This is a genomic window from Pararhodonellum marinum (assembly GCF_015354735.1).
Classification (GTDB): Bacteria; Bacteroidota; Bacteroidia; order Cytophagales; family Cyclobacteriaceae; genus Pararhodonellum; species Pararhodonellum marinum.
This window is the reverse complement of the sequence record NZ_JACEFJ010000008.1, coordinates 57,672-244,262: the sequence shown is the minus strand read 5'-3', so window position 1 is coordinate 244,262 and position 186,591 is coordinate 57,672. Positions and strand designations below refer to the sequence as shown.

Annotated in this window: 164 protein-coding genes and 5 tRNA genes (1 of these 169 cut by a window edge); 111 read left to right on the top strand and 58 right to left on the bottom strand. The window is 40.2% G+C overall.

Going from position 1 to position 186,591, the window contains the following annotated elements; all coding sequences use genetic code 11:
• The first annotated feature begins 445 nt into the window (after positions 1-445).
• Both ppk2 and H1A14_RS15650 read left to right on the top strand, forming a co-directional pair.
• Positions 446-1,291 carry a polyphosphate kinase 2 gene (ppk2, locus tag H1A14_RS15655; RefSeq protein ID WP_194777213.1) on the top strand — a complete coding sequence of 282 codons (846 nt, stop codon included), beginning with the start codon at positions 446-448 and terminating at the stop codon, positions 1,289-1,291.
• Between the two features lie 3 nt (positions 1,292-1,294).
• The gene (locus H1A14_RS15650) at positions 1,295-2,065 is read left to right on the top strand and encodes a polyphosphate kinase 2 family protein (protein WP_194777212.1); all 771 of its coding nucleotides are present in this window, start codon (positions 1,295-1,297) and stop codon (positions 2,063-2,065) included.
• Between the two features lie 110 nt (positions 2,066-2,175).
• On the opposite strand, the gene H1A14_RS15645 is transcribed toward H1A14_RS15650, so the two are convergent.
• Positions 2,176-2,664, bottom strand: coding sequence for a cupin domain-containing protein (locus tag H1A14_RS15645; protein WP_194777211.1), 489 nt, complete (start codon positions 2,662-2,664; stop codon positions 2,176-2,178).
• A gap of 119 nt (positions 2,665-2,783) precedes the next feature.
• On the opposite strand from H1A14_RS15645, the gene H1A14_RS15640 reads away from it, so the two are divergent.
• Positions 2,784-3,608, top strand: coding sequence for an ion transporter (locus H1A14_RS15640; protein ID WP_194777210.1), 825 nt, complete (start codon positions 2,784-2,786; stop codon positions 3,606-3,608).
• Between the two features lie 194 nt (positions 3,609-3,802).
• Here the strand turns inward: H1A14_RS15640 and H1A14_RS15635 are convergent, their stop codons facing one another.
• Complete coding sequence (locus H1A14_RS15635; protein ID WP_194777209.1) at positions 3,803-4,495, bottom strand: potassium channel family protein; 693 nt, start codon at positions 4,493-4,495, stop codon at positions 3,803-3,805.
• Between the two features lie 12 nt (positions 4,496-4,507).
• Entirely contained in the window at positions 4,508-6,316 is a 1,809-nt protein-coding gene (locus H1A14_RS15630) for a TrkH family potassium uptake protein (RefSeq protein ID WP_194777208.1), read from the bottom strand.
• A gap of 468 nt (positions 6,317-6,784) precedes the next feature.
• Here H1A14_RS15630 and H1A14_RS15625 point away from each other — a divergent pair, with 468 nt between their 5' ends.
• The gene (locus H1A14_RS15625; RefSeq protein WP_194777207.1) at positions 6,785-7,429 is read left to right on the top strand and encodes an outer membrane beta-barrel protein; all 645 of its coding nucleotides are present in this window, start codon (positions 6,785-6,787) and stop codon (positions 7,427-7,429) included.
• Positions 7,430-7,467: 38 nt separating this feature from the next.
• On the opposite strand, the gene H1A14_RS15620 is transcribed toward H1A14_RS15625, so the two are convergent.
• The 14 genes from H1A14_RS15620 to lipB form a co-directional block, all read right to left on the bottom strand.
• Complete coding sequence (locus tag H1A14_RS15620; RefSeq protein ID WP_194777206.1) at positions 7,468-8,175, bottom strand: SIMPL domain-containing protein; 708 nt, start codon at positions 8,173-8,175, stop codon at positions 7,468-7,470.
• A gap of 106 nt (positions 8,176-8,281) precedes the next feature.
• The gene (locus H1A14_RS15615) at positions 8,282-9,130 is read right to left on the bottom strand and encodes a prephenate dehydrogenase (protein WP_194777205.1); all 849 of its coding nucleotides are present in this window, start codon (positions 9,128-9,130) and stop codon (positions 8,282-8,284) included.
• Between the two features lie 81 nt (positions 9,131-9,211).
• The gene (locus H1A14_RS15610) at positions 9,212-10,354 is read right to left on the bottom strand and encodes a pyridoxal phosphate-dependent aminotransferase (protein ID WP_194777204.1); all 1,143 of its coding nucleotides are present in this window, start codon (positions 10,352-10,354) and stop codon (positions 9,212-9,214) included.
• Complete coding sequence (locus tag H1A14_RS15605) at positions 10,354-11,169, bottom strand: prephenate dehydratase (protein WP_194777203.1); 816 nt, start codon at positions 11,167-11,169, stop codon at positions 10,354-10,356. The genes H1A14_RS15610 and H1A14_RS15605 overlap by 1 nt, the downstream gene beginning before the upstream one ends.
• A 1-nt stretch (position 11,170) precedes the next feature.
• Positions 11,171-11,539: a DMT family protein gene (locus tag H1A14_RS15600; protein ID WP_194777202.1), complete on the bottom strand. Its 369-nt coding sequence runs from the start codon at positions 11,537-11,539 to the stop codon at positions 11,171-11,173.
• Positions 11,540-11,595: 56 nt separating this feature from the next.
• Positions 11,596-12,816, bottom strand: a complete 1,221-nt coding sequence (locus H1A14_RS15595) for a 3-phosphoshikimate 1-carboxyvinyltransferase (protein WP_194777201.1) — start codon at positions 12,814-12,816, stop codon at positions 11,596-11,598.
• Between the two features lie 19 nt (positions 12,817-12,835).
• Positions 12,836-13,876 carry a 3-dehydroquinate synthase gene (gene aroB, locus H1A14_RS15590; protein WP_194777200.1) on the bottom strand — a complete coding sequence of 347 codons (1,041 nt, stop codon included), beginning with the start codon at positions 13,874-13,876 and terminating at the stop codon, positions 12,836-12,838.
• Positions 13,877-13,959: 83 nt separating this feature from the next.
• The gene (locus H1A14_RS15585; protein ID WP_194777199.1) at positions 13,960-15,063 is read right to left on the bottom strand and encodes a chorismate mutase; all 1,104 of its coding nucleotides are present in this window, start codon (positions 15,061-15,063) and stop codon (positions 13,960-13,962) included.
• Between the two features lie 372 nt (positions 15,064-15,435).
• Positions 15,436-16,065: a rhomboid family intramembrane serine protease gene (locus tag H1A14_RS15580; RefSeq protein WP_194777198.1), complete on the bottom strand. Its 630-nt coding sequence runs from the start codon at positions 16,063-16,065 to the stop codon at positions 15,436-15,438.
• An 18-nt stretch (positions 16,066-16,083) separates the two neighbouring features.
• Positions 16,084-17,070, bottom strand: coding sequence for a polyprenyl synthetase family protein (locus tag H1A14_RS15575; protein WP_194777197.1), 987 nt, complete (start codon positions 17,068-17,070; stop codon positions 16,084-16,086).
• Positions 17,060-19,234: a ribonuclease R gene (rnr, locus tag H1A14_RS15570; protein ID WP_194777196.1), complete on the bottom strand. Its 2,175-nt coding sequence runs from the start codon at positions 19,232-19,234 to the stop codon at positions 17,060-17,062. The genes H1A14_RS15575 and rnr overlap by 11 nt, the downstream gene beginning before the upstream one ends.
• A gap of 414 nt (positions 19,235-19,648) precedes the next feature.
• The gene (locus tag H1A14_RS15565) at positions 19,649-20,386 is read right to left on the bottom strand and encodes a 3'-5' exonuclease (protein ID WP_194777195.1); all 738 of its coding nucleotides are present in this window, start codon (positions 20,384-20,386) and stop codon (positions 19,649-19,651) included.
• A 5-nt stretch (positions 20,387-20,391) separates the two neighbouring features.
• Positions 20,392-20,793, bottom strand: coding sequence for a hypothetical protein (locus H1A14_RS15560; RefSeq protein ID WP_194777194.1), 402 nt, complete (start codon positions 20,791-20,793; stop codon positions 20,392-20,394).
• 58 nt (positions 20,794-20,851) lie between these two features.
• On the bottom strand, positions 20,852-21,574 hold the full coding sequence (gene lipB / locus H1A14_RS15555; protein WP_194777193.1) for a lipoyl(octanoyl) transferase LipB: 723 nt from the start codon (positions 21,572-21,574) through the stop codon (positions 20,852-20,854).
• Positions 21,575-21,690: 116 nt separating this feature from the next.
• Between lipB and H1A14_RS15550 the strand changes: the two genes are divergently transcribed.
• Entirely contained in the window at positions 21,691-22,047 is a 357-nt protein-coding gene (locus tag H1A14_RS15550) for a YraN family protein (RefSeq protein WP_194777192.1), read from the top strand.
• A 30-nt stretch (positions 22,048-22,077) separates the two neighbouring features.
• On the opposite strand, the gene H1A14_RS15545 is transcribed toward H1A14_RS15550, so the two are convergent.
• On the bottom strand, positions 22,078-22,917 hold the full coding sequence (locus tag H1A14_RS15545; protein ID WP_194777191.1) for a toxin-antitoxin system YwqK family antitoxin: 840 nt from the start codon (positions 22,915-22,917) through the stop codon (positions 22,078-22,080).
• A gap of 140 nt (positions 22,918-23,057) precedes the next feature.
• On the opposite strand from H1A14_RS15545, the gene H1A14_RS15540 reads away from it, so the two are divergent.
• From H1A14_RS15540 to H1A14_RS15525, 4 genes are all read left to right on the top strand, one after another.
• Complete coding sequence (locus H1A14_RS15540; RefSeq protein ID WP_194777190.1) at positions 23,058-24,260, top strand: pyridoxal phosphate-dependent aminotransferase; 1,203 nt, start codon at positions 23,058-23,060, stop codon at positions 24,258-24,260.
• Positions 24,261-24,359: 99 nt separating this feature from the next.
• Complete coding sequence (locus tag H1A14_RS15535) at positions 24,360-25,070, top strand: glycosyltransferase (RefSeq protein ID WP_194777189.1); 711 nt, start codon at positions 24,360-24,362, stop codon at positions 25,068-25,070.
• Between the two features lie 24 nt (positions 25,071-25,094).
• Positions 25,095-25,937, top strand: coding sequence for a rhamnan synthesis F family protein (locus H1A14_RS15530; RefSeq protein WP_194777188.1), 843 nt, complete (start codon positions 25,095-25,097; stop codon positions 25,935-25,937).
• A 57-nt stretch (positions 25,938-25,994) separates the two neighbouring features.
• On the top strand, positions 25,995-26,801 hold the full coding sequence (locus H1A14_RS15525) for a DUF4422 domain-containing protein (protein WP_194777187.1): 807 nt from the start codon (positions 25,995-25,997) through the stop codon (positions 26,799-26,801).
• 30 nt (positions 26,802-26,831) lie between these two features.
• Here the strand turns inward: H1A14_RS15525 and H1A14_RS15520 are convergent, their stop codons facing one another.
• The gene (locus H1A14_RS15520) at positions 26,832-27,584 is read right to left on the bottom strand and encodes a class I SAM-dependent methyltransferase (protein WP_194777186.1); all 753 of its coding nucleotides are present in this window, start codon (positions 27,582-27,584) and stop codon (positions 26,832-26,834) included.
• Positions 27,585-29,489: 1,905 nt separating this feature from the next.
• Here H1A14_RS15520 and H1A14_RS15515 point away from each other — a divergent pair.
• The 4 genes from H1A14_RS15515 to H1A14_RS15500 all read left to right on the top strand — a co-directional run bounded on the left by H1A14_RS15515 (position 29,490) and on the right by H1A14_RS15500 (position 33,004).
• Positions 29,490-30,542, top strand: coding sequence for a DUF4421 domain-containing protein (locus H1A14_RS15515; RefSeq protein ID WP_194777185.1), 1,053 nt, complete (start codon positions 29,490-29,492; stop codon positions 30,540-30,542).
• 124 nt (positions 30,543-30,666) lie between these two features.
• Positions 30,667-30,740 (top strand) — tRNA-Asn (locus H1A14_RS15510).
• Between the two features lie 289 nt (positions 30,741-31,029).
• Entirely contained in the window at positions 31,030-32,055 is a 1,026-nt protein-coding gene (locus H1A14_RS15505; protein ID WP_194777184.1) for a phosphatase domain-containing protein, read from the top strand.
• Between the two features lie 70 nt (positions 32,056-32,125).
• The gene (locus H1A14_RS15500; RefSeq protein ID WP_194777183.1) at positions 32,126-33,004 is read left to right on the top strand and encodes a diacylglycerol/lipid kinase family protein; all 879 of its coding nucleotides are present in this window, start codon (positions 32,126-32,128) and stop codon (positions 33,002-33,004) included.
• 14 nt (positions 33,005-33,018) lie between these two features.
• Here the strand turns inward: H1A14_RS15500 and H1A14_RS15495 are convergent, their stop codons facing one another.
• Positions 33,019-33,267: a hypothetical protein gene (locus H1A14_RS15495; RefSeq protein WP_194777182.1), complete on the bottom strand. Its 249-nt coding sequence runs from the start codon at positions 33,265-33,267 to the stop codon at positions 33,019-33,021.
• A gap of 112 nt (positions 33,268-33,379) precedes the next feature.
• Between H1A14_RS15495 and H1A14_RS15490 the strand changes: the two genes are divergently transcribed.
• The 10 genes from H1A14_RS15490 to H1A14_RS15445 all read left to right on the top strand — a co-directional run bounded on the left by H1A14_RS15490 (position 33,380) and on the right by H1A14_RS15445 (position 42,997).
• Positions 33,380-33,997, top strand: a complete 618-nt coding sequence (locus H1A14_RS15490; protein ID WP_194777181.1) for a TetR/AcrR family transcriptional regulator — start codon at positions 33,380-33,382, stop codon at positions 33,995-33,997.
• 48 nt (positions 33,998-34,045) lie between these two features.
• On the top strand, positions 34,046-34,483 hold the full coding sequence (locus H1A14_RS15485; RefSeq protein ID WP_194777180.1) for a DUF2147 domain-containing protein: 438 nt from the start codon (positions 34,046-34,048) through the stop codon (positions 34,481-34,483).
• 16 nt (positions 34,484-34,499) lie between these two features.
• Positions 34,500-35,279: an SDR family NAD(P)-dependent oxidoreductase gene (locus H1A14_RS15480; protein WP_194777179.1), complete on the top strand. Its 780-nt coding sequence runs from the start codon at positions 34,500-34,502 to the stop codon at positions 35,277-35,279.
• A 4-nt stretch (positions 35,280-35,283) separates the two neighbouring features.
• A complete protein-coding gene (locus H1A14_RS15475) occupies positions 35,284-36,084 on the top strand; it encodes a hypothetical protein (protein WP_194777178.1) in 801 nt (266 codons plus the stop codon).
• Positions 36,085-36,094: 10 nt separating this feature from the next.
• Entirely contained in the window at positions 36,095-36,676 is a 582-nt protein-coding gene (locus tag H1A14_RS15470) for an SRPBCC domain-containing protein (protein WP_194777177.1), read from the top strand.
• Between the two features lie 504 nt (positions 36,677-37,180).
• The gene (locus tag H1A14_RS15465) at positions 37,181-40,672 is read left to right on the top strand and encodes a CheR family methyltransferase (RefSeq protein ID WP_194777176.1); all 3,492 of its coding nucleotides are present in this window, start codon (positions 37,181-37,183) and stop codon (positions 40,670-40,672) included.
• Complete coding sequence (locus H1A14_RS15460; RefSeq protein WP_194777175.1) at positions 40,669-41,118, top strand: response regulator; 450 nt, start codon at positions 40,669-40,671, stop codon at positions 41,116-41,118. Before H1A14_RS15465 ends, H1A14_RS15460 begins: the two co-directional genes overlap by 4 nt.
• Before the next feature lie 51 nt (positions 41,119-41,169).
• Entirely contained in the window at positions 41,170-41,703 is a 534-nt protein-coding gene (locus H1A14_RS15455) for a helix-turn-helix domain-containing protein (protein ID WP_194777174.1), read from the top strand.
• A gap of 239 nt (positions 41,704-41,942) precedes the next feature.
• Positions 41,943-42,518, top strand: coding sequence for a Crp/Fnr family transcriptional regulator (locus H1A14_RS15450; protein WP_194777173.1), 576 nt, complete (start codon positions 41,943-41,945; stop codon positions 42,516-42,518).
• 80 nt (positions 42,519-42,598) lie between these two features.
• Positions 42,599-42,997, top strand: a complete 399-nt coding sequence (locus H1A14_RS15445) for a hypothetical protein (protein WP_194777172.1) — start codon at positions 42,599-42,601, stop codon at positions 42,995-42,997.
• A gap of 160 nt (positions 42,998-43,157) precedes the next feature.
• On the opposite strand, the gene H1A14_RS15440 is transcribed toward H1A14_RS15445, so the two are convergent.
• Positions 43,158-43,409, bottom strand: a complete 252-nt coding sequence (locus H1A14_RS15440; protein ID WP_194777171.1) for a hypothetical protein — start codon at positions 43,407-43,409, stop codon at positions 43,158-43,160.
• 454 nt (positions 43,410-43,863) lie between these two features.
• Between H1A14_RS15440 and H1A14_RS15435 the strand changes: the two genes are divergently transcribed.
• From H1A14_RS15435 to H1A14_RS15415, 5 genes are all read left to right on the top strand, one after another.
• On the top strand, positions 43,864-44,175 hold the full coding sequence (locus H1A14_RS15435) for a BACON domain-containing protein (RefSeq protein ID WP_194777170.1): 312 nt from the start codon (positions 43,864-43,866) through the stop codon (positions 44,173-44,175).
• The gene (locus tag H1A14_RS15430) at positions 44,176-45,063 is read left to right on the top strand and encodes a glycoside hydrolase family 5 protein (protein WP_228527808.1); all 888 of its coding nucleotides are present in this window, start codon (positions 44,176-44,178) and stop codon (positions 45,061-45,063) included.
• 254 nt (positions 45,064-45,317) lie between these two features.
• Positions 45,318-46,112: a helix-turn-helix domain-containing protein gene (locus tag H1A14_RS15425; RefSeq protein ID WP_194777169.1), complete on the top strand. Its 795-nt coding sequence runs from the start codon at positions 45,318-45,320 to the stop codon at positions 46,110-46,112.
• 292 nt (positions 46,113-46,404) lie between these two features.
• The gene (locus tag H1A14_RS15420) at positions 46,405-47,358 is read left to right on the top strand and encodes a DMT family transporter (RefSeq protein ID WP_194777168.1); all 954 of its coding nucleotides are present in this window, start codon (positions 46,405-46,407) and stop codon (positions 47,356-47,358) included.
• A gap of 877 nt (positions 47,359-48,235) precedes the next feature.
• Positions 48,236-48,616 (top strand): GxxExxY protein, encoded by a 381-nt coding sequence (locus H1A14_RS15415; protein ID WP_317174900.1) that lies wholly within the window; start codon positions 48,236-48,238, stop codon positions 48,614-48,616.
• Between the two features lie 1,249 nt (positions 48,617-49,865).
• Here H1A14_RS15415 and H1A14_RS15410 read toward each other — a convergent pair.
• Complete coding sequence (locus H1A14_RS15410; protein ID WP_194777167.1) at positions 49,866-50,378, bottom strand: lactoylglutathione lyase family protein; 513 nt, start codon at positions 50,376-50,378, stop codon at positions 49,866-49,868.
• 194 nt (positions 50,379-50,572) lie between these two features.
• On the opposite strand from H1A14_RS15410, the gene H1A14_RS15405 reads away from it, so the two are divergent.
• The 5 genes from H1A14_RS15405 to amaB all read left to right on the top strand — a co-directional run bounded on the left by H1A14_RS15405 (position 50,573) and on the right by amaB (position 56,268).
• Positions 50,573-51,412 carry a metallophosphoesterase family protein gene (locus tag H1A14_RS15405; RefSeq protein WP_228527807.1) on the top strand — a complete coding sequence of 280 codons (840 nt, stop codon included), beginning with the start codon at positions 50,573-50,575 and terminating at the stop codon, positions 51,410-51,412.
• A 292-nt stretch (positions 51,413-51,704) separates the two neighbouring features.
• Positions 51,705-51,992 (top strand): YtxH domain-containing protein, encoded by a 288-nt coding sequence (locus H1A14_RS15400; protein WP_194777166.1) that lies wholly within the window; start codon positions 51,705-51,707, stop codon positions 51,990-51,992.
• Positions 51,993-52,469: 477 nt separating this feature from the next.
• The gene (locus H1A14_RS15395) at positions 52,470-52,898 is read left to right on the top strand and encodes an Hsp20/alpha crystallin family protein (protein ID WP_194777165.1); all 429 of its coding nucleotides are present in this window, start codon (positions 52,470-52,472) and stop codon (positions 52,896-52,898) included.
• A gap of 194 nt (positions 52,899-53,092) precedes the next feature.
• Positions 53,093-54,583, top strand: a complete 1,491-nt coding sequence (locus H1A14_RS15390; RefSeq protein ID WP_194777164.1) for a S1C family serine protease — start codon at positions 53,093-53,095, stop codon at positions 54,581-54,583.
• 140 nt (positions 54,584-54,723) lie between these two features.
• Positions 54,724-56,268, top strand: a complete 1,545-nt coding sequence (gene amaB, locus H1A14_RS15385) for an L-piperidine-6-carboxylate dehydrogenase (RefSeq protein WP_194777163.1) — start codon at positions 54,724-54,726, stop codon at positions 56,266-56,268.
• A 175-nt stretch (positions 56,269-56,443) separates the two neighbouring features.
• Here amaB and H1A14_RS15380 read toward each other — a convergent pair.
• Both H1A14_RS15380 and H1A14_RS15375 read right to left on the bottom strand, forming a co-directional pair.
• A tRNA-Val gene (locus H1A14_RS15380) sits at positions 56,444-56,521 on the bottom strand.
• A 296-nt stretch (positions 56,522-56,817) separates the two neighbouring features.
• On the bottom strand, positions 56,818-58,644 hold the full coding sequence (locus H1A14_RS15375) for a TonB-dependent receptor plug domain-containing protein (protein ID WP_194777162.1): 1,827 nt from the start codon (positions 58,642-58,644) through the stop codon (positions 56,818-56,820).
• Between the two features lie 503 nt (positions 58,645-59,147).
• On the opposite strand from H1A14_RS15375, the gene H1A14_RS15370 reads away from it, so the two are divergent.
• Entirely contained in the window at positions 59,148-61,106 is a 1,959-nt protein-coding gene (locus tag H1A14_RS15370) for a M1 family metallopeptidase (protein WP_194777161.1), read from the top strand.
• Positions 61,107-61,148: 42 nt separating this feature from the next.
• Here the strand turns inward: H1A14_RS15370 and H1A14_RS15365 are convergent, their stop codons facing one another.
• Positions 61,149-61,595 (bottom strand): VOC family protein, encoded by a 447-nt coding sequence (locus H1A14_RS15365; protein WP_194777160.1) that lies wholly within the window; start codon positions 61,593-61,595, stop codon positions 61,149-61,151.
• A 144-nt stretch (positions 61,596-61,739) separates the two neighbouring features.
• Positions 61,740-63,368: a S41 family peptidase gene (locus H1A14_RS15360; protein ID WP_194777159.1), complete on the bottom strand. Its 1,629-nt coding sequence runs from the start codon at positions 63,366-63,368 to the stop codon at positions 61,740-61,742.
• A gap of 164 nt (positions 63,369-63,532) precedes the next feature.
• On the opposite strand from H1A14_RS15360, the gene H1A14_RS15355 reads away from it, so the two are divergent.
• From H1A14_RS15355 to H1A14_RS15340, 4 genes are read left to right on the top strand one after another with little or no spacing between them, the layout of a single operon-like run.
• The gene (locus tag H1A14_RS15355; RefSeq protein ID WP_194777158.1) at positions 63,533-64,291 is read left to right on the top strand and encodes a hemerythrin domain-containing protein; all 759 of its coding nucleotides are present in this window, start codon (positions 63,533-63,535) and stop codon (positions 64,289-64,291) included.
• Position 64,292: 1 nt separating this feature from the next.
• On the top strand, positions 64,293-64,706 hold the full coding sequence (gene ruvX / locus H1A14_RS15350; RefSeq protein ID WP_194777157.1) for a Holliday junction resolvase RuvX: 414 nt from the start codon (positions 64,293-64,295) through the stop codon (positions 64,704-64,706).
• Entirely contained in the window at positions 64,703-65,257 is a 555-nt protein-coding gene (def, locus tag H1A14_RS15345; RefSeq protein WP_194777156.1) for a peptide deformylase, read from the top strand. The genes ruvX and def overlap by 4 nt, the downstream gene beginning before the upstream one ends.
• Positions 65,258-65,294: 37 nt before the next feature.
• A complete protein-coding gene (locus H1A14_RS15340; protein WP_194777155.1) occupies positions 65,295-66,089 on the top strand; it encodes an amidohydrolase in 795 nt (264 codons plus the stop codon).
• 29 nt (positions 66,090-66,118) lie between these two features.
• On the opposite strand, the gene H1A14_RS15335 is transcribed toward H1A14_RS15340, so the two are convergent.
• Complete coding sequence (locus H1A14_RS15335; RefSeq protein WP_194777154.1) at positions 66,119-68,242, bottom strand: T9SS type A sorting domain-containing protein; 2,124 nt, start codon at positions 68,240-68,242, stop codon at positions 66,119-66,121.
• Positions 68,243-68,334: 92 nt separating this feature from the next.
• Here H1A14_RS15335 and H1A14_RS15330 point away from each other — a divergent pair, with 92 nt between their 5' ends.
• Both H1A14_RS15330 and H1A14_RS15325 read left to right on the top strand, forming a co-directional pair.
• The gene (locus H1A14_RS15330; protein WP_194777153.1) at positions 68,335-69,627 is read left to right on the top strand and encodes a UDP-N-acetylmuramoyl-tripeptide--D-alanyl-D-alanine ligase; all 1,293 of its coding nucleotides are present in this window, start codon (positions 68,335-68,337) and stop codon (positions 69,625-69,627) included.
• Between the two features lie 72 nt (positions 69,628-69,699).
• Positions 69,700-70,383 (top strand): DUF2461 domain-containing protein, encoded by a 684-nt coding sequence (locus H1A14_RS15325; RefSeq protein ID WP_194777152.1) that lies wholly within the window; start codon positions 69,700-69,702, stop codon positions 70,381-70,383.
• Between the two features lie 65 nt (positions 70,384-70,448).
• On the opposite strand, the gene H1A14_RS15320 is transcribed toward H1A14_RS15325, so the two are convergent.
• On the bottom strand, positions 70,449-71,291 hold the full coding sequence (locus H1A14_RS15320) for an OmpA family protein (RefSeq protein ID WP_194777151.1): 843 nt from the start codon (positions 71,289-71,291) through the stop codon (positions 70,449-70,451).
• A 251-nt stretch (positions 71,292-71,542) separates the two neighbouring features.
• On the opposite strand from H1A14_RS15320, the gene H1A14_RS15315 reads away from it, so the two are divergent.
• The 6 genes from H1A14_RS15315 (at position 71,543) to H1A14_RS15295 (ending at position 78,438) form a co-directional block, all read left to right on the top strand.
• Positions 71,543-72,988 (top strand): PhoPQ-activated pathogenicity-related family protein, encoded by a 1,446-nt coding sequence (locus H1A14_RS15315; protein WP_194777150.1) that lies wholly within the window; start codon positions 71,543-71,545, stop codon positions 72,986-72,988.
• Positions 72,989-73,038: 50 nt separating this feature from the next.
• Positions 73,039-73,530, top strand: a complete 492-nt coding sequence (locus H1A14_RS15310) for a hypothetical protein (protein WP_194777149.1) — start codon at positions 73,039-73,041, stop codon at positions 73,528-73,530.
• 547 nt (positions 73,531-74,077) lie between these two features.
• A complete protein-coding gene (locus H1A14_RS15305; RefSeq protein WP_194777148.1) occupies positions 74,078-75,337 on the top strand; it encodes a site-specific integrase in 1,260 nt (419 codons plus the stop codon).
• Between the two features lie 13 nt (positions 75,338-75,350).
• Positions 75,351-76,664 carry a hypothetical protein gene (locus tag H1A14_RS15300; protein ID WP_194777147.1) on the top strand — a complete coding sequence of 438 codons (1,314 nt, stop codon included), beginning with the start codon at positions 75,351-75,353 and terminating at the stop codon, positions 76,662-76,664.
• Between the two features lie 174 nt (positions 76,665-76,838).
• Positions 76,839-76,916 (top strand): hypothetical protein, encoded by a 78-nt coding sequence (locus H1A14_RS23440; RefSeq protein WP_394355335.1) that lies wholly within the window; start codon positions 76,839-76,841, stop codon positions 76,914-76,916.
• Positions 76,917-77,166: 250 nt separating this feature from the next.
• Positions 77,167-78,438 (top strand): hypothetical protein, encoded by a 1,272-nt coding sequence (locus tag H1A14_RS15295; protein ID WP_194777146.1) that lies wholly within the window; start codon positions 77,167-77,169, stop codon positions 78,436-78,438.
• A 1,680-nt stretch (positions 78,439-80,118) separates the two neighbouring features.
• Here the strand turns inward: H1A14_RS15295 and H1A14_RS15290 are convergent.
• Positions 80,119-80,631, bottom strand: coding sequence for a hypothetical protein (locus tag H1A14_RS15290; protein ID WP_194777145.1), 513 nt, complete (start codon positions 80,629-80,631; stop codon positions 80,119-80,121).
• A 182-nt stretch (positions 80,632-80,813) separates the two neighbouring features.
• On the opposite strand from H1A14_RS15290, the gene H1A14_RS15285 reads away from it, so the two are divergent.
• From H1A14_RS15285 to H1A14_RS15240, 10 genes are all read left to right on the top strand, one after another.
• The gene (locus H1A14_RS15285) at positions 80,814-82,400 is read left to right on the top strand and encodes a type I restriction-modification system subunit M (RefSeq protein WP_194777144.1); all 1,587 of its coding nucleotides are present in this window, start codon (positions 80,814-80,816) and stop codon (positions 82,398-82,400) included.
• On the top strand, positions 82,393-83,577 hold the full coding sequence (locus tag H1A14_RS15280) for a restriction endonuclease subunit S (protein ID WP_194777143.1): 1,185 nt from the start codon (positions 82,393-82,395) through the stop codon (positions 83,575-83,577). Before H1A14_RS15285 ends, H1A14_RS15280 begins: the two co-directional genes overlap by 8 nt.
• 97 nt (positions 83,578-83,674) lie before the next feature.
• Complete coding sequence (locus H1A14_RS15275) at positions 83,675-87,100, top strand: DEAD/DEAH box helicase family protein (protein ID WP_194777142.1); 3,426 nt, start codon at positions 83,675-83,677, stop codon at positions 87,098-87,100.
• A gap of 458 nt (positions 87,101-87,558) precedes the next feature.
• Complete coding sequence (locus tag H1A14_RS15270) at positions 87,559-89,124, top strand: reverse transcriptase domain-containing protein (RefSeq protein WP_228527805.1); 1,566 nt, start codon at positions 87,559-87,561, stop codon at positions 89,122-89,124.
• Between the two features lie 12 nt (positions 89,125-89,136).
• The gene (locus tag H1A14_RS15265) at positions 89,137-89,433 is read left to right on the top strand and encodes a hypothetical protein (RefSeq protein ID WP_194777141.1); all 297 of its coding nucleotides are present in this window, start codon (positions 89,137-89,139) and stop codon (positions 89,431-89,433) included.
• Positions 89,433-89,885 carry a hypothetical protein gene (locus H1A14_RS15260; protein WP_194777140.1) on the top strand — a complete coding sequence of 151 codons (453 nt, stop codon included), beginning with the start codon at positions 89,433-89,435 and terminating at the stop codon, positions 89,883-89,885. The genes H1A14_RS15265 and H1A14_RS15260 overlap by 1 nt, the downstream gene beginning before the upstream one ends.
• Before the next feature lie 55 nt (positions 89,886-89,940).
• Entirely contained in the window at positions 89,941-90,255 is a 315-nt protein-coding gene (locus H1A14_RS15255) for a hypothetical protein (protein ID WP_194777139.1), read from the top strand.
• 3 nt (positions 90,256-90,258) lie between these two features.
• Positions 90,259-90,426 carry a hypothetical protein gene (locus tag H1A14_RS15250; RefSeq protein ID WP_194777138.1) on the top strand — a complete coding sequence of 56 codons (168 nt, stop codon included), beginning with the start codon at positions 90,259-90,261 and terminating at the stop codon, positions 90,424-90,426.
• Positions 90,420-91,034, top strand: a complete 615-nt coding sequence (locus H1A14_RS15245; RefSeq protein ID WP_194777137.1) for a hypothetical protein — start codon at positions 90,420-90,422, stop codon at positions 91,032-91,034. The genes H1A14_RS15250 and H1A14_RS15245 overlap by 7 nt, the downstream gene beginning before the upstream one ends.
• A 249-nt stretch (positions 91,035-91,283) precedes the next feature.
• Positions 91,284-91,856, top strand: a complete 573-nt coding sequence (locus H1A14_RS15240; protein ID WP_194777136.1) for a tetratricopeptide repeat protein — start codon at positions 91,284-91,286, stop codon at positions 91,854-91,856.
• Between the two features lie 157 nt (positions 91,857-92,013).
• On the opposite strand, the gene H1A14_RS15235 is transcribed toward H1A14_RS15240, so the two are convergent.
• The 3 genes from H1A14_RS15235 to H1A14_RS15225 form a co-directional block, all read right to left on the bottom strand.
• Positions 92,014-92,095 (bottom strand) — tRNA-Leu (locus tag H1A14_RS15235).
• 173 nt (positions 92,096-92,268) lie between these two features.
• Positions 92,269-92,565 carry a putative quinol monooxygenase gene (locus H1A14_RS15230; RefSeq protein WP_194777135.1) on the bottom strand — a complete coding sequence of 99 codons (297 nt, stop codon included), beginning with the start codon at positions 92,563-92,565 and terminating at the stop codon, positions 92,269-92,271.
• A 3-nt stretch (positions 92,566-92,568) separates the two neighbouring features.
• Complete coding sequence (locus H1A14_RS15225) at positions 92,569-93,345, bottom strand: SAM hydrolase/SAM-dependent halogenase family protein (protein ID WP_194777134.1); 777 nt, start codon at positions 93,343-93,345, stop codon at positions 92,569-92,571.
• A 107-nt stretch (positions 93,346-93,452) separates the two neighbouring features.
• Here H1A14_RS15225 and H1A14_RS15220 point away from each other — a divergent pair, with 107 nt between their 5' ends.
• From H1A14_RS15220 to H1A14_RS15165, 12 genes are all read left to right on the top strand, one after another.
• A complete protein-coding gene (locus H1A14_RS15220) occupies positions 93,453-94,442 on the top strand; it encodes a PhoH family protein (RefSeq protein WP_194777133.1) in 990 nt (329 codons plus the stop codon).
• On the top strand, positions 94,411-94,848 hold the full coding sequence (locus tag H1A14_RS15215) for a GNAT family N-acetyltransferase (RefSeq protein WP_194777132.1): 438 nt from the start codon (positions 94,411-94,413) through the stop codon (positions 94,846-94,848). Before H1A14_RS15220 ends, H1A14_RS15215 begins: the two co-directional genes overlap by 32 nt.
• Before the next feature lie 58 nt (positions 94,849-94,906).
• Positions 94,907-96,853: a ComEC/Rec2 family competence protein gene (locus H1A14_RS15210; RefSeq protein WP_194777131.1), complete on the top strand. Its 1,947-nt coding sequence runs from the start codon at positions 94,907-94,909 to the stop codon at positions 96,851-96,853.
• Between the two features lie 67 nt (positions 96,854-96,920).
• The gene (locus H1A14_RS15205) at positions 96,921-97,697 is read left to right on the top strand and encodes an enoyl-CoA hydratase/isomerase family protein (protein WP_194777223.1); all 777 of its coding nucleotides are present in this window, start codon (positions 96,921-96,923) and stop codon (positions 97,695-97,697) included.
• A 1-nt stretch (position 97,698) separates the two neighbouring features.
• Positions 97,699-99,612 carry a RecQ family ATP-dependent DNA helicase gene (locus H1A14_RS15200; protein ID WP_194777130.1) on the top strand — a complete coding sequence of 638 codons (1,914 nt, stop codon included), beginning with the start codon at positions 97,699-97,701 and terminating at the stop codon, positions 99,610-99,612.
• A gap of 2 nt (positions 99,613-99,614) precedes the next feature.
• Entirely contained in the window at positions 99,615-100,199 is a 585-nt protein-coding gene (locus H1A14_RS15195; RefSeq protein WP_194777129.1) for a hypothetical protein, read from the top strand.
• 8 nt (positions 100,200-100,207) lie between these two features.
• Positions 100,208-100,759 (top strand): NUDIX hydrolase, encoded by a 552-nt coding sequence (locus H1A14_RS15190; protein ID WP_194777128.1) that lies wholly within the window; start codon positions 100,208-100,210, stop codon positions 100,757-100,759.
• A 1-nt stretch (position 100,760) separates the two neighbouring features.
• Positions 100,761-101,210, top strand: coding sequence for an acyl-CoA thioesterase (locus H1A14_RS15185; RefSeq protein ID WP_194777127.1), 450 nt, complete (start codon positions 100,761-100,763; stop codon positions 101,208-101,210).
• A gap of 29 nt (positions 101,211-101,239) precedes the next feature.
• Positions 101,240-101,956 (top strand): tetratricopeptide repeat protein, encoded by a 717-nt coding sequence (locus tag H1A14_RS15180; protein WP_317174899.1) that lies wholly within the window; start codon positions 101,240-101,242, stop codon positions 101,954-101,956.
• Between the two features lie 3 nt (positions 101,957-101,959).
• Positions 101,960-102,922, top strand: a complete 963-nt coding sequence (locus H1A14_RS15175) for an L-threonylcarbamoyladenylate synthase (protein WP_194777126.1) — start codon at positions 101,960-101,962, stop codon at positions 102,920-102,922.
• Positions 102,923-103,016: 94 nt separating this feature from the next.
• Positions 103,017-104,216 carry a phosphoglycerate kinase gene (locus H1A14_RS15170; RefSeq protein ID WP_194777125.1) on the top strand — a complete coding sequence of 400 codons (1,200 nt, stop codon included), beginning with the start codon at positions 103,017-103,019 and terminating at the stop codon, positions 104,214-104,216.
• Positions 104,217-104,337: 121 nt separating this feature from the next.
• Positions 104,338-104,850 carry a thermonuclease family protein gene (locus H1A14_RS15165; RefSeq protein ID WP_194777124.1) on the top strand — a complete coding sequence of 171 codons (513 nt, stop codon included), beginning with the start codon at positions 104,338-104,340 and terminating at the stop codon, positions 104,848-104,850.
• A 111-nt stretch (positions 104,851-104,961) separates the two neighbouring features.
• Here H1A14_RS15165 and H1A14_RS15160 read toward each other — a convergent pair whose 3' ends face one another.
• The 3 genes from H1A14_RS15160 to H1A14_RS15150 form a co-directional block, all read right to left on the bottom strand.
• Positions 104,962-106,158, bottom strand: coding sequence for an MFS transporter (locus tag H1A14_RS15160; RefSeq protein WP_194777123.1), 1,197 nt, complete (start codon positions 106,156-106,158; stop codon positions 104,962-104,964).
• A gap of 186 nt (positions 106,159-106,344) precedes the next feature.
• Positions 106,345-107,097, bottom strand: coding sequence for a peroxide stress protein YaaA (gene yaaA, locus H1A14_RS15155; protein ID WP_194777122.1), 753 nt, complete (start codon positions 107,095-107,097; stop codon positions 106,345-106,347).
• Positions 107,098-107,099: 2 nt separating this feature from the next.
• Positions 107,100-112,673 (bottom strand): T9SS type B sorting domain-containing protein, encoded by a 5,574-nt coding sequence (locus tag H1A14_RS15150; RefSeq protein WP_317174898.1) that lies wholly within the window; start codon positions 112,671-112,673, stop codon positions 107,100-107,102.
• Positions 112,674-112,761: 88 nt separating this feature from the next.
• Between H1A14_RS15150 and H1A14_RS15145 the strand changes: the two genes are divergently transcribed.
• Together H1A14_RS15145 and H1A14_RS15140 are read left to right on the top strand one after the other, a co-directional pair.
• On the top strand, positions 112,762-113,808 hold the full coding sequence (locus tag H1A14_RS15145) for a PorP/SprF family type IX secretion system membrane protein (RefSeq protein WP_194777120.1): 1,047 nt from the start codon (positions 112,762-112,764) through the stop codon (positions 113,806-113,808).
• 12 nt (positions 113,809-113,820) lie between these two features.
• Positions 113,821-115,050, top strand: coding sequence for a M48 family metallopeptidase (locus H1A14_RS15140; protein ID WP_194777119.1), 1,230 nt, complete (start codon positions 113,821-113,823; stop codon positions 115,048-115,050).
• 59 nt (positions 115,051-115,109) lie between these two features.
• Here H1A14_RS15140 and H1A14_RS15135 read toward each other — a convergent pair whose 3' ends face one another.
• The 8 genes from H1A14_RS15135 to H1A14_RS15100 form a co-directional block, all read right to left on the bottom strand.
• Positions 115,110-115,928, bottom strand: coding sequence for an enoyl-ACP reductase FabI (locus H1A14_RS15135; RefSeq protein ID WP_194777118.1), 819 nt, complete (start codon positions 115,926-115,928; stop codon positions 115,110-115,112).
• A 123-nt stretch (positions 115,929-116,051) separates the two neighbouring features.
• Positions 116,052-117,704, bottom strand: coding sequence for a DNA repair protein RecN (gene recN / locus H1A14_RS15130; RefSeq protein WP_194777117.1), 1,653 nt, complete (start codon positions 117,702-117,704; stop codon positions 116,052-116,054).
• A 42-nt stretch (positions 117,705-117,746) separates the two neighbouring features.
• Positions 117,747-118,661 (bottom strand): type IX secretion system protein PorD, encoded by a 915-nt coding sequence (gene porD, locus H1A14_RS15125; protein ID WP_194777116.1) that lies wholly within the window; start codon positions 118,659-118,661, stop codon positions 117,747-117,749.
• A gap of 58 nt (positions 118,662-118,719) precedes the next feature.
• Positions 118,720-119,928 (bottom strand): bifunctional phosphopantothenoylcysteine decarboxylase/phosphopantothenate--cysteine ligase CoaBC, encoded by a 1,209-nt coding sequence (gene coaBC / locus H1A14_RS15120; RefSeq protein ID WP_194777115.1) that lies wholly within the window; start codon positions 119,926-119,928, stop codon positions 118,720-118,722.
• A 5-nt stretch (positions 119,929-119,933) separates the two neighbouring features.
• Positions 119,934-120,251: a DNA-directed RNA polymerase subunit omega gene (locus H1A14_RS15115; RefSeq protein ID WP_194777114.1), complete on the bottom strand. Its 318-nt coding sequence runs from the start codon at positions 120,249-120,251 to the stop codon at positions 119,934-119,936.
• 14 nt (positions 120,252-120,265) lie between these two features.
• Positions 120,266-121,204, bottom strand: a complete 939-nt coding sequence (locus H1A14_RS15110; protein ID WP_394355334.1) for an outer membrane protein assembly factor BamD — start codon at positions 121,202-121,204, stop codon at positions 120,266-120,268.
• Positions 121,205-121,278: 74 nt separating this feature from the next.
• Positions 121,279-121,995, bottom strand: a complete 717-nt coding sequence (locus tag H1A14_RS15105; protein ID WP_194777112.1) for a T9SS type A sorting domain-containing protein — start codon at positions 121,993-121,995, stop codon at positions 121,279-121,281.
• 156 nt (positions 121,996-122,151) lie between these two features.
• Positions 122,152-123,825, bottom strand: a complete 1,674-nt coding sequence (locus tag H1A14_RS15100; RefSeq protein ID WP_194777111.1) for an OstA-like protein — start codon at positions 123,823-123,825, stop codon at positions 122,152-122,154.
• Positions 123,826-123,835: 10 nt separating this feature from the next.
• Here H1A14_RS15100 and tilS point away from each other — a divergent pair, with 10 nt between their 5' ends.
• The 5 genes from tilS (at position 123,836) to H1A14_RS15075 (ending at position 131,450) form a co-directional block, all read left to right on the top strand.
• Entirely contained in the window at positions 123,836-125,215 is a 1,380-nt protein-coding gene (gene tilS, locus H1A14_RS15095) for a tRNA lysidine(34) synthetase TilS (RefSeq protein ID WP_228527804.1), read from the top strand.
• Positions 125,199-125,720, top strand: coding sequence for a Crp/Fnr family transcriptional regulator (locus tag H1A14_RS15090; protein WP_194777110.1), 522 nt, complete (start codon positions 125,199-125,201; stop codon positions 125,718-125,720). Before tilS ends, H1A14_RS15090 begins: the two co-directional genes overlap by 17 nt.
• 220 nt (positions 125,721-125,940) lie before the next feature.
• Positions 125,941-126,879, top strand: a complete 939-nt coding sequence (gene mdh, locus H1A14_RS15085) for a malate dehydrogenase (RefSeq protein WP_194777109.1) — start codon at positions 125,941-125,943, stop codon at positions 126,877-126,879.
• A gap of 114 nt (positions 126,880-126,993) precedes the next feature.
• Complete coding sequence (locus H1A14_RS15080) at positions 126,994-129,723, top strand: hypothetical protein (RefSeq protein WP_317174897.1); 2,730 nt, start codon at positions 126,994-126,996, stop codon at positions 129,721-129,723.
• Positions 129,724-129,776: 53 nt separating this feature from the next.
• Positions 129,777-131,450, top strand: coding sequence for a mechanosensitive ion channel family protein (locus H1A14_RS15075; RefSeq protein ID WP_194777108.1), 1,674 nt, complete (start codon positions 129,777-129,779; stop codon positions 131,448-131,450).
• A 40-nt stretch (positions 131,451-131,490) separates the two neighbouring features.
• Here the strand turns inward: H1A14_RS15075 and H1A14_RS15070 are convergent.
• Positions 131,491-131,564 (bottom strand) — tRNA-Cys (locus tag H1A14_RS15070).
• A 421-nt stretch (positions 131,565-131,985) separates the two neighbouring features.
• Here H1A14_RS15070 and H1A14_RS15065 point away from each other — a divergent pair.
• From H1A14_RS15065 to H1A14_RS14955, 24 genes are all read left to right on the top strand, one after another.
• On the top strand, positions 131,986-133,197 hold the full coding sequence (locus tag H1A14_RS15065; protein ID WP_228527803.1) for a c-type cytochrome: 1,212 nt from the start codon (positions 131,986-131,988) through the stop codon (positions 133,195-133,197).
• A gap of 41 nt (positions 133,198-133,238) precedes the next feature.
• Positions 133,239-136,328 carry a TAT-variant-translocated molybdopterin oxidoreductase gene (locus H1A14_RS15060; RefSeq protein WP_194777106.1) on the top strand — a complete coding sequence of 1,030 codons (3,090 nt, stop codon included), beginning with the start codon at positions 133,239-133,241 and terminating at the stop codon, positions 136,326-136,328.
• A gap of 17 nt (positions 136,329-136,345) precedes the next feature.
• Positions 136,346-137,710: an NrfD/PsrC family molybdoenzyme membrane anchor subunit gene (nrfD, locus tag H1A14_RS15055; RefSeq protein WP_194777105.1), complete on the top strand. Its 1,365-nt coding sequence runs from the start codon at positions 136,346-136,348 to the stop codon at positions 137,708-137,710.
• Positions 137,711-137,714: 4 nt separating this feature from the next.
• Positions 137,715-138,245, top strand: a complete 531-nt coding sequence (locus tag H1A14_RS15050; protein ID WP_194777104.1) for a DUF3341 domain-containing protein — start codon at positions 137,715-137,717, stop codon at positions 138,243-138,245.
• A gap of 13 nt (positions 138,246-138,258) precedes the next feature.
• Positions 138,259-138,885, top strand: coding sequence for a c-type cytochrome (locus H1A14_RS15045; RefSeq protein ID WP_194777103.1), 627 nt, complete (start codon positions 138,259-138,261; stop codon positions 138,883-138,885).
• A gap of 2 nt (positions 138,886-138,887) precedes the next feature.
• Positions 138,888-140,180, top strand: a complete 1,293-nt coding sequence (locus H1A14_RS15040; protein ID WP_194777102.1) for a quinol:cytochrome C oxidoreductase — start codon at positions 138,888-138,890, stop codon at positions 140,178-140,180.
• Positions 140,181-140,204: 24 nt separating this feature from the next.
• Positions 140,205-141,242 carry a cytochrome c oxidase subunit II gene (locus H1A14_RS15035; RefSeq protein WP_194777101.1) on the top strand — a complete coding sequence of 346 codons (1,038 nt, stop codon included), beginning with the start codon at positions 140,205-140,207 and terminating at the stop codon, positions 141,240-141,242.
• A gap of 21 nt (positions 141,243-141,263) precedes the next feature.
• Positions 141,264-143,153 (top strand): cytochrome c oxidase subunit I, encoded by a 1,890-nt coding sequence (locus tag H1A14_RS15030; RefSeq protein WP_194777100.1) that lies wholly within the window; start codon positions 141,264-141,266, stop codon positions 143,151-143,153.
• Complete coding sequence (locus H1A14_RS15025) at positions 143,134-144,210, top strand: COX15/CtaA family protein (protein ID WP_194777099.1); 1,077 nt, start codon at positions 143,134-143,136, stop codon at positions 144,208-144,210. The genes H1A14_RS15030 and H1A14_RS15025 overlap by 20 nt, the downstream gene beginning before the upstream one ends.
• Positions 144,211-144,219: 9 nt before the next feature.
• Positions 144,220-145,125 carry a heme o synthase gene (gene cyoE / locus H1A14_RS15020; RefSeq protein ID WP_194777098.1) on the top strand — a complete coding sequence of 302 codons (906 nt, stop codon included), beginning with the start codon at positions 144,220-144,222 and terminating at the stop codon, positions 145,123-145,125.
• 15 nt (positions 145,126-145,140) lie between these two features.
• Positions 145,141-145,722, top strand: coding sequence for a cytochrome c oxidase subunit 3 (locus H1A14_RS15015; RefSeq protein ID WP_194777097.1), 582 nt, complete (start codon positions 145,141-145,143; stop codon positions 145,720-145,722).
• Between the two features lie 24 nt (positions 145,723-145,746).
• Complete coding sequence (locus H1A14_RS15010; protein ID WP_194777096.1) at positions 145,747-146,523, top strand: cytochrome c oxidase subunit 3; 777 nt, start codon at positions 145,747-145,749, stop codon at positions 146,521-146,523.
• Between the two features lie 20 nt (positions 146,524-146,543).
• Positions 146,544-146,873, top strand: a complete 330-nt coding sequence (locus tag H1A14_RS15005) for a cytochrome C oxidase subunit IV family protein (RefSeq protein ID WP_194777095.1) — start codon at positions 146,544-146,546, stop codon at positions 146,871-146,873.
• Positions 146,874-146,997: 124 nt separating this feature from the next.
• Complete coding sequence (locus H1A14_RS15000; RefSeq protein WP_194777094.1) at positions 146,998-147,666, top strand: SCO family protein; 669 nt, start codon at positions 146,998-147,000, stop codon at positions 147,664-147,666.
• Entirely contained in the window at positions 147,653-148,207 is a 555-nt protein-coding gene (locus H1A14_RS14995; protein WP_194777093.1) for a DUF420 domain-containing protein, read from the top strand. Before H1A14_RS15000 ends, H1A14_RS14995 begins: the two co-directional genes overlap by 14 nt.
• A 32-nt stretch (positions 148,208-148,239) precedes the next feature.
• On the top strand, positions 148,240-148,500 hold the full coding sequence (locus H1A14_RS14990) for a hypothetical protein (RefSeq protein WP_194777092.1): 261 nt from the start codon (positions 148,240-148,242) through the stop codon (positions 148,498-148,500).
• Positions 148,501-148,554: 54 nt separating this feature from the next.
• A complete protein-coding gene (locus H1A14_RS14985) occupies positions 148,555-152,268 on the top strand; it encodes a sensor histidine kinase (protein WP_194777091.1) in 3,714 nt (1,237 codons plus the stop codon).
• Between the two features lie 45 nt (positions 152,269-152,313).
• On the top strand, positions 152,314-155,793 hold the full coding sequence (locus tag H1A14_RS14980) for a hypothetical protein (RefSeq protein WP_228527802.1): 3,480 nt from the start codon (positions 152,314-152,316) through the stop codon (positions 155,791-155,793).
• A 63-nt stretch (positions 155,794-155,856) separates the two neighbouring features.
• On the top strand, positions 155,857-156,561 hold the full coding sequence (locus H1A14_RS14975) for an SDR family oxidoreductase (protein WP_194777090.1): 705 nt from the start codon (positions 155,857-155,859) through the stop codon (positions 156,559-156,561).
• A gap of 8 nt (positions 156,562-156,569) precedes the next feature.
• On the top strand, positions 156,570-158,567 hold the full coding sequence (gene ispG / locus H1A14_RS14970) for a (E)-4-hydroxy-3-methylbut-2-enyl-diphosphate synthase (protein ID WP_194777089.1): 1,998 nt from the start codon (positions 156,570-156,572) through the stop codon (positions 158,565-158,567).
• Between the two features lie 51 nt (positions 158,568-158,618).
• Entirely contained in the window at positions 158,619-158,819 is a 201-nt protein-coding gene (locus H1A14_RS23205) for a DUF6728 family protein (RefSeq protein WP_228527801.1), read from the top strand.
• A gap of 15 nt (positions 158,820-158,834) precedes the next feature.
• Positions 158,835-159,185 carry an MmcQ/YjbR family DNA-binding protein gene (locus H1A14_RS14965; RefSeq protein ID WP_194777088.1) on the top strand — a complete coding sequence of 117 codons (351 nt, stop codon included), beginning with the start codon at positions 158,835-158,837 and terminating at the stop codon, positions 159,183-159,185.
• On the top strand, positions 159,182-160,135 hold the full coding sequence (locus H1A14_RS14960) for an ABC transporter ATP-binding protein (RefSeq protein ID WP_194777087.1): 954 nt from the start codon (positions 159,182-159,184) through the stop codon (positions 160,133-160,135). Before H1A14_RS14965 ends, H1A14_RS14960 begins: the two co-directional genes overlap by 4 nt.
• Before the next feature lie 422 nt (positions 160,136-160,557).
• Positions 160,558-161,481: a hypothetical protein gene (locus H1A14_RS14955; RefSeq protein ID WP_194777086.1), complete on the top strand. Its 924-nt coding sequence runs from the start codon at positions 160,558-160,560 to the stop codon at positions 161,479-161,481.
• 6 nt (positions 161,482-161,487) lie between these two features.
• On the opposite strand, the gene H1A14_RS14950 is transcribed toward H1A14_RS14955, so the two are convergent.
• From H1A14_RS14950 to proS, 3 genes are all read right to left on the bottom strand, one after another.
• Positions 161,488-162,009 (bottom strand): FKBP-type peptidyl-prolyl cis-trans isomerase, encoded by a 522-nt coding sequence (locus H1A14_RS14950; protein WP_194777085.1) that lies wholly within the window; start codon positions 162,007-162,009, stop codon positions 161,488-161,490.
• Positions 162,010-162,442: 433 nt separating this feature from the next.
• The gene (gene leuS, locus H1A14_RS14945) at positions 162,443-165,217 is read right to left on the bottom strand and encodes a leucine--tRNA ligase (protein ID WP_194777084.1); all 2,775 of its coding nucleotides are present in this window, start codon (positions 165,215-165,217) and stop codon (positions 162,443-162,445) included.
• 129 nt (positions 165,218-165,346) lie between these two features.
• On the bottom strand, positions 165,347-166,828 hold the full coding sequence (gene proS / locus H1A14_RS14940; protein ID WP_194777083.1) for a proline--tRNA ligase: 1,482 nt from the start codon (positions 166,826-166,828) through the stop codon (positions 165,347-165,349).
• A 128-nt stretch (positions 166,829-166,956) separates the two neighbouring features.
• Here proS and H1A14_RS14935 point away from each other — a divergent pair, with 128 nt between their 5' ends.
• Positions 166,957-168,336 (top strand): hypothetical protein, encoded by a 1,380-nt coding sequence (locus H1A14_RS14935; RefSeq protein ID WP_194777082.1) that lies wholly within the window; start codon positions 166,957-166,959, stop codon positions 168,334-168,336.
• Positions 168,337-168,467: 131 nt separating this feature from the next.
• Positions 168,468-169,952, top strand: coding sequence for an OmpP1/FadL family transporter (locus tag H1A14_RS14930; protein ID WP_228527800.1), 1,485 nt, complete (start codon positions 168,468-168,470; stop codon positions 169,950-169,952).
• Here the strand turns inward: H1A14_RS14930 and H1A14_RS14925 are convergent.
• From H1A14_RS14925 to H1A14_RS14915, 3 genes are read right to left on the bottom strand one after another with little or no spacing between them, the layout of a single operon-like run.
• Positions 169,942-170,466 carry a shikimate kinase gene (locus tag H1A14_RS14925; protein ID WP_317174901.1) on the bottom strand — a complete coding sequence of 175 codons (525 nt, stop codon included), beginning with the start codon at positions 170,464-170,466 and terminating at the stop codon, positions 169,942-169,944. The genes H1A14_RS14930 and H1A14_RS14925 overlap by 11 nt on opposite strands.
• Entirely contained in the window at positions 170,456-171,565 is a 1,110-nt protein-coding gene (locus tag H1A14_RS14920; protein WP_194777079.1) for a BT_3928 family protein, read from the bottom strand. The genes H1A14_RS14925 and H1A14_RS14920 overlap by 11 nt, the downstream gene beginning before the upstream one ends.
• The gene (locus tag H1A14_RS14915; protein WP_194777078.1) at positions 171,558-172,112 is read right to left on the bottom strand and encodes a DUF1599 domain-containing protein; all 555 of its coding nucleotides are present in this window, start codon (positions 172,110-172,112) and stop codon (positions 171,558-171,560) included. The genes H1A14_RS14920 and H1A14_RS14915 overlap by 8 nt, the downstream gene beginning before the upstream one ends.
• Before the next feature lie 14 nt (positions 172,113-172,126).
• Here H1A14_RS14915 and folP point away from each other — a divergent pair, with 14 nt between their 5' ends.
• Both folP and cdaA read left to right on the top strand, forming a co-directional pair.
• Positions 172,127-173,011, top strand: a complete 885-nt coding sequence (gene folP / locus H1A14_RS14910; protein ID WP_228527799.1) for a dihydropteroate synthase — start codon at positions 172,127-172,129, stop codon at positions 173,009-173,011.
• Entirely contained in the window at positions 173,008-173,874 is an 867-nt protein-coding gene (gene cdaA, locus H1A14_RS14905) for a diadenylate cyclase CdaA (RefSeq protein WP_194777077.1), read from the top strand. The genes folP and cdaA overlap by 4 nt, the downstream gene beginning before the upstream one ends.
• A 25-nt stretch (positions 173,875-173,899) precedes the next feature.
• Here the strand turns inward: cdaA and kbl are convergent, their stop codons facing one another.
• Complete coding sequence (gene kbl, locus H1A14_RS14900; protein WP_194777076.1) at positions 173,900-175,093, bottom strand: glycine C-acetyltransferase; 1,194 nt, start codon at positions 175,091-175,093, stop codon at positions 173,900-173,902.
• 162 nt (positions 175,094-175,255) lie between these two features.
• On the opposite strand from kbl, the gene H1A14_RS14895 reads away from it, so the two are divergent.
• The 3 genes from H1A14_RS14895 to H1A14_RS14885 all read left to right on the top strand — a co-directional run bounded on the left by H1A14_RS14895 (position 175,256) and on the right by H1A14_RS14885 (position 177,898).
• On the top strand, positions 175,256-176,212 hold the full coding sequence (locus H1A14_RS14895) for an NAD-dependent epimerase/dehydratase family protein (protein ID WP_194777075.1): 957 nt from the start codon (positions 175,256-175,258) through the stop codon (positions 176,210-176,212).
• A 441-nt stretch (positions 176,213-176,653) separates the two neighbouring features.
• Positions 176,654-176,995: a hypothetical protein gene (locus H1A14_RS14890; protein WP_194777074.1), complete on the top strand. Its 342-nt coding sequence runs from the start codon at positions 176,654-176,656 to the stop codon at positions 176,993-176,995.
• Between the two features lie 102 nt (positions 176,996-177,097).
• Positions 177,098-177,898: a DEAD/DEAH box helicase family protein gene (locus tag H1A14_RS14885; protein WP_194777073.1), complete on the top strand. Its 801-nt coding sequence runs from the start codon at positions 177,098-177,100 to the stop codon at positions 177,896-177,898.
• Between the two features lie 190 nt (positions 177,899-178,088).
• Here H1A14_RS14885 and H1A14_RS14880 read toward each other — a convergent pair.
• The 3 genes from H1A14_RS14880 to H1A14_RS14870 form a co-directional block, all read right to left on the bottom strand.
• Positions 178,089-178,165 (bottom strand) — tRNA-Ala (locus tag H1A14_RS14880).
• A gap of 51 nt (positions 178,166-178,216) precedes the next feature.
• A complete protein-coding gene (gene recR, locus H1A14_RS14875; protein WP_194777072.1) occupies positions 178,217-178,837 on the bottom strand; it encodes a recombination mediator RecR in 621 nt (206 codons plus the stop codon).
• A gap of 13 nt (positions 178,838-178,850) precedes the next feature.
• Complete coding sequence (locus H1A14_RS14870) at positions 178,851-179,141, bottom strand: ATP-dependent Clp protease adaptor ClpS (RefSeq protein WP_228527798.1); 291 nt, start codon at positions 179,139-179,141, stop codon at positions 178,851-178,853.
• Between the two features lie 53 nt (positions 179,142-179,194).
• Between H1A14_RS14870 and H1A14_RS14865 the strand changes: the two genes are divergently transcribed.
• Entirely contained in the window at positions 179,195-180,637 is a 1,443-nt protein-coding gene (locus H1A14_RS14865; protein WP_194777071.1) for a sodium:solute symporter, read from the top strand.
• 10 nt (positions 180,638-180,647) lie between these two features.
• On the opposite strand, the gene H1A14_RS14860 is transcribed toward H1A14_RS14865, so the two are convergent.
• Together H1A14_RS14860 and H1A14_RS14855 are read right to left on the bottom strand one after the other, a co-directional pair.
• Positions 180,648-180,989, bottom strand: a complete 342-nt coding sequence (locus H1A14_RS14860) for an MGMT family protein (protein WP_194777070.1) — start codon at positions 180,987-180,989, stop codon at positions 180,648-180,650.
• Complete coding sequence (locus H1A14_RS14855; protein ID WP_228527796.1) at positions 180,976-181,761, bottom strand: mechanosensitive ion channel family protein; 786 nt, start codon at positions 181,759-181,761, stop codon at positions 180,976-180,978. Before H1A14_RS14855 ends, H1A14_RS14860 begins: the two co-directional genes overlap by 14 nt.
• A 169-nt stretch (positions 181,762-181,930) precedes the next feature.
• On the opposite strand from H1A14_RS14855, the gene H1A14_RS14850 reads away from it, so the two are divergent.
• The 3 genes from H1A14_RS14850 (at position 181,931) to H1A14_RS14840 (ending at position 183,805) form a co-directional block, all read left to right on the top strand.
• A complete protein-coding gene (locus tag H1A14_RS14850; RefSeq protein WP_194777068.1) occupies positions 181,931-182,608 on the top strand; it encodes an SDR family NAD(P)-dependent oxidoreductase in 678 nt (225 codons plus the stop codon).
• Positions 182,609-182,678: 70 nt separating this feature from the next.
• Positions 182,679-183,311, top strand: coding sequence for a head GIN domain-containing protein (locus tag H1A14_RS14845; RefSeq protein ID WP_228527795.1), 633 nt, complete (start codon positions 182,679-182,681; stop codon positions 183,309-183,311).
• Positions 183,312-183,340: 29 nt separating this feature from the next.
• A complete protein-coding gene (locus tag H1A14_RS14840) occupies positions 183,341-183,805 on the top strand; it encodes a nuclear transport factor 2 family protein (protein ID WP_194777066.1) in 465 nt (154 codons plus the stop codon).
• Between the two features lie 20 nt (positions 183,806-183,825).
• Here H1A14_RS14840 and H1A14_RS14835 read toward each other — a convergent pair whose 3' ends face one another.
• Both H1A14_RS14835 and H1A14_RS14830 read right to left on the bottom strand, forming a co-directional pair.
• Positions 183,826-183,999 carry a hypothetical protein gene (locus tag H1A14_RS14835; protein WP_194777065.1) on the bottom strand — a complete coding sequence of 58 codons (174 nt, stop codon included), beginning with the start codon at positions 183,997-183,999 and terminating at the stop codon, positions 183,826-183,828.
• Between the two features lie 94 nt (positions 184,000-184,093).
• Positions 184,094-184,516: an META domain-containing protein gene (locus H1A14_RS14830; protein WP_194777064.1), complete on the bottom strand. Its 423-nt coding sequence runs from the start codon at positions 184,514-184,516 to the stop codon at positions 184,094-184,096.
• Positions 184,517-185,085: 569 nt separating this feature from the next.
• Here H1A14_RS14830 and thrA point away from each other — a divergent pair.
• A protein-coding gene (gene thrA / locus H1A14_RS14825; protein ID WP_194777063.1) for a bifunctional aspartate kinase/homoserine dehydrogenase I crosses the window boundary here: on the top strand, positions 185,086-186,591 show its 5' portion. Its footprint extends 942 nt past the window's final position; 1,506 of the gene's 2,448 nt are visible here — the first part of the coding sequence; it begins with the start codon at positions 185,086-185,088; the stop codon falls past the right edge of the window.

The following is a 186,591-nucleotide window of genomic DNA, read 5'->3' as shown; positions in this document are numbered from 1 at the left end:
ATGCCCAAACGCAAGGGCAGAATCCAGCCTGACACCTTATGGGATTTTTTCAACTGCCAAGGTGCAGCAGCAATCATCAATCATCCGCTGGCTTTGCCAACAGCCCAAAGGGATGCACTTACTCCGGAGCATTTTTAATCATGTACGTACGGAATGATGCCAATAAAATGGTAATTCAATGTAATTCTCGCCAGCAAACTGAAATGTCCGGGTGCATCCCTGCCCGACGAAAGGCGGGCCTGCCCGAATAAAGGCGGGCCTGTCCGACAACAGGCGGGTCTGCTCACCAACAGGCGGGTGACTTACGACTTCGGACTCCCAATCCGTTTGAAGAAGCATATTGGGCTAGTGGCAAAGAAGCGGATAACCATATTAAAAATCTTCAATGCTTGTTAATGCCCTTCTTTTTTGCAAAATTATAGGAGAATAGACCAAAAGAATTTCGATGTTTTCAGAAAAGCAGCTTTTAAAAGCCAAAACCCGAAAAGAGCTGGTCGCTTTGGCCAAAGCTTCCGGTATCAAACTTAAGAAACCACTCAAACGGGCCAGGTATGAGGAGGAACTCAAAGACCTCCAAACAGAGCTCACTTACCTCCAACAACACATTCAAGAAAAAAGGCTCCGGGTGGCTGTTATTTTTGAAGGGAGGGATGCCGCTGGAAAAGGGGGAAGTATCAAAAGGTTTGTAGAATACCTGAATCCGCATGCGAGTGGTGTGGTAGCCCTTCAAAAACCGACAGATATAGAAAGGGGACAATGGTATTTTCAAAGATATATTCAGGAACTTCCAAATTCCGGAGAAATCAAATTTTTTGACAGAAGCTGGTACAACAGAGCTGTCGTAGAACCGGTCATGGGATTCTGCAATGATGCACAATACAGGACTTTTATGGCGCAGGTTCCTGATTTCGAGCACATGCTTTATGAGGATGGTATCAAATTAGTAAAATTTTGGTTTGATATCAGTAAAGAAGAGCAACAGAAACGCTTCGATGGCAGGCTTCAAAATCCCTTGAAAGAATGGAAGTTCAGCCCTGTAGATAAAAAGGGCCAGGAATTATGGGATAAATATACCTTATATAAGGAAAAAATGTTTTCCGATACGCACAGTGCCTATTGCCCTTGGACGATCGTGGATACCAATGACAAAAGGGTCGCTCGTCTTGAAAGCCTGAGGTTTGTATTAAGACAATTTGATTATCCGGGTAAGGGCTCCACGAAAGCCAACCTACTGTTAGATCCCAATGTGATTTATAATTTTTACAGAAAAAACAAACCCTTTGAACTCTGAAACATGAATCTGACCAAAGAAGACCTGGAAATTCTGAATTCTAAAGTGGGCATTAAACACCTTTTGGAAAACAAGAAAATTGATCTCGAAAAGGTGATCTTGCAAGCAAAGTATGAAACCAAGTTACGGGAAATCCAAGCTGAATTGGTAAAGCTTCAGACTTGGTTCATTGAAAATAAGCAGAAGATTGTATTGGTCTTCCATGGGGGAGATGCCTCGGAAAAAAGCGGGGTGATCCGTAGGATTTTGTCCCATAACAATCCACGGCATTACAGGATCGAAGTCAATCTTCCGCATCGAACTTTAGGTAATGATGGAGAGTGGTATTTCAAACATTTCATCAACCTGCTACCTCAGCCTAGTGAAATGGTAATCTATGACCGCAGCTGGTACAATCGCGCTTTGATAGAACCGGTGAACGGCCTTTGCACCCAAGAGGAGTACGAGAGGTTTATGGAACAGGTCATTCCTTTTGAGAAAATGTTGGTGGATTCGGGTATTCATTTGGTCAAATTTTATTTTTCAATCACGAAAAAGGAACATGCCAGAAGATTGGCCGAAATGAAGGCTGACCCATTGACCAAATGGAAACTGACTCCATATGATGAAAATGCACAAGAACTCTGGGATGAATACAAAAAGTATAAGGAAAAAATGTTTGCCCAAACTGATACGCCCTATGCGCCATGGGTGGAAATTATAGAGGACCGCAGAGAAGAAGAGTTGATCAGCGCTGCCGAATATATTCTTAAAACCATTCCATACAAAGGCTAGCTTTGGAGTTATGAGATGGACTTTGCAAAATTCATCTGGCTTAATTTTTTGCTTCAGGATCTAACGAACTTACTATTTAAATAGTGTTTGATCTGATATTTCTTAAAAGGTCAATCAGGAACAGTTAGCTTTTTAATAATTTCGCTTTGCTCCGGCCATCTTGCCAAAAGCTCAGCTTCCTTGAGCAATTCGAAATCCTCAAAATCAAATCCCGGAGCCACCACACAAGAAACCAGGCTATAGCTGTCCGCTTCATCGACCGTAGAACCGAAAATAGCATGTGACCTGACCATTTGAAACGGATTTTGACCCTGATTGAGTTGGGTTCCGACCTTGAGGTTGCTGTACCCATTTTCTTCCAATAAATGAATGGTCAAAGGACTCCCTTCATGGTAAAACCACAATTCATCACTTTTGATGCGGTGAAAATGGGAAACCTTGTCAGAGGTCATCAGAAAATAAATACTGGTCATGAGACTTCTATGACCCATAGAAAATTCCTTAGTCTCTAAAGCGCGATACGTTTCAGAATAGTAGCCTCCTTCTGGATGCTCCTTAAGTCCTAGTTTTTGGATAAGAAAGGAAATCCTGTTGGTCATTTCGGTTTTTTTTGAGATGATGGAGAAAATCAAAAACGGGGACACTATCCGAAGCCAGTTTTATAAGTTTTGCCATACCCGTTTCTTTCCCTTAAATTAGGGAAAATTACCTCGCTTTTATGAACTGGTTCGATAAAAGTCGCTTAGCGCATATTGTTTTTGAACATGACGACAAGGCCTCAAAAACATTCGATGTCATTATTCTAATTTTAATTTTAGCTAGTGTCGCAGTTGTAATTTTAGATTCTGTTGTTTCGATTCGGATCGACTATGGGGTTTATTTTTATTTCCTTGAATGGCTATTTACTATTTTATTTACCATAGAGTATGGATTGAGGATTTGGTTAAGTAAAAACAAATCCGGATATATCTTTAGTTTTTATGGTTTAGTCGATTTGTTTGCCATCATTCCCACCTATTTGAGTTTGATTTTAGTGAATACCCAATTTTTGGTGGTGATCCGTTCTTTGAGACTCTTAAGGGTCATCAGAATTTTGAAGTTAGGTAGGTACGTAAAGGATGCTGAATTTCTTTCTGAGGCCTTAAAGGCAAGTAGGGCCAAGATCCAGATTTTTTTGGCCACTATGCTTACCATTGTATTGATTGCTGGAACCGTCATGTATATTGTGGAAGGCCCAGAAAATGGATATACAAGCATTCCCATGTCCATGTATTGGGCTATTGTGACTCTGACTACGGTGGGGTTTGGAGATATTACACCTATCACCCCTTTAGGAAAACTGATGGCATCATTGATCATGCTTGTAGGGTATGGAATCATAGCTGTGCCAACAGGTATAGTCACATCAGAACTTACCTTTGCCAAAACCAAGAAGAAATATGAGGATATGAAAGTATGTTCAGGATGCAAATCCAAATCCCACGACAATGACGCTGTTCATTGTAAATATTGTGGAGAAAAAGTGGTTTCAATTATTGTTTAACATGTATTTACGCAATGATGCCAGTAAAATGGTAATTCAATATAATTCTTGCCGCTAAACTGAAATTTCCGGCACATCCCTGCCCGAAGACAGACGGGCCTGCCCGAAGACAGGCAGCGGACTTCCGAACCTTTTGGAGAAGAATATTGGGTGAGTTGAAAAAGGCGGAAAACCATTTTGTTTTAAAAGAATTTTCATTCTTCATCCAGACTTAAAATGGCTTGGATATCTTTAGTATGGCCAAATAACAGGAAAATATCCCCTTCTTCGATTTTTGTTTCACCGGTAACAACCCCGGAAACTTTCCTCACCTTTGATTTAATGCCAAACATATTTAATTTTTCTTCCATTTTTACCAAAGTCAAAATGTTGATATTGTAATCCTGTCTGATTTTGGTTTCGGCAATGGTAAGGCCTATGTATTTTTCAGGCACCTTTACTTCTATGATGTTGTAATCATCTGATACATTCAAGGAATCCAAAACGCCCTTCATTTGCAAGCGTTTGGCCATTCTTTCAGCAGAATCCTCTTCAGGGTGAATGATTTCATCCACTCCAATAGCCTTGATCACTGTTTCATGGACCTTATTGATAGACCTGCTGATTAGCCTTTTCACATTCAATTGTTTGAAAATAGCTGTCACCATAATGGAGGCCCCAAAATCCTCTCCGATTGCAATAACTACAACGTGGCAGTCTTTAAGCGGAAGGGTTTTTACAGCATGCACATCTGTGGCATCCATGGTAATGGCATGTGTGATTGCGTCTTTTACACTTTCAACCTTTTCTTCATTGGCGTCTACTCCGATGACTTCATGACCTAGATCTGTCAACCGGGCAGCCAGGTAGCCTCCAAAATTCCCTAAACCCACAATGATATATCTCATTTTTATTTTTTTTTAGGTTATAAACACACTTTCTTCCGGAAATCTATACCTCAAATTCCGGGACTTTTGTATAAATGCTACCATCACTGTCAAAGTACCTACCCTTCCCAAAAACATGATGACGGTTACCACTATTTTACTTGAATCAGATAAGTCTCCTGTAATCCCCAAACTTAGGCCCACAGTACTGAAAGCCGAAAAGATCTCAAAGGCGACTTTTATCAAGGGCATCTCAGGATTGAACAAGAGCACCAAAAACACACCAAATCCTATCACTAAAAACGACAACAATATCACTGCAAATGCTTTTCTGATCGTTTCCTGGCTGATTTGCCTATTAAATACTTCCAGTCTATCCTTACCCTTTGCAATGCTGAACGTATTTAAGACCGCCACGGCAAAGGTACTGGTCTTTAATCCCCCACCTGTAGAACCTGGAGAAGCTCCTATCCACATCAAAATCAAGTAAATCAAAACCGTTGGTAATGCCAGATTGCTCATGTCCACGGTATTGAAGCCTGCAGTTCTTGGAGTTACGGCCCCGAAAAAGGCTGTCACGATTTTGCCATACCCACTTAATCCTTTCAGGGTATGTTCCTTTTCAAAAATAAAAAAAGTGACAAAGCCTATAATCAGCAAGCAAGCTGTTGTATAGACTATCAATCTGATGTTGACATTTACGACCCGAGGGGTATGTTTGAAATCCTCTTCTCCTGTGATCAGTTTTTTAGTGCCAACAAAGAGATGGCGCAAGTACCGATAATAGCCCATCACAACTGGAAAACCTATTCCGCCGATGATTATCGTAATTGCAATGACCAACTGTATGTGGTACTGATTTCTGAAACCTTCTTCATATAAACCGTCACTTAAGGTTGAAAACCCCGCATTGCAAAATGCGGAGATGGCGTGAAAAACTGAAAAGAAAATATGGTCACTAGAGCTTTCAAACAAATTGGAATCAATCAATGCATAAATTAAAATAATGGCCAGTCCTTCCACTAGAAGAGTGAAAAAGATGATTTTTACTAAAGTCGAATTGATTGCACTGATGTTGTCTTCATTGATATAATCTTTCAAAAACAGTTGATTCTGTAAAGAATAAGACCCTTTGAAGAAAAAACCAAAAAAGCTGGTAAATGTCATCATGCCTAAACCCCCAACCTGGAAAAGTATAAGGATGATCGTTTGTCCTAAAAATGTAAAATCAGTAGCCGTATCCAATACAATTAAACCCGTCACACATACTGCGGATGTTGACGTGAATAGTGCATCCACAAACGATATCTCATTTACGGTGGCATTTGGAAGCAATAGCAGGGCCATACCAATCAATATGACAACCAAAAAGCTTAAGATAAAAACCAATGCCGGATGTATTTTCAATTGATTGACCGTTAAAGTCAGTTTACTCAATTCGATGAAAAACAGAACCAGGATCAATAGATTGACTAAAAATGCATTCACCGGGACATTGGCAATCCTAAGCCCTGAATACAATTGAAACCAACCTAAATTCACGAAAGTCGCAAAAAGTAAGATGAGGATGATAAGTATTTCGATGGAGTACCTGTAAGAACTATACTTTTCAGCTTTTGAAAATAATTTTATGGTGTTGGATACTGCGAGAGCTGCTAAAATAAAATTGTAAAAATTGGAAAATCCCAAAGTTTGGATTTCATTTTGGAATCCTATATCATAAATCAAAATGCCAAACGCACAAAAACTTAAAATTTGAATGATACGGTTGTTGATCAAGAAAACTTTTCTGACCAACTGTATTCTTTGATCGGGGCTACTGAAATTTAAATTTGGCGCCATTGAAATGGAAAACCCCTAAGGTAATAGATTTCTGGGCCAATTTTATTGACCCTTACGAAAAATTCAAAACAAATTGGTGCATAAATTACGTGAAGACAAGATAAACTTAAAGGTCTGGAGGTTTTAGTAACAAAGGAAGAAATTAATCTAAAAAAACTGGGATAAACTTTTCTTATAAATCAACATGAATATACGCAATGACGCCAGTAAAATGGTAATTCAATATAATTCTCGCCAGCAAACCGAAATGTCCGGATGCATGACTGCCCGACGACAGGCGGGCCTGCCCGAATAAAGGCGGGCCTGCCAAAGACGGGTGACTTCCAACTTCGGACTTCCGACCCTTTAGAAGAAGAATATTGGGGTAGTGGCAATGAAGCGGAAAATCATATAAATCAAACGCTTAGTTATTTTTTGTTGGAGATATATCAATAATTTTTTAGTTTTAGGTGTAGAAAAATCCAACCTATGAAACGAATAGCCTTATTAAGTATCTTACTTGTTTTTGCCTTTAGTGCCCATGCCCAGTTTGAAGAAGAAGAATGGTTCGTAGGTGGAGTTGTCAATGCCAATTCTTTTAGAACCGATAATCATACCAATAACAGATTTAATAGAACGTTCTTTTTGGGATTGAATCCCAGGTTTGGGAAATTTATCAGCCCACGATCAGTTCTTGGATTTGGTCCCGGATACAATTTGATCCATGATAAAACAGGTACAATGGATTCAAGTACGAGTCCTTGGGATTCTTCAAGTAAGCGTGAATTCTTTACAATTGGTGTTTTTTACAGAAGGTATTTTCCCATTTTGAATAATTTTACCGGATTTATAGCACTTGATTTCGATTTTGGAAATGAAATCAGCCGAAGTGGCGAAAATAGGAATCATCAGATCAACACCGGTCTTTCTCCTGGACTGGCGTATCGCATCAATCAAAAGTGGATGATTGAAAGTACTTTTGGGGGACTGTTTTATTCTTGGTCTCAGGAAAAAAGCAACGACAATCTCCTGAGCAGAAACCGAAATGTGGGATTTAACCTCTTTTCAGGAGCAGGTATTGGTGTGGTTTACTTTCTGAACCCAAAAAAAACCACTGATTCTTCTGCAAATTAGCAAGGAATCAGCGGTTGGATTATATGAAAGCTTAAGGTTTAATTGCCAGATGTAAAGGTATAGGCTACCTTGACCTGATCTGATAATTTTTGTTCCTCAGGACTGAAAACAGGTTCTTCTAATAGATCTGCAGACTCCGCCCGCATGGCCATGGTCTTCATCATAGGTCTATACTCTGGAGATTGGGCACCATGATAAACCTTAAAAAGGTTGATTTTGCTTATTTCCATGGTTTCAGCTATCAAATTTGCTTTGGATTGGGCATCCTTTAAAGCCAACTTCAGCAATTCTTCCTGGTATCGTTTTTTCTCAGCATCGGAGATGGTGAATTGAATATTGAAACCCATGTCAGTGGTTTGATGTAAAGTCTCCACCACTTTTACCAGGTCCTTATCAATGCTTTTGACTTTGATGTTGAGGTTTTGACTGGCTACATAGCCGCTATCCTTTGAAGTCCCTTTGGCGTAGACTCGATTGACATTCACGTAGTAATTGTTGATTTGCAAGTCATATTCCTTCACGCCGGATTTTTCTAAGGCATCTTTGACACTTTTGGTTTTTTTGTTGAGTGCCTGTGTTACATCAGCCACCTTCATTGCCTTTTCGGTTAAGGTAACTTGGATGAGGGCTTGGTCTGGCATCACGCTGATTTCGCTTTTGCCTTCTACTTCGATCGTAGCAATTTCCTGAGACATGGCTGTAAGGGAAAGTAGCAAGATAGGAAGAATGAACAAGGTTTTTTTCATGATTTCTTTGTTTTTTTGCCTCAACTCAAAACTCAAGCCAGAAATGCTTAAATAAACTTAATTGTTCTCAAATAGACCCTAATACCAACCCATCAACAGGCTGGATTTATTTTTCCAGATCCAAAATATCCCTGATCCTATTAATCTCCCTCATGTCGCCTTTTATTTCTTTGAATTGGTCAGCCTTGATTTTGTCCCTGAAATTTTGGAGACTCGCAATATATCGGTCCAAAGCTTCCAATACATTGGCTTTGTTTTCCTGAATGATGGGTGCCCACATTTCAGGGGAACTTTTGGCCAGTCGAACCGTAGAAGCAAAACCAGATCCAGCCATGTCAAATATGTTTTTTTCATCCTGCATTTTGTCCAAGACTGTTTTTCCCAGCATAAATGAGGAAATGTGGGAAAGGTGGGAGACAAAAGCCAAATGTCTGTCATGTTCATCAGGGTTCATGAACCGAAGTTTCATATTCAAGGCATCAAAAATAGCATAAGCCATCTCCTTCAGGTGAAGATTGGTCCTGTCCATTTCACAGATGATAAATACTTTTCGGTCCAATAAATCCTCCCTCGCTGCCTTGGGTCCGGAATATTCGGTTCCAGCGATGGGGTGTCCGGCAAGGTAGTTTTCCCTGTTTGGATGTTGAGCGACTTCTTGGCACAGCTTTTCTTTGGTAGAGCCGAAGTCAATGACCAGGGTATGTTTGCCTATTTGATCCAAGGTCTTTTTCAGCAGTTCGGAAATGGTATCAGCAGGAGTAGCCAGAATGATCACGTCAGTATCTTTTTCAGGGATTTCCAATGCCCTGTCAATGATGCCTAAAGTTAGGGCATCTTCCTGGTTTCTGGGATCTATGTCAAATCCTGTGAATTCAATCTCTGGCATTTTCTTTTTCAGGGCCAAAGCAAAAGAGCCTCCGAGTAGCCCCAGTCCGATGATGTGTATCTTTTTCATAGGTAAGTTTGATGTAGTTTATACCCTGATTCAGGGTGATGCTAAATATGTTCTTAAAGACAAGGGAAACTTCGCTAATCTTCATATGCGATCTATGGCCTGTTGAATGGTTTGTTCGGGCAGACAAAGTGAAAACCTCACATACCCTTCTCCTGATGGTCCAAAAACATGGCCGGGAGTTACAAACAGGTCTTTTTTATAGAGTAGTTGATCCACAAATACTTCTGAATTCATTCCTTTTGGGATTTTTGCCCAAACAAACATCCCAGCCCTATCTTTTTCATAGCCTAGTCCTAGCTTTTCAGCCAATTGCCACACCAGATCTCTTCTTTTGGAATACTGTGCATTCAATTGCAGGAACCATTCTGAACCGAGTCCCAGGGCAGCGATGGCACCTTTTTGAATGCCAAGAAACATCCCGGAATCCATGTTGCTTTTGACCTTGGTTATGGCTTGGATCCATTCCGGTTTACCGGAAATCATGCCAACCCGCCAACCCGCCATATTGGCCGTTTTGCTCAGAGAATTAAGTTCCAAAGCCACTTCACTGGCGCCGTGAACCTCAAAGATACTTTTTGGCTTTTCCTCCAGGATAAAGCTATAGGGATTATCATGGGCAATGAGAATGTCATGCTTTTTGCCAAAAGCGACCAATTGCTCATAAAGCGCAAGGTTTGCCCTGGCCCCTGAGGGCATATGGGGATAATTTACCCACATGAGTTTGACTTTGCTGAGGTCACTTTGCTCCAATAAATCCAAGTCAGGATACCAGTTGTTTTCTTGGGTCAAAACATAAGGGACCGCTTCAGCGCCCAACAGCTTCGTCACAGAGGTGTACGTTGGATATCCTGGATCCGGCACCAAAGCTTGGTCTCCTTCATTTAAAAAGGCCATGGAAAGATGCATGATGCCTTCTTTGGAGCCCATAAGTGGTAAGATTTCTTTTTCAGGATCGAGGTCTACCCTGTAGGACCTGAGATAAAATTCCGCCATGGCTTGCCTCAAGGCAGGAATGCCCTGATACCCCTGATAGCCATGGCTGTTTTCCAATTCAGCTGAATGTGCCAAAGCATGGATAACCGAAGGGTGAGGGGGTAAATCCGGGCTTCCAATGCCCATGTTGATGATCGGCCTGCCCTCAGCTATCAAGCGATTGACTTCCCGTAGTTTTGCCGAGAAATAGTACTCTGTGACTTGACTGACCCTATTTGAATATCCTTTCATTATTTTCTGTTGAGGTATTCTCCGAATATTTTCACGGACCCGAAACCCTTATCAATGGCAGCAATGGCTTTTCTATAAGCCGTATAATCTTCAAATTGGGTATCGATAAAAAAGGCATATTCCCAGGGCTTTTCAATCACCGGAATAGACTGTATTTTGCTCAGGTCTAACCCAAAATCACTCATTAAGGTGAGCAACTTGGCCAAAACGCCTTTCTCATTTTTCACTGTAATTTTTAAAGAAGCCTTATTGGGTATAAAATCTGGTTCTGTAGTAAACTTCTGAAGGACTATGAAACGGGTGAAGTTATCTCTGATGGTCTGTATGTCCTCTTTTAGGGTTGTCAATTTATAAATTGAAGCAGCAGTCTTGCTAGCGATGGCCGCAGTACCCAGGAGATTTTCCTCAGAAATCCGTTTGGCCACCGAAGCCGTATCCACATCATCGGTCAATTGGATGCCGGGATATTGTTCAAAAAATCCCTTGCACTGCAATATGGCCATGGGGTGGGATTTTACCTCTTTGATATCCTGAATGGACTGTCCCGGTAAGGCCAGCAAATTATGGGAAATTGGTAAATAATACTCATCCTTGATAGATAAGCCATTCCTGTCGATAAGGTCATAATTAGGCAAAATGGCGCCGGCTATGGAATTTTCAATCGCCATCACGCCATATTGAACCTCCTGATTGGCGACACTTTTGGCCACTTCTTCAAAAATCCTGTATCCAACTATTTCAGCTTCTTGGCCAAAGTAATCCAATGCGACTTGATGGTGGAAAGAACCGGGAATACCTTGGATGGCGATCTTCATGTTATTTTTTGAAAATAAAGTAAACAGCCAAAACCAAAAAACCAAATCCGATCAGGTGATTGAGACGGATACTTTCATTTTTGAAAAAAAGGAAAGTAAATGCCATAAACACCACAAGGGTGATCACCTCTTGAAGGACTTTGAGCTCGACCAAAGTAAATGGGCCTCCATTTTCCTTAAAGCCGATTCTATTGGCTGGAACCTGAAAACAATATTCAAAAAGCGCAATACCCCAGCTTATGAGAATGATGGCGATTAATCCAAGATTTTCAAACCATTTCAGTTCTTTGAATTTCAGGTGACCATACCAGGCGAAGGTCATGAATGTATTGGATAAAATCAACAATATGATCGTTAGGGTTGCTTTCATGTCGGATGCTGAAGGGAAAGAAAGACTTTTATTGAAATATTGAGGTAAATAGTAAACTATCTGCTCATCTTGATGCCTAATCCATCACAATGTTTCCAAAAACTGGGATAAGACTTGTTTACGACGGCTGGATCTTCAATGATCAAGTCAGTTTTGGTCAATAAGGGCATAAAAGCCATGGCCATCCTGTGGTCATCATAGGTATGTATCTGAACTTGGTTCGGGATTTCCACAGAAGGGATCAGGGTGAATACGTTGGTCTCAGTTTCGGTTAGTTGGGCATTGAATTTGGCCAATTCCTGTTGCAAGGCGTGAATTCGATCTGTTTCTTTGATCCTCAGACTCTCCAATCCTGTAAAATCAACTTTTTGGCCAATAATCGCGCAGGTCACGGCCACTGTTTGGGCCAAGTCCGGGCAATGCGTAAAATCCCAGTGATCCAAACCTTTCACTTTTTGCTTGGTCAACCTGACACCGTTCTTTTCAAAGACACTTTGAATACCTAGATTGTCCATGATGTCCACAATTTTGGAATCTCCCTGAAGGCTGTTTTCTTTCAGTCCCTTTAGGAAAAATTCACCCTCCTCGGCACAGGCCAACAAGCTAAACCAATAACTTGCCCCTGACCAATCACTTTCCACCATAAATTCTTGGGCTTGATAGGCTTGATGAGGAACACTGATGATTTCATTTTCCCAGCCATACTTTATGCCAAAATGAGCCATCAAGGCCAGTGTCATTTCGATATACGTTTGGGACCCGATCTTGCCTAACAATTCGATTTCCAATCCCATGGGGAGAATCGGCGCGATCATCAACATGGCTGAAATGTATTGACTGCTGACATCTCCCCTGATGCTTACCTTTTTTGATTTCTGTTCCGCTATCCCATGGATGGCCAAGGGTGGGTAACCATCCTGACCCAGGTAATGGATCTCTGCGCCAACTTCCCGCAAAGCATCCACCAGGATACCAATGGGTCGTTCACACATCCTCGGAGTGCCAGTCATAATTTTGTGCTGATTGGTGACTGCGGCATAGGCAGTTAAAAACCGCATGGTGGTCCCTGCATCCAACACATCGAAAAGTGGCGGATTTTTTCGAAGTAAAGTGATCATGGTCTGCGTATCCCGTGCCTCAGCCAGATTGCTGATGCGATTTTCACCCGAGGTCAAAGCATCGATAATCAATACACGGTTACTTTCACTTTTGGAAGAAGGAAGTGGAATTTCAGAAGTTTTGAAAACGGCTTTTTGGGAAAGAAACAAATTGGACATTGGGGACTTTTATTGAAAATTACACCTTTAAACTATGGTAGAACTGGATGGCTGCGGCAATTTCTTTCTTGGAAACGGCTATGTTGTATTCACACTGCCCGATTTTTTTCAAGAGTGAAAAATTGATGGTTTTACCTTCGTTTTTCTTGTCTTGGCTACAAAGTTCAGTGATGGATAAAACATTGGACTCAGGGAAATTAAATTTCCCAAAAACCCGCAACAAAGCTTCCTTAATCTCTTCGAGTTGATCCTTGGGCATGGCCATGTGGGTATGGGACAAATATGCTTCGGCAATCATTCCCACAGCGATGGCTTCACCATGTAGGAGATGGTGCTTGGTGTTGAGATAAAAAGTTTCAAAGGCATGTCCAAGGGTATGGCCAAAGTTGAGTATTTTTCTCAATCCTGACTCTTTGGGATCTTTTTCTACCACATCCCGCTTGATGGAAACAGATTTTTCTATGATATCACGCCAATTTTGCTTTTGCCATTTGGTGAATTTAAGGCTGTGGAAGTAATCCGCATTTCGAATGAGACCGTGTTTGATGACTTCCGCATACCCTGATTTCAATTCCGCTTCAGGCAGGGTTTTCAAGAACTCTTCAGAAATCAATACGGTTTCAGGTTCGGAAAATACACCGATGTGGTTTTTTAGTCCGTTGAAGTCAACCCCCAATTTACCTCCTACGCTGGCATCCACCTGCGAAAGCAAAGAAGTTGGAATATTGACAAAGCGGACGCCGCGTTTGTAAAGGCTGGCACAAAACCCGCCCATGTCTCCCGTCACGCCACCACCAAGGTTGATGATCATTGCTTTCCGGTCAAAACCTGCCTCTGTCATCCATTCCCATATATGGGAACAGGTATCCAAATTCTTGTTGATCTCTCCTGCAGGAAAAGCATACAAATGGTGGTCCTTGGGTAGCTGCCCTTTGATCAGAGGATAGCAGGCCTCCACGGTATGGGTATCTGTGATGATACCCAATTGGGAATACCGTTGATTGTCAAGATACCTTTTCAGGTCATCGGCAATAGCATGGGAGAAAATAATGGATTCCAAAATAAGTGGGGTTGGTTTGAGGGCTAAAGTTAAAAAGGAAGTTGGGGTATTTTTACATTTCCTCCAACTTCCTTTTAAATTGATCAACTCATTTTTTTGATGGGATCGGCCTCCCGCAATTGTTTTTCCTGTCTCTTGACGGATTCTTCATGGATACAGAACAACAGCTCGCGCATAAACTTTTCACTCAGGTTTTTGCTGATGCCTTTCTGAGTTCTTGATTCCATGACAAATTTCCATCTCTCGGATTGAAACACGGTAAGGTGCTGTTCTCTTTTATAAGCCCCGATTTGGTCTATGATGGCAAAACGTTCCTGAAGCAGGTCCAAGAGTTGGTCATCCAAATGGTCTATGGCGGTCCTGAGGTCATTCAACATCTCACTGGGATTTTCAGATCCCAACGTATCCTTGAAGTCAATTTTAGACAGGATTTCCTTCAATTGTAGAGGGGTCACTTGTTGCTTGGCATCTGACCAGGCATTGTCCGGGTCATGGTGAGTTTCAATCATCAAACCGTCCAATCCAAAATTGATGGCACGCTGGGAGGTCTCAAGGATTCCTTTTCTGTTTCCAACGATATGGCTGGGGTCATTGATGACTTCCATGCCTTTCCATTCCCTTTTTAAGTGGATAGGCATAGACCAATTCGGCTTGTTTCGGAATCTTTTGTCATAGGAGTCCGAAAACCCACGGTGAATGGCGGCCAATTTGTGGATGCCGACCGCATACATTCTTTCTAATGCACCCAGCCATAATTGAAGATCCGGATTCATTGGGTTTTTGACCATCACAGGAATATCTACACCTCTAAGGGCTTCTGCAATTTCCTGGACTGCAAATGGGTTGACCGTAGTACGGGCGCCAATCCATAGAATGTCTACCTTATGTTTGAGGGCCATTTCCACATGGGCAGCATTGCCTACTTCCGTGGTGATGGGGATATTGAGATGGTGCCTGACGATTTCCATCCACTTCAAACCATCCTCACCTATGCCTTCAAAACTACCAGGTCTGGTTCGTGGCTTCCAAATTCCTGCCCTGAATACCTGAGGGATCATGTTTGCCTTTTTCATATCCAAGCATACCTGCTCAATCTGTTCCGGTGTTTCGGCACTGCAGGGGCCGGCAATGATGACATGACCTTTGAGACCTAATCCCCAATCTTTGGTCTGTAAATGATTTTCCATGAGTTGATTGTTTTAAAATAAAAAAGCCCGATTCTGTCGAACCGGGCTCCTTTGCGTTTATGATTTGTTATTTTTTTACAAGACAATAAGCAGCTCCGATTCGACCTTCTGGACGAAAGTAAAAATAAAAGAAGGTAAAATAGATGAGCGTTGTAATTAGCATGTGTCAAAAGTAAAGGCAGTTTTTTAAAAAACAAATAAAAAAAGTAAAAACTTTTTCAATAATTTTTAAAATTTGAGGCCACCGTTAATTTTTTCAGAAATTAAGGGTAGTATTTCAATCAATTACAAAATAAAATTTTGTAGCCAATACGGATAAATTGGTCATGCCACTATTGGAAATCATACAGACCAATTGAAACTGTTGTTATTTCAAAATGGACGATAGTTGCTGATTTGTCGGATAAAATCAACGGCACTTTCAGGAGTCAGGATCAAGATAAAAATTATCCCGAACAAAGCGCCGTAAAGGTGGGCATCATGATTGATGGCATCCATATCTTTTCTTGCCATTACCACGGAATAAATGATAAATAGCACGCCAAGAATAAAGCCTGGGACACAAAACAACCCAAACAGGCAGATGTCTGCCAATGGCACCAACATGATGCTTGCAAAAACAACCGCCGAGGCACCTCCAGAAGCCCCCAAAGCATGGTAGGTTGGATTGTCCTTGTGTTTTCGGAAAGTGGGAATGTCAGATACTACAATAGAACTGAGGTAAAAGAATACATAAATCAAGATTCCCAGCGATAGTCCATAGCGGTAGGTGAGAAACTGTTCTACCAATCTGCCAAAGAAGAAAAAAGTAAACATATTGAAGAAGAGGTGGATCTGATCTTTGTGGATAAAACCGGAAAGAATAAAGCGGTCGTATTCACGGTTTTGCTTGATCTTATAAGGGGTAAACATCCACCTTCGAACAAAGCTGGGATCTTTGAATCCCTTGTAAGAACTCAGCACTGTGAGGCCGATAATAAGGTAGGTAGCGTAAGTTTCCATAAATTGGGCTAAGGGTATTTATTTCTCCCGGTGGATCAATTCCTCTGTCAATGCAATCAGGTCCTCAAGTCCATCCGGATAGGTCACAGCCAAATCCTGAATCTGTTCAAAGCCTTTGTCAAAATAATGTTGCATGGTTTTTTCGGTCAGTTTTTTAATGTCGAGTTCATCATACATGCCACGAATGGCAGCGACTTTTTCCCCATTGTCAAATGCTTCCTGAAACAACCAATCGTCCAGAAATTTTCTTTGCTGGGGGTTGGCCAATTCCATGGCCTTGATCAAGAGAAAAGTCTTTTTGTTGGCAATGATATCACCACCAACCTGCTTTCCGAACTTATTTTGATCGGCATATACATCCAATAAGTCATCCTTAAGTTGAAATCCAATGCCGATATTGACCCCGAAATCATAGAGCTTCTGTGCATCTTCCTTACGAGCCTCTCCTAAGATCGCCCCAAACTGTAAGGCAAAACCCAACAAGACAGCTGTTTTCTGACGGATCATGTCAATGTAAACAGCTTCCGAAATCCAGATTTCTTTTTCGAAATTCATGTCATGCTGTTGGCCTTCACAGACTTCCGCGGCTGTTTTGTTGAAAAGAGAAAGGCACAAAGGCAATTTCTCAGCGGGTACTTCCAATAGCATGTCATAGGCTTTGACCAACATCACATCACCGGAAAGTATGGCGGTATTGGCATTCCATTTTTCATGGACGGTTTTCTTCCCCCGCCTTAAGGGGGCATTGTCCATGATGTCATCATGCATCAGTGTAAAATTATGGAACACCTCAATGGCGGCAGCAGGTGTCAAGATACGCTCAAAGTCGCGATGGTATAAACCATAAGCCAACAAGGCTAGCAATGGTCGGATCCTTTTGCCACCCAGATCCATGATGTATGCTATGGGATCATACAATTCCTTTGGGGAAGTTCCGTATTGAAGTAGTCTGATGTGTTGCTCCAAGGCGTGGAGCTGAGGTGAAATGCGGTTTTTAACGGTCATTTTTTGCAAATTCCAAATCGATGGTTCTTCGGTCTATGTCAGTCTTAACTACTCTGACCATAACTTTGTCTCCTAAAGTGATGATTTTTTTATTTCTGGAACCTATCAATCTCATGTTTTTTGGATCAAACTCATAATAATCATCTTTGAGTTCTTGGAGTCGGATCATTCCTTCACATTTGGTTTCGGTGATTTCCACAAAAATTCCCCACTCAGTGATTCCGGAGATAATGCCATCATAATCTTTGTCTTCAGCCAGAGACATGTATTCGACCTGCTTGTATTTGATAGAGGCTCTTTCTGCATCTGCAGCCCGCTTTTCCCTCTCTGAAGAGTGAAGGCATTTTTCATCCCAATCCTCTTTGCCCGGTGATTTTGCTCCATCCAAGTAAAGCGTCAATAAACGGTGCACCATCATATCAGGGTAACGCCGAATAGGGGAGGTAAAGTGTGTGTAATGCTTAAATGCCAAGCCAAAGTGTCCTTTTGGTGAAGTGGTATAGATCGCTTTCGCCATGCTTCGTATAGCCAACTGTTCCAACACATTTTGTTCAGGCTTTCCTTCGATGTCTTCCATCAGTTTATTGAGGGATTTGGATATCCTGGTTTCTTCACTGAGGTTGATTTCATGGCCAAATTTGGTGGCAAAGCTAGCAAAGGTGCTCAATCGTTCCAAATCAGGATAATCGTGTGTCCTGTAGACAAAAGTATCTTTGCCCTTGTTCTTGTTATACACAAATTCAGCTACTGTGCGGTTGGCCAGCAACATAAATTCCTCGATAAGTTTGTGAATGTCTTTTCGTTCCTTGATCACCAAGCCCAGCGGGGTGCCTTTTTCATCCAGTTTGAATTTGACTTCCACCGTCTCAAAATTGACAGCCCCCTTTTCAAACCTTCTTTTTCGGATTTTTTTGGCCAGACTGTTGAGCAAAGTGAGCTCACTGTAAAAATCTCCTTCCTGCTTGTCAATGTTTTCCTGAGCCTCTTCATAAGTGAAACGCCTATCAGAATGGATGACGGTTTTACCGATCCAAAATTTGAGGACATCGGCATTTTCATCCATTTCAAATACACAGGAATAGGTCAACTTATCTTCATTTGGCCTAAGCGAACAAAGGCCATTGCTGAGTCGTTCGGGAAGCATGGGGATGGTCCTGTCCACCAGGTAGACAGAGGTGGCCCGGTCATAAGCTTCCTTTTCCAGCGCGGAGTTGGGCTGTACATAGTGGGTCACGTCCGCGATATGTACGCCTATTTCCAGGTTACCATTCTTCAATCTCTGGTAGGAAATGGCATCATCAAAATCTTTGGCATCAAAGGGGTCTATGGTGAAAGTAGGTATATTTCGAAAATCCTTTCTTTTTTTGATTTCAGCCTGCGAGATCTCTTCTGATATGTTCTCGGCTTCTTTTTCCAATTCCTTGGGGTATTCAAAGGGAAGTCCAAATTCTGCCATGATGGAGTGAATTTCCACCTCATGATTTCCGGCGGTACCCAGTACCCGAATGATTTTTCCGGTTGGATTTTTATCGTCCTCTTTCCACTCTGTCAGCTTCACGACCACTTTTTGGTTGTGTTCGGCGCCTATTAGGTCTCCTTTGTGAATAAAAATGTCCTTGTGCATTTTTTTGAAATCCGGCACCACAAAGGCAAATCGAGGGGAGATTTCTACCCTGCCTACAAATTCATCCCGGTTTCGTTTGACTACCTCAAGAACCCGGCCTTCCAATCTTCCTGTTTTGCCTTTTTTGGGATAGACCATGACACGGACGATGTCTCCGTCCAGGGCATTTTTCATGTCATTTTCCTTGACCATGATGTCTTCTTTGTATTCATCTTTGTCGCTTGGCACCACAAAGGCAAAGCGGGCATTGACATAATCCACCTCTCCTTCCAGGAATTGGGGATCATTGGCTGATGAGAAGTAATTGCGGGGGTTTTTGGATATTGAACCGGATTCCACCAAATCCTGAAGCACATCATCCACTGCGCTTTTGGAAGCTGCATCCCTGATGTCAAGTTTTTTGATGATTTGCTTCGAAGAAAAATCTTCTCCAAAGTGGTTGTCCAAAAAGTTGAGGACTTTATTGGACAGTGATGAAGTATCTGTACCTTTTCCTCTTGATTTGCCTTTTTGGTGTTGTTTGTTTGATTTTCTTCCCATAAAAATTTATGTCGAATTTATAAATACCGGCCAGAATGTTTGAGAAAATTGGCCCGATTGATAATTAATTTAATTTGTTTTTTGAGCTACGATAAGTTCAGGAGTCATAAATTGGCACAAAAGAATCTGTGACAATTTGTTGGAAGTAGAAACATTGATAACTGGTATGAATTGGAAAAAATGGATCAATTGTTTTGTGTCTATCACTAAATTTTTGAATTAATTATTACTTGGTTTTATCGGTCATTTAGAGCAATGAATGATGGTGACTTTTTCAAATCTCAACAACCAGTTTTAACCTACAAACACCCGACTTGCTTTCCGCACTATAAAGTTAACAAAAAACCTTGAGTGAAATGGGATTCTCTACACTTATATGAGTTGGATTCTCCAGCAATGACTATTTAGAACCCTCTATATCACCCCCTTCTTCATCTCTGTTAAAAACTGGATTTCAAGGTCAGCCGGAAGCCCCTGAAAAGCGAGATAAATCTGTGCGGTGACCCAGACATCCCTTTGACAATAATGTCGGATACTGGCCAAGTCATTTTTGCTATAATAGGCATCATTGACTTGAGAGCCATCAATGTCACCTTTAGAGCTTGGGATATCAAACAAAGCCGCCAACAGCTCCAGCCGGGTGTAATGTTTGTAGTCTCCAAATTTCCACAGCTCCATCGTGTCCAGGTGCCGGATCTCCCAGGGTTTTTTGCCAGCCAGCTTCAACACCTCCGGCAGTGGAATCCGGTTGGCCAATATCCTGCGGCAGAGGTAGGGGAAGTCAAACTCCTTACCGTTGTGCGCGCAGAGGGTCCAGTCTTTTTTTTCCAGCAGTTCTATAAATCCCAGTAGGGTATCCCGTTCAGAGGGTTCTCCGAATGTTTTTGCCCGGAATTGAAGGGTTTGTTCCTCAGGATTGTAAGCAAAGAATCCTACCCCAATACAGACCACCTTTCCAAACTCGGCATATATCCCGGCTTTTTCAAAATAATGGTGGTCGGGACTTTCAGTATTTTCTTTTTGAAAATAGCTGATTTTTCGGATCCACTCTTCCTGAAGGCGTGGCGGAAGTTCACCAAATTCCGCCGTGGATGAAGCGGTTTCTATATCCAAAAATAGGATATCTTTCAAATCACTAAAAAAATCTGCCATATCGATCAAGCATGCAAAACACCTTCCAGACCGATTTCAGGGATGAAAGTGATGTTCTCCTCATCCATACTTCCGGTCACGAAGACGAATTTTTTGTCAAATATTTGATCTAATATAAAATAACTTACCCAAAATTCATTGTTTAAAACGAAAAGATTGGGATCAATAGGCTCTACTTTGGCAATGCTCTGTGGACCCAATTCCTCAATCAAGTGTCTTAGGGTGGAAGTTTTTTTCACCTCTCCTTCTATTTCTCCATAACCCTTGGAAGTGACCATGAGGGTTTTTAATTCTATAAGGTTAAGGTTGATAATGTATACGTTCCAGGCTATCTGACCATTGTTTTCCTCTCTGGCTATGGCCAGTTTCACCCCTGTAACAGGGTGAAATTCAATGTCTTTTTTCATATTGTTTGGGTCATTTTTTATTTTCAGAATGAGGTGTAATTGCTTGAAATGGTTATTCTTATTTAGCTTCAAACTCCATCTCAAACAAATCTGCAATATGTTTTTTCACCTTTGCTTTGACCTTGTTAGCATCCACAGGATGACCAAGTTCCTGGTGCATGGAGGTAACTGCTTTATCGGGAATACCACAGGGGATGATGTGGTCAAAATAACTGATGTCTGTGTTGATGTTGAAGGCAAAACCATGCATGGTCACCCAGCGGCTGGACTTGACACCAAGGGCACAAATTTTTCTGGGGTTTTTTTGGGCAATATGATCCAGCCAAACACCGGTCAGTCCAGGAATTCTTCCCCCTTCGATGCCATACTCGTTTAGGGTAAGAATAATGGCCTCCTCCAAGAGGCGAAGGTATTGGTGGATATCGGTAAAGAAATTGTCCAGATCCAGGATGGGGTAGCCTACCAGTTGACCGGGACCATGATAGGTAATGTCACCTCCCCGGTTGATTTTGTAAAAAGTGGCTTGTTTTTCAATCAAACCTTTTTCATCCAAGAGCAGATGGGACAATTCCCCGCTTTTACCTAGGGTGTACACATGGGGGTGCTCCACAAAGATGAGGTAGTTGGGTGAAAGTTGCTGTACATCATCAGGTAGATTTCGGTTGGCAATCTTTAAGGAAATGGTCTCAGCAAATAGTTTTTCCTGAATATCCCAGGTTTCCTGGTAATCTTTCAGGCCAAAATCTAGAAATTTTACTTTTTTATTGATATTTTGATTCACTGTTTGGAATGGATGAGCGTTCAAAACAAGTTTTCTCGGGTTTAGGTTCTTTCTTGTTTTTTTAGAATAAGGAGATCTTTTTATCAGTTTTTTACAAAAATAAGCAATTATTTAAGATGGCATATCCCAATGAAACAGGAAAGGAGGCTGAAGAACAAGCCTTGGAATGGTTAAAGGGTAGGGGCTATGAATGGGTGGCTTCCAATTTTAGGTACCGGCATGCCGAAATTGATTTGATCATGAAGCACAAAGGCATATTGGTGTTTGTGGAAGTCAAATTCAGAAGTGGCACCGGTTATGGCTATGCAGAAGAATTTGTGGATTACAGGAAAAGGCAACTTATCATCAGGGCCGCTGACCATTATATCCATCAGACTGATTGGCACCATGACATCCGTTTTGATATTGTAGGGGTGTATAGGGACCAAAAAGGGAATGTGGGCTTTAAACACTTTCAGGATGCTTTTTATTAGCCTCCCTTGAAAAATAGTTATTTCTGAGCTTTAATCTTTTCGGTAAACCAAATTGCCTTCTGGGTCCCATTCGGCTCTAATATAAGGATTGAATTTACTGAAAGGCTGTTCCTGATATTGAATTTCTCTCTTTTTGACCACCTTTCCGCCATTGGTGTTCCAATACTCAGTCCATAAACCTACTTTTTCTCCAAAATGATATTCTCCAATCACAGCAACCTGGCCATTTTCATAAAAATGAAAGAAATTTCCTTCTTCCAATTCATATTCCACCGGGATGATTTTTTCCACCTTACGGTCTTCTCTCTGATAATACGTTACCCTAGAATCTTTGGGCCATCCTTCAGAGAAATGACCTTTGTCCAAAAGAATGCTTTTGTTGTCAAATTTCATCCATCGGCCGTGCTTGGTACCGAAATAAAACATTCCGGATTCTACTACCACATCATCTATCTTTTTTTCATAAGGACCATGGAGTAAGTAGCCTTTTTGACTGTCGAAGCCCTTTATCTGTATGGCTTTTTCTTTGTAATTGTACCAATAAATATCCCGGATATAGGGATCTATGGACCTGTACCTGCTCGTATAATGGATGAAATAATGGTGGTTTTTGCCCTGGAGGCTTTGTTTGATGAAAGTTTTGCTGGTTTTTTCGCCAAAGTATATGTTCTTCTTCTTTTTTTTCTTTTTCTTTTTTTTATCTTCCTCTTTTTTGGCATCATCAAATAGCAGGATTGGTGCAGAGGTGGGCAGCAAAAGATCATCAACTACCCCTGATGAATCCGGATCAGTCAAATTTTCTTCTTGTCCAATCGCCCCGTAGGCGATCAAAAAGCAGGAAAGGAATATTGGAATATACTTTTTCAACATCAATCTAATTAACGGACAATATCACCCGATTAGTATTTCAAGACAAATTTAGAATATAATCCAATTAAACCGTAATGTTTTAGAATTAACCAAACATATCCCTTAATTTTGGGCGAATTTGCAATAAACACCACTATTCCATGAATTCTATTCTATCAGACCGCATCAACCAAATGGAGGAGTCCGCCACCTTGGCGATGGCCAAAAAAGCCAGAGAACTCAAATCCCAAGGCGTGGACATCATCAGTCTTAGCTTGGGAGAACCCGATTTCAAAACCCCAAAACATATTCAGGAAGCTGCTAAAGCCGCCATAGATGAGGGAAAATACTTTTCCTATCCTCCAGTGGCCGGCTACCAGGACCTGAGAGAGGCCATAGCCAAAAAACTCAGGGAGGTCAATCACATTGCAGAAGCCAAGGCCGAAAACATCGTGCTTTCTACAGGTGCCAAACATTCTATTGCCAATGTATTCATGTGCCTGCTCAATGAAGGAGATGAAGTGGTGATTTTTTCCCCTTATTGGGTGAGCTATTCAGAAATCATCAAATTGGCAGGTGGAGTTCCGGTTCTGATTGAGGGCAGTCTCGAAAATAACTTCAAAGCAACCGCAGCACAATTGAAAGATGCCTTAACGGATAAAACCAAAGCCATCATTTATTCTTCACCCTGTAATCCAACCGGGTCAGTTTTCAGCAAAGAAGAACTCCAAGCCATCGCAGAGGTTGTAAAAGAAAAAGATAATTTGTTGGTCATTGCAGATGAGATCTATGAATTGATCAATTTTACCGGAAAGCATGCCAGCATGGCAGCCTTTCCCGGAATGTTCGATAGGACCATTACCGTCAATGGGTTTTCAAAAGGCTATGCCATGACCGGATGGCGGGTGGGATACATCTGCGCTCCTCTTGAAATCGCCAAAGCCTGTGAAAAAATGCAGGGGCAATTTACTTCCGGAGGTACAGGCATTGCCCAAAGAGCAGCCTTGGCAGGTATTGAAGGCGATCAGTCTCCTTCCAAAGAAATGGAAAAAGCCTATTTGAGAAGAAGGGATCTGGTATTGGATTTATTGCGGGATATTCCAGGAATCAAAACCCATGTGCCAGAAGGCGCCTTTTACTTCTTCCCGGAGGTATCTGCATTTTTCGGGAAATCAGCGAATGGTTTTACCATTTCGGATGCGGATGACTTCTGTCTTTATATTCTCAAAGAAGCCTATGTTTCACTGGTGACAGGCGCTGCTTTCGGTGCTCCGGATTGTGTAAGATTGTCTTATGCAGCATCTGATGAGGAACTGAAGGAAGCTTTAAAAAGGATGAAAGAGGCTTTAGCCAAGTTGAGCTAATCCGATCTTCAACTCCATGAATATTAACCCGGATCTTTCCCAAAGGATTCGGGTTTTCCTTTTTATCTTTTGTATTTTTGATCTTTAACTGTTTTTGACATGAAAAAAGTTTTGGTCATTACTCCTGTGAAAAATGCCTTGGAAAATACGCTTTTGACCATCAAGGCGATTCAGGCTTCCACCCTGCCACTGGAATACAGGGTTTACAATGATTTTAGTGATGAGGAGACTAAATTGGCTTTGGTGAACCATACAAAAAAGTATCCTTTTGGCCTTATTCACCTGCAAGACATTACTGACACCCCTAGTCCAAATTACAAACTTGTTTTACAGGATGCGCAGAAAAGGGCCTTGAAAATGGGCTTGCCTTTGCTCATTGTGGAATCTGATGTAGAGGTGAAACAGGATACATTAGAAAAAATGCTGAATTTTCAGGAAGCTCACTCTGATGCCGGTATGGTAGGAGCCATTACTGTCGATGCTGATGGCAAGGTTAATTTTCCTTATCTAAAGTTTAAAAATGTGAAAGAAAGGAATTTTGAAACCAAGAGGAGTTTGAGCTTTTGTTGTACCTTACTGAGCTTGGGTTTTTTGGAAAAATATGATTTTTTAAACCTTGACCAATCCAAAGACTGGTACGATACCCACATTTCCGAGGTGTCTATCAAGTTGGGTTTCAAAAATTATGTCTTGATGGACACTCCAGTTTTGCATAAACCCCACAGCAGCAGACCTTGGAAGCAATTAAAATACAGCAATCCAGTCAAATATTATTGGAATAAAATTTTTCAGGGAAAAGATAAAATTTAAATACGATTTAGTTCAGCTGCTACCATGATAAAGGGAAAACCTAAACTCTGTATTTTTATTCATTTCGGAGAATCCCCTTTGATCCCCATTTATGTGAAAACCTTTCTTTCGGAACTGAGAAATTATTTCGATGAATTGATCTTAGTAACAAATGAAAGACGCATTGATTCAGCATTGGAATGGTTGGAAACTGATATACAGCTGATGTTCGTGAGCAACGAAGGTTATGATTTCGGGAAGTTTTATCAAGCGATCCAAACCTTGGATCTCAATCAATACAGCCAAATCGCCTGTGCCAATGATTCCAATGTCCTTTTCAATACCTTAAAGCCTATCATGGATTGGGGGAAATCCCAAAGACTTGATTTTTGGGGTTTGCTCGATTCTTATGAGCGGCCTTGGTTTGCCACCCATTCCCAGACGTACCATATTCAAAGTCACTTTATGGTCTTTGAAAAGAAAGCGATTGAAAAGCTGACTGTTTTTCTGGAGATTTTGGACTTAGAGGCTATTCTCGGAGAAAAGGATACCAAAACCCTTCGCCAAAAAGTGATTGATCAATGGGAAATAGGGTTGAGTCAATTCTTTCTAGGGGAGGGACTAACTATTGGCAGTTTTATAGATTCAATCGACTTTGCTAAAAAACATGGAATCAAAAAGGCAGGTAACCTAAGTCACTCCCATTTTGAAAAATTGATTGAATCAGGTTACCCTTTGATAAAAAAGAAAGTGATATTGGGAGAAAAGGGAATCAAAAGGTTTTTCAAACCTCAAAAGGATTGGGAGAAATTGATTAGGAAATTTGGGAATAAAGACTGGGAAATAGAACTCCTACTGGATGAATTGAATCGTTTTCGCAAATTATAATAAGTAAAAAGTATCAGGAACTTGGGTTTAAATTGGGTTCAAATTGAGATTAATCGTATGTCTTCAAATTCAAAAATCTATATCATCCATTATAAAAGGGGCAAAATATTAAAAGATGACGCCTTGTATCAACCTTTGATGTCTGGAAATGTGTTTGTGGATGAAACCAAACCTTTTGTAGGAGATGATAGCGGAAAAAATATTTCTGATAAAAATCGGTATTTCAGTGAGCTGACGGGAATTTACTGGGTATGGAAAAACACCCATCAGGCAGTGACTGGATTTTGTCATTATCGCCGGTTTTATACCGCTCAAGCAGAACCATTTTTTTACCGAATGAAAAGATCAATTTATCCCCTGATAGGGCTTTCATTTAAGCGATTTGGATTGATCTATACCCAAAACACAAAACTTTTTTCCCCTAGGATTTTAAGTGAACATGAGCTTTCCGAAATTTTTAAAGACCATGATGCCATCTTGCCACAGGCTAGAAAGCTAAGGTATTCTGTGGAAGAACATTATAGGCGTTACCATGATATTGAAGACCTGAAGCTGATTAAGAAAATTTTAAAAGAAAGGCATCCTTCCTATTTAAATGCCTACGAGGCGGTATTGAAAGGGGATAGGCTGTATGCCAACAACATGTTTATTCTCAAAGATGCAGAATATCAAAAATTCATGAGTTGGTGGTTTGATATGATTTTTGAATTTGAAAGGAGAGTGGACATTAAGCAATATGATGGATACCAAAAAAGAATCATTGGCTTTATTGCCGAGCGATTGTTAACCATTTGGTTTAAAAAAGAACAACTTAAATGCAAAGAACTTCAGTTGATCTATTTTAAAGACTTTAAGTACGAGTGAGGTAGAATTTCCGAACCGCCTCAAATGCTTTTATTTACCGAACAATTTTTTGAAGAAACCACTTCCCTTCGATTCTCCCGGTTTGTTTTTCCTTTTCTGTAGGGCCTTCTTTTGTTCTTTTGGCAGTTCATAGCTTGGGCTACCGGTTTGTTTGTCGTAAGGTTTACCCCTTTTTTTCTTTTCCAGGACAAGAATGCTGTCATAATAATGAATGGAATCCACGGTTTTCGTGAAATCGCTCACACCCAATTTCCGGTCTTTGGAATGGTAGGCATTGAGATAATCAATGAAATTTTTGCTATACTCAATAAAAGAGGCTTCATTTTTATAGCCCCCCCCGTATTTTGGCCAATAAGAAGTGTGTAAATCCTCGCACAGGTACACCCCATTGTCCTTTACATGGTCAAACAATACCTCAAAGGTTACAATTTGCTGTTCCATGGTGTGGCCTCCATCATCAATCAGAATGTCTACTTTTGGGATTTTCTTTTTCACCTCTTTCAAAAATTTGGCATCGGATTGGGATCCGATAAAGATTTCAATGTTTTCCTCCTCGAGTGCTTTGCACTCAGGATTGATATCTATGCCATAGATTTTTGCTTTATCTCCAAAATAATCTTTCCACATCTGAAGACTGCCTCCATGAAAAACGCCAATTTCTAATATGGTGATCTCTTGTCCCCGAAACCTTGAGAAATGACGGTCATACACGTCAAAATAATGGATCCATTTGTGGATTAGTCTTTTATCATTCTGGTTGAAATACCTTTCTAAATCGTTCATATGTAGGTCAGGTCTTTAGATTAGGGAAGCTTCGACTGCTTCACCTTCTGAAGTTCTTTGAAAATGTTAAAAATTTATTGGGAATATTAATTTCGGAAAACTAAGGTAACACAATTTTTTGACCCGATAAAATGCCATCAAAAGGGACAGCAAGAATATTTGGTTCCCGATTTTGAAAGATAGACGAGATTGGATAGGTTATCATTTTAAGGTGTTAAAGCCTGTTGGCAATAAGCATATTTCCAAGAATATGATCTGTTAAAAGGCCAGCCACTCAGTAGATTATTCATTTGCTTCATCTGTTCTTTGATTGACAATTCCCAAAAACCAACTGGATGAATTGGATAGAAATAGAAATATTCAAATAAAATATTTCATGATAGAAAAAATCTATTAATTAACAGGAATTATAGTTTTTACTTAATGAAATGATTTTTTAGATGCAATTGAAAGTTAAGTTACTGTAAAATAATCATTACGATTTAAAATAAATACTTGAAATTCAATCCATATCGAAATATTTTATTCCAAATTTAATGATACAAAGGGGCCTAGATTAGAGAGAATAGTTGCTTTCTCTGTTCAAAGGAAAAGAAATAAGGAAGAATTTTTGTTGACACAGTTTCTTCATGGATTATTTAGATGGATTATTTAATTATTAAACGATAAAATACCTAGATCTAGGTATTGTGTATTCAGGATAAAATTTGTTACCTTTGTCTCGGGTGATTAAGCAACTTTTTCTGCTAAAACTTTTAAAAGTGTGTAAGTGAGTTGGAGGTTATTTTGAAAATTATTTTTTCTAGCCTCCATATTTCTTTTTCTTTTCCAATCTACCTTCCTTCTTTCATCATTTATTTCTTGTTTTCAATGGGACCATCCAAAGGTCATGGTTTCTGCATGCTGATAACAATTCCGGCACATTTCACCGAATATTTATAATAGAAATTAAAAAAATTAAATATCAATGCTAAATGGATGAAAATTGGGTAGAAAAATACCGTGAATTGGGTATTTTTTGAAAGGCCAAGATTCTATACCTTTGATAAGGGTGATTAAACTACATTTTCAAGGATTTATTTTTTGTAAGTGTGTAAGTGTGAGTTGGAGGTACTTCAAATATTTTTGTGACCTCCTTCTCTTTTCTGATCTTTTAATTAAAAGGCTTGTTTTTTTTCACAAGCCTTTTTTTCTTATATGGATAAATGGAATTCTGGCTTGCCTAATTTTTTTGCACTAATCCTCGGTAAACATGTCTTCAGAAGCCATTTTGAAATCATTTACTGGCAAAGTAATGGCCATACATATTTTTCTATTTATACAGGATAAGCTGACAGCTTTAGTTTTTTTGCTCAGGGTTGATTTTTCTTCCTGATGGCTGGTATTGAAGCAATAATAGCCCGGTTTAGTGAACTCTTTAGCTTAGAAATTGAATCATGAAGTAAATTCCATGCCTGCTTAAAGGAGGTATCGTAAAATTTGAACTTCACATTTCTTTCGAATCCGGTGATTAAACCAAGAATTACCAAAAAATACCCTGAATTGGGTATTTTTTGACTTAAAAACTTTTCCTACATTTGAAATGGGTGATTAAGCAACTTTTTCTGCTTATTGTTTTAAAATATTCAGCGGGAATTTTAATATTATTTTTTTTTCCCCGCTTTCTTCTTTTCCTTTAACCTGGAATTTCTTTGTGCATTATATTAGAAAGCATTCTTTTTTTGAATGCAACCTTATAAATTGATGTTTATTTAAAAAAATCTTTCTCCATTAGTAAAATAGCAATGCCAGATTTTGGTATTCATTAAATGAAATCCTGAAATGTTTACTTGTCTCAGATTTATCGGTATGTTATTTGTATTTTTATGGTTTAAAATTTGACTCAGGTTATAGAATAGCAGTAGGATGATAAAATATTTAATAGGGTTTGTGTTTTTGTGGTTTTTATTTTTCTTTTTTGATTTTCCCGCTTCAGCTCAAGACGAGAGCTTGCCTGAAAAAGACTCAGTGAATGGATATTTTATCACTTATCCCAAACTGTTGGGAAGTAGGTTGTATATGTCAAGGAAGTATACTGCCTTGGAGATGGAAGACAAGATTGGTGGGGAAAAGGCACTGTTTTGGCCAAACACCACACATAATCTTGGCATTGGTGCGACTTACGATTTTTTCACATTGAATCTTGCCTATGGTTTTGGGTTTATGAATAGGGATATAGGACTTGGCAATACTCGATATCTTGATCTTCAGGCGCACATATATCCCAAAAAATATGTGATTGATTTGTTCGCTCAGTTCTATAGAGGCTATCATTTATTGCCATCCAGGAAGTTTGCTCCTGAGGGATCCGAGTTTTTTTTGAGGCCTGATATCCGGGTCATAAAATTAGGAGCCTCCTTTCAATTTCTCAGTAATCCGGAGCAGTTCTCCTATCGAGCAGCCTTCCAACAAAATGAGCGTCAGATTAAATCCGCAGGAACTTTCCTCTATGGTATGGAGTGGTATGCAGGAAGTGTCCGAGGAGACAGTACCCTGTTGCCGTCAAGGGATTTGACAGGTGCTGAAAGAGAGTTTCAATACATCAATTTCTTTGAGATTGGGCCTAGCGGTGGGGCTGCCTATACATTGGTGTTCAAAAAGTATTTTTTTATTACCGTTTCGGCAAGCGCCAACCTGTCCGTAGGATATACTGCTCTGGATGGCGATGCTTTGAGAAATTCATCCTGGAGGTTCAATCCCAATTTTTTTGGAAGGGCATTTGTAGGTTATAACAACGATAAATGGTCGATCAATGCCAACATCGTGCACAACAATATCCGCTTGGCAGAAAATTCAGGTTTTCAAAATAGCCTGATGACTGGCAACTACAGAATAAATTTCATTTACCGTTTCGATCCCGGGCCCAAATTCAGGCGACAATTTGACAAGTACAATCCACTGAATTTATTAATCAATTAAAGCCTTGAACATGAGTGCAATAATACTTGGGTGGATAAATTTTATGTCAGTAGCTTGGAAAAAATCAAACAACCTGCTAAGTTTGCGTCACATTAACCGAAAGGGTTGATCATTTATCACAAATTCCTCCTTAGCTCAGTTGGTTAGAGCATTTGACTGTTAATCAAAGGGTCCTTGGTTCGAGCCCAAGAGGAGGAGCAGAAGCCTTGCAGCAATGCAGGGCTTTTTTTATGAAGAGGAATCAGTTGATAAGCGTTCCGCACTTGCGGGATGAATCAAAGGGTCCTTGGTTCGAGCCCAAGAGGAACATGAAATGTAAAGTGTCACATTTTGAAGTGTATACTGTCTTCTTTTGACTCAAGTGATGCGAATCAGCCACAATCCTGAGTGATACGGCCAAGAGATTCAATTAAATACATAAATTAGAAGTTCATTCTATATTTATTCTTGGTTCAGGTTTTGATACCATGCTAACCAAACATTTCAGATGAACATCTTCCGCTGGCTAACTTTCCCCCTTCGCTATGCCTTTTCCAAATTCAAAAGGAAAATAGGAAAACTGGATCTCGTCCGGATGGAACTCTTCCTGGCTTTTGGTAATGATAAGGAAATATTCATTAAAGGAAGAATTATCGAAGCCTACAAGCAAAGCCGCCCTTCCAGTAAGAAAAATGCTTTGCAAAATGTATTGGCATCTATAAGACGGTATGCAGGTAGCAGTATTCCCGATGCGCGGGTAAGTTTGGCATACCAGGGGAGGGAAGAAATTATGGTCAGCAACCTGGAAGGCCTGTTTGAAAAGCGATGGGCCATCCCAGCCCCTCCAGAGGGTCAAGCAGATTTTGCTATGCTTACCCTTTTGGAAGATGAAGGAATCACAGCGGAAGAAAAAACCAAACGGGTTGAAATTTCCCGCATTTCAGCACAACATCCCATAGGCATTATTTCAGATATCGATGATACGATCATCATTTCACACGCCACTTCATTGGGAAAAAAGCTGTGGTTGTCAGTATCTAAGAATGCCTATACCCGTCGGCCATTTCCCGGAGTGAGCGATTTCTATACACTTTTGACCAAACAGGGGCATTATCCGGTATTTTATGTTTCAAGCAGCGACTGGAATCTTTTTGACTTGATTCAGGATTTTCTGAATTACAGAAAAATTCCCAAAGGCCCCCTGTTGTTAAAAGACCCCCATGTTAACCTGAGAAACATCTGGAAATCAGGAGGGGGGAACCATGACCACAAACTGGAGAAGATTTCATTGCTCATGTCCATGTTCTCTCCCATGAAATTTATCCTGATCGGGGACAGTGGGCAACATGATCCGGAGCTGTACACTGAAATAATCGAAAAGTATCCTGACCGCGTCAAAGCTGTATATATCCGGAGAATAAAAAAGGTAGATAAGGAAAGGGAAATTCTACTGAATCAATATAACCCGGAAATTCCCATTGCATGGGTGCAGCATTCCTCAGAGGCCATAGCCCATGCGAAAAATTTCCTCTGAATCTTTAATTTCTTTTTGGATTTTTGGGAACGGCATTTGATGATTTATATAAAAATTTATCGGGAACATCATGGGTCAAAGCGCCTTATTTATAGTAAATCCAACAGCCGGAAATCTTGAAAACCAAAAAGAGCTGATAGATCAAATATGCCAGAGGGTGTCAGGCTATTCAGTATCAGTATGGCATACCACCGGAAATGACGATGAAGCATCCATTCAACAACTGCTAAAAAAGGACAACTTTGACCTTGTCATGGTAGGTGGTGGTGATGGAACCATCAAGCTGGTGGCCTCCCAACTGTATGGCTTACCCACTCCCTTTCTTCCCATCCCATTTGGATCGGCCAACGGTCTAAGTGCCTGTCTCGGCATAGAGACCTGGGAAGACAGCATGCGGGCATTGCAGTCGGGAAAAACCATTCAGATGGATGTACTGGATGTCAATGGCGAGATATGCCTTCATGTATGCGATTTCGGTTTCAATGCGGCCCTGATCAAAAAATTCGAAGAAAGTGATGAAAGGGGAATGGGAAGTTATTTTAAAAATTCTGTAGCTCAGTTATTTGAAGACAATAAATATAGTTTCTCGCTGGAACTAAATGGAGAAAAAAAACAGGTCAACGCCAAGATGCTGGTCATTGCCAATGGAGATAGGTATGGAACCGGCGCAAAAATCAATCCTATGGGAAAAATGGATGATGGGAAATTTGAAATCATTGTCCTCAACCCCGACAGTCTTAGAGAGTGGATGGCACTCACCGGGGGATTTTTCAAGGAAGACTTTTCAGATTTGGACTTTGTGCAGACCTTTAGTGGGGATAAAGTTACTATCGGAAATCTTGAAAATGCTGAATTTCATATAGATGGCGAGATGAAAAAACAAGAGGCTATGGTACATATCCAAATAAAAAAGATGAAAATTGAATTTTACAGTAATTTGGCAACTTGACTTAGCAAGGAAAACTATATTTTTTTTTGAATATCCGCTTCTTTGCCAGTAACCCAATATTCTTCTTCAAACGGGTCGGAAGTCCGAAGTCGGAAATCCCCCGCCGTCGTCGGGCAGGCCCGCCTGTCGTCGGACAGGGATGTACCGGACATTTCAGTTTGCTGGCGAGAATTATATTGAATTACCTTTTTCCTGGCATCATTGCGTACATACATTTTTTTATCATTTAAGATTAACCGGATACTTTTATTGAGGCTTTTCATTTGTTTTAGTTACTTTCTTTAAAAGCTTTTTAAAAGCTTTTTAAAAATTTTTTATAAAAAGTTTGGAATAATGAACAGTGTTCATTTATATTTGACAAAGAGTTTGAAATCAATGGGGACTTCCGAACGCAAAGCCAAAGAGAGAGAAGAGATCAAATCTTTGATTTTAAATGCGGCCAAAAAGTTATTTGTCAAAAAGGGCATCGATCAGGTTACGATCAGGAAGATAGCTGAGGACATTGAATATAGCGTGGGGACGGTTTATGTCTACTTCAAGGATAAAAACGACATCCTCCATGAACTCCATACCCAAGGCTTTGGACAGTTGGGCGGGGCGATGCGGATCTTAAACAGCGTTTCTGATCCAATGGAAAGGCTGAAGGCCCTCGGAAGGGTTTATCTGGAGTTTGCGATGGATAATCCTGACATGTATGACCTGATGTTCAACATGAGGGCACCCATGGAATTTCTGGACTCTATGCACAAAGAGGAGTGGAATGAGGGAAAGGCTACCTTTGATGTCCTGTTGAATAACGTACAGCAATGTATGGAAAGGGGCCATTTTGATGGGCATCAGCTGGAACCGCTTTCGTTTGTGATCTGGAGTACGGTGCACGGGATGTGTTCCTTACATATCAGTCAAAGAGTCAAAGGGGTGAATTTGGATAATCCTGAAACGATGATGGAAAAGGCTTACGAAGAATTTGTGGCATTAATCGACAAAAAATAATTTTTTTGCCCTTTAATGAACAATGTTCATAATTTAAACAATATTCATATGATGAAATTAATTTCAATTTCGATGCTGGTGCTGTTCCCGGGTTTAGTTGGAAAATTCATGCATTCTCCAACCAATGAAAAAGCAGATGCTATCCTCGGTGAATGGGTCAATGAGGAGGGAAACGCGAAGTTTAACATCTACAAATCCCAAGACCGATACTTTGGAGAAATCACTTGGGGAACGGGTGGGGATACCAAAGATTCCAATAACCCTGATCCCAAATTAAGGGGGAAGAATTTGGTGGGTATGACCATACTGAAGGATTTCAAATTCGATGGCAAAAACACCTGGAGCGAGGGCAGCATTTATGACCCTAAGGACGGTAAAACCTATTCATGCAAACTCACCTTAAAATCGGGTGACAAGTTAGAAGTAAGGGGCTATGTGGGCATTTCCCTATTTGGGAGATCAGAAACATGGTCAAGATTCAAATAAACAAAACATAGAAACCATGAAAGAATACATCCTGATAACCGGTGCCTCATCCGGTATTGGCTATGAAATGGCCAAAATCCTGGCCCAAAAGAAATACAATCTGATCTTGGTCGCAAGGAGCCTCCAAAAACTGGAGCAATTACAACAAGAGCTCAGCAGAAACTATCAGGTCGAGGTCCACGCCATCTCAAAAGACCTTTCCAATCCAATCAATGCCCAAACGCTTTATGAAGAAACCAAATCCAAAAACCTGCTGGTGAGCCATTTGGTCAACAATGCAGGGTTTGGGGGATATGGGGACTTTGTGGAAACTTCGCTGGACCATGAACTGGATATGGTGAATCTGAACATCAGCAGCCTGATGGTGCTCACCAAGTTGTTTGGAAGGGATATGGCAAAGCGAAAGTCAGGAAGAATCATGAATGTAGCTTCCATCTTATCCTTTTTGCCCTTTCCTTATTATTCGGTGTACTCAGCCACCAAATCCTTTGTGTTGGCGTTTTCCCAAACCATAGCAGCCGAGTTGGAAGAGAGCGGGGTCATTGTGACCACCCTTTGTCCGGGTACGGTGGAGACTCCTTTCCATACCCCAGAAATGCGGAAAACCAATGCCATGAGTGCCAATAAACCGGTCCCACCCCAAACGGTTGCCAAGGAAGGGGTTCACCTTTTGTTGCACGGCAAGGGAAAGAAAGTAGTTGGAAAAATGAATTGGTTTTTGACCAATCTCCCTCGGATTACCCCGGGTGTGATCATGATGCGGATCAAGAAGAACCTGGCCAGCATACCCTCTTGACTGTATGAAAGCCTTTCTCTTGGAATTGAAGTTCAGGAATGAAACTTTGTTCATTTTTGGGTTGTTGTGTTTGGCTTTTGCCGTGCTCTTTTTGGTCATGACGAGGATTTCGCAAACGCAGCTTTATCAGGTAAATGCCTGGTACAAGCCTTTCAAGTTTGCTTTTTCCACCTTTTTGTTTGCCTGGGCCATGGCCTGGTATTGCTACTATTTGCCCGTCTTCAATGTGCAGGCCTTCAATTGGGTGGTCATTGTTTTATTGGGTTTTGAGATCGCGTACATCACCCTCAAGGCAAGTCAGGGTCAGCCATCCCATTACAACAACAGCAGTGCTTTCCATTCCATGATGTTTTCCCTGATGGCCCTTGCGGCTACAGGGGTCACGGTATATACTGCCTACATCGGACTCCTGTTTTTCGTTCAGGACATCCCTGACTTGCCTGTCCACTACCTGTGGGGCATTCGGCTTGGCATATTGATTTTTGTCATTTTTGCTTTTGAGGGCTTCCTGATGGGGGGCAGGTCGAGCCATACGGTTGGGCTGGAAAATGACAATTCCGATCTTTTCATCGTAGGTTGGAGCAGAAAGGTGGGAGATCTGAGGATTGCTCATTTCATCGGCATGCATGCTTTACAGGTATTACCCGTCTTAGCTTTTTATCTCCTTAAAAATACCAAGGCTGTTTGGTTGGTTGGGATAGTCTATGGGGCTTTGGCAACTTTTACTTTGCTGCAGGCGCTCAAAGGCAAACCCATGTTTCCCTTACATAAAGAAAAAAAAACTACAGAAATCACTCACCATTAAATCATCAATCATGAAAAGCATTCTTTCTTCCCTTGTCCTGATCCTTATGGCATTCAACTTATTGGCTCAAAGCAGTTCCAAAAAATACAATGAGTCTGAAAACCTGATCGATTGGCCTGCTGAATTTGATCCAAAAGCAAGCGATTTCTATGTCCACAACGAAATTGAAATCAATGCTTCCCCTGAAATCGTATGGAATTTACTGGTCAATGCAAAGGACTGGATGGAATGGTATGACGGTATTCAGAATATACAGTTTGAAGACAGCTCCCAAACAGCCTTGTCACCAAACGCCAAGGTGTTCTGGAATTCAATGGGTCAATCGCTCAACAACGAGATCGTAGCGTTTGAACCTTACCGATCACTTTCCTGGCAATTCAATGAAAAGAAAATCCAGGGGATGCATGCCTGGGTTATTTTTCCCACGGCCACAGGCTGTAAAGTCATCACGGATGAGTCCCAAACCGGGTCCCTGGCAAAACTTCAAAAGATTTTTTTACCCAACAAATTAAGGAAACAACATGATAATTGGCTGTATGTATTGAAACAGGAAGCAGAGCTGATTGCCCAAAGTAGCGCTGAAATAAACTGATCGTATTTTTTGCGGCGCTACCCTGTTACACTTTCAGGTTGGTATTTAGGTCTTTTCTCTTTGAGCGGAGCGATGACTGACGACACAGGATATTTTTGTGTAAATGTTGTAAAATTGTAGGTGGTGAATAGGTGGATAAGAATCGCTCTTTGAGGGAAGTGTAGCGAATTCACTTTAAGCCACACTATGACTGTCGGAAGAGGGTATTTTGGGTGGAGGTATTGAAATGGATTTAAAATTTCAAAGTGGTCAAGAGGTGGATTAGGGTCTTATTAAGGTGGTGTGGCCATACAGATCAAAAGCCACTTTTTGCAGATTGATGGGAGAGGTCTTCGTGATTTTGTAAAAAACCAACTAATTTTTACATCTTTTACTGATTGTACGCATGCCTTATTTTATGTTTAGGTACCAAAGTGTATTTTTCGTATCTTCATAGGCAGGTTTTTGGTGTATCACCTATTGTATTCAGCCGTGTATATGCCCACCCAGTCTAAAAATCATAAAATGGAGCAATCCGGGAATAAAAGTAAGGGTAAGGATGCTATGCCAATTTCTTCTGAAGCGGCAGTATTTCCGGTAGTTGCTATCGGTGCTTCTGCGGGTGGTCTTGAAGCGGTTTCTGAATTATTGAAATACCTGTCCCCTGAGACGGGCATGGCATTTATCTATGTACAGCACCTTAAGCCTGACCATAAAAGCATGCTTGCCCCCCTGCTGTCCAAAATAACTTCCATGGATGTAAGGGAGGTGGAGGACAAGGTGTTGATTAAGCCTGATAGTTTTTACATCATTCCTCCTGATAAAGAAATATCGGTGGACTATGGTCATATCATTTTAAGACCAAGACCCGCAAGTCCCAAATTCAATCTCCCTATAGACATTCTTTTTTCTTCACTTGCTAAAACCCATCACGAAAACGTCATAGGGGTTGTCTTGAGTGGAAGTGCAACCGATGGAACCATAGGGATGAAGGCTATCAAAGAGCATGGGGGACTTACCTTTGCCCAAGATAAGACGGCCAAATTTGACAGCATGCCCAAATCAGCTATTTCTGCCGGGATTGTGGATTTTATCTTGTCTCCAAAAGAAATTGCTGAGGAGTTAAACAGGTTAAGTAATCATCCATTGGTGAGAAATGATGAGCTCAAAAGCAGAGAGGAGGATCTGATCAATGATGACAATCACGAATTAAAGGCAATTCTGTCCGCGCTGTTTCAATCTACTGGAGTAGATTTTACGGCATATAAAATGAGGACCATCAAAAGAAGGATTTTGAGGAGAATGCTGCTCAATCGGGTGGATGACCTACAAACCTATTTAGAATTGATCGGCGAAAAAAAAGAAGAACTGGATATTCTTTATCAGGACTTGTTGATCAATGTAACCAGTTTTTTCAGAGATTCTGATACCTATAAATTTTTGAAGGAATTTTTGATTCCAAAACTCCTGAAATCAAAAAAAGCCGGTGAGTCGCTGCGCATCTGGGTACCGGCCTGCTCGTCTGGTGAGGAGGCTTTTTCCATTGCCATGATGATTCTGGAGGTTCAGGAAAAGATGGATCAACCCATTCCTATCAAGATGTTTGCCACAGACCTGAGTGAAAAAGCCATCGCGAAAGCCCGAATTGGTATCTATACCAAAAGTGAATTGGAATCTGTTTATCCAAAACGTTTGCAGCGTTTCTTTTCCAAGAATGACGGCAATTATAAGATATCAAAAACAATTAGGGATATCTGTGTCTTTGCCACCCATAATGTGCTCAAAGACCCGCCATTCTCAAAAATAGATTTTATCAGTTGCAGGAATCTGTTTATTTATTTTGACAATCTGGCACAGAAAAGGGTACTAGCGACTTTTCATTATGCCTTGAACGAAACCGGCTATCTGATGCTTGGAAAAGCAGAAACCATCAGTTCTTCCACGCATTTATTTACTCAACTAGACAAAAAGTTTAAAATTTATCTGAAAAAAAGCAACTCAGATAACCTCCTGTTTACTTTGCCCAATAAGAGAATGCCTAAGAAAGAGAATCATTCTGCGAACCATACAGAAAATAAAGGTGTGCATTCCCCTTTCTCTGAATTAAATGACAAACAGCGAAGTATGGGACTTGCAGAGGCGATAGATGACATCATCATTGCCGATTTTTTACCTTCCTGTGTGGTGATCAATCAACAGCATGAAATCAAACAGTTCAGGGGCAATACCGACCTGTACTTTAGCCATGTGGCTGGTAAAGCCTCACTGAATATCTTTAAACTGGTAAGAAAAGAAATTGCCTTTCATTTACGAAATCTGATATCCAAATCATTTAAAACCAATCAACGCATCAGAAAAGGGGGAATTGAAGTAAGCATCAACAATGCCCCATTTATCATCAGTATTGAAGTAGCTCCGCTCCACTTGGCTTCTGAGGAACAGCTGATGCTGGTGGTATTTTCCCATCATGAGCAGATTTTGGGATTGAAGGAGATGAAAGGAAATGGAGATGGACAGAGTACACAGTTCAAGCTCCAGGAAAAGAGAATCAATCAACTTGAGGAAGAGTTGGCCTCTTCACATGAGGCAGCCGTAGAACTTGCCCATGACCAAGAGGGATTTATCGAGGAGCTACAGAGTGCCAACGAAGAAATTGTATCCAGCAATGAAGAACTTCAGACAGTCAATGAGGAACTGGAAACTTCTAAAGAGGAACTAGAATCATCCAATGAGGAATTGATCACCACCAATCAGGAATTACAGACCCGAAATGACCTGCTGAGCGAATCCTACGATTATTCCAAGGCCATTATTTCAACCCTACACGAACCATTGATTGTTCTGGATAAGGACTTACAGATAAAAACAACCAACGATGCTTTTTATAGAACCTTTGGGTTGAAAAAGGAAGCCTTAGAAGGCAAAATCCTTTTTGACCTCGAAGACAAAAACTGGGACATTCCCAAGCTAAGAGAATTTCTCGAACAGATCATACCAAAAAATCCTTCTTTTGTTAATTTTAAACTGACCCATTCCTTTCCAAGGATCGGAGAGAAGGTCTTTTTGCTAAATTCAAACCGCATTGTTCAAAAAAGCCATGGGGAGCAATTGATCTTACTTTCTTTCAATGATATTACAGAAACTGAAAAGGTCCAAAAAGATGAGTTGGAAACCCATGCAAAGGACATGAAGGAATCCCAAAGTTATAGTCTGAAACTGGAAAAGGCAGTGAGAGAAAGGACGAAACAACTTGACCATTCCAACAAAACCCTGGAAGAGAGAAACGATGACCTTGCAAAAATAAACAAGGAATTGGAGGCTTTTGCCTATGTCTCCAGTCATGATTTACAGGAACCGCTCCGAAAAATCCAAACTTTTGCCGACCGAATCCTTGAAAAGGAACTCCCAAACCTGTCGCCTAACGGCAAGACCTATTTTATTCATATGCAGAAATCAGCGAATAGGATGCAATTGTTGATTGAAGAACTGTTGGCTTTTTCCAGTCTCAGTTCTGCAGAAAGGAAGTTTGAAACGCTTCAGCTTGAGGAGATTGTCAATGAAGTGGAAAAAGAGTTGAAAGAGGAATTAGAAGAAAAAAACGCTGTCATTGAACTCCATGATATGTGTGATATCAGTGTTATTCCATTTCAGTTCAGGCAATTGATCCAGAATCTGACACGCAATTCATTGAAATTTTCCAAACCTAATGAACCGGTTAAGATTATCATTTCCTCTCGAATTTTAAATAAAAAAGACATCAAAATCTCTGAAAATATGAGCCATAAATCTTATTGTCATATTACCTTCTCAGACAATGGGATTGGATTTAATCAGGAATACAGCAAAAGAATTTTTGAAGTTTTTGAAAAACTTCATAGCAAAGATGAGTATCCGGGAACTGGAATAGGGCTTGCTATTGTAAAAAAAGTGGTTGACAACCACAACGGATTTATTTTTGCTACCAGTGAATCAAATAAAGGAACTATCTTTGATATATACCTCCCGGCTAAATTATGATTGAGAGACCGCTAAAAATAGTACTTGCAGACGATGATGAAGCAGACAGGCTTTTGTTCAAAGAGGCATTTATTGATTTGGATTTAGGTATAACCATTGAAATTGTAAATGGCGGAATTGAATTGATGAACCTGTTGCACCATACCAAAACTGAGGATTTGCCCCAGGTCTTGTTTTTGGATATCAATATGCCACAAAAAAACGGCATGGACTGCCTGAAAGAAATCAGGGCTGACAGTAGATTCAAAGAAGTTTCAATCGCCATTTATTCTACTTCTTCGAGTGAAAAGGATATGGATGACACCTTCATCCATGGGGCCAATGTTTATATTCACAAGCCGAATAGTTTTCAGAAATTAAAAAAGGTGCTGGAAAAAGCCGTAATGAATTCCAAAGTATACCAAGATCCCCCATTTAACAAAGACAATTTTCTTCTAAAGGCCTAACAACAAGTAGATTCAGATAAATTGGAAACTAAGAAAATACATATCAAATACATGGTGAGTCTTCGATGTATCTTGGTGGTCAAGGAAGAACTTCGAAAGTTGGGCATCAAGTATGCCAGTGTCAATCTGGGAGAAGTAGAGATTTTTGAAAAACTCACCGGACAGCAAATCGAAACCCTGAGGCTCAATTTAAAAAACATTGGGCTTGAACTGCTTGAAGATAAAAGGAATATTCTGATCAATAAGATTAAAAATGAGGTCATCACTTTGATCCACCATTCAGATAGCTTACTTAAAGTCAATTTTTCAGATCATCTCAGCACACAGCTAGGATATGATTATACATACCTCTCCAATCTGTTCTCGGATGTCATGGGAATCACCATTCAGCAATTCATAATTTTCAATAAGATTGAAAAGGTAAAAGAGTTGTTGTTGTACAATGAGCTTAATCTAACAGAAATTTCCTACAAATTGGATTACAGCAGTGTGTCCCATCTTTCCAATCAATTCAAGAAAGTTACTGGCCTTACTCCATCCTATTTTAAGCAAATGAAAGAATTGCGGCGGGCTCAGATAAAGTAAACAGTTGGGTCGCTTTCATTCAATTCCCTTTTTTTGGAATTTTCAGCGTCTGGTTTTTGGTTTAGTTTATTGGCCGTAACCAACGGAATCTTACCTTTCGGATCTCTCAAGACATTGGGTGATAAGTTTGTAACCGGAAAGAGTAGTTAAAAAAATCTTTCGGTTTAGGGGTCGTGGGGTTTCTTTTTTCTGGTGGACGCTTTATTAACTTTAACACAAAGCTTTGTAAAAGCCACTTTATGGAAAAATTGATTGATTTTTTGATAGGCAAATCACAGACCTTAAGTCTGGAACAAGAGAGCCTATTGAAACAGATAAAAGGCAAAGCCTTTCGTCAAGGAGAAATCATCCAACAAAAAGGAGATCCAAATACAAAAGTTTATTTTGTTAAAAAAGGCTTGCTGAAAAGCTATGTGTTAGATCAATCCGGGAAAGAACATATTTACATGTTTGCTCCGGAGGGATGGCTAATTTCCGACTTGGATTCCAAATCAGGGGATCAGACTTCGGTACTGTATATCGATGCCATCGAAGATTCTGAAGTGGAGGTTTTGGATAAAAGCGTGTTAAAGGATTTGATCCGGGTTTTTCCAGAAAGCAATCTGAACCGAGCAGAGATGCTTGCCAATCGCATAGCTGTTTTGCAGGAAAGGGTAATCATGCTGATGAGTGCGACGGCACTGCAGCGTTATGAACACTTTCTATCTACCTATCCCCAAATCACCCAAAGGATTCCTCAGAGAATGATTGCCTCTTATTTAGGAATTACCCCTGAAGCTTTGAGCAAGATTAGGGGAAAAAGGGCAAAAAAATAAAGCTTGTTACCCTTTCTTAATCTAGGTTAATGCTTGGAAGGACTGTGAAGCGGATATTTGTGTTTTACAAAAAGAAGAACATGAAAACCGCAAGCACAAAATCAGGATGGTTATATACCTCAGCAAGGATTTTATTGGCATTGATCTTTATTCCAAGTGCCTTTATATCATTTTTTATACCTCCCAGCGAAATGGGCATTAGTCCAGAGGCAAGTAGGATTGTAGAAAACCTTTGGGCTACCGGATATCTGATGCATATCGTTAAGGGGATAGAATTGGTGGCTGGGCTTACCTTTCTCACCAACCGTTTTGTCAAACTGGGATTGGTGCTGATCACTCCGATCATCCTTAATATTTTCTTACTGGCCGCATTCACAAGTCCAAATGGGATGATTATGGGATTTGTCTTGGTTGGGTTGGTTGGATTCCTTGCCAGTACCCATTTCTATGCATTCAAGCCTATATTAACGATGAAATAATTAAGTTTGGGAGTACTGAAAATTTAAATTGAAAGGGAATAAATGCCCGAGCGAATAAGAGATCTTTGTTTGATTGCTTATGTCCTGCATTACTCCTTCACTGGCTCAAAGTACTTATTGTGAGTCAGCCTATTAAAAATAACTCATCCTATAAAGAATTCTAGATCACCCTAGTTTCGGAATAGAGGTCATATGCAGCTACCAATAACTGATGGTCGGGTGCCTGACCATAGCGGGCATACTTTTTCAGTTCACTCCGGAGCTCTACATATACCGGAGCGTACAAACCGTCCAATTCATCCCAAATGACCATGAGGTAAGCATACGGAATTTTACTTGAACGTCCTTTTTCCAGCCATTCTTCAAAAACTGATTCATCTAAAGATTCTGGATAGTTGGGGCCTTCGAACATTGCCTTGTTTGTTTTTGTGAGGCCCAAAGATAAGGTTAAGTTTTTTCACTATCCAGCCAAGTCTTTTCGTTGACGTCCCATAGGTCAGAATGGTAGTTTCTCCCCAAAAAAATCCTCCTGTTTAATTACTCCAATAATTTAAATACGGACTATATACGAAGTTAATGTGGATTTGGTACGGACTATATATAAATTTAATAGGTCTTATTAAGGATCAAGTAAACATCACATGACAGAAAGGAAGATTAACTTTCGAAGGGATTATTGGGAATACGATCTTCTACTTACCCGAGGAACACTTAACATTTGCACCCCATATCAATAACATTTTGTCCCCATTGTACCTTTAATTTTCGGTAATTTTAGATCGATAAACCTAAAATACCTATGAAGCTTTTCAATTTTGAGTGGGCCGGTCTGCTTTCAATAATCTTCCTGTTGACTCTTTCCTGTAGTGAGGAGAGCAAACCATCAAATCCTACAGGTTTCCTTCCATTCGTTTGATTTTTCTCCTGAAGGTGAATCGACCAGTTTAGAGATTACCTCTACGGGTTCCTGGAGTTTTGAACATTCGACTGATTGGCTGGAAATCACTCCCAAGCAAGGCCAAGGAAATGCCACAGTCACCCTGAAAAGTCTTCCCAATCTATCTGGGAATGACCGGCAGATTACCGTTCAGCTTAGACTTGGAGAAATCAGCCAACAAATACAATTGAGTCAGAAAAAGTGGGTAGATGAATCTTACATTGATCCTGACCCCACTTGAATGAGAAACATCAGTAGTCTGGAATTGGCCAAGGAGTTTGGTTTGGGCTGGAACCTGGGCAATTCTCTGGAAGCCATTGAAGGAGAAACGGCATGGGGTAATCCACCTGCCACGAAAGCATTCATCGATAAGGTCAAGGCGGCTGGATTCAATTCAGTAAGGGTTCCTGTCGCTTGGAACAGGTTTTCAGGGGCATCCTATTACACCATTCAAGAAAGTTGGATGCTGAGGGTTGAGGAGGTAGTCAATTATGTGCTGGACAATGACATGTATGCCATCATCAATATCCATTGGGATGGGGGATGGATGCAGCCCACTTATGCACAGGAGCAGGATGTAAACAACAGACTGAATCTGATGTGGAGGCAGATTGCGCTACATTTCAGGGATTACGATGACTATTTGTTGTTTGCAGGAACCAATGAAGTCATGGTGACAGGTGATTACGGTACCCCTACACCGGAATACTATACTGTTCAAAACGGCTTCAACCAAACCTTTGTCAATGCTGTCCGGTCAACAGGAGGGAGGAATGCCTACCGACACTTGGTATATCAAGGTTTCTATACCAATATTGATCATGCTGTGAATTTCAGTGTGGTTCCTGAAGATACCATTGAGGATCGGTTGGTGATGGAAGTCCACTACTATGATCCTTTTCAATTTGCCTTAGATGAAAGCAGCCCGGTAAGCCAATGGGGTCAAAATGCCACAGATCCATCCAAAACCTCAGGTTGGGGCAATGAGACCCATGCAGATGCGCAGTTCCGAAAAATGAAAACAAACTTTATCGACAAAGGGATTCCTGTGATCATGGGAGAATACGGAGCGATTTCCAAAAATGCTTTTCCCGAACATGAGGCCTATCGCGAATACTACGTCGAGTAGGTGACCCAATCCATGGTCAATCTGGGCATAGTGCCTTTTTATTGGGACAATGGCTATCTGGGTGATCATGGTTTTGGCATTTTCAATAGACATACCGGTGAACATGCTTATCCAAATATCATTAATGCTATTATGAAAAGTAAATAGGGTGTTCCAACCGATTAAACATTGCCATCATTGAAATTGTTAAGATGACGTAAAAATGACGTGTGTCTGACGTTAACTTTTTGGTTGGTTAGATTGATATTTGAAAAGTGAATTTAGGAGAAAGAATCAAATCCTTACGGAAAGAAAAGGGCCTCACGCAAGCCGAACTTGCTGACAAAAGCGGCCTTTCCATTCGCACCATGCAACGCATAGAAAACAGAGAAGTCAATCCAAGTGCCTATTCGTTGAAAATGCTAAGTAAGGCCTTAGAGGTTGATTTGGAAGATCTGAATTCACAGAATAAGAAACCATCTCACTTCAATTTATTATCAAAATCTCTTATGACCACACTCATTTCATTCCTGGGAAATTTTTCTGCTAAAAAAACCATTGGATTCACCTTAATGCCAATTATTGCATTTATGCTCTACTTTTGGCTTCCTGCCAAATCAACGCTAGTCTATTCAAGTGAAGATCAATATTCTGTAGCTACCATCAACTGCGGTACAGAAACAGTCTGTGATATCGAAGTAACCAGGAAAGACATGGATGGGGAAATTCTCTGGCAAAATACATTTGGCGGTACCAGCTATGATAGGGCGGGAGAGGTTGTTTCCACAGAAGATGGGGGATGTTTAGTGGTTGGTTCTACCAGTTCATTTGGAAATGGAAATTATGATGTGCTATTGTTAAAGATTGATTCCAAAGGTGAACTTGTTTGGCAAAAGACTTACGGTGGTTTTTTCAATGAATATGGTAAAAACATTTCCAGACTACCTGACCATAAGGGATATGTCATTGAAGGTACCCAACAAACCTGTGGGACACCCAATGTTTCCGACGATTGTAAAGATTATGTCTGGGTATTTGAAGTGGATAAAAATGGTGAGTTGAAGGGGTAATTGGTACCTCTAAGTGCCATCTGATATTCTCATTACAAATCCCCCTCTCTTGGCCATCCTCAAATTCTCTTTTTTGCTGGACTGACCTGTATTCAATATGGTGGTTGTTTCATGGTCAGATATTTTTGATTAAACTGGAAAAAAACCAGGTGTTTAGTCCGTCGGTCCGCCGATTGGATTCAATGTTTTGTTTAGCATTTCAGGTATATAAAAAATAGATTTCTGCTTTTTTCAAAAGTTACCTTCCTGATGATTACATTCGCTTTTTCATTGATAATCAGCATTCAAACTTATGCCCCGACTAACAGCCTCCAGAAGTGTTGCAGGTTTTATCATGGCCCTTTCAGCTGCCATCTTTTGGGGCATTTCGGGCACTTGTGCCCAATATCTTTTTGAGCAAAAGGACATGGATCCTGCATGGTTGGTATCTTGGAGGATGTTGGTTGCAGGAGGGATCTTGATAGGCTTTGCCATCTTCAGAAAAAACAGCGATGCTTTTCAAATTTGGAAAAACCGGAAAGACTTCATCCAGCTTTTGGTTTTCAGTATATTCGGAATGGTGACCGTGCAATACACCTATTTTTACAGCATCAATCTTTCCAATGCTGCAACGGCGACAGTTATTCAATACATAGGTCCTGTATTCGTAGTTGGTTTTTATGCCATCAAAAACAGGAGATGGCCATTGTTTTTGGAATATTTGGCTTTGTTTCTAGCTTTGGCGGGGACATTTTTGTTGGTCACCCACGGCAGTTTTCAGGTATTGGTCATATCTGAAAAAGCCTTGTTTTGGGGGATTTTGTCGGCGGTAGCGCTTGCGGTATATACCATTCAGCCGGTTCAGATGCTTCGTAAATATTCAGCCCCTACTGTAACGGGTTGGGCCATGTTCCTCGGGGGCATTTTGTTTTCTCTGTATACTCAGCCTTGGATGGTTTCAGGAAGTTGGGATATGGGGACGGTTGGTGCTTTTTCTTATATCATTGTATTCGGTACTGTGATTTCATTTTCCATCTTTCTTTATTCTCTGACCTTGATTGGAGCGCAGACGGCAAGTTTGCTCTGTTCGGTAGAGCCTTTGTCAGCTGCGGTGGTGGCAGTTGCCTGGCTTGGCGTGACATTTACCGCCATGGATTGGTTGGGTACTATTTTTATTTTGGTGACTGTAGCCATTTTGACGCTTGCCAAAAATTTCAATCCCGTTACTTTTTCTTCCCAAAAAGAGCCCGAAAGCCAAGAAGTCTAATTTTCAATTCCTTGAAAGGAATGTTATCTCAAGGATGGCACAGTTGTCCACAGAAGAGAAAAAAATCTGTGCATTCTGTGAGCTCCTTTTTTGGCGCCTTTTTTTTTCTCACAGATAGCACAGATAACCACAGAAGAGATAAAAATCTGTGCAAATCCGTGTAATCTGTGAGCCTCTTTTTTTGGAGCGTCTTTTTGTTTCTCACAGATAGCACAGATAATCACTGAAGAGAAAAAATCTGTTCAAATCTGTGTAATCTGTGAGCACCCTTTTTTTTGTCTTCTTTTTTGTTTCTCACAGATAGCACAGATACCCACAGAAGAGAAAGAAATCTGTGCAAATCCGTGTAATCTGTGAGCTTCTTTTTTTAAAGCGTCTTTTTTATTTCTCGCAGATACCACAGATATCCACAGAAAAAAATCAAAAGAATCTGTGCAAATCTGTGTAATCTGTGAGCTTTTTTTTGGAGCGTCTTTTTATTTCTCACAGATAGCCACAGAAAAAAAACAAAAGAATCTGTTCAAATCTGTGTAATCTGTGAGCACCCTTTTTTTTGTCGTCTTTTTCGTTTCTCACAGATAGCACAGATAACCACAGAAGAGATAAAAATCTGTGCAAATCCATGTAATCTGTGAGCTTCTTTTTTTGGAGCGTCTTTTTATTTCTCACAAATAGCACAGATACTCTTAGAAGAGAAAAAAATCTGAGCAAATCCGTGTAATCTGTGAGCTTCTATTTTTCAGCGTATTATGTTTCTTACATTAAAACTCGAAAAAACTGTAAAATTAGTGTAATTTTTTTTACTTTGGTTAAGTAAACAGCATAGGAGTATTTTTCTGCTGTTTTTTTAACTTGATCCAATATTTTTCACCATGAGATGATGGAATTAAATGAATTGTCATACAAAATAAGAGGGGCAATTTTTGCTGTATATAATGAATTAGGCCCTGGACTTTTGGAACATGTTTATGAGGCAACTTTAGCTTTTGAATTAAGGAAAGTTGGATTGAAAGTCAAAACTCAAGTGGCCTTACCTGTAATTTACAAAGAGGTAGCACTTGAGATTGGTTACCGCATAGATTTGTTGGTAGAAAATCAAATTGTAATTGAGATTAAATCAGTTGAAAATTTACATGATGTGCACAAAAAGCAATTGTTGACCTATTTAAAATTGTCCGGTAAAAAAATAGGCATTTTGGTTAATTTCAATTCATACAAACTTGTTGACAAAGAAAGCATTATTCGGATAATAAATTAATTTATATTTCTCACAGATAGCACAGATATCCACAGAAGAGAAAAAATCTGTGCAAATCTGTGTAATCTGTGAGCCTCTTTTTTTTGGAGCATTTTTTTATTTCTCACAAATAGCACAGATACTCTTAGAAAAGAAAAAAATCTGTGCAAATCCGTGGAATCTGTGAGCCTCTTTTTTATCGTCTTTTTTATTTCTCACAGATAGCACAGATAACCACAGAAGAGAAAAAATCTGCGCGAATCCGTGGAATCTGTGAGCCTCTTTTTTTTGGAACGTCTTTTTTGTTTCTCACAGATAGCACAGATACCCACAGAAGAGAAAAAATCTGCGCGAATCCGTGTAATCTGTGAGCTTCTTTTTTTGGAGCGTCTTTTTTGTTTCTCACAGATAGTACAGATACCCACAGAAGAGAAAAAATCTGTGCAAATCTGTGTAATCTGTGAGCCTCTTTTTTTTGGAGCGTCTTTTTATTTCTCACAAATAGCACAGATACCCACAGAAGAGAAAAAATCAGTGCAAATCTGGGTAATCTGTGAGCCTCTTTTTTATCGTCTTTTTTATTTCTCACAAATAGCACAGATAATCACAGAAGAGAAAAAATCTGTGCAAATCTGTGTAATCTGTGAGCCTCTTTTTTTTGTCGTCTTTTTTGTTTCTCACAGATACCACAGATAACCACAGAAGAGAAAAAAATCTGTGCAAATCTGTGCAAATCTGTGCAAATCTGTGCAAATCTGTGTAATCTGTGAGCCAATAAAATTGAAGGCCATAAAACACAAACGGGATAAACTCTTTCGAATTTATCCCGTTCCATCATTTGAAAATCGTAATCCTCAAATCATGCCAAGCTACAGTTATTGTGACTTTTCACCCAGTTGCCCGAGATCATAACCGTAGGTTCAAAACTTTCATCGACTCAATTTTTCAATTCAGCGATTGTACTTGGTATTTTCTGCGGTTGCCCGTTTCAAAATCTAACCTTGCAGTTAAACTTCCTTCAATACTCAATTTCAAGCTTTAAACCGTAGCCCGAAATTTTACTTTCGGTCTTTTATCTCTCACTTGATATAAACAAATATATAGCTCAATTAACTGAAATCCAATATTTTAAACAATTACTTCCCCACAATTTTTCCACATCAATAACCCGTTTAATCACAAAGTTATCAACAATGGATGATTCAAATTGTGAAAGTGATTTGAATTATCAGTCATTGAGGTTGCAATACTTGAATGGCTTTAGAATTTGTTATTTATCATATGCTCCAGCGGAGTAGGTCAGTTCATAACTGTGGGTATAAATTTCAAAGACCAATCCAAAGGGATCTTCCACATAACACATCCTAAAGGGTTTCTCGCCTGGAAAGTATTCCCGAATCGGCATGCGCTGTTGGCCTCCATGGGCTACAATTTTGGCAATGAGGGTTTCTATATCCGGATCCAGAACACAAAAATGAAATAAACCGGGTTGAATAGGATTAAAGGTTGGTTTCATTTCCTTTGTTTTCTCAAAAGAAAACAACTCTATGCCTATGCCGTCAGAGGTAGACAGGTGGGCTATTTTAAAGCTTCCCCAACCTTTTCCGAAAACATCCATACACATTTTGCCGATAGGTGTTTCGCTTTCTTCGGTGATTTTGGTGGGAGCCATAATGGTGTACCATCCCATTACTTCCTTATAAAAAGCAACGGCCTTTTCAATATTTGGAACGGTGATTCCTATGTGAGAAAATGCCCTGGGATAAATGTTCGATGAATTCATTTTGTTTTTTAGTTCAAGTTACCAATTTCTCCTTTTGATCAAAAGTTTACCGTAATTCTGAAGTCTAAAGTTTCAATTTTCATTTATTTACAGGGTTTTTCTTAAAGATAATTTCATTCTTTCCTGATCAAAATTTCACATAAAAACTCTACTTTAAAGAAAAATTACATTGCAATGAAAAAATCAATGGCTATATGAAAAACCCCAGGAGAAAATTCATCAAAGAGGCAACTTTTTTCTCTGCAGCTACCCTTTTGGGCGGTATGACCCAACTTTCGGCAAAATCGGTCAATCAGGTATTGGATTATCCATTTACAGGTGCCAACCTTAAATTAAAAATCATTGTGGCATCAGATGGTCATTTTGGCCAGCCCGATACAGATTATGTTAAGATGCATGAGGAATTCATCAAAGATGTCAATGGACTCAAAGGCATAGATTTGGTCGTTTTTAATGGGGATTTGATTCATGACGAACCAGCGTTAATTCCTCAGGTAAAAACCTATTACGATCAACTTCAAGTACCATATCTTACCAATAAAGGCAATCATGACCGTATTTCACCCACTGCTTGGGAATCCACCTGGGGATATCCTGAAAACCATGCGAGAGAGATGAATGGGGTAGGATTGATTTTCGGCTCCACCAGTAATGAAAAGGGAGATTATTTGTGTGCTGATGTAGACTGGTTAGAGGAACAGGTCCATAGGTTCAAGGATTTGTCCACTGTTTTGATTTTCCTGCATATTTCCCAAAAAGACTGGACCAGACATGCGGTCAATTGCCCTGATGTGATGGAGCGGCTTTCCAAGTTTGACAACTTAAAAGCAGTCTTTCATGGGCATGACCACGATATAGATGGCTTGATGTATTCCGGCTCAAAACCCTACCTGTTTTCTGGCCATATGGGAGGCAGTTGGGGTACACCTCATAGGGGATATCGGGTGGTAGAGGTATATGAGGAGGGGAAGGTGCTCAGTTATTTGCAAACTGTTCTGGAACACCAAATCATCAATCTTTTCCAGATGGGATAGTCCTAGTGCCATCATTGATAAGCAAAAGGCAGACGAGCGCGGTCATTTTTCTAATTTGATATGCCATACTTGCCTGAGAACATGGACATTTGGATTTATATCCCTAATGGTAATTTGTTCTTATCCAAGATATCAATTCCAGGTTATGCTTTATTAATTCTTTTTTTGCTTATAAATGAATCATTGATCACAAAGATTCGTTATTTTTAATGTAGCATTATGAATGAAGGAAAATCCTTTGTCTTTTATTGACTAACTATTTATTTATTAACTAACCAAAACCACTTAATCTATGAGAGCAGGAAAACTTTTAGCAGGCCTCCTAATTGGAGCTGCTGTTGGCGTACAAATTGGCATTCTAGTCGCACCGGAAAAAGGAAAGGATACAAGAAAAAAACTCACCAAAAAAGGTGAGGATTTATATGAAGATCTGAATTCAACCGTTGACAAGTACCTAAAGAACATCAACAGCAAAATCGAAAACCTAAACAAGGAAGTTGATAATATTGCTCAGAAAAGCAAAAGCAAAGCAAATCAACTAACAGATGAAGCCAAGGAAATTATCAATAGAAAATCCTAGGTTTATTTAAAAGTATCAATGTAAAGAAGAGAGGAAAAGATTAATTTTCCTCTCTTCTTTTTTTAGATTTTTTAACCTCTTCACTGTTTTTTCTGCGACGCCCTCTCCACACCAAAAACAAGATGATGATCAACAGAGGCATACCCACATATAAAAAATAATCAAATGGAGTCTCAAATTGAATAGGACCAGTTCCCCGGGGTATATCTCTTGGAATTTGAGCAAGTAGGGGATAAGAGAACAACCAGAGGAAAACCGCACTGAAAATTCTTAAAATGGATTGGGAAGTCATGGCAATAAATTTAGGTAAGTGGTCAATTCAACACATTTATAACAATAAAAATCGATTAAGAAAATGTCATAATGACGTAAATATAATAAAAAATCATCAAATAGTGACAAAAAGACATAATTTTTAGAATGGTATAAAATTTATGAATGTTACTGTGAAGCATTACAAAACTAAATATCAGCAACATGAAACTAATAAGATTTAACCAATTGGAGCCCAATTACCCTACCACATTCAGTGGGTTATTGGACAGGTTCTTCCAAGATTCAATAGGGGTCAGCAAGCAACAGTTTTCTCCAGCAGTAGATATTTCTGAAGATGAGCAACATTATGAAGTTCAACTGGCAGTACCAGGTATGAAAAAGAAAGATTTTCATGTAGAATTGGTCGACGGAAAATTGACTATCTCAGGTGAAAGGAAAATGGAAGAAAAGAAAGAAGGCAAAAATTTCCATTCAGTAGAAACTCACTACGGTTCTTTCAGCAGGTCGTTCTTCTTGCCAGAAGATGTGGATCAGGAAAACCTACAAGCACAATATGAAGATGGCTTGTTGAAAATTAAACTCCCCAAAACGCCCAAAAAAGTTCAAAAGGCCTCCATTGAGGTAAAATAATTTATAAGTGGGGAAACCCACTTATTTTTTTTGGGTTATCTTATTAAACAATTCATTTGCTCTATTGTAAATGTAGGAATCAATCCTTGTTAAAACGTGTTAAATATTTGCTGTTCACTGGTTTTTGGATTGAAAAATGTGAACAGGAAAATATAAATTACGTGAAGTGTATAAGAAACTTAAACCAATTGAAGATGAATAAAAGGCAGTTTTTCCTAAGTATCATTATAGCCTCCCTAATCGGTGGTATCGTAGCTTTAGCTGGGGCCAGTTTTCTGAATAAACAGGATTCAGCAACCAATTTCGCTGAAAAACAGGATACCAGTCTGGTTAACTGGCTCAGTGACGAGAAATTCAATGTACCAGATGGGATCAACTTTGTTGCTTCCGCAGAATTGGTTACTCCCGCAGTAGTCCATGTCAGGAGCACGGTAACCATGAATCAGGGTGATGCCCGGAGCTTTGATTTGGAAGAATTGTTTGGGTTCAGGTCACCCGATCAAAGGCAAATGCCCAGGAGGGAAGGAAGAAGTTCAGGTTCGGGCGTGATCATCAGTTCCGACGGCTATATTGTGACCAATAACCACGTTATTGAGAATTCTACCAAAGTAGACATTACGCTTGAGGACAACCGTAGGTACACTGCCAGGGTTGTGGGAACAGATCCCACAACTGATTTAGCATTATTAAAAATAGAAGCTTCCAATCTTCCTTTTGTAGCTTTTGGGGATTCCGACCAAACCAAAATCGGAGAATGGGTATTGGCCGTGGGTAATCCCTTTGATCTTTATTCTACCGTGACAGCAGGAATTATCAGTGCTAAAGCAAGAAATATCAATATCCTCAGAGATGAAGTAAATAATTTACAAATCGAGTCCTTTCTTCAGACCGATGCTGTGGTAAACCCCGGTAACTCCGGTGGTGCCTTGGTAAATTTAGCTGGTGAATTGATAGGAATAAACACTGCCATTGCTTCAAGAACCGGAACATTTAACGGTTACGCTTTTGCCATTCCAAGTTCGATCGTCAAAAAAGTCATGGATGATCTGCTGGAATACGGTACGGTGCAAAGAGGCCTATTGGGTGTGCAGATCAGAGATGTGAGCCCCGAACTTGAAGAGTACGTGGAGTCAAAAATAAAAGCCAGCAGAGGTGTCTATATTATGGAGGTCAATGAAGGTAGTGGTGGAGAAGCTGCGGGCCTGAAAAAGGGAGATGTAATCGTAGGCATAGATGGTGTTGAAACTTATACGACCTCTAAATTACAGGAGATGGTGGCCAGAAAACGACCTGGAGATAAGGTAGATGTGAAGTACCTGAGAGATGGCAAGGAAATGAATACCACTGCCACTTTGAAGAACATCTCCGGTGATACCAAAATAGTCAGAAAAGAATTGCCTAAAACTGCCTCTTTTGAAGATGTGATGTTTGAAGATGTCAATCCGTCTGTAAAAGAAAGGTTGAAGTTGGATGGTGGTGCAGTGATCATTTCCTTGGGCAATGAGGCTTGGAAGGAAGCCGGCGCAAGGGAAGGATTTATCATCAAATACATCAATAGGTCTAAAATAGAAAGTGCTGATCAGCTGATCAAAGTGCTGGAAAAAAATAAAGGGGAAGAGGTGATGGTCCTGGGTGTATTCCCAAATGGACAACAATCATACTTCGAATTAAAATTACAAAAATAGAATTAGGTTGGTTTTAATTATGGTTCAAGGGCTGTCTGTTTCAGGCAGCCTTTTTTTTATGCGATTTTATTGAAGGCTAAATTTTCTACTCCTTTATTTCTTCTTAGTTTTGATTTTATAAACCTTCAAATTATAAACCCATGTCAAACGATTTTGGAATAGAGACTGTATTAAAGCGATTGGGAATCGAGGAGACCAATAAAGGCACTTCCACAGGTTCCGAATGGATGGATACAGGGGCAGATTACATCACTTCATTCTCACCTGTTGATGGAAAACCGATCGGAAAAGTTCAGGTAACCCATCGGCAAGCTTATGAGGCAGTGATAGGAAAAGCCGAGGAAGCTTTTAAAGTATGGAGAAAAATGCCTGCGCCTGCAAGAGGTGAAGTTGTCCGCCAAATTGGAAATGCCCTTCGGGATCGAAAAGAAGATCTCGGTAAGCTGGTGTCCTACGAAATGGGGAAATCCTATCAAGAAGGATTGGGCGAGGTTCAGGAAATGATTGATATCTGCGATTTTGCAGTGGGTTTATCCCGTCAATTGTATGGGTTGACCATGCACTCAGAGCGGCCCGGACATAGAATGTATGAGCAATGGCACCCTTTGGGGATTGTAGGAATTATCTCTGCCTTCAACTTTCCGGTGGCTGTGTGGTCCTGGAATACGATGTTGGCATGGGTATGTGGTGATGTCTGTGTCTGGAAACCATCTGAAAAGGCACCCATTTCAGCCTTGGCCTGTCAGTACATTGCGGCTGAGGTTTTCAAATCCAATGGATTGCCTGAAGGGATTTCCAGCTTGGTCAACGGGGATTATAAGGTAGGTGAATATCTTTCTAAAGACGGAAGAGTACCCTTGGTTTCCGCTACAGGCTCTACCAGAATGGGTAAAAAAGTCGGTGAAGCTGTAGGTGCCAGATTGGGGAGATCCTTGTTGGAGCTTGGAGGTAACAATGCCATTATCATAACAGAAAATGCTGATTTGGACATTGCCATCCGAGGCGCCTTATTCGGGGCAGTTGGAACGGCAGGCCAAAGGTGCACTTCAACCCGGAGACTGATTGTTCACAAGTCGGTATTTGGGGTGGTTAAAGAAAGATTGGCTTCTGCCTATGGAAAGTTGGTAATCGGCAATCCGCTTGATGAAAAAAACCATGTTGGGCCATTAATTGATAAGGATGCCGTAGAAATGTATTTGAAAGCCATAGACAAGGTCAAGCAAGAAGGGGGTAAAGAAATCGTGGAAGGTGGTGTTTTGAGTGGCAGTGGGTATGCGTCAGGATGCTATGTGAAGCCATGTATCTTTGAGGCAGAAAACCATTTTGAAATCGTTCAGCATGAAACCTTTGCGCCCATACTTTACCTTATTCCTTACGAAGATTTGGATGAGGCCATAGCTTACCACAATGGTGTTCCGCAGGGGTTGTCTTCGGCCATCATGACCACCAATATGAGAGAGGCTGAGCAGTTTTTATCTGCAGCCGGATCTGACTGTGGGATTGCCAATGTCAACATCGGTACCTCAGGGGCTGAAATCGGTGGCGCTTTTGGCGGGGAAAAAGAAACCGGAGGGGGCCGTGAGTCTGGTTCGGATTCATGGAAGGCCTACATGAGAAGGCAAACCAACACCATTAATTACTCGACTCAATTGCCCTTGGCACAAGGAATAAAATTTGATATTTAAATCAGAAATTCTGGAGGTACTGGCACATCTTTCTTCCAGGGTATTTCCCACAAAGTTAAGAAGACTTATGAAGTTTATCTTTAAAGAAAAGTTAAAAGAAACTCCAGTAAGGTGATTTAGTATCATAAAGTTTTGAATCAAAAAATGAAAAAAGGGCCTTAAAAAGGCCCTTTTTTGGTGGGAGTTGAGGGATTCGAACCCCCGACCCTCTGCTTGTAAGGCAGATGCTCTGAACCAGCTGAGCTAAACTCCCAAATATATTCCCAATCTTCTATGGCTGAATGGGAATGCAAAGATAGATTTTATTTTATTCGCTGCAAATTTTAAGTATCAAAAAATAATATGAATGCAGATAACCTATTGATTATGAATTTGAAAATCGCATCCATACCATTCTAATTGTTATCTCGAATGCAAACTGAAGGTACAGATTTGATTTAACAACTAGATAATCCCATACCCGCTTGCATCAGGGAAGTTTCCTTCAGAAACCTAATCCTTTTGAAATCAATATAAAATAACACTGGAGGATGGAAGGAAAGCTTATGTTTAAAATACTTTAAAGTTAATCCCTGCCCTGAACCACCTCCCAGGCATTTGCACATAGCCGGCTTCAATGTAATCCGTATTGGTGATGTTACTGGCCTCAGCAAAGAAACCAAGCTTGGCCAATCGGTTATAATCTACCCGCATATCCAGTAAAAAGTAGGGGTCCAAGGTCTCTCTTTCCACATAACGCAACTTGGTGTTCCATTCTAATTTCTTGGCAACAGCCATTTGAATTCCGCCGATCAGTTGGTGTCTAAGGGCATTCAATGCATAATTCGTTTGCAGACCTTCCTGCTCTATCAGATTGGTATCGATGTAGTTGTATGAAAAGTTGAGTTCGCTGAACTGGATTTTTTGATTGGTAGTGGGTAATCTATAATTGATGGCAAATTCAAGCCCTTGAAACAAAACCTCGTTGAAATTCTGGGGTTGCCAAGGAGTTTCTTCATTGGGTCGGGTCCATTCTATTAGATTCTGAGTATAGCGATTGAAATAAACCAGCTCAATTCTAAATTGCTGATGGTTGATTTTGACGCCAGCCTCATAATTTCTGGCCTGTTCCGGTACCAATTCATCGTTTCCAATGTTGGTAGGCCCATTGTAATATAGATCGGTGTAGGTGGGAATTCTAAAGCTGATGCCATAATTCGCATACAATCTCGTGACCTTACTCAACTGATAGCCTAGTTCCGCACCCGGAAAATGTTTCCATCCGTATTCAGAATAGTAGTTTGAATATACCCCCGCTCTAAAATCGGCTTTGTCCAAAAATTCTACCCTGTGTTCGGCGAAAGCTCCCAGCAAAGTCCTATCTCTTTCTCCTAAATTATTGCTGTCAATCATTTCTTTTCGTCCCTCCAAACCCAATCCTGAGGTACCGAATTTTGATTCTATCCGGCTGTTGAATTCCAATGCCAATACATCAGTGGTATGTATATTCTGGAAAAATGCTGGTTCATTTCTCCTCAATCTGAACTCATCTTCATTCCTTCGCCAATAGGCCCTTGAATTGAGAAAAAAGGTTTGGGTTTCGTAGGTATGGCTCAAGGCGCCAAGATAGGTCTGAATGCTTTCCCATTGGTCAGGAAAAGCACTGGTATAGAATCCGTTCGCCCCAAAAGTGCGGTCAGCATAGGCAGCCATGACTTTAATTTCCTGGGTTTCATTCAAATCCATCCCTGCCTCATAAAATACATTGGTAACTTTGAAATCCGAGTTGTACCAGTGGCCATTGGAAGCATCGTGAGAAAGGGACAGGGTTTGCTTAAATTTACCGACTGGCAAGGCTCCCATAAATCCATAACCCCGCATGCCAAAATCTCCCCCATAGGCTTGGATTTGCAGCGCTTTTTCTTCCGGTAGGGAGGTGATGACATTAATGGCGCCAGTATAGGCATTTTGACCAAAAATTCTGGATCCAGGACCTTTCAAGACCTCCACTTGCTGTATACTGGCTAAGGGTACCGGAATGTTCATCATATGGTGCCCTGTTTGGGGATCAGACAGTTTTATGCCATTGACCAACATCAAGGTCTGTTCAAATGAACCACCCCTTATGCCTATATCCGCCTGCACACCAGCAATTCCCCTTTGCCTGACATCTAAACCGGGAGTAAATGCCAAAATCTCCTGAAGACTTCTGGCAGGAGTTGTTTCTATCTCCTTCCTATTGATGACACTGATATTTCTTGAAACCTTATTGAAGGGAATGGCCATTCTGTTTTCCTGAATGATCACCTCATCCAGCTGTACGAGGGTACTGTCCTGATGGGCAACAGCGATGTGAAAAAGAAGGATCTGAGAAAAAGCAAGTAATGTTATCTTCATAAATTATTCCTGTTCTGCTGTACAAAATAAAGAGGGATTTTTGGATTTAGCCTCTTTTCATTTGATATTTTCAGATGGTCTGATTTCAGACACCATAAATTTTATTGACAATTAATTGGTTATCCGCTTCTTTGCCAGTAACCCAATATTCTTCTTCATATGGGTTGTAAGTCCGAAGTCGGAGGTCCCTTGCCCGGTCAGGCAGGGAGGTACCGGAAATTCAGATAGCAGGCGAGAATTATATTGAATAACCATTTTACAGGCATCATTGCGTACATACCTGGACAATAATTTCAAATTGTTGCATTTTATGCCGGCTGTTTAAAAAGCCAATTTATTTCCATTTAATGAAGTTTTCCACATTAAGGGAGTTTTTCCCAATCAAATGAAATGCATGGTATTCCCTAATTATTTGGCAAGCGGTCATAAATTTATGCCGTAAAAACCGATTCTATAACTAGGTTCCTTATTTTAGCGTTCTATTTCCATATTTAAACACAACTATGAATAATACAATTAAAATTCTTTTTTCATTGGTTTTTCTAATTGCCTCTTTCCACTCACATGGTCAGGAAGCCATTGGAAACAATCAAAGCCAGTTTGATGAATTTACTTATCGCCAAGGATCAGCCTTTAGGTCAGCAAGTGGAAAACCGGGACCCAGCTATTGGCAAAATGGAGCCAATTATGTCGTAGAAGTCAGTTTGGACGATGAGGCCCATACACTTTCCGGTAAAGTCACCATGACCTACATTAACAATAGTCCCGAAGCTTTGGATTTTGTTTGGATGTACCTGGAGCAAAACCGATTTACAGATGATTCAAGAGGCACTTTGACAACGCCCATTCAGGGCAATAGGTACAGCGGAGACCAAGATGGTGGATATGAGATCTCCAATGTGCAGGCTAAAGTAGGCCGTAGAGGCAATGTGTCCAACAAATACCTTATTTCTGATACCCGCATGCAGGTTTTCTTAGATGAGCCTTTACCTCCAAATGGTGGACAAGTTACCATTTCAATGGATTTCTCTTTCAAGATTCCCGAAAAAGGTATGGATCGCATGGGAAGACTTGAAGTGGCTGATGGAACCATTTATGCTTTGGCACAGTGGTATCCCAAGGCGGCTGTTTTTGATGACGTGACTGGGTGGAATATTGAACCTTATCTTGGTGCAGGAGAATTTTACCTTGGATACGGAGATTTTGAATACAAAGTGACGGTTCCCTACGACCACATCGTAGTAGGGTCCGGAGAATTGATGAATCCGGGACAGGTTCTAACCAGAGAACAGCAGAACAGAATGAAAAAAGCTCAGGAGAGTGAGGAAAGGGTCTATCTGATCAGTCCTGAAGAAGTTAACGATCCAGCTGTGACCAGACCAAAGCAAGAGGGAACACTTACCTGGCATTTTAAAATACAAAATGCACGGGACATGGCATTTGCTTCTTCCAAGGCCTTTATTTGGGATGCAGCAAATATCAATTTGCCCAGTGGGAAAAAGGCCATGGCGCAATCTGTTTACCCCAAAGAAAGTGATGGTCAGGAAGCATGGGGAAGATCCACCGAATACAGCAAAGCTTCCATAGAACATTATTCCGCCAAGTGGTATGAATACCCCTATCCTGTAGCGGTCAATGTAGCGGCTGACATTGGCGGAATGGAGTACCCAGGGCTCAATTTTTGCAGTTACAACAGTAAAGGAGCAGGATTGTGGAATGTCACCGACCATGAGTTTGGACACAATTGGTTCCCCATGATTGTAGGCACCAACGAGCGACGCTATGCCTGGATGGATGAAGGGTTCAACACTTTTATCAACCATTACAGCACGCTGGAATTCAATGAGAGGGAATACAGTTCCACTTTAAATCAGACCAGGAGGTTTGTAGGTTGGCTGACTGATAAAAACAGGGAAGGCATCGATACTTATCCTGATGTGGCTTCTTCGAGGAATTTGGGCATGATCGCTTATATGAAGCCGGCCATGGGCCTAATCATGCTGAGGGAATATATTTTGGGTGAAGAGCGATTTGATAATGCTTTTCGCTCCTACATCAAAACATGGGCATTTAAACACCCTCAACCCAATGATTTTTTCAATCATATCGAAAATGTGGCTGGGGAAAATTTATCCTGGTTTTGGAAAAGCTGGTTTTATGGCACGGGAAACATTGATTTAGCCATTGATGCGGTGTACCCTTATGGGGCCAACTACATTGTGGTGTTATCGAATAGGGGAGACATACCGATGCCGGTATTGTTGGAAGTGACTTATGAAGATGGCAGTACTGAAAGAAGAAGCATACCAGTCGAAATCTGGCAAAGAGGCAACCAATGGAATCACCTCCTAAAAGTGGATAAAAAAGTCACTAAAGTGGAAATAGATCCTGATAAAGTAATCGCTGATGTCAACATTGCCAATGACAAATGGCCTTCTGAGGTATATAAAAGCGAAGAATAAACCTTAATAAGTAAGCCTCCTGAATTCAATCAGGGGGCTTTTTTAATGAAAGTCATCATTGATCTCAAGCCAATAACCATCCGGATCCCTCACATAAATCTGACGGATTCCATCTGGTCTAACATTGATGGACCCTACTTCGCCTGGCCAATCCTCAAAAGGAATATTAGCTTTTCCCAGTTTTTCAATGAAACCATCCAAGTCCTTCATGCTAAAACAAAGGTGGTTGATCTTGTTGATGGTAGGTTGAACCCAGGGATTTTTGTCGTCTTCAATCAAGTGAAGCGAAGCACCTGTACCTATACTGAACCAGGCATGCAGGTTGTCTTTGAATGGCTCTTCTATTTCTTCCAAACCTAGGACAGAACGGTAGAAGTCCGCACTTTTTTTCAGGTCCTCTACATAGACTGCGATGTGGTTGATTTGGGTTTGGCTGTAGGCATTCATGCTGAATAGAAGGATTAAGATAAGCAGTAAGGGAGTTTTCATGGGTTTTGGGTTTGTGAACCACATAAACTTACCATAAATACAAATCCTAAACAAGTTCATGTATTCCAACCGGGTTTATATAAAAAAAACACCATGGAATTTCTTTCAAAAGACCATGGTGTAAGGGATGAAGAGGATAATCGATTAATTGGAGAAGGCCAATTTTTCAGCTTCATCAAATAAGAACAGTGCTTGTTGATAAACCTCATTGATGTCATTGATGACTTTATAAAAACCATTATCATCATAGAGATTTCTAGCCATGTGGGCTTTGATCAGAATCTTTAAGTACTCCTTAGATTTTTTATAATCCGAATCACTGAAATTTACTTTATTTTTTTCTCCTATCTTGATGAGTTCTTGCAGCATTTTATCAGAAACCTGATAGTTGCTATAATAATCTTCAAAGCTCATGTCTTTGAACTTGCTTTTGTTGTTGTCAAGATAGTCGAGAATAAACTCCCGTGACGAATCTGTACCGAAAAGCCTGTTGACATATCCACTTGTCATAGAAGTGTCCATAGGGACAAAGTAATCCGGCATAATGCCTCCGCCACCGTAAACGGTTCTACCTTTTACGGTTTCATATTTTAAGCTGTCATTGAATTTGACACTATCGGCACTGAAGAATTCTCCGTGCTCATACCGGTCCATCCAATCCATGTTATAATTGGTTTCTGCACCACCATAGGGCTTCTGAATGGAACGGCCGGAAGGGGTGAAATAACGGGCTATCGTCAATCTCAGTTCAGCACCATCTGATAGATCAATAGGCATTTGTACCAATCCTTTTCCAAACGACCTTCGGCCCACGATAAGCCCTCGGTCATTGTCCTGAATGGCACCTGCTACTATTTCTGAGGCAGAAGCACTGCCTTCGTTGATCAAGACGATTACACTGCCTTCCTCAAATTGGCCAGGCCGCATGGCAAGGGCTTTTTGATTGTATCTTTTGACTTTTCCTTCTTGGGATACGATTACTGCATTATCTGAAAGAATTTCATCAGCGATATTGATGGCCGCGCCCATATAACCTCCCGGATTGCCCTGCAAGTCAATGATCAGCTTGGTCATTCCTTGCTCTTTTAATTCGGTAAGAGATTTCTTGAATTCCTCATGGGTGGTGGCTGCAAAACGGGTGATTTTGACATAGCCAATTTCGTCCGAAATCATGTAAGAAGCATTGATGCTATATTGTGGAATTTTATCTCTTGTGATGGCAAAGTCCATCAAATCGCCTTGGTTTTTTCTTTTGATGGCCACATTGACCACAGAACCTTTTGGACCTCTCAACAAACCGAAAACATCTCTGTTGGTCACGCCAGTGCCAGCTACATTTTTTCCGTCTACACTGATGATCTGATCCCCAGACTGAATGCCAAGCTTTTCTGACGGCCCACCGGTAAGGGGTGCGACTACGTAAATGGTGTCTCTCAGAATGCCGAACTCCACACCAATGCCATCAAACTCTCCTTCCAACTGGGACTGAGCCAGCTCCGCATCTTTAGCAGGTATGTAACTGGAATGGGGATCCAACCTTTCCAACATGCTTTCTATGCCATGTTCCACCAATTCATTGGTGTTGACACTGTCTACATAGTCTCTATTGATATAGGTGATGATTTCCTGTAATTTATAGATGGCTGCTTTAAGGTCGTTCCTATCTGATTTAGGCTCGGCAAAATTAGCTCCTATCAAGATTCCCGCAGAAATGGCTAAGGCCAAAAAGATAGGTAACCTAATTTGTGCTTTTGTATTTCTTTCTTCGCTCACAATTATCTTGGTTTTTATTAAAAGACATTCATTTGGTCTTGGGAAATTATCCAAATATACAATTTAACATTGTTTTAAGCTATTTCGTTTTCATTAACGTAATAAATTAAAATATGATGAATTAATCCGCCCTTTTTTATCTTAAAATGGGTAATTTTGTATTCATGGAAAAGGTAGGAAACAGAGGCAAAACCACCATAGGCGCTTTAGTAGAGGAGAACTATGTATTCGCCGCTGTACTACATTATTTTGGTATTTCCTTTTATCAATACGAACAGAATTCCCTCAATGAAGTTTGTGCCAAGCATAAGGTAAATCCCATACAACTCATACAGGAACTGGATTCTTGGGCTAGAAAAGAGGAACCCACTTCCGAAGACCTCTACCTTCATCCCATCGAAATCTTGGTGGAATATCTGAAAAACAAGCATTTTTATTTTGTTAGACAAGAGCTTCCTTTTATATCCAACATGATCAACGGGATTGATTTAGGTTCTGAATACCGTGAATTGTTAAATGATCTTAAAATCATGTTTCCCTTGTTTGTGGATGACTTTATCCATCACATTCATGAAGAAGAAAACACTCTTTTCAAGCGAATTTATTTGTTGCAGGAAGCTGAAAAAGAACGCCTGCATACCACCGAGACGATTAAGTTATTGGGAAATTCTCCTATTGATGCCATGTCCCAATCCCATGAAGACCATGATGATGAAATGGAAGGCATTCGCAAACTCACAAAAAACTACTATTTGAAGAGAGAAGCCCCCATATCTATCAGAGTGTTATATGATGAGCTCCAAAAGTTTGAAAAAGAGTTGATCACCCACGCCTATATTGAAAATCAACTTTTGTTTCCCAAGGCCAAGGAACTCGAAAGGGAGGTCAAGCGCAAAATTCAGCGAAAAATCAAATGGAATTAGGATGAGTAGGGTTTTGGCCATTGATCTGGGAACCAAAAGAACCGGATTAGCCGTTAGCGATTCATTGCGGATTACGGCCAATCCATTTCAGACCATTCCGACCAAGGACTTGGATCTTTTTCTTAAAAATTATTTTGAAAAAGAAGAGGTAGGAACCATTGTAGTCGGTTATCCCAAATCTTTGGATGGAAAAGACACGCAAATGACTCAACCTACCATTCGGCTGAAAGAAAAACTGGCAAAAGCCTATCCGGATAAAAAGGTGGTCCTTGTTGATGAACGTTTTACTTCAAAAATGGCGATGCAGTCCATGATAGCCATGGGAAGCAAGAAAAAAGACAGAATGGAAAAGGCAGGGAATTTGGATAAGGTAAGTGCCGCCATCATTTTAAGAACCTATTTAGATCAATTATGATTTACCCGATTGTTGCCTATGGCAATCCCATATTAAAAAGAGAAGCAGAAGAAATCAATGAAGGGGAAGACATCAAGGAATTGATTAAGGACATGTTCAGCACCATGGATAATGCCAGCGGTGTAGGGCTTGCCGCTCCTCAAATCAATAAAGGTATTCGTCTTTTTGTAATTGACAGCACCTTGATGGTGGATGAATCCGATGAGGAGAAAGGGATGAGAAAAGTCTTTATCAATCCTATTATTTTAGATGAATATGGCGATGATTACAGCTTTGAGGAGGGTTGTCTAAGCATTCCGGAATTGCGGGCTGAAATCATCAGGCCTGAAAAACTCACTTTGGAATATTTTGATGAAAATTGGAATCTGAAAGAGGAGGAATTTACAGGGTTGACAGCCAGGGTAATTCAACATGAATATGACCATCTGGAAGGGATACTTTTTGTAGATTACCTCAAAGGACTTAAAAGAAGAATGGTCAAAAGTAAATTGCTGGATATCAGCAAAGGCAAAATAGCCACAGATTACAGGATGATATATCCAGTCAAATGACTTTTTATCTACGACTTGAAACAAGAACGACAGTACAGTGGAAGATCTTCAGATCGCATTAGTGCAAACTGACCTGCATTGGCAGGATAAATCGGCTAATCTGGCCATGTTGGAAGAAAAGCTCTGGTCAAATCAAACCAAAGCGGACCTTATCATTTTGCCTGAAATGTTTCCCACTGGTTTTACTATGGAAGTGGAAACTATGGGCGAACCCATGAATTTCAACACCACGAAATGGATGCAACAAATGGCCTCCCAATTCAAAGCCGTGGTAACAGGAAGTGTAATCATCAAGGAAAACGGGGCATACTATAACCGCCTGCTATGGGTGACACCGGAAGGTACTGTTTCGCATTACGATAAGAGGCACCTGTTTCGGATGGCCCAGGAAGATGCCTACTTCGATATGGGAATGAAAAACCAAATCGTCAAACTGAAAGGATGGAACATATTGATGCAGGTCTGTTATGATTTACGTTTTCCGGTCTGGTCCAGGAACCATGCGGATGAATCCGGCAACATGGCTTATGACATGGTCTATTATGTGGCATCTTGGCCCGCACCTAGGGCTTCTGCTTGGGATATTTTACTGAAGGCTAGGGCAGTGGAAAACCTTGCCTATGCTATTGGTGTGAACCGAATAGGAACTGACGGCAATGAAGTTCCTTACATTGGCCATTCAGCCGCCTATGATTTTAAAGGAGAAACACTCGCCTTTGCGGATGAAAAAGAAGAAATCTTATCGGTAACCCTAAGTAAGAAAGACCTGAAACGCTACAGGGAAAAATTTCCGGCGTGGAAGGACTCTGACCGTTTCGAATTGAGAACATGATAGACTTTTTGAAAAGCATTCTTTAGGACCTATGGTCTAACGATGATTTTTTTAGCTATCCGCTTGCCACTTTCATCCTGAAGTTGCAAAATATACAGTCCTGGAGAAATCATATGCGTCTGTATCCTAACCTGGGTATTGGCGGGAAAATGCATATTTTCCCTTATTACCTGTCCCATGGCATTGACCAGCCTACCGGTAGCGGTTTCATTACTCACTATGTTTACAGATTCATGAGCGGGATTTGGGTAGACCACCACATTGAGCTCTCCCCCGGGTAAATCACTACCGGAACCCGCCATTTTGAGGTAGTGTAAGCCACCTGCTTTGTTACCCAGAATCAAATCATGAGACTGATTGAATACATCCGGTATATGAGAAATCCATGTATTTCTACCAAATCTGGCAGGTTGATTTTGGCCACTGTTTAACTGAATGGAAACTTCCTGTTTGTTGGCCTGATCCATAAAATTCTTCACCAGAAACAATCTTCCGGTAAGATCAATGCTGTAAAAATCAGGCTTTTCAGAAGGAATTACATGGACATTCAGGTTTCGGTTGGCAGGATTGTCCGAGTACCCCAAAAAATCTCTCTCTAACAATTGGAACTGAGGCTCTTGGCTAAAGTCCACCTCAAACAAAATCAATTCTCCACTTTGCCTGGCTTGAAGCAGATAATCTCGCGAGTTGTAGTTAAATCCCTCCAAATGATCAAACCGACCCAAGTCCATCTCACCTGTGCCAATCTCTTTCAAGTTCTGATAATCCCGATTTCTCGTCCAAAAGAGTCTTCTGGAAGGGATGTTGTTGGCGAATTTTATTCCAGATACTAGGGTTTGTATTTGCCCATTCCAACCTTGAAACTCTTGGAACTGAATATCCAATAAGGCCAGACTCGAAAGGGACAAAAGGTCCTGGTTTTTCAATTCAAAATCTCCATCTCTTAACTCGAAGAGATATACACGACCCAATACGGTATCGGACAGAAAGCTGTTCGCAGCAAGCATCAGCTCTCCAGAAACGCTATTTCCTTGATAAAATGGTCTGGTATTTTCTCCCAAATCCAACATTTCCTGTTGGAGAAAAGCTGGGGAATGAAAGGTATAGCTGCCCATATCTCCTTTATACTGATAAAGGGTCTGCGCAAAATCTATATTCAGGTCACTTCCCATTGCCGAGGCATTGCTACTGATGATCAAGTCGCCATCGATAAGTGAAGCAACATGAAAAATGGGGAACTCCGGTAGAGATCCTAATCCCGGTAGGGCCGTTTCGAATGTTTCAAAAATGGGATTGATATTGTTTCCTGAATTGGGAAGGTAGTAAAGGGTATTGCACTCATCTCTTCCCAACAACAAATCCCTGATGCCGTCCCCGTTAAAATCCTCATAAAGCATGCTGTGCCCTCCTGCATGCTGTATTCTACTTGACTCCTCATAATCCTCTAACCTTCCAAATGGAACGCCAGCACAGGTAATCCCAAATGTGAAAGACCCACAATCACAAAACTCAAACCCACCCCATCTGATTACAGGGGATGCAAATCCATCCATATCCGGCGTTCCTTTTCGTTCTACACTCGTGTTTCGGTAAAACTGAAGGATATCGCCAGTGGCAAAGTTAAAAGTGACAATGTCAAGGTCTCCATCCCCATCAAGATCCACGAGTAGTGGAATATCCAGATTATTGGCTTGGATATTTACTCCGCTGTCCATGCGTAAGAAGGGCTGGGATACTTCCCAGGTGGGTCTAGTGGCTCCGGCTTGGCTGGTATTTCGGTAGGCTTTTATTCCAAAAGGGGTGCTTGTAAAGAGGTCTTTCCTACCATCTCCATCAAAGTCAGCCAAGACAAGAAATCCATTGATGTCTTCAGGAAAAAAATAGGCCAATTCAGGATTGGCCACATAACTTTCACCACTTTTTTCAAAAACCAGCAACATCCTTGCATTGATATCCCAGGTAATAAACTCTTCCAGACCGTTTCCATTGATGTCCATGGTCTGCAGTTGCGCCGCATTGATACCCCCTGCAAAAGGCATTTTGAGGCCCACACCATCTACTGTCATCCTTTTTGTATGGTCAAATCGAAAAGCGGTTTGGGAAAAGGCGCAGAAACTGAACAAAAAAAAGGAAAGGAGCAGCAGGTATTTCATTCAGTACTTTGATTTTTTCTTAAAATTAAACGGATGTTTCCATTCAAAGATTCCGTGGAATGATTTATTTTGGATTTATAAAAATGCTGGGTATGAATATCGATATATTATATAGTCTTTATCTGGAAAGTTCCGGGATATGTACGGATACCCGGAAGCTGGCCAAAGGCAATCTTTTCTTCGCCTTAAAGGGTCCAAATTTCAATGCCAATGATTTTGCTCCAAAGGCTTTGGAATTGGGAGCCATGGGAGTGGTAATCGATGATCCTGCCAGCTTCGTGGAGGACGATCAGCGTTATTTTGTGGTGGAAGATACCTTGAAATCACTTCAGCAATTGGCTCTGCATCACCGGAAGCAACTGAATATTCCTATCATCGGACTTACCGGAAGCAATGGAAAAACCACGACCAAGGAATTGCTGCATGAGGTCTTGAAATGCAAATTCAAAACCGCAGCAACAGTAGGCAACCTTAATAATCACATCGGTGTTCCTTTGACCCTATTGGGAATCGGTAAGGAGGAGGAGATAGCAATCATAGAAATGGGGGCCAACAAGCCGGGCGATATCAAGGAACTTTGTGACATTGCATTGCCTACACATGGATTGATTACCAACATAGGAAAAGCCCACCTTGAAGGGTTTGGAGGCTTTGACGGGGTGTTAAAGACAAAAACGGAATTGTACCAGCACCTCATCGAGCACAATGGGACTGTTTTTATCAATTCTTCTGATCCTGTTTTGTCTCCAATGGCCAAGCGATTTAAGGAGCCTGTGCTGTATTCCAAAAAAGGAGATTTTTACCATTGTGAATTATTGGAAGCGAATCCTATGGTTCGTTTTAAAATCGAATCAGGAAAGGAATTCAGCACACAAATGCTTGGGGCTTATAATTTTGATAACATCGCCACGGCGCTTTGTGTTGGGATGTATTTTGGCATTCCGGAGAATGAAGCTGCTGAGGCTGTCAGTTTGTACCGACCCAGTAACATGAGGTCTCAAATAATCGAAAAAAGGAGCAACCTGATCATCTTGGATGCTTACAATGCCAATCCTTCCAGCATGGAAGTCGCCATCAGAACATTTGGGGAAATGAGCGGTAAAAAACACAAGATGTTGGTTTTGGGCGATATGTTTGAATTAGGAGAATCCGAAGTGGAGGAACATCAAAAGATCGGTGAAATAGTTTCCGAATATGATTTTGACAAAGTTTGTTTTACAGGCAAATTGATCCAACATGCCTTGGTCAAAGCCCCTCGTGCCCTTTATTTTCCAGATCCATTTTCACTCCGAAATTGGTTGCAGGATTCCCGATTGGAAGATCATCTGATCCTGATCAAGGGCAGTAGGGGAATGAAATTGGAAGGACTTTTGGATTTTATCTAAGGTGGTTTAGCCTGTCAATGATTCAAACAATACCTGGAATTAATCGGTTAAAATTCATAAAAGACCAGTACCATGTCACAAAATCAATTCCTCCCCTTCTTACAGGCTTTATCTGATCACAACCACAAAGACTGGATGGACCAAAATAGAAATTGGTATCTTGAGGTCAAAGAGGATTTTTTGAAAGATGTGACCCATTTGTTACAAAACCTGACGGAATTGGAGCCTGACATGATTCATTTAAGGCCCAAGGATTGTATTTTCAGACAAAATCGTGATGTGCGCTTCAGTCCCAACAAAAATCCTTATAAAATAAATTTAGCTGCATATTTTTCGGTAGGAGGGAAAAAATCGGCTGGCCCGGGATACTATCTGCATATTCAGCCGGGGGAAAGTTTTTTAGCTGGAGGAATTTGGATGCCGGATGCAGAAACTTTAAAGAGGATCCGTCAGGAAATTGATTATTTAGGGTCTGATTTAATCAACATACTTGAGGAACCTGATTTTAAATCGACATTTGATTCTCTGGAAGGGGAGCAATTGAAAACTTCCCCGAGAGACTATCCTGCAGACCATCCTTTTATAGCGTTGTTGAGATACAAAAGTTTTATAGTTTCTCAGCCCTTGTCGGATGAAGAAATAAAAAGTGGAAAGTATAAAGAAAAAACCTTGGCTTCATTTAAAAAAATGAAACCTTTTCAGGATTTTTTGGGTAGGGCAATTGAAGAAGTAGAGGGGGGCGAAAACATCCTTTAGGACAAAAAAAAGGAGGTTGACTTCAACCTCCTTTTTGTTATGTATTTTGTAAGTGTGATTTATGTTTACATCAAAGAGAAGAACTTGTCTAAATCAGGAATGATTACAATTCTTGTTCTTCTGTTTTTGGCCATGTTATCAGGATTGTCGTTGTCTACCAAAGGCATATAACTTGCTCTTCCAGCAGCAATCAGTTTTTCAGGTGCTACACCATATTGTTCTTGAAGAATTCTAACGATTGATGTGGCTCTTTTGACACTCAGATCCCAGTTGTCCTGCACCACCGCATTGCTGATTGATCTAGGATCGGTATGGCCTTCTATCATTACTTCTAAGCTTGGCTCAGAATTGATTACTTCGGCCAGTCTTTTTAACAGACCATGTGCTTTGCTGTTCACTCTATAGCTTGCGGTGTTGAATAAAAGTTTGTCAGATACAGAAATCATAACTACCGTCTTGTCGATGTCGATGGTGATGTCGTCTTCCTCCCCACCGTCATTGTCAGTGATAGACGACTTCAGGTTGTAACCAACAGCAAGGTTGATTGAATCTTCTAAGGTTTTGGCTTGAGCGACTACTTCAGGATCCATTTTGGCTAAAGTTTCTCTCATTTGTGCCTTGGTATTTTTTGACATCAATGCAACACCTTCCAAAGAAAGTTTCTCATCATTTGATTTTTGCAAATCATCATTGCTGTCTTTAAGGGAATTGATTCGGGCATTGTATTCAGTGACCCTTCTTTCAATTGCAGCCATTTTTTCTTCCAACTCAGTTTTTTCCTGAGTAGTCTGTGCCAATTGCAGTTCCGTCGAATGCAAGTTGTTTTCCAATTCAACGTATTTTTTCTTGGAAACACATGATCCCAACATTCCTGCGGAAATCAATGTAATTAGAATAATTCTTTTCATAGTTGGTGAAATAATTTGGTTCAAAAACACAATAAACAAAAACGAAGCCATAAATGGAGAATTGGTCAACATATTGTGAAAATCCCTTTTTCTTCTGCGTAAATGCAGGAAAAAATTTATTTCATTTAGATAAATTGTAGGAATTTTAGACGAAAAACATCACTTTTCTCATTCATATCATCTACTATTTGAACCCATTCATATTTAATGGTATATTAAGGGTTAAGGATCATTCAAAAAAATATACCCATATGCCAAAGTTCAAATTTCTCTACATCAATTGTTTAATAGGTAGTCTACTTTTCTTGTCTACAAATTGTAGCCAAAAGTCACCAAGCTCGGAGCTTTTAGTTTCCAAAGAAAAATTCCCACTTCAGGAGTTTGTCCAAAGGAAAGATTCCAATTTCTCTTATGAATTGGTTTTTTCCAAAGAAGAAGAAAACTACAATTATTATGTAATCAAGATGGTCTCACAGAAATGGCTTGACGAAAAGCAAGTTGACGAACCCATTTGGTGGCATTGGGTTTCCATAGTAGTTCCGCATGAGGTCAGACACCAAATCGGGCTGATGTGGATAGGTGGAGGAAGCCGGGATACAGCCTTGCCAGAAAAAGTTGATCCGATGCTTAGAGAGGCAGCGCTATTTACCCAAAGCATAACAGCCCAAGTTCACAACATTCCTTTTCAGCCCCTCACCTTTGTTGGAGATGATTTTGGTGAAAGGTATGAGGATGCCCTCATCGCCTATGGTTGGAGACAGTTTTTGGAGGGTGGAGCAAAAACACAGGATGAAACCTGGTTGGCCCGGTTTCCCATGACCAAAGCCGTGGTGTCTGCCATGGATGTAGTTTCTGAATTTGCCGCTGAAAATGGATCATGGCAGGTCAATCAGTATGTGGTGGCAGGAGCATCCAAAAGGGGATGGACCACTTGGACCACAGCTGCTGTCGATGATCGTGTGGTGGCCATTGTGCCGATTGTGATTGATCTTTTAAATATAGAATCATCTTTCCAGCACCATTGGAGGAATTACGGATTCTGGGCGCCGGCAGTGGGGGATTATGTCAGTGAAGGAATTATGGATTGGCAAGGCTCCCAAGAGTACCAAAGGTTGCTTGAACTTACTGAACCTTACAGCTTTCTTGATTTGTATGATATGCCGAAACTTCTGATTCATGGATCCGGGGATGAGTTTTTTTTACCTGATAGCTGGCAATTTTATTGGAAGGATTTGATCGGAGAAAAGCACATTCGCTATGTCCCCAATGCTGGCCATGGATTGCGGGATTCGGATGCCATCCAAACCATGTTGGCTTTTTACGGAAGTGTTTTGGAATCGGAAGAAAGGCCATCTTATTCTTGGGAGGTGAGTAAGGAGGGCTTTGATATAGCATTTCAAGGGTCAGAAAAACCTCAAAAAATGCTGCTCTGGCAAGCCCACAATGAAGAGAAAAGGGATTTTAGAATTGATGTATTAGGTCCTGTTTGGACTGCAACAGAAATTGAGATCGATGACAATGACACCTATCAGGTGAACCTTTCCAGTCCAGATAAAGGATGGACCGGTTATTTTCTAGAGATGACCTATGCGGGCGAAATGCCATTCAAAGTCACCACCGGAGTCAAAGTATTGCCAGAAGAATACCCCTATCCACCTTTCACTTCCCCACAGCCCAAAGGAAGTTTTGTGGATTGATGCAATGCATAGGCGTTATTTTATAAGTTTGGAGGCGTAACCTGAAAATCATGAGACACCCATACCTCAAACACCTATTGGAAGATATATCAAAGGCCCATAGGATACTATCCGATTTAGAAATTGAAAGGCCCAAGATGGAAGAGGACAACTTTGAAGCACTCGAGAGATGGCTTTATGAAGATCCCCCAAATACCTTTGGAGATTATTGTGGTTTGAAAGTAGAAGATTTCCCTCCCTCGGAGCAACTTTCTGATGAAGATATGAAAACCGTCTGCAAAGCCTTCAAAAAAATGATGTACAGTTGGAACCTTGATATCGACCTTCCTGCCAAGTTGCCCATATCCATTGCTTATACGATGACTGTAGATACGCTCAATCAAAAAACAGCCATTGTCAATGAAGGTTTTATGACATTTGACTATTGCAGCGGTTCTCCGGAAGGCTGTGCTTTTAAAGCGTATTGTCCATGCATTGACCGGATTAAGGACATTCCAGAAGATATGGATTTGGATAATGATAATGTAGACTTGCCTTATTAAAAAGGAAGTTTTCGATTATTCATGGAAGATTTTTTAGAATTGCATCGGATACCTATAGAGCATATGGTCAACCTTGAAAACAAGCAATTCAATGACAAAAAATTTGGCCGAAGTCAAAATGGTCATAATTAATTTATTTTGCCTCCTGCTTTAGCTGGAGGCAATCAATTTAATTTCAATCAAGAATTTAGAGATACATCAATAGGAATGTGGCTTTAGCCCATTCCTCAAACAATACCGAAATTCTTCCCGGGCATTAGCCAAAAGAGTTTCAGCAAATGTTCATAAAAAAAAGCCCACATTCCTGTGAGCTTTTGTACCCAGAGCCGGAGTCGAACCTATTGGATTTGTCGAAATTCAATAATTCTGTTTTTTACCTTCAAACATGTATTTAATGGCTTAAATGGAGCATTTTTTGTAAATTGGACATTCCTCAAAGATAGTATAGAATAGCATAACATCCATTAAAATCCGCAATTGGTTTGCCAACGGTTTGCCAGAAATATCTTTTTGGCTAACTTTAGGTCAATCAATCAGGAATCGTTTTATGTCTACCATCAAGTATCAACTGAGAAGTGATCAAAATAAACATGTACCTATTTACCTGTCATTTTCAATGGGAAGAGGGGCAACTTTTAGATGTAAGACCGGATTTTCAATCAACCCCAAAGATTGGAGTGAAAAGAGGGGATTTCCAAAACCTACTGATGAGGCCAATAAGAAATTAATCCTTGACCTGAAGGAGTTAGAATCTTTTTTATTGGATCATGTGAATGATGCTCAATCGAGAGGAGCCAAGATTGATAAAGACTATATTGATTTGAAAATCAATGAATGTTTTAACCGTGTAGAGCCAACCGATAAAACTTTGCTTAGAAACCATGTGCAATACATTATTGATAATGCACAAACAAGAAAAGTCCCAGGTAAAAATAAAATAGGACTTTCACTTAATACAGTGAAAAATTATAAGACTTTTCTGAAGATGGTACAGAACTATGAAGTCTATCTCAGAAGGCCAATCCATTTTATGGATTTGGACTTTAACTTTGTTGAAGGATTCAAGCACTGGTTATTAAATGTTCAGGAGTACTCAATTAACCATGCGGGAAAAGCTATTTCTTTTTTAAAATTCGTTGCGGTAGACGCAGAAAGATTTGGAGTGCCGATCAATCCATATGCGTATAAAATCGAAACGTTTACGGAGTCGGATGAAGACAGGCAAATAGTTACTTTAAGCCTACATGAACTTGAAACCATCAAAAATGCAGACTTAGATAGAGATGCCCTAATTAATTCAAGGAAGTGGTTTGTATTGGGTTGTTTTACCGGGCAAAGAGTAGAGGATTTACTAAAATTGACAGAGCAAAATGTCAGAAGAACAAAAGAGGGGAGTTTAGTAATAGACCTTAAGCAGCAGAAGACTAAAAAGGAAGTAACGATTCCAGTATTACCAGAAGCATGGGAAATTATCAAAGATGGTTTCCCGTATCTAATAACGGAGCAAAACTTTAATGAGTATATAAAAAAAGTGGCCGAAATCGCAGGAATCAGTCAACCGATAGAGGGGAAGAAATTTGATAAAGAATCAAAAAGGAAAGTACTAGGAGTCTATCCAAAATTTGATCTCATCACCTCCCATTCATGCAGGAGGTCTTTCGCTACAAATTTTTACAAGAAGATTCCAACTACCATTTTGATGGGAATTACAGGGCATACGAAGGAAAGTACTTTTTTGAAATATATTAACAAGCAGAAGGATAAGGATGATAATGCAAGACTATTTTTGGAGTATTTAAAATCTTGATGATTAAAAAATAATGGAAAAGAAAAGAGTTGTGATTTTATTTGGAGCAGGTGCCGCAATAGCTTGGGAAGGGCCAAAGACTTATGAGCTAACCGATTTGGTAAGAAAGAGTGGTTTTTTTACTAAAAATGGTGAAAAGCGAATTACAGACCTAATATTTGATATCCTAACTGATCCAGAAAAAGGGAATTATAAATTAGAAGATGTCAATTTTGAAACTATAATTAATGTATTAGAAGAATTGTTGGTTTGCTATTCTAATCAAGGAGTTGATCAACCTAAAACATCGTTCCTCTTTAATTTTCTTGAACCGAAATATGAAAATGAAATTATGAATTTTACTGTGGAGAAATCTTCAGGTTCTACCTACTACCTTAACATTCCAGGTAAGCAGAAAGAGTTTTGGCCTTGTTCTAGAAATGGTGAAAACCCTAATCAATTTTTTCTCCAAGAACTTTTGCTGCACTTGTATACTGAAATTGCAACTAAGGTTTCTGATTATTCCTTAATTGATAACCATTTTTCCGATGATCTGGAAAATCGGGAATCTTACCTTGATAATTTGTTTTGTAAGTGGATTGGTAAATATTTAGAAACTTCAGTAACACGAATCTATTCATTGAACTACGAAACCAACTTTAAAGTGATTTTAGAAAATCATTTCTCTGGAACTAAAATTTTTGATGGGTTTTATGAATTTAATGGCCATGATTTGATTTCACCAATAGCTCCTGACCCGATGAGGATACTGGCTGATTTTTCTTCAAACTGTCATTATAATTTGCATGGATCTATTTATTGGGATGTTGATTCTGAAAATTCAAATGGCTTTAGAATTCCAAACATGAGAAAAGTACCCTATCCAAGTTTACCAGTCAATTATGATCACCCTGTCATCCAAAACGAAAAAGGTAAATCAATACTTGTGACTGGAATTATAACAGGGTACCAAAAGCTTCAAAAGGGAGCAATCACTCCATTTAGACAAATAAAGTTTGCTTTTGATAGAGATACAATAACAGCGGACAAATTAATAATTGTTGGTTATTCATTTGGTGATGAACATATCAATGCCGCAATCGGTGAGGCTATAAAATCGAATGTTAAATTAAAGTTGATAATCATTGACCCTAATTTTTTGAAAGATGATCTTAACATCATCATTAAAACATTTGGCCATTATGGAAATGAATCTCTAATACCACCAAAAACTATCGAAAACAATAGACTTCACGTTTTCAATAATGGTCAATTGATAGTTCATAGCACATATTTTGACAATTTTCTGAATGACGCTTTTAATTGGAAGTATGAAAAATGGATTTGAAAGCATTTAATATTATCCCGCCAATGTCCCTCTCTTCCTCTTATCTTAACAGACTAATTTAAACATTCAAACCGCATTTTTCAGGATCGGATTCTCATAGGTAATTTTATGGCAATCAAAAAATAAGAGTTATACAGTTTAACATTTGCAAGCTGTAATGAATTGCGTGGAGGTATGTATGCCAGTCAGTACAAGGATTGTTTGCTGGTGATGCTCTTCGTCAAATACATTTTAGATTATAATGCCGGATAACCCTTTGCATCTATATCAATTCCATACGGGATCTTCCATTAAGGATATGGTGGCCCAAAAAGGGAATAAGAAAATCGGAGACCTAATCAGTATTCTGATAATTCGACCAATTGCTATGGCCAATAAATTTTATGAAATGCGAGACTTTATGATTCCGAATGAATAAGAATTTTGTAAAAATACCATATACTGGGTATTTTATTTAATCAGGATTATTTTGAACTTTAAAACTTATTCAATAATTATTCTTATGAATTACGTTTTCAAGGTTTGTTTTTTATTATTAACCAATTTATTTGTATGTATTTGTAACCCTAGCTTTTCACAGGATACTATTGTTCTTTCCTTTAAAGAAAAGGATTTCAAATTAGAAAAACTCCCATTAAACCATAGAAAACTTAAGCAAGGTGAAAGTTATAAATTAAAGATTAAAGGTGTAAACTCTGCACATATCAAAGCTTCAATTAATCCAAAATCTTTTAATCTGCAATCCAATATTCCTGAGCCGCTAAAACCACTTTTTCCTGGGATTATTACAAATCCAGTTTTTAATCTTCATACCGAAAAAAAAGAAATTGAGAAAGGTTTTACTGATCTTTTTAATATGGTAAGTAATGAATATAAGTTTTTGGAAAATGTAAGAAAATTAGCCAAAGATGTATATGATTCTACAAAGTTTAACCCTTCAAAAGAAAAATTGAACAAGATTGCGGAAAAGTACCCGGTAACAATAGATTCCCTGTTAATAAATAAAGTCAAATATTCTTTGAGTTCTATTTCTTATGCAAAAGAAATATTTTCAATTTGGTTCAATGGCCGACTTGAAAGTAGTCATAATGTAAATGCAAATGCATTTGAAATAGGCAATTTTCTCCAAAATGTAGAATTGGCTATAAATGAAAATGATTATTTGGGAAAAGCTATATTTCTAGAAAGTTCAATGAAGGCAAAATCCGAAATACCAACCACAGGTTTTAAGGCATTAAAGGATGGAGTTGATCTTCAAATTTCAATTATAGATACCTATAAAAAAGACACTTTATACAAAGGTGAAATTGAATTTATAAATTATAAGAAGTGGAGCTTCGATTTTTCTACTGGATTTGTTTTTAATCAATTAGTAGATGTTCCATATTATTTAGGCCCAGTCTCCTATGGAAAAAAACAAGTAATTGAAGAAAATTATTCGAATTGGGATATTGCGATTGGTGGCTTTGCCCATTTGACATATAAGATGTCAGGATTTGTAAGTTTTGGTCCCCAAGTTGGAATAGGGATTTCAATTTTGGATGCAAAGCCTAAGTATGCTCTTGGGGCGGGGTTTTTGCTAGGAAGGAAAGGTAAGTTTTCAATAAATGGAGGAGTAGCTTTTGGAAAGGTTAAAATTTTATCAAGTCAGCTTGAGGAAATAAATGGGCAATATTTTCTGCCCGAAAGTGCGACCGCTGTTCCCACTTTTGATAGGATGGAAGCATCTCCATATTTCAGCATCGCCTATAATCTGACCAAAAAGAGTTTTTAAATTGTTGATCTACCGATTTCTAAGTTTCAATTTGTTGATTTTTAAATTGAGACAAGCATTGATTTAAAAATTGCATAACTCATTATTAATATTATGGAAAAGGAAACATTTAAAGTCGAAGATCAACAGATGGAATTAAGGTATAATCAATTGGAGGAATAATTGGATACACTTTACAAGGAAATAGAAAAATTGAAAGTCAAACTTCCTACGATATTAGTGGACTATTTTGATGACTGTGAAATTTGTGGAAGTTAAATAAACTTGGACCCTAACAGATCAGAACTTGCCAAAAGTCCACAACCAGGATTCATTCAAAACCTGTTTAAACCTTATCTACAAAGTAAATTCAAAACTTGACAAAACTTGACAAAACTTGACAAAACTTGACAAAAAAAATGATCGAGAGCCTTTAACACATGCTGCACTTGAAAAAGCAAATTTGAAGGAAAAACAAAAACGATTTCTTCCAATCTTAATTGCAAAATGAAAGCTCTTATGATTCTTTGGGACTTAGTTAAGGATAAACCTGATTAATGGTATTCCAAAAATCACAATCTATGGCCCTCCAAAATTTTAGCTGTATAAGAATTTACTTTTTCATTGACGAAGCATCTTATTTAAATCTGACCCGATAAGTTTACATCCTAGCCTTTTTTTAAAACAGTCAACACTAAGATGATCTTTGCCAACTCCATAATTTTCCCAAATTTGGTCATGGACCATGAAATATTTAACTGGCCTGATTTTCTTTTCACAATCAAAACAAAAATTCGGCATGTCCAACCTATTTAATCAAAATATCACAAGTATTTAGGATCAAAAATACAAAAAATACCCTAAGACTGAATTTTACCTTTTGAAAGATAGGCGTACCTTTATCATTATACATCAACATTACATTAAAGCAATTCATACCATTTGATAGCCTTCAACCCCATTTTTTAAAAGGAAGAATCTATATATGCTATTTAATTAGAAGTAAAACAGAAAAATGAAGCTAGCCCGAGACCTAAATATTCTATAAGATATGAACAATTCAGATCAAAACTCCTCCAATACTTCAAAAAAGCAGAAATCAGAGCCTTCTTAAAAATCAACAGCACAAAATGAGGAGATGATACTGCAAGATTATTTTTTAGAAGTTCGAAGACAAGCGAGAATAGCAGATCAAACTACATAACAAAGTTCAAAACCAATCACTAGGCCAAACCCAAACTCCTCCATTCAAAGCATGTTTCATGAAAGAAAAGTGGAGTGTGATAATGAGTACCCATTGGGTGTGTATCATGGGTCGGAAAAACAAATAAATGCTTTTGAAAAATCAAAAACACAAGATTTGGAAAAGGTTTTTCATTTATAGATTTAGTAGGTATTACAACTGAATATTCAAATTCTAGACTTGGTTTTGAAAGTAATATTGAAAATCCCAATTCAATAAACATAAAAACTTTTTTTTCCTATAAAAAAGCATTTGATTCAAGAAAACTAGTAAAAACTAATACCAATAAGGCAAAGAATTTAATCCAAATTTTATCTTCAAAATATGTGTTAGATTTGGGATTTATTAAAAATGTATTGCTAGGTAACACATCAAAATCAGCTTTCTCTCAATCAGCTTTCTCTCAATCAACTTTTCTAATATTGGACTTCTGATTAATAGCACGATTCGTTTTTTGATTAATTTTCAAATTCTATTTCTAACTTTTGAGGACCATTTACAATGGAATTACTATATCCTCTAACAAGAACCCTAAAAGTTATAGACAGATCTATTATTTCATTAATTTTTTCCCTATTTGATAGGTAAATTGTAAAGTTAAAATTTTTTGAATCTAATGAGTTAATAACAATTTGCCCCTTTGAAAAATCATTTTTTTTAGTACTTATATGCTTTCCACTTACAGGGTCTATAAAAACTACAAAAACAGTATCAATAATAATAGGGAAATTGCTATTGTTTTGAATTTGATATGGGATTTTTAACGAATATTCTTCAATGAAATCACCAGTCATTTGATCATGCCCCATCAATTCATAATAACTAGCCTTTAATAAAGTAGTTCTAATATCAAGTTTATTTGCCCTTTCAAAAGCCAAAGTATCTCTTCTATCTCTTCGAAAGTGCATGATAAAAACCCCAATCGAGATAATTAAGCTGGCTATTGAAATGATAATGGCTACAAAATCCATCTTTGGAATAAGTTAGAACCTACAATTTAATGTTTTTGGAGAAATATAAAATACTATGGCTTGGGGGTTTTCTGTTTGACTTTTGTCACTTATTTTAGTTTATTGACCAAAAATGTATTATTTGAGTGGAGACTTTTAAATTCAACTCTTTTTTAATCAGAAATTCAATGAATCAATTCTAAATGATCACTGGAGAATTAAAATCACAAGTAGATAAAATATGGAATTCCTTCTGGACAGGAGGGGTGGCCAACCCATTGACTGTGATTGAACAGCTTACTTACCTCATCTTTATCCGCAGGCTGGATGAGATGGAAACTTTGGAGGAAAAGAAAGCCAATCAGATGGGCATCGATAAAAAGTTAGAGTTTTTCACTGGCGAGCAACAAAAATTCCGTTGGAGTCATTTTAAGGATAAGGACCCTGATACCATGTATAACCTGTTCACCCGACCTGATGCCAATGGCCTGACCGTGTTTGAGCACATGAAGCAAATGGACAAAAAAGCTGGTGCATTTGCAGAGTTTATGAAAGGTGCCACTTTCATGATTTCTACGCCACGCTTATTGGATCAGGTAGTGCAGATGATTGACAAAATCAATATGCAAGACCGGGACACCAAAGGGGACTTGTACGAATATTTGCTTTCTAAGATCGCCACGGCAGGGACCAATGGGCAGTTCCGTACGCCAAGACATATTATCCGCATGATGGTGGACATGATGCAGCCCCAACGAGAAGATACCATTTGCGACCCTTCCTCAGGTACAGCTGGTTTCTTAGTGTCTTCTGCCGAGTATATCTATGAAAACCATTCAGATTGGTTTTTGGATGCCATTTTCCGAAAACACTTTCACAATCAGATGTTTACTGGGGTTGAATTTGATACGACCATGCTTCGCATTGGGGTAATGAACCTACAGCTTCATGGCATTGAAAGTCCCCGGCTGATCGGCAAGGATGCCCTAAGTGAAGCAAATGAAGATCAAACCAACTTATATTCCTTAGTACTTGCCAATCCACCTTTTAAAGGCAGTCTTGACTATGATGTGGTGGAGAGCTCGCTGCTGAGTGTGACCAAAACCAAAAAGACAGAACTTTTATTTATTTCCTTGATTTTACGAATGCTGAAGGTAGGAGGTAGAGCTGCGGTGATTGTGCCTGATGGTGTATTATTTGGCTCTTCCAATGCGCATAAAGAACTCCGTAAAACCTTGATAGAAGATCAAAAACTCGAGGGCATTATCTCTATGCCTTCTGGGGTGTTCAAGCCCTATGCTGGAGTAAGTACGGCGGTACTCATCTTTACCAAAACCAACAGTGGAGGCACGGATCAGGTTTGGTTTTATGATATGCAAGCCGATGGCTTTAGTCTGGATGATAAGCGGACTCCTCTGCTTAACAAAAATGAAACAGTAGAAGATGAAATAAAGGCAGCATTGGGGATAGGAATAGCAGCGGAAGAAAGGGTACACTATGGTCAAAAATCTAGCGAAGAATCCCATTCTAAGAACAATATTCCGGATATCCAGAACCGCTGGCAAAATCGAGACAAGGAAGCAAGCCGAGCACGTACAGAGCAAAGCTTTCTGGTGCCCAAATCAGAGATCGTTGAAAACGACTACGACCTCAGTATTAATCGCTACAAAAAAATTGTTTATGAGGAGGTGAAGTATGAGAAACCGGAAGCGATCATAGGGGAAATTGAATTGTTAGACGCCCAAAGAAACGAATTGTTGAACCAACTTAAAGCCGCATTAAATGACTGAGGTACCTCTTTCCAAAGTGTGTAAAATTAAAAATGGATTCGCTTTTAAAAGTACTGAATTTAAAAATCAGGGTGCACCTTTAATAAGGATATCAAGCTTTGAAGATGGTCCAGTTTTCTTTGATGATAGAACTGCATTCGTAGACGAGTCCTATATTGATTCTAAGAAAGATTTTTTAGTAGAGAAAGGTGATATATTAATAGCGCTTAGCGGTGCTACAACAGGTAAATATGGTTTTTATACTTTAGACAGCCCCAGCTTACTAAATCAGCGAGTAGGGATTATTAAAAGTGGCAGATCTGAGAAATTGAACAGTAGATACTTTTATCACTATTTGTCAATTTTGAAATCCAGAATTCTTCTAAAAGCAGGAGGTGCTGCACAACCTAATATTAGCACTAAGCAAATTGGAGAATTCAAAATCCCCCTCCCTCCCTTAGCCACACAAAAGAAAATCGCAGCCATCTTGGATGCAGCGGATGCCCACCGCCAAAAAACCAAGCAGCTTCTCGCCAAATACGATGAACTCGCACAAAGCATCTTCTTGGATATGTTTGGGGATACTTGGGTGAACCCAAAAGGTTACCCGATCAATAAATTGAGTGAAGTAGTTAAGCCTAAGAAAATAATCACCTATGGTATAGTTCAGGCTGGAGAAAATGTCAAAGATGGTGTTCCATACATTAGAACAGGGGATATAAAGGATGGAAAAATTCAGACAACTGGATTACGTAGAACTAGTATAGAGATCGCAAATTCTTATGAAAGGTCAAAATGTCAAGCAGGTGATATTGTAATGAGTATTCGTGCTACTGTGGGGACAATAGCATTTCTTCCAGAAGAATTAGATGGGGCAAACCTTACACAGGGAACTGCGAGGATTTCGGTAGATAATGAACGTTTTAATCCACTTTATATTTACCATGCTATAAAATCAAAAGGCATTCAGTTGAAAATTGAAAGAGAAACAAAAGGGGCAACATTTCTGGAGATTACATTAACTCGATTACGAGAAATTGAAATCCCTATACCTCCACTTTCTAGACAACAGGAATTTGATAGAAGAATGAACTCTATTATTTCACAAGAAAAAATACTTAAAAAAGAGAATGTTTACTCGGAAAACCTTTTCAACAGTCTCTTACAAAAAGCATTTAAGGGGCAGTTGGTGAAATAAACAGTAAGGCATGAAAATACAAAAGTAAAAATTCAACAATCACAAGTAGAAACCCGACTATCCTACATAGATTTTGTGAAAATAGAATTCAAAATATATGAGTAATTTCCAGTTTTTGACCGAATTTCCAGAGATAGCCGACCGGGCAAAAAAGGCAGAGCAATTCGCTTTGACCAGTCCGGTAGAGTCTTGCTTTAATGCTCGAGCAGCGCTGGAATTGGGCGTGAACTGGATGTATGGGAATGATGCAGACCTTGAATGGCCTTTTGATAAAAACCTGGCAAGCCTGATGCATGAGGTAGGTTTCAAAGAAATTTTTGATTCCTATGGAAACTTGTATCAGGAATTGCATCTCATCAGAAGGATAGGAAACAATGCCGTCCACAATCAGCGGGTAAAACCGGAGGATTCGGTTCATTTGCTAAAGTGCTTTTTCCGTTTTGCGGCATTTTTGGTGGCCGCCTATGGCGAAGAAGAAGTGAGAATTCCGGATTTTAATGATGAATTGATCCCAACAGGAGATGAATTAAAAAAGTCCAGGAAAGAGATTGATCTTCTAAGAGAAAAGCTGGCGCAACTAGAGCAGGAAAATGAGAAAAAGCGTGTCGCATTAGAGGAAAAAGAAGAAGCCAATGAGTTGCTTCGAATCAGCCATGCCAAGAATCAAGAGCAGCTGAAAGAACAGCGAAAGGCCCGAGAGGTGGTGGCTATTCCCAGGTTATTACCAAAATCTCCTTCTGAATCCTACACTCGGAAATTATATATCGATTCATCATTGAAAGATGCCGGTTGGTCCAAACTCCGAGAAGGGTACGAATTGGAGTTTGAAGTGAGTGGTATGCCGCTTTCTACTAATCCTTCTGGTACTGGTTATGTGGATTATGTTCTCTGGAGTGATAATGGATTGCCACTGGCCGTGGTGGAAGCCAAGAAGACGGCCTTGAATCCAAACAAGGGAAGACACCAAGCCTCGCTTTATGCGGATTGTCTGGAAAAGAAATTCAGGCAACGTCCATTGATTTACTATACCAATGGATTCGACTTTTACCTCTGGGATGACCTTTTTGCACCGGATCGGAAAGTGAGTGGTTTTATGACCAAAGATCAACTAGAGCTTGCCATTAGGAGGCGAATTGAGCGTACTGATTTAAGAGATTTCAAAGTTAACCTAGCTATCACAGGAAGACCTTATCAGACAGAAGCGATACAACGGGTTGCTGAAAATTTTTCGGTCATTAAAGATGGAAGGCTCAAGCAAAGGCATAGAAAGGGTCTACTCATCATGGCGACCGGAAGTGGAAAGACTAGAACCGCAGCCTCGATTGTTGATATGATGGTGAAGTGTAACTGGGCCAAAAGAATACTTTTTTTAGCAGACAGAAATGCCTTGGTGACCCAGGCTAAAAATGCTTTTACCGAACACCTTCCTGATCTTACAAGTATTGATTTGACGAAGGAGAAGGAGAACGATTCCACTCGTTTGGTTTTTTCTACCTACCCCACTATCATGAATCAGATCGATCGAGCCAGAGATGGTGATTTTCGATTTTACGGAGTGGGACATTTTGATTTGATCATTATTGATGAAGCTCACCGATCAGTTTATCAGAAGTACCGGGCAATTTTCCAGTATTTTGATGCTTTTATCCTTGGTCTGACAGCCACCCCAAAAAAAGATGTAGATCACAACACCTATGAGCTTTTTGAAATTGAAGACGATAATCCCACGTTCGCCTATGAATTGGATCAGGCTGTAAAGGATGGCTTTTTGGTTCCGCCAAGGGCAATCAGTGTTCCGTTGAAATTCATGCGGGAGGGCATTAAATATTCGGAATTGTCTGAGAAAGAGAAATTAGAATATGAAGAGAAATTTGGTGACCCAACCAATGAAGAGGCAGAGGCAGGCATAGATAAAAGTCAATTGTACAAGTGGCTCTTTAATTCTGACACGGTTGATCAGGTATTGAATCATTTGATAACCTCAGGGATCAAAGTAGATAGCGGAGACAAAATTGGTAAGACGATAATTTTTGCCAAAAATCACAAACATGCTGTCTACATCGAAGAGCGTTTCAACAAGAATTATCCGGAATATTCCGGTAAATTTTGCAGAGTCATTGACAATCAAACAGAGAAAGCACAGGATATTCTAGAGCGGTTTGTATTAGACAAAGAAGAGAAGGAACCACAAATTGCCATCTCTGTAGACATGATGGATACAGGTGTGGATGCGCCAAGGGTCGTGAATCTGGTATTTTTCAAACCTGTCCGATCTGTTGCAAAGTTTTGGCAAATGATTGGCCGAGGGACACGATTGAGACCAAATTTATTTGGACCGAATCAACATAAAGAGTGCTTTTTAATATTTGACTACTGCGAGAACTTTGAATTTTTTGAAGTCAATCCTGAAGAAAGTAAAGGAAGCGTTGGGCTTTCTTTGACTCAGCAAGCATTTCAATTGAGACTAGACTTGGCTCAGGTTCTGCGTCAGTCGACAAATAAAGAAGAGAATGAATTCGCAGAAGAATTAATTGACCTGCTTCATATTCAAGTTGCTTCACTGAATCAGGAGAGATTCATAGTCAAGTATCATCTTGAGTTTGTGGTGAAATACACTCAAAAAGATCAATGGGCTGATTTGGGTCCATCAAAGCTCCAAGAAATTGGAACGCATATTATTCCGCTCATCTTGTCTGAAGATGAAGATCATGTTTCGGCCCGGAGGTTTGATGTTTTGATGTTGAATTACCAATTGGCATTAAAAGGCGGAAGAATAACCACAAGGTATGAAAATCGGATTTCCACAGCCTGCCGGGTGTTAGAGAAGAAAGGGAATATTCCTTTGGTAGGGACCGAAATGCCAATGATTAAAAGTGTTCTGAATGGATTTTTACAAGAGGCTAGTGTTTTAAATCTTGAAGAAGTCCGGGATTCGCTTCGAGATTTGATGCAGTTTCTCGATGATATAGATCAACTTACCATTGAGACACATTTTAAGGATTACCTAGACCTTACTAAAATAGAAGAAAAGAATTTCGTTAGAGAGCCTGCATATGAGCCGTATAGAAAAAGAGTAGAGCGCTATTTGAATAAGCACAAGGATCACTTGGTGATCAGTAAAATCAAGACCAACCAGCCCATTACAGAAGCAGAACTTGTACAACTTCAGGAGATCTTCTTTAATGCGAATGAGGTGGGTTCGAAGGAGGAATTCGAGAAAGAAGGTCAAGGAAAAACTTTGGGGCTTTTTATTCGGGAATTGATTGGCTTGGATACAGAGGCCGTTCAATCAGCCTTTGCGGAATTTATTCAGGCTCAAAATCTTAATGCAGGGCAGATCAAATTTGTGGATTTGATCATAGGATATTTAACCCAAAATGGAGTGATCGACAAAAGAGCATTGTTTGAATCGCCATTCAAAGATTTGAATGATAGCGGACCATTTGGGCTGTTTGATGATGCCCAGGTGACCAAGATTATCAGCATCCTTGATAGGATTAATGGGAATGCTAGTGTGGGGTGATTTTCACTAACATAACTAAACTTATGATATTTTGCTTTAAGCTAAGTGGATTTGAAAAAAAATATTTAATTTTAATTTAAGCAGTGGGGGAGCCGAAGTGTGCGTTTAATGGTAAGGAGAAGAAATTCTTCGCCCAACTTGATCGAAAGAAAAACGGTTGGTGTCAAGTAATTCCAGAATTGCAAACTTCCTCAGGAATATTTCCACAAGGAGGCGAGCAACGATGTGAACCAGCAGTCTTTGGACTACTCGGTAAACCTTGTGACTTGTGTGTTTCTTAGAGAATTTCATATTCTTAACAGATAATATACAACAATAATTTCGCTACCCAGCTTGAGTCGGAGCGGCACTTGGGGAGTTTTTCCAAGTGTCGAAACAGCATGCACACTTCCATAAACCATTATTGGTTTTTGAAAAGCCCTGCTTCGCCGGGTCTCCCCTGCTTATTTTTTTGAATTATGAAAAAGAAAAAGGATTGGTTCAAGATTAAACGCTACCCACACATTGGTCTGCCATTGGATGTGAGAGATCGTCATAAATGGATTGAACCATACATTACCAATCCGTTAAAAATAGCCAACCATCGGTTTTTACCCTTTATTCATAAGTCGCTTACAGTAAGAAAATTCCGTAAAGTTTATAGTGAAGAAGACGGTAAACTTGATTCAAATTTTGTAAAAGAAGGTAAAGTTCTAAGAAAGCCGGATAAAAAATCCAGAGAGTTATTTTATGCTAGCCATCTGGATTCTTTAGTTTTTAGCTACTATGCACACATTTTGAGTTTGGCATACGAGAAAAAAATCAATGAACCAGCTTATAATTTATCTGAGGTAGTTAATGCTTATCGATCAATCCTGGTCGATCCATCAAAGACTGATGGGCCAAATAAGTGCAATATTGACTTTGCAAATGATGCTTTCGAATTTATTAGATCATGTCAAGAGCCAGAATTTGTTGTAATTGCTTTTGATATTTCTAGCTTTTTTGACAATCTAAACCACAAGCTACTAAGAGATAGATGGGCAGAAATTCTAGGGGATTTTGATGGATTGAAACAGGGAGAACTTCCTCCTGACCATTTTAATGTTTTCAAGAATATAACCCGTTTTAGTCATATTGATATCGTTGATATTTTTGAGGAATTCAAGGATAGAATAATTACCCGAAAAATCAGAAGAGATGGTTCTTACGGTCCAGTTAAACTGAAACCTGTAGAAAAGATCAAATACCTTAGAAACCAAAATGCAATAGCCTTTTGTTACAATAAGGATTTTTTAAAGGTGAAAGGAAAGTTAATACAGCCTTCAAAGACCAAAAAACTCAAAGATGGAAGAGTAGTCCCCAGAAATTTTGGAATACCACAAGGCTCACCGATTAGTTCTATTCTTGCAAATATTTACCTTCTTAAGTTTGATAAGGTTGTCAATGATTTTATTAGGAAAAAAGGTTTGTATAGAAGGTATTCTGATGATATTATCGTTGTCTGCCCGGAGTCTGTGAAATCGGACTTGGAAAAATTGGTTTACTCAGAAATAGAAAAGGTTTGTTTAGAAATACAGCCAAAGAAAACTCAGGTTTTTCATTTTTTAAGAGAGCATGATGGTCGGCTAAAATGTGGTCAAGAGTTTGACAATGAGATTAACTGGAATAAAAATCTTGTTTACCTAGGGTTTGAGTTTGATGGTGAATTCTCCCTTTTAAAATCAGCCAGTCTATCGGGTTACTACAGAAAAATGAAGAAGTATGTCAGGAGGGCTAAGCATTATTCAGCAAAGCGATATTCGACGAAAAATGGAGAGCTTTTTAAGAGGAGAATTCTTAAGAAATTTTCTTATAAGGGAGCAAAGCGAACGAGGAAATGGATTTGGAATCCCAGCCTTTCTGAGTTTGAAAAGTCCGATAATTACAATTATGGTAATTTCCTGACTTATGCCTTCAAGGCCGCCAATTATATGAAAAACAACAAAATCAAAGGACAAATAAAAAGACATTGGGGAATTTTAAATAAATTAATCAAAAGCTAGATCTCGTATCCCATGGCAATCAAAGATGAGAAATATTACCTAATAGAAGTTGAAAGTTACCTTCCCAACAGTACCTCCGGGCTTCATGGAAAGGTGCACATTCGACCAATTCCCGGACAGGAGGATTTCCCTTCGACACTGCGTGTTGAGTGTTCAAAGGACCTAAGCAGGAATTATCCAGTAGGAACAAGGTTTCGTATCAAAGCCAAATTAACCGATCTGTTGGGTGGAGGGAAATTCGTCTATAGCTCGTTTCAGTGGACCTACAATGTGATTTCTTTGGGAAAGGGACCGATAATTAAGGATTGATGAAAATCGTTGAATTTGATAGAAAGCAGTTAGAAGGCATCTTCAGAATGGCTGAGAGCAATCTTTTATCAGAAACTAATATTCGATGGCTCAGCTATGATGTTGATTTTATATGTCTGAATCGTTTAGATCTTTTTGATTTAGTGAAAAATGAGGCAATTGTTTATTGTATTTGGGTATCGAATGGAGCCCAATCTATTCCAGTCTATATAGGGCATTCAACTTCAAAACTTTCACGACAAAGGATCACAAACCATTTTATAAAAAAGGATCCGAGGACCGGATCCCAGCTTGAGAGAATCAAGGTGGCTGTTATGGAAGGGAAGCAGGTGGGTTTAAGTTTTTTGAAAATAGAACCAGATTATATGAGAAAACCTTTGGAAGAATGGATGATATCAAGGAATAGGGAAAAGTTAATTTGGAATATTCATGGTAAAGGTAAATTGATATAAAGTATGGAAGCAGGAAAAATTTATTTGATAGAAGGAGAATTTAAAATATTGAATATTGAAAATCCGGACTATTGGCATTCTTTCTCTCAAAATAGAAACATCGGTTGTAGATTCAAACACAATCAAATTAGTTACCGAGGAAAAGGATTACGGAGATGGCCTAGTCTCAATTAAAATCACCCTCAATGCCGATATATATGATTTGTTTAAAGGGGAAGCAATTAACTTCGATTCAGGTGAAATGATTGCATCTGTTGATGCAGAACTTTTTCAATATGGTTCTAAGCATTTGCTAAAAGGGTTTTGGAAGGAATCTATTGATGGGAAAGATCAATTCTTTACATGGATAGCGATAATAAAAAAAAGGTAAAATATGGTAACACTTTTAAAAGAAGGAAATTATAACCTCACAGGCTTAATTCAGCAAATTGATTTGGGATTGATTTATCTTTTTAGGAAATCAGAGGAGTATAAACTGACCATTATTTGTCAAGGAATACCTGAGGATTGGCAAGAAATTGAAGATTTTGGGAATTGGTAAATGATGGAATTCCCTTTGATCCTCCTGCCGAATTCCGAGAAAAGGTTTCTTCTTCTTTCGAATTAAATGATATGGTATTTAACCCTGAGTTCAATTATAGGGGGGATGTGATCAGTTATTCGGCGCATTTAGAAAACCTTTATATCAAAATGATTTCAGATAAGTTGTTAGTAATGAATTCTTGGCATAAGTTTTATAAAGTAAATAATTATTCTGATTTTACTTGGGAAGAATTGCAGGATTGCATGCAGACCTTGAGCCAATATTTTGGTGAAGGATTCTGGAATGCCCGTATTACCAAGTTGACAACAGCTGTTAATTTGACTTGTAATACTGAAATAATGATTGATAGATTAATTTCTTTCAAAGGCAATCCAATGGAGCCAATGAGACCAAGTAATAGCAGTAAAGTGTACGGTAAAAGGTACGCTTCTACACATTACAATATAAAAGTTTACAATAAACAATTTGAAGTAAAGAAAGATGCCCGAATAGAAATTGTGCCTACCCTAAGAATTGAAAAAGAGATGAGGATGCCGTATTTTCAAAAAAGGAGACAAAATCCCATACATATTTTCTCTCCCATGGATTTAATAAAATTTGTGTAGTCCACTATCTAAACAAAAAAACCAGTTTAATTTAGGTCAATTGCCATGTATATATCCAAAAAGTTAGGATTAACTCCTGACTAATACGCAAAAATTCATTAAGAATTAGTTAATTATTTTTTTGATTTTAATTGAAATAATTGTTTTAAGTTACGCTTAATGCTAATATCGGGTATTGATAAAAATGATTAGTTACCCAAATAATACAAACCTATGAAATTTTGCTATACAATAATTTTTGTTTTATTCATGAGTCATAATTTAATCGCTCAAAATCCTCCGCAACTGTTTAAAACAGGAATGGGCTATTACGATAACCAGGACTTTTCAAAAGCCATATTTTATTTCACAAAGTCTATTGAAGGTGATTCTGAATTCTTTGCTACTTTTTTATATAGAGGATTGGCTAAAAATAATTTGGGAGATTATATTGGGGCAATCTCTGATTTTAACAGGGCGATTATACTTAATGAAGATATGTCTTATATGTCTTATTTAAACAGGGGTTTGGCTAAAGATAGATTAGAAGACTACAGAGGAGCCATTTCGGATTTTAATAAAGCAATCCAAAAAGAGCCAAATGAAATAGCACCATTTTTTAACAGAGGATTATCAAAAAGTAAGCTTAATGACTGTAAGGGTGCAATTTTAGACTTAAATCGAGTTATTTCTTCAAACCCAAATTTAGCTGAGGCCTATTTTCTAAGAGGGCTTTGCTTTATAATGTCAGGAGAGCAAGATAGAGGGTGTATTGATTTAAGCAAGGCAGGTGAATTAGGTTCTGCGAAATCCTATCCGTTAATCCGAGACTATTGTAATTAACCACCGGAATTACCTTTAGAAAAATACTATCAATAAAATATAGAAGGTTCTTTTTTATTTGAAAACAAAGACTAAAGATGTGTTTTTAAATTGGTTTGCCAAAGTTCGCCAATAAATACAAAAACCCCTCTAGAATCGCTTCTTGAGGGGTTTCTTGTACCCAGAGCCGGAGTCGAACCGGCACGCCCGAAGGCATTGGTGTTTGAGACCAACGCGTCTACCAATTCCGCCATCTGGGCTTGGTGTTGAGAGGGGTCTTTACTTGCTTCAGATTTTTTTGACTTTGAACTCTCATTCTAGGTCGGCGGACAGGTCCGCCATCTGGGCTTTTTAGTGGATATTTAAACCCACCATCCATTCCGCCTCTAACGGGATGCAAATATGAGCAAAGATTTTAATCCTTGCAATTTTTTCAAGGCAGTTCTTGGATTTTTTTTGAGCTGAAAGCCTTGGGTTTTTCCTGGAACAAAGGCTTTGTCACACCCCAAACCGATTTAAAGAGTTCGGAATCACGGTATTGGTTCAAGGCTGCTTCATTTTCCCAAAGGCTATAGGTGCTGAAAATATTTGGATGGTGTTCGTCCTGCCAAAGTTCCAGGTGTTTACAGCCTGGGGAAGCCCTTATCAGGCTTTTGTGTTTTTCAAAATGGGCTAAGAAAGCAGGGACTGCATCAGTTCTAAAGGTCATCCTAACGATTCTGATCAGCATGGCTCAATCATTGACTTCAAAATTGATGTAGATGGGACTGTCATATTTTAGACCCAGAAGTTCCGCCCCGTGGCCATGGTTAATGCCGATCTCCAATAGGTCAAGGCTGTTGAAAAATGCAAAACAATCTCCAGGTTCCACATTATCATAAGAGGTATTGATGCTGTTGAGTACCTCACGACTGAATTCCAAATTGAATGTGCCTGGGTTGAGCTTGTTGAAAACATCTTTCCGGATATTGGTAATCAGATTTCCGTAATTGTCCACCCGGACCACGTGCCCTACAATCTGTTTTTTGGTCGCTTTGAATTGCCTGGACATCATTTTTTTCATCTGCTTCAGTGGACCACCAAAATCATGGATGGCAGCTCCGCTCGCCACTTTGGCGGCAATTGGAGCCAAGATGTCTTTTGCCGGAAAGGTGCTGTCTTTGACATGGATGTCAGCAAACTGGACAATGATTCCGGGGTCTTGGTCAGCCAACATGCTCAACACTCCATTGTTGGGCCCTACAAAAATATGTTCTTCCAGCTTGATCCCAATAAACCCTTCACTCATGCTGCTTGTACTGTTGATGGCTACCAGGTGAACGGTTCCTTTGGGAAAATCCCTGAAACACGAACGCAACACAAAGGCAGCATGGGCGATGTCATAGGTATCGATTTTGTGTGTGATGTCCACAATGACCAGCTGGGGATTGAAGGAGAGCATCCTTCCCTTAACCGAGGGTACATAATAATCACTGTCTCCAAAATCAGAGGTGAATGTAATCAACGCCATATCAACAAGTCCATTAAAATTTTCGTATTTTTGCTAGTGCAAGAAACAAAAATAGAAATTTTATTCTTTAAGAGTAAGAAGCAAACCTTTAAATACAAATTAAAAGCTTGGTAGAAAAAGTCATCACATTAGAGAATATCCCCTTACTGGATTTTTTGGGCAGTGAGAATGAAAACATTCGCCAAATATCCGCAGCTTTTCCACAAAGTAAGATTGTTTCACGCGGTAACGAAATTCGCATTCAGGGAAGGGCACCGGAAATTTTGAGGATAAACGATGTGCTCAACATGTTGCTCCAGCATTTCAACCGCTTTGGAAGCATCTCCCCCGACAATGTCAAGGAATACATTGCGTTGGAAGGGGTCCCATTTGAAACGGACCCCAAGAATGACATCATTATTTTTGGGAACAAAGGCATTGTCATCAAACCCAAGTCCAGCAACCAAAGAAAATTGGTGGAGTCTTCCTACAAAAATGATCTGGTGTTTGCCTTGGGTCCTGCAGGTACAGGAAAAACCTACATCGCGGTAGCATTGGCAGTAAGGGCATTGAAGAACCGAGAGGTCAAAAGGATCATCATCACCCGACCTGCTGTGGAGGCAGGGGAAAACCTAGGCTTTTTGCCGGGAGACCTCCAAGAAAAATTGGATCCATACCTGCGTCCTATTTATGACGCCTTAAGCGATATGATTCCTCCGGAAAAACTCAAATTTTACCAAGAAAGCAGGGTCATAGAAATCGCCCCATTGGCCTACATGCGGGGAAGGACACTTCATGACGCTTTTGTACTGCTCGATGAGGCCCAAAATACCACCAATGAGCAAATTAAGATGTTTTTGACCAGAATGGGCCCCAACTCCAAAGTCATCGTGACCGGCGATCAAACTCAGGTTGATTTACCTACCAAGCAAAAATCCGGCTTGAAAGAAGCATTAAAAATCCTGAAAGATGTCAAAGGCATTGGTGTAGTTCACCTTAGTGGAAAAGATGTGATCCGGCACAAATTGGTCAAATCCATCATTGAGGCTTATGATAAAGAAGACCTCGCAAATGAAAATGCAAATCATGGAAATAACCGTAGAGAAGGTCAAAACTAAGGAGGCACTGTCCGATATTTTTAAAATCAGGGAGTTGGTATTTGTTATCGAACAAGCTGTGGCTCCAGAAGAGGAATATGATGAATTTGAAAATTCTTCTACCCATTTTATTGCCAAAGTGAATGGGCTTCCTGCGGGCACAGCCAGATGGCGCCATACGAAAAACGGCATCAAACTCGAAAGATTCGCGGTTTTGAAAGAAATGAGGGGAAAGGGCGTTGGCCAGGCTTTGGTAGATGCTGTGCTCCAAGATATCCAAAGTGATCCGTCCAATGCAGGTAAGTTATTGTACATGCACGCCCAGCTTTCTGCCATACCCCTTTATTTAAAATTTGGATTTCAAAAAGAAGGGGATCTATTTATGGAATGTAACATTGCCCACTATAAAATGAGCTTGCAGAATTAGTTACAACTAATTTTAAAATTCACTGAATTTCATTAAATTACCTTAAACTTTTTAAGGCATGAATTTCAGTGAATTCCCTTTTTTGAGGTATTTGTTTTTTTTGGTGTTGGGGATACTTTTCTATCCTAACCTCCCGATTCAGGGTATTTATTGGTTATTGGGGATAATATTGTTTTTCTCCTACTTTTCAATGGCGGTTTTTATTTCCCTTCAAAAAGGTTTTGTAGGTAAAATGATTTTACCCATCATGGCTTATGCAATCCTGGTTTGGGCAGGATGGTTTTTTGCTTATCAAAATGATGTTTTGAACCAGTCTGAACATTTGATCCATGAAGTTGGGTATGAAGCATATTTGGGGATAGTGGAGGATCTGGATGAAACCAAACCAAAGACCAAAGCCAATACAGTGGCTGTCCAAGGAATATATAAAGAGGGAAAATTGGAAAAATCATCCGGAAGGGTGCTGATTTATCACCAAGTGGCAGATGGTTTTCGTCCTGGTCAGGTGGTTTTGGTAAAAGGTCAACCTAAGCGAGTGCCACCTCCCCAAAATCCCAAGGAGTTTGATTACCAAAAATTTTTAAGTAATCAACAGATTTATTTCACCCAATTTACCGGCAAGAACATTTGGCTTGTGGATGAAATTCCTGGCTATCGGCCTTTGCATGTAGGCGTGCTTAAGCTAAGAGAAGCCCTAAAATCCCAAATCCATCTCCATGTTTCAGATATAAGAGCAAAGCAAATCGCGGAGGCATTGCTTTTGGGGCAAAAAAAAGAGCTGGATCCTGAATTGAAAGCTGCATATGTTACCGCAGGGGCCATGCACATTTTGGCAGTGTCGGGACTTCATGTAGGTATCATTTATGGTTTCTTTTTTCTTTTGCTCAAACCTTACCAGCTCACTTTTCACCTCAGGGTGTTTTATCTTACTGCTGTGATTGTTTTGATTTGGGCATATGCCCTCCTTACTGGATTATCCCCTTCGGTCATGCGGGCAGCGACCATGTTTACCTTAATAGGTCTCGCCCAGATGAAATCCAGAAATCCATCTATCTTCAATCCCTTGGCCCTTTCTGCCTTATTGCTGTTGATGTATGATCCTAACTTGCTCTATGCAGTTGGTTTTCAACTCTCTTATGCAGCCCTAACCGGGATCTTGCTTTTCCAACCTTTGATTGTAAAATGGTGGGAACCTAAAAATAAGTTCTTGGAATATGGATGGCAGATCACTTCTGTGGGTTTGGCAGCTCAATTGGCCACATTTCCCATTTCTGCATATTATTTCCATGTCTTCCCCAGTTATTTCATCCTTTCCAACCTAGTGGCTATTCCAGGGGCTTTTTTGATCATGTCCATAGGCATTCCATTTCTGTTGTTGTCATGGATTCCATTTTTGGGAAATTTTTTGGGTTATCTTCTGGATTTAGCCATACAGTTGCTGAATCTGTTGATCATGTCCATACAAAATCTCCCTTTCTCTCAAATATCCTCCATAGCACTTAAACCATTAGAAATATTGCTTTATGGGTTATTTTTGATTTTTGTATATGTTTTTTGGGAACAGAGAAACAAATGGTCAATATGGGGGATAGTTGTTTTAGCAATAATATATGGGATATATCAGCTGATAGAAGTTGCAGTCATAAATAACCGACAAGAATTGTATGTGTATTCCATAGGTTCGGATCCTATTGTAGATTTTTATTCAGGTTCACTTCAGTATAGTTATCAGAAGGGTTCAGTTAGCGTAAGTGATTTAGAATACAAGATTTCTCCTCATCGTATGGCTTTGGGGAGTCATTACCAACTACAGCTTATGGTGAGTCATGAAGAAGAAGTAGTCCATTTTTGGCTTCCCAACAGGAAAGTAGTGAAAATGGTCCGGGATTCTCTGTATTTGCCTCCAGATGTAAAAACTTACCAATTCCAGTTTGGAAAATGGGAAATAGTGCCTGATCCCATTAAAGTAAAATTGGAAAATGTGGCTTATAAAATTGATTTTTAATCTCTGCCTTGTCAACATTATCGGTAAATTTGGTTTTGTACTCAATCCTACTTCTAAAAAATTGCCCATGGAACCCGATGTGAAAATCGAAATCAAAGACCGAATCGGTTATGTCACTCTGAACTGGCCTGAAAAAAGGAATGCCCTCAATCCGGTCTTGATAGAAAAGCTCAAATCGGCTTTTACAAAACTGAAAAACAATGATGAAGCCAAAGTGCTCGTATTAAAAGCGGAAGGAAAAGTTTTCTGTGCCGGGGCTGATCTGGGCTACATCCAGAAACTCCAGGATTTCAGTTACGAGGAAAACTTGGAAGACAGCCAAAACCTCAAAGAACTGTTTCATAGAATCTACTCCTATCCCAAAGTGGTCATTGCGCAGATACAGGGACATGCCCTAGCTGGGGGAAGTGGGTTGGCAACGGTGTGTGATTTCTCTTTCAGCGTTCCAGAGGCTAAGTTTGGTTTTACAGAGGTGAAAATCGGATTTTTACCTGCTTTGGTCAGTGTTTTTCTATTGAGAAAAGTGGGAGAGGGGATTACCAGAACGCTTTTATTGGAGGCGGAGGTGTTTGAGGCAGCAAAGGCCAAGTCCTATGGACTGATCAATGAGGTGGTACCTGCAGTTGACCTCGAAAAAACCGTTTATGATTTTGCCCAGAAACTGATCAAACAAAATTCTGGTGATTCCATGGCCATGACCAAAAAGATGTTGGCAATGGTTCAGGAAAAAAGTCTTTATGATGGCCTTGAGTATGCATCCATCATGAATGCAAAAGCTAGATCCAATCCGGATTGCAAAAAAGGGATTGCCGCATTTTTGAACAAACAGGAAATCCAATGGTGATTTGAAAACAAAGGCCCTATACACACTCAAGCATTATTTTGGATATGATGATTTCAGACCCATGCAAGCTGAAATCGTCAATTCCGTATTAGAGGGAAAGGATACCTTGGCCCTCTTGCCAACCGGAGGCGGCAAGTCGGTCTGCTTTCAGGTTCCGGCCTTGATGAGTGAGGGAATCTGCATCGTGGTCAGTCCATTGATTGCCTTGATGAAAGACCAGGTAGATAATCTGCGCAAGCGCATGATCCTGGCGACAGCGGTGTATTCGGGCATGCGAAAACGGGAAATTGACACTACTCTTGACAACTGCATTTATGGGAATTATAAATTTTTGTACGTTTCCCCCGAGCGCTTGAAGACGGAATTGTTCATCGAGCGTTTTAAACAAATGAAAGTGAGCCTGATTGCAGTTGATGAGGCCCATTGTATTTCCCAGTGGGGATATGACTTTCGTCCTCCATATCTTGAAATAGCAGCGCTCAGAGAGTATCATCCTGAAGTACCTTTTATTGCGCTTACCGCATCAGCGACTCAGAAAGTGCGAGAGGACATTTTGGAAAAACTCGAATTCAAGTCCCCGAATATTTTTATCAAATCCTTTACCAGGGAAAATCTTTCCTATGCAGTTCGGCAGTCGGAAAACAAATTGGAGAAGATGGTGGAAATTCTTCAAAAGGTGCCAGGTTCGGCCATCATCTATGTAAGAAACAGAAAAGCCACCAAAACCATTGCCACAGGACTGAACCAATTGGGTATTCAAGCCACCTTTTATCATGCGGGATTGGATAAATCAGTGCGGGAATCCAGGCAAATCGATTGGATCACCGAAAGGGTACGTGTAATCGTAGCAACCAATGCCTTTGGCATGGGTATAGACAAAAGCAATGTAAGGGTGGTTTTGCATGCAGATATTCCTGAAAACATGGAAAACTATTACCAGGAATCGGGCAGGGCAGGAAGAGATGAAAAGCGTGCTTTTGCTGTCTTGATGGCCAATGAGCAGGATGCCATCACTTTAATGGAAAGGGCTGAGAGAACCTATCCACCCATTGATTTTATCAGAAAAGTTTACCAAAGCCTCGCCAATTACCTTAGGATAGCTGTAGGCAGCAGCATGATGAGCAGCTATGATTTTGACATCGCCCGGTTTACTGAAACCTATGACCTGGACTTGCTATTGACATACAATGCGATCAAAGTATTGCAGGAAGAAGGATTTCTGGAACTTACTGAGGGATTTTTTTTACCCTCCTCACTTCATATCCTTGTAGATAACAGCAAGCTCTATGAGATCCAGATCGCTTATGCCAAACTAGATCCACTCATCAAATTGATGCTCAGGTCGTATGGTGGAGAGTTGTTTACAGAGTACCTGAATATTTATGAGGAAAAACTGGCTAAAATCCTCGGTATTCAACCAAATGAAGTAACTAAACAACTCGAACAGCTCGATAATCTTGGCGTGGTGGCTTATCACAAAAGAAAAGACCAGCCTCAGATAACCTTCTTGACTCCCAGACAAGATGCAGGAAAGTTGCCCCTAAATCAGAATAGAATTTCCGATCGGCGCTCAAATACCCTGAAAGGAGCCAAGGTGATGATAGCCTACCTGAATGAATCCAATCAGTGTAGAATGCGATTAATCCTGGATTACTTTGGAGAGGAAGCAAAAGATGATTGTGGTCACTGCGACAATTGTCTGGCAAAAAGAAAGGGAAAGAATCAATTGCAACGGGAAAAGGTTATCAAAGAAAAGATCCTGAAAACTTTAGGGTCAGGTATGGTGTTATCAATGAGCGAATTATTTTATAAACTGAAAATCAACAAAGATGATTTTTCAGTTTCCGTCCTGAGAGCACTGGAAGATGAAGGTCTCATTGTTTCACTGCAAGATGGGAAAATCAAAAAAAATTAAAGATGGATTTTATCAATGATTTATTGGAGAAGTTGTTTCCCAAGAAGTCAACCGCAATATCCCATAAAGAAAATTTCACTCAATCCGAAACAGCCGTTCAGCAAGTGATTTCCTGGTCTGAGGGTAATGAGGGAAGGTCGTTGATGGAAAAGGCATATCAGAATTACCAATTGAAAAAAGCAAACATCAACGGGGAACCAGAAGTACATATCCTCAATTCCCCGTATGCCAATGGATTTGCCATTTCCTTTGCCAAACCCTTTACTGAGGAAACTTTTTCTTTACTTTTCTTTGCATTTGGCCAGAGAATATTAGATTTGGGTTATGAAAGGGTTAGTTTGGATAGAAAAATCCAGGAAATCCCTGAAGCTGTCAAAATCACCGAAAAGCAATATTTCAAGCCCCCGATAGCCAACATAGATTTTACCCAAAAAATTGATCAAATATTTGGGAACATTAGCATAGAAAAAGTAGCTGTAAACCATGAGTCCAGCTTTTTGAAAGTGTTGGTTACGGTGTATTCTGATCATCTGTACAAAGAGGCCATGCCCTTTGACAAATTTATTGAAGCATTGTTCCAGAAATAAAATAGCTTATGGATAGAAAAACCTTGAAACTTTTATTGCAGAATTATCGGACCCCTTTTGAAGAAGAAGCCGTTTTTATTGATGATTTTGTTGCGCTTACCGAAGACGAAATGGCATTTAAAAGAGAACGCCTAGCCGGACACTTTACAGCCTCTTCATGGATTGTCAACAAAAAGAGAACCCATACCCTGCTCACACTTCACGCTAAATTGAATAGGTGGCTTCAATTGGGTGGGCATGCTGATGGTCATGAAAATCTCCTTGAGGTGGCGATGAAGGAGGCACGTGAGGAGAGTGGATTGATTTCTCTTCGATTGGTAGATGCCAATATTTTTGACATTGACAAACATCTCATTCCTGAAAGGAATGAGGTGCCGCAACACCTGCATTACGATGTGCGCTTTCTGATTGAAGCAGAAATCGACGAACCTTTATCCATGTCCAAAGAAAGCAATGACCTTGCATGGGTGCCGTTTGACATCGTACAAGACATCACCTTTAGCAACATGTCCATGATGCGGATGTTGGAAAAAACCAGCAAATCGGAATTCGTGTTTTAACATGGAAAAAATAAGTCCGGAAAAAGTAATTGAAGCCTTCCGATTTTCAACCCCTATTCAAGTGAGGTATTCTGACATCGATGGATACATGCATGTGAACAACGGCGTATACTTCGCCTATCTGGAACACGTCAGGGCACTATATTTACACCAAGTATGCGGTTGGGACATCATGGAGACTGGAACCGTGGTGGCCAATATCAACCTTGATTTTTTAAAACCGATCCATGTTTTTGATCAGCCACAAGGCCATGTCAGATGCGCACGATTGGGAAATTCATCATTTGTACTCGAACAAGTCATCATGGGTCAAACTGAGCAGTTTGAAACTGCCGTGTTTGCGTTAGCAGCTACCACTATGGTTTCTGTAGACATGAAAACAATGAAACCTGTTCCTATTCCAGATATTTACGCCAAAAGGATAAGGGATTGGGACCGGTTGACCCAATAGATTTCCTATCTTTGTCAAAAATTTGGACTGTGAGATATTGTTTAGGCATTTTTATTCTGGTAATGGCTTTTGGGGCTTGTAGTCCCACCGATGAGGAATTGTTCCAAGAAGGGGTCAAAGAACTGGAAAGTGGTGATTATCCCAAATCCATCAGCTATTTTGATCGACTTATTGAGCGGGATGCACAAAACACCTCTGCTTTGAATGCCAAAGGGGTGGCTTATTTTGAAATGCAAGAATGGGATAAAGCCATAGAAGCGTTCAATGCCTCCATCCAATTGGATTCTACCTCTTACAAACCTTTTTTCAATAGAGGCAATGCCTATCTTGAAAAAAAGGAATATGGGAAAGCGGTGGTGGATTACAATTTTGCCAATGGACTAGATCCTCAACAAGGCGATATCTATTACAACAGGGGTCTGGCACTATTAGGCATGGAGTCCTATGAGGATGCCATATTTGATTTTGATATTGTACTTCAGGGCACTCCTGATTTTGCCCAAGCCCATTTCAACAAAGGTAAAGCACAATTGGGAAACAATGAACCTATTGCTGCCTTGGAGTCACTGATTAGGTCAACAGATTTAGATCCTAGAAACGGGGCAGCCTATTACCTGTTAGGTGTTACGGAACTCAGTGTCTTTGGTGACGAAAAAAAAATTGATGGTTGTGCCCATTTGAATAAAGCGCTGAGTCTTGGTTTTGGAGAGGCCAAAAGTTGGATTGATGAATTTTGCAAGGAGTAAGCCATGGCAGAAATAGGAGTCGACATTGCCAAAGCTAAACAGATTCTGGAACAGGGGGGGCTCGTGGGTATTCCTACTGAAACCGTCTACGGATTGGCAGGCAATGCCTTGAACCCTGATGCAGTCACCAAAATCTTTGAAACCAAAAACAGACCAAGCTTTGATCCTCTGATCGTCCATACCGCCGGTAAAGAACAGGTCGATTTATTTACGACTGATTTTCCCGAGCCTTTGGCAGAATTGGCATCGGCTTTTTGGCCTGGACCACTGACATTGCTTCTACCACGACAACCTATAATTCCCGACTTGGTCACAAGTGGATTGGACCAGGTAGCAGTGCGTGTCCCTCAACATCCCTTGACCCTTGATTTACTGCAGCAACTTACTTTTCCTTTGGCCGCCCCCAGTGCCAATCCTTTTGGCTACATCAGCCCGACAAGAGCCAGTCATGTACAGGATCAGCTTGGTGACAAAATACCATATATTTTGGATGGAGGCCCTTGCACCATCGGCCTTGAAAGTACCATTGTGGGTATGGAAGGAAAGCAAATTGTAGTTTATCGACTGGGAGGGATGGATCTGGGTGAAATAGAAAAAATAGTTGGGAAAGTTACGGTCATGCCATACTCCAACAGCAATCCTAAAACTCCCGGGATGCTTCAAAGCCATTATGCGCCGACAAAACCACTTATTCTTGGTAATTTGGCTGAAATGGTAGAGGAGTATCTACAAAAGGGGCGGAGCTTTGCTGTGTTATCATTTCAATCTTTTTTTCCTGAGGTTCCAGCTTCTTTGCAAATTGCCCTCAGTGAAAAGGGAGATCTTCAAGAGGCGGCTAAAAATTTGTTTGCTGCCATGCGAAATCTTGATCAGTCGGAAGCTTCTATTATCCTTGCGGAGGTTTTACCGGAAAGGAATCTGGGTAGAGCCATTAATGATCGCCTAAGAAGGGCGGCAAAGGCCTAAATTATCCTTATCTTTGTTTTGGAAGCCCTAGGAAAAGCCTCCGAAAAATATATAGAAACTTTATTGAAAACCATAAACCATTAATCCTATCACCATGAACAAAAGGATCAAGACAGTAGACAATCTAAGCTTTTCAGGAAAAAAGGCACTGGTAAGGGTAGATTTCAATGTCCCATTGGACGACCAAGGAAATGTATCAGATGATACACGGATTACCTCAGCCATTCCGACAATTGAAAAAATCATTTCAGATGGAGGGTCTGCCATATTGATGTCCCATTTGGGTAGACCAAAGTCAGGTCCTGAGGACAAATTTTCCCTAAGGCATATCGTTACCTCCTTGAATAAAGCCCTAGGTGTCTCCGTGAAATTTGCTTCTGATTGTATCGGTACAGAAGCCATTCAACTTGCTTCCGGCCTTAAGCCTGGAGAAGTGCTCTTGTTGGAAAACCTCCGTTTCTACAAAGAAGAAGAAAAAGGGGATCAGGCATTTGCCGGAAAACTGGCCTCCATGGGGGATATTTATGTCAATGATGCTTTTGGTACAGCACATAGGGCACATGCTTCCACTGCTGTAATCGCCCAGTTTTTCAATGACAAGGTTTGTGGATATCTTATGCTTTCCGAACTGGAAAATGCTGACAAAGTGATGGAAGATCCAGAAAGACCCTATACGGCCATTATGGGAGGAGCTAAAATTTCAGACAAAATTCAAATCATCGAAAGACTGTTAGACAAAGTGGATAACCTTATCATAGGAGGTGGCATGTCGTACACCTTTGCCAAAGCCTTGGGTGGAGAAATTGGTGATTCCCTTTGCGAAGAAGATAAACTTGATTTTGTCATGGGCCTGATGGACAAAGCCAAGACCAAAGGGGTAAGCCTTTATCTGCCTGTAGATACCGTAATTTCCAAGGCTTTTGCTAATGATGCCGAACAGGATACAGCCAAAAACGGTGAAATACCTGATGGCTGGATGGGACTTGATATCGGACCAGAAACGAGGAAAAACTTTGCTGATGTAATCAAAAAGTCGAAGACCATTTTGTGGAATGGCCCAATGGGTGTATTTGAAATGAGCAGCTTTGAAGAAGGAACCAAAGCCGTTGCTGAGGCCCTGATTGAAGCGACCGAAAATGGGGCTTTCTCTATGATAGGCGGTGGTGATTCCGCAGCAGCTGTCAACAAATTTGGCTATGGGGACAAGTTCTCATTCGTCTCTACGGGTGGAGGAGCCCTGCTAGAACTGATGGAAGGAAAAAACCTACCGGGAGTTAAAGCTTTGGAACCTTAACATCAATGTATGTTATCCACAAAAAAGTAGCACGGTACTATTTTTTTGTGGATAACCCTCTGGTGTTTGATTTATGGACAAGAAATCAAGTACTTTTTTAAATCCGAAAACAGATTGATGCATGACTCGCTTAAAATCCAAAACCGGTATATATGTAAGTGTTGCCATCCTGATTTTTGCGTTCTACTGGTCTTACAATCCACCACCTGTTGAACTTGATTCCAATAGGGTTAAGGTTGGAAAGGTGATCGATGGGGATACTTTTTGGGTAACTTTTTCGAATGGAGAAAGGGAAAAGGTTCGTTTGATTGGTCTTGATGCTCCGGAGTTAAGAGATTCCCAACACAAACAAAAAGGATATTATGCTGCTGAATCCACAGAATTTTTAAAGTCATTGATAGCTGGAAAGACGATCAAATTGGAATATGATGTGGGGAAATATGACCGTTACAGAAGAATTTTGGCCTATGCCTATTTAGAAGATGGGACATTTATCAATGCTGCTTTGTTGGAAAACGGCTATGCGACCATACTCACCATTCCTCCAAATGTGCGCCATGCAGATACCTTTTTGAAACTGGAGAGAAGAGCCAGAAAAAGGAAAACCGGGCTTTGGGCAGAGGATAATGAATAAAAAAAGCGTTCTGTCTTGTGCAGAACGCTTTTTTTATCAATACCTTCTTTTTGCAGAGGCCATATTTTTGGCAATAATTCCGTGAAATCAGACAATTTTATTCAGTACATGTTAATGTACCTCCAGAGGCTGGGTGGTCCTGTCAATTTTCTTTCCTCTGAATTTAAGGAAAAGGAAAAAGAATATGACCGTTAAGATGGCAGGGAGGATGGCAACATAAGCCAAGGTAGAAGCACCACTACCTTCAGTATCCATGAATTTACCCATCACTGGGAGAATAATCGAAACTGAAAACATGCCTAAACCACCCATTAAGGATAAGCCAAGGGCTCCACTTTCCGGAATGCGTTCTGCCACAAATCCAAGCATGGTTGGCCAGAAATAGCAGATACCGATGGCAAAAACAAAAGCCGCCGCAAAGACGGTGGTTCCGCTTGCATTGCTTAGCCACAGCAAGCCCAAACAGCTAAAAATGGCTGAAAAAAGCAACATGCCTGTGGTGTCCAATCTTTTGACAACAGGACCTGCATTTAATCTTCCTATGGCCATGATGCCATTGATAAAGGCCAAAACTAGCAGTCCAGATACACCGGTGTCTTTGAGTAAGGTATCAATTCTTTGGTTGGTTCCCAACTCAGTGGATGCGGAGAGCAGCATACAGAATGCCATCAGCAAAAACAAAGGGGAGATCACGGCTTTCCACATATCCTTGTCCGAAACGCCCATTTCCACACGCTCTGTTCTTGGGAGTGTTTTCCCGAAAAACAGAAAACCATAAATGAACAAAGGCACGAACAAACAGGCAACAAGTACTTGCCAGGGCAGGGCCAGAACATCCAAAATAAGGTAACCCAAAACGGCCCCAATCACAATTCCTCCTGGAAACCACAGGTGGAATCGGTTAAGCATTTTGGTTTTGTTTTCGGGATAAAGACTTGCAACCAAAGGATTACATGCAGCTTCTACAGTACCATTTCCGATACCAATAAATAAGGTACCTGCAAAAAACAGGTAAAATTCTGTTGCAAACATGGTAAGAACTATACCTACAAAATGGAAGAAAAAAGCTATCCAAATGATCTTTTTGAGTCCAAAATAATCAACCAAAGGGCCTCCTATAACCATTGCAAGAGTGAAGCCCCAAAAAGCGGGTGCGAATACCAAACCGATATCCGTCATGCTCAACTGAAAATCCGTTTCAAGGACGCCTTCCAAACTTGCCCTAACGCCAAATGTCATGGCAGTGACAATCAGGGCCAAACAGCTGGCATTAAACAATACATTTCTTTTTGTTGTGGGTGTGTTCATAGGTTTTAATGGGTTGATGGGATAAAATTTGTAGATGACATTGAAATATAATCAAATATTTCACAAAATATAAAAATCATTCAAATTTGAAAAGCCATTTATGATAGACACAGAAATTTTGTGTTATTGGTATGGTTTGCTCAATTGGCGAAAAAAATAACCCTCAAAGCTGTCCAAAATGAACACTTACCTTACAAAAACCCATTCCTTTTCCTTGCTTAGCCTATCAGAAAACTCATATCCCGAGGACTGGAACAATTTAAGTGATTCTGGCTCATCAATTTTATTTTTTATGATGTAATCTGCCATCATGCCCCGGGCCTGTTTGGCAAAAATACCTATGATCATGTATTTGCCGTTTTTGAATTCTTTGAAAGTTGGCGTGAAAATTTCAGATTTTAGGGCCTTTTGGTCCACCGCTTTGAAATATTCTTGAGAGGCCAGATTGATAATGGGGCTCCCCTCTGCCACTTTATTGATGGCTCTGGCAATTTTACTTCCCCAATATTCGTACAGGTTTTTACCTTTTTTTGTTTCCAGCTTAATTCCCATTTCCAACCGGTAGGGCTGAATCAAGTCCATCGGTTTCAAAAGACCGTATAATCCGGATAAGATGCGCAGGTGTTCCTGAGCAAAATCGAATTCTGATGCGCTATAATTGTCTACATCCATGCTGGTATACACATCGCCTTTGAAAGCCAGTAAGGCTTGTTTGGAATTGTCTTGGTTAAAAGTTTTCTTGAATTGTTTGTATCTTTTCCTATTGAGTTCAGCCAGGTTTTCACTGATGTCCATCAGGTCCTGAAGATCAGAAGCGGATTTTTGTTTCATGATCCGAACAAGCTCGTTGATGTTGGTTTTAAAGTCAGGTTCAGTGGCAAGAGATAGTTCTGTACTGCTTAAGTCTAGGGTTTTGGAGGGTGAAATTAAGGTTATCATGTTTATTCCAGTACTAAAATGCTTTTTCTTAAAGTTCTTTCAATGTTTTGATTGTTACTCTTAAACCTCACGACTACCGGATATGTTCCGATAGGAACCGCTTTTCCTACTACAGTACCATCCCAAGGGCAGAAAGACGTACCTGGTTCTATATTTTGATGTTCGCAGAAGAAGATCAATTCCCCCCATCGATTGAAAATAAACACCTCTATTTCATTGATGTATTCATTGGCAAAGACGATAAAATTTTTGTTTGGATTGTTGATTTCCATCGCATTGGGAAAAGTAATTTTCAATTCACAATCTTCAATGATGACAAATTCCAAAACAAACTCACAACCCAAGACATCCCTTACGATCAACTCATACGTTCCGGGTAAAGTAGGTGTGAAAACAGCATCGGTGCTGACCACCTCATCATCCAATATCCATTCATATTCATCAAAATTACCCGGATTAAGTACCTCTACTACATTTTCTATGGCGCAAATGGTATAACTTTCAGCAAGGATAGGTGCTTCAGTAAAGGATTTGGTGACCTGAGCACGGTCACTTCCTACCGGACAATCATAATTATTGATCAGTACGACCTCGTATAGTCCATTTTCAGTCACCGTAATTTCTTCAAAATCAGTATACTGCGTCAATAAAATGGGCTGGCCATTTTCGATGACATACCATTCAATGCGGCCAACGTCTATCAAATCAGCCTCAATACTTATGGTAGTAAAGACATCGTCTATACAGAATGGAAGGGCGTTCAGTTCAACGGGGACATTGGCTACAAAAGAAGGAGCCTCAAAAACGATAGGAGCCAATGAGCAGTCTGATGCTGTATTCAATTGAACTTCCAAAGAGAAAGAACCACCTTCATTGGGTGGGATAAAGCTTTGTTCAGTTCCCACTATGTTGCCATTTTCATTTTTCCATAAAAAGACCACTTCGTTGGGATTGTTTGAAGGAAGAATGGCTTCGAAGCGAATTCCACTGTCACAATCGACGATAGGCTCGGATAAAGTAAAAGGGACTGGTTCTACCACAGTAAGGTTAAATTCCTGGGTATCTGGACAATTGATATCATTCACATCCTCGCCCAAGACAGTGTATGTGCCTGATTGGGTAAGTGTAAAGTTGCCCTCAGCATCTTCCTGAATTACCTGACCGTTGGGTGAAGTAATGGTGAAGACCAAGTCTTCATTGGTTTGGGGTCTGAAAACAAAAGCTTCGCAGGCCGTTACCTCTTCCCGCACAGAGAAATTCACCACAGAAACGTTACCTACTTCCAATTTATCCAGAAAAGGAACGATGCACCCTTCTACATTTGGGTCTGTGGAATCACTGATTTCTATGGCATAGGTACCGTCTCTCACAGGGATAGTAACCAGAACTTGGTCTGTAAAAGGACCTCCGGTTTGGACCCCGTTTTCTTCTCGAGTGATGGTGAAACTACCGGATTGCGGTACACCCAAGAAATCAATGACTATGCTTCCGTCACTGACCCCTAGGTCGTCACAGGTTTCCGGGGTTGCATATACCTCAAATAAGAAATCATCTGGAGGATTTAAATTGGCAATCGCTACAGTTTGAGTAAAGCTACAGCCATCTCTGGTGGCTCTTACGGTATAAATTCCAGGCAATAAGTTTTCAACCAGAATTACCTCGCCTTGAGCGATGTTTCCGTCAATTTCAAAATCCGTTTCCAAGACCAGGACATTTTGGGCATCGGTCAGCATGGTGATTTGGAAACTGCCATCTGGAGTATTGCAATCCGTGGCATCAGTTACTGTTTCCAAAGTGAAATTGGCCAAGGGCAAAACTTCAAAATCCACTGATTTTTCAACCTGACAGCCCGGTAGAATGGGATCCTCTCCAATAAAGGTAAATTCGTAAAAACCAGGTCCATCCAGATCCCTGACATCAATTTCCAATTCAAAGAATTCCCCCAGAGAGGTTCTCTGGGCGTCCCCTTCTTTTTGAACAAACCACTGTCCTGTAATCGGTGTATCAGGTGCGAAGGTGACGAAAAACTCTTCAAAACATGCCCTATCGGCAGTTTGAGTCAATTCAAAATCAAAAGCAGGACCTGCAAAAACAGATGCAGTGGATGAACAGCCAAAAAACGCATCTGGATCCACCCCCTCTGGAGGAGCAAAAGAAACGACTACGGTATAAATGCTTTCTTCAGTGATTTCCAAGTCGTTTTCCTCCCCCAATAACTCTCCAGCAGCATTCCTCCATTCAAAGATGTACTCATCAAAATAAGGGTCATCAGGATCAACCGCAGTAAGGGTATAAGGTTCATCAGCACAGAATACGACATTATCAGGCAAGTCGATAATCGGTGCAGCTATGACCTCCACCCTTAAGCTAAAGGTTTCCTCCCATGGTGTACCACATCGGTCTACTTCTAAATTCACTGTGAAAAACCCGTCTTCTTCAAAAATATATTCCAAGGTTTGAAAATTTTCACCTGGGCCGCCGGTAGAAAAAACCTCTACTCCTGAATCATCTAAAATGGTCCAAAAATAGCTGTCGATATCAGGTTCACCTCCACCTTCAAATTGACCAAAGGCTCCTTCTACCGGGTCCAAACAAATCTGGTCAGGTCCTGAAAGGGATGGGTCAGGAATGCTGCTGCCAGAATTCTGAACAAAGGAAGGTAGGCCAAGATTGGAAGTGCCGGGCATGGTCTCCACCCCATCTTGGTTGAAAGTACTGGTATTACATTCAGCACCCACTAGGATTTGTCCGATCTGATTGGAGCCAACCACTGCCACATATATTTGCCCATCAGGACCGATCTGGACAGCACCCAAGTTGAGTCCTTGGGTATTGGGAACCACATTCCTGTTTTGCAGGATACATTGCTCTATGGCGGACTGGTCTTCGGCATTTTCAAAGCAAGTCGGGCAGGTAGTCGTCACTGGGTTATCGGGATCGGAAGTATCAGTCCGTTCATTTCCACCGATAAAAATTTCTTCTACCCTAGAACCTCCTCCTCTGTAGGAAACAAATATCCGATTCCCATCATCAGAAAACTCCAGTCCATACAAATCTCCATCACAACCCAAATCTAAGAGGGCATATTCTGTCAACCTTCCGGTACCTTGATCAAAATCAAATATTTCCACCCGATTACAATTGCCGTCGTTGATGGTCACAGCAAGTCGGTTTCCATCTGAACTGAATTTCATCGCTCCTGACCCTGAGCTGAAGGTATGGTTACTTCCCACAGAACTGAATACAGGAAGTCCTAGGCCAGCTTCACTGACTGGATAAGCCCTAAAGGTATTGTTGCCCAATTCATGAAACACCACCCAAGTTGTATCTCCCGACTCCACTGCGGCGGAATGTTCTGTAGAAGGACTGAAAAGCAGATTGTCTTTGGTCAACACATTGCCTACTCCTGGATTTTGGGTACTCCCTTTGATGTCTACAAGTGAGAATTTGACCTGGTTTGACCCTGCTCCTGTGGATTGGGTGGTAAACAGATAAAATAAGGTTTCGTCTCTGGGCACTGGCACACCTATGACACTCTGAGAGGCATTATTATCACCACCTATGTTATCCCCATTCGGCATGACATTGCCGCTAAGGTCCCAAACCGTGGACCCATCCGTGAAGAATAAAACCTGCCCTGCTTCGTCTGAAATGGTGGTGGTACCAGCAGGAATGTTTTGATTGTGGCCGACAGGCCTTGGTACAGGACCATCTGGATTATTCGGGTCAGGGTTAAAGTCTAAGCCCGCCCCATCACCAAAATACCATATGTTGTTGGCTCTGTCCTCCAGATCCCAGATTTTTACTCGCATACTTGCATATACGTAGCATTCTGCACCCGGCTCACGAACCAAAACCCAGTAGGCTCCCGGTAAGCTGACGCAGTTTTCGGTATCAGTAGTCCAACCCTTATCAGGTAGATTGGACCAAAAGTATTCATAATTTCCTTGTTGACCTTGACCTGGCTGTCCCGGTTGCCCAGGTATTCCCGGCTGTCCCGGTTGACCTGGTTGCCCACCCTGTCCACCTTGTTGACTCACTTCAAGTAGTGCACCGATATCTATAAGGCAACCAGGCCCATCGCAAACAGTGGTGTCTTGTGCAGTAAATTGTGCTTGAAGTTGGTTTTCCTGAAAATTGATAACTTTTGGAATGGACAATTCCTGTCCATCAGCAAATTTAACCGTCAAGGTTACAGAAATACTCTGTTGAGTGGTGGCTTCTGCTGGGATAAGCAGATGTTGTTGGTTGAAATCCATATCCACTTCTTGGCCATCTTCATCCACTAAAGGTGGGGTAAAAGACCACTCGTAGCTTTCGGGGGTGTAATTGGCAGGTGTGATTTCGCTGATCAGCTGTAGCGGATTGTTGGTACATGGATTAGCTGGTGTCCAGGTAAAATCTACAGTTGGATCAAGGTCTTGATTTGGGGCAAAACTCGGGAAAATGGTTCCACAAAAATCAGCTCCATCAAAAGGGTCTTCTTCAATTTCCAGATCTTCCAGCAATTCCTCGTCCGGATTTGTGACTCTTCCAATCAGTTGGGGACCGCCTAGAGTTTCCTCATAGATATAGTACAGGCTTCCGTCAGGCCCTACCTTGATGTCAAAAATCCGGGAGGGATTGTCAGTAGGCATAGCGACCGGTGCGGCATCCAAATCATCGGCAGGTATCCGGAACAATTGATCTCCTCTCGAAAAATAGATAAAATCGCCATCAGGCGAGTAGGATACCCCTTCTATAGGATCTGAGCCTCCACTTTGAGAAATGGAGGAAACTGCGCCAAATGTTCCGTTGGCAGAATTATAATCCACTACTATAATGTCTTGATTGGGACCTTCAGGAATAATGAGCAATTTTTGGTTTTCTTCATCAAAAATGATGGCCTTTGGCGTACCTGTTATGTTGGCTTGATCTGTTTCTGTAAAATCACCTTCCGTATTTTCTATTCTTCTCGAGATCAGGTTGCCGTTATCAAAGCTAATGAGAAAAGAAGGGGATTGAGGCGAACTTACCACCACAACTGCCCCGCTTGCGGGCCCAATGGTGCCTCCGCCTGTCACAGCGCCTCCCGGAGGCCCATTGGCCGGAGCGCCTCCCTGATCATTCATATCGATGACCGAATAATTTAACTGACCACCAGGGGTAAGGTAAAAGATGTAAAAAAGCTTATTGCCTCCTTCTTCAGGCTGATAATCAAAAGAAGAGATACCTACCGTTTGCCGGCCATCTGCATCACCTCCAAGCCCAGCTCCTGCGACCCCTTGCAAAGGATTGTTGTAGAAATTAAACGCCAATTCTCCATTGGTATAAAACAAAATTTCTCCTGAGATAGGGTCAATGGCTATGGCAACGTTGCCTCTTTCCAGTGGGATATTTCCAGGAATAGAAGCTACTTTGGCCTCTCCATCTTTTCCAAAAGACAGATAATTATTTTCTTCATTTGCACCACAATATCCGAAAATCCATTCGTTGTTATTGAATCCTTGGGAAAAGCCCTTTTGGATGGATAAAAAGCAGATTAGTGAAACTACTAAAATAAAAATCAGGCAAAACTTTATGTTAATAAGGTTCATTTTCATAATTTACCGCCTACTAGGTGAAACACCTCGGGTGACTGATAGTTTACAAATTTATCAGTACTTCAAATAAACGCAGAATATTTTGTTTAGGTCTTATTTACATATTCTTTTTTTTCTGACCTTGATGTTCTCATGGATACAAGAGTCATTGGCCCAGGATCCACAGTATAGCCAGTTTTATGCCGCCCCTTTATACCTAAACCCTGCCTTCGCAGGGTCGGAATTACAGGGTAGGGTAGGTGCCAACTATAGGAATCAGTGGCCTGGAATCGATACCCAATTCACTACTTTTTCCGCCTATTTTGACACTTTTTTGGATAAATACAACAGTGGGGTAGGATTCATGATCATGAATGATGTGGAAGGTGCTGCGGGACTAAGATCTGTTACCGTTTCAGGGCTCTATTCTTATGAACTACGTTTGGGAGAAGGGATTTATTTTAGACCTGGATTCCAAGCATCCTATATAAGGAGGGACATAGGCTTTTTTGAAAACCTGATCTTTGCCAATCAAATTAATCCAGCAGACCCCTTTTCTGAACCTTTGCCTGGAGGTGATCTCAGTGGCTTGGGTGAACCTGTCAATATGTTGTCTTTGTCCTTTGGTGGTTTGGTCTTTACCAATAATTTCTGGTTTGGAGCCTCAGCACACCATGTCAATCAGCCTAACCAATCGTTTTTGGATGGTGTAAGTAATCTGCCAACAAAGTTTTCGGTACATACCGGTTACAGAATATCTTTGGGAACGGGAGGTTACCGAGGAGATTATACCCACATGAGGAGGCAGAGATCGATTACACCTACACTAAACTACAAGAGGCAGGGGCCTTTTGAACAATTGGATGTAGGTACATATCTCTATTTGGAGCCCTTGGTTTTGGGCCTATGGTATAGAGGATTGCCATACAAACCGATCAATGACCAAAGTAACCGCGATGCCATAGTATTGCTGGTGGGCGTTAATCTGCCTTCTGGCATGAACGTAGGCTATTCTTTTGATTACACTGTATCGCAGTTGGGTATTCAATCTGGAGGTGCGCATGAGATCAGTCTTTCCTTTGTTCTTCCCGACAAAAATCAAGGGAAACCCAGACTTAGAGATACCCTTCTTCCTTGTCCTAAATTTTAAACAGATTCCACCATGGATGCAGAGGGCTTGAAGTATTTGCTTTTGGCGGTTATTTCTTTCAATTTTCTTTTTAGTAAATGGCTCAATTGGCTGAATGTAAGAAGGCCTACAGGTGATGTACCTAAGACCCTTGAACAATACCTGAATCGGGAGAAGCTACTCAATTCCAAAGCTTACCAACTCAGCAATTACAGATTTGGACTTTATACCGGCTTGTTGTCCTTTATCCTTACCTTTTTATTTATTTATTTTGGATTTTTCGGTTGGGTAGATATTTGGTTGAGGGAATATGTGGATGACCCCATTTTGCTTTCACTCATTTATTTTGCGGTTATTTTTATTGGTTCTGATCTCATTTCGCTTCCGTTTGACTATTACCACACATTTACTATTGAAGAAAACTATGGATTCAACAAATCTACTCCAAAGATTTTTTTCATGGACAAGTTAAAAGGATACATGCTTTCCATTGTCATAGGAGGTGGGTTACTCTGGGTATTGTTGTGGTTGATTCATAGGATTGGACCTCATTTTTGGTGGCAGTTTTGGCTCATCGCTGCCTTGTTTATGGTTTTGGTAAATCTATTTTATACGGCTTGGATATTGCCGCTCTTTAATCGGCTTTCACCTCTTGAGCCCAGTGAGCTGAAAGAAATGATCATGCGTTACGCTAAGTCAGTGGATTTTAGTCTGGACAACATTTTTGTTATTGATGGGAGCAAAAGGTCATCTAAAGCAAATGCATTTTTCTCTGGTTTTGGGAGAAAAAAGAAAGTGGTTTTGTATGATACTTTGATAGAACAACATACCCCGGAGGAGTTGGTAGCGGTATTGGCTCATGAAGTAGGACATTTCAAAAAAAAGCATATCATCTGGGGGATGGTGGTGGGCATCCTTCAGGTGGGCATCCTGCTCTACATCCTTTCTTTGTTTATATTCAGTGAAAAGATGAGCCTTGCTTTGGGTGGGACGATTTTATCCGTTCATTTGAACATCATTGGTTTCACCATGCTCTTTTCCCCAATCTCCACCTTATTGGGCATAGGAATGAATATATTAAGCCGAAAAAATGAATTCGAAGCAGATGCTTTTGCCAAAGAGACTTTTTCAGGTCCCCCTTTGGCCGAAGCACTGAAAACACTTTCCGTCAACACGCTCAGCAACATCAACCCTCATCCCTGGTATGTTTTTGTAAATTATTCCCATCCGCCCCTGTTGGAGCGATTGGAAAAACTGGAATGAGGCCAAGTTACCTTAACACAAGAAAAAGAAAAAAGCTCCAAAGAGGAGCTTTTGGTTTTTTAGCCGTTGTCGCTGTATTTTTCCATCAATTCTTCCGCTATTCCCGTAAAGGAATAGCCTCCATCATGATATAGGTTTTGCATGGTCACCATCTTGGTAAGGTCCGAGAACATGGTGATGATGTAATCGGCACAAGCCTCCGCAGAAGCATTGCCTAGAGGGGACATGGCCTCCGCAAAATTATAGAAGGCATCAAAACCTCCAATTCCTGTACCGGCTGTGGTTTTGGTAGGGGATTGGGAAATGGTGTTCACCCTGACTTTTTTGAGTTTGCCGTACCGATATCCATAACTTCTGGCGATGCTTTCCAGCAGCGATTTGGCTTCGGCCATATCACTGTAAAAAGGATAGACCCGCTGGGCGGCGATGTAGGAGAGGCCTATAATTGAACCCCATTCATTCATTGAATCTGTTTTTTCTGCCACCTGCATCATTTTGTGAAAAGACAAGGCCGATACATCATAGGATTTTAGGGCCCAATCATAGTTTAAATCCCCATACGCTCTTCCTTTTCTTACATTGGGTGACATGCCGATGGAATGGAGTAAAAAATCAAAATTGCCACCAAGATATTCTTTGGCCTCTGCATAAAGTTTTTCAATATCCTCTACGGAAGTGGCATCTGCGGGAATCACAATGGTGTCACAGGCATCAGCCAATTCCTTAATGGCTCCCATCCTCATGGCTATAGGCGCATTGGTCAAAACAAATTTAGCCCCATGTTCTTTGGCTTTTAGGGCAGTTTTCCAGGCAATGGAATTTTCATCTAAGGCACCAGTGATGATCCCTTTTTTTCCTTTCAGAATATTTTCAGGCATATTTATATGATTTGGTTAATGGCTTTTCCAGCTTAAAATTAAGTAAAAAATGTGGGTACACCTATTTTTGTATTTTGCGTTTCTTTATTCATAGCGAACAGCAAGAACGAACTAGACTTTCCCTCATTTTTGCAAAAGTTCCTTAGCACTTTCAAACGCGCTGCTTGATGGATTGGAACCAGCGATCATTTTGGCGATTTCCAAGATTCTTTCCTCATTTTGAAGCAGTTTGATCTTACTGATGGTTTTCTCGGTACTGTTGTCTTTGTAAACAAAATAATGCTGATCCCCTTTGGCAGCAACTTGAGGGAGGTGGCTGATGCAAATGACTTGGTGTCTCTTGGCTATTTCCTGCATCATATGTACCATCTGAAGGGCAACTTCTCCCGAGATCCCTGTGTCGATTTCATCAAAGATTAGGGTAGGAAGTGCAGTTTTATCTGCCATGATGTATTTGATGGCAAACATCAACCTGGAAAATTCCCCTCCGGAAGCCACTGACCTGATTGGTTGTGGAGCGATTCCTTTATTGGCCGAAAAAAGAAATTCAACCTCATCCATTCCATTGGCAGAAGGTTTGGTCTCCCTACAAACGATTTCTATGACAGCTTTTTCCATTCCAAGTTTATGAAGCAGTGCACTCAATTCCTTGGCAAAAGATTGGGTACAAGCCTTTCTTTTATCAGAAAGATTTTGCCCAAGTTGCTTCATGATTGTGGCTTCTTTTTCCTTGCTCTGCTCGATTTCTTTCAATTGCTCATCAAGATGGTCCACTTTAAAGACTTTGTCTGCCAGATCATGTTCCAGCCCAATCAAGGCTTCCACCGTGGCAACTCCATGTTTTTTTTGAAGCTGATAGATTTTGCTTAGTCGATCTCCAATACTACTTAGCTTCTCCATATCCACCTCTATCAATGCATCCTCCTGTTCCAAAGTCGCTGCAATGTCATTGAGCTCGATCAAGACGCTGTGGAAACGTTCCTTAAGGGCATCAAAAGCCTGGCCATACCTTGATAATTGCTGAAGACCCTGAAATCCGGTGGCAAGACTGCTCAAACTACCAAACTGTTCTTCTTGCATGCTGTTGAGGATTTCTTGGATCTTCCCTTTAATCTCCTCTGCATTGTCCAGAATCTCTTGTTCCTCCTCAAGTTTTTCCTGCTCCCCCGCTTCTAAGTTGAGTAAGGATAATTCATCCAACTGAAATTTATTGAAGTCGGCTTCTTTCTGAAGTTGAAGCGCTTCCTCTTTCAGATCGATATATCGGTTTTGGAGATTCAGAAATTTGTCATAGCTGGTTCTATAAGCTTGAAGATATTCATGGGTGTGACCATAGTTGTCCAATAACTTCAGTTGATAAGTAGAGGCGCCAAGGGAAAGGTTTTCATTTTGCGAGTGGATATCCATGAGGGATTGACCCAGTTCTTTTAAGGTATCGAGCCTGACTGGGGTGTCATTGACAAAAGCCCTTGATTTTCCATTTGGTGCAATTTCCCTCCGGATGATACAATGGCTTTCATAATCCAAATCTTCTTGGCTGAATAAGTTTTCTAGTCCATAATTTTGAATGTCAAAAACCCCCTCTACTATGCACTTTTGATTTTGGTTGAAAAGTGCCTTGGTATCGGCTCGATTGCCCAACAACAAACCTACAGCGCCTAGCATAATGGACTTACCTGCTCCCGTTTCGCCTGTTATCATGTTCAGGGAGGCAGATGGGGTCATTTCCAGTTTTTCGATCAGGGCATAATTGGAAATACTGAGGTTTTTTAGCATGGTAAAAAGAATCTGGCGATCAAAACTAGGAAAAAATACGCTTTAACCTTTTAGGATCTCGTTGTATTTTCGGGAATTATTGGGGTCTATTTTCAAAAGGATTTCTACCGCTTCTGCTTTGATGTCTAAAGGGGCATTCTTAAGTACTTTACTAAGTTCATCCGATTTAGCATCTAAAAAAGAAATGACCAAAATGCTGTTGGGTTGCAATTGGCTGACTTCAGCAATGTTTTGGAGGGAAGCCAAGATGTTTTTAAAACCCTCCTCCGGATTGGTCAGCATGAGGTCCATACCCCTTCGGTGATACAGATAGTAGGCCTCTCTTACCGGGACCATGGCTTGAGAATTGAAAAGTTCATTGGAAAGCCAAAACCTATTCCTCCTATTGGAGGCGCTCATGTCCGTGTCCCATCCTGCCCTAGAGACCACGTTATTGGCTGTTTCAAAAAATGCATCGCCTCCCCGAAAAGAAAAGGTATCATAGTCCAAACCAATGGAAATGATGGCATAAAAAGCCAAAAGGGAAGAGATATTGTTGAAAAAATTAAATTGATTGAATTCCAAAGGCTGGTTTTCCATGAATTCAAAATTAAAACTTCTGTCAATGAAATTGAGTACTAGCGTCTCATAGTTGGTGCCAAAAACAGGCCTGACCACTTGAACCTGAACAGTGGCATTAAAACGGTTAACCTGTGGCATGTCATTGATGGTCATCAAAAGATTTCCCTTGATCCTTTCGTGGGTTCTGAATTCATCTCCTGTCCAACTTCTACCATTTAAAAATTGCTCAAATGTTGATTTCATGTTCTGAAAAACATCGGTTTGCTGCATCCTTGCCCGGTCACTGTTAATGGTAACAGTAAAATTCAGTTCTTGGGCAAGAACATTATGACCGCTGATTAACACAACCGGCAACAGAATCCATCTTAGAATCTTTATGGTCAATTGATTTGGCATGTACCTTTTTTCAAATATAAAGATTAGGCTTCAGAAATGTAAACGAAATGACAACGGCTTAGATTACAATCGGAATGTTTTTTAATCCATCTACCACAATTTTTGCAACGGCGGTTTTTGAAAGGAGAGGGGTAGAAATTTGCTTGCCATCCTTGTAATACAGGGTTACTTTATTGGTGTCATTTTTAAACCCTGCCCCTTCGTCTCTCATTGAGTTTAATACAATCATGTCAAAATTCTTCTTCCGTAGTTTTTCTTTGGCATGTGTCTCCTCTTTTTGGGTTTCGAGCGCAAACCCAACATGGATTTGATGGGAATGTTTGTTTTTCCCTAATTCAAAAGCGATATCCACGTTTTTTCTCAGTGATAAATTGAGAGAATCGCCGGATTTTTTGATTTTTTCGTTAGCAGGTGCTGAAGGTGCATAGTCTGCCACCGCAGCAGAAAAAATGGATATGTTGGATTGAGAATGTAAGCCTTGGCATGCGGAATACATTTCCTCAGCGGAAATGACTTTGTGTACTTTTAGATTGGGATGATTGGGAGACAAATGGCTTGGCCCTAAAACCAAATCGACATTTGCACCTCTTGCAGCGAGTTCCAAGGCTATAGCCGTACCCATTTTGCCACTTGAGTGGTTTCCGATGAACCTGACTGGGTCTATGGCTTCATAGGTAGGCCCAGCAGTAATTAGAATTTTCTTGCCAGAAAAATCATTTTTTTTGGAAAAAAAAGTCAGCACATGTTCTAAGATGTGTTCAGGTTCCATCATTCGCCCCTGTCCACTCAATCCACTGGCCAATTCACCTTCTTCAGCATCCAGGATTTGATGTCCAAAATCTCTGAGGATGGCCATGTTTTTTACCACTGCGGGATGTTGGTACATGTCCAGGTCCATGGCTGGTGCGAGCATGACCGGACATCGTGCAGAAAGATAAGTGGCTGACAAGAGATTGTCGCACAGACCTTGTGCAAATTTGGCCAAGGTATGGGCACTAATGGGAGCAACCAATAACAGGTCGGCCCATAACCCCAAAGTGACATGATTGTTCCATTCTCCGTTTTCTTTATCGTAAAACCGATGGAGAACAGGCCGTTTCGAGAGGGTGGAAAGGGTGAGGGGGGTAATAAAATCAAGAGCAGAAGTACTCATGATGATTTGTACTTCTGCTCCTTCTTTGACCAATAACCTGGTCAGATGTGATGCTTTATAGGCAGCTATGCTGCCAGTAACTCCCAATAAGATTCGTTTACCGTGGAGTGACATTTTAATTATTCAGTTCCCGTTTCTTCGTCAGGATAGCGAAACAAGATCTTGTCTTCCATAAACTCATCAATGGCCAAGGTGGTGGGTTTGGGCATTCTTTCGTAGAATTTAGAAATCTCAATTTGTTCTTTGTTCTCGAAAACCTCTTCAAGGTTATCCACTGTGCTGGCAAATTCAGAGAGTTTGTTGTTCAACTCTTCTTTCATTGCGGACGAGATTTGTTTGGCTCTTTGAGCAGTGATGTGGAGGGATTCGTATATGTTCCCTGATTTGTCTGAGATTTTGTCCAAATCTCTGGTGATGATGGATGGATTAACTGCCATATATATTGTATTGATTAATTTCCTGAATTCGTTTCAGCTTCTTTGAGGGCCTGGGAAGCTTCCAGGTTTCTTTGTTCGGCATCCATTTCAGCTTTTGCTGCTGCCGTTCTTTCTTCATAATCTTTTTTCAACCTGATATGGGATTCCAGTTCTGTTTGGGTTTTGTTGGAAATGTTGCTCACCCGTTTTACATATTTGCTGTCCGCATATTTGCGGTTGAATTCACTGGCAAACTTTAAAGATTCTTTCAATCTTTCTTCTTTCTTGGTAAATACACTTCTTTCACCGTAGGCAGAACTCACTTCTACCAATTGATAAGCAAGTTCCTCATTGTATTTACTGTCTGGATATCTTTTTGCAAAGTTCTGAAAATTCACAATGCAAGCCCTATAGAAATCACCAGGGAAAAGCCCCTGTGTAAGTTTTAAGTACATTTGGGCTTCCTGATAGGCTTTCTCTTCAAATCTTTTCTGAAGGTCATCTATCATTGTCATTGCCCTTTCATAAGAATCAGATTCTGGAAACTTATTGATGAATACCTGTATGGCATTGACTGCGTCCTTGCTACTGGTTTGGTCCAGATTGTAATCCGGAGCGTCCAGATAAAGCGAGTAGGCATTCATGAATAAAGCTTCCTCAGCCAAAGGACTTCTGTTGTAGGTTGAATGAAAATTACTGAAATAATTTGCAGCTTCTATATATCTTTTGGTGTGAAAATGCGAATAGGCATAATTGAATTCAGCAAGTTCGGATTTTTCACTTCCTCTTATGACAGGAAGTACTTTATCAAATAAAATGATGGCTTTGTTGTATTCGCCTTTTTGGTAGTAATCATTGGCAGCGTTATATAGCTCCTCCCAGTTGGTACTTTTTTCTAGCTTATAAAATTGCCCGCAAGAAAATCCAAGCATGGCTATAAGAAGAAACAATATGGAATTTTTAAGCTTTGTCATCATTTTCAAGCTGCAAATATAAGGGATTTAAATTCTGTATCAAATTATTGCTAATCTGTAGGTTGGTTGGCTTACTACCTTTTCACAACGAGCTTTTTTGTGAAAATATTTTTGTTGTCCACAATTAAGGTGTAAAAATAAATCCCTGGGTCTAAATCGGCCACATTGATGACAAGAGTATTGGCATTGGGGTTAAGTTCAAAACTTTGGACTGGATTTCCTATAAAGCTGTTCACCAAAATGGTTGCGTTGGATCGGGGGTTTTTGATTTCATAATCGAGCTGCGCAATTCTATTGCTGGGGTTGGGATAAACGCTGCTGATGCGAATGTCTCTATGGTCCACTTCATTCCCGTCTCCCCCGGGGTTGGATACGTTATATTTAGCTTCTACCATAAAGGTTTCCCGAATGTTTTTGGTATTGACAAAGTGGAGGTCAAAGTTTCCTTTGCCTTCACTGATGCCCAATTCAAATTCAAGGTAAAGATCAGTATAAATTTCTCCGGGATTGAGTTTAAATTTTATTTTAGCAAGGTCTTTTCTGGGATCAAAGCAGGCATCCCCAAGGCATACTTTGAGATTTTGGGATGACCCCACATTGCCACGCAAAAATTTCAGAACATATTCCTGTTCCTCGTTGGTCTCGTTTTGAATGATCAGGGATTTTCTTTGAGAGGTATTGATTTTGCCTTCAAATTCCGGCGCATCGCTTAGTACACGTATCTGCTGAGCCTGGACAAGAGGCACGTATAGCATCAAGAGTGTAAAAATTAGCGACAGAATCTTTTTCATGTAAAGTTTTAATCAATAAGCTGGTCATTTTGGAGTTTTCGCTCACGTCTTAATATACGAATAAAAATACAAATTAGGTTTCGGTTTTTAAAGGATTCGTGGTTAAAAAATGTTAACCTCGATGAAATATATATTTGGGTATGCCGTTTTAGAAGGCTATTCCAAATTTAAGTTTTCAATGAGTTTCTTTTGAGGTATTTTATTTTGATTTTCATTCAATATTTTTTGGATTTCGTCCTCATCCGGCAAAGGCAATCTTACATCAGGCTGATTGAAGAAATTAAACTCTTCCTCTTTCCTTGGTTTTGGTGTCCTCCATGCATAAATGTCCTCCATTTCAGGCTTTTCTTCCTCTCGCCATACAAATCCCTCGAGCCTAAGCTTATCCATTTCGAACAATTGTGGAGGAGTAAAAGTTGCTTCCGGATTGATGGTATGGTTTATTTTTTTAATATTTCCCTCTTCAAAATACATCATGATTCTGCCACAAATCAGTTTATTTAGACCCTTGAGTGTGGTATCATTTTCCAAAGCAAAATAAAGAGACTCTCCATTACCTTCCACATCCAGTTTACTTATGTCACCATCCTTGAAAAAGGCGGTCATTTTTCTGCCTTTTATCTGATTGAAATTATTGATGGTATCTTGGGTAATCGCAAAAGTTTTGTATCTGAGCAATGCCCTGTCAAGTTCTTCATTTGCAATCAGAAAACTTATGCTGTCGGCGGTGATTTGGCTTTTGTCGTTCCACAAGACTGGATCTCGGTAAAGATGGATCGTAGAGTCCGAAAAAATATAGGCCAAGGAATCGGATCGACCAGCCATTTCAGATTTGATCATCCGGACCTTCTCAAACGCCAAGAGGAATTTTTGGGATTCTTCTTCGCCGTCCTGTGAAATCAAAGTATCAGAAATCATGAAAAGGGTATCCATCTCAAAATATTTTTGTACCAAGGCGTTGCCGTAGACCAAGGAATATTTACGGTCTTCCCAGTGCTTACCCTCATCGCCAAAGACCTCAAGGTTTCTTTCTTTATTGAAAATGCTTACGTTCTCTTTTCCTTCGTAATACATGGCTGTTTCATCGTAATAGAGAATTTCACCGGTAATAAAAGTATTTTCGGTTTCTACATCTCCATCAAAAAACCTGAATAACTTGTTTTCAGTATCATAAAAACTTCCCCTTCTCGCATTCAGCTTGTCACCGTCCTTGGAAATGACATTGGTGATGTCTTTGGTTTCGGCGGTTTTTGGAATGGTAAGGTATACCAAGTGGTTGGTTTTAAGTGTGTAATCCGGGTTGACCAACACCACATTCTCTGTGAAGGTGATTCTTTCGAGTTGGGTCTGGTATCGCCCATTTTGGCTGGTCAAAACATTGGTTGAATCAACCACTTTTCCCGAATTGAAATAGTCGGCAACACCGGTTAACCGATTGTAATCAAGGTAGTCGGTATAAAGTGTAGTACCTTCGTTTTTGAAAACCACTGTATTCCTCAGTTTGGCAATTTTGGTGTTACCATCATACTCGGCATATTTGCTGGTAGTCACCACAGGATCTTTTTGGTCGACGATTCTTACGTTGCCAAACAGTTTGGCCAAGTTTTGCTCCTCATAAAAATGGGCTGAATCACAATAGATGAGGCTGTTTTGATGCTTCATTTGAACATTTCTCAACAACCTCTGATACCCCCTTACCCTTTCAAATTCCAACTCCTCCGCAGTGATGATTTCTAAAGGTGCGCCACCCTGATCCGGGGTTTGAGACCAGCCTTCACTATGAAGGAAAAGGGTGAAAAGGAAAATAAGGGTGAAATTCTTTTGGTGCATTCTTTTCGATATGATCGGCAAAATTAACCAAAAATGGTATTTTTGGATTATGCTGGATCAGTTTATCACTCATATACGGGAAAAAAAACTTTTGGATCATCATCAGCGCTATTTGTTGGCCATCAGTGGTGGAGTAGACAGCGTAGTGCTTGCCCACCTGTTGAAGACCACAGCAATTGCTTTTGACATGGCCCACTGCAATTTCCAACTTAGGGATGAAGAAAGTGATGGGGATGAATCTCTGGTAAAGACTTTGGCAAAGGAAATGGGAGTTCAAGTTTATGCTAAAGCCTTCGATACATTAAACTATGCTGAAGAAAAGGGAATTTCCGTCCAAATGGCAGCGAGAGAGCTGAGGTATTTCTGGTTTCACCAACTTTTGGATGAAAAAGGCTATGATGCCATGGTCTTGGCCCAACATGCAGATGATCAATTGGAAACCATTTTGATGAACCTCATGAGGGAAACAGGCATTGAGGGGATTTATGGCATGGCTGAAAGGAGAGAAAGGATAATTCGACCCCTTCTGATATTTGACAAAGAAACAATTATTAAGTATGCCCAAACCGAAAAGCTGACTTGGAGAGAAGACAGTTCAAATGCATCCAATAAATACAAACGCAATTATATTAGAAACGAGCTAATTCCGATTCTAAAGGAAGGAAACCCTGACGTATTGACCACCATGTTGCAGAGTTTTGAAAGATTGAAAGATACTGGCAAGGCTTTTTTTCATTTTCATGAAAACTGGTTGGATCAAAAACTCAAAAAAGAAGGAAAATACCAATATTTGGAAATTACAGACCTGAAGAATACTCCGGGAAGAAAATCATTGTTGTATTATTGGTTGAGGAAATTCGGGTTTAACTACGATCAGGTTGAACAGCTGGACCAATCAATTCATAATGAGGGTTCAGGTCAGTCCTTTCTTTCCCTTGGATTTTTACTCAATGTCGATAGGCAAGCACTTATTCTAGGTCCAATTCCCCAAGAACTTTTGGACCACAAGATCCTAAAGGAAACAGAAGTGGAGTTTAGAGTAAACGACAAAGCCTATCACATGATGCGGCTTAGGCCTCCGTTCAAACTGGACAAGAATTCTGAAAATGCCATGCTGGACCAGGATCGCCTGACTTTTCCACTGACGTTGAGACTTTGGGGTGAAGGTGACAGATTTCAACCCCTGGGGATGAAAAACTTTAAAAAAATCAGTGATTTTTTGATAGATTTGAAAGTACCCCTCATTCATAAGAAAAACATTCATGTGCTTTGTTCCGGTGAAGATATAGTATGGGTGATCGGTTTGAGGATAGATGATCGGTTTTCGGTAACCACACACACCAAAAATATTTTGTATTTAAAAGAAAAGAGTCATGATCAATCCCTTTAAAAAGACCTACAGTAAAGCAGAATTGGAGGTTTTTGAATTTTTGTCTCAGGTACGGTTTTTTGCAAGGCTGAAAAATTTAGAGATGGCGAGGCTAATTCCTGCGATTCATTACAGAATGTACAGAAGGGATGAGGTTATTTTTTTCAGAAATGATCCCAGCCAGGCTTTCTATATCGTCAAGAAAGGATGGGTCAGTCTTAACATAGATATCAAGGATAATTTTGAAAGCATCAGTGACCTTAGAAGGGGGGAAGCTTTTGGAGAAAACTCATTATTAGAAGGCAGTAAAAGAATATATTCGGCTATTGTACTTTCAGAAGAAGCCGAATTGATGGTCATTCCAAGTTTTGCGATGCATGAATTGTTTGACAGTGATCCCAAAATCAAGGCAAAAATGATGACCTCGCTGGCTGAATTTTACAATGAGAACAACCACCGGCTTTTCAAATCATACCAAAGTTCTTTTGGTTTTTTCAAATTAGGGCAAATGTTTGAACAACGTTGAGTCCAAATAGGGAAAAGAATGAAACTTGGGTCGTCAGCAGTTAAAATTTTTTTATGGAGGGACACTTTTTTTCGTTAGACCGGAATCGTATCTACATCCACCTTCCATCCAAAATTACTTTCAAGTAATTATTTGAATCCTTTAAAAAGCACGCTTTGATTACTAACTTAGCGCAGTTTTAAAAAAATAAAGTTATCCGATAAAAATTAATCCATAAATCATGACAAAAGTAACCGTAGTTGGAGCCGGTAATGTAGGTGCTACCTGTGCTGATGTATTGGCATACCGAGAAATTGCAGAAGAAATTGTATTGGTAGACATCAAAGAAGGAGTAGCCGAAGGAAAGGCCCTTGATATTTGGCAAAAAGCCCCTATTAATGTATATGACAGCAGGACTGTGGGAAGCACCAACGATTACACCAAAACTGCTGATTCTGATGTAGTCGTGATTACTTCAGGTTTACCGCGAAAACCAGGAATGACTAGGGACGACTTGATTGAAACCAATGCTGGAATTGTCAAATCTGTTACGGAACAGGTGGTCAAACATTCCCCTAATGCCATCATCATTGTGGTTTCCAACCCTTTGGATGTCATGACTTACCAGGCTCATATCACCTCAAAACTCCCCAAAACCAAAGTAATGGGCATGGCTGGTATCCTGGATACCGCCAGATATAGGGCCTTTATTGCCGAAGAATTGAATATATCTCCCAAAGAGATCCAAGCTATTTTGATGGGCGGACACGGTGATACCATGGTTCCTCTGCCAAGATATACCACGGTAGCGGGAATTCCTGTAACCGAATTGATCGAAAAATCCAAACTGGATGCAATCATCGAAAGGACCAAATTCGGGGGAGGTGAATTGGTTAAATTGATGGGTACATCTGCTTGGTATGCTCCGGGTTCTGCAGCGGCGCAAATGGTGGAGTCGATTGTCAAAAACCAAAAAAGGGTATTTCCAGTCTGCATCAAACTAGATGGAGAGTACGGCATAGATGATTGCTATCTGGGTGTACCTGTGATCTTGGGTAAAAATGGTATTGAAAAAGTACTTGAACTTGAGTTGAACAAGGAAGAAAAAGACCTATTGGAAGAGTCAAGAAACCATGTAAAAGAGGTCATGTCTGTATTGGACAAAATCTCCCAAAAATAGAATAGGCTATATGCCGGTCCGGAAGTTAATCTCCGGGCCACCCTATTTTTTTTAAGATTGCTTCTAAGTGAAATAGGAGCATGCTTGATGTACCTTTAAAGTCAATCTTCTCTCGTGAGAACCCTAAAAACGCTGCTAATCATACTCATATTGCTGACTTTTTGCTTGGCAGGCTATTTTATTTTCTTTAAAAATTTTTTCGATAAAAAACTGGATGCAGCGGACTTGGTGGATGGAAATGCCATATTTCTATTTGAAACCAATGAGCCCATTCAGGCATGGAATGCCTTAGTCGATCAACCGATTTGGAATAGACTGTCCGATATCCCTTCACTGAAATTGGTAGAGCAGCAATTGTTGGACTTGGACAGCTTGTTGGGAGGAAGTGGGCAGTTGGACAAATCCTTGAAAGGAAATAAACTGGCTATTTCCCTGCACCCCACAGGAAGAGAAGATTTTGATTTCCTCTTCTCTCTTTCCTTTCCGGACAATGATCAAAAGGAATTTCTGAAGGATTTGGAAAGTAAACTCAGAGGTAAGGGCCAGATAAATCAAAGGAATTACAGTGGGAGAACCATTTATGAATACAGAAATGCAGAGAATGAAGGCACCTTAAGTTACAGTTTGATCCATAACGTATTGATTGCCAGCCAAACTTCCTTCTTGGTGGAGGATGCCATTAGACACGATGCAAGTAATGATTTGGTAGGGTTTAAGGAAAAGAACAGGGCCCTTTACACTTCACTTCCTCACCCCAAGGGCCTAGGTGTTCTTAGAATTGATAGCCAAGGTTTGGGTAAATTTATAGAAGGAATCAGTGCGAATGCCCTGCCTGTTTCTCTCCAAAGTTTTTCTAAATTAGGCGTTTCCGCCAATCTTGAATTGCAATTTGCAGCCAACAAAGTCTTTATGGATGGTTTTGCTTTTTTTAAAGATGGTCAAAAGGTGAATTTTGGACATACCACCTCCCAGACAGTAGGATTGTTCAGCAATTTCATTTCCAATAGAACCGCACTTTTTTACCAATACAATTTACAAGATGTCAAGCAGATCAGAGAGATTCAACAAGAGGGATTCCAAGGTAGGAACACTGTTGAGGCAGATATTGAAAATTTACTGCTAGACAAATCCTTTCTGGAACAACTTAGCGGAGAAATTGGGTATATGGTGCTTGAAAATGACGGTTCGGAAGGTACAGACCAAATCATGTTGCTTGGAACCAAAGATATTCAGGGACAACTCGCACTTCTGAAAAATTTCAGTCTTTCCATCAATCAGGAAGACAGCACACATTGGATGGCGGATTATTACCTTGACAAAGAAATCTTCCTGGTGGAGATGGAAGAATTTCCAGCACATCTGTTTGAGGGTCAATTCAAAGGTTTCCAAAACACCTATATCGCCCAAATGAATGACATGCTCATATTTGGCAATAATTTAAAGGCCATCCGGATTTTTCTTGATGACCTTTATATGGACAATACTTGGGGTAAATCCATTGTGCATAGACGTTTTTTGGAAGGCATTTCAAAAGAGTCTGGATTTAATTTCCTAATCAACATCCCCAGACTTTGGAGTACCATTTTGCGAAACAGCACTCCAAACTGGAAAGTACTGTTTCAAAAATATGCTCCACAGCTTCAATCTTTGGATTTGATAGCGCTTCAGTTGAGTGAAGCAGGTGCCAACCAATACGTTAACCTTGAGCTTGGTTACAACCTAGCACCCATCAAACCTGTAAAGGATGTGACGCTGGAAGAAACCAAATCCTTCAATTTCCCACAAAAGTTAACTTATGGGCCCATTTCTCTCCAAAATTTCAATGACAAAAGCATAGATTTTTTGGTTCAAGGAGCTTCCAATCAAATTTATCTTTTGAACGGAGAAGGGGATATGATTTTTTCTCAAGCGATAGATGGTCCCATTGTATCACCGGTTTTTCAGATTGATTTTTATAAAAACGGCAAACTGCAACTCTTATTTGCGACCGCCAATTCGATCCACGCCTTGGATAGATTGGGAAACTCTTTGCCAAATTACCCCATTTCAAGGCCAGGTGATGCGCCCTTTACCCACCTCAGCTTGGTGGATTATAACAACACCAGAGATTACAGGTACTTTGTCGGAAGCTCGAATGGTGATTTGTTTTTATTCAATCAAAAAGGAGAAGCTCTTGAAGGATGGAATCCTAAACCCACCCGTGGGCCTTTGGCCAATGCACCTGCCCACCACCGCATTTCAGGTATGGGAGATTTTATGGTTAGCCTCAACAAAAACGGGGAACTCTATTTCATGAACAGAAGAGGGGAAGTAAAAGGTGGAAATCCCATTCAGATTGGCCAGAAAGTAAATACAGATTACGCCTTGATCCAAAGAAGTAAATCATCTGAAACACTTTTGACCACAATTACAGAAGATGGGGAAATTGTTCAGGTGAATTTCAGAGGGGAGCTTTCTTTCCGAAATCAGCTGACCCGGCCTGATAGGGAAACTAAATTTCACTTGGTTAGGGATCAGTCCAGCAATCAACATGTATTTGTAGTAAACTCCTTCAACAAAATTTCCATTCTAAATCAGGAACTTGAACCACTTTTTGAAAAAAACATCATGTCAGATGAGTTGACTTTTCAGTATTTCACCTTCGGAGGAGATAAGAACATTTTCGTTGTTATAGACCCTATTCAGGAGTTCATCTATCTCTACAACCTTAAAGGAGAGCTATTAAATACCCGACCCATCAATGGTGCGCTTCCCATCCAAGTAAAATATTCTGGTAGTCAAAATGAATATAGCATTACTACAGTCTTTGAAAACAGGTGGTCAGAATTTAAAATGCCTTTGTAAGACACATGGGTAGGGCGTCCTCTTATGGGCATTGATAAAATATCGATAGAATCATGATAAAAAACACACTCTTATACCTTTTATTTTTTTTGTTGTCCTTTGGTCCCGCAGCCGCGCAGGTTTTGACGGATCAGGACAATTTACCAGTCGACCCCCAAGATTACAACAACCTTTCCTCACCCTACAATACTGCGCTTACTTTTTTGTATAACCTCCGAGAGGATAATTTTAAGCCAAAGGTTGCTGCCAAAACCCTTACTTTAGAGAGCAATGTCAGCGAAGAGACTGCAGTGGATTTGGTGATCAAACTCAAACAGATTTTTGATGGGAATGGAATATATGTCAGATTAGGAGACTTACCTACCAATGCTGATTATGTGGATAGCGTACACAGTAATCAGCAAATTTACTTTTTCAATGCACAGCGGATGCCAAGGGTATATCTGGAAAAATCAGGAAATGCCTGGAAATTTTCTGCTTTCACCACTGCCCATATTCAGGAAATCCATCAAGAAACATATCCTTTTGGAACATCCAGGTTATTGAATCTGCTTCCTCAGTTGGGTAATAAGGTTTATATAGGCCTCAAGTTTTGGCAATTGGTAGGGGTCTTTATCCTGATCTTGATGATTTTTGTTTCCCATAAGGTTTTCACCTTTTTGGTCGATAGAGGTTTGTTGTATTTACTGGAGCGTTTGGGATATGGCAAGGTTGGCGAGAAGTACTTGCTGCCTGTAGCTAGAATTGTAAGTATTTATTTGATTGTGGTGTTGCTGGATATTTTTATCAGGGTATTGCAGCTACCCATACAGGTGGTTTCCTGGATTACAATGATATTGAATGCGGCCAAGCCCTTTATAATCACCATTATTTTTTACAAGCTGGTGGATTTGGTTTCGATGTATTTCGCCAAGTTGGCTGAGAAAACCGAATCCACGCTTGATGACCAATTGGTGCCTCTTTTAAGGAAGACCTTAAAGGCATTTGTTATCGTCATTGGGTCTCTGTTTATTTTGAAGGATGGGCTTCAGTTGGATATAGTCCCATTTCTTACTGGTTTGTCCATTGGAGGACTGGCTTTTGCTTTGGCAGCCCAGGATACCATCAAAAATTTCTTTGGTTCCATCATGATTTTTATAGACAAACCTTTTCAAGTTGGAGACTGGATAACGAGTGGGGAAGTGGATGGCACGGTGGAAGAAGTAGGATTCAGATCTACCAGAATCAGGACATTTAGAAATTCCGTCACCTACATTCCCAATGGAAAAATTGCTGATGCAACCATAGACAACCATGGACTCAGAAAGTACCGAAGGTTTTTCACCACGTTAACCATAACCTATGACACCCCACCTGAACTCATTGAGGTGTTTGTGGATGGATTGCGCGAAATCGTGAAAAATCACCCTACGACCAGAAAAGATTATTATAACATATATTTCAATGACTTGTCTGCATATAGTCTCAACATCATGTTTTATGTTTTTTTTGAGGTACCTACTTGGCCTCAGGAATTACAAGGGAGACATGAGTTGTTGGTTAGAATTTTAAGTCTTGCCAATGAGCTTGAAGTCAGGTTTGCTTTTCCTACCCAGACCCTTCACATGGAAAACTTTCCTGAAAAACATGGCTTTACTCCTTTGTACGATGGCAGCGAAGAAGGGTATAGACTTAAACTTCGGGAATTTGTAGAAAAGAGGTTAAAGAAGGAACCCGGAAAAAATTGACAAACAAAAAACCACCATTGTTGAATGATGGTTTTTTGTTTGGAGGTCGAGAGCGGATTCGAACCGCTGTACAAGGTTTTGCAGACCTCTGCCTAGCCACTCGGCCACTCGACCTTTTTGCATTTGGTTTGCAAATGTAGGTATTAAATGTGTTTAACCAAAAACCATTTCTTTATTTTTTGAAGAGACAGAAAGCTGTGACGACTTACAGCTAAGATTTATTGTATTTTTAAATTGTATCCTATCAAAATTGTCTTGAAATTAGATTAGAATAATCTATAATTCTCATTATTTATAAACATTCTAAATAAATATTATAAGAAGAGAGGCACTTTTAATGTGCTATTTTACAGATACTTACAATTAAATGCAGTAATTTGACTTTGTTGTCTAGCTTGAATCCGTCTTGTTTGAAAAATAGAACTTGGGTAGTACCTTTGTGAGGATTTATTGAAATCTCGAACAATCAGATTAATTCTTAATAAATATGTCGTTCAATCGCTCATTATTTAATTTTCCGCTAAAGATGGGTACCATGATCATGGTATTTGTTTTCATGTTGGGATCACAGGCCTTCGCAGTAGACCCGGAAGTTCCGGAAGATGCCGAAGCGATAGCTGCGGGTAAGACCATTTTCAATGCCAACTGTAGGCAATGCCATAAACTGGATCAAAATCATACCGGTCCAATGCTGAGAGGAGTTACGGAGCGGAGGGAATTGGATTGGGCCAAACAGTTCATCGTTAATTCCCAGAAGCTCATTCAATCCGGAGATGCCCAAGCGGTTGCTTTGTTCAGGGAATGGAACAATACAGTCATGCCTTCCCATGAGTTTTTGTCAGATGGAGATGTCCTTAACCTATTGGCTTATGTGGAGTATGGCGACAAAGTAGATCCAAATGCCGCCGCAGCTGCAGGAGAGGGAGGTGGTCAAGTTGGTGGTGGCGGAGGTATTCCCACCGAATACCTTACCTTAATCTTAGGGGTATTGGTGGTCATCCTATTGTTGATTTTGGTTGTATTGGGTCTTATTATTTCAGTGTTGACCAAATACCTGAAAGACCAAGATTTAGATGAAACAGATAAAGAATTTATATCACAGAAAACCAATTATAAAGCAGTATTAAAAAGTGATGCTTTCATTATTATTGTCACTGCAATTGTCATTGCCTTAGTAGCAAAAACTGCCATAGATGGTCTGTATTCTGTTGGTATCCAACAAGGCTATGCGCCGAAACAGCCAATAGCTTATTCCCATGAACTTCATGCCGGTCAATATGAAATTCCGTGTCAATATTGCCACACGGGAGTGGAAATTGGAAAATCGGCCAATATACCATCTGCCAACATTTGTATGAATTGCCACACCCATATCCAAAATGTAGGTGGTAAAGAAGGTATATCACCTGAAATTGCCAAAATTTACGATGCAGTTGACAACAATAAGCCTATTGAATGGGTAAGGATTCATAATCTTCCTGACCTGGCGTACTTCAATCACTCCCAACATGTCAAAGTGGGTGGCATCGAATGCCAAACCTGTCATGGACCAATTGAAGAAATGGAAGTAGTATATCAGCACAGCACTTTGACCATGGGCTGGTGCATTGATTGCCACAGGCAAACTGAAATTGCAGCGGTTGGCAACGAATACTATGATAAATTAGTACAGCTTCATGCTGATTCCAAAGATGCATTACGTGTGAAAGACATCGGCGGTTTGGAATGTGCGAAGTGCCACTATTAATATTTAAAATCTTTTAAGAACATTCTTTTCTTTAATATAAAATGAAGGAAAACAAAAAGACCTATTGGAAGGGATTGGAGCAGTTAACCAACGATCCTGAATTCATAAAAAATGCGGATAAGGAATTTCCTGACTATTTGCCGATCAATCAAAACACTGATGGAAGCGCCTCTAGAAGGGATTTTTTAAAAATGATGGGTTTCAGTATTGCAGCAGCTTCTTTGGCCGCCTGTGAAGCACCAATAAGGAAAGCCATACCTTATGTCAACAAACCTGTTGACATCAATCCTTCCATTCCAAATTACTATGCAACGACCTTTGCCAGTGGAGGTGACTATGCTTCCATTGTAGTAAAGACCAGAGAAGGCAGACCCATTAAAATTGAGGGCAATACTTTATCCCCCATCACCAAAGGTGGTGTCAATGCCATTGTGGAAGCATCGGTATTGACATTGTATGACAAACAAAGATTAGCAGGACCTTATATCAACGGAGAAAGGACAGACTGGTCCACGCTTGACAATGAGGTCTCCTCTAAACTGCGGTCTGCCGGAAATGTAAAAATTGTCACCAACACCATTCTATCTCCCTCTACAGAGAAGGCGATAACAGCTTTGGTCGAAAGTACCGGTGCGGAAGTTATCACCTATGATCCTATTTCTCAATATGGGATTCTGAAAGCCAATGAAACGTTTTTTGGCCAGTCCGTATTGCCAACCTATCATTTTGACAAAGCAAATGTGATTGTCAGCTTCGGGGCTGATTTTCTGGGTACTTGGATTTCACCCATTGAATTTGCCAAACAGTACAGCCAAGGTCGCAAAATCTCCAAAGACAGGCCTGAAATGTCCAGGCATTTCCAGTTTGAGTCAAACCTATCTTTAACAGGAGCTAATGCGGACTATAGAACTCCAATTAAAGCTTCTCAATCAGGTTTGGCCGTTTTGGCATTGTATAATTTTGTAGCCAGAAAGGCTGGCGCTTCGGCTGCGGGTAGTACAAACATTGATATTCCACACCTTGAGAAGGCAGCCAATGAACTTTGGGCCAGCAGAGGTAAATCGATAGTCGTATCCGGTTCCAATGACCCAAATGTTCAAGTAGTCATCAATGCCATCAATGATTTGTTGGGCAACACGGGTCAAACCATCAATCTTTCCAAACCTTCTTACTTCAGAAAAGGGGATGATGCCAAAATGAATCAATTTGTGGCTGACCTTAGTGCTGGAAGAGTAGGCGGAGTGATTTTCTATAATTGTAATCCTGTCTATGACCATCCGAAAGGAGAAGAGATAGCTGCTTCTATCAGCAAAGCCAAGGTTTCTGTTTCCACCAATGAGACCATGAATGAGACGGCCTCCTTGGTTCAGTTTGTAGCCCCTGATCACCATTATCTTGAGTCATGGAATGATTTTAATCCAAGGAAAGGGGAATACAGTTTATCCCAACCGGTGATATCAAAGCTATTTGATACCAGACAGGCACAGGAATCCTTTTTGAAATGGGCTGGTAATGAAAAAGGTTATTATGAATTCATTCAGGACGGATGGAAAGCCGAAATGTTTGAGAATCAAACCGAAATTGCTGGTTTCCAAGATTTCTGGGATCAGGCATTGTACAATGGGGTGTACGCAGTTGCTGAAGAAGTTGAAGAAGAATCCATTTCAGGAGGTCAGGGACTTTCTGGTGCTGCTTCAGCCATCAGCAACCAATATAAAGCACAATCGGAAGGTACCGAATTGGTTATCTATCAAAAAATAGGTATTGGCAATGGTACTTTTGCCAATAATCCATGGCTTCAAGAACTCTCCGATCCCATAACCAAAGCTACATGGGATAATTACCTTACCGTTTCCCAAAAATGGGCAAGTGAAAACAACCTTAGAATGTCTGAGGGTAGCACCAAAATGGCCCAAATTACAGTTGGAGGCAAGACTTTGACTTTACCGGTTTTGGTACAGCCTGGTCAAGCTGAAGGAACTGTAGGTTTGGCACTTGGTTACGGTAGAACTAAGGCCGGAAAGGTGGGAAATGGAGTAGGTGTGAATGCCTATAGTTTACTTGACATTTCAAAAGGATTTGTCAATTATGACATTACTGAGGGAGTTAGCATTGAAATAACGGCAGATTCCTACAGAATTGCCCAAACGCAGACCCATCAGACTTTTATGGATAGGGAATATGTGATTCAAGAGGCAACTTTACCGGAATACAAGGAGAATCCATCAGCAGGAAGATACCATCCTGAAATCTATACAGACGGAAAATTTGTAAAGCCATCCAAGATTTCTCTATGGAAAGGACATCACTATAGTCAGCATCACTGGGGACTTGCCATAGACATGAACTCCTGTATTGGTTGCAGTGCATGTTCCGTTGCATGTCAAGTGGAGAACAATGTGGCTGTAGTAGGAAAGCAAGAAGTGCTTAACCGAAGAGAAATGGCTTGGATAAGGATAGACCGTTATTACAGTTCAGCTGAAGGCGCCTCAAGTGCTAAGGAGCTGGAAATAGCCGCGGACAATCCTCAGGTGACCTTTCAGCCTATGATGTGTCAACACTGTAATAATGCGCCTTGCGAAACAGTGTGTCCTGTCGCCGCGACTACCCATTCTTCTGAAGGATTAAATCAAATGACTTATAACAGATGTATTGGTACTCGATACTGTGCCAACAACTGTCCTTATAAAGTAAGGAGATTCAATTGGTTCAAATACCATGACAATAAAGATTTTTCGGCTGTGAATGTGGCTCAAAATGATGATCTTGGCAAAATGGTATTGAATCCTGATGTTACGGTTAGAGCAAGAGGAGTCATTGAAAAATGCTCCATGTGTGTTCAGAGAATTCAAGCAGGTAAATTGACAGCCAAAAGAGAGAGAAGAAAAATAAAAGACGGCGAAATCAATGTAGCCTGTGCGGTAGCCTGTCCTACAGATGCCATAGTATTTGGAGACATGAATGATCCAGACAGCAAGATCACCAACATGCTTAAAATAGAAGAAAACACCACTTCTGCGACTAAAGAAGTCAATGAAGAAAGGGCTTACCACGTCATAGAATACCTAAACGTAAGTCCCAATGTATGGTATTTTACAAAAATCAGAAATAAGGATAAATCAGAAGCGTAATAAAAATTTTATAAACTATGCAGGTTACTTCATCCGTACGTGAACCGCTGATTACCGGTGGTAAAACCCTGAAAGATGTCACTCATGATATTTCCAGACAAGTCGAAGGCAAGCCAAGTCTGGCTTGGTTGTTGGCTTTTTTGGTTTCAGTTGGTGTCCTTCTCCTTGGTTTTTTGGCTTTGGCTGCAACCCTATGGGAAGGCATCGGAATGTGGGGGCTTAATAAAACCGTCGGTTGGGCTTGGGACATTACCAACTTTGTCTGGTGGGTGGGTATTGGTCACGCTGGAACACTGATTTCCGCGGTGCTTTTGCTTTTCAGGCAAAAATGGAGAATGGCTATCAACAGGGCAGCAGAAGCGATGACAATTTTTGCTGTAATTTGTGCGGCAATGTTTCCTGTCATCCACATGGGCAGGCCTTGGTTAGGGTTCTATTGGGCACTGCCTTTACCCAACACTTTCGGCTCTTTGTGGGTGAATTTCAATTCCCCACTACTTTGGGACGTGTTTGCTATCTCTACCTACTTCTCTGTTTCTCTTGTTTTCTGGTACATTGGTCTTATTCCCGATTTCGCTACCATTAGAGACCGGGCTACTGGTTTGAGGAAAACCATTTATGGCGCCTTAAGCTTTGGCTGGGATGGAGCCGCAAAAACATGGATGAGGTATGAATCAGTAGCTTTGATTCTTGCCGGCTTGGCCACACCTCTGGTACTTTCCGTGCACACCATTGTATCTTTTGACTTTGCTACCTCAGTCATTCCAGGATGGCATACCACTATCTTTCCTCCATATTTCGTGGCAGGGGCTATATTCTCGGGATTTGCCATGGTATTGACTTTGATGATCGTAACCAGGAAAGTTTTCCACCTGGAAGATTACATCACTATTGGCCACATTGAATTAATGAATATCGTTATTATTATTACCGGTTCTATAGTAGGTATAGCTTATATCACAGAATTTTTTATGGCATGGTATTCAGGCGTTGCTGCGGAACAGTATGCCTTTATCAACAGAATGTTTGGGCCGTACTGGTGGGCTTATTGGTCTATGATGACTTGTAATGTGATATCTCCTCAATTGTTTTGGTTCAAGAAAATCAGGACTTCGATTGTCGCCACTTTCCTATTGTCCTTGGTTGTAAATATCGGGATGTGGTTTGAGCGTTTTGTTATCATCGTTACCTCTCTTCATAGAGACTTCTTACCTTCGTCTTGGGTGATGTTCTATCCAACCATTTCAGATGTTGGGGTTTATCTCTTTACTTTTGGCTTGTTCTTTACCCTTTTCTTCCTGTTTGCGAAGTTCTTCCCGGTAATCAACATGTTCGAAGTCAAATCAATTGTAAAATCATCCTCTGTTAAAATCAAAAAATAAGCACATGGAAAGAGATAAAAATTTTATCCTCGGAGTATATGAAGATGAGGATGTCCTAATGGATGCAGTGGTTAAAATTAGAAAAAGCGGCGTCAAAATCCATGAAGTCTATTCCCCCTTTCCAGTACATGGCTTAGATGAGGTATTGGGTTATCGAAGAAGCAGGCTTCCTATTGCAGCTTTTATGTTTGGATTGCTGGGGACTTCACTGGCTCTTATCATGCAATTTTACATGATGAAATTTGACTGGCCTATGATCATTGGAGGAAAGGACCACGCTGCTGTCCCATCCTTTATTCCAGTAACATTTGAAATGACCGTATTACTTGCAGCATTTGGAATGGTTGGTGTATTTTTGATTACAAGTAACCTTAAGCCTTGGTCACAACCAAGAATATTTGATATCCGGATTACTGATGACAAGCATGTGATAGCAATAGATCTGGCAGCCAATGCGGCTTTAGGTGAAGAAAAAATATCAGATGTACTCAAGAATGCCTATGCTTCTGAAGTGAATAAAAAAAGTTTTGTTTAGGAAAATGAAAGTCATGAAAATCAGACATTCAATAGTTTATTTAATGCTTGTAGGACTTTCCCTTGGATTGTTATCCTGCAGTGCATCCGGGGATCATCCCGGATATGAATATGCACCTCAAATGTACAATTCTGTACCCTATGAACCTTTAACACAAATTGTTGATGAAGAAGAGGGAACATGGTTGTCAAGCAGGGAAGATGAAAAAGGCGAATTTTTCAATAGCAATATCAACAACCCGAACAGGATGAACATGAGGGAGCCTGTACCGAATACAGTTCCACGAAATAAAGAAGGCATGTTACCTTACCGATTAAAAGCATTTGAATTGGAGGAAGCTGCCAATAGAACCAGTCCTTTCGAAGTTGATGATGAATTACTTGCAGAAGGCAGGGTGCTTTATCAGCAATATTGTTCTACTTGCCATGGAGCAGGTGGTGAAGGAGACGGAAAAGCCGGAGAAGTTATTGGTGGTGTCGCCAACCTCAAAGGTGGAGCATACATCAATCTACCTGAAGGACATATATTTCATGTAATTATGAAAGGTAAAGGCCGTATGGGAGCTCATGGCTCACAAATTACGCAGGAAAATATCTGGAAAATTGTTCATTTTGTCAAACAAGAAATACAGGCTCAATAATCATGGCTCACAGCACTACACAATATAAACTGGATCAAAAGTTCGAGTTTACTGCAGGACTTAAAAAAACCATCTTTACCGTTTTAGGCATTGGGGCAGTTATTCTAATCATTGGAATGATCGCTGCTGCATTGGGAGGTCATGACCATGCCAATGGAGATGAAGCAGGTCACGCCTTTCATTGGTACCATAGGGTGTTTGCAAACCTGTGGATCAATAATGTCTATTTCACTGGAATCGCAATTATAGGTGTGTTCTTCTTTGCCATACAGTATGCCGCCCAAGCAGGATGGTCTGCTGGGCTGATAAGAATTTTCTTATCCTTTGGCTATTGGCTTCCATTTGCAGCTGTATTGATGATTGTGACGTTTTTCTTGTTCAATCATGATCTTTTCCATTGGACTCATTCAAGTTTGTTTGATAAAGGAGGAGCTGAATACGATAAAATCATTGATGGAAAAGGTGGGTATTTTTATTGGCCTTTAGAGAATGGGTCTTTTCCTATTTTCTTTATCTTCAGAATGGTTGCCTTCTTCGCTATATGGGGATTTTTCTTCAACAAACTGAGAACACTATCCTACGAGGAAGACATTCAAGGAGGAACAGGCTACTATTACACCTTGAGGAAATGGTCAGCCATATTTTTGGTTTTCTTTGCCGTATCTTCATCAGTTTCCGCATGGGATTGGGTGCTATCTATTGATACACACTGGTTTTCTACAATGTTCGGCTGGTATGTTTTTGCCTCTTGGTTTGTCGCTGGACTAGCGGCCTTCACTTTAGTGACAGTATTTCTAAAGGAAAGGGGTTACCTTGAAATGGTCAACGAAAACCATATTCATGACTTAGGTAAATTTGTTTTTGCTTTCTCGATTTTCTGGACTTATATATGGTTTTCACAGTTTCTGTTGATCTATTATGCAAACATCCCTGAAGAGACTTTCTATTTTGTAGAAAGGCTACAAAGTGATGTGTACAGTCCGTTCGTTTTTGTAAATCTAGTTTTAAACTTCTTCCTTCCATTCCTTGTTCTAATGACCAGAGATGCTAAGAGGCATGCGATCTTTCTTAAGGTAGTGTGTTCGCTGATTATCTTGGGCCATTGGTTTGATTTCTTCCTGATGGTTCAGCCTGGCACCTTGGGTCAAAACGGTGGCTTCGGCTTGATTGAGTTTGGAATGCTTTTGGTGTTTGGTTCAGCAGTTGCATTTGTGGTGTTGAGTAACCTGTCTAAGAGAAATCTAATTGCCAAAAATCATCCCTTGCTGGAAGAAAGTTATCATCATCACATTTAACAATTATCCGAAAAGAATAAAATTATGTACGGATTTCTAATAGCAGTTGGAGTTTTGTTGCTCGTATCCATCATCTGGATGGTCTACAGGATACAAACCTTGGTGTCAGTGGTTAAAGGCTCTGACAAAAAAATAGCCTCTGGAAGTAACAAAATCAATGCGATCATGTTCCTTCTCTTCTTGGTGGCCGCCGGCTTTTTGTTCTTTTGGTATTCCTTTAAGGAGTATGAAAATTATCAACTCCCTATCGCCTCTGACCATGGAATAGTCACAGACAGGTTGTTTTGGATTACCACTTTGGTAACTGGGATTGTGTTCATTGCCACGCATTTATTATTATTTATATTTCCTTACAGATATCAATACAAAGAAAATAAGCGTGCTGACTTCTTCCCTCACAACAACAAACTTGAAGTAATCTGGACTGCAGTACCAGCATTGGTTTTGACAATTTTGATCGTCTCAGGATGGAAAGCTTGGACAGATATCACCTCACCTGCGCCTGAAAATGCTCATGTGGTGGAAATCATGGGGTATCAGTTTGCTTGGGACATAAGGTATGCAGGGAAAGATAATGTATTGGGAGATTTTGATTACAGACTGATTAATGCAAGTAACTCCCATGGAGTGGACTTTACTGATAAAAATGCTTTTGATGATTTTTCATCGCCAGTGGTGGTCATTCCCAAAGGAGAGCCGGTCCTATTTAAAATAAGGGCTAGAGATGTCCTTCATTCTGTTTTTGCCCCACATTTTAGGTTAAAAATGGATGCAGTGCCTGGTATGCCCACCCGTTTTTGGTTCGTAGCAAATAAAACTACGGATGAAATGAGAGCAGAAGTAGGTAATGAAGAATTCGAATATGAAATTGCTTGTACCGAAATTTGCGGTAGGGGCCACAATTCGATGAGGCGGGTAATCAAGGTAGTAGAACCTGCTGAATACCAGTCATGGTTAGCCGAACAAAGGCCATTTATAGAACAAAATCCTGATCTGATCGCAGATTTACCAGCTGAGCTAAAAGAGTTGGCTGAAATCCAGATCAGCGAAAATAAAAAATAAAGATTATTAACTATTCAAATTATGGCAGAAGCTAGTATTACTTCTCACGGTGCGGTCAGCCATGGTCACGATGATCATGAACACCACGATAGCTTTATTACAAAATATATTTTCAGTACCGATCACAAGATGATCGGCAAGCAGTTTCTGGTATCAGGGATCTTTTGGGCATTAATCGGTGGATTCTTATCGATTGTTTTTAGGCTTCAATTGGGATTCCCTGATATGGATTTGTCTTTCCTCAGGCCAATTATGGGAGGTTGGATTGATGAAGCTGGAAAACTTGACCCCAATTTCTACCTTGCATTGGTTACCATGCACGGTACCATCATGGTTTTCTTCGTGCTAACCGCAGGCTTGAGTGGAACCTTTTCAAATTTCTTGATTCCCCTGCAAATTGGTGCCAGGGATATGGCCTCTGGATTTATGAACATGCTCTCTTACTGGTTTTTCTTCTTGTCCAGTGTGATCATGTTTGTCTCCCTCTTTTTGGAAAATGGCCCTGCAGGCGGAGGTTGGGTAGTGTATCCGCCGCTTTCCGCATTGGAACAAGCCATTCCGGGTTCCGGACTCGGGATGACGCTATGGCTGGTCTCTATGACTTTCTTTATCGTTTCCTCGCTTTTGGGAGGTATCAATTATATAACTACCGTAATTAATCTTAGGACTAAAGGAATGTCTTTTTCCAGACTTCCTCTGACCATTTGGGCGTTCTTTCTTACGGCAGTCATTGGTTTGTTGTCCTTCCCTGTTTTATTTGCAGCGGCTTTATTGCTTGTTTTTGACAGGAGTTTCGGCACCAGTTTTTATCTGGCTGATATATATATAGCAGGAGAGGCTTTGCCAAATACAGGAGGTAGTGCAGTACTTTATCAACATCTATTCTGGTTTTTAGGACATCCAGAGGTATATATAGTATTGTTGCCGGCATTAGGTATTACCTCCGAGGTAATCGCGACCAATGCGAGAAAGCCGATTTTCGGTTATCAGGCCATGATCATTTCGCTTCTTGGTATCACAGTACTCTCTTTTGTGGTATGGGCGCACCATATGTTTGTGTCTGGATTGAATCCGTTTTTGGGTTCTATCTTTATGTTCCTAACCTTGATTATTGCTGTTCCTTCTGCTGTTAAAGTATTTAACTACCTAACTACCTTATGGAGGGGTAATCTTATCTTTACCCCAGCCATGCTTTTTTCCATAGGACTGGTTTCTTTCTTTATATCCGGTGGTTTGACTGGAATTCACTTAGGTAATTCTGCCATTGATATTCAGTTGCACGATACCTATTTCGTAGTAGCCCACTTTCACTTGGTGATGGGATCTGCTGCTTTCTTTGGACTGTTGGCCGGGGTTTACCATTGGTTCCCTAAAATGTTTGGAAGGATGATGGATGCTAGGTTAGGCTATATCCATTTCTGGTTGACCTTTATTGGAGTCTACATGGTCTTCTTCCCGATGCACTACATTGGAATAGCTGGTTTCCCTCGAAGATATTACAGTTGGACCAATTTTGAATTCTCAAACATGTATACAGATTTGAATATGTTTGTATCAGCTGCTGCCATAATCACCTTCGTGGCTCAGTTTATATTCATCTTCAATTTCTTTTACAGCATGTACAGGGGTAGAGTGGCCTCTTTGAACCCATGGAGATCGAACACCTTGGAATGGACCACTCCATTGCATCCCAAGCACGGCAACTGGCCTGGGGAAATTCCTACGGTTTACAGATGGCCATATGACTATTCTAAGCCTGGGGCTAAAGAAGACTTTATTCCTCAAACTATTCCGTTGTCTTCCACTCCTGAGTCCAATCTTCCCCATGAGCAGGAGCTTGTGAAACTTGAAAAAGAAATCATGAAGGAAGAAGGGGAGGTTTTGGTAGCAAATGAGGTCAAAGAAAAATAAACAAGTAATCGGCTTTCGCAGGATTAGTTTGATCACTGTGATAGCCGTTTATTTCCTTATCCTTATCGGTGGCGTTGTCCGAAGTGCCGGTGCAGGGATGGGCTGTCCAGATTGGCCCAAATGCTTCGGAAGCTGGATCCCACCTACGAGCGTGGATCAGCTCCCCCCCGATTATCAAAACCTATATGTAAACAAAAGGGTAGAAAAGAACGAAAAGTTTGCAGCTACGCTATCCTCAATTGGTTTTACAAAGAAGGCTGAACAATTAAAAAATGACAAGTCTATTCTGATCGAGGAGGAATTCAATGCGTCAAAAACCTGGATCGAATACATTAACCGCCTTATTGGTGCTGTCATTGGGCTGTTGATCATAGGAACATTCCTTTATAGCCTCAAACTTTGGAAGTCAGACAAATACCTCACCATCCTTTCTTTCGCCAGTGTGGTATTGGTTATTTTCCAAGGTTGGATAGGATCTATTGTGGTTTCAACCAACCTTCTGCCGTGGATGATCACCTTTCATATGCTTTTGGCCTTGATGTTGGTTTGCCTCCTACTCTACATTCATTATAGAGCCTATTACTTGATTTATCCACTTAAAATCAAAACTAGAAATCCAAGCAACCTTTTCTATCTTCTTACAATAAGTATGGTGCTGATGTTGGTCCAGATCGTTATGGGTACTCAAGTAAGAGAGGCAGTCGATACAGTAGCTTTCCAGTTTGGAAATATGTTTAGGTCTACTTGGGTAGAAAATCTGGGTATTCCATTCTTGATCCATAGGTCTTATTCATTGATTTTACTTGGAATCCATGTTTGGTTTCTTTATAAAGTCTACCAATATAGCCTTCGAAACTCGAGTATATTGAAGTGGTCGCAGGTTCTGTTGTTGATTATCTTTCTTGAAATATTTACCGGTGTGGGCATGGCATATTTTGGAATTCCACCATTTTTGCAGCCTATTCACCTTTTATTAGGAACCTTAATCATAGGAAACCAATTTGTTATATTGATGATCCTCCGCGATCAGATGAAATTAGAAAAAGTGATTGCTTAAAAATACGCCATGGATATTATCAACATTTCAGAAATTAATCCTTCACAATCCCTTCAAGTCAAGCTAAAAGCTTACTATGATCTGATCAAATTTAGGCTTTCAGCATTGGTGACCTTTTCTGCAGCATTCGGATTTATATTAGGAGATAGTGGAATTGTATTTTCATGGGGTACTTTTATGGCTTTGATTATTGGAGGATTTTTAATCAGCGGTGCTTCTGGTGCAGCCAACGAAATCCTTGAACGGGAATATGACAAATTGATGAAGAGGACGGAAAACCGACCCCTCCCGATGAAAGTAATTTCGTTGTCTTCAGCGTATCGGTTCACTGTTTTGATTGCGGTATTGGGAATTGCCATACTTTGGCTCTTTACCAACCCTTTGACCACTGGTCTGGGTATTCTAAGCATGATTTTATACGTGTTCGTTTATACCCCTTTGAAAAGAGTAGGACCTATCGCCGTATTTGTAGGAGCCATTCCAGGAGCTATGCCTCCATTATTGGGTTGGACAGCAGCCACTGGATCAATATCCTATGAGGCTTTGATCATTTTTGGAATACAATTCATTTGGCAGTTTCCCCATTTTTGGGCTATTGCTTGGGTAAGCGATGACGATTACAAAAGAGCCGGTTTTAAATTATTACCCAGCGGTGGTGGTAAGGATCTAAATACCGCTTTTCAGATCATGATTTATACTTTGTTTTTGTTACCATTAGGGCTTTTACCAAGCTATTTTGGCCTGACCGGACTCAATTCCGGGATCGTAGCGACCATTTGTGGGGTATTGTTTTTGGCGCAGACTTTTTCTTTGATGAAAGATTGCTCCAAAAAATCAGCCATGAAAATCATGTTTGGATCATTCTTGTATCTGCCTATAGTGCAGATTGCGTATTTGCTGGACAAAGTACAATAAGGGTTTACAATTGAAATGGAAGAAAAATTAGCTTATACCGAAGGGGCAGAACAACCCATCTCCATGCATCCAAAGAAATTTGCACTTTGGCTGTTTATAGTGAGTGTGGTGATGATTTTTGCTGCATTGACAAGTGCTTACATTGTCAGACAATCTGAGGGGAATTGGCTTGAATTTGATTTGCCCGAAATTTTCTGGTACAGTTCCGGAGTAATCCTGCTCAGTAGCCTTACCCTTCATTGGGCCTATACCAGTGCAAAAAATGATCAACTGGATCAGCTTAAGCTTGCCTTGTCCATTACCACGCTGTTGGGGATCACATTTCTGGTTACCCAATGGTACAGCTGGGTGGCTTTGGTGGACAGAGATGTATATTTTGTTGGGAATCCTGCAGGGTCGTTTTTGTACGTTTTTACAGGTTTGCACGCAATCCACCTGATAAGTGGTGTGATATTTCTAATTATTATATTAATTTCGTCCTTTAGATATAAAATTCATTCCCAATCCATGACCGTAATGGAAATGGGTGCCACTTTTTGGCATTTCTTGGGAGGTTTGTGGGTATATTTGTTTATATTCTTGTTGTTAAATCATTAAGTATAAAGGTTAATTACAAACTATATGTCAGCTACAACAACTGCAATTGCCACCAGCTCAAAAAGAGGCGTATGGGGTGGAGGAAATGAGCCACTCAAAGCCAGTTATGGCAAATTGATGATGTGGTTCTTTTTGCTATCCGATATTTTCACCTTTGCGGCGTTTTTGATTACTTATGCAGCTATAAGGATGAGCTATCCGGCTTATGCAGGCCCTTCAGACAAGTTTATTGGTTCCAATGAATATTGGCCTGTTCCTGAGATGGTTTTCGATGCCATTCCTTTTTTTCATGGAGCCCATATTCCTTTGTTGTTTGTAGGTATCATGACTTTTATTTTGATCATGAGTTCCGTTACCATGGTGTTGGCTGTAGAGGCAGGACATAGATATGACAGGAACGATGTGGTAAAATGGATGCTTTGGACCCTTCTGGGAGGCATTACCTTCCTCAGCTGTCAGGCTTGGGAATGGGGTCACTTTATCCATGGCACGCCAGGTGGTTCTCTTTTGACCTATGTCAATGAAAATGCGAGGCTGGTTACGGAAACGGTTTTTGGAGCCAACTTGACGGTAAATGAATACGGACCCGCAGCTTTTGCCCAACTGTTTTTCTTTATAACTGGATTTCACGGCTTCCACGTAACCATTGGAGTGGTTTTGCTCTTCATAGCCTTTTACCAAGCTGCAGTGGGTGTCTACGAAAGAAGAGGCCATTACGAAATGATTGAGAAAATCGGATTGTACTGGCACTTTGTGGATCTGGTATGGGTATTCGTCTTTACCTTTTTCTACCTTATTTGATCAAACTTAAAACTGAAGATATGTCTTTACAGGAAAATCAAACCACGCTCGAAGTTCAACCGAGAGACAATGCAAAAATCAAGAAGATTTGGAAAATTGCAGGTATTCTGCTGTTTGTGACTGCAATAGAATTTGTTTTTGCATTTACGATGCCAAGAGGGATTTTGCTTTATTCCATTTTTATTGGTCTTACACTTGTTAAGGCCGGCTACATTATGATGGAGTTCATGCACCTAAAAGACGAAGCGAAAACATTGTTTTGGTCCATCATGATCCCATTGATTTTTCTTGTTTGGCTGATCATTGCATTGATGAAAGAAGGAAGTGAAATCTTTATGTTGAGGTGGTAGAAATCTGAGGTTTTCTCAAAATAATTTAAGTAGGTTGATAGACATTTCAACCTACTTTTTTGTTTATCCCTCAAGGAAACTTACCTTATGATAAAAGAATTAGGAGTTAGAAAAATTAACGGACATGAAGGGAATTAGGTTATTGCAGGGGATGGTATTGGTTTGTATCTTGATGATACCGATCTTGATTATTTTATTCTTGCGCAATTTTGGCACCAATGAATATGAAATCCCTGTTTTGTATGAAACAGGGGTAGAAGATCCTTTTGGAGACTGTCAATATCCTGATAGTGCCCAACATTTCATCCCAGAATTTACATTTGTTTCCCAGGACAGCAGCCGAATAGGAAGGGAAGATATGGAAGGAAAAATCACTATTGTTGATTTCTTTTTTACCAGCTGTCCGAGCATTTGTCCTATCATGTCCAATGAAATGAACAGGGTGCAAGACGCTTTTAGAGAAAGGGAAGAAGTTCAGATTTTCTCCATTTCTATAGATCCTGAGTACGATTCACCCGAAGTGCTTGCTGCGTATGCAGACAGACACGAAGCAAAAAAGGGCAAATGGTTTTTCCTTAATGGGCCCAAAGATGAAGTTTATGATTTAGCCCGCTGCGGTTTTATCTTGCCCACATTGGATGGAAAGGGGATACCGGAGGATTTTGTCCATAGTGATAAATTCGCCTTGATAGATGAAAAGGGAAGAATCAGAGGGTATTACAGCGGGACAAATAGGGAGGATGTTGACTTATTGATATTGGAAACAAAGATATTGCTTTATGGAAAAGGGTAGTACATCGATATTGAAAAACGAATCAAAGGTATTTGTAGGTGTGGTGGTCATATCCATTGCAGTACCTGTTTTGGTCGCTATACTTTTGTTTATGCCTTCTAAGATTGAAGGCTTGGGATCTTGGGTCTATTTTTTACCCCATCTGAATGCGATCATTAATACAGCTGCTACGCTTGCCTTAATTGCAGGATTGATTTTTATCAAGCAGGGGAAAATAGTCCAACATAGAGCAAGCATGACCGTGGCCATAGGTTTGGGAGCCATATTCTTGGTTTCCTATGTCATCTATCATGCATCGGCACCCAGTACTACTTATGGGGGTGAAGGTATGGTAAGAAGTATTTATTATTTTTTTCTTATTTCCCATATCCTATTGGCCATTGTTGCCCTCTTTCCGATCTTATTGGCTTACTATTATGGTTTTACAGGAAAGTATGTTAAGCACAAAAAAATGGTCCGCTTTGCCTATCCTATCTGGCTATATGTGACCGTTACGGGAGTTATTGTTTATCTGATGATCAGTCCTTACTATCAATTTTAAACCAATTTTAACTGAAGATCGTTACATCAATTATGAAGCTAAAATCATTTGTTTTGTTTCTTTTTTGTTTCGTATGGATTGGGGCACAGCAAGTCTGGGCACAGTGTGCCATGTGTAGGGCAACTGTAGAAAACAATGTGAGCAACGGGGATACGAGTGTAGCCTCAGGTTTGAATCTAGGAATTCTTTATTTATTGGTTATGCCTTATCTATTGGCCGCAGTAATTGGATTTCTATGGTACCGGAACAGCCGCAAAAAGAAACCGTTTTCCATTTCTTTGGATCAGAAATAATAATAAAAAGCAAAGTTGGTAATCAAGCTTTGCTTTTTTACTTTTATTCCTATTATGTTGAAAAAAAGGCGGCTCGTTCTCATCTTTTCCATTGCGCTACTGGGTGTTATTCTTGCGATTAATTTTTTTGCGAAGAAGGAAATTTCCGACCGTGATTATGCGCTGCCCATTGAAAAAAAGCTCCAAGGTATTATAAGGGATTTTGATCAGGATTATATACAGGTTTTGATGGAGAATCGTCCAGAGGAGGCGATTAGTTTTACAAGCCTCAACCTATCCACAAACCATGAATTTTATCTTTATAACACGGTGGGTGATTTGGTATATTGGTCCGATATTACCATGATCCCAGAATTTGGTGCAATCAATCTGGATGCTACGTTCCAACTTGTAGAAAATCAAAAGGGTATTTATTTTGCCAAATTAAGGAGGTTCAATCGGAATCAACAAGGATATTACCTGCTGCAGGTCATCACCTTGCTCGACAAGGTTGAGATTCAAAATGAATTTTTAAATCAAGGGCATAACCGGGAATTATTCGGTAATGAACGATTTTCACTCTCTGAGGAGCAATTGGATAATTATGTGCCACTGTACAGTCAGGATGATGAATACCTGTTTTCAATTTTTTTCCATACGGGTTACCAACCTGTTGGCCAAACCTCTGTTCCAGCATTTTTGATTTTTTTCTTTTCCATCTTGGCATTGGTCCTGATCTTGGGGGGAGATTTTGTCATCAAAATATGGAAAAAGGGGAAAAGTCTTCTGGCACTTTTTTATACTACTCTGTTTTTGTTCAGCCTAAGAGCCATCATGATTTTTTTTAATTTTCCTCAGGATTTTCTGGGAGGGGCCTTATTTGACCCTTCGTATTACGCTTCTTCCTATTTCAACTCCAGTTTGGGTGATCTGATGCTCAATGTGATTTGCTCGGTGGTGATCATATCCATGATCGTGGGAATTTTTGGGAGGAAAAAATTCTTGTTTAATTTCTTACGATTAAAGGGTAATCATCCAGATTGGATATTTATCCTTGCGACATTTTTATTGTCAACTGCCTTGTTGCTCCTTTTTTTCAACTTGTACCTCAATATTGTCAACAACTCCCAATGGGATTTGAATATACTGGCCATAACTGGTTTTGATTACCTGATGCTCATCAGCATGGTCATTATATTTTTGGGCGGGGCTGGATACCTGCTGTTTACTATTGTTGCATTGAATTTAGTGCTTTATGAATGCCCTTATCCCCAGCGAAGCATCATATGGTATATGCTTGGTGCAAGTATTCCTCTACTGGGATTTTTGGCCTACTGGGATAGGATTTATTTTGTGGTTTTTTTAGCTCACATCATATTGTTGTTGGCAATAGTTTCATTAAAGCTCTATCACAATATTTTCAAATTAGGCTTCAATACTTTCCTGACTTTTTTCTTTGGATGTTTGATGGGTGCTATTATCACCGGTGCAGCCTCATACCAAAATATCCGTGTAAAAACCATTCAGTCCAAAGAAAAATTTGCCAACCAAATTCTTTTGGAAAATGATGTGATGGCCGAATTTCTCTTGGGAGACATCATGGATAAAATAAGTGAGGATATTTTTATTAAAAGCAGCCTTACTGAACCCCTACAGCAAAAAGAGCCTATAGTTCAAAAAATAAAGAAAATTTATATTCCCAACTATTTTGACCAGTACGAACTGGATGTCAAGGTTTTCAATGCAGCTGGCGAAGAAGTCATTACTAGAAACGCTGAAGACAAATTGATGGACCTTAGGATGAAATACATGAAAAGTGATTTGGCAACCAGTATAAAAAATCTGTATTTCATCAAAGGAGGGGATGAGGGAATCTCAAATAATTTTTATGCCTTTACCAATTTGTACCGTGATCAGAAATACATCGGGACCATTTACCTGGAGTTAAGGCAACTGAGGATCCAGCCATCCAGCATTTTCCCAAAACTTCTTTTGGACGCAAATTACATAGCCGATTTTCAACCTTTTGCCTATGATTATGCCCTGTTTAGAAATGAAAGTCTGGAATATGCCATTGGCGTTTTCAATTATAGAAGTCCAGAAGTGAGTCAACTTTTGGATAATCCCAACCTGTTTTTTCAGGGTGTAATCCTGAACCAATACCATCATTTTGGTGTCAAAGATCAGAATAAAATTCTATTGGTATCGTCCAAAGAGTATCCTACAGCTTATGTATTGGCGGATGTGGCTTTGTTTTTTGTTACCTATCTTTTCTTCACACTGATATCTATGCTGATCTATACCCTTCTTCGGGGTGTTGATAAGGTTCAGTTCAATTATGCAACAAAATTGCAGCTCTATTTGAATTTTGCTTTTTTTCTGCCCATGCTTATCATCAGTGTCATTGCCGGGGGCTTGATCAGTAATTCCTACAGGGAAGAATTACACAATAGATACTTTGAAAAGGCCGAGACCATCAGAGATAATTTAAATCCTTTTTTGGATCAACAAAGCAGGGGTCTTATGGGAAAAGATGAGGTACTCACCGAAGTTTATACATTAGCTGCTACCACAGCTACTGATGTCAACATCTATGCCCCAAATGGCTACCTCATTGCGACCAATCAACCCAATATTTTTGAAAAGAAAATTCTAAGTACCAACCTCAACCCTGAGGCCTATGCGGGAATTTTGGAAACCCAAAACAACCGATTGTTACTCAACGAAAAGGTAGGCAATTTGAATTACAAAACTGTCTATCTGGCAGTAAGAGATTCAGATAAACAAGAGATTTTGGGTGTGATAGCCATCCCGTTTTTTGAATCAGAGGAAGAACTTAAGCTTCTGATCGCAGATGTGTTCAGCAATATCCTTAATATTTTTGTACTCATCTTTATTCTATTTCTGGTGGTGTCGTACTTTGTGTCTAAGCGGTTGACTTTTCCTTTTAAGCTACTGATGCAGAAATTGAAAACCACCAATCTGGATAACAATGAGCCGATGTATTGGCCTACCAAAGATGAAATTGGCTTGCTCATAGATGAATATAACAACATGCTTTTCAAATTAGAAGCGAGCAAGAAGGTGCTTGCCAGCAATGAAAAGGAATCGGCCTGGCGGGAAATGGCCAAGCAAGTGGCCCATGAAATCAAGAATCCACTTACACCCATGAAACTCACCTTGCAGCATCTTTTGAGGCTACAGTCAGAGGGTAAGCTGGAAGACCCGAGTAAGTTGAAAAAGCCAGTTGAAACCCTAATTCTACAAGTAGATACCTTGAGCGATATTGCAACTTCATTTTCCACCTTCGCTAAAATGCCTTTGCCAAAAAATGAAAGCATTGATTTCAAAATGGTCATCAAAGATGCTGTAGAACTATTTAGAAATCATCCCAAAGGGCAGGTGGTGTTTAAAGATCAAGTAGATCAGGATGTATATGTTTTGGGTGACGCCAAATTGTTCAGTAGGATCATTTCAAACTTGATCATCAATGGGATCCAAGCTGTGAAATCCGGAAAATCTGCCAATATAGAAGCGATACTTACCTTAGATGAAAAAAAGGAAGTAGCACAATTAGAGATTAAGGACAATGGTGTGGGCATTTCATTGGATTTGCGGGATAAGATCTTCACTCCCAATTTCAGCACCAAATCTGAAGGATCGGGTCTTGGATTGGCCATTGCAAAGCGAGGAGTAGAGACAGCTTCAGGAAGGATTTGGTTTGAAACTGAGGTTGGAAAGGGAACTTCTTTTTTTCTGGTTTTCCCAATTTTAAAATTAATGAGTTGATTTTGAGCATTTTTATTACCTTAGAGACGGAATTTTGTGCTGGACATGCTTAATCTGAGGTCTTTTTTCTTAGTCACCTATTTGATTTCAGGGGTATTCTTTTTTGCGGATGGTCAAGAGCTTGACTGTAAATGGTTGTCTTTTGAGCAGACCCAAGGTGAATTTTATCTGGATTCCCTATCGGTATTGGAGAGCTCTATCCGCGTATTGGATAAAAATGGGAAGGGGAGGGCCTTTACTTATGACATTAATTCCGGCAAAATCCGTTTGGAAAGTAATGATGCAACTGATCCTCCAGATTCTTTGCAGTTCTGCTACCAAAGGTTACCATATCGTTTTCACAGTGTATATGCCAAAAGGTCTCTGATGGTGGATTATGACTCCAATGCGGTATTCAAGGACAACCGGGTAAAAGCCACAGAGGTATTTGATTTTAGAGAAGAAATATTCCCTAGTTCTAACCTCAATAAATCAGGAAATCTTACCCGAGGGATATCCTTTGGCAATGCACAGAACGTATTTGTCAATTCTTCCCTCAACCTGCAAATGGACGGCCAATTGGCCGACAACCTACATATCCGAGCCAGTATCACAGATCAAAATGTCCCTTTCCAGCCTGAGGGCAACACCCAGCAAATACAGGATTTTGATAATGTGTTGATAGAGCTTTACAATGACAAATTTAACCTGGCAGCAGGCGATATTGTCCTCCAACAAAGGCGGTCAGAATTTCTGAGATATTACAAAAATGTCCAAGGACTGCAATTCACCTCAGATTATCAGATGAATAGCAAATGGCGGGCTTCAACGCAAGCAGGCGCTTCAGTGGCCAAGGGAAGATTTGCATCCGTACAACTGGAAATTTTGGAGGGCGTGTTAGGCCCCTACCGGATCAGGGGGCCACAAAATGAGCGATTTGTCATCGTTATGGCGAATTCAGAAAGGGTTTTTTTGGATGGGAGGCAATTAAAACGAGGGTTCAATTATGATTATGTCATTGATTACAATCAGGGTGAAATCACATTTACAACCAATGTAATCATCACCCAATATTCTCGGGTGAGGATTGATTATGAATTTTCAGAGCGCAACTTTACCCGGTCGATTCTGACTGCCAACCATATTCAGGAAACAGACAAGGTAAGCTTTTACATCAACTATTACCGAGAACAGGACAATCGAAACAGGCCCCTGTTTTTTGAATTTTCAGATGCAGATAAACAGTTGTTGGCTAGTGTAGGCAATGATGTTGAAAATGCCGCAGTGCCACGGGTAGACAGCATAGCTTTTGACCCAAACAGGATCATGTATAAGAGGGTCTTAGATGTTCTTCCTTCCGGGGAGACCCTTCAATATTATGCGTATTCTACTGATAGGGAGTTGGCCCATTTTGTGATTGGCTTTACGGAAGTAGGACAGGGGAAGGGAGATTATATCAGGCGGCAACAATTGGCCAATGGCACTGTGTATGAATTCGTCCCACCTGTTGGAGGCAATTCACAAGGAAATTATTCCATACTTTCGGCCTTACCGGCGCCAAATAAGAAGCAAATGATCACAGCCGGAACAAGGATCAAATTGAGTCCCTATGAACAAGTGTACACAGAAGTAGCCCTATCGAACCAAGATCAAAATCTTTTTTCTGAAATTGGAAATGAGAACAATACCGGATTGGCAATCAAATCCGGAATACAATCAGAAAACCGGCAACTGTCCATTTTGAAATCCTACAGAATCAAAAGCATGATAGAAATGGAGTACAACTCCGCTTCCTTTTCATTTATTGACCGGCTACGTTACATAGAATTTGATAGGGATTGGAGTCTAGACCAAGGACAATTGGAACAACCTGGGTCAGAAAGGATCTTGGTAGCTGGATTTGAGGCCGTCAAAAACATAGATAACCTTCTGTCCTATCACTTTAATTTTCGAAACAGGGGGAATGTTTTAAATGGAACCCAGCAGAGGGCAAAGTGGAATCAGAATTTAGGGTCCAGATTTTTCATCAAAAACGATGTTTTTGTTTTGAATTCTGATGTGAGTGATTTCAACTCAAAATGGTTGAGGTATTCCGGAGAAGTCAAATACAGGTCAAAGATTTTCATCCCAGGGTATTTTTTGGAAATTGATCAAAATGAAGTCCGTAATCAGGAACGGGACAGCGTGGTTAGCACGGCCATGAATTTTGTGGCGCACCAGTTTTTCCTGAAATCCAACGATACGTTACCCTATTCATTTTTTGCGGATGCTACTTGGAGAGAGGATCAGTTTCCGATCAATGGTGAGATGATGCCGGATACAAGAGCCTTTACCACTAATTATGGCCTTCAAAAAGTAATGGGGAAGCACGATGTAAAAGGCACCTTTACCTTTAGAAAGTTATCTTTCATAGAAAAGGATCTTCAGGATGAAACAACCATCATGGGCCGATTGGATTATCTGGGTAATTTGATGAACAATAATTTCCGAAATGAACTGAGCTATGCCATTGCAAATGGGAGGGAGTTGAGAAGGGAGTTTGTTTTTCTACCTGTTCCTACTGGCGAGGGCACTCACACGTGGCGAGATGACAACAACGATGGCATTCAACAACTCAATGAATTTTATCTGGCCATCAATCCGGAGGAGAAAAACTTCATCAAAGTGTTTGTTCCAACCGATGTTTACATTCAGGCTTATACCACCTTGTTCAATTACCGCCTAAATGCAAAGTTTCCAGATGACTGGAGGGAAAATGGAGGATTAAAAAAGTTCTTGCAAAGGTTCTCCAACAATACAAGTTGGAATGTGGAGAAAAAAATCACGGCGAATGATTTTTGGAGTAGAATAAGTCCGTTTACTTCAGGCATAGGGGATGAGGACCTCATATCCGTCAGACAAGTGTTCAGATCTACTTTCTTTTTTAATCGAGCTTCAGCGAAGTATGGTTTTGACATGTCCTACTTTGATAGCCAAAACAAACAACTGCTCTCTGGTGGTTTTGAGGATTTGATTCACCAGGATTGGCGCTTGAACACAAGGTTTAATTTCAATTCAAACCTTAACTTCCGGTTTCTTTTAAATCAAGGATCAAGAATTTCAGCTTCTGATTTTTTGGACAACCGGAATTATTGGATTCGGCAGAATGGCATGGGACCGGAATTATCCTGGCAACCCTCTTCCGTATTCAGAGCTACTTCTACCTACCATTTTACCCATAAAATTAATCTGGCTAATTCAGAGTTGGAAGAGGTGTCGAGGCTTCATCAAGTCGGTTTTGATATGCGGTATGCAAAGGCCATCAAAACCACCCTGAATGGAAACTTGAATTATACTTACATCAGTTATAATGGCAATGTAAATTCACCTACAGGATATGAAATGCTCCAAGCGCTCACTTTGGGTAATAATTTTCTATGGAGTCTCAATTGGCTTCAAAAGATTGGGGAGGGGCTGCAACTGAACATGGTTTATGAGGGGAGAAATTCTCAAGGACTCGACAGAGTCATTCATACCGGAAGAATGCAAGTATCTGCATTGTTTTAAAAGAAAAAATGTAACTTTGTTGGACTTAATTAGTTGTCATACTAACTATTAAAACACGAACAAATGTCTAAGAGCATACTGGTGACTGGAGGGACCAAAGGAATAGGTAAGGCTATAATTTACCGTTTTGCAAAAGAAGGTTTTGATATAGCTACTTGCTCTAGAAACAACAGTGATCTGGAAACAATCAAGGAGGAATTAGCAGAAAAGTTCCCCGGGATTAGCGTTACAGCTTTTCAGGCAGATCTTTCAGACAAAAAACAGGTGATAGCATTTGCTGACATGGTAAAGAAAACAACTATTCCAGACGTTTTAGTAAACAATACAGGTACTTTCTTACCAGGATCCATACACAGCGAACCTGAAGGCAATTTTGAACTAATGATGCATACCAATCTTTTTTCAGCTTATTATCTCACTAGAGCCTTTACCCCAGCCATGATAACCAGAAAACAAGGCCATATATTTACCATTGGCTCTATTGCCGGATTGACAGCCTATGCCAATGGAGGAAGTTATGCCATTTCAAAATGGGCCATGTTGGGATTGACCAAATGCCTTAGACAGGAACTACTGGAATATAATATTAAGGTAACTTCCATCCTGCCAGGTGCAACCTATACTTCAAGTTGGGAGGGTGTGGATATTCCAGTTGAAAGGTTCATGAAATCTGAAGATGTTGCCGAAACAGTTTGGGGAGCCTATAACCTTTCTCCTTATTCTGTTGTTGAGGAAGTAGTGATCAGACCGCAATTAGGAGATTTATAAATCGAATCATGCAATTGAAAACTTTATCACAAATAAGCAACTACTGCGACAGTTTGACTCGCTACTCCAGAAGGAAAACCATTCCGGTCAAAGTAGGAGATGTGTATATAGGGGGTGATCATCCCATTGTAGTCCAATCTATGACCACCGTCGATACTATGGATACCCAAGGTTCGATACAACAATGCATCCGGATGATCGAAAGTGGATGTCAATTGCTCAGAATCACCGCCCCGAGTATCAAAGAGGCCGAAAACCTTCGCAAGATCAAATCAGGCTTACGGGAAATGGGTTACGCAACTCCTTTGGTGGCTGACATCCATTTCACGCCCAATGCGGCTGAAGTGGCGGCTAAGATTGTGGAGAAAGTAAGAATCAATCCGGGAAATTATGCGGATAAGAAAAAATTTGAAGTAATCAATTATACAGATCAGGGATATCAGGAAGAACTGGAAAGAATTAGGGATCGTTTTTTACCCTTGGTGAAAATATGTAAAGCGCATGGTACAGCCATGCGGATCGGGACCAACCATGGGTCACTATCAGATCGCATCATGAGCCGATATGGTGATACCCCGCTAGGTATGGTAGAGTCTGCACTGGAGTTTTTAAGGATATGCGAGGAGGAGCATTATTTTGATATTGTCATTAGTATGAAGGCCTCCAATACCCAAGTGATGGTACAGGCCTACCGGTTGTTGGTTCAGAAATTGAATGAAGGCAACTTTAAACCCTACCCTCTTCACTTAGGAGTGACGGAGGCTGGTGATGGAGAGGATGGTAGAATCAAATCAGCGGTGGGCATTGGAACACTGTTAGAAGATGGCTTAGGAGATACAGTAAGGGTTTCACTGACTGAGGACCCAGAATTGGAATCTCCGGTTGCCAAAGCTTTGATCGATCGATATCTGGGTAGAGAAAATCATCCACCCATCAAAGGGCTTAACATTTACCCTCTAAATCCTTTTGAATACCAAAAAAGAAAAAGTCAGGAGGTGGGTAATTTCGGAGGAAGCAATGTGCCTAGGGTTATTGCTGACATTTCTCATTTGGAGGCCGTTCAGGAAAAAGAGATGAAGGCAGTAGGACATTTTTACCTTCCTGAACTGGATAAATGGAAGATGAATGATCTGGGATGTGATTATGTTTATTCTGGAGATTTTCCCATTCCATTTATGCTTCCCAACGGGATGAAGGAGATTCAAAACCATGCCATTTGGCACAATGGCGATGATAGGAAGAACAAATTCCCGTATTATAACTGGTCCACCATTCAAAGGGCAGAAAGTTTTCATCCTGAATTGAACTTTCTAGGAGTAAAAGACTTGGAGATAGAAGAACTCCTGCCATTTATCATGGAAAGGCCTGCACTTAATTTGGTTTTGATATTGGAAAGTGATAACCCTCACAACCTCGCTGCCTTACGAAGAGCCTTTATCGCTTTGATCGAAAATAAAGTCTTTTTCCCTGTAGTTGTCAAAGTAAATTATCCCAATCAATCGACAGATTTGACCATGCTGTATGCTGGGACTGATGTTGGAGGATTGTTGATTGACGGTTTAGGAGAAGGAATCATGCTTGGACTTAAAAATCAAAAACATGAAGACAGGTCCGCGATAGTCGATCAGATAAAATTAAACAATTCCGTGAGTTTTGGGGTACTTCAAGCAGCAAGGACAAGGATGTCCAAAACAGAATACATCTCCTGTCCTTCCTGCGGCAGGACCTTATTCGACCTACAAGAAACTACGGCCATGATCAGGAAAAGGACAGATCACCTCAAAGGAGTAAAAATTGGAATCATGGGCTGTATAGTAAACGGGCCTGGAGAAATGGCGGACGCTGACTATGGATACGTTGGGTCAGGTAAAGGTAAAATCACGCTGTATAAAGGAAAAGAAGTGGTAAAAAGGTCGGTGCCATCTGAAAAGGCTGTAGATGAATTGATACAAATCATCAAAGATGATGGACAGTGGTTAGAACCGGAAGTTGGTGAATTGTGTTAGGTAATCGCTGACCAACAGCTCCAGGCATTCGAACTTGAAAATTGAAAACTCATGTCAGATAAAAACAACAACAGATTAAAGGAATTTTTTCAATTGGGAGAAGTGGGGAGATATTTTTTTCGGGTTTTCGGAAAACCTGACCCCAATCAAAAAAGCAATTTCAATCTCAGGATGATGCATGGAATCAACAAGATTTCTATTTTAATTTTCTTGGGAGCTGTTATTATATGGGTAATAAAAAGATTGACTTAAATCAAATGTCAGATAATGACCATCACTTTTTTTCGTCAGTATTGTCTTTCCAAAGCAAATGCATCAGAAGATACTCCTTTTGATGCAAACACCCTGTGTTTTAAGGTTGGAGGGAAAATATTTGCCATTATTGATATTGAATTGTTTGAAAGTGTCAACCTGAAATGTGAACCGGAAAGAGCGGTTAACCTGAGGGAAGAGTATGCAGGCATTCAACCCGGTTACCACATGAATAAAAAACACTGGAATACGGTGCCATTTGATGGATCTGTACCCGATAAACTTATTTTAGAATTGGTTGATCATTCCTATGACTTGATTTTTTCAAGTCTTCCAGCCAAGATTAGGGATCAAATCAACCTATGAACATTCTTCGAATTCAAAATATTTCTAAGACCTATTCGGATCGAGAAAAAGCCCTAGTTGGATTTAGTTTAAATATTCAAAGAGGAACTGTGCTTTCCATTGTAGGTGAAAGTGGTTCAGGTAAAAGTACTTTACTCCGAATTGTGGCAGGACTAGAAGTTCAAGATCACGGAACCGTTCATTTTGGCGATTTGAAAATTCAGAATCCGGAAGAAAAATTGGTGCCAGGATATGATGAAATTCAGCTCGTTCACCAAGAATACCGTCTCTACCCGAATTCTACAGTTGAGGAAAACATTTCGAGACCCTTATTGCAATATGAAAAATCCTATAGAAAGTCAAGGGTTGAGTATCTTTTGGATTTGCTCACTTTAAAGACCCATCGCAAAAAATTGCCAAAGCAACTTTCAGGTGGTCAGCAGCAAAAGGTAGCCATAGGTAGAGCCTTAAGCTTAGAACCAGAAGTTTTATTATTGGATGAGCCATTCAGTAGTTTAGACACCATTCAGAGAAGGGAATTGATATCGGAACTAAAGGAGCTGTTGGAGGATCTGAAAATCACCGTATTGTTTGTGACCCATGATCTTGATGATGCTTTACAGATGTCTGATGAGTTATGCATTCTTCAAAAAGGTAAAATTATACAAATGGGAAAGGCAGAGGAAATATTTAGAAAACCCAAAAGCATTTATGCGGCTAAATTATTTAGCCATCTCAATAAGATACCCAATGAATCTCATGCTTACATCAGACCATCTGACATAGAATTATTTAGAACCAAAGGAATTAAAGCTAAAATCACGGATAGACAATATCTGATTCATTATAATCAATTGACTGTTTTGTTATCCAGTGGCGAAAGCTGGAAAGTTGAAGATAAAAAGCGGGCTTTTGAGATTGGGCAACATATATTTTTGAAGTATGATCCCTCCAATTTGATTTATTTCTGAAGCACATTTAAAACAATTTTCGTCCTTTCAGGTTATTAATTCGCTTTACTCACCATCCGAATGACGAATTTTAACAACGATCGATAAGATTCAAATCTTTGAAATTGGTTTTAAAAAACTTTGAATTAAATTTTGGATCAATAATTGATACTAAATCTTAGAAGCGTTAATCCAATTTACCTTTTTATAGTTTAAATTAGACTATATTAGGATAGAAAAAATCAGAAAGGAATTAATTTTAATTCAAATGATTGATAATTCTAAGCAGAGTTAGTAAAAAAAATTATCTATTTGTACAATAAAACATTACTATAATTATTTTTTACTATTAGTTTAGTAATCTGTAAATATTTTTTATTATCTAAATTTTATTTATCTTGCTGATTGACAATTACAACAACACTTATGTAAATTATTTTTTTATGAGTACCCTAACCCTAAACAATGTGATGTATGATCGTAACTCCATCTATGGTTACGAAAGTCTCAATGAGTCTCAGTATGTGGAAAAGTTGTTTGAAGAACTCAAACAATACTTGGGCGTGGATTTTGAAAATTACGAATTCTTTGTTTTTGCCCATTCCGAATTTGACCAGCTTCCGCAGAGCATTGCGCATAAATCCGGGAAAAAGAAAGTGTTATATTACATCGCTGATTCGACTGGGCATGATCCAAGCTACCTATCAGATGAATATTTTTTGGTTTTCAAAACCCATATGCGGGATTCCTATGAGTCAGACAATGTTGTTCCGGTCCCATTGGGTTATGTCAATGATGTGCCGGCGTTTCCCATTACGCCTATCCATGAAAGACCATTAAATGTTTTTTTCAGTGGAGACCTCAATAGAAACAGATTAGACCTTTACAGAAGTTTTTCCGCTTTGAGATATTTTATGCCCAAAAAGGGATACCCTACGGAACAGTTTAGACAATTTTTATTGAGTATAAAGAAAGACTTTAGTGATTATTTTAAAGATTCCTTGATTGTATTCAATAACGGATTTAAAACAGGACTTGACCAACAAGAATATGGTAAAGTTCTCGCTGAAAGCAAGATCGTTTTAGCACCAAGTGGGTTTTCCAGACCAGAATGTTTTAGACATATTGAGGCCATGCGGGCAGGATGTGTCATCATTTCTGATAAGCTACCTGAAAAGGAGTTTTATACAGATTCTCCCATTATTCAAGTGGACAATTGGAAAGAAGGTTTGAGTAAGGCCAAAAAACTCTTATCTGATAAACCAATGTTGCAGGATTATCACCTGCGAACTGTGGATTGGTGGGAAAATGTGTGTTCAGAAAAAGCAGTAGCCCAATACATGGGAGATAAACTCAGGCAATTTTAATTTTGATCAGTGTGTGTCATCTTCCCCATGAACGTGTCCATGTTCGATTTCTGATTCAGTAGCTGCCCTTACTTCGTAAATCTCTCCTTCAAAATGTAAATCGAATCCAACCAAAGGATGGTTAAAATCCAATAAAATTTCTGATTCCATCACATTAAGGACTTTTGCTTGCATAGGATTTCCCTGCTCATCCACTAAAGGCAAGAAGTTTCCCTCTACCAACATTTCTTCTGTAAAGCCGCGCTCCTCAGAAAATTGATCTTTCCCGATACGCATGACCATTTCATCATCAGTAGGCCCATAAGCCTCCTCCAGTAGAATGGTAAAATTAAATGCTTCCCCTTTTACTTTCCCCTTCAACAGTTCTTCAAATTTTTCTGGCAGGCCACTATTTCCGTACAAAAAATAAAACGGATCCTCCCCATCTCTTATTTCAACGCTGAAAGGGGCAGAGGCGACCCCGTCCTCCTCTTTACTGATCTTTAACTCGTAGGTTAAACCAACTACTGTATTATTTCTTATTTCCATTTTGATTAAGTTAACACTTAAATTACGATAAGCAGTACATATCAGACTATATCTATGATCAAATAATAAAGTCAGATTTTAGTTTCAAATTATTTAATGGCCCCATTGATCATAAGAGCTAGAATACACAGCATAGTCAAGACAAAAACAAGAAAAAGCTTATTCCACTTTTTCAAACAAAAAAGTGCAATTGAAGAAATAAACAACCCTGCGAACAATAACCCAAAAATTAAGAAAACCCTGAGATATAATGATTCACTTTGATGAAAATAGGGATAATCAATTTCTTCTGAAGCCTTCAAAATCAGTGGTTTTTTCCAGAGGACATGGTTGGCCCATTCTTTTAAATAAGCATAGGCAAAAATCCCTGAGGCTAAAACAGTCGCAAAAGCAACAAAAAACCTGTCCATTTTTCAGTAGTATTTGATTGGTGTCAAATGACAATGTTGACAATTTTACCGGGAACGACTATCACTTTTTTTGGGGTTTTACCTTCAAGCCATTTTTGAACGGTAGCATCTGCCATGGCAAACTTTTCTATCTCCTCTCTGCCCAAACCCAAGGGTAAGGGTAGTTTAGCACGCATCCTCCCGTTGATGGAGATCGGGTACTCGTGGTTACTTTCTACCAAATGGCCTTCCTCAAAATTGGGGAAATTACTTTCCAAAATGGAGGATTGATGTCCCAAGATGGACCACAATTCTTCAGCAATGTGTGGTGCAAAAGGAGATAAGATGATGACCAAGGGTTCTAAAACCGCTTTTTTGTTGCATTTTAAGGCAGTTAGCTCGTTGACACAGATCATGAAGCTGGAAACAGAAGTATTGAAGCTGTAATTTGCCAGGTCTTCTTCGGTTTTCTTGATGGCTTTGTGTAAGGCCTTCAATTCTTCTTGGGTAGCAGGGGCGTCTGATATAGACACTTTGTCATTGTTGTCGTGGAAAAGCCTCCAAAGTTTTTTCAGGAATTTAAAGACCCCGTCTATGCCATTGGTGTTCCATGGTTTAAATTGTTCCAAAGGACCTAAAAACATTTCATACAGTCTCAGTGTGTCTGCCCCATATCTTTCAATGATGTCATCAGGATTGACCACATTGTATCTGGATTTAGACATTTTTTCCACTTCTGCACCACAGAGGTACTTGTCATTCTCTAAAATAAACTCTACATTTTCTAAATCGGGTCTCCATGCTTTGAATTGCGCTAAGTTGAGCTGATCATTGTAGACCATGTTTACATCTACATGCATAGAGGAAGTATCATATTCGTCCTTTAATCCATGGCTAACAAAAGTATTCGTCCCTTTGATTCGATAAACAAAATTAGACCTTCCCTGAATCATGCCTTGGTTGATCATTTTCTGAAAAGGCTCTTCTATGGGAACTGCGCCTATGTCATATAGAAATTTTGTCCAAAATCTGGAATAAAGCAGGTGTCCGGTTGCATGCTCGGCACCTCCTATATACAAGTCTACCGCTCCCCAGTATTTGGCCTTTTCTGGATCCACGAATTTAGTTTCATTGTTCGGGTCCATGTATCGGAAAAAGTACCAACTCGAACCCGCCCAGCCTGGCATGGTACTTTTCTCAAGTGGGAAATCTCCCTCATCGGTGGTGTAAGTCCAGTTTTTTGCCCTTCCCAAAGGTGGTTCCCCGTCGGCGGTAGGCAAATATTTATCCACCTCCGGCAAGACCAATGGAAGGTCATTTTCATGGATCAAGTAGGGTAATCCCTCTTTAAAGTACACAGGTAAAGGTTCCCCCCAGTAGCGTTGCCGAGTAAATATGGCATCTCGCATCCTGTATTGTATTTTCCCTTTTCCGATTTTATTTTTCTCTAAAAATTCAATGGCTTTTTCCATGGCTTCCTTCATAGGCAAATTGCTGATAAAGCCTGAATTAATGATGGTTCCGTCTTTTCCAGGAAAAGAGCCATGTTCCATACTTCCTGCAATTACCTGCCTGATCTCCAAACCAAAATGCTTTGCAAAATTGTAATCCCGCTCATCATGCCCGGGTACCGCCATCACTGCACCCGTACCATAACCCGCAAGGACATAATCTGCCACCCAAATTGGTATCTCTTCTCCATTGAATGGGTTGATGGCATAAGATCCAGTAAAAACCCCGGAGATGGTTTTGACATCACTCATCCTGTCACGTTCTGAGCGGTTTTTGGCCACCTCTACATATTGTTGAACAGTCGATTTTTGTCCGTCCGTGATCAATGGATTGACCAAATCACTTTCCGGGGCCAAAGCCAGATAAGTGACTCCATAGATAGTGTCTATTCTTGTGGTAAAGACTTTAATCTTAAGGTCTTGGTCTTTGACTTGAAAAACCATCTCGGCACCTATAGATTTACCTATCCAATTGCGCTGCATTTCTTTGATCGGTTCAGACCAATCCAAATTTTCCAATCCATGCAGTAATCTTTCAGCATAGGCTGTAATACGCATGCTCCATTGCATCATTTTTTTTCTTTCCACAGGATGGCCACCCCTTTCGGAAAAGCCATCCTTGACCTCGTCATTAGAAAGGACAGTGCCTAGAGCTGGACACCAATTCACAGTGGTTTCTGACAAAAAGGCCAACCTGTATTTTAAGAGGATACCCTGTTTTTCATTTTCACTTAAGCTATCCCAATCGCCTGCTGTGAAATGAGGCGTATCTTCATCGCAGACTGCCATGACCTCATTATTACCTTCTTTTTTAAAAGTGGCTATAAGGGATTGAATGGAGGTAGCTTTATTGGTTTTCAGATCATAGTAGCTATCAAAAAGCTGCATAAATATCCACTGGGTCCATCGGTAATAAGCTGGATCAGAGGTTCTTACCTCCTTACTCCAGTCAAATGCAAAACCAATGTTTTTCAACTGCTCAGTATATCTTCGGATATTTTGTTCGGTGGTGATGGCGGGGTGTTGTCCGGTTTGGATAGCATATTGCTCAGCTGGTAGTCCGAAGGAATCATAGCCCATGGGATGAAGGACATTAAAGCCCTTTAACCTTTTGTATCTAGAAATGATATCAGAGGCAATATAGCCTAGGGGATGGCCAACATGAAGTCCTGCACCTGAGGGGTAGGGAAACATATCCAAAGCATAAAACTTTGGCTTGCTGCGATCAATCGAAGCCTCAAAAAGCCGATTACCTTCCCAAACTTTTTGCCATTTCTTCTCTATTTCTTGAAAATTATATGTCCCCATGATGAGCAAATTGATTACAGTAGTGTGAATTGCTTGCAAAAATAGAAAAAAATTGAGTGGTTACCCGATGAAAGTGAAAATCTTCACCCCTCAACGGTTACCACTCTTTCATATTAATTGACTTGGAATTTAATAAGCACGGGCAAATAAAACCCTACCCTTGGAGGGATTGCCAGTCAGAATACATGCACCTGCTTCTTCCTTTTGGTCAAGGGGAATGCAGCGAATGGTCGCCTTGGTCAATTCTTTGATTTTTTCTTCCGTTTCGGAAGTTCCATCCCAATGGGCAGAAACGAAGCCTCCATTTTTGTCTAATATTTCCTGGAATTCGGTCCAAGAATTGGCTTCAGTAGTTTTTTCTTCCTTGAATTTTAAGGCTTTTTGGTAGATGTTTTCCTGTATTTCCTCCAGCAAGTGCTCAATTTTATTTATTAGGTTGCTTGTTTTTAAATCTACAGTTTCTTTTGACAGGGTATCTCTTCTTGCCAATTCAATGGTTTGGTTTTCCAAATCCCTTGGCCCTATCGCAATTCTCAAAGGTATGCCCTTCAGTTCATATTCAGCAAATTTCCAACCTGGTTTGTAGGTGTCCCTGTCATCAAATTTTACAGATATTCCCTTTTCCTTCAAACTCTTAGCAATTTCCTTGGCCTGTATAGAGATTTTTTCAAGCTCTTCCTCACTTTTGAAAATCGGGACAATCACCACTTGAATTGGGGCTAATTTTGGTGGAAGGACCAATCCATTGTCATCTGAATGGGCCATGATTAAGGCTCCCATCAGTCGGGTGCTTACCCCCCAAGAGGTACCCCAGACATAATCCAGTCCACCGGATTTTGTGGCAAATTTCACATCGAAGGCTTTTGCAAAATTTTGACCTAAGAAGTGGGATGTGCCTGCCTGCAATGCTTTGCCATCCTGCATCATGGCTTCTATACAATAAGTGTCCTCCGCTCCGGCAAACCTTTCATTCTCAGATTTGCGTCCTCTTACTACCGGCATGGCCATAAAGGATTCGGCAAATTCGGCATACACTTGCATCATTTGAACGGTTTCAGAAATGGCTTCTTCTTTGGTGGCATGAGCAGTATGTCCTTCCTGCCATAGAAACTCTGTTGTTCTCAAAAAAAGCCGTGTCCTCATTTCCCACCTGACCACATTGGCCCATTGGTTGACCAATAAAGGCAAATCCCTATAAGATTGAATCCAATTTTTATAAGTACTCCAGATGACGGTTTCTGAGGTGGGCCTCACAATTAATTCTTCTTCAAGCTTGGCTTCAGGGTCTACAATGACCCCTGAGCCATCTTCTGCATTTTTGAGTCTGTAGTGGGTCACTACTGCACATTCTTTGGCAAAGCCCTCTACATGGCTTGCTTCTTTGGACAAAAACGATTTGGGAATAAATAATGGAAAATAGGCATTGGTGTGACCAGTTTCCTTAAACATGTGGTCCAGTTGGGCCTGCATTTTTTCCCAAATAGAATAACCATAAGGTTTAATGACCATGCATCCCCTTACAGCTGAGTTTTCTGCTAAGTCAGCTCGCTTGACCAATTCATTGTACCATAAGGAATAATCCTCACTGCGCTTGGGTAATCCTTTGCTCATTACTATCTTTGTTGATTAAAAAAAACTATTTATATTGGTTTCTCGTAAGAGAGGCAAATATAAATTAAATATTATAACCCTCGTAGGTTTAAAGCGTATATAGTAACAGGAGTTAAAATAATTAAAATATGAACAAGCTATTCTCATTTCGGTATTTAGGCGTGGTTGCATTGATCGGCATGGCTTCCTGTAGCACAAGCTACAACGCGATGCAGGGAAGTGAAACGGATGACTTGTACTTTATGGCCTCTGATGCGCGCATTGCAACGGAGTTTGCGGTGAAGAACAATAATCCGGAAAATTTCCGTCAATTCAACGAGGTAACTGCCGAGGATTTCAATCAAGAAAACTTTTCTGCAAGAAATGTTAATCCCGAATATATTGCTCGGTACCAAGGTCAAACCGGTGCCCAAGAAGAAGGCTCCGTTTACTTCGATGAATCTGGAGAAAATCAGGTTCAAGGGGACCCCAATGTAAATGTGTACAACAACTACTATGGTGGTGGAGCCAACAATTTCAATTCAGGTTTCAACAATGGATTCATGATGAGTCCTATGCTTGGATTCAGTCCATGGGGCATGAATGCCGGTTTTGGTATGGGCTTCGGCATGGGCATGGGCATGGGTTTCGGTATGGGATTCGGCAACATGTGGATGCGACCAGGTTTCGGTTGGGGCAACCCTTGGATGAACCCCTGGGGAATGGGCTTTTATGACCCTTTCTGGGGTCCTGGTTTTGGCTGGGGTAACCCTTGGATGCGTCCAGGTTGGGGCATGGGCCTCGGCTGGGGTGGCATGTGGGGTGGCGGTATGTGGGGACCTGGCATGGGCTGGGGTAGACCACCTATCATTGTTATTCCTGGGGAAGGTCGTCAAGTTGTACGAGGTGGTAGAAATGAAAGGGGAGGTACCGGCGTTTCCAATAGACAAACAGGTACTAGAGAAAGTGCCAGAAATAATGCTGCACTACCAAGTAACTCAAGGACAGCAGCCAGACGGGATGTCGCTAATAGCAGAAACTTGACCTCTACGCCATCTAACAGAACCAACAGGGATTTTAGTAGGTCTCAAAATGACATGTATAATGGAAGAGTAAGTTCTGCGAATCCAACTAACAGGAATACAGGATCTGCTGCTATGTCCTCAAGAAGTGCTAATAGGAGCGCATACACTACTCCTGTTTCTCCAAGAGGCGGAACAAATGCTAGAACAGCAAGTCCAAATTACAGCAACAGATCAGGTAGCAATACCTACAACAATAGAAATAGAACGAGTGCTCCAAGGTCGAGTTCGCCCTCTTATAATAGAGGTGCTGCACCATCAAGAAGCAACAGCGGATTTAGATCCACAGCCCCATCAAGATCTTCTGCACCGTCGAGAGGTAGCTTCGGCTCAAGTGGCGGTGGAAGAAGCAGTGGTGGAGGATTTAGCTCCGGCGGTGGAGGCGGTCGCAGTGGCGGCGGCTCCATGGGCGGCGGCTCTAGAGGTGGAGGAGGAAGGGGGAATTAATATCCCCCTTTTTTTTTAGACTTTTTTTTCTTTTTCCCGTTATAAAATTCAAAAACCTATCTAAACTGGTATGATTACTGTCTTTATCAATGGCACTGTAAAAATGTTTCTTTAAAGGAAAATGTATGAAAATGATCAAAAAGATAACTTATGGTTTGACTTTTTTGACAGTAATGGGGGCATGTGAAGTATATGCTCAAGGCTATGTACAGGATGCCTTGACATTTGGTCAAATTAGATCAACCGGTTCCGCCAGAATTATGGGCCTTGGTGGAGCCCAAAATTCCTTGGGAGGAGACATTTCAAATATTCATCACAATCCAGCAGGGCTTGGATTCTTCAAAAGGTCTGAATTTAGTTTTACAGCTGCTTTTGGGGATTGGACCAATGATGCAACCCTTGAAAACCAATTTTCAAGACTTCAAACGAGTAATTTTGCATTGCCTAACCTAGGGGTTGTCATCAGTTCACCTAAAAATACGCTAACCAAAGAAAAATGGAAAGGCGGTTCATTTGGGATCAGTGTAAATCGTTTGGCTAACTTAAACAATCAATTTGGGTATTCCGCAGTAACGCCGACCTCTATCGCTGATTTCTTTGCGGATAATGCCTTCGGCATTTCTGAAAATGCATTATCAAATGGAGCAGGCACTGAAAGTTTGGCGTTCAATACCAATGTAATCATCAGTGCAGGTACAGATGGTAATGGAAGACCAATTTATGAAGCTTTTAATGTGGAGGATGAACCAGCTCTGGTAGAGGATGTTTTCACAGAAGGCAGCGTCAGCCAAGTGTCTTTTTCATATGGAGGTAATTATGACCATAAAATTTTCTTTGGTGCTGGAATAGGGATTACCAGCATCAATTATTTTCAAAGAAAATTTTTAGCGGAGGATTACGCTACCGGTGATCTGATTGGGTTTGATCTGAACGAATTTCTCAATCTCAGCGGAACAGGAATTAACCTTAATTTTGGCTTGATTTATAAACCAGTTGATCAGGTGAATTTGGGATTTAGGTTTCAATCACCTACTTGGTACAGGATGAATGAACAGTACGAAGCCGATATGGTATCTGAGTTTATCAATCCCAGCGAAACCTTTACGGATCAAACTCCAATAGTAATAGGCAGGTACAACATGAACCTTCCACTGAAACTGGGAGTTGGGGGCACCTTTTTCTTAGGCAAAAATGGATTTATTACAGCAGATGTGGATTTTGTGGATTATTCCACCTCCAGATTTAGCTCAACAGATTTCAATGCCGGTAACATAAACCAAGAAATTCGCTTGCTCTACGGATCGACCTTAGATTACCGAGTTGGAGGAGAATTTAGGCACAACATTTTCCGTGCAAGGGCTGGATATGCTTACTATGGAGATCCTTTTCAGAGTTCTACGTTTTCGGACGTGGACCGAAGTACCCAACAAATTTCAGGCGGTGTTGGTGTAAAACTCAAAAAGATGTATTTTGATTTTACCCTTACTGATGTAAGGTTTACCCAATTATATAGGCCCTATTCTGCTTTTAACAATGCAGGTCAGGAAATAGGCCCTTTGGTGACTCTTGACAATAGATTGTTTACGGGGCTACTGACCTTGGGATTTAACTTTTAAAATAGCTTAGCAATTCAGAATTTAATAGCTCAGTAGTGAGATCTTCTCCGCTGAGCTTTATTTTTGCTTGATTATAATAAGGAAATCTTTCTGCATATAAACTCTTTAACTTTAGGATTAGTTCTCCTTTTTCTAGACCTTGAAATAAAGGTCGCTTGCTGATTTCATCAAAGGAAAAGCGGTCAAGAATAACTTGTAAAGGAACGTCCAAAAAAACAGAGATAGCGTTTTCATTGATCAGTTCCATATTGTCATTGAAACATGGAGTGCCTCCTCCTGTAGCTAAAACAAAGTTTTGGGAGTCAGGCAATAACTTGCTTAGCACTTCTGATTCGAGGTCCCTAAAATGACCCTCGCCATCATTTTCAAAAATTTCTGGAATACTCTTTTTAGCGTGCTCGGTGATGAGCTGGTCAAGATCAAAATAGGGACATTTCAGAGAGGAGGAAATTTCTTTCCCCAAAGTTGATTTACCGGAGCCAGGTAAACCCACCAAAACTATTTTAAAGAGCATTGGCATCATTGAAATAAGCTTTTACTTCTTCTACTGATGGGGTATTGTTGTGGTGGAATTTTTTAAGAATTATACCATCTTTTAATAACATGATACCGGGATTGGCTCGGATGATGGTTTTTACCACTGTCGCGTCTGCCAAGTAGGTTTCGACCGGCCAATTTTGAGTAATTACAAACTGTCGGATTTCTTCTTCAGAGGAAGCTGCTACCACAGATGCGGATATTTCGACATTATTGAGATCCGAGACAAGTCTTTGGATTGCCTCCAGATTATTCGGACTGATTTTTTGAAGATTGTTGATCAGAATCAAAACTTGGTTCCCTGCCAAAATTTCTTCCGTATATTCACCTGATTCATTCCAAACCGAAAAATCAGATATCTTAGGAAGCGCTTCAGGGTTCTTTAGTTTCATTTCCACAAATTCATAAGATTCATCGGCAGGATATTGATCAAAGATGAACTCGTCGCCATCTTTTTTCATCACATAGTCATATTGGAGCTGTTCTGAAGGTTGCATGGCTGATGGAATATGCACTCCTTCTTTATATGCCCTAAAGTCAATAAACGGCAAATTTCTAATGGCCAATACAGCTAAGGTCAAGGATCCAAGCAACGTAAATACAACTATTATTTGTTTCCAACCAGCACTTTTCTTTGGCAGGTCTTTTAAGAAAAAGAACAGTATTCCAATCAATATCAATAAGCCCAAATCCTTGTAGAAAGATTCCCAAGGGGTAAGCTTGATGGCATCTCCAAAACAACCACAATCAGTCACCTTATTAAAGTAAGCTGAAAAAAAAGTGAGAAAAGTAAAAAAAACAATCATAAGGCCGAGTAAAATGACAGTCAATCTGGTTTTCACTCCTAGAATTAACATGACTCCCAAAACCACCTCTAAGACAACCAGAAAAACTGAAAGTGGAAGAGAAATTGATTTTAAATGAGCAAACAATGGGGAGATATCGTACGAAAAGACATCAAAATATTCTTCCAATTTAATGGCTGTACCTACAGGGTCGTTGACCTTGATCATTCCGGAAAAAATGAATAAGCCCCCCACTATCCACCGAATTAGGGTAAGTAGATATTTAGACATGCCTGTTATCCTCCTTTAATTTAATCAAACAAAAAACCGCATAATTGATCATGTCTTGATAGTTAGCAGATATACCTTCTGATACCAACGTCTTTCCTTTATTGTCCTCAATTTGTTTAACTCGGTATAGTTTCATCAGGATGATATCGGTCATTGATGCCACACGCATATCTCTCCAAGCCTCGCCATAATCATGGTTTTTGTTTTCCAAAAGGGATCTAGTATCCTTTACCCACGCATCATACAGTGGTTCCAATTCCTCATAATTCAATTCCAACCTGTCATCCTCAGTTAATTCCAGTTGGATCAAAGCGATCAGACAGTAATTGATGATACCAATGAATTCGTCTTGAATAGGGTCGTTAACCAATTGGGTGCCTTTCTCTTGAATGGACCTAATTCGCTGAGCTTTGATGAAAATCTGATCTGTGATAGAAGGTAGCCTAAGAATCCGCCAAGCGGTGCCATAGTCCAAAGTTTTCTTCTTAAAAAGTTCTTTACAAAGGTGAATAACTTGGTTATATTCGCTGACAGTTTGCGTTTTCAAAATGAAAATATTTAATGAAAGATGAGTTCAGGTTTGTTTTTGAGACCGAAGATAAATTATTTCCATCAAAAATAACACTTAAGAGTAAAGGAAAGCTATTGATCCTTGACAAACCATGGATCATGGGGATACTCAATGCCACCCCGGATTCTTTTTATGAAAAAAGCAGGATAGCTGACCACTTAGACCTTTCCATGTCCCGCGCTGCTGAGATGTTAACTGATGGGGCTGATATTCTGGATATTGGAGGTTATAGTACGAGACCCGGTGCGGAAGAAGTGAGTCTAGAGGAGGAATTGAGAAGGGTGCTTCCTGTGATCGAGGCAATTAAAAAAAAGTTTCCTGAAAGCCTGATATCCATTGATACCTTTCGTGCTGAGGTTGCCCGCCTAGGGGTTTTGGCTGGGGCCGATTTCGTCAATGATATTTCAGGAGGGGAGTTGGATGAAGCCATGTTGCCAACTGTTGCCCAGCTCAAAGTGCCGTATATTTGCATGCACATGAGAGGAAATCCAAAGACAATGAATTCCCTAGTTACATATGATGACCCGGTCAAAGAAATTTCGAAATATTTTTCAAGAAAACTGAACCAATGCAAGGAAGTTGGCATTAAAGATGTACTGATCGATCCAGGTTTTGGATTCGCTAAAACTTTAGAGCAGAATTATTGGATTCTGAAAAATTTATCTTATTTTAAGTATATAAATGCACCGATTTTGGTAGGGGTGTCGAGAAAGTCTATGATTTATACATTTTTGGGAATTACGCCTGAAGAAGCACTAAATGGAACTACGGCACTTCACATGTTTGCACTTTTGGAGGGGGCAAACGTACTTAGGGTGCATGACGTCAAACAGGCAAAGGAGACAGTAAATTTATATAAACAATTACAGGGTTGATTTTAGGTTTCAAAATAGGGTTTTTAGAAATTTCAATCGTCAACATCATAGACATTACCCTGGTCAGCATTTTGTTGTACCAAGTCTACAAATTGATGAGAGGAAGTGTGGCCATAAAGATTTTTCTTGGCTTCTTATCCCTTTATTTGGTTTACCTGGTAGTCAATGCGGCCAGAATGGAATTGCTTTCTATTATTTTGGGCCAGTTCATGGGAGTGGGTGTAATAGCAGTCATCATCCTTTTTGCTCCTGAAATAAGAAAATTTCTATTGTTGATAGGCAAGTCATCCATTCTTTCCAATGAGAATGTTTTACAGGAATTGCTCTTTTGGCGAAAGAAAGAAACCATGGCTTTTAACATCACTCCTATCATTGATGCCTGTAAAACCTTAGCTGGCACCAACACCGGTGCCCTGATGGTGATTTCTAGGTCCTCGGAGTTAAAATTCTATGCTGAAAGCGGGGACCTCATCGATGCGGTGGTTTCCAAAAGGTTGTTAATCTCCATTTTTAATAAATACAGTCCATTGCATGATGGTGCAGCGATCATTTACAACGGGAAAGTGAAAGCCGCAAGATGTATTTTGCCTGTTACAGAAAGAGATCTACCTGCTCATTTTGGATTAAGGCATAGGGCAGCGATCGGGATGTCGGAGGCTACGGACACTTTGATCTTGATTGTATCCGAAGAAACCGGACAAACCTCCTTGGCCAAAAATGGTAAAATTTTACATAATCTTTCTTTTCAGGAAGTTAGGGAGATGTTGAATAGCTACCTTATTGGGGAAGACATCGATGAAAAATTTGAAAGCATGCAGGCCATACAAATCAAAAGGCTTCGGAAGAAAACTACCGAAGCCTGATTTTGCTTAATTTAGGTTGAGGCTTTTAAATCACCTTCAATTCCTTTCCTACCTCAATAAATGCCTGAATGGCTTTATCCAAGTGGTGCTTTTCATGTCCTGCTGAAATTTGCACCCTAATTCTGGCTTTATCTTTGGGAACTACAGGATAGTAGAACCCTATCACATAAACTCCTTTTTCCAACATCTTTTCGGCCATCTGTTGCGAAATTATTGCATCATAGAGCATTATAGGGACAATGGGATGCTCTCCAGCTTTGATATCAAAACCAGCCTCAGTCATTTTCTTTCTAAAATACAAGGTATTTTCCTCCAGCTTGTCACGAAGTGCTGTGGTTTCCGAAAGCAGATCAAAAACCATGATTGAAGCCCCAACAATTGAAGGGGCCAAAGTATTCGAGAAAAGATAGGGCCGAGATCTTTGCCTCAACAACTCCACAATTTCTTTTCTTCCCGAAGTGAACCCACCCGAGGCCCCACCAAGGGCTTTACCAAGGGTTCCGGTGATAATGTCCATTTTGCCTACTACTCCTTTCAGTTCATGGACACCTCTTCCCGTTTTACCAATAAATCCTGTAGAGTGACACTCATCTGACATGACAAGCGCCTGGTATTTTTCAGCCAAAGCCACGATTTTGTCAAGCTGTGCAATGGTCCCGTCCATGGAAAAAACCCCATCCGTGACGATCAGCTTTTGCTGTGCTCCTTTGTCTGTTGCAGCTTTCAATTGGGTTTCAAGGTCTTCCATGTCATTGTTTTTGTACCTGAAACGCATGGCTTTGCACAAACGTACCCCATCGATGATGGAAGCATGGTTGAGCTCGTCAGAGATGATGGCATCTTCAGGCCCCAATAGCGGTTCAAATACTCCTCCATTGGCATCGAAGGCAGCTGCATACAAAATGGTATCCTCGGTACCTAGAAATTCCGAGATTTTCTTTTCCAAAGTTTTGTGGATGTCTTGTGTGCCGCATATGAAACGTACTGAGGACAATCCAAAACCGTGCGTATCAATCGCTTTTTTGGCTGCCTCGATGACTTTCGGATGGCTGGAAAGCCCCAGATAATTATTGGCACAAAAATTCAAAACTTGCTGGCCGTTTGAAAGTGTGATTTCAGCAGACTGAGGGGAAGTGATGATCCTTTCTTTTTTGAATAGACCCGCAGCTTCAATTTCTTTAAGTTCCTGTTGTAATTTGGGTTTGAGTGTATCGTACATGGTCAAAAGTTTTTCAATAATCGTCAAACAAAAAGGGCTAGTCAATCTAAATGTGATTAAATAACTTTCCTTGATTGAATTTGTTAATTTTGCAATATTGCATACCCAAATATAATGAAAATCCCCCTAGGGGAAGCACAGTAAAAGTCAAATGAGATTTACATGGAGAAAATACTGATAATAGGCGCTGCCGGACAGCTTGGTTCTGAACTTACCAAAGCTTTGGTGGAGCAATACGGGGGGGAGGCAGTCATTGCCACAGATATAAATCCCCAAGCAGCTAACCAATTTGAGTATTGTAGATACGAGGTTTTGGATGTGATGGATAAGCGGTCTTTGCAACAACTGGTTCAAGACAATCAAGTCAAGCAAATCTACCATTTGGCTGCGGTTTTATCTGCAACAGGAGAGAAAAACCCACTTTTTGCTTGGAATTTAAATATGGAAAGCCTGCTGTATGTATTGGAATTGGCTAGGCTAGAAAAGCTGGATAAAGTGTACTGGCCTTCATCTATTGCAGTTTTTGGGCCCAATACTCCTAAACAAAACACACCCCAATACTGTGTTAAAGAACCCAATACGATTTATGGGATTTCCAAACAGGCGGGAGAACGGTGGTGTGAATATTACTTTCAAAAATACGGAGTAGATGTAAGGAGCCTGAGGTATCCGGGTTTGATTGGGTATAAATCTCTTCCAGGTGGTGGGACCACCGATTACGCGGTAGACATCTACCATAAGGCCATTGCAGGAGAACATTTTAAGTGCTTTTTGAAGGCGGATACTTTACTGCCTATGATGTATATGCCAGATGCCATCAAAGCTACCTTAGACTTGATGCATGCACCTAAAGAAAACGTAAAAGTGAGGTCGAGCTATAATTTAGCAGCCGTTAGTTTTTCTCCACAGGAGATCTACGAATGCATTAAAGCTCACTATCCGGATTTCACCATCAGCTTTGAACCTGATTTTCGTCAACAAATTGCAGATAGCTGGCCGGATACGATTGATGATGGGCCAGCCAGAAAAGATTGGGGCTGGCAACATGCTTATGACCTGAACAAAATGACGGCTGATATCCTCAAAAACCTACCTGAGTTCTTGATTCACCTTAAATAGTCGATATTCCTTTTTTTTAAAGCAGCCAGTTAAAAGCTATTATGTCACCCAGAACATAACTTGGATGAGATGAAACTTTTAATTTAGTTTCGCAATGATGCCAGGAAAATGGTAAATTAATATAATACTCGCCAGCAAACAGAAATGTCAGGCACATCCCTGCCCGATGACAGGCGGGCCTGCCCGACGATTGGCGGGCCTGCCAGAATACAGGCGGGGGATTTCCGAGCCGGTTGAAGTAGAATATTGGGTTTCAGGAAGATAAGCGGAATTAACCAGAAAATTTTTTGAGGTTGGCTATCTTATTATGTGCGAACCAAAACGGAAATTTAACTACAGGAATTAAATTATGTCAACTTGTGTCAAAAATTTTTTAGACAACTCGTTTTTTGGTAAATTGAGGTATTATGATTCCCGTAGAACTTTTCAACATTTAATATTATGTGGATAGCATCAAAAAATGGATTTATTTCAGTTGTAGCGCATTGGGACCTTGCAGATGTACTTATCGTGAGGGCAAGGGTCAAACACGATTTGCAATCGCTTTTTGATAGCCAAAGGATAATTGAAACCGAAGACGCTGATTACCGCTTCAGGGTATTGGTAAACAAACAGGAGATGGCAAACATTTTGGTTAAAATGATCAAAGGCATAGACTACCCAAATTTCAAAAATGAAATTGCTGTACATCCCGATCAAAATGATAAATTAAAAGCATACCATGAGATTTGGAAAGTCATGAGGGATTATGCCAATCATAGCATATTTAGAAGAAATGCATGATATCAACAGGTGTCTCAACCGTTAATTCAGTCTTGGTTTTGAATGGTTAAGCACACAATTATTGAAAGGGTTAATTTGTTTTCAACAAAAAAAGTAAATAACATGAGCAAGATAATTTTTGTGACAGGAGCAGTAGGGAGTGGGAAAAGCACCTATATCAGGAACCACTACCAGGACCAAGATGGGTATTTTATATTTGATATGGTACAGGAAAGCATCAGGCTTTTTTGTAGGCCGGATGCCTTGACAGAGGGAGATCATGTGTTAGACATTTACAACAGTTTGTCAGAAAGAGGCATGTTTGCCTTACTTGATGGGTTGCAGCTCGTGGTGGAATATTGTATTTCTGGCTATGACGAGGGGTTGATGGCGATCTTAGCCCAAGCTAAAAGTGCTGGATTGAGGACGGAATGGATACATTTGGATACCGAGCTAGAAATTGCCAAAAAAAGGATAGAGAAAGCTGGTAAAAGTTATTGTTCTTCTGAAAATGTACAAGATGAAACTTTAGAAATTTTAGAGGGAGTCATTGAAACTTACCTATTTAACATTGATTTTGAGGAAATTTGCGAAGTAGGAACTGGTAGTGGTTGCATTAAGTTTTTTAGAAAAGGCTGTGATGGAAAAAATGTTTATTTCTTCCTGAGTAATGAAACTACTCTTTTTGATTTTGAACCAAAATTTGAGTATGAAAAGTTTGAAGGGGCAAATTATGTTGAGGAATTTGAGGATTTTCAACAAGCTTTGAATAGCCTTTTGGCCAAGCATGATATTTTTTGCCTGATACCCTTGAAGGTGAACCAAAATTACAAAGCAAAACTAAAGCAAACTTTTAAAGATTACCTGAAAGGTGGGAATTCTAATGCTGAGCGCAGTTCCAAGTGGCTCGCACTTTTGAATTAAAGCACAGACCACACTTTAATGTAAAGATCATAATCCAACAAATAAAGGTCTACCTCGTTTCTAATTATTTGGGAGGCAGCTTCTCTTTGTGAATGTCAGAATGGTGTTAAAAATACGTTTTATGAGTCAGCTTTGCGCTATTTAACGCAAAGAGTAAAACAAAAAAAGGTTTGCATTGTAGCAAACCTTATGGTGGAGGATAACGGAGTCGAACCGATGACCTCTACACTGCCAGTGTAGCGCTCTAGCCAGCTGAGCTAATCCCCCAAATGGGATTGCAAAGATATAAATCCATTTTTAATACACAAAGAAAAATAATCAATCCAAAGAATAATTTACCCGGGTAAGAATACTTCTTCCCAAGGTAACCTCATCGGTAAACTCCAGTTCTCCACCAATGGGAATGCCTCTAGCGATGGTACTTAGCTTGATGTTCAGGGGTTTGAGTTTTCTGGTAATGTAAAAAGCAGTGGTATCTCCCTCCATGGTGGAAGGTAGGGCCAGGATCACTTCGCGTACCTTTTGATCAGCATTGGTTTCCAAAATTCTTTTTTCCAAACTGTCAATTTTGAGTTGTTCGGGGCCTATTCCGTGTATGGGCGAAAGGATTCCCCCCAACACATGATAAAGTCCGCTATACTGCCCAGTGTTTTCAATGGCCATCACATCGGGAATATCTTCTACTACACAGATGATGGATTTGTCTCTTTTTACCCCAGTGCAGATCTGACAGATTTGAGTTTCTGAAATATGGTGACATTGCTCGCAATACCGAATCTCTTTTCTTAACTTATTCAGGGCATGTGTAAGGTTCTCGGTATGGTTCTCGGATTGTTTCAATAAATGCAAAACCAACCTTAGGGCTGTTTTTTTACCAATTCCTGGGAGAAGGCTGATTTCATGAACAGCGTCTTCAATTAATTTGGAGGGGAAATTCACTTCAACAAATAGCTTAAACTACAGCGGCCTGAATCCCTGCATCCAAAATAGATTGACACATGGGCTTTAGATCACGAGCGGTACCTTTCTTCACCGCACATTTGCCTTTGTAGTGGATGATCAAAGTACATTGTTCTGCTTGTTCTTGGGAATGTTTGCAGACTTTAATGAGCACTTTGGTGACATGATCAAAAGTATTGATATCATCATTGAACACCACAAGCTCATGCTCCTCTTGATCTACCAGTTCCTCTACAAGCAATTCAGCTTCTTCAAATTGGGTATGTCCTAACGTTACCATCATTTTGCAAAGTTAATAATTATAAACAATTTAGCGAAAATTTTGCCAAATAGCCTATGGATTCAAATCTCGTACTCATAGTGATAACAACCTACTTCGGGTTGTTGTTCGTTATTTCTTGGTTGACAAGCAGAAAAGTTACGGATGAAACTTTTTTTACTGGGGATAGGCAATCTCCTTGGTTTTTAGTGGCTTTCGGTATGATCGGTGCTTCCCTTTCCGGTGTCACTTTTATTTCAGTACCAGGAGAAGTTGGCAATACCAATTTTTATTACTTTCAGGTGGTTTTGGGTTATACCCTTGGTTATTTGGTGATTGCAAAGGTTTTGCTGCCTTTGTACTACAGGCTCAATCTCGTCTCCATTTATGCTTTTCTGGAAGATAGGTTTGGGTTTTGGTCTTACAAGACTGGGGCTTTCTTTTTCATATTATCAAGGACACTTGGTTCGTCCATGCGTGTTTTTTTGGTGGCTGGCGTACTGCAACTGATTTTGTTTGATCAGTGGGGAATCCCTTTCTGGGTTTCAGTTTTGATCACCGTCTCCTTGATTTGGCTTTATACCCATAAGGGAGGCATCAAAACGGTAGTTTGGACAGATACCTTACAGACCTTTTTCATGCTGTCCGCAGTGGGTGTAAGCATTTATTTGGTGTCCAAGGACCTCGGAATTGCGGGTTTTACAGACATGATTTCAGAAGTTTCTTTAGATCCTAGGTCTGATATATTTGACTGGGATTGGCGCTCCAACACCAATTTCTTCAAGCAATTTGCTTCAGGCGCTTTTATCACGATTGTCATGACTGGATTGGACCAGGACATGATGCAGAAAAACCTGACCTGTAAAAATCTTGGTGAGGCACAGAAAAACATGTTTTGGTTTACCATCATATTGGTTTTTGTGAATCTGTTTTTCTTAGCCCTTGGTGTTTTATTGTACCTATATGTAGAAGCCAATGGCATTCAGATACCCCTTAGGTCTGATGATTTATACCCCATGTTGGCCACACAGAATTTCTCGGCATTTGCAGGTATCATATTCGTCCTTGGTATTACTGCCGCTGCTTACTCAAGTGCAGATTCCACCTTGACCGCTTTGACTACTTCTTTCTGCTATGATTTTCTTGAAATTGAAAAAAATTATGAAAGAGCCAGACAAACCAGGATTCGGAAAACAGTGCATTTGGCCTTTACTGCATTGATGTTTTTGGTGATCTTGGTTTTCCGTTGGATCAATGATCAAAGTGTGATCAATGCGGTATTCATCATCGCAGGATATACTTATGGACCATTGTTGGGGCTTTATGCCTTTGGGTTATTTACCCAGTGGAAAGTCAAAGACAAATGGGTTCCTTATTTGGCGCTCTCCGCGCCAATAATTGCATTTGTAATTGACAAAAACTCCGAAGTTTTGCTTGGAGGCTATAAGTTCGGTTTTGAAATCCTGATCTTAAATGGATTGCTGATGTTTGTAGGGCTTTTCCTTATTAGGGAAAAGTAAAATATCCTGCTCAATCAATTCCCAATTCAAGGGATGGGTCCCAGAAATGCACCTTAAAATCCTGGATTTGATCCTCTTTTATCACTAAGCCCTCCCTTTCCAGCCTTTCCTGCATTTCTGTGGGACTAGCAAAATGATGTTTGCCCGTCAACAAGCCGTTTCTGTTGACCACCCTATGGGCTGGAACACCGGTTTGGCCATGGGATGCATTCATGGCATACCCGACCATCCGGGCACCACTTTTGAGCCCTATGTATTGTGCAATGGCACCATATGAGGTGACCCTTCCAGGCGGAATGAGTTTCACCACTTGGTAGACCAAGTCAAAGATATTTTCCTTATTGGTTTTCACGGGCAAAGAAAATCAAGGATTGATTTACGGCTCTTTTGATCTCTCTTTCCTGTTCCTTTTCAGCGCTTTTGAGCACAAATTGTATTTTCAGCCTAAAGCTATCTTTTTGGATGGCGATGGTTTTGAGTGAAAAAGTCTCCATGGAAATGTGTTGATCAAAGGGTTTCAGGTTTTCCTTGACTTTTTCTTCCAGACCCAACAAATCAAATTTTCCTGAAATTTTCAATTCAAATTCGAAACTCAGTTTTTTAAAGTCCTGTCTCGAATGGTTGGAAACCTGGGAAGTTAAAAATAGGGTGTTGGGTATCATAACCAGGTCATCATCTTCATTTACAAGTACCGTATTGAGCAAGGTTACATCTACGATTTTGCCTTTATGGTCACCGATCCGGATATGGTCTCCCAAAGAAAACTGGTCTGAAAACATGATGATCAAGCCATTGATCATATTGGTGATGTAATCTTTGCTAAGCAAGGCTATGGCTGCGGCTACAATGGTAATGCTGGTGAAAAAATTAACAGGGTCAATGTTGAACAAAAGCATGATAGAGATCAAAAACAGACCAACATTGATGATGTTGGCAATATGATTGATACCTAACACAAAATTTTTCTGAAAGATGTTTTCATTCTTTTTTCTCAGGTAAAACCTAACGGTGATGATCCTGCCTAAGGACACCAGAATATTTCCTGCAAGAAAAAAAGTGGTGGCTTTCAAAAAGTTAACCATCAAGGTTGGCGTCCTGATATTTTCACTGGCTAAAAATTCCATTAGAAAGATTAGGGTGAAATAGAAAAAAATTTTTAAAATAAAAACGCTTCTTTTCTGGTTTTCCTTTACAGCATGAGGGGTTTTCAAGTTATCCATGACTTTTTACGAAAATAAATCTTAATTTTAAGTCAGACATACATCTTTTTTGCTTACAAACATACAGAAAACCATGGATAGAAATATCATCATAACAGGAGCTGCGGGAAATTTGGGATCGGCTGTGGTGGAAAAATTCAAACGGGAAGGTTACCGGGTCATTGCCCTTATTGAGCCTGATTCTGGGGATGAGGTAGAAGAGGCTGATGATGTCTATGAGGTAGATGTAACCGACAGCAAGGCTGTAGAAATTTTCAGCAAAGAATTTACCTTACAATATGGAGAATTGGAAGCGATTGCCATGTTGGTAGGAGGTTTTGGGATGGGAACAATTGAGGAAACAAGCTTGGATGACTTGAATAAAATGATCAAATTAAATTTCTTTAGTTCTTTCAATATGGTCAAATTTTTTCTACCGATCATGAAAAAATTTGACAAGGGAAATCTTCTTATGGTTGGTGCTAAACCTGCCCTGCCAAATGAGGAAGGAAAGGAAGTTGTGGCATATAGTTTGAGTAAAGGTTTGGTGTTACAACTTGCTGCTTTGGTTAACCAAGAAATACAGGGTACGGGTATCCGTTCACATGTTTTTGTGCCAAGTGTGATAGATACGCCAGAAAACAGGGATGCCATGCCAGATGCTGATCATTCCAAATGGGTGACACCTGCAGAAATAGCAGAATCTATGCACTTTGCAGCTTCCAACCATGCACTCAGAAGTATGACCTTTAAATTATATGGAAATGTTTGATCTCAACAGGTTAAAAAATTCAGTATTTTTCTTGATTTTGTTTGCTTTCATTTCCCAGCCAATGATTGGGATGTCCCAAACAAAAGAAGAAACCAGACCCCTTCAGGCGTTTAATGCGGTAAAAATTTCCCACGGCATTGAGGCTGAATTGATCAAGGGTAATAAGCATGAAATCCAGATAACAGTTTCTGGAGTAGGACTCGATAAGGTTGAAACGGTAGTGAAAGACAGGTTGTTGGAAGTCAAAATGGGGAGGGGAAATTTTAGGTCCACCAGTGTTAAGGTAAAAATCACTTACACTGATCTCTCCCAAATAGAGGCCAACAATAGCGCCAAAGTTTTTGTAAATGAAACCATACAGAGCCAAAACATCAAGTTATCGGCTTTCAACAGTGCTTATCTTGAGGTGGAAGTGAACGGCACCAATTTGAGTCTTGAGGCCTCAACCAACGCTAAAATCCACATTAATGGAAGTTCCAAAGACCTCTCCCTGAATGCCTACACCAATGCTGAAATTGATGGACAGGAATTAATGGTCAGTAATGCCCAGGTCAAAGTGAATACGGCAGCCTCAGCAACCTTTGAGGTCTCTGATAGTTTAAAGGGATCCGCTGGGACCACTGGTAAGGTAACCTACCTTGGAAATCCAAAGATTTTGGATGTTTCTACTTCTACAGGCGGAAGTATAGAGCCTAAAAATTAATTGATTTAAGCTGCTTTTTCCTATAAAAAATGACACCAAAAATCCTTGTTTCACTTTGTCTTTTCTTGACCGGTTTTTGGTCTGTTTCCATTCCAGATCCAAATGATGAGGAAGAGGTGGTTGCGACCATTGAACAGCTTTTTGAGGGAATGAGAAATAAAAACCAAGCTTTATTGAAAGGCGCCTTTCATGAGGAGGCAGTGATGCATACGGTTGGGAATAGCCCCGATGGCACTCAGCTTGGGAGCAATACAGTAAATGATTTCATCAATCGAATCGTTGAAATCCCTCCAGGGACTATTTTGGATGAAAGAATTATTGATTATAAAATCAGCATAGATGGAGACATGGCGGCAGCTTGGACATCTTATATGTTTTACATCAATGATGAATTTTCCCATTGCGGGGTCAATTCTTTCCAACTGATCCGTATACAGGGTGAGTGGAAAATCACATACGTAATTGATACCAGAAGGAAAAATGATTGCCATTGAGTGCTGAAAAATAGGGATGCTCACCATTTGCTTTTTTTGAGCTCCTTTGCCACCAGCAGGATAATCACCAACTCAGCCAAAATAAACACTCCGACAAATAGAAGTTGTGCTGAATCATTCTTAATGCTGCCTTTGAATAAAATAAAAACCAAAAAGACAACAATTGCGAGAATAAATCCGGTTTTGATTTTCATGAAATATTCCTGAATTAAAGTCCCTAAAGATAGGCATAAAAAAATCTGATCGCTCTTGAGCAATCAGATTATCATGCGTGTAAGTATAAGTTGGTTAATCTTGAGGTAAAAAAGTCATGATTTCTTGGGCTCCTTGAAGCAGGGTAAGTTTATCTTTTGTGATTCTAAAATTTGCAACTTCTCCTAACGCACTGAGAAATTCGGTTTCTCCGCCACCATTGGGACAGGCTTTTTTTGTTGTGGCTCCGGGATTGAGGTTGATCAAGCCCCCCTCAAATTCAAAATCTCCGTTAAAATTATTGCAACCTGTGTAGCCTGTAAGATTGCCGCCTTCCCCAAAATTCAATGTAGGTAACCCAGAGGTAAATTTAGACATATCTAACTCACCTCCCATTAATGACGATAGTACCCAGTTATTTCCTGTAAGCATGCTAATGGCATTGGATCCTGAAAGCGACGAACATCCACTAAAACCGATAAATACGATCATTAAAAATAATGCAGATAGCTTTTTCATAACGTGTAAATTTTAATATGAACTACGACAAATATAATTAATATTTTTAAGGAATGATTGTATGAAATGAAAAAAAATAGACATTAAAGAGATTTTTCTGCCTATATAAATATTCCAATCGGATTGTACTTAATTGTCAATACAGTAATTTTATTTCGTAAAAATTTGAATCTCCAAAATTTATCTTGAAAATTAAATAAATTGAAGCGATGAGAATAATATTTCACTAAGATCTTCATTTACTTTTTTACATTGTTGTTTCTTTAATTTTATTACGGTTTAATTCTAAATTCTCTAAAATTTAATTTGGTATATTAGAAAATTGTCAGTAAGATTGTCCATCAATTTGAAAGACATGTTTTTTAGCACGCACAATACTCCTGTATGTACCACCCAATGCGAAAGTGAATTGGGCGTTGCGTTCTTCCTATCTTCCGATATTACCCTTACTTTTACCGGTACCACTACGGGGTAGTTCCCGTTTCAATTTACATATTTCCCCTTGCCCCTAGGTCTTCTGTAGACCTCCCAAACCATTTATATCTCATTTTACCTATTGAATATCTTTTATGAAAGTTTTGAAATTTGGAGGTTCATCCATAGCCAACCGAGAAAATATAGAAAAGGTCTTACAACTCATAGAACCTGCCATAAGAGCAAAAGAAGGCACCATTATTTTTTCTGCCTTTGGAGGTGTGACAGAGGATCTATTGACTTGCTCAAGATTTGCCTTGGAAAATGACAATGACTACCAACTGATACTCAAGAATCTTGAAAAAAGGCATATTTCCATCGTAAAGGAATTAATCCCTGTTCAGTCCCAGTCTCCTGTTCTGACTTTTGTTAAAGTCAGGTTCAATGAACTTGAGGACCTCTGTCATGGAATTTACCTGATTAAGGAATGCTCCCCTAGAACCTTGGATTATGTTGCCAGTTTCGGAGAAAGGCTGTCTGCATACATCCTTACTGAGGTGTTAAAAAACAGAGGGCTTGATGTTCAATACCTGGATGCCCGGCAAGTGATCAAAACCAACGATAGATTTGGTCATGCTAAGGTTGATTTCAATCAGACCTATAGCTTGATTCAGCAGCATTTTGAAGAAAATCATCCTGTCAAAATTGTAACTGGATTTATTGCTTCCACCGAACACGGGGAGACGACCACGATAGGAAGAAGTGGATCGGATTATACTGCGGCTATTTTTGCTGGAGCCTTGGATGCAGATATTCTTGAAATTTGGACCGATGTACCTGGAGTGATGACTGCTGATCCTAAATTGGTCTACACGGCTTTTACCATCCCGCAGTTGAGCTACAGTGAGGCGATGGAGCTGTCTCATTTTGGTGCTAAAGTGATATTTCCGGCCACCATGCAGCCGGCCATGAAAAAAAACATTCCCATTCAGATAAAAAACACTTTTGACCCAGAAAACCCCGGCACCCTGATCAACGGTCAAGCCAAGAATGGGAAATTGATCAAAGGGATTTCTTCTATGTCTGCCGTTAGCTTACTCAACATCCAAGGCACAGGATTGATAGAGGTAGTCGGGGTTAGCAGAAGAGTCTTTGGTGCTCTTGCAGATGCTGGAGTCAATGTAATTTTGATCAGTCAGGCATCTTCTGAGCATTCAATTTGTGTTACCGTATTGTCTAAGGAGAACAAATTGGCCAAAGCGGCAATCGAAAGAGAGTTTGCGTTTGAAATCAGAAACGGCGAAATGGATGCCGTTCAGATCATGCCTGATATGGCTATAGTGGCGGCGGTAGGAGAAAACATGAAACATAATCCAGGCGCGAGCGGAAGGATGTTTCAGGCTTTGGGCCGAAACAATGTCAATGTTTTTGCCATAGCTCAAGGAAGCTCAGAACTGAATATTTCAGCAGTAGTCGCACAAGCCGATCTTCAAAAAGCTTTGAATGCTCTGCACGAGGTGTTTTTTCTTTCGGATTACAAAGTACTTCATGTATTTCTCATAGGAGTTGGACTGATCGGCAAAACCCTTATCAAAATGATAGGCAACCAACAACAGAAACTCCAAAAAGAAAACCTTTTGGACATTCAGATCCATGGATTG

What these genes read in the sequence shown, in the direction of transcription:
- H1A14_RS15170 (WP_194777125.1), top strand. Translation starts at nt 103,017, where the DNA reads ATGAACAAAAGGATCAAGACAGTAGACAATCTAAGCTTTTCAGGAAAA.
- H1A14_RS15565 (WP_194777195.1), bottom strand. Translation starts at nt 20,386, where the DNA reads ATGGCAGATTTTTTTAGTGATTTGAAAGATATCCTATTTTTGGATATA.
- H1A14_RS15355 (WP_194777158.1), top strand. Translation starts at nt 63,533, where the DNA reads ATGGAAAAGGTAGGAAACAGAGGCAAAACCACCATAGGCGCTTTAGTA.
- H1A14_RS14930 (WP_228527800.1), top strand. Translation starts at nt 168,468, where the DNA reads ATGATCAAAAAGATAACTTATGGTTTGACTTTTTTGACAGTAATGGGG.
- nrfD (WP_194777105.1), top strand. Translation starts at nt 136,346, where the DNA reads ATGCAGGTTACTTCATCCGTACGTGAACCGCTGATTACCGGTGGTAAA.
- H1A14_RS14955 (WP_194777086.1), top strand. Translation starts at nt 160,558, where the DNA reads ATGAGTACCCTAACCCTAAACAATGTGATGTATGATCGTAACTCCATC.
- H1A14_RS14855 (WP_228527796.1), bottom strand. Translation starts at nt 181,761, where the DNA reads ATGGAATTTTTAGCCAGTGAAAATATCAGGACGCCAACCTTGATGGTT.
- H1A14_RS15010 (WP_194777096.1), top strand. Translation starts at nt 145,747, where the DNA reads ATGTCAGCTACAACAACTGCAATTGCCACCAGCTCAAAAAGAGGCGTA.
- H1A14_RS15620 (WP_194777206.1), bottom strand. Translation starts at nt 8,175, where the DNA reads ATGAAAAAAACCTTGTTCATTCTTCCTATCTTGCTACTTTCCCTTACA.
- H1A14_RS14990 (WP_194777092.1), top strand. Translation starts at nt 148,240, where the DNA reads ATGAAGCTAAAATCATTTGTTTTGTTTCTTTTTTGTTTCGTATGGATT.
- H1A14_RS15330 (WP_194777153.1), top strand. Translation starts at nt 68,335, where the DNA reads ATGAATATCGATATATTATATAGTCTTTATCTGGAAAGTTCCGGGATA.
- H1A14_RS14830 (WP_194777064.1), bottom strand. Translation starts at nt 184,516, where the DNA reads ATGAAAAAGCTATCTGCATTATTTTTAATGATCGTATTTATCGGTTTT.
- H1A14_RS15035 (WP_194777101.1), top strand. Translation starts at nt 140,205, where the DNA reads ATGTACGGATTTCTAATAGCAGTTGGAGTTTTGTTGCTCGTATCCATC.
- H1A14_RS15315 (WP_194777150.1), top strand. Translation starts at nt 71,543, where the DNA reads ATGCCAAAGTTCAAATTTCTCTACATCAATTGTTTAATAGGTAGTCTA.
- H1A14_RS15210 (WP_194777131.1), top strand. Translation starts at nt 94,907, where the DNA reads ATGAATTTCAGTGAATTCCCTTTTTTGAGGTATTTGTTTTTTTTGGTG.
- H1A14_RS15090 (WP_194777110.1), top strand. Translation starts at nt 125,199, where the DNA reads ATGATCAATCCCTTTAAAAAGACCTACAGTAAAGCAGAATTGGAGGTT.
- H1A14_RS15165 (WP_194777124.1), top strand. Translation starts at nt 104,338, where the DNA reads ATGACTCGCTTAAAATCCAAAACCGGTATATATGTAAGTGTTGCCATC.
- H1A14_RS15460 (WP_194777175.1), top strand. Translation starts at nt 40,669, where the DNA reads ATGATTGAGAGACCGCTAAAAATAGTACTTGCAGACGATGATGAAGCA.
- H1A14_RS15445 (WP_194777172.1), top strand. Translation starts at nt 42,599, where the DNA reads ATGAAAACCGCAAGCACAAAATCAGGATGGTTATATACCTCAGCAAGG.
- coaBC (WP_194777115.1), bottom strand. Translation starts at nt 119,928, where the DNA reads ATGTCACTCCACGGTAAACGAATCTTATTGGGAGTTACTGGCAGCATA.
- H1A14_RS14965 (WP_194777088.1), top strand. Translation starts at nt 158,835, where the DNA reads ATGACCATCACTTTTTTTCGTCAGTATTGTCTTTCCAAAGCAAATGCA.
- recN (WP_194777117.1), bottom strand. Translation starts at nt 117,704, where the DNA reads ATGCTAAAAAACCTCAGTATTTCCAATTATGCCCTGATCGAAAAACTG.
- H1A14_RS15295 (WP_194777146.1), top strand. Translation starts at nt 77,167, where the DNA reads ATGAATTACGTTTTCAAGGTTTGTTTTTTATTATTAACCAATTTATTT.
- H1A14_RS15405 (WP_228527807.1), top strand. Translation starts at nt 50,573, where the DNA reads ATGAAAAACCCCAGGAGAAAATTCATCAAAGAGGCAACTTTTTTCTCT.
- H1A14_RS15610 (WP_194777204.1), bottom strand. Translation starts at nt 10,354, where the DNA reads ATGAAAGGATATTCAAATAGGGTCAGTCAAGTCACAGAGTACTATTTC.
- H1A14_RS23440 (WP_394355335.1), top strand. Translation starts at nt 76,839, where the DNA reads ATGTATGCCAGTCAGTACAAGGATTGTTTGCTGGTGATGCTCTTCGTC.
- H1A14_RS15290 (WP_194777145.1), bottom strand. Translation starts at nt 80,631, where the DNA reads ATGGATTTTGTAGCCATTATCATTTCAATAGCCAGCTTAATTATCTCG.
- H1A14_RS15395 (WP_194777165.1), top strand. Translation starts at nt 52,470, where the DNA reads ATGAAACTAATAAGATTTAACCAATTGGAGCCCAATTACCCTACCACA.
- def (WP_194777156.1), top strand. Translation starts at nt 64,703, where the DNA reads ATGATTTACCCGATTGTTGCCTATGGCAATCCCATATTAAAAAGAGAA.
- leuS (WP_194777084.1), bottom strand. Translation starts at nt 165,217, where the DNA reads ATGGGGACATATAATTTTCAAGAAATAGAGAAGAAATGGCAAAAAGTT.
- H1A14_RS15310 (WP_194777149.1), top strand. Translation starts at nt 73,039, where the DNA reads ATGAGACACCCATACCTCAAACACCTATTGGAAGATATATCAAAGGCC.
- H1A14_RS15285 (WP_194777144.1), top strand. Translation starts at nt 80,814, where the DNA reads ATGATCACTGGAGAATTAAAATCACAAGTAGATAAAATATGGAATTCC.
- tilS (WP_228527804.1), top strand. Translation starts at nt 123,836, where the DNA reads ATGATCGGCAAAATTAACCAAAAATGGTATTTTTGGATTATGCTGGAT.
- H1A14_RS15060 (WP_194777106.1), top strand. Translation starts at nt 133,239, where the DNA reads ATGAAGGAAAACAAAAAGACCTATTGGAAGGGATTGGAGCAGTTAACC.
- folP (WP_228527799.1), top strand. Translation starts at nt 172,127, where the DNA reads ATGAAAGATGAGTTCAGGTTTGTTTTTGAGACCGAAGATAAATTATTT.
- H1A14_RS15420 (WP_194777168.1), top strand. Translation starts at nt 46,405, where the DNA reads ATGCCCCGACTAACAGCCTCCAGAAGTGTTGCAGGTTTTATCATGGCC.
- H1A14_RS15475 (WP_194777178.1), top strand. Translation starts at nt 35,284, where the DNA reads ATGAAAGCCTTTCTCTTGGAATTGAAGTTCAGGAATGAAACTTTGTTC.
- H1A14_RS15300 (WP_194777147.1), top strand. Translation starts at nt 75,351, where the DNA reads ATGGAAAAGAAAAGAGTTGTGATTTTATTTGGAGCAGGTGCCGCAATA.
- ispG (WP_194777089.1), top strand. Translation starts at nt 156,570, where the DNA reads ATGCAATTGAAAACTTTATCACAAATAAGCAACTACTGCGACAGTTTG.
- H1A14_RS15600 (WP_194777202.1), bottom strand. Translation starts at nt 11,539, where the DNA reads ATGAAAGCAACCCTAACGATCATATTGTTGATTTTATCCAATACATTC.
- H1A14_RS15030 (WP_194777100.1), top strand. Translation starts at nt 141,264, where the DNA reads ATGGCAGAAGCTAGTATTACTTCTCACGGTGCGGTCAGCCATGGTCAC.
- H1A14_RS15630 (WP_194777208.1), bottom strand. Translation starts at nt 6,316, where the DNA reads ATGGCGCCAAATTTAAATTTCAGTAGCCCCGATCAAAGAATACAGTTG.
- H1A14_RS14835 (WP_194777065.1), bottom strand. Translation starts at nt 183,999, where the DNA reads ATGAAAATCAAAACCGGATTTATTCTCGCAATTGTTGTCTTTTTGGTT.
- rnr (WP_194777196.1), bottom strand. Translation starts at nt 19,234, where the DNA reads ATGGGAAGAAAATCAAACAAACAACACCAAAAAGGCAAATCAAGAGGA.
- H1A14_RS15205 (WP_194777223.1), top strand. Translation starts at nt 96,921, where the DNA reads ATGGAACCCGATGTGAAAATCGAAATCAAAGACCGAATCGGTTATGTC.
- H1A14_RS15370 (WP_194777161.1), top strand. Translation starts at nt 59,148, where the DNA reads ATGAATAATACAATTAAAATTCTTTTTTCATTGGTTTTTCTAATTGCC.
- H1A14_RS15650 (WP_194777212.1), top strand. Translation starts at nt 1,295, where the DNA reads ATGAATCTGACCAAAGAAGACCTGGAAATTCTGAATTCTAAAGTGGGC.
- H1A14_RS15635 (WP_194777209.1), bottom strand. Translation starts at nt 4,495, where the DNA reads ATGAGATATATCATTGTGGGTTTAGGGAATTTTGGAGGCTACCTGGCT.
- H1A14_RS15190 (WP_194777128.1), top strand. Translation starts at nt 100,208, where the DNA reads ATGGATAGAAAAACCTTGAAACTTTTATTGCAGAATTATCGGACCCCT.
- H1A14_RS14870 (WP_228527798.1), bottom strand. Translation starts at nt 179,141, where the DNA reads ATGATGGTAACGTTAGGACATACCCAATTTGAAGAAGCTGAATTGCTT.
- H1A14_RS15400 (WP_194777166.1), top strand. Translation starts at nt 51,705, where the DNA reads ATGAGAGCAGGAAAACTTTTAGCAGGCCTCCTAATTGGAGCTGCTGTT.
- H1A14_RS14985 (WP_194777091.1), top strand. Translation starts at nt 148,555, where the DNA reads ATGTTGAAAAAAAGGCGGCTCGTTCTCATCTTTTCCATTGCGCTACTG.
- porD (WP_194777116.1), bottom strand. Translation starts at nt 118,661, where the DNA reads ATGCCAAATCAATTGACCATAAAGATTCTAAGATGGATTCTGTTGCCG.
- H1A14_RS15560 (WP_194777194.1), bottom strand. Translation starts at nt 20,793, where the DNA reads ATGAAAAAAGACATTGAATTTCACCCTGTTACAGGGGTGAAACTGGCC.
- H1A14_RS15005 (WP_194777095.1), top strand. Translation starts at nt 146,544, where the DNA reads ATGTCTTTACAGGAAAATCAAACCACGCTCGAAGTTCAACCGAGAGAC.
- H1A14_RS15645 (WP_194777211.1), bottom strand. Translation starts at nt 2,664, where the DNA reads ATGACCAACAGGATTTCCTTTCTTATCCAAAAACTAGGACTTAAGGAG.
- H1A14_RS15580 (WP_194777198.1), bottom strand. Translation starts at nt 16,065, where the DNA reads ATGGAAACTTACGCTACCTACCTTATTATCGGCCTCACAGTGCTGAGT.
- H1A14_RS15515 (WP_194777185.1), top strand. Translation starts at nt 29,490, where the DNA reads ATGATAAAATATTTAATAGGGTTTGTGTTTTTGTGGTTTTTATTTTTC.
- H1A14_RS14975 (WP_194777090.1), top strand. Translation starts at nt 155,857, where the DNA reads ATGTCTAAGAGCATACTGGTGACTGGAGGGACCAAAGGAATAGGTAAG.
- H1A14_RS15225 (WP_194777134.1), bottom strand. Translation starts at nt 93,345, where the DNA reads ATGGCGTTGATTACATTCACCTCTGATTTTGGAGACAGTGATTATTAT.
- H1A14_RS15260 (WP_194777140.1), top strand. Translation starts at nt 89,433, where the DNA reads ATGAAAATCGTTGAATTTGATAGAAAGCAGTTAGAAGGCATCTTCAGA.
- H1A14_RS14885 (WP_194777073.1), top strand. Translation starts at nt 177,098, where the DNA reads ATGAGCAAGATAATTTTTGTGACAGGAGCAGTAGGGAGTGGGAAAAGC.
- H1A14_RS15585 (WP_194777199.1), bottom strand. Translation starts at nt 15,063, where the DNA reads ATGGAAAATCATTTACAGACCAAAGATTGGGGATTAGGTCTCAAAGGT.
- H1A14_RS15195 (WP_194777129.1), top strand. Translation starts at nt 99,615, where the DNA reads ATGGATTTTATCAATGATTTATTGGAGAAGTTGTTTCCCAAGAAGTCA.
- H1A14_RS14845 (WP_228527795.1), top strand. Translation starts at nt 182,679, where the DNA reads ATGTCCCAAACAAAAGAAGAAACCAGACCCCTTCAGGCGTTTAATGCG.
- H1A14_RS15625 (WP_194777207.1), top strand. Translation starts at nt 6,785, where the DNA reads ATGAAACGAATAGCCTTATTAAGTATCTTACTTGTTTTTGCCTTTAGT.
- H1A14_RS14865 (WP_194777071.1), top strand. Translation starts at nt 179,195, where the DNA reads ATGGATTCAAATCTCGTACTCATAGTGATAACAACCTACTTCGGGTTG.
- H1A14_RS15605 (WP_194777203.1), bottom strand. Translation starts at nt 11,169, where the DNA reads ATGAAGATCGCCATCCAAGGTATTCCCGGTTCTTTCCACCATCAAGTC.
- H1A14_RS15575 (WP_194777197.1), bottom strand. Translation starts at nt 17,070, where the DNA reads ATGACCGTTAAAAACCGCATTTCACCTCAGCTCCACGCCTTGGAGCAA.
- H1A14_RS14980 (WP_228527802.1), top strand. Translation starts at nt 152,314, where the DNA reads ATGCTTAATCTGAGGTCTTTTTTCTTAGTCACCTATTTGATTTCAGGG.
- H1A14_RS15545 (WP_194777191.1), bottom strand. Translation starts at nt 22,917, where the DNA reads ATGTTGAAAAAGTATATTCCAATATTCCTTTCCTGCTTTTTGATCGCC.
- H1A14_RS15015 (WP_194777097.1), top strand. Translation starts at nt 145,141, where the DNA reads ATGGAAGAAAAATTAGCTTATACCGAAGGGGCAGAACAACCCATCTCC.
- H1A14_RS15410 (WP_194777167.1), bottom strand. Translation starts at nt 50,378, where the DNA reads ATGAATTCATCGAACATTTATCCCAGGGCATTTTCTCACATAGGAATC.
- H1A14_RS15480 (WP_194777179.1), top strand. Translation starts at nt 34,500, where the DNA reads ATGAAAGAATACATCCTGATAACCGGTGCCTCATCCGGTATTGGCTAT.
- H1A14_RS14995 (WP_194777093.1), top strand. Translation starts at nt 147,653, where the DNA reads ATGGAAAAGGGTAGTACATCGATATTGAAAAACGAATCAAAGGTATTT.
- H1A14_RS14960 (WP_194777087.1), top strand. Translation starts at nt 159,182, where the DNA reads ATGAACATTCTTCGAATTCAAAATATTTCTAAGACCTATTCGGATCGA.
- H1A14_RS15000 (WP_194777094.1), top strand. Translation starts at nt 146,998, where the DNA reads ATGAAGGGAATTAGGTTATTGCAGGGGATGGTATTGGTTTGTATCTTG.
- H1A14_RS15185 (WP_194777127.1), top strand. Translation starts at nt 100,761, where the DNA reads ATGGAAAAAATAAGTCCGGAAAAAGTAATTGAAGCCTTCCGATTTTCA.
- H1A14_RS15050 (WP_194777104.1), top strand. Translation starts at nt 137,715, where the DNA reads ATGGAAAGAGATAAAAATTTTATCCTCGGAGTATATGAAGATGAGGAT.
- H1A14_RS15275 (WP_194777142.1), top strand. Translation starts at nt 83,675, where the DNA reads ATGAGTAATTTCCAGTTTTTGACCGAATTTCCAGAGATAGCCGACCGG.
- H1A14_RS15490 (WP_194777181.1), top strand. Translation starts at nt 33,380, where the DNA reads ATGGGGACTTCCGAACGCAAAGCCAAAGAGAGAGAAGAGATCAAATCT.
- H1A14_RS15270 (WP_228527805.1), top strand. Translation starts at nt 87,559, where the DNA reads ATGAAAAAGAAAAAGGATTGGTTCAAGATTAAACGCTACCCACACATT.
- H1A14_RS15105 (WP_194777112.1), bottom strand. Translation starts at nt 121,995, where the DNA reads ATGAAAAAGATTCTGTCGCTAATTTTTACACTCTTGATGCTATACGTG.
- H1A14_RS15550 (WP_194777192.1), top strand. Translation starts at nt 21,691, where the DNA reads ATGGCATATCCCAATGAAACAGGAAAGGAGGCTGAAGAACAAGCCTTG.
- H1A14_RS15615 (WP_194777205.1), bottom strand. Translation starts at nt 9,130, where the DNA reads ATGAAAAAGATACACATCATCGGACTGGGGCTACTCGGAGGCTCTTTT.
- H1A14_RS15305 (WP_194777148.1), top strand. Translation starts at nt 74,078, where the DNA reads ATGTCTACCATCAAGTATCAACTGAGAAGTGATCAAAATAAACATGTA.
- H1A14_RS14920 (WP_194777079.1), bottom strand. Translation starts at nt 171,565, where the DNA reads ATGTCTAAATATCTACTTACCCTAATTCGGTGGATAGTGGGGGGCTTA.
- H1A14_RS15110 (WP_394355334.1), bottom strand. Translation starts at nt 121,204, where the DNA reads ATGACAAAGCTTAAAAATTCCATATTGTTTCTTCTTATAGCCATGCTT.
- H1A14_RS15485 (WP_194777180.1), top strand. Translation starts at nt 34,046, where the DNA reads ATGATGAAATTAATTTCAATTTCGATGCTGGTGCTGTTCCCGGGTTTA.
- H1A14_RS15375 (WP_194777162.1), bottom strand. Translation starts at nt 58,644, where the DNA reads ATGAAGATAACATTACTTGCTTTTTCTCAGATCCTTCTTTTTCACATC.
- cyoE (WP_194777098.1), top strand. Translation starts at nt 144,220, where the DNA reads ATGGATATTATCAACATTTCAGAAATTAATCCTTCACAATCCCTTCAA.
- H1A14_RS14895 (WP_194777075.1), top strand. Translation starts at nt 175,256, where the DNA reads ATGGAGAAAATACTGATAATAGGCGCTGCCGGACAGCTTGGTTCTGAA.
- H1A14_RS15240 (WP_194777136.1), top strand. Translation starts at nt 91,284, where the DNA reads ATGAGTCATAATTTAATCGCTCAAAATCCTCCGCAACTGTTTAAAACA.
- H1A14_RS15505 (WP_194777184.1), top strand. Translation starts at nt 31,030, where the DNA reads ATGAACATCTTCCGCTGGCTAACTTTCCCCCTTCGCTATGCCTTTTCC.
- mdh (WP_194777109.1), top strand. Translation starts at nt 125,941, where the DNA reads ATGACAAAAGTAACCGTAGTTGGAGCCGGTAATGTAGGTGCTACCTGT.
- H1A14_RS15430 (WP_228527808.1), top strand. Translation starts at nt 44,176, where the DNA reads ATGAGAAACATCAGTAGTCTGGAATTGGCCAAGGAGTTTGGTTTGGGC.
- H1A14_RS15115 (WP_194777114.1), bottom strand. Translation starts at nt 120,251, where the DNA reads ATGGCAGTTAATCCATCCATCATCACCAGAGATTTGGACAAAATCTCA.
- amaB (WP_194777163.1), top strand. Translation starts at nt 54,724, where the DNA reads ATGTCAAACGATTTTGGAATAGAGACTGTATTAAAGCGATTGGGAATC.
- H1A14_RS15500 (WP_194777183.1), top strand. Translation starts at nt 32,126, where the DNA reads ATGGGTCAAAGCGCCTTATTTATAGTAAATCCAACAGCCGGAAATCTT.
- H1A14_RS23205 (WP_228527801.1), top strand. Translation starts at nt 158,619, where the DNA reads ATGTCAGATAAAAACAACAACAGATTAAAGGAATTTTTTCAATTGGGA.
- H1A14_RS15175 (WP_194777126.1), top strand. Translation starts at nt 101,960, where the DNA reads ATGGCAGAAATAGGAGTCGACATTGCCAAAGCTAAACAGATTCTGGAA.
- H1A14_RS15530 (WP_194777188.1), top strand. Translation starts at nt 25,095, where the DNA reads ATGATAAAGGGAAAACCTAAACTCTGTATTTTTATTCATTTCGGAGAA.
- H1A14_RS15495 (WP_194777182.1), bottom strand. Translation starts at nt 33,267, where the DNA reads ATGAAAAGCCTCAATAAAAGTATCCGGTTAATCTTAAATGATAAAAAA.
- H1A14_RS15520 (WP_194777186.1), bottom strand. Translation starts at nt 27,584, where the DNA reads ATGAACGATTTAGAAAGGTATTTCAACCAGAATGATAAAAGACTAATC.
- yaaA (WP_194777122.1), bottom strand. Translation starts at nt 107,097, where the DNA reads ATGATAACCTTAATTTCACCCTCCAAAACCCTAGACTTAAGCAGTACA.
- H1A14_RS15390 (WP_194777164.1), top strand. Translation starts at nt 53,093, where the DNA reads ATGAATAAAAGGCAGTTTTTCCTAAGTATCATTATAGCCTCCCTAATC.
- H1A14_RS15150 (WP_317174898.1), bottom strand. Translation starts at nt 112,673, where the DNA reads ATGAACCTTATTAACATAAAGTTTTGCCTGATTTTTATTTTAGTAGTT.
- H1A14_RS15335 (WP_194777154.1), bottom strand. Translation starts at nt 68,242, where the DNA reads ATGAAATACCTGCTGCTCCTTTCCTTTTTTTTGTTCAGTTTCTGCGCC.
- H1A14_RS15320 (WP_194777151.1), bottom strand. Translation starts at nt 71,291, where the DNA reads ATGAAAAGAATTATTCTAATTACATTGATTTCCGCAGGAATGTTGGGA.
- H1A14_RS15525 (WP_194777187.1), top strand. Translation starts at nt 25,995, where the DNA reads ATGTCTTCAAATTCAAAAATCTATATCATCCATTATAAAAGGGGCAAA.
- H1A14_RS15040 (WP_194777102.1), top strand. Translation starts at nt 138,888, where the DNA reads ATGGCTCACAGCACTACACAATATAAACTGGATCAAAAGTTCGAGTTT.
- H1A14_RS15455 (WP_194777174.1), top strand. Translation starts at nt 41,170, where the DNA reads ATGGTGAGTCTTCGATGTATCTTGGTGGTCAAGGAAGAACTTCGAAAG.
- H1A14_RS15640 (WP_194777210.1), top strand. Translation starts at nt 2,784, where the DNA reads ATGAACTGGTTCGATAAAAGTCGCTTAGCGCATATTGTTTTTGAACAT.
- H1A14_RS15535 (WP_194777189.1), top strand. Translation starts at nt 24,360, where the DNA reads ATGAAAAAAGTTTTGGTCATTACTCCTGTGAAAAATGCCTTGGAAAAT.
- H1A14_RS15365 (WP_194777160.1), bottom strand. Translation starts at nt 61,595, where the DNA reads ATGAAAACTCCCTTACTGCTTATCTTAATCCTTCTATTCAGCATGAAT.
- H1A14_RS14850 (WP_194777068.1), top strand. Translation starts at nt 181,931, where the DNA reads ATGGATAGAAATATCATCATAACAGGAGCTGCGGGAAATTTGGGATCG.
- H1A14_RS15135 (WP_194777118.1), bottom strand. Translation starts at nt 115,928, where the DNA reads ATGCCTGAAAATATTCTGAAAGGAAAAAAAGGGATCATCACTGGTGCC.
- H1A14_RS15215 (WP_194777132.1), top strand. Translation starts at nt 94,411, where the DNA reads ATGGAAATAACCGTAGAGAAGGTCAAAACTAAGGAGGCACTGTCCGAT.
- H1A14_RS14935 (WP_194777082.1), top strand. Translation starts at nt 166,957, where the DNA reads ATGAACAAGCTATTCTCATTTCGGTATTTAGGCGTGGTTGCATTGATC.
- H1A14_RS15470 (WP_194777177.1), top strand. Translation starts at nt 36,095, where the DNA reads ATGAAAAGCATTCTTTCTTCCCTTGTCCTGATCCTTATGGCATTCAAC.
- H1A14_RS15450 (WP_194777173.1), top strand. Translation starts at nt 41,943, where the DNA reads ATGGAAAAATTGATTGATTTTTTGATAGGCAAATCACAGACCTTAAGT.
- H1A14_RS15160 (WP_194777123.1), bottom strand. Translation starts at nt 106,158, where the DNA reads ATGAACACACCCACAACAAAAAGAAATGTATTGTTTAATGCCAGCTGT.
- H1A14_RS14950 (WP_194777085.1), bottom strand. Translation starts at nt 162,009, where the DNA reads ATGGAAATAAGAAATAATACAGTAGTTGGTTTAACCTACGAGTTAAAG.
- H1A14_RS15440 (WP_194777171.1), bottom strand. Translation starts at nt 43,409, where the DNA reads ATGTTCGAAGGCCCCAACTATCCAGAATCTTTAGATGAATCAGTTTTT.
- H1A14_RS14840 (WP_194777066.1), top strand. Translation starts at nt 183,341, where the DNA reads ATGACACCAAAAATCCTTGTTTCACTTTGTCTTTTCTTGACCGGTTTT.
- H1A14_RS14890 (WP_194777074.1), top strand. Translation starts at nt 176,654, where the DNA reads ATGTGGATAGCATCAAAAAATGGATTTATTTCAGTTGTAGCGCATTGG.
- H1A14_RS15025 (WP_194777099.1), top strand. Translation starts at nt 143,134, where the DNA reads ATGAGGTCAAAGAAAAATAAACAAGTAATCGGCTTTCGCAGGATTAGT.
- H1A14_RS15100 (WP_194777111.1), bottom strand. Translation starts at nt 123,825, where the DNA reads ATGCACCAAAAGAATTTCACCCTTATTTTCCTTTTCACCCTTTTCCTT.
- H1A14_RS15280 (WP_194777143.1), top strand. Translation starts at nt 82,393, where the DNA reads ATGACTGAGGTACCTCTTTCCAAAGTGTGTAAAATTAAAAATGGATTC.
- H1A14_RS14925 (WP_317174901.1), bottom strand. Translation starts at nt 170,466, where the DNA reads ATGCTCTTTAAAATAGTTTTGGTGGGTTTACCTGGCTCCGGTAAATCA.
- H1A14_RS15265 (WP_194777141.1), top strand. Translation starts at nt 89,137, where the DNA reads ATGGCAATCAAAGATGAGAAATATTACCTAATAGAAGTTGAAAGTTAC.
- H1A14_RS15140 (WP_194777119.1), top strand. Translation starts at nt 113,821, where the DNA reads ATGGATGCAGAGGGCTTGAAGTATTTGCTTTTGGCGGTTATTTCTTTC.
- H1A14_RS15250 (WP_194777138.1), top strand. Translation starts at nt 90,259, where the DNA reads ATGGTAACACTTTTAAAAGAAGGAAATTATAACCTCACAGGCTTAATT.
- H1A14_RS15065 (WP_228527803.1), top strand. Translation starts at nt 131,986, where the DNA reads ATGATCATGGTATTTGTTTTCATGTTGGGATCACAGGCCTTCGCAGTA.
- H1A14_RS15045 (WP_194777103.1), top strand. Translation starts at nt 138,259, where the DNA reads ATGAAAATCAGACATTCAATAGTTTATTTAATGCTTGTAGGACTTTCC.
- H1A14_RS15415 (WP_317174900.1), top strand. Translation starts at nt 48,236, where the DNA reads ATGATGGAATTAAATGAATTGTCATACAAAATAAGAGGGGCAATTTTT.
- ruvX (WP_194777157.1), top strand. Translation starts at nt 64,293, where the DNA reads ATGAGTAGGGTTTTGGCCATTGATCTGGGAACCAAAAGAACCGGATTA.
- proS (WP_194777083.1), bottom strand. Translation starts at nt 166,828, where the DNA reads ATGAGCAAAGGATTACCCAAGCGCAGTGAGGATTATTCCTTATGGTAC.
- kbl (WP_194777076.1), bottom strand. Translation starts at nt 175,093, where the DNA reads ATGTACGATACACTCAAACCCAAATTACAACAGGAACTTAAAGAAATT.
- H1A14_RS15595 (WP_194777201.1), bottom strand. Translation starts at nt 12,816, where the DNA reads ATGTCCAATTTGTTTCTTTCCCAAAAAGCCGTTTTCAAAACTTCTGAA.
- H1A14_RS15075 (WP_194777108.1), top strand. Translation starts at nt 129,777, where the DNA reads ATGATAAAAAACACACTCTTATACCTTTTATTTTTTTTGTTGTCCTTT.
- ppk2 (WP_194777213.1), top strand. Translation starts at nt 446, where the DNA reads ATGTTTTCAGAAAAGCAGCTTTTAAAAGCCAAAACCCGAAAAGAGCTG.
- H1A14_RS15325 (WP_194777152.1), top strand. Translation starts at nt 69,700, where the DNA reads ATGTCACAAAATCAATTCCTCCCCTTCTTACAGGCTTTATCTGATCAC.
- H1A14_RS15465 (WP_194777176.1), top strand. Translation starts at nt 37,181, where the DNA reads ATGGAGCAATCCGGGAATAAAAGTAAGGGTAAGGATGCTATGCCAATT.
- H1A14_RS15540 (WP_194777190.1), top strand. Translation starts at nt 23,058, where the DNA reads ATGAATTCTATTCTATCAGACCGCATCAACCAAATGGAGGAGTCCGCC.
- H1A14_RS15230 (WP_194777135.1), bottom strand. Translation starts at nt 92,565, where the DNA reads ATGCTGATCAGAATCGTTAGGATGACCTTTAGAACTGATGCAGTCCCT.